This window comes from Croceitalea vernalis, from assembly GCF_031846405.1.
GTDB classification, from domain to species: Bacteria; Bacteroidota; Bacteroidia; order Flavobacteriales; family Flavobacteriaceae; genus Croceitalea; species Croceitalea vernalis.
On sequence record NZ_JAVRHU010000003.1, the window covers coordinates 87,672 to 318,357 of the forward strand.

196 protein-coding genes, 3 tRNA genes and 1 other RNA gene (2 of these 200 only partly in view) are annotated in these 230,686 nt (G+C 34.5%); 86 read left to right on the forward strand and 114 right to left on the reverse strand.

The genetic code is table 11. From position 1 onward, the window contains the following. The 4 genes from RM520_RS10835 to RM520_RS10850 all read left to right on the forward strand — a co-directional run. Positions 1-836 carry the 3' portion of a sodium:solute symporter gene (locus RM520_RS10835; RefSeq protein WP_311388030.1) on the forward strand. 634 nt of this gene lie to the left of the window's left edge, so the window shows 836 of its 1,470 coding nt (coding positions 635-1,470); its start codon lies beyond the left edge, outside the window; it ends in the stop codon at positions 834-836. Between the two features lie 12 nt (positions 837-848). Next, positions 849-1,730 (forward strand): alpha/beta hydrolase, encoded by an 882-nt coding sequence (locus tag RM520_RS10840; RefSeq protein WP_311388031.1) that lies wholly within the window; start codon positions 849-851, stop codon positions 1,728-1,730. Beyond that, positions 1,727-2,371 (forward strand): GDSL-type esterase/lipase family protein, encoded by a 645-nt coding sequence (locus tag RM520_RS10845; protein WP_311385721.1) that lies wholly within the window; start codon positions 1,727-1,729, stop codon positions 2,369-2,371. Before RM520_RS10840 ends, RM520_RS10845 begins: the two co-directional genes overlap by 4 nt. A gap of 94 nt (positions 2,372-2,465) precedes the next feature. Next, entirely contained in the window at positions 2,466-4,079 is a 1,614-nt protein-coding gene (locus RM520_RS10850) for a beta-N-acetylhexosaminidase (RefSeq protein ID WP_311388032.1), read from the forward strand. A 36-nt stretch (positions 4,080-4,115) separates the two neighbouring features. Here the strand turns inward: RM520_RS10850 and RM520_RS10855 are convergent, their stop codons facing one another. The 4 genes from RM520_RS10855 to ruvX are packed head-to-tail and all read right to left on the reverse strand — an operon-like array spanning position 4,116 to position 6,286. Beyond that, positions 4,116-4,544 carry a DUF5606 family protein gene (locus tag RM520_RS10855; protein WP_311385723.1) on the reverse strand — a complete coding sequence of 143 codons (429 nt, stop codon included), beginning with the start codon at positions 4,542-4,544 and terminating at the stop codon, positions 4,116-4,118. 51 nt (positions 4,545-4,595) lie between these two features. Further along, positions 4,596-5,186 carry a peptide deformylase gene (gene def, locus RM520_RS10860; protein WP_311385724.1) on the reverse strand — a complete coding sequence of 197 codons (591 nt, stop codon included), beginning with the start codon at positions 5,184-5,186 and terminating at the stop codon, positions 4,596-4,598. A 4-nt stretch (positions 5,187-5,190) separates the two neighbouring features. After that, on the reverse strand, positions 5,191-5,871 hold the full coding sequence (locus tag RM520_RS10865) for a DUF1919 domain-containing protein (protein WP_311388033.1): 681 nt from the start codon (positions 5,869-5,871) through the stop codon (positions 5,191-5,193). A gap of 1 nt (position 5,872) precedes the next feature. Next, a complete protein-coding gene (gene ruvX / locus RM520_RS10870; protein ID WP_311385726.1) occupies positions 5,873-6,286 on the reverse strand; it encodes a Holliday junction resolvase RuvX in 414 nt (137 codons plus the stop codon). 99 nt (positions 6,287-6,385) lie between these two features. Here ruvX and RM520_RS10875 point away from each other — a divergent pair, with 99 nt between their 5' ends. Together RM520_RS10875 and RM520_RS10880 are read left to right on the forward strand one after the other, a co-directional pair. Next, the gene (locus RM520_RS10875) at positions 6,386-7,201 is read left to right on the forward strand and encodes a 2,3,4,5-tetrahydropyridine-2,6-dicarboxylate N-succinyltransferase (RefSeq protein WP_311388034.1); all 816 of its coding nucleotides are present in this window, start codon (positions 6,386-6,388) and stop codon (positions 7,199-7,201) included. 95 nt (positions 7,202-7,296) lie between these two features. After that, entirely contained in the window at positions 7,297-8,091 is a 795-nt protein-coding gene (locus RM520_RS10880; protein WP_311385728.1) for a glycosyltransferase family 2 protein, read from the forward strand. Here the strand turns inward: RM520_RS10880 and RM520_RS10885 are convergent. Next, positions 8,073-8,891 (reverse strand): glycosyltransferase family 2 protein, encoded by an 819-nt coding sequence (locus RM520_RS10885; RefSeq protein ID WP_311385729.1) that lies wholly within the window; start codon positions 8,889-8,891, stop codon positions 8,073-8,075. The two genes, RM520_RS10880 and RM520_RS10885, sit on opposite strands and share 19 nt — an antisense overlap. A gap of 62 nt (positions 8,892-8,953) precedes the next feature. Here RM520_RS10885 and RM520_RS10890 point away from each other — a divergent pair, with 62 nt between their 5' ends. The 6 genes from RM520_RS10890 to RM520_RS10915 are packed head-to-tail and all read left to right on the forward strand — an operon-like array spanning position 8,954 to position 14,598. Continuing rightward, entirely contained in the window at positions 8,954-9,853 is a 900-nt protein-coding gene (locus tag RM520_RS10890) for an ATP-grasp fold amidoligase family protein (protein WP_311385730.1), read from the forward strand. Positions 9,854-9,889: 36 nt separating this feature from the next. Further along, positions 9,890-10,483 (forward strand): L-threonylcarbamoyladenylate synthase, encoded by a 594-nt coding sequence (locus RM520_RS10895; RefSeq protein ID WP_311385731.1) that lies wholly within the window; start codon positions 9,890-9,892, stop codon positions 10,481-10,483. A gap of 28 nt (positions 10,484-10,511) precedes the next feature. After that, positions 10,512-11,933, forward strand: a complete 1,422-nt coding sequence (locus tag RM520_RS10900) for a CCA tRNA nucleotidyltransferase (protein ID WP_311385732.1) — start codon at positions 10,512-10,514, stop codon at positions 11,931-11,933. Further along, entirely contained in the window at positions 11,930-12,964 is a 1,035-nt protein-coding gene (locus tag RM520_RS10905; protein WP_311388035.1) for a COX15/CtaA family protein, read from the forward strand. The genes RM520_RS10900 and RM520_RS10905 overlap by 4 nt, the downstream gene beginning before the upstream one ends. A 27-nt stretch (positions 12,965-12,991) precedes the next feature. Then, the gene (locus RM520_RS10910) at positions 12,992-13,486 is read left to right on the forward strand and encodes an IS1096 element passenger TnpR family protein (RefSeq protein WP_311385734.1); all 495 of its coding nucleotides are present in this window, start codon (positions 12,992-12,994) and stop codon (positions 13,484-13,486) included. A gap of 53 nt (positions 13,487-13,539) precedes the next feature. Further along, the gene (locus RM520_RS10915; RefSeq protein WP_311385735.1) at positions 13,540-14,598 is read left to right on the forward strand and encodes a nucleoid-associated protein; all 1,059 of its coding nucleotides are present in this window, start codon (positions 13,540-13,542) and stop codon (positions 14,596-14,598) included. 16 nt (positions 14,599-14,614) lie between these two features. On the opposite strand, the gene RM520_RS10920 is transcribed toward RM520_RS10915, so the two are convergent. Continuing rightward, the gene (locus RM520_RS10920) at positions 14,615-15,700 is read right to left on the reverse strand and encodes a hypothetical protein (protein WP_311388036.1); all 1,086 of its coding nucleotides are present in this window, start codon (positions 15,698-15,700) and stop codon (positions 14,615-14,617) included. Positions 15,701-15,960: 260 nt separating this feature from the next. On the opposite strand from RM520_RS10920, the gene RM520_RS10925 reads away from it, so the two are divergent. From RM520_RS10925 to uvrB, 6 genes are all read left to right on the forward strand, one after another. Beyond that, complete coding sequence (locus RM520_RS10925) at positions 15,961-28,485, forward strand: T9SS type B sorting domain-containing protein (RefSeq protein WP_311388037.1); 12,525 nt, start codon at positions 15,961-15,963, stop codon at positions 28,483-28,485. Between the two features lie 189 nt (positions 28,486-28,674). Then, complete coding sequence (locus RM520_RS10930; protein ID WP_311388038.1) at positions 28,675-30,204, forward strand: thrombospondin type 3 repeat-containing protein; 1,530 nt, start codon at positions 28,675-28,677, stop codon at positions 30,202-30,204. Positions 30,205-30,303: 99 nt separating this feature from the next. Further along, entirely contained in the window at positions 30,304-31,200 is an 897-nt protein-coding gene (locus RM520_RS10935; RefSeq protein ID WP_311388039.1) for an ABC transporter ATP-binding protein, read from the forward strand. A gap of 10 nt (positions 31,201-31,210) precedes the next feature. Next, the gene (locus tag RM520_RS10940) at positions 31,211-32,044 is read left to right on the forward strand and encodes an ABC transporter permease (RefSeq protein ID WP_311385740.1); all 834 of its coding nucleotides are present in this window, start codon (positions 31,211-31,213) and stop codon (positions 32,042-32,044) included. A 144-nt stretch (positions 32,045-32,188) separates the two neighbouring features. Further along, the gene (locus RM520_RS10945) at positions 32,189-33,916 is read left to right on the forward strand and encodes a T9SS type B sorting domain-containing protein (RefSeq protein ID WP_311388040.1); all 1,728 of its coding nucleotides are present in this window, start codon (positions 32,189-32,191) and stop codon (positions 33,914-33,916) included. Positions 33,917-33,967: 51 nt separating this feature from the next. Then, entirely contained in the window at positions 33,968-35,956 is a 1,989-nt protein-coding gene (uvrB, locus tag RM520_RS10950) for an excinuclease ABC subunit UvrB (RefSeq protein WP_311388041.1), read from the forward strand. 91 nt (positions 35,957-36,047) lie between these two features. Here the strand turns inward: uvrB and RM520_RS10955 are convergent, their stop codons facing one another. The 5 genes from RM520_RS10955 to RM520_RS10975 all read right to left on the reverse strand — a co-directional run bounded on the left by RM520_RS10955 (position 36,048) and on the right by RM520_RS10975 (position 39,792). Further along, positions 36,048-36,473, reverse strand: coding sequence for an Hsp20/alpha crystallin family protein (locus tag RM520_RS10955; RefSeq protein ID WP_311388042.1), 426 nt, complete (start codon positions 36,471-36,473; stop codon positions 36,048-36,050). 116 nt (positions 36,474-36,589) lie between these two features. Beyond that, positions 36,590-36,991: a TerB family tellurite resistance protein gene (locus tag RM520_RS10960; protein WP_311388043.1), complete on the reverse strand. Its 402-nt coding sequence runs from the start codon at positions 36,989-36,991 to the stop codon at positions 36,590-36,592. A 103-nt stretch (positions 36,992-37,094) separates the two neighbouring features. Next, positions 37,095-37,430, reverse strand: coding sequence for a hypothetical protein (locus RM520_RS10965; RefSeq protein ID WP_311388044.1), 336 nt, complete (start codon positions 37,428-37,430; stop codon positions 37,095-37,097). A gap of 429 nt (positions 37,431-37,859) precedes the next feature. Then, positions 37,860-39,053: an ADP-forming succinate--CoA ligase subunit beta gene (gene sucC / locus RM520_RS10970; protein ID WP_311388045.1), complete on the reverse strand. Its 1,194-nt coding sequence runs from the start codon at positions 39,051-39,053 to the stop codon at positions 37,860-37,862. A 97-nt stretch (positions 39,054-39,150) separates the two neighbouring features. Next, positions 39,151-39,792: an LON peptidase substrate-binding domain-containing protein gene (locus RM520_RS10975; RefSeq protein ID WP_311388046.1), complete on the reverse strand. Its 642-nt coding sequence runs from the start codon at positions 39,790-39,792 to the stop codon at positions 39,151-39,153. 157 nt (positions 39,793-39,949) lie between these two features. On the opposite strand from RM520_RS10975, the gene lysA reads away from it, so the two are divergent. Together lysA and RM520_RS10985 are read left to right on the forward strand one after the other, a co-directional pair. Further along, entirely contained in the window at positions 39,950-41,191 is a 1,242-nt protein-coding gene (lysA, locus tag RM520_RS10980; RefSeq protein ID WP_311385748.1) for a diaminopimelate decarboxylase, read from the forward strand. 60 nt (positions 41,192-41,251) lie between these two features. Continuing rightward, a complete protein-coding gene (locus RM520_RS10985; protein WP_311385749.1) occupies positions 41,252-41,761 on the forward strand; it encodes a thioredoxin family protein in 510 nt (169 codons plus the stop codon). Between the two features lies 1 nt (position 41,762). On the opposite strand, the gene RM520_RS10990 is transcribed toward RM520_RS10985, so the two are convergent. Together RM520_RS10990 and guaB are read right to left on the reverse strand one after the other, a co-directional pair. Then, positions 41,763-42,896, reverse strand: coding sequence for a DUF819 family protein (locus RM520_RS10990; RefSeq protein WP_311388047.1), 1,134 nt, complete (start codon positions 42,894-42,896; stop codon positions 41,763-41,765). A gap of 84 nt (positions 42,897-42,980) precedes the next feature. Beyond that, positions 42,981-44,453 carry an IMP dehydrogenase gene (gene guaB / locus RM520_RS10995; RefSeq protein WP_311388048.1) on the reverse strand — a complete coding sequence of 491 codons (1,473 nt, stop codon included), beginning with the start codon at positions 44,451-44,453 and terminating at the stop codon, positions 42,981-42,983. 222 nt (positions 44,454-44,675) lie between these two features. Here guaB and RM520_RS11000 point away from each other — a divergent pair, with 222 nt between their 5' ends. Beyond that, positions 44,676-46,895 carry a TonB-dependent receptor family protein gene (locus tag RM520_RS11000; RefSeq protein ID WP_311388049.1) on the forward strand — a complete coding sequence of 740 codons (2,220 nt, stop codon included), beginning with the start codon at positions 44,676-44,678 and terminating at the stop codon, positions 46,893-46,895. 58 nt (positions 46,896-46,953) lie between these two features. On the opposite strand, the gene RM520_RS11005 is transcribed toward RM520_RS11000, so the two are convergent. Then, positions 46,954-47,823, reverse strand: a complete 870-nt coding sequence (locus RM520_RS11005) for a hydroxymethylglutaryl-CoA lyase (RefSeq protein WP_311385753.1) — start codon at positions 47,821-47,823, stop codon at positions 46,954-46,956. A 15-nt stretch (positions 47,824-47,838) separates the two neighbouring features. Further along, positions 47,839-48,465 carry a LysE family translocator gene (locus RM520_RS11010; RefSeq protein ID WP_311385754.1) on the reverse strand — a complete coding sequence of 209 codons (627 nt, stop codon included), beginning with the start codon at positions 48,463-48,465 and terminating at the stop codon, positions 47,839-47,841. A 79-nt stretch (positions 48,466-48,544) separates the two neighbouring features. Here RM520_RS11010 and RM520_RS11015 point away from each other — a divergent pair, with 79 nt between their 5' ends. Beyond that, complete coding sequence (locus tag RM520_RS11015) at positions 48,545-48,973, forward strand: Dabb family protein (protein ID WP_311385755.1); 429 nt, start codon at positions 48,545-48,547, stop codon at positions 48,971-48,973. 1 nt (position 48,974) lies between these two features. On the opposite strand, the gene RM520_RS11020 is transcribed toward RM520_RS11015, so the two are convergent. Genes RM520_RS11020 through RM520_RS11030 form a run of 3 tightly spaced genes read right to left on the reverse strand, consistent with a single transcriptional unit; the run spans position 48,975 to position 51,039 of the window. Then, a complete protein-coding gene (locus RM520_RS11020; protein WP_311385756.1) occupies positions 48,975-49,508 on the reverse strand; it encodes a DinB family protein in 534 nt (177 codons plus the stop codon). An 11-nt stretch (positions 49,509-49,519) separates the two neighbouring features. Then, entirely contained in the window at positions 49,520-50,560 is a 1,041-nt protein-coding gene (locus tag RM520_RS11025) for a quinone-dependent dihydroorotate dehydrogenase (RefSeq protein WP_311385757.1), read from the reverse strand. Positions 50,561-50,619: 59 nt separating this feature from the next. Next, complete coding sequence (locus tag RM520_RS11030) at positions 50,620-51,039, reverse strand: hypothetical protein (RefSeq protein ID WP_311385758.1); 420 nt, start codon at positions 51,037-51,039, stop codon at positions 50,620-50,622. Between the two features lie 99 nt (positions 51,040-51,138). Here RM520_RS11030 and pepT point away from each other — a divergent pair, with 99 nt between their 5' ends. Both pepT and RM520_RS11040 read left to right on the forward strand, forming a co-directional pair. Further along, positions 51,139-52,365: a peptidase T gene (pepT, locus tag RM520_RS11035; protein ID WP_311388050.1), complete on the forward strand. Its 1,227-nt coding sequence runs from the start codon at positions 51,139-51,141 to the stop codon at positions 52,363-52,365. Positions 52,366-52,413: 48 nt separating this feature from the next. After that, entirely contained in the window at positions 52,414-53,016 is a 603-nt protein-coding gene (locus RM520_RS11040; protein ID WP_311385760.1) for a YdeI/OmpD-associated family protein, read from the forward strand. A gap of 12 nt (positions 53,017-53,028) precedes the next feature. Here RM520_RS11040 and RM520_RS11045 read toward each other — a convergent pair whose 3' ends face one another. The 4 genes from RM520_RS11045 to nusB form a co-directional block, all read right to left on the reverse strand. Next, positions 53,029-54,375 carry a Gfo/Idh/MocA family protein gene (locus tag RM520_RS11045; RefSeq protein WP_311388051.1) on the reverse strand — a complete coding sequence of 449 codons (1,347 nt, stop codon included), beginning with the start codon at positions 54,373-54,375 and terminating at the stop codon, positions 53,029-53,031. A gap of 93 nt (positions 54,376-54,468) precedes the next feature. Beyond that, entirely contained in the window at positions 54,469-54,759 is a 291-nt protein-coding gene (gene yajC, locus RM520_RS11050) for a preprotein translocase subunit YajC (protein ID WP_311385762.1), read from the reverse strand. 9 nt (positions 54,760-54,768) lie between these two features. Continuing rightward, entirely contained in the window at positions 54,769-55,248 is a 480-nt protein-coding gene (locus tag RM520_RS11055) for a DUF1573 domain-containing protein (RefSeq protein WP_311385763.1), read from the reverse strand. A gap of 52 nt (positions 55,249-55,300) precedes the next feature. Further along, the gene (nusB, locus tag RM520_RS11060; RefSeq protein ID WP_311385764.1) at positions 55,301-56,245 is read right to left on the reverse strand and encodes a transcription antitermination factor NusB; all 945 of its coding nucleotides are present in this window, start codon (positions 56,243-56,245) and stop codon (positions 55,301-55,303) included. A 168-nt stretch (positions 56,246-56,413) separates the two neighbouring features. Between nusB and RM520_RS11065 the strand changes: the two genes are divergently transcribed. The 3 genes from RM520_RS11065 (at position 56,414) to RM520_RS11075 (ending at position 61,238) form a co-directional block, all read left to right on the forward strand. After that, the gene (locus RM520_RS11065; protein ID WP_311385765.1) at positions 56,414-58,162 is read left to right on the forward strand and encodes an ABC transporter ATP-binding protein; all 1,749 of its coding nucleotides are present in this window, start codon (positions 56,414-56,416) and stop codon (positions 58,160-58,162) included. An 82-nt stretch (positions 58,163-58,244) separates the two neighbouring features. Then, the gene (locus RM520_RS11070; RefSeq protein WP_311385766.1) at positions 58,245-58,628 is read left to right on the forward strand and encodes a PUR family DNA/RNA-binding protein; all 384 of its coding nucleotides are present in this window, start codon (positions 58,245-58,247) and stop codon (positions 58,626-58,628) included. An 84-nt stretch (positions 58,629-58,712) separates the two neighbouring features. Further along, complete coding sequence (locus RM520_RS11075) at positions 58,713-61,238, forward strand: M14 family zinc carboxypeptidase (protein ID WP_311388052.1); 2,526 nt, start codon at positions 58,713-58,715, stop codon at positions 61,236-61,238. 9 nt (positions 61,239-61,247) lie between these two features. On the opposite strand, the gene RM520_RS11080 is transcribed toward RM520_RS11075, so the two are convergent. Both RM520_RS11080 and RM520_RS11085 read right to left on the reverse strand, forming a co-directional pair. Next, positions 61,248-62,300 carry a 1-acyl-sn-glycerol-3-phosphate acyltransferase gene (locus RM520_RS11080; protein WP_311388053.1) on the reverse strand — a complete coding sequence of 351 codons (1,053 nt, stop codon included), beginning with the start codon at positions 62,298-62,300 and terminating at the stop codon, positions 61,248-61,250. Further along, positions 62,297-63,214 carry a bile acid:sodium symporter family protein gene (locus RM520_RS11085; protein ID WP_311388054.1) on the reverse strand — a complete coding sequence of 306 codons (918 nt, stop codon included), beginning with the start codon at positions 63,212-63,214 and terminating at the stop codon, positions 62,297-62,299. Before RM520_RS11085 ends, RM520_RS11080 begins: the two co-directional genes overlap by 4 nt. 217 nt (positions 63,215-63,431) lie before the next feature. On the opposite strand from RM520_RS11085, the gene RM520_RS11090 reads away from it, so the two are divergent. The 4 genes from RM520_RS11090 to RM520_RS11105 all read left to right on the forward strand — a co-directional run bounded on the left by RM520_RS11090 (position 63,432) and on the right by RM520_RS11105 (position 66,563). Continuing rightward, on the forward strand, positions 63,432-65,084 hold the full coding sequence (locus RM520_RS11090) for a hypothetical protein (protein WP_311388055.1): 1,653 nt from the start codon (positions 63,432-63,434) through the stop codon (positions 65,082-65,084). Between the two features lie 65 nt (positions 65,085-65,149). Continuing rightward, positions 65,150-65,710 (forward strand): thioredoxin family protein, encoded by a 561-nt coding sequence (locus tag RM520_RS11095; RefSeq protein WP_311388056.1) that lies wholly within the window; start codon positions 65,150-65,152, stop codon positions 65,708-65,710. Between the two features lie 2 nt (positions 65,711-65,712). Next, positions 65,713-66,033 (forward strand): cupin domain-containing protein, encoded by a 321-nt coding sequence (locus tag RM520_RS11100; protein WP_311385772.1) that lies wholly within the window; start codon positions 65,713-65,715, stop codon positions 66,031-66,033. Positions 66,034-66,041: 8 nt separating this feature from the next. After that, the gene (locus RM520_RS11105; protein ID WP_311388057.1) at positions 66,042-66,563 is read left to right on the forward strand and encodes a GNAT family N-acetyltransferase; all 522 of its coding nucleotides are present in this window, start codon (positions 66,042-66,044) and stop codon (positions 66,561-66,563) included. Here the strand turns inward: RM520_RS11105 and RM520_RS11110 are convergent, their stop codons facing one another. Further along, the gene (locus RM520_RS11110; RefSeq protein WP_311388058.1) at positions 66,564-67,106 is read right to left on the reverse strand and encodes a YfiT family bacillithiol transferase; all 543 of its coding nucleotides are present in this window, start codon (positions 67,104-67,106) and stop codon (positions 66,564-66,566) included. It abuts the gene before it with no gap. A gap of 273 nt (positions 67,107-67,379) precedes the next feature. Here RM520_RS11110 and RM520_RS11115 point away from each other — a divergent pair, with 273 nt between their 5' ends. Next, the gene (locus RM520_RS11115; RefSeq protein WP_311352733.1) at positions 67,380-67,574 is read left to right on the forward strand and encodes a cold-shock protein; all 195 of its coding nucleotides are present in this window, start codon (positions 67,380-67,382) and stop codon (positions 67,572-67,574) included. A 466-nt stretch (positions 67,575-68,040) separates the two neighbouring features. Here RM520_RS11115 and RM520_RS11120 read toward each other — a convergent pair whose 3' ends face one another. Then, entirely contained in the window at positions 68,041-68,973 is a 933-nt protein-coding gene (locus RM520_RS11120; protein ID WP_311385775.1) for a peptidylprolyl isomerase, read from the reverse strand. A 149-nt stretch (positions 68,974-69,122) separates the two neighbouring features. On the opposite strand from RM520_RS11120, the gene RM520_RS11125 reads away from it, so the two are divergent. Beyond that, positions 69,123-70,229, forward strand: coding sequence for a polysaccharide lyase family 7 protein (locus RM520_RS11125; RefSeq protein WP_311385776.1), 1,107 nt, complete (start codon positions 69,123-69,125; stop codon positions 70,227-70,229). Here RM520_RS11125 and RM520_RS11130 read toward each other — a convergent pair. Next, positions 70,226-71,620 (reverse strand): M20/M25/M40 family metallo-hydrolase, encoded by a 1,395-nt coding sequence (locus RM520_RS11130; protein ID WP_311388059.1) that lies wholly within the window; start codon positions 71,618-71,620, stop codon positions 70,226-70,228. The genes RM520_RS11125 and RM520_RS11130 overlap by 4 nt on opposite strands. Next, positions 71,617-72,501: a PPK2 family polyphosphate kinase gene (locus tag RM520_RS11135; protein WP_311388060.1), complete on the reverse strand. Its 885-nt coding sequence runs from the start codon at positions 72,499-72,501 to the stop codon at positions 71,617-71,619. The genes RM520_RS11130 and RM520_RS11135 overlap by 4 nt, the downstream gene beginning before the upstream one ends. 169 nt (positions 72,502-72,670) lie before the next feature. Between RM520_RS11135 and RM520_RS11140 the strand changes: the two genes are divergently transcribed. Beyond that, a complete protein-coding gene (locus RM520_RS11140) occupies positions 72,671-73,387 on the forward strand; it encodes a hypothetical protein (RefSeq protein ID WP_311385779.1) in 717 nt (238 codons plus the stop codon). Here RM520_RS11140 and RM520_RS11145 read toward each other — a convergent pair whose 3' ends face one another. The 10 genes from RM520_RS11145 to RM520_RS11190 all read right to left on the reverse strand — a co-directional run bounded on the left by RM520_RS11145 (position 73,388) and on the right by RM520_RS11190 (position 82,938). Beyond that, entirely contained in the window at positions 73,388-74,551 is a 1,164-nt protein-coding gene (locus RM520_RS11145; protein ID WP_311388061.1) for a sigma-54-dependent transcriptional regulator, read from the reverse strand. 9 nt (positions 74,552-74,560) lie between these two features. Beyond that, positions 74,561-75,442: a DUF6268 family outer membrane beta-barrel protein gene (locus RM520_RS11150; protein ID WP_311388062.1), complete on the reverse strand. Its 882-nt coding sequence runs from the start codon at positions 75,440-75,442 to the stop codon at positions 74,561-74,563. 5 nt (positions 75,443-75,447) lie between these two features. Continuing rightward, positions 75,448-76,350 carry a mechanosensitive ion channel family protein gene (locus tag RM520_RS11155; protein WP_311388063.1) on the reverse strand — a complete coding sequence of 301 codons (903 nt, stop codon included), beginning with the start codon at positions 76,348-76,350 and terminating at the stop codon, positions 75,448-75,450. A 3-nt stretch (positions 76,351-76,353) separates the two neighbouring features. Beyond that, on the reverse strand, positions 76,354-77,694 hold the full coding sequence (locus tag RM520_RS11160) for an ABC transporter permease (RefSeq protein WP_311385783.1): 1,341 nt from the start codon (positions 77,692-77,694) through the stop codon (positions 76,354-76,356). Further along, positions 77,691-78,623 carry an ABC transporter ATP-binding protein gene (locus tag RM520_RS11165; protein ID WP_311385784.1) on the reverse strand — a complete coding sequence of 311 codons (933 nt, stop codon included), beginning with the start codon at positions 78,621-78,623 and terminating at the stop codon, positions 77,691-77,693. The genes RM520_RS11160 and RM520_RS11165 overlap by 4 nt, the downstream gene beginning before the upstream one ends. A gap of 225 nt (positions 78,624-78,848) precedes the next feature. Next, positions 78,849-79,967 (reverse strand): molecular chaperone DnaJ, encoded by a 1,119-nt coding sequence (dnaJ, locus tag RM520_RS11170; protein WP_311385785.1) that lies wholly within the window; start codon positions 79,965-79,967, stop codon positions 78,849-78,851. Between the two features lie 39 nt (positions 79,968-80,006). Beyond that, positions 80,007-80,576, reverse strand: coding sequence for a nucleotide exchange factor GrpE (locus RM520_RS11175; protein ID WP_311388064.1), 570 nt, complete (start codon positions 80,574-80,576; stop codon positions 80,007-80,009). A gap of 133 nt (positions 80,577-80,709) precedes the next feature. After that, the gene (locus RM520_RS11180) at positions 80,710-81,669 is read right to left on the reverse strand and encodes a TIGR01777 family oxidoreductase (RefSeq protein WP_311388065.1); all 960 of its coding nucleotides are present in this window, start codon (positions 81,667-81,669) and stop codon (positions 80,710-80,712) included. 122 nt (positions 81,670-81,791) lie between these two features. Further along, a complete protein-coding gene (mnmC2, locus tag RM520_RS11185) occupies positions 81,792-82,466 on the reverse strand; it encodes a tRNA (5-methylaminomethyl-2-thiouridine)(34)-methyltransferase MnmC2 (RefSeq protein ID WP_311385788.1) in 675 nt (224 codons plus the stop codon). Between the two features lies 1 nt (position 82,467). Further along, entirely contained in the window at positions 82,468-82,938 is a 471-nt protein-coding gene (locus RM520_RS11190; RefSeq protein WP_311388066.1) for a DUF4920 domain-containing protein, read from the reverse strand. Positions 82,939-83,045: 107 nt separating this feature from the next. Here RM520_RS11190 and RM520_RS11195 point away from each other — a divergent pair, with 107 nt between their 5' ends. Further along, positions 83,046-84,110, forward strand: coding sequence for a branched-chain amino acid aminotransferase (locus RM520_RS11195; protein WP_311388067.1), 1,065 nt, complete (start codon positions 83,046-83,048; stop codon positions 84,108-84,110). A 25-nt stretch (positions 84,111-84,135) separates the two neighbouring features. Here the strand turns inward: RM520_RS11195 and RM520_RS11200 are convergent, their stop codons facing one another. Further along, a complete protein-coding gene (locus tag RM520_RS11200; protein ID WP_311385791.1) occupies positions 84,136-84,522 on the reverse strand; it encodes a nucleoside triphosphate pyrophosphohydrolase family protein in 387 nt (128 codons plus the stop codon). 340 nt (positions 84,523-84,862) lie between these two features. On the opposite strand from RM520_RS11200, the gene RM520_RS11205 reads away from it, so the two are divergent. The 5 genes from RM520_RS11205 to RM520_RS11225 all read left to right on the forward strand — a co-directional run bounded on the left by RM520_RS11205 (position 84,863) and on the right by RM520_RS11225 (position 88,529). Then, on the forward strand, positions 84,863-85,042 hold the full coding sequence (locus RM520_RS11205; RefSeq protein WP_311388068.1) for a hypothetical protein: 180 nt from the start codon (positions 84,863-84,865) through the stop codon (positions 85,040-85,042). 97 nt (positions 85,043-85,139) lie between these two features. Beyond that, complete coding sequence (crcB, locus tag RM520_RS11210; protein WP_311388069.1) at positions 85,140-85,511, forward strand: fluoride efflux transporter CrcB; 372 nt, start codon at positions 85,140-85,142, stop codon at positions 85,509-85,511. Between the two features lie 264 nt (positions 85,512-85,775). Then, positions 85,776-86,114 carry a P-II family nitrogen regulator gene (locus RM520_RS11215; protein WP_311385793.1) on the forward strand — a complete coding sequence of 113 codons (339 nt, stop codon included), beginning with the start codon at positions 85,776-85,778 and terminating at the stop codon, positions 86,112-86,114. 29 nt (positions 86,115-86,143) lie between these two features. Further along, positions 86,144-87,382 (forward strand): ammonium transporter, encoded by a 1,239-nt coding sequence (locus RM520_RS11220; protein WP_311388070.1) that lies wholly within the window; start codon positions 86,144-86,146, stop codon positions 87,380-87,382. A 109-nt stretch (positions 87,383-87,491) separates the two neighbouring features. Next, on the forward strand, positions 87,492-88,529 hold the full coding sequence (locus tag RM520_RS11225; protein WP_311385795.1) for an outer membrane beta-barrel protein: 1,038 nt from the start codon (positions 87,492-87,494) through the stop codon (positions 88,527-88,529). Between the two features lie 51 nt (positions 88,530-88,580). On the opposite strand, the gene RM520_RS11230 is transcribed toward RM520_RS11225, so the two are convergent. Beyond that, positions 88,581-89,222: a DUF1684 domain-containing protein gene (locus RM520_RS11230; protein ID WP_311388071.1), complete on the reverse strand. Its 642-nt coding sequence runs from the start codon at positions 89,220-89,222 to the stop codon at positions 88,581-88,583. 75 nt (positions 89,223-89,297) lie between these two features. Here RM520_RS11230 and RM520_RS11235 point away from each other — a divergent pair, with 75 nt between their 5' ends. Further along, positions 89,298-90,017: a DJ-1/PfpI family protein gene (locus tag RM520_RS11235; RefSeq protein ID WP_311388072.1), complete on the forward strand. Its 720-nt coding sequence runs from the start codon at positions 89,298-89,300 to the stop codon at positions 90,015-90,017. Here RM520_RS11235 and RM520_RS11240 read toward each other — a convergent pair. Together RM520_RS11240 and RM520_RS11245 are read right to left on the reverse strand one after the other, a co-directional pair. Further along, complete coding sequence (locus RM520_RS11240; RefSeq protein ID WP_311388073.1) at positions 90,004-91,422, reverse strand: alpha/beta hydrolase family protein; 1,419 nt, start codon at positions 91,420-91,422, stop codon at positions 90,004-90,006. The two genes, RM520_RS11235 and RM520_RS11240, sit on opposite strands and share 14 nt — an antisense overlap. A gap of 50 nt (positions 91,423-91,472) precedes the next feature. Beyond that, on the reverse strand, positions 91,473-91,922 hold the full coding sequence (locus tag RM520_RS11245; RefSeq protein ID WP_311385799.1) for an Lrp/AsnC family transcriptional regulator: 450 nt from the start codon (positions 91,920-91,922) through the stop codon (positions 91,473-91,475). A gap of 117 nt (positions 91,923-92,039) precedes the next feature. Between RM520_RS11245 and RM520_RS11250 the strand changes: the two genes are divergently transcribed. Next, positions 92,040-92,444: a hypothetical protein gene (locus RM520_RS11250; protein ID WP_311385800.1), complete on the forward strand. Its 405-nt coding sequence runs from the start codon at positions 92,040-92,042 to the stop codon at positions 92,442-92,444. Positions 92,445-92,475: 31 nt separating this feature from the next. Here the strand turns inward: RM520_RS11250 and RM520_RS11255 are convergent, their stop codons facing one another. Continuing rightward, on the reverse strand, positions 92,476-95,919 hold the full coding sequence (locus tag RM520_RS11255; RefSeq protein WP_311388074.1) for a methylmalonyl-CoA mutase family protein: 3,444 nt from the start codon (positions 95,917-95,919) through the stop codon (positions 92,476-92,478). A gap of 141 nt (positions 95,920-96,060) precedes the next feature. Here RM520_RS11255 and purU point away from each other — a divergent pair, with 141 nt between their 5' ends. Together purU and RM520_RS11265 are read left to right on the forward strand one after the other, a co-directional pair. Then, on the forward strand, positions 96,061-96,909 hold the full coding sequence (gene purU, locus RM520_RS11260) for a formyltetrahydrofolate deformylase (RefSeq protein ID WP_311388075.1): 849 nt from the start codon (positions 96,061-96,063) through the stop codon (positions 96,907-96,909). Positions 96,910-96,952: 43 nt separating this feature from the next. Then, complete coding sequence (locus RM520_RS11265) at positions 96,953-97,657, forward strand: DUF4197 domain-containing protein (protein WP_311388076.1); 705 nt, start codon at positions 96,953-96,955, stop codon at positions 97,655-97,657. Between the two features lie 220 nt (positions 97,658-97,877). On the opposite strand, the gene RM520_RS11270 is transcribed toward RM520_RS11265, so the two are convergent. Next, on the reverse strand, positions 97,878-98,663 hold the full coding sequence (locus tag RM520_RS11270; RefSeq protein WP_311385804.1) for an alpha/beta fold hydrolase: 786 nt from the start codon (positions 98,661-98,663) through the stop codon (positions 97,878-97,880). Positions 98,664-98,842: 179 nt separating this feature from the next. On the opposite strand from RM520_RS11270, the gene RM520_RS11275 reads away from it, so the two are divergent. After that, positions 98,843-99,037, forward strand: a complete 195-nt coding sequence (locus tag RM520_RS11275; RefSeq protein ID WP_311388077.1) for a hypothetical protein — start codon at positions 98,843-98,845, stop codon at positions 99,035-99,037. Here RM520_RS11275 and pyrF read toward each other — a convergent pair. From pyrF to RM520_RS11340, 13 genes are all read right to left on the reverse strand, one after another. After that, positions 99,029-99,850: an orotidine-5'-phosphate decarboxylase gene (gene pyrF / locus RM520_RS11280; protein WP_311388078.1), complete on the reverse strand. Its 822-nt coding sequence runs from the start codon at positions 99,848-99,850 to the stop codon at positions 99,029-99,031. The two genes, RM520_RS11275 and pyrF, sit on opposite strands and share 9 nt — an antisense overlap. Beyond that, complete coding sequence (gene prfA / locus RM520_RS11285) at positions 99,850-100,926, reverse strand: peptide chain release factor 1 (RefSeq protein WP_311385807.1); 1,077 nt, start codon at positions 100,924-100,926, stop codon at positions 99,850-99,852. The genes pyrF and prfA overlap by 1 nt, the downstream gene beginning before the upstream one ends. Positions 100,927-100,990: 64 nt before the next feature. Continuing rightward, positions 100,991-102,256 carry a DUF3570 domain-containing protein gene (locus tag RM520_RS11290; protein ID WP_432264898.1) on the reverse strand — a complete coding sequence of 422 codons (1,266 nt, stop codon included), beginning with the start codon at positions 102,254-102,256 and terminating at the stop codon, positions 100,991-100,993. 95 nt (positions 102,257-102,351) lie between these two features. Then, positions 102,352-102,561: a DUF4266 domain-containing protein gene (locus RM520_RS11295; RefSeq protein WP_311388080.1), complete on the reverse strand. Its 210-nt coding sequence runs from the start codon at positions 102,559-102,561 to the stop codon at positions 102,352-102,354. A 10-nt stretch (positions 102,562-102,571) separates the two neighbouring features. Next, positions 102,572-103,564 (reverse strand): FAD:protein FMN transferase, encoded by a 993-nt coding sequence (locus RM520_RS11300; protein WP_311385810.1) that lies wholly within the window; start codon positions 103,562-103,564, stop codon positions 102,572-102,574. After that, the gene (locus tag RM520_RS11305; RefSeq protein WP_311388081.1) at positions 103,561-104,001 is read right to left on the reverse strand and encodes a thioredoxin family protein; all 441 of its coding nucleotides are present in this window, start codon (positions 103,999-104,001) and stop codon (positions 103,561-103,563) included. Before RM520_RS11305 ends, RM520_RS11300 begins: the two co-directional genes overlap by 4 nt. Positions 104,002-104,015: 14 nt before the next feature. Next, the gene (locus RM520_RS11310; protein WP_311385812.1) at positions 104,016-104,450 is read right to left on the reverse strand and encodes a QcrA and Rieske domain-containing protein; all 435 of its coding nucleotides are present in this window, start codon (positions 104,448-104,450) and stop codon (positions 104,016-104,018) included. Positions 104,451-104,498: 48 nt separating this feature from the next. After that, positions 104,499-105,677, reverse strand: a complete 1,179-nt coding sequence (locus tag RM520_RS11315) for an AIR synthase related protein (RefSeq protein WP_311388082.1) — start codon at positions 105,675-105,677, stop codon at positions 104,499-104,501. 109 nt (positions 105,678-105,786) lie between these two features. Beyond that, positions 105,787-106,668 (reverse strand): hypothetical protein, encoded by an 882-nt coding sequence (locus RM520_RS11320; protein WP_311388083.1) that lies wholly within the window; start codon positions 106,666-106,668, stop codon positions 105,787-105,789. A 93-nt stretch (positions 106,669-106,761) separates the two neighbouring features. Beyond that, entirely contained in the window at positions 106,762-107,136 is a 375-nt protein-coding gene (locus RM520_RS11325; RefSeq protein WP_311388084.1) for a cupin domain-containing protein, read from the reverse strand. A 148-nt stretch (positions 107,137-107,284) separates the two neighbouring features. Beyond that, positions 107,285-109,675, reverse strand: coding sequence for a penicillin acylase family protein (locus tag RM520_RS11330; protein ID WP_311388085.1), 2,391 nt, complete (start codon positions 109,673-109,675; stop codon positions 107,285-107,287). Between the two features lie 107 nt (positions 109,676-109,782). Continuing rightward, entirely contained in the window at positions 109,783-110,775 is a 993-nt protein-coding gene (locus tag RM520_RS11335; RefSeq protein ID WP_311388086.1) for a serine/threonine dehydratase, read from the reverse strand. Between the two features lie 100 nt (positions 110,776-110,875). Further along, positions 110,876-113,053, reverse strand: a complete 2,178-nt coding sequence (locus RM520_RS11340; RefSeq protein WP_311388281.1) for a glutamine synthetase III family protein — start codon at positions 113,051-113,053, stop codon at positions 110,876-110,878. A gap of 214 nt (positions 113,054-113,267) precedes the next feature. On the opposite strand from RM520_RS11340, the gene RM520_RS11345 reads away from it, so the two are divergent. Further along, on the forward strand, positions 113,268-114,284 hold the full coding sequence (locus RM520_RS11345) for a glutamine synthetase beta-grasp domain-containing protein (RefSeq protein WP_311388087.1): 1,017 nt from the start codon (positions 113,268-113,270) through the stop codon (positions 114,282-114,284). A gap of 55 nt (positions 114,285-114,339) precedes the next feature. Here RM520_RS11345 and RM520_RS11350 read toward each other — a convergent pair whose 3' ends face one another. Next, on the reverse strand, positions 114,340-115,278 hold the full coding sequence (locus RM520_RS11350; protein ID WP_311388088.1) for a calcium/sodium antiporter: 939 nt from the start codon (positions 115,276-115,278) through the stop codon (positions 114,340-114,342). Between the two features lie 152 nt (positions 115,279-115,430). On the opposite strand from RM520_RS11350, the gene RM520_RS11355 reads away from it, so the two are divergent. Both RM520_RS11355 and RM520_RS11360 read left to right on the forward strand, forming a co-directional pair. Further along, on the forward strand, positions 115,431-115,790 hold the full coding sequence (locus RM520_RS11355; RefSeq protein ID WP_311388089.1) for a BlaI/MecI/CopY family transcriptional regulator: 360 nt from the start codon (positions 115,431-115,433) through the stop codon (positions 115,788-115,790). Further along, positions 115,790-118,039 (forward strand): M56 family metallopeptidase, encoded by a 2,250-nt coding sequence (locus RM520_RS11360; RefSeq protein WP_311388090.1) that lies wholly within the window; start codon positions 115,790-115,792, stop codon positions 118,037-118,039. Before RM520_RS11355 ends, RM520_RS11360 begins: the two co-directional genes overlap by 1 nt. 733 nt (positions 118,040-118,772) lie before the next feature. Here the strand turns inward: RM520_RS11360 and RM520_RS11365 are convergent. Beyond that, positions 118,773-119,285 (reverse strand): adenine phosphoribosyltransferase, encoded by a 513-nt coding sequence (locus RM520_RS11365; protein WP_311388091.1) that lies wholly within the window; start codon positions 119,283-119,285, stop codon positions 118,773-118,775. A 64-nt stretch (positions 119,286-119,349) separates the two neighbouring features. Between RM520_RS11365 and RM520_RS11370 the strand changes: the two genes are divergently transcribed. Then, a tRNA-Arg gene (locus RM520_RS11370) sits at positions 119,350-119,423 on the forward strand. 166 nt (positions 119,424-119,589) lie between these two features. Here RM520_RS11370 and RM520_RS11375 read toward each other — a convergent pair. After that, a complete protein-coding gene (locus tag RM520_RS11375) occupies positions 119,590-119,817 on the reverse strand; it encodes a hypothetical protein (protein ID WP_311385824.1) in 228 nt (75 codons plus the stop codon). A gap of 215 nt (positions 119,818-120,032) precedes the next feature. On the opposite strand from RM520_RS11375, the gene RM520_RS11380 reads away from it, so the two are divergent. Then, on the forward strand, positions 120,033-120,506 hold the full coding sequence (locus tag RM520_RS11380; RefSeq protein ID WP_311388092.1) for a hypothetical protein: 474 nt from the start codon (positions 120,033-120,035) through the stop codon (positions 120,504-120,506). 9 nt (positions 120,507-120,515) lie between these two features. On the opposite strand, the gene RM520_RS11385 is transcribed toward RM520_RS11380, so the two are convergent. The 16 genes from RM520_RS11385 to RM520_RS11460 all read right to left on the reverse strand — a co-directional run bounded on the left by RM520_RS11385 (position 120,516) and on the right by RM520_RS11460 (position 147,208). Beyond that, positions 120,516-121,127 (reverse strand): hypothetical protein, encoded by a 612-nt coding sequence (locus tag RM520_RS11385; protein ID WP_311388093.1) that lies wholly within the window; start codon positions 121,125-121,127, stop codon positions 120,516-120,518. 283 nt (positions 121,128-121,410) lie between these two features. Beyond that, positions 121,411-122,829 carry an MFS transporter gene (locus RM520_RS11390; RefSeq protein ID WP_311388094.1) on the reverse strand — a complete coding sequence of 473 codons (1,419 nt, stop codon included), beginning with the start codon at positions 122,827-122,829 and terminating at the stop codon, positions 121,411-121,413. Between the two features lie 67 nt (positions 122,830-122,896). Further along, positions 122,897-124,165, reverse strand: a complete 1,269-nt coding sequence (locus tag RM520_RS11395; protein ID WP_311388095.1) for a glycoside hydrolase family 17 protein — start codon at positions 124,163-124,165, stop codon at positions 122,897-122,899. 6 nt (positions 124,166-124,171) lie between these two features. Beyond that, positions 124,172-125,119, reverse strand: a complete 948-nt coding sequence (locus RM520_RS11400; RefSeq protein ID WP_311388096.1) for a glycoside hydrolase family 2 TIM barrel-domain containing protein — start codon at positions 125,117-125,119, stop codon at positions 124,172-124,174. A gap of 64 nt (positions 125,120-125,183) precedes the next feature. Further along, complete coding sequence (locus RM520_RS11405) at positions 125,184-128,624, reverse strand: hypothetical protein (protein WP_311388097.1); 3,441 nt, start codon at positions 128,622-128,624, stop codon at positions 125,184-125,186. A gap of 38 nt (positions 128,625-128,662) precedes the next feature. Continuing rightward, the gene (locus RM520_RS11410) at positions 128,663-130,975 is read right to left on the reverse strand and encodes a carbohydrate binding domain-containing protein (protein ID WP_311388098.1); all 2,313 of its coding nucleotides are present in this window, start codon (positions 130,973-130,975) and stop codon (positions 128,663-128,665) included. 141 nt (positions 130,976-131,116) lie between these two features. Continuing rightward, positions 131,117-133,234: a glycoside hydrolase family 16 protein gene (locus RM520_RS11415; RefSeq protein ID WP_311388099.1), complete on the reverse strand. Its 2,118-nt coding sequence runs from the start codon at positions 133,232-133,234 to the stop codon at positions 131,117-131,119. Positions 133,235-133,368: 134 nt separating this feature from the next. After that, positions 133,369-135,447, reverse strand: coding sequence for a carbohydrate binding domain-containing protein (locus RM520_RS11420; protein WP_311388100.1), 2,079 nt, complete (start codon positions 135,445-135,447; stop codon positions 133,369-133,371). 22 nt (positions 135,448-135,469) lie between these two features. Then, on the reverse strand, positions 135,470-136,921 hold the full coding sequence (locus RM520_RS11425; RefSeq protein ID WP_311388282.1) for a RagB/SusD family nutrient uptake outer membrane protein: 1,452 nt from the start codon (positions 136,919-136,921) through the stop codon (positions 135,470-135,472). A 34-nt stretch (positions 136,922-136,955) separates the two neighbouring features. Next, complete coding sequence (locus RM520_RS11430) at positions 136,956-139,991, reverse strand: SusC/RagA family TonB-linked outer membrane protein (RefSeq protein ID WP_311388101.1); 3,036 nt, start codon at positions 139,989-139,991, stop codon at positions 136,956-136,958. Positions 139,992-140,228: 237 nt separating this feature from the next. Beyond that, entirely contained in the window at positions 140,229-142,943 is a 2,715-nt protein-coding gene (locus tag RM520_RS11435) for a helix-turn-helix and ligand-binding sensor domain-containing protein (protein WP_311388102.1), read from the reverse strand. Between the two features lie 153 nt (positions 142,944-143,096). Beyond that, the gene (locus RM520_RS11440) at positions 143,097-143,372 is read right to left on the reverse strand and encodes an ATP-dependent Clp protease adaptor ClpS (protein WP_311386102.1); all 276 of its coding nucleotides are present in this window, start codon (positions 143,370-143,372) and stop codon (positions 143,097-143,099) included. A gap of 19 nt (positions 143,373-143,391) precedes the next feature. After that, the gene (gene prmA / locus RM520_RS11445) at positions 143,392-144,219 is read right to left on the reverse strand and encodes a 50S ribosomal protein L11 methyltransferase (RefSeq protein WP_311388103.1); all 828 of its coding nucleotides are present in this window, start codon (positions 144,217-144,219) and stop codon (positions 143,392-143,394) included. Between the two features lie 18 nt (positions 144,220-144,237). Next, a complete protein-coding gene (tpiA, locus tag RM520_RS11450) occupies positions 144,238-144,987 on the reverse strand; it encodes a triose-phosphate isomerase (protein WP_311385837.1) in 750 nt (249 codons plus the stop codon). Between the two features lie 11 nt (positions 144,988-144,998). Next, the gene (locus RM520_RS11455; RefSeq protein WP_311388104.1) at positions 144,999-146,669 is read right to left on the reverse strand and encodes a BT_3928 family protein; all 1,671 of its coding nucleotides are present in this window, start codon (positions 146,667-146,669) and stop codon (positions 144,999-145,001) included. Continuing rightward, positions 146,666-147,208 carry a DUF1599 domain-containing protein gene (locus RM520_RS11460; RefSeq protein ID WP_311385839.1) on the reverse strand — a complete coding sequence of 181 codons (543 nt, stop codon included), beginning with the start codon at positions 147,206-147,208 and terminating at the stop codon, positions 146,666-146,668. Before RM520_RS11460 ends, RM520_RS11455 begins: the two co-directional genes overlap by 4 nt. 91 nt (positions 147,209-147,299) lie before the next feature. Here RM520_RS11460 and folP point away from each other — a divergent pair, with 91 nt between their 5' ends. From folP to RM520_RS11475, 3 genes are read left to right on the forward strand one after another with little or no spacing between them, the layout of a single operon-like run. Then, complete coding sequence (gene folP, locus RM520_RS11465; protein ID WP_311388105.1) at positions 147,300-148,139, forward strand: dihydropteroate synthase; 840 nt, start codon at positions 147,300-147,302, stop codon at positions 148,137-148,139. Positions 148,140-148,177: 38 nt separating this feature from the next. Continuing rightward, positions 148,178-148,963, forward strand: a complete 786-nt coding sequence (cdaA, locus tag RM520_RS11470; RefSeq protein ID WP_311388106.1) for a diadenylate cyclase CdaA — start codon at positions 148,178-148,180, stop codon at positions 148,961-148,963. After that, a complete protein-coding gene (locus RM520_RS11475; RefSeq protein ID WP_311388107.1) occupies positions 148,963-149,763 on the forward strand; it encodes a DUF3667 domain-containing protein in 801 nt (266 codons plus the stop codon). The genes cdaA and RM520_RS11475 overlap by 1 nt, the downstream gene beginning before the upstream one ends. Position 149,764: 1 nt before the next feature. Here RM520_RS11475 and RM520_RS11480 read toward each other — a convergent pair whose 3' ends face one another. Both RM520_RS11480 and truA read right to left on the reverse strand, forming a co-directional pair. Further along, entirely contained in the window at positions 149,765-151,537 is a 1,773-nt protein-coding gene (locus tag RM520_RS11480) for an ABC transporter ATP-binding protein (RefSeq protein ID WP_311388108.1), read from the reverse strand. After that, a complete protein-coding gene (gene truA / locus RM520_RS11485; RefSeq protein ID WP_311385844.1) occupies positions 151,530-152,276 on the reverse strand; it encodes a tRNA pseudouridine(38-40) synthase TruA in 747 nt (248 codons plus the stop codon). The genes RM520_RS11480 and truA overlap by 8 nt, the downstream gene beginning before the upstream one ends. Before the next feature lie 88 nt (positions 152,277-152,364). On the opposite strand from truA, the gene RM520_RS11490 reads away from it, so the two are divergent. Genes RM520_RS11490 through RM520_RS11500 form a run of 3 tightly spaced genes read left to right on the forward strand, consistent with a single transcriptional unit; the run spans position 152,365 to position 154,702 of the window. After that, complete coding sequence (locus RM520_RS11490; RefSeq protein WP_311385845.1) at positions 152,365-152,859, forward strand: metallophosphoesterase family protein; 495 nt, start codon at positions 152,365-152,367, stop codon at positions 152,857-152,859. 2 nt (positions 152,860-152,861) lie between these two features. Beyond that, positions 152,862-153,788: an MBL fold metallo-hydrolase gene (locus tag RM520_RS11495; RefSeq protein ID WP_311388109.1), complete on the forward strand. Its 927-nt coding sequence runs from the start codon at positions 152,862-152,864 to the stop codon at positions 153,786-153,788. A 50-nt stretch (positions 153,789-153,838) separates the two neighbouring features. Continuing rightward, positions 153,839-154,702: a DUF6503 family protein gene (locus tag RM520_RS11500; protein WP_311388110.1), complete on the forward strand. Its 864-nt coding sequence runs from the start codon at positions 153,839-153,841 to the stop codon at positions 154,700-154,702. A gap of 81 nt (positions 154,703-154,783) precedes the next feature. On the opposite strand, the gene RM520_RS11505 is transcribed toward RM520_RS11500, so the two are convergent. Next, positions 154,784-155,194, reverse strand: a complete 411-nt coding sequence (locus RM520_RS11505) for a DUF4293 domain-containing protein (protein ID WP_311385848.1) — start codon at positions 155,192-155,194, stop codon at positions 154,784-154,786. A gap of 188 nt (positions 155,195-155,382) precedes the next feature. Between RM520_RS11505 and rho the strand changes: the two genes are divergently transcribed. The 5 genes from rho to RM520_RS11530 all read left to right on the forward strand — a co-directional run bounded on the left by rho (position 155,383) and on the right by RM520_RS11530 (position 162,479). Then, a complete protein-coding gene (gene rho / locus RM520_RS11510) occupies positions 155,383-156,957 on the forward strand; it encodes a transcription termination factor Rho (RefSeq protein WP_311385849.1) in 1,575 nt (524 codons plus the stop codon). A 174-nt stretch (positions 156,958-157,131) separates the two neighbouring features. Continuing rightward, a complete protein-coding gene (locus RM520_RS11515) occupies positions 157,132-158,028 on the forward strand; it encodes a hypothetical protein (protein WP_311385850.1) in 897 nt (298 codons plus the stop codon). Between the two features lie 129 nt (positions 158,029-158,157). Next, the gene (locus RM520_RS11520; protein WP_311388111.1) at positions 158,158-158,796 is read left to right on the forward strand and encodes a hypothetical protein; all 639 of its coding nucleotides are present in this window, start codon (positions 158,158-158,160) and stop codon (positions 158,794-158,796) included. Between the two features lie 3 nt (positions 158,797-158,799). After that, on the forward strand, positions 158,800-159,480 hold the full coding sequence (locus tag RM520_RS11525; RefSeq protein ID WP_311388112.1) for a hypothetical protein: 681 nt from the start codon (positions 158,800-158,802) through the stop codon (positions 159,478-159,480). A 911-nt stretch (positions 159,481-160,391) separates the two neighbouring features. After that, positions 160,392-162,479: an LruC domain-containing protein gene (locus RM520_RS11530; protein ID WP_311388113.1), complete on the forward strand. Its 2,088-nt coding sequence runs from the start codon at positions 160,392-160,394 to the stop codon at positions 162,477-162,479. A 52-nt stretch (positions 162,480-162,531) separates the two neighbouring features. Here the strand turns inward: RM520_RS11530 and rpsT are convergent, their stop codons facing one another. From rpsT to proS, 4 genes are all read right to left on the reverse strand, one after another. Continuing rightward, positions 162,532-162,783: a 30S ribosomal protein S20 gene (gene rpsT, locus RM520_RS11535; protein ID WP_311385853.1), complete on the reverse strand. Its 252-nt coding sequence runs from the start codon at positions 162,781-162,783 to the stop codon at positions 162,532-162,534. Positions 162,784-162,845: 62 nt separating this feature from the next. Next, positions 162,846-162,917: transfer RNA gene (locus RM520_RS11540), tRNA-Glu, on the reverse strand. Between the two features lie 80 nt (positions 162,918-162,997). Next, a tRNA-Glu gene (locus RM520_RS11545) sits at positions 162,998-163,069 on the reverse strand. 79 nt (positions 163,070-163,148) lie between these two features. Beyond that, on the reverse strand, positions 163,149-164,624 hold the full coding sequence (gene proS / locus RM520_RS11550) for a proline--tRNA ligase (RefSeq protein ID WP_311388114.1): 1,476 nt from the start codon (positions 164,622-164,624) through the stop codon (positions 163,149-163,151). Between the two features lie 95 nt (positions 164,625-164,719). Here proS and RM520_RS11555 point away from each other — a divergent pair, with 95 nt between their 5' ends. Then, positions 164,720-166,051 (forward strand): hypothetical protein, encoded by a 1,332-nt coding sequence (locus RM520_RS11555; protein WP_311388115.1) that lies wholly within the window; start codon positions 164,720-164,722, stop codon positions 166,049-166,051. A gap of 35 nt (positions 166,052-166,086) precedes the next feature. Continuing rightward, the gene (locus RM520_RS11560) at positions 166,087-167,589 is read left to right on the forward strand and encodes an OmpP1/FadL family transporter (RefSeq protein WP_311388116.1); all 1,503 of its coding nucleotides are present in this window, start codon (positions 166,087-166,089) and stop codon (positions 167,587-167,589) included. A 44-nt stretch (positions 167,590-167,633) separates the two neighbouring features. Here RM520_RS11560 and RM520_RS11565 read toward each other — a convergent pair whose 3' ends face one another. Together RM520_RS11565 and RM520_RS11570 are read right to left on the reverse strand one after the other, a co-directional pair. Beyond that, a complete protein-coding gene (locus RM520_RS11565) occupies positions 167,634-169,082 on the reverse strand; it encodes a T9SS type B sorting domain-containing protein (protein ID WP_311388117.1) in 1,449 nt (482 codons plus the stop codon). A gap of 105 nt (positions 169,083-169,187) precedes the next feature. Further along, the gene (locus tag RM520_RS11570) at positions 169,188-170,987 is read right to left on the reverse strand and encodes a T9SS type B sorting domain-containing protein (RefSeq protein ID WP_311388118.1); all 1,800 of its coding nucleotides are present in this window, start codon (positions 170,985-170,987) and stop codon (positions 169,188-169,190) included. Positions 170,988-171,121: 134 nt separating this feature from the next. Here RM520_RS11570 and folE point away from each other — a divergent pair, with 134 nt between their 5' ends. The 7 genes from folE to RM520_RS11605 all read left to right on the forward strand — a co-directional run bounded on the left by folE (position 171,122) and on the right by RM520_RS11605 (position 176,922). Then, positions 171,122-171,802 (forward strand): GTP cyclohydrolase I FolE, encoded by a 681-nt coding sequence (gene folE / locus RM520_RS11575; RefSeq protein ID WP_311388119.1) that lies wholly within the window; start codon positions 171,122-171,124, stop codon positions 171,800-171,802. Beyond that, positions 171,802-173,286: a cysteine--tRNA ligase gene (gene cysS / locus RM520_RS11580; protein WP_311388120.1), complete on the forward strand. Its 1,485-nt coding sequence runs from the start codon at positions 171,802-171,804 to the stop codon at positions 173,284-173,286. The genes folE and cysS overlap by 1 nt, the downstream gene beginning before the upstream one ends. Positions 173,287-173,346: 60 nt before the next feature. Then, positions 173,347-173,568: a membrane protein insertion efficiency factor YidD gene (gene yidD, locus RM520_RS11585; RefSeq protein WP_311388121.1), complete on the forward strand. Its 222-nt coding sequence runs from the start codon at positions 173,347-173,349 to the stop codon at positions 173,566-173,568. A gap of 132 nt (positions 173,569-173,700) precedes the next feature. Further along, positions 173,701-174,642: a prolipoprotein diacylglyceryl transferase gene (lgt, locus tag RM520_RS11590; protein ID WP_311385862.1), complete on the forward strand. Its 942-nt coding sequence runs from the start codon at positions 173,701-173,703 to the stop codon at positions 174,640-174,642. Continuing rightward, positions 174,642-175,130: a DUF192 domain-containing protein gene (locus RM520_RS11595; RefSeq protein WP_311385863.1), complete on the forward strand. Its 489-nt coding sequence runs from the start codon at positions 174,642-174,644 to the stop codon at positions 175,128-175,130. The genes lgt and RM520_RS11595 overlap by 1 nt, the downstream gene beginning before the upstream one ends. Continuing rightward, positions 175,131-175,664, forward strand: coding sequence for a GNAT family N-acetyltransferase (locus RM520_RS11600; RefSeq protein WP_311385864.1), 534 nt, complete (start codon positions 175,131-175,133; stop codon positions 175,662-175,664). Positions 175,665-175,689: 25 nt separating this feature from the next. After that, complete coding sequence (locus RM520_RS11605) at positions 175,690-176,922, forward strand: ATP-binding cassette domain-containing protein (RefSeq protein ID WP_311388122.1); 1,233 nt, start codon at positions 175,690-175,692, stop codon at positions 176,920-176,922. A gap of 68 nt (positions 176,923-176,990) precedes the next feature. Here the strand turns inward: RM520_RS11605 and RM520_RS11610 are convergent, their stop codons facing one another. From RM520_RS11610 to RM520_RS11625, 4 genes are all read right to left on the reverse strand, one after another. After that, on the reverse strand, positions 176,991-177,554 hold the full coding sequence (locus RM520_RS11610) for a porin family protein (RefSeq protein ID WP_311388123.1): 564 nt from the start codon (positions 177,552-177,554) through the stop codon (positions 176,991-176,993). Between the two features lie 107 nt (positions 177,555-177,661). After that, a complete protein-coding gene (locus RM520_RS11615; RefSeq protein WP_311388124.1) occupies positions 177,662-178,303 on the reverse strand; it encodes a response regulator in 642 nt (213 codons plus the stop codon). Between the two features lies 1 nt (position 178,304). Further along, positions 178,305-180,263: a tetratricopeptide repeat-containing sensor histidine kinase gene (locus RM520_RS11620; RefSeq protein ID WP_311388125.1), complete on the reverse strand. Its 1,959-nt coding sequence runs from the start codon at positions 180,261-180,263 to the stop codon at positions 178,305-178,307. Between the two features lie 116 nt (positions 180,264-180,379). Next, positions 180,380-180,766 carry a hypothetical protein gene (locus tag RM520_RS11625; protein WP_311388126.1) on the reverse strand — a complete coding sequence of 129 codons (387 nt, stop codon included), beginning with the start codon at positions 180,764-180,766 and terminating at the stop codon, positions 180,380-180,382. A 207-nt stretch (positions 180,767-180,973) separates the two neighbouring features. Between RM520_RS11625 and RM520_RS11630 the strand changes: the two genes are divergently transcribed. Beyond that, complete coding sequence (locus tag RM520_RS11630; RefSeq protein ID WP_311388127.1) at positions 180,974-182,431, forward strand: pyridoxal phosphate-dependent decarboxylase family protein; 1,458 nt, start codon at positions 180,974-180,976, stop codon at positions 182,429-182,431. Positions 182,432-182,515: 84 nt separating this feature from the next. Here RM520_RS11630 and secDF read toward each other — a convergent pair whose 3' ends face one another. The 3 genes from secDF to mdh form a co-directional block, all read right to left on the reverse strand. Next, positions 182,516-185,485, reverse strand: a complete 2,970-nt coding sequence (gene secDF / locus RM520_RS11635) for a protein translocase subunit SecDF (protein WP_311388128.1) — start codon at positions 185,483-185,485, stop codon at positions 182,516-182,518. A 170-nt stretch (positions 185,486-185,655) separates the two neighbouring features. After that, positions 185,656-186,279 (reverse strand): hypothetical protein, encoded by a 624-nt coding sequence (locus tag RM520_RS11640; RefSeq protein ID WP_311388129.1) that lies wholly within the window; start codon positions 186,277-186,279, stop codon positions 185,656-185,658. A gap of 90 nt (positions 186,280-186,369) precedes the next feature. Further along, positions 186,370-187,296 carry a malate dehydrogenase gene (mdh, locus tag RM520_RS11645; protein ID WP_311385870.1) on the reverse strand — a complete coding sequence of 309 codons (927 nt, stop codon included), beginning with the start codon at positions 187,294-187,296 and terminating at the stop codon, positions 186,370-186,372. 236 nt (positions 187,297-187,532) lie between these two features. On the opposite strand from mdh, the gene RM520_RS11650 reads away from it, so the two are divergent. After that, complete coding sequence (locus RM520_RS11650; RefSeq protein WP_311385871.1) at positions 187,533-187,907, forward strand: lipocalin family protein; 375 nt, start codon at positions 187,533-187,535, stop codon at positions 187,905-187,907. A gap of 77 nt (positions 187,908-187,984) precedes the next feature. On the opposite strand, the gene RM520_RS11655 is transcribed toward RM520_RS11650, so the two are convergent. The 3 genes from RM520_RS11655 to asnB form a co-directional block, all read right to left on the reverse strand. Then, complete coding sequence (locus RM520_RS11655) at positions 187,985-188,995, reverse strand: DUF6588 family protein (protein ID WP_311388130.1); 1,011 nt, start codon at positions 188,993-188,995, stop codon at positions 187,985-187,987. A gap of 84 nt (positions 188,996-189,079) precedes the next feature. After that, the gene (gene gyrB / locus RM520_RS11660) at positions 189,080-191,020 is read right to left on the reverse strand and encodes a DNA topoisomerase (ATP-hydrolyzing) subunit B (protein WP_311388131.1); all 1,941 of its coding nucleotides are present in this window, start codon (positions 191,018-191,020) and stop codon (positions 189,080-189,082) included. Positions 191,021-191,349: 329 nt separating this feature from the next. Next, positions 191,350-193,020: an asparagine synthase B gene (asnB, locus tag RM520_RS11665; protein ID WP_311388132.1), complete on the reverse strand. Its 1,671-nt coding sequence runs from the start codon at positions 193,018-193,020 to the stop codon at positions 191,350-191,352. A 241-nt stretch (positions 193,021-193,261) separates the two neighbouring features. On the opposite strand from asnB, the gene RM520_RS11670 reads away from it, so the two are divergent. Next, on the forward strand, positions 193,262-193,801 hold the full coding sequence (locus tag RM520_RS11670) for a DUF2911 domain-containing protein (RefSeq protein ID WP_311388133.1): 540 nt from the start codon (positions 193,262-193,264) through the stop codon (positions 193,799-193,801). 84 nt (positions 193,802-193,885) lie between these two features. Here the strand turns inward: RM520_RS11670 and RM520_RS11675 are convergent, their stop codons facing one another. The 3 genes from RM520_RS11675 to RM520_RS11685 are packed head-to-tail and all read right to left on the reverse strand — an operon-like array spanning position 193,886 to position 197,994. After that, on the reverse strand, positions 193,886-195,715 hold the full coding sequence (locus RM520_RS11675; RefSeq protein ID WP_311388134.1) for a DUF885 domain-containing protein: 1,830 nt from the start codon (positions 195,713-195,715) through the stop codon (positions 193,886-193,888). A 49-nt stretch (positions 195,716-195,764) separates the two neighbouring features. Further along, on the reverse strand, positions 195,765-196,847 hold the full coding sequence (locus tag RM520_RS11680; protein ID WP_311388135.1) for an OmpA family protein: 1,083 nt from the start codon (positions 196,845-196,847) through the stop codon (positions 195,765-195,767). A 55-nt stretch (positions 196,848-196,902) separates the two neighbouring features. Beyond that, the gene (locus RM520_RS11685; RefSeq protein WP_311385878.1) at positions 196,903-197,994 is read right to left on the reverse strand and encodes an OmpA family protein; all 1,092 of its coding nucleotides are present in this window, start codon (positions 197,992-197,994) and stop codon (positions 196,903-196,905) included. 149 nt (positions 197,995-198,143) lie between these two features. Between RM520_RS11685 and RM520_RS11690 the strand changes: the two genes are divergently transcribed. After that, on the forward strand, positions 198,144-198,563 hold the full coding sequence (locus tag RM520_RS11690) for a carboxypeptidase-like regulatory domain-containing protein (RefSeq protein WP_311385879.1): 420 nt from the start codon (positions 198,144-198,146) through the stop codon (positions 198,561-198,563). Between the two features lie 3 nt (positions 198,564-198,566). Here RM520_RS11690 and RM520_RS11695 read toward each other — a convergent pair whose 3' ends face one another. The 3 genes from RM520_RS11695 to RM520_RS11705 form a co-directional block, all read right to left on the reverse strand. Next, complete coding sequence (locus RM520_RS11695) at positions 198,567-199,598, reverse strand: OmpA family protein (RefSeq protein WP_311388136.1); 1,032 nt, start codon at positions 199,596-199,598, stop codon at positions 198,567-198,569. 168 nt (positions 199,599-199,766) lie between these two features. Next, positions 199,767-201,515, reverse strand: a complete 1,749-nt coding sequence (locus tag RM520_RS11700; protein WP_311388137.1) for a TonB-dependent receptor — start codon at positions 201,513-201,515, stop codon at positions 199,767-199,769. A gap of 10 nt (positions 201,516-201,525) precedes the next feature. Continuing rightward, on the reverse strand, positions 201,526-204,549 hold the full coding sequence (locus tag RM520_RS11705; RefSeq protein ID WP_311388138.1) for a tetratricopeptide repeat protein: 3,024 nt from the start codon (positions 204,547-204,549) through the stop codon (positions 201,526-201,528). A 144-nt stretch (positions 204,550-204,693) separates the two neighbouring features. Between RM520_RS11705 and RM520_RS11710 the strand changes: the two genes are divergently transcribed. The 3 genes from RM520_RS11710 (at position 204,694) to ppgK (ending at position 206,664) form a co-directional block, all read left to right on the forward strand. Then, the gene (locus RM520_RS11710; protein WP_311385883.1) at positions 204,694-205,377 is read left to right on the forward strand and encodes a cell division ATP-binding protein FtsE; all 684 of its coding nucleotides are present in this window, start codon (positions 204,694-204,696) and stop codon (positions 205,375-205,377) included. Between the two features lie 12 nt (positions 205,378-205,389). Next, complete coding sequence (locus RM520_RS11715) at positions 205,390-205,812, forward strand: hypothetical protein (protein ID WP_311388139.1); 423 nt, start codon at positions 205,390-205,392, stop codon at positions 205,810-205,812. 93 nt (positions 205,813-205,905) lie between these two features. Then, positions 205,906-206,664, forward strand: coding sequence for a polyphosphate--glucose phosphotransferase (gene ppgK, locus RM520_RS11720; protein WP_311388140.1), 759 nt, complete (start codon positions 205,906-205,908; stop codon positions 206,662-206,664). 50 nt (positions 206,665-206,714) lie between these two features. On the opposite strand, the gene typA is transcribed toward ppgK, so the two are convergent. The 3 genes from typA to RM520_RS11735 form a co-directional block, all read right to left on the reverse strand. Continuing rightward, entirely contained in the window at positions 206,715-208,514 is a 1,800-nt protein-coding gene (gene typA / locus RM520_RS11725) for a translational GTPase TypA (RefSeq protein WP_311385886.1), read from the reverse strand. A gap of 97 nt (positions 208,515-208,611) precedes the next feature. Continuing rightward, positions 208,612-209,154, reverse strand: a complete 543-nt coding sequence (locus RM520_RS11730; protein ID WP_311388141.1) for a hypothetical protein — start codon at positions 209,152-209,154, stop codon at positions 208,612-208,614. Positions 209,155-209,233: 79 nt separating this feature from the next. Next, positions 209,234-209,791, reverse strand: coding sequence for a hypothetical protein (locus RM520_RS11735; protein ID WP_311388142.1), 558 nt, complete (start codon positions 209,789-209,791; stop codon positions 209,234-209,236). 71 nt (positions 209,792-209,862) lie between these two features. On the opposite strand from RM520_RS11735, the gene kdsA reads away from it, so the two are divergent. Together kdsA and RM520_RS11745 are read left to right on the forward strand one after the other, a co-directional pair. Continuing rightward, complete coding sequence (gene kdsA / locus RM520_RS11740; protein WP_311388143.1) at positions 209,863-210,681, forward strand: 3-deoxy-8-phosphooctulonate synthase; 819 nt, start codon at positions 209,863-209,865, stop codon at positions 210,679-210,681. A gap of 18 nt (positions 210,682-210,699) precedes the next feature. Then, on the forward strand, positions 210,700-212,655 hold the full coding sequence (locus tag RM520_RS11745; RefSeq protein ID WP_311388144.1) for a DUF3858 domain-containing protein: 1,956 nt from the start codon (positions 210,700-210,702) through the stop codon (positions 212,653-212,655). 3 nt (positions 212,656-212,658) lie between these two features. Here the strand turns inward: RM520_RS11745 and RM520_RS11750 are convergent, their stop codons facing one another. Next, entirely contained in the window at positions 212,659-213,027 is a 369-nt protein-coding gene (locus RM520_RS11750; RefSeq protein ID WP_311385891.1) for a DUF1801 domain-containing protein, read from the reverse strand. Positions 213,028-213,117: 90 nt separating this feature from the next. Here RM520_RS11750 and RM520_RS11755 point away from each other — a divergent pair, with 90 nt between their 5' ends. The 4 genes from RM520_RS11755 (at position 213,118) to RM520_RS11770 (ending at position 216,151) form a co-directional block, all read left to right on the forward strand. Continuing rightward, a complete protein-coding gene (locus RM520_RS11755) occupies positions 213,118-213,726 on the forward strand; it encodes a hypothetical protein (protein ID WP_311388145.1) in 609 nt (202 codons plus the stop codon). Between the two features lies 1 nt (position 213,727). Beyond that, positions 213,728-214,024, forward strand: a complete 297-nt coding sequence (locus RM520_RS11760) for a winged helix-turn-helix domain-containing protein (RefSeq protein ID WP_311388146.1) — start codon at positions 213,728-213,730, stop codon at positions 214,022-214,024. A gap of 49 nt (positions 214,025-214,073) precedes the next feature. Continuing rightward, positions 214,074-215,420 carry a cell envelope integrity protein CreD gene (creD, locus tag RM520_RS11765; protein WP_311388147.1) on the forward strand — a complete coding sequence of 449 codons (1,347 nt, stop codon included), beginning with the start codon at positions 214,074-214,076 and terminating at the stop codon, positions 215,418-215,420. A 77-nt stretch (positions 215,421-215,497) separates the two neighbouring features. Then, positions 215,498-216,151, forward strand: a complete 654-nt coding sequence (locus tag RM520_RS11770) for a DUF1361 domain-containing protein (protein WP_311388148.1) — start codon at positions 215,498-215,500, stop codon at positions 216,149-216,151. A 390-nt stretch (positions 216,152-216,541) separates the two neighbouring features. On the opposite strand, the gene RM520_RS11775 is transcribed toward RM520_RS11770, so the two are convergent. Then, positions 216,542-216,745 carry a hypothetical protein gene (locus RM520_RS11775; protein ID WP_311388149.1) on the reverse strand — a complete coding sequence of 68 codons (204 nt, stop codon included), beginning with the start codon at positions 216,743-216,745 and terminating at the stop codon, positions 216,542-216,544. Between the two features lie 113 nt (positions 216,746-216,858). Between RM520_RS11775 and RM520_RS11780 the strand changes: the two genes are divergently transcribed. Continuing rightward, positions 216,859-217,971 (forward strand): Sb-PDE family phosphodiesterase, encoded by a 1,113-nt coding sequence (locus RM520_RS11780; protein WP_311388150.1) that lies wholly within the window; start codon positions 216,859-216,861, stop codon positions 217,969-217,971. On the opposite strand, the gene RM520_RS11785 is transcribed toward RM520_RS11780, so the two are convergent. Together RM520_RS11785 and RM520_RS11790 are read right to left on the reverse strand one after the other, a co-directional pair. Next, positions 217,968-218,246, reverse strand: coding sequence for a hypothetical protein (locus RM520_RS11785; RefSeq protein ID WP_311388151.1), 279 nt, complete (start codon positions 218,244-218,246; stop codon positions 217,968-217,970). The two genes, RM520_RS11780 and RM520_RS11785, sit on opposite strands and share 4 nt — an antisense overlap. Before the next feature lie 86 nt (positions 218,247-218,332). Beyond that, complete coding sequence (locus RM520_RS11790) at positions 218,333-219,529, reverse strand: NAD(P)-dependent oxidoreductase (RefSeq protein ID WP_311388152.1); 1,197 nt, start codon at positions 219,527-219,529, stop codon at positions 218,333-218,335. 124 nt (positions 219,530-219,653) lie between these two features. Here RM520_RS11790 and ssrA point away from each other — a divergent pair. Beyond that, positions 219,654-220,052, forward strand: a transfer-messenger RNA (tmRNA) gene (ssrA, locus tag RM520_RS11795). A gap of 237 nt (positions 220,053-220,289) precedes the next feature. Next, the gene (locus tag RM520_RS11800) at positions 220,290-221,537 is read left to right on the forward strand and encodes a site-specific integrase (RefSeq protein WP_311388153.1); all 1,248 of its coding nucleotides are present in this window, start codon (positions 220,290-220,292) and stop codon (positions 221,535-221,537) included. A 253-nt stretch (positions 221,538-221,790) separates the two neighbouring features. On the opposite strand, the gene RM520_RS11805 is transcribed toward RM520_RS11800, so the two are convergent. From RM520_RS11805 to RM520_RS11830, 6 genes are all read right to left on the reverse strand, one after another. Next, positions 221,791-222,810 carry a UDP-glucose--hexose-1-phosphate uridylyltransferase gene (locus RM520_RS11805; RefSeq protein ID WP_311388154.1) on the reverse strand — a complete coding sequence of 340 codons (1,020 nt, stop codon included), beginning with the start codon at positions 222,808-222,810 and terminating at the stop codon, positions 221,791-221,793. Between the two features lie 16 nt (positions 222,811-222,826). After that, the gene (gene galK / locus RM520_RS11810; RefSeq protein ID WP_311388155.1) at positions 222,827-223,975 is read right to left on the reverse strand and encodes a galactokinase; all 1,149 of its coding nucleotides are present in this window, start codon (positions 223,973-223,975) and stop codon (positions 222,827-222,829) included. 211 nt (positions 223,976-224,186) lie between these two features. After that, positions 224,187-225,863, reverse strand: coding sequence for a glycerol-3-phosphate dehydrogenase/oxidase (locus tag RM520_RS11815; RefSeq protein WP_311388156.1), 1,677 nt, complete (start codon positions 225,861-225,863; stop codon positions 224,187-224,189). 10 nt (positions 225,864-225,873) lie between these two features. Beyond that, positions 225,874-227,355 (reverse strand): glycerol kinase GlpK, encoded by a 1,482-nt coding sequence (gene glpK / locus RM520_RS11820; protein ID WP_311388157.1) that lies wholly within the window; start codon positions 227,353-227,355, stop codon positions 225,874-225,876. A 15-nt stretch (positions 227,356-227,370) separates the two neighbouring features. Further along, on the reverse strand, positions 227,371-229,026 hold the full coding sequence (locus RM520_RS11825) for a solute:sodium symporter family transporter (RefSeq protein ID WP_311388158.1): 1,656 nt from the start codon (positions 229,024-229,026) through the stop codon (positions 227,371-227,373). A gap of 12 nt (positions 229,027-229,038) precedes the next feature. Continuing rightward, a protein-coding gene (locus tag RM520_RS11830; RefSeq protein ID WP_311388159.1) for a glycoside hydrolase family 36 protein crosses the window boundary here: on the reverse strand, positions 229,039-230,686 show its 3' portion. The gene runs 125 nt beyond the window's last position; 1,648 of the gene's 1,773 nt are visible here — the last part of the coding sequence; its start codon lies beyond the right edge, outside the window; it ends in the stop codon at positions 229,039-229,041.

Below are 230,686 nucleotides of genomic sequence, written 5' to 3' on the forward strand. Positions count from 1 at the left end.
CTTCAGTTGAACTCAAGCAATACAATAAAATAATTTTTACCGAAGATTTTTTAGCAAGAAATCATTTTATAAAATCTTTTATTGGCGGTATGTTTATTACCATTTGTATGACAGGTCTAGACCAAGATATGATGCAAAAGAATCTTACCTGTAAAAATTTAAAAGATGCCCAAAAGAATATGGTGTCCTTCAGTTTTGTACTTGTTGGTGTCACCTTTTTATTTATGCTTTTAGGGGCTTTATTGTATTTGTATGCTGGCCAAAATAATATTTCTATGCCATTGATGGATGGTAGCCCAAAGACGGATTTACTTTTCCCTGAAATTGCGTTAAATAGCGGATTAGGTCTCGCATTATCCATTACCTTCATGCTTGGTTTAATTGCAGCTGCATACAGCAGTGCTGATAGTGCCCTAACCTCACTAACAACTTCTTTTTGTGTTGACTTTTTAGATTTAAAAGATAAAGACGAACTAGAAAAAAAGCGTATTAGAAAAAAAACTCATGTATGGATGAGTTTGGCGCTCATTGCAGTAATAATTGCTTTTAAATATATTCTGAGCAGCAACGTTATTGACAGTTTGTTAACCGTTGCTGGGTATACTTATGGACCGCTATTGGGTTTATTTGCCTTTGGTATTTTTACCGAACATCAAGTTAAAGATAAATGGGTATGGATAATAAGTGTTTTGTCAGTAGCAACAATAGCCCTTATAGCCAATATTGACAAAGCCTATTTAGGCGGGTATGTTTTAGGATATGAATTATTACCTTTAAATGGGCTATTGACCTTTTTTGGTCTTTGGTGTATTCGTACTAAACAAATTAAATCTTAAGCTAGAAATACTATGAAAGTTTCACATTTTGCATTTTTACTTTTAGCAATTAGCACTATCAATGCACAAGACATTATTGAATTACCATATAATAAGATAGATGATGTTGTTTGGGAAAATAATGAGAAAGAATATTATTCAAATATTTGGCAAACCCAAGTCGTTACGAATGTGTCCGTACCAACCATGAAAGTATTTCGACCTTCTGCAGAAAAGAATACAGGTACCGCAGTAATCATAGCTCCTGGCGGAGGGCTCTATGCACATAGTATAGAAAGTGAAGGAAACTTAGTAGCTAAATGGTTAGCAGAGAAAGGAATAACCGGTTTTGTACTAAAATATCGACTAGTGCCTACAGGGGAAGATGGCGTTGCTGACATTACCGCATTAGCACAAGCAAATCCACAAAAAATTGGGGAAGAAGTAGCTAAAATAATACCCTATTCTATCCAAGATGGCTTAAATGCGATTAGTTATGTTAGAGAAAATGTAGCTACTTATGCTATTGATCCAACTAAAATTGGCTTTATGGGATTTTCAGCAGGCGGAGCTGTTACAATGGGGGTTTCGTACAATTATTCTATCAGCAATCGTCCTGATTTTCTAGTTCCTGTGTACGCTTGGACAGATGCAATGCCTGTACAAACGCCAAAGGATGACGCCCCACCAATGCTTGTTATTTGCGCAAGTGATGACCCTCTTGGCTTAGCAAAAGGTTCTATTGAGTTATATTCTTCCATGCTTGAAATAGGCAAGCCTGTAGGGCTGCATATGTACTCTAAAGGCGGTCATGGATTTGGAATGCGTAAAAACGGCTTACCCTCTGATAATTGGATTGAACGTTTTTACGATTGGTCCTTGGTAGAAGGTATCACTAAAAAGAAAACACCATGATTAAATACGCCATAATACTTTTAATTGCTTTTATTTCTTTTCAAGCAATTGCACAAAATAATTTTCAAAACGAAGTTGATGATATTGTTCATCGTAATGATAGTATTTGGGATAATAGTAAAGAAACCATTGTGTTTACCGGAAGTTCAAGTATTCGTTTTTGGACAGACGTACAAGAACGATTTCCTCAATACCAGGTTTTAAACTCCGGATTTGGCGGTTCACAAACTTCAGATTTATTATATCATTTGGATAATCTAGTACTACGATACCAACCTGTTAAAGTATTCATATATGAGGGAGATAACGACATTTTTGCCAAAATACGGCCCCGATCAATCATACAGACAACTGAACAAGTCATTCAACAAATTCAAAATAAGTTACCTTCTTCTGAGATTGTTTTAATATCTGCAAAACCGAGTATTTCTAGGTGGAAATTAAAAGGAAAATATAAACGTTTAAATAAACGGTTTTCGAAGATGGCAATATCAAATCCTCATATAAAGTATGCAAACGTTTGGGACATTATGCTTAACGGCAGAAAAGTTAGAACAGATATTTTTATTGAAGACGGGCTTCACATGAATACATTAGGATATGATTTATGGTATGAAAGAATTAAACCCTTTTTACCATAATACTATCAAAATTTGAAAAAATAATACGATTTAATATGATTAGCCCCTCTTATCTTTGAATGAGGTTAAATACTTATTATCTACAATTAACATTATGGCAAAATCACTAATTTCTAGGCAACTTATTCTATTTGGAATTTTATTAGTTGGTATAGCTTGTACTGAGCCTAAAAAAGAAATTGTAGTACCTAAAACGGATTTAGCACAAGAAGCTCTTATTCCATTGCCCTTAAAAGTTATTGCAACAAATTCTGCTTTTGCTTTGGACCAATACACTGCAATTTATACGTCATCTACGGAAGGTGGAATTGATGAAGTCGGTAGTTTTTTATCATCTAAAATTCAATCTAAAACCGGGCTTCGATTACCTGTAAATGATACTGAAGGTAGTACCGTTGACCGAGTAATTTATATTAACCAAACAGACGAATTAGAACTGCAAGAGAATGAAGCTTATCAGATATATATCACCAAAGACTCTATCATTTTAAATGCAAAAACTAACGAAGGAGCATTTAGAGGTGTTCAAACTTTAAGGCAAATTATTCCTGAGAAAAGTAATGATTCACTAAATGAACACTCTATTTGGCCTATTCCTTCAGGCAAAATAATGGATGAGCCTAATTTTGAATTTAGAGGTGTAATGTTGGATGTAGCCCGTCATTTCTTTAGTGTTGAAGAGGTCAAAAAGTTTATTGATATTTTGGCTTACTACAAAATTAATGTGCTACATATGCACCTAACTGATGACCAAGGGTGGAGAATTGAGATAAAATCATGGCCAAAACTTACTGAAGTCGGAGGAAGTACTGAAGTGGGTGGAGAATCAGGTGGTTTTTATACACAAGAAGAATATAAAGAAATAGTTGATTACGCTGCTAAACATCATATGATGATTCTACCGGAAGTTGATATGCCTGGTCATACAAATGCGGCTTCTGTCTCATACCCATTTTTAAATGGTAATGGAAAATCACCTAAGCTCTATGAAGGCACTCATGTTGGTTTTAGCACTTTTGACACTAGCAAAGACACTGTTTATAGTTTTATTGATGATGTTGTTAGAGAGATTTCGTCAATTAGCCCCAGTCCTTATTTTCATATCGGAGGTGATGAAAGTCATGTGACGAAGAAAAATGATTATAAATATTTTGTAGAGCGAGTAGAAAAAATTGTTCAAAAACACGGTAAAAAAATGATTGGGTGGGATGAAGTAGCCACAGCGAATATAGACTCAACTTCAATAGCACAATTTTGGAATAGCATGGATAATGCAAGAGCTGCTGCTGATAAGGGCATGAAGGTGATACTGTCACCGGCAAAAAAAACCTATTTAGACATGCAATATGACCCGCTCTCTGAATATGGATTGCATTGGGCAGCATTCATTCCTGTTGACTCCGCCTATGTATGGAAACCGGAAACTTATAGCGGAATACCAATGGAAAATATTTTAGGTGTTGAAGCTCCACTATGGTCTGAAACTATTAGCAATTCTAAAGAACTAGAGTATCTCGCCTTTCCTAGAGCTATTGGCTATTCCGAATTGAGTTGGTCGACTGAAACTAATAGAGATTGGGAAAATTATAAAAAAAGACTAGCCAAGCAGGCTCCTTTTCTTGAACGAATGAATATTAATTATTACCCATCTAAACTAATTGATTGGGAAAAAAGCGAGTATACTATTGAGAAGATAAAGAAAGATTAAGTAGATGAAAGTAAAATCCTTGTCATCTTTTAAAAACTATTCCTCTTCACTTTTAGCGACATCTTCGTCATCTGACTCAGAGAAATCAGTGATACCCTGTTCATGAAGAATATTGTACCATTGAACTATCTTTTTTATGTCGCTGGCATAAACCCTATCTTCATCATAATCAGGTAGTATTTCAAAGAAATATTCTTCTAACTTAATTTTTTCTTCTTTGTGCCCAATGGAGGTCTTGGCACCTTTTTCTTTCTCTTTAATTTTTTGAAAAACTTCTCTTAATGGAACTTCTTCTTCAAGTGTGTAAATAGCAATTTCAGACAAAACACTCACGTTGTTTCTTAAACCAACGGTAATTCGTTTACCATCAATCAAAGACTCACCCACAAAACCTGCACGGGTTTGTGTCAACAATTTATAAAGACCTGGTTTACCACCGATAGATAAGATTTTGTCTAATGCCATTTGTTCCTTTTTAGCGCGCAAATTTATACTTTTCAATACACTTTAACCTACTTAACGTCCTTTTTTAAGACTAGGAAAGCGCATTTTATAGTCTATATTAATTTTTCCCTTCGAAATTTTTTCAAGTCTACTCTTCAAAAGTCTTTTCTTAAGAGAAGAAAGCTTGTCAGTAAATAAAATTCCTTCAATATGATCATACTCATGCTGAATAACTCTAGCCACTAAACCATTATAAGTCTCTGTATGGGTTTTAAAAGCTTCATCTTGATAAGTTATGGTTATTGTATCTTTTCTACTAACATCTTCCCGAATGTCAGGAATACTAAGACAACCTTCATTAAAAGCCCAATCTGCCCCAGTCTCCTCTTCAATCTTAGCATTTATAAAAACCTTTTTAAATCCTTTTAAAATTTCCTGTTCTTCTTTACTCAAATCTTCATCATCTGAAAAGGGAGTAGCATCAATTACAAACAATCGTAAAGAAAGTCCTACTTGTGGGGCTGCCAATCCAACTCCACTGGCTTTATACATAGTTTCCCACATATTCTCAACCAAGTCTTTTAATTTTGGATGGTCTTTATCAATTTCAATCGCTTTTTTTCGCAATACGGCATCTCCGTAAGCCACAATAGGTAAAATCATCTATTTACTGTTTAAATCTTGTTCGCAAAACGTTGCCTGTGTTTAAATAGTGTACTAAATCAAAATACAAAAATGTCAATTTAAATCTTTTCCTCCCATTAGGTGGGGCACCTTTTTTCTTGCTTAAATCTTGAATGAATTTAATGTGCTGCAAATTTGTTAGGCTTGGGATCTTGTTAAAAGAAAAAGAAATCTTATTCTTATATTTCAGTTTATGGAATTCTTCAATATCTGAATTTGTTACTCCACGTCTATCACAAATACTAAAAAAATAATTACTCTTGTCATATTTCAACATTCTTGCTTTACGTCTATTCCACTTAGATTTAGCCTCTTGTTTAGTTTTATAATGTTGAAAGTGTATCTCAATATCACCTAAAAGGCCAATTGGGTGATTGTTATAGGCATCGGGGTATTTTGAAACCTCACGAAATTGAAGATTCATATTCATATACTCATCAAAATTACTAAGTAATTTCATATAGCATGGTCCAAACAAAAAGAGCCCAACAAAAGGTGTATTATAGGGTAGATTTAACCATTGATATACTTGACCACCCCAACAATTGCGGCTTATCAGTACAAAGTTTTTGTTTTCAAGTTTTTGAACATCTTGCCTTTGGTAATAATTCTTGAAATTGACTCTAATTTTTCTATTTAAAAAAACTTCTAATCTTCGAATCATCCTAATTGTTTTTTTCTAAAAATGATTGAAGAATTATTGTGGCGCTTATTTCATCTACAAGAGCTTTGTTCTGTCGTTGTTTTTTCTTTACGCCAGAAGTAATCATGCTTTGGACTGCTAATTTTGAAGTGAAACGTTCGTCCTGCCTTTCAACATTGATATTAGGAAACTGTTTTTGGAATTTATCTAAAAATTTTAGTATCTGATTTTCAGATTCTGAAGGAATTCCGCTCATTTGTTTAGGCTCTCCTAAGACAACTGTTTCGACTTTCTCCTCAGTAAAATACGTTTTCAAAAATGGTAAAAGATCTTTTGTAAGGACTGTGGTCAAACCAGAAGCTATTAACTGCATTTCGTCAGTAATAGCTATTCCTGTTCTTATTGTTCCATAATCCAGAGCAAGTATTCGTGCCAATCTTGAAATTTTGGCAAAAATAAACCTAAAATTGTTATGCTTTTAAAATTGAAGGAATTATTGCAGTAGTAGAATTATATTTGCCAAAAAATTTACACCATGAATAAATTGCGAGACCTCATTGAAAAGGCTTGGGATAACCGAGAGCTTTTAAAAGAAATTGAAACCCAAGACGCTATTCGAGAAGTAATCGCATTACTTGATAACGGAAAACTACGTTGTGCTGAACCAACATCAGAAGGTTGGCAAATAAATGAATGGGTTAAAAAAGGTGTGGTTCTTTACTTTCCAATTCAAAAAATGGAAACTTTAGAAGTAGGCATTTTTGAATATCATGATAAAATCCCATTAAAACGAGGGTATCAGGAAAAAGGAATTCGGGTAGTGCCGCATGCAGTTGCCCGTCATGGAGCCTACATTTCAAAAGGAACCATTTTGATGCCTAGCTATGTAAATATTGGCGCTTACGTTGATGAAGGAACTATGGTTGACACTTGGGCTACCGTTGGTAGTTGTGCCCAAATTGGAAAAAACGTTCATTTAAGCGGTGGTGTTGGTATTGGAGGCGTTTTAGAACCTTTACAAGCAGCACCTGTAATTATAGAGGATAATGCTTTTATTGGTTCTCGCTGTATCGTTGTTGAGGGTGTTCGCGTAGAAAAAGAAGCTGTTTTAGGTGCCAATGTGGTGCTAACCGCATCTACTAAAATAATCGACGTTACTGGCGACCAACCGATTGAAAGAAAAGGAATAGTCCCAGCTGGCGCTGTTGTAATACCTGGCAGCTATACCAAAAAATTTAATGCTGGTGAATACCAAGTTCCTTGTGCGCTTATCATTGGAAAAAGAAAAAAGAGCACCAACAAAAAAACATCATTAAACAATGCTCTGAGAGAATACGACGTTGCCGTTTAAAATTGTAAGAAAATTATAGCGATTTTATAATTTTTTTGTTTTTTTTTAGTTATAAATTGCAGAACTAGGCCGTATGAATACCAAATTAGATTTAAATGCATACCCCAAAGCAAAATTTATCTGCATTAGTAATTACTTATAATGAAATCGGCTACATTGAAAAGTGTATAGATTCCATTTTATTTGCTGATGAGATTATCGTGGTTGATTCATATAGCACAGATGGTACATATGAATACTTAGAAAACCTTCCTAATGTAAAGGTAATTCAGCACCCATTCACTAATTTTACAACGCAAAAATCCTTTGCTCTAGAACAAGCTTCTAATGAATGGGTTTTATTTGTTGACGCCGATGAAGTAGTTACCAAAAAATTAGAAGAAGAAATAACAGAAACAATCAATACACCTGATGCTTGCGAGGCTTATTGGTTCTATCGTACTTTTATGTTTCAAAACGAAAGGTTAAAGTTTAGTGGCTGGCAAACTGATAAAAACCATCGTTTATTTAGAAAAAGTAAGGTAAAATACACAGACACCAAATTAGTTCACGAAACCTTAGATGTTGATGGTACGTCCTGTATTTTAAAAGAGAAGCTAACACATTACTGCTACAAAGACTATGAAGATTATAAGGCAAAAATGCTTCATTATGGAAGATTAAAGGCCAAGGAAGCTTTCTACAAAGAAAAAAACTTTAACTATCTCTTATATTTTGTTAAACCCATTTGGAAATTTATACATCAGTATATCATCAGGCTAGGTTTCTTAGATGGAAAAAAAGGTATTATCATCTGTTATCTTAATTCCTTGAGTGTTTTTGAACGCTATAGAGAACTTAAAAGATTGGAGAAGAAAAATCAATTGGCGTACTACTTGGTTATGCCATAATGCGACCAAACATGTTTTTGGGTTTTGGTCTCTTTTCTAATTTTTCTGTTTTTTGCTATTGATTCCGGCGTTTTATACCCTCTTTTGTGATCTAAATGGACGCATACTGCACTGTACCTCAATTGCTTCGATTTTAGTCCAAAATTAAAAAGTCGCTCGCCCAATTCCCGGTCTTGTCCTCCATATTGCATACGCTCATCAAAACCATTCACATTAAGAATATCTTTCTTCCAACCTGACGAGTTGTGGCCATTCCAACTTGCATTTGTTGGCGTTATGGTATTCAAGAACTTAGAAATAATACCACTGGCAGTTAGCTTATTATTTTTGAATGTTTTTGGAATTCCTTTTTCTTTCAACCAATCTATTTGAAAACATCTCTGCTCTTGAATATCATCGAGGGTTATTAGCTTGGAAATATTCATCGGAAGCATATAGTAACCACCCGAAATAAAGTATCCTTTTTGCTTGTTAATGTGATGCACATGAACAAAATCTTCTCTCGGTATACAATCACCATCAGTCATAATTATATAATCAGCACTGCAGGCCTTGACCGCCTTGTTGAGAATTCTTGACTTTTGAAAACCATCATCTTCTTGCCAAACATGAACAATTTCATAAGATACTTTTTCACCCAAGTCTTCAAGGAGTGCTTTGGTTTTGGGGCCTGAACCGTCATCAGCAATTACAACTTCAAAATTCTTAAAAGTCTGGCAATTGAAACCCCAAAGTACTTTTTCAAGCCATTCCTCCGCATTATAAGTACTTATGATTATCGATATTCTAGGTGTATCCATTCTGGCAAAAATAGGAAAGTTGATTAGTTTATCTTTGCAAGACTTTTAAAAATAAAGGTAAAATGCTTAAAAAACTTGGTTTAGGAATCTTAAAAAAAATGAAGTTTTTATCCCCTGATCTCTATGTCAAAATTTACTACGAATATTACACCGGAAAAAAATTAAATCTTGAAAATCCCATTGAGTTTAATGAAAAGATTCAGTGGTTGAAAGTCTATTATCAACCTGAAATACTCACTAAATTAGTTGATAAATTTGCTGTTCGTGAATATGTTGAAAGAAAAATTGGAAAAGAATATCTTAATCGGGTCTTAGCGATTACCACAAAAGCTGATGGTATCAAATTTGAAGAACTTCCTTCGAAATTTGTGGTAAAAGCTACTCACGGTTGCAATTTCAATTTAATTATTACCAATAAAGAAAAAATCAATAAAGTAAAAAGCCGTTTGCTGTTTAAAAAATGGTTATCACGTAATCAATATTATCGAGGTGGTTTAGAATGGGCATATAAAAATGTACCGCCCCGACTTTTAGTTGAAGAATTTATGGATGAACCTGGAAAAAGTGTTCTGGATGATTTTAAGTTTTATTGCTTTAACGGAACTCCAAATATGGTGCAAGTTGACATAGGTCGTGGCACAGAACATAAAAGGGTCTTCATGGATTTAGAATGGCAAAAATTACCTATTAGAAAAGGGAACATTCCATTATTTGAAAACAATTTGGGTAAACCCAAGGCATTTAAAAAGATGATTGAGTTGGCCAGAATCTTGGCATCAGACTTTCCTTTTGTAAGAGTTGATTTCTATTATGTGAATAATAAAATATATTTTGGTGAAATGACTTTTTACCCTGGGGATGGTAGACAAGAATTCAAACCAAACGAGTATAATAAAATTATTGGAGAACATCTTAAATTGCCTAAAATTCCAAAAGGTCAAAAATATATCACTGAAGTTTAAAGTTAACTGAAGAAAAATAGAAGGTCATTTTTTTTAATGATTAGAATAATCTCATTAGAGCTATTGAATTCCTTTAAAGAAAATTTAATAAATTGTGTTGGAGTTATTGAAAATGGTGGACTTATCCTTTATCCTACAGAGACAGTCTGGGCAATTGGCTGTGATGCAACCAACCCTAATGCGGTTGATAAAATTTTGAAGTTAAAAGAACTAACAAGCCCAGAAGGGTTAGTAAGTTTAATCGCCAACCAATTTATGCTTGAGCAACAAATTGATTTCATCCCTGCAGTGGTCTATGACATAATTGATATCGCAGAAAAACCTACAACCGTAGTCTTGGATAATCCAAAAACCATTGCGAAAAATGTAAGAAATAGAGATGGTTCCGCTGCTATACGTGTAACATCAGATAAATTTTGTCAGTATGCGATCGGAAAGTTTCGAAAACCGATAATAGCGACCATTGCAAATTTAGAAAACCAGTCATATCCAAAATCTTTTCAGGAGATAGATTCCAAAATTTTAAAAGGCGTTGACTATGTCGTAAATTTGCAGACGGAAATGTCCCAAAAACTTTCTTCCATAATTAAAATTGGTAACGATAATATGGTACGCATCATCAGAAAATAATAATGTACCTAAGCTCTAACAAATTATAATGAACCTCAAAGAAGCCATAACAAATCCTGTTTTTAAAACCATTGGCACAACTGCCGATGAACAAGGGTTAGACTGCTATGTTATAGGCGGATTTGTACGGGACTTTCTTTTAAAAAGAGGTATTGCAAAAGATATTGATATTGTTGCCGTAGGCAGTGGCATTGAGCTAGCGAAAGCTATCTCTAAAAAACTCAGAGGAAATACCGAAGTATCAGTTTTTAAAAACTTTGGTACTGCAATGATTAAGTATGAAGGCCTAGAACTAGAATTTGTAGGTGCGAGAAAAGAGAGTTATCAAAGAAACAGCAGAAACCCGATAGTTGAAGATGGCACTTTAGAAGATGATCAAAACCGAAGAGATTTTACCATTAACGCATTGGCAATTTCGTTGAGCAGCACAAACTATGGTTTACTACTTGATCCGTTTAATGGACTAAGTGATTTAGACAAAAAAATATTACGTACACCTTTAGAACCATCGCTTACATATTCAGATGACCCTTTACGCATGATGAGGGCTATTCGTTTTGCAACACAACTCAATTTCAAAATTGAAGAGCAGTCTTTAAAAGCAATTACTGAGAATAAAGAACGAATTAATATTATTTCAAAAGAACGTATTGTTGATGAACTCCATAAAATAATTCAATCCGATAAACCGTCAATTGGCTTTTCACTTTTACACCTAACTGGTCTTTTGCAAATCATTCTGCCTGAATTAACAGCTCTTCAAGGCATTGATGAAATTGAAGGCCAAAAACATAAAGATAACTTTTGGCATACACTAGAAGTGGTAGACAATATTTCAAAAACCACAGATAACTTATGGTTACGCTGGGCTGCACTATTACATGATATTGGAAAAGCACCCACTAAACGTTTTGATAAAAAAATTGGATGGACTTTCCATGCACATGAATTTGTAGGTTCGAAAATGGTTTTTAAATTATTTAAAAGACTTCGAATGCCATTGAATGATAAAATGAAGTTTGTTCAAAAAATGGTACTAATGAGTTCTAGACCCGTCATACTTTCTGAAGATCATGTTACCGATGCAGCTGTTAGACGCTTGGTTTTTGATGCTGGTGATTATGTTGACAATTTAATGACCCTTTGTGAAGCGGATATCACCACTAAAAATCCAAAAAAACAAAAACGGTATCTCAAAAATTTTCAAATAGTTCGAAAAAAAATAATTGAAGTTGAAGAGCGAGATCGAATTCGAAATTTTCAACCGCCGGTTTCAGGTGAAGAGATTATGAAAACTTTTGATTTAAAACCTTCAAAAGAAATCGGAATAATTAAAGAGGCCATTAAAGAGGCTATTTTGACAGGGGAAATTGCTAACGAGCACGACGAAGCATTCGAATATATGTTGGTTGAAGGAGAAAAAATTGGCCTAAAACCAGTAAGTCTATGAGCACAAACTTTTTAAAACTTGCAAAAATATCTTTAGTACTAGTGTATCTAGTCATTATAGCAGGAGCTGTGGTTCGTATGACGGGCAGTGGTATGGGCTGTCCAGATTGGCCTAAATGCTTCGGGTATTATGTTCCACCAACTGATGTCGAAACATTACTTTGGAGTCCTAATCATGAATTTGAAAAAGGGCAAGTAATAATCTATAATGAAGAACTTCAAGTTGCAAAAAACAACTTTACCTCAACCGATAAAATAGACCTTATAAACTGGGAAATGTACACCAAACATGATTATGCTGTATTTAATGTTTGGCATACATGGATTGAATATATAAATCGATTACTTGGAGCTTTAGCTGGTTTAGCCACACTTTTTTTAGCACTCTTATCACTAAAATATTGGTCAAGCGATAAAAAAATAACACTAATTTCTTGGCTAGTGGTTTTCGGTATGGGCTTTCAAGCATGGCTTGGCGCAACTGTTGTTTACTCTGTATTGGAACCGGTTAAAATTACGTTGCACATGTTTATGGCGCTGGTTATTGTAGCGCTTCTTTTATTTTTAATTTTTACGGCAAGTAAAAGATCATTGAATGTAAAAGTTAGAAATCAAATTAAACTCTTATTTACAAGCGCCCTTGTTTTAACATTAGTTCAGATTATTTTAGGTACACAAGTGAGGCAATTTGTTGATAAACAAATAGATACAGTAGGTGAAACTGCTAAAAATTTATGGTTAGAAAACCCTACTATTAAGTTTTATATTCATCGTTCCTTATCCATTGTCGTTTTATTTTTAAACTTCTATTTATTTTGGAAGATTAGAAAATCTAAATTGCCTTTTAAAAAAATAAATTGGGTAATTACCATACTCTTTCTTGAAATAGGAACAGGTATACTGATGTATTATTTTGATTTTCCTTTTGCAAGTCAACCTTTGCACTTGGTTTTAGCAAGCTTACTTTTCGGAATTCAGTTTTATCTTGTTTTAGAAGCATCTTTATGGAACAAAAGTGACAAATCTTTGTAACTTTACCCCCACCCAATTTTTTAAAGGATGATTTATAAAATCAGAATTATTCTTGATACTCAAGAAGACATTTTTCGAGACCTTGAAATCGAAGCTGAACAAAATATGGAACAGCTTCATAATGCCATCACCCAAGCGTTTGGTTTTATGGGTAACGAAATGGCTTCATTTTATACTTGTGATGAAGAATGGAATCAAGATGAGGAAATTGCCCTCTTTGATATGAGCGAGAACGGTTCTGAAGTGATGCTCATGAATGAAACCAATCTGGATGCTATTTTAAATGAAAAATCCCCAAAATTAATTTACGTATATGACTTTTTCAATATGTGGACTTTCTTTGTAGAATTGGCCGATATTGTTGAAAAAGAGGACGGGCGTGCTTACCCAAATATTCTATTTAGTTTTGGTGAATTACCAGACTCACCACCTGAAAAGAATTTCGAATCTAAACCATCAATCGATTTTGATGATAATTTAGACAATTACGGTGATCTTGATTTTGATGAAAATTGGAACTAATTCATATTTTAAAAAAAGCTAATCTTTTTAATAAATAATTTTTAAAAGCACACATGCTCAACTTCTATAACGCACAAATTGAAAGTGTTTCATTGCACAGAGTAGGAAATAAAAATAAAAATGAAGGTGTCTTTTTATCCAACGAACCTTACAGTTTAAACGATGAAATGTCTGGGCTTTTAAAAGAATACTTCTTTAAACCCTTTCGTGAAAAAGAAGAGAATTATTTTAAATTTTCTAACGAAGTAGATGTTGAATTTAATGAAATATATAAAGCTGTTTCTGAAATATTCACTGAGCCCTCTAAGGCGCATTTAATTTCTAAAAACATTACAACTCATTTATTTGAACAATCTAATCATCCGCATATAAAAAGTGGTGAGGTATATGTAGTTCACTTTTCTGACTTGGTTTTAGACAACCAAAAAGTTGACGGGGTCGGAATATTCAAAAGCGAATTAAAACACGATTTTTTGCAATTTGAAGAAAAAAGTGAAAACCTAGAAATTATAATTAGACAAGGTATTAATATTAATAAACTTGATAAAGGTTGCCTAATTTTTAATGAAGCTAAAGAAGAAGGCTATAAAGTTTTATCGGTTGATAGCAATCGCTATGACGCAAAATATTGGCTAGAGAACTTTTTAGGTCTTGAACCACTTTCCGACGACAATTTCAAAACAAAAAACTATTTAAAATTTTGCCAAAACTTCGCAAAAGATGTGGTACTTCCTGCTGAAGATAAACAACAAGAAGTATTATTTATGAATCGTGCAGTAAATCATTTTGCGAAAAATGATGCTTTTGAAGAGTCTAACTTTTTAAATGAGGTAATTGAAAATCCAGAACTAATACCAGAATTCAAACATTATAAAGTTGAAAAGGGGCCTAAATTTAGTATTGAAGATGTTTCAAATTTTGACATTGCTAATAAGGCAGTTTCGGATGCTCGTAAAAAAATAAAAAACGTCATTAATTTAGATACTAACGTTCAAATTAAAATGGATTTTATAAATCCAGAATCAGCTGAAAAGTTTGTAGAAAAGGGTTGGGATGAAGAACGTCAAATGTATTACTACCTAGTATATTTTAATAAGGAGCAGAAGAGCTAAATATAATTCTGAAATATTAAGAAATTTTAATGTTTTGCTCAATAATCTGTTTCATACTAACATCTTCATAATTTCGCTTTACAAAATTTAAGGCAAGGTCAAGTACGTCACCCATAGTTTTACATTGCTTAAAATTTACATCTAACGTCAACTCATAAATTTGCTCTGCAAGCATCTTTATGTTCTCTTCATTAGAAATGATGTCAGTTTTACATATTCTCCTCAATTTTTTTATCCGAACCCCAGAGCTCAATATTCTTTTGGCTACAATTGAACGTTCTTCTAATTTATATTGATCTACTGAATCTCGCAACAATTTACCTCTGACCAATTCAACCATTTGATAATTCTCTTTGAAAAATTGAGGGCGATACACTTTTAATTTTCCTTCAAAACACTGTTGGTCAAAATCTATTGCTCTAATGCGATAAACCACATGATCAAAATCATGTACAGGCACAATAACATAATTATACGAACGCATGTCACCCAATAAACGAATCATACAGCGTTCATTGAACTTTACAAATTCTTTAGCTAATTGTGCCTTTTCGGGTTCGGAGCATTTTGGCAACATATTTTTAATGAACTCATCACCAGGAATACCAGCAATATGTTCTTCTATGAGGGTATCCTTATAAACCAAAAAATTCAAGTTATAAGGTGACAACATGTGCTCTAATTCTAAACCATAAATACGAGAAGCATCAGTTTTCTTCACGTAGAAATAAGTGAAATTATCATTTAGAATATTTCTGATTTTAATTCGGAATGGTTTTGAATTTCCGAAAGTGCAAAAATCAACAGCATCAACATTTAGATATTGATGTATATTATTACTACCATCTGAATGAAGAATAGAATATACCTTTTTCAAACTATCATCAATTTCTTTGCGTTCAAACTCGGAATAATAAACTCTTATCCAAAGTGTATCTTGATCATTGGAATCATATACGGTTACTGAACCAGAAAACCTTAGCAAGTCTTCATAAAAAATTGGGATTTCAATTTTTCGACTATAATAGCTTAAATATTCATCTAACTTTTTGCTTACGGAAAAAGCTGGTTTTTTTTTCGACATTAACTTTTCGTCCGACATTTTCCTGGTATTTAGTTAATCACATTTAGCCTTGAAAACGGTTTAGCACCCTTTAAACGTTTTTTCCGTTTTTTCTTACAAAAGCTTACATATTTAACTTCAAGTACTTACAAAGTAAAAATAAATCTTACTGCCAATTTACACAATTCCTTGCGTTACCAACATTCTAAGGGGGTTTTACAACATATTATTGCTGACCTCTAGTAGTTATAGTTTTTTTGAAGTTCGGTAAAATGAAAAATACCCATAAAATTAAACTAATGCGCCAAAAAATTCTGTTTTTATTCTTCGTAATAGGATTTAGTTTATCTATTAATGCACAACTAAGTGATCTTCATTATCTACCACCTTTAAAGCAAGGTCAAAATAATGCCGGTATAAGAGAGCAAGCGGTATACTTGTCTACTCCTGAACCAACAACGTTTACTGTTAATGCATACCAAGGTACTAGCACAACACCTGTAGCAACGTTCAATATCTCGAATGTAAGTCCAGCTGTCTACTCCATGAGCAATGGTGATAACAATATCATTTTAGTAAATAACACCAATACAGGTGTTATTTTAAATAATAGCGGATTACGATTTGAATCACCAAGCGGAAATAAGTTTTATGTAAACTATCGCGGAAGTAGTTCTGCGCAATCAGCTTCCTTAACTGCAAAAGGTAGGCAAGCCATGGGCCAACGTTTTAAATGGGGTGGTGTACCAAATTTAGGTTCACATTCTTCAAAATCGAATACACTAGGTATAATGGCTACTGAAGATAATACTACAGTTCGGCTTTTCGGATATGATCCGGGTTGTGAATTTAGAGTAGGTAATGACCGAGCGGGGATAACTGATGATACTTATACGATTACTTTGAATGCCAATGAGTCTTTTGTTTTTGAGACTTATATTGGTACAGCACCAACCCAAGCACACGAAGATGGTTGGATTGGAGCAACTGTTGAATCTGATAAAGATATTGTAATCAGTAATGGTTCTATAAACTTTGGTCGACAAGTTGGGGCTTCAAACAGAGATGCCGGTATTGACCAACCGGTTCCTGAAAATAGACTAGGTAAAGAATATGTTTTTGTTAGAGGTAATGGTAATGCTAATGGATGGACAGAATTCCCTTTAGTTATTGCAACTTACGATAACACTCAAATTTATGTGAATGGAGGGACTCTTCCAATTGCTACGATAGATGAAGGTGACTATTATGAAATTCCAAGTTCATATTTCTCTGCAAATACTGTTGGTGCAAATATGTTTGTACAAACTTCTAAAGACGTTTATGCTTATCAATGTATGGCGGGTGCGTCAACAGCATATACTCAAGGTCTTAATTTTGTGGCACCAGTTAACTGTCTTTTACCAGATGTTATGGATAACATTCCTGACATTAGAAATATGGCAGGTACTGATGTTACTGGTGGAGTAACTATTATTGCCGCAGTCAATACTCCCGACACTAATATACAGGTCACTGATGGTAATGGGCCCGTTACCCTACCGGCTTCAACCCCAGTAATGGGTTCAAGCGATTGGAAAACATTTTTTATACCAAATCTAAATGGCAATGTAGATGTACAATCTACAGGTCCCATGGCGGTTGGATTTTTTGGTTATAACGGAGCACGTGGTGTTGCAGGTTATTTCTCCGGTTTTGATACCGTACCTGAAGTGATTTTAGAAATTCGTGGAGGTTCCGGTTGTTTTGTTGGTTCAGAAATATATGAAGCTACTAGTAATTTTGATGCTTACCAATGGTTTGAAGACGGTGTTCTTATTCCTGGAGCTAATAGTCCAAATTATCAACCATTAGGTGCAGGAGACTTCTTCGTAAGAGGAACCAAAGGACCCTGTACTTATGACAGTAATATAATTAGAGCGCTCTATTGTGATCCAGATATTGTTATAAATAAATCGGTTGACAAACCAGAAATAATGGAAGGTGAAACCGCTACCTTTACAATTAAAGTAAGAAACCTTGGTGTTGGTCCCATAACAAATTTACAATTAACCGATAATCTTCCAGCAGGTCTTTCATTTGTAAGTGCTTTTACTATACATGGTAGTTGGAGCGGAAATACATGGAATATTGGAACTCTTGACGGTGGCCTTACGGCAGAATTAGAGCTTGAAGTTCGTGGTGATGAAATAGATATTTTACCTTTAGTTAATTTAACCAATACTGTAACACATACCCAAGATCAAGTAGATACCAACACATCTGAAGATATACCATCAACAAGCATTATTGTTCATAATGATTATGATAACGATGGGGTTAGAGATATAACCGATTTAGATGATGATAATGATGGTATTTATGATACAGAAGAATGTGCAGCAGATATTTGTTTTGAAGCCATAGTAAATGAAAGTTTTGAATCTCCAGTAATTCCTAATGCTACTTATAGAATTCTTAACGAATCTAGTGTTCCAGGTTGGTTAACAACATCCACTGATGGAAATATTGAATTTTGGTCTGATAATTTTCAAGGTGTAGATGCTTTTGATGGAAATCAGTTTGCAGAACTAAATGCCACACAGAACTCAGCGCTTTACCAAAATTTATGTTTGACACCTGGTACAGTAATGAATTGGTCCTTTAGACACAGAGGTAGGTCTGGTACAGATGTTATGCGACTACGAATTGGTGCTGACCTTGCATCGGCGACTGAACAAGGTACAATGACTGATGATAATACCGCTTGGGGCTTGTACACCGGAACGTATACAGTACCCTTAGGTCAAACTAATACCGTCTTCATTTTTGAAGCGGTATCAACAGCTGGTGGGAGTCTTTCGGTAGGTAACTTTATTGACGATATAAAAATTAATATTGCGGATGTTCCAGTTTGTAGAGATACTGATAATGATGGCCTTCCAGATAGCTTAGATTTAGATAGTGATAATGACGGTTGTAGTGATGCAAATGAATTCTATAAAGATGAAAATGCTGATGGTGGAGACGATGGAGTATACGGTAATGGAACACCTGATGTTGATCCGGTTGATGGAACCGTAAATGATGCTTCTTATGTAAGAGTACTTGCACCAGAAATTCTTTTAGAAAATACTTCTGAAGACTTAGGTGGAAATGATATTAATGGTCAAGATGTTAGTCTTGGGCAAACTTTTGAGTACGTTTTACGATTTCAAAACACCGGTGATGATGATGCAGTAAACTACTCAATAAGAGATATTTTACCTAACAACGTTACTTTTAATACTGCTGACCTATCTAACGCGCCAGGAACACCGGCTCCTTCTTATGATCCGGTAACCAATGAACTTACTTTTCAAATACCAGATAATCTTGTAGAAGTTGGAGATCCACAATATAGTATTAGAATTGAAGTAACAATTGCAGCTAATTGTTCAGAATTTGTTGCAGCATGTTCTTCAACTTTAGAAAATTTAGCATATTCTACTTACGAAGGAGAAACTAATACTGCTGTTTTTACAGACGAAAACGGCTCTCCTTCAATTACGGCTTGTCCTAGAACACCTGAAGTTGCGAGTAATTCAATACTTAATGATTTAACAGGATGTAATCAAGCTAGAACGGTACAGCTTTGTGGTGATAATACCATTTTAACTGCTGGTTCAGGATTTACAACTTATAACTGGTTTTTAGACACCAATAGTAATGGAGTAGTTGACGGAACTGATATTGCCCAAAATGATGGTGATCCGGACAGTGATCCAAGTACTTTATTCGTAACAAATATCGGAGACTATATTGTTCAAAAATCTGCAGGTGGAACCTGTCCTGATTTAGTAGAACGTATAACGGTAGAACGTTTCGGAACAACTCAAACTAACCCTATTGTTGATTATTTTAATCAAGTAAATGGTGATGCCAATCCCGACAATGACATGCAAGGTCAGATTGTAACCTGTTCTATTGATGGAGATTTATTACCAAAAATATTTTTATGTGGTGCAGATGACGAAGCTACTATTCAATTAGGTATCACAGATGCACAAGGAATCACCTGGGAAAAACTTGACGAAGCTAGTTGTTCAGATACTGGTGATGATTGTGCTAATAAAAATGGTACTTGTACTTGGAATACTGTAGCAACAACAGACAACTTTACACTTACTGAAAGTGGCGAATTTAGAGTAGTTATCAACTACCTCAATGGTTGTTTCAGTCGTTTTTACTTTAATGTGTTCAAAAATGAGTTAGACGTTCAACACACTGCGTCTGATATTCTTTGTAGCACACCAGGTAACATCAGAATTACCAATGTAGGTTCTGGTTATGGTTTTCAACTTGTTGATGCTGCGGATAATGATAATGTAATTGTACCATACAATGCTAATAACGGACCAAATTTTGATATTACAACAAGTGGTGTTTATAAGGTTCAGGTGACGCAATTAGACCCAGTTGATGGAACTCCATTAATTGGTGGTTGTATTTTTGAAACACCAGATATTGGTATCCAAGAAAGAGATTTTAGTGTTGATTTAACTACCACTCCTGCCGATTGTAATGCTTTAGGCACCATTACCGTTCAAGCTTTAAATGCGTTACCTAACTACAGTTATGAACTGCGACTTGATGATGGTAGCAATGGAGGTCAAGGTTCTTTAGTTAGCAGTCAACCTGCATTAACAAGTAATACATACACTTTTACAAATGTCAACCCTGAAGACTATATTATCATTACTCGTACCCAAGATGGTTGTTTTGATTCACAACAAATTTCAGTACTTGAAATTGATGACCCTCAATTAAGTGCCGTAGTTTCCGAACATATAACGTGTAATTCTGGTATTGTAACTGTTACTCCTAGTAATGGTCTTCCTGACCCAGATTATTTTATGGCAATTTGGAGTAAAGATGGAACTGATCTATATGCAGACCCGTCTGATATTCTTCCGGCTGATTTGCAAACTACTTCAAATTTCTTATTCAGAGATAGTACAGATGCTGGAGACTATGAATTTATTGTTATTGATGGTAATGGATGCTTTGCAATTTCGAATACTATAAGTATTGATTTTTACGGAAGTCCAGTAATTACGGCTTCAGATTCTGGAATAACTTGTTCAGGTGCTTCGAATGCCGAACTTACAGTTAGTGTAACTGGTGGTACCGCTCCATATCAATATAGCCTTGATGGCGGAATTAACTACCAAAACAGCAATTCATTCTTAAATCTACCAGCCGGTTTATATTCCATTACTGTCATGGACTCAAGTGGTACAAGCGGGCCCAATTGCGTTGAAACTTTTGAATATGAAATTGTAGAACCATATAGACTTACGGCTTCCGCAACTATTATTGAAGATGCTTCCTGTAATACTACAGGTGCATTAGTTAAAATATTAAACCCAAATGGAGGTCAAGCTCCATATGAATATAGTTTTGATGGTGGTGCTAATTTTGGACCAATAGATGAACAAAATTTATTAGCAGGTAACTATCAATTAGTACTTAGAGATGACTTAGGTTGTACTTTTGATATGGATTTAACCGTCCCTGCTTCGGCCACTGACCCTAGTTTTAATCAGGTGGTTGATTATGATTGTGATGGATTTGGTAATATAACCATAAACCCTTCAAACACTAGTGACTTTACTTATTCTTATACTTTGAACGGTACAGGAAACACACCTTTAGATAACAATGTATTTACTAATGTTGCGGATGGCACACATACGGTAACTGTTGGGTACTCAAGCAGTATTACTCCGGCCCAAAGCACAGTATTTTTTGAAAATTTTGGAGCGGGATTAACTACCCAAATTGGAGAAATAGGTCCTGGATATTGTTATGAACCTCAGAATGGTACTACAACGGCTTGTAATTTAGGTCCAGCAGGAATCTTGGTTGATGGCGAATATGCTGTAACCAATTTGGTCACCAATCCAGTTTCTTTTTATCGCAATCCAAATGATCATTCTGGCTTAACAGATGGTAGATTCTTCGCCATTAATCCAAGTAATAATTTAGTGGGCCTCAATAGCGTAGTATGGCAAAGAAGTAATATCGAGGTTTTACCAAATAGGGATATTACTATTACATTTTATGCTTACAACTTACGTTCCACCGGATCAGCTGGAAATAATCCAGAAATTGAAATTCAATTAATTGATGCATTTGGTGCTATTTTAAATAATGTAATCACAGCTGAAATACCAAAAAACACAAATGCTGATGATTGGCATGAACGAACAATAACGTTTAACCCGGGAGCCAATACAAATGTAGGTATCGTCCTTAGAAGCAATCAAGGCGGTGACGACGGTAACGAACTTATCCTAGATGATATTCAGGCATACCAATTACCTGAAGTTTGTGAAAAGACAGTTGATTTAACAGTTATCGTAGAAGATAATCAAGAATTCTCAGCTAATCTTTTAGGTACAACCGACCCGAGTTGTAATGGAGGTTCCGATGGTGCGATACGTTTTCAAGTTTCCAACTTTGATACCGCAACCGGATTTGAGTATTCAACTGATGGCGGTATTATTTGGACTACTTCTTTAAGTTCACCAGTAACAACACCAAGCAACTTAATAAACGGTAGTTATACGGTTCAAATTAGAAAAGTTAGCGATAATACTTGTACGACGAGTTTTGCAGCAACTTTAACTGAACCAGATGTAATTGTTCCGTCTTTAGTTCAAACAGCAAATTTCACTTGTTTTAATACTGGTGGAACACTGGAAGCGTCAGCAACAGGTGGAAATCCAGCATATGAATATCAACTAGAAACTTCTGGAGGTGCTGTAATTACAGCTTACCAAACTAATACTCAATTTACTAACATTACTGACGGCGATTATGTAGTAAGAGTAAGGGATCAAAATGGTTGCGATGTGGTATCTACTACCCCTGTCACTATTGTAGCTCCAAACAATATTGTTTTTGATGTAACCCCAACAGCTTGTTATTCTGGTACAAATGATGGTTCAATTGTAGTAAATGTTACAGCTGGCAATGGAAACTACGAATTTAGAATTGATGGTGGACCTTGGATAATTCCTACCCCATCAACAGCTACCACACATACTTTTGATGGACTTTCAGCTGGAAGTTATGACATTGAAGTAAGAGATCAATTTGGATGTCCAAATGCTCCAAACACTCAAACGGTGGTTATTAATACTCAAATGATTGTTGATGTTGATGTTACAGCACTAAGTGCCTGTAATAGTGGTTTAATAACTGTTAATGCAACAGGTGGTAATGGAACTTTACTTTATGCCATTGTACCTGCAAACAGCGACCCAACAGGTCTATTTACTGCTACAAACACCTTAACTATAACAGAAGTAATGGCAACCGCTAATCCAGGTGGATATGATATTCATGTTCAAGATAATAATGGCGCCCCTGCTATTTGTACATCGTTAACTGAAGATATCATACTAACCCCTGTAGCTCCTTTAACAGTCACAGCTACACCAACTGATCCTCAATGTTTTGACGGACTTGGCTCAGTAGATATTACCCTGAGTGGAGGCACTAGCCCATATACTTATTCTCTAGTCGATTTAAGCCCGGCTGACGGTATCGATTATAGTAGAAGTAATTCTAACATAACAACAACCACTTTAAACTATGCTGGTATTGGTGTTGGGAATTATGAAGTAACCATAACAGATGTTAATGGTTGTGACATCACTTCAACAACAATTACCATTAATAACGCAATCGAAATAACTGCGGATATTTTTCCAATACTACCTGCGGCTTGTGCAAGCACTGTCGAGAGTGACTTCGGATTTGAATTTGACAATATTGTTACACCAACTGGTACTGTAGAATACAGTAATGATGGTGGTACAACTTGGCAAGTTTCTAATGAACTTAGAGGTTCAGTAGCAAATCCTACATTTTCAGGGACAGAGGTTTTCCCTTCTATTAGAGTAGAAGTTTCACCTGGTGTTTTCTGTCAAAAGGATTTTGATCGCTATTTAATTCCTTTTCCACTTGATGACTTAGATATTACTTTATCAGCTATTGTTATTGGTTGTAATGATTTACAAGTTACCGTGGAAGGTAGTGAAGGTGATGACACTGGAGGATATGATTACACCTATACAGATGATCCCGCAAACTTCAATACTTTTATTTTGGACCCTAATGTTTGGGTAAATAATGTACCTAGTGGGACTTCACATACTTTTGCAAACATTGACCCAACGACAGCTCAATATCCTGAAGTTCCTGTTTTAGTTCCTGGGAGAACATATGTATTCTATGTTAGAGATGGTTCTGGTTGTATTCGACAAAGTAATGTGAACGTAAATGAGATTCCGTTGGTAGATTTACCAATTGAAATTACATCAGATATAACTCCAACATGTGCAGGAGCAACTACTGGTCAAATAACATTCAATTTAACTCCTGATACTTCGTACCCAAATATGCATTGGGAGATATTCGAATTAGGGAATAACACCCCAATTCAAACTAGTGGTGGAATAGTTGCATTTAGTAGTACTGTTACCACTAATTTATTAGGAGAAGGTGAATATTACATAGAAATTACTCAAGTAGATGCCGGTAATGTTGATGCTTGTCGAGGTGCAAGTGAGAACGCTTATATACCAGAGCTAGCTCCGTTAAGCGCTTTAGCTACTAATATTAGAGATATCTCTTGTAATCTACCAGGTTTAATATCAGTTACTGGTATTACCGGCGGAGGTGGTAACCCTTATACTTATGATCTTGCCGGTCCAGTAGGTTTTACAACATTAACTGGCACAATAGACAATCCTATAGAAGTTCCTGTAAATTCGCCGGCAGGTGATTATACCGTAACGCTGTATGACCAATATAGCTGCCCATTTGTATTGAACACTGTTACCTTATCCCTAGCCCCTAACCCAACTTTGAGTGTAACACAAGATAACTGTGTTTCACCAATCACAGTAAATGCAGTTGGTGTTTCAGTTGCAGGAAATCTGCGTTATGCAATGGTAGCAACTGGCGACCCAACTCCTACTTCTTTTGAGGATAATGGTGGTGTTTTTACCAATGCAACTCCTGGTGCTTATGATGTCTATGTAATGGATGGAAATGGATGTACAGCTCTAGAAAGTAATTTTATAGTTAACCCAGTTTTAGCTGTTGATGCCTCTTTAACAAAACTAATTGACTGTACTATTTCACCAGAAGCAATTATAAATATCGATATACTAGATGGTTCTGGAAGCTACGAGTACAGTATTACTAATACTGCCGGTGCTCCGACAGTTGCTCAAACCGCAGTACCCGGAACTAATTTTGATTATCAGACATTAATGCCTGGTGACTACACCATCACAATTTTTGATACAAATACTCCTAGTAATGCAAATTGTGATAGAGAATTTGTAATCAATGTACCGAATAGAATTGTACCTGTAATTGACCCTAATATTATATCAACTGATATTTCTTGTTTAGGTGCAAATGATGGTAGCATAACAATTTCTACTACTAATGGGGCTGCAGCACCATATACTTTCGAAATAACATCAAGAGATGGTGTAGCGACAAATATTGCGCCAACAAGCACTACCGGAAATTCTGCAACTTTCACCGGACTTGGAGCTGCAATAGCAAATGGTTATAACATTACTGTGACTGGTAACGCTGCAACCAATAATTGCGAAGTCATTAGTGTTGACATTCCAATATCTGAACCAAGTACTATCAGTGTACCGGCTCCGACAATTGTTGAATTTGGATGTACTTCTGGTAACACCGCAAATAATGCTTCAATCACTGTAAGTGGAGCAAACGGTGGTAGTTCAAACTTTATTAGGTACGAATTCATTGAAGAAGATGATCCAAATACAGTCGCAGTTGAAGCGCCAAATACAGTGCAGTCGGGAACAAATACAACATATATTGAAACCGATTTTGCAGGTGGTGTTTACACTATAAATGTATATGATGATAATGGTTGCTTTGGCTCGACAACGGCGATTATAGCACCGTTCGATGTTCTAGGATCACCAACAGTTCATATAGATGATGCTATTTCCTGTGGCAATCTAGGAGAGGATATTTCTATAGATATAGTTAGCAGTATTACTAATTTTACGGCTAATCCTGCCAACTATGAATTTAGAATGTTGCCTTCTGGTACTGCTCAATTAGCAAATAATCAATTCAGCGATTTACAACCTGGATCTTATACTTTTTCGGTAACAAATATTAATACGGGTTGTGAAACGGTTGTTACTCATAATGTAGAAGAACCAAATACATTTGACGTTACGGTTGAAAAATTGACAGACGTTGTTTGTTTTGGTGGTGACGGAAGTATTCGCTTGACTATGAGTGATGCCACTTACACTGGCAGTTTTACTTACAATATTTTTGATACCAACGGCACTCCTGCAGACCGTTCGGATGACGGTGTAGCTATAATTAATGGGGCTTCTCCTGATTTTGGTCCTACGGCCGCAATTGCAGTACCTGCCGGTAATTACATTGTTGAAGTTATACAAGATGGTTTTCCAGAATGTACACAAATTAGATCATTCAATATTACTACTCCAAGTGCACCAATTACACTTGAGCCGATTGATTTGACCGAAGTTGGATGCAGCAATGACCAAGGTAGTGCTGGTATTACCATTGCTGGTGGCGAGTCACCCTATGATATTATCTTAACTAATACAACAACAAGTGTAGTTTATGATGCCTTACAAGTTAGTTCTAATCTTTTCCAAGGTTTAAGCGCCGGACAATATAGTGTTGAAGTTACAGATAACTTAGGTTGTTCAACTACGTTCACAAATGCATTTGAATTACTTCTGCCAGATCCTATCTCCGGTAATATAGCCGCGACAACTTTAGTTTGTGAGGGCGATACTGATGCTTCGGTATCCATAAGTTTGAACCCAAGAAATATTACCTCAAATTATAGATATATATTGAACAGTTATAATGATGCTTTAGGTACGAACTTGATTCAAAGCTCTACCACGCAAACTTTACCAGCATTCGATAATTTAGGCGCAGGATTTTATAGTATTACAGTTTTAGATGACATGAATTGTTCATTTGAATCTAGTATTGTTGAAATAATTAATCCTGTTGAACCAAGAGGAATGTTATTAACCACGGCAAACTTAACTTGTTTGTCGGGGGCAGAACTTGAGCTTAGTGCCATGGGAGGTACAGCACCGTATTTATGGAGTACTGATGGTGTTAACTTTAATGCCATGAACGAAACAAATAGTGCTAATTCCCATTTATTTAGCAATGTACCTGCTGGCACTTACCAATATTATATACAAGATAGCTTCAATTGCGTTTCAACAATTTCAAATGAAATAACGTTGAATTCCATTGAACCTTTAACTTTAGATATTGATACCAGTGGAGCAATTATTAATTGTAATGGCGATAGCACAGCAGTTATCATTGCAAGTGCTAACGGAGGCTTAGGAAATTATCAATATGGTTTATTCTCAGATGCTTTATTAACTGGTGAAATTAGACCATATCAAAGTTCTGATGTTTTTGCCGATTTACCTCAAGGTACTTATTATATAAGTGTGCAAAGTGAAGATTGTCAAACGACTTCTTCAGAAATCATTATAGACGAACCTACACCTTTAGTCGTTGATCCAGTAATTACTAATATTAGTTGTAATGGTGGCGCAGACGGTAGTATTGTGCTTAATGTTACTGGTGGTAGTGGAGATTATCAATATGCGATAACACCTACTCTAAACCAATTCGACTCAAGCAACATATTTACTGGTCTTATGGCAAGTTCTTATGATGTAGTGGTGCAAGATAGTAATGGATGTTTTGAATTAATTGAGTTCGAAATAACTGAACCTGATGTAATTGAAATAGACTATACGGCCACTCCAGAAATATGTGCTGGCGATGAAGATGGTACTATCACTTTAACAATTACAGGTGGAACAGCACCTTACCGAACTAGTTTGAATAGTAATAATGATAGTGATTTCGTTGCTGATCAAATGACTTTTGACGGTTTAGCTAGTGATACCTATGTAGTTTTCATTAAAGATGCAAATGATTGTACTTCTAATGAAATAATCGAAATTGCTGCTGGCGCAAATATTAATGCAGGTATTGAAGTAGTATATGAATGTTCGGGTGATGTACCAGACAATCGTATAGTAGTTACCCTTGAAGACGAAACTGTAGCAGAAGACGTTTTATATGGCATTGATACAGACGATCCAGCAAACATGGTATTAGACCCTAATTTTACAAACCTAAGCCCTGGGCAGCACTTTTTAACAATTGCACATGCCAATGGTTGTGTCAATTCCATAGACTTTGAAATAGAAGATTTTATGCCACTAATGGTAGTTGCTGAACAATCTAATATGAACGAAATCACAGCTTCAGTATCTGGTGGCCTAGAAGGATATACGTATTACTTCAATGATGTGGACAATGGCGAGGAAAGCACTTTCTATATTACTAGAACAGATACTTATACGGTACGAGTGGTTGATGCCAACGGCTGTGAAGCGATGGCTTCAATATATATGGAGTTCATTGATATTGAAATACCGACATTCTTTACCCCTGATGGTGACTTATTGAATGATAGGTGGATACCAGAAAACATAGATCAATACCCAAACATATTTATCAATATTTTTGATAGGTACGGTCGTAAAGTATACCGATTAGAAGATAACGCAGAAGGTTGGGATGGTTTATACAATGACACGAATTTACCAACTGGTGATTACTGGTATATTATTAAGCTAAATGGTGAAAGTGACCAGCGAGAATTCATCGGTCATTTTACGCTCTATCGATAATTAGTTTAATCAAAACCTATGATAAAAAGTCTCTTGAATCAGATATTCAAGAGACTTTTTATTTTGACACTAAATCAAGGTTTATACAACGGTTATCGATTAAATACCACAGCTTTTTTAACTTTTACCACAAATAATTGCCAGTGGACATTTGCATGTCTTGCTTTGTTTTAAACTTAGACATCTACTTTGATTAAATCACCACAAATTTTAATACAATTATCTTTTTTATTTCTAGTCTCAATGGGTTTTGCACAAGACTCCGATGGAGATGGCGTGAATGACAGCATTGACAATTGCCCGACTGAGGCTAACCCATTTCAAGAAGATTATGATAGCGATGGAGTTGGAGACATTTGTGATCTTGATGATGACAATGACGGAGTACTAGATGAAGAAGAATGTACAATTAATGTTTGTTTAGAACCAATAACCAATGAAGGTTTTGAAAACCCAGTAATCCCAAATAGTAGCTATAGATTAAGAAATGAAAATAGCGTACCTGGATGGCTTACAACAGCAACAGATAACCGCATTGAAATTTGGTCTACTGGCTTCTTAGGAGTTCCATCTTTTGAAGGGAACCAATTTGTAGAGCTTAATGCAACACAAAATTCCGCTCTTTATCAAATTTTATGTTTGACTCCAGGCTCATTAGTAAATTGGTCCGTCAGACATAGAGGTAGAAGTGGCGTTGATGTCGCCGAAGTAAGAATAGGTTCTGACTTAATTTCTGCTACTACTGAAGCCATAATGACGGATGGAACTTCTAGTTGGGGGTATTATTCTGGAACCTATACCGTTCCAAATAATCAAGATAATACATTCTTTATTTTCGAAGCCATATCAACTGCAGGAGGTAGCATAAGTGTGGGGAATTTTATTGATGATATTCAAATAACCGTTAGTTTTTCTCCAACTTGTCCGGACACAGATAATGATGGAGTATTCAATAATTATGATGTCGATGCTGACAACGACGGTATTTTTGATGTTGTTGAAAACAATAACGGAGCCTTAGATACAAATAATGATGGTATTATCGATGCTAGTAATGGAAGTGTAGGTACAAATGGCCTTTTTGATATTGTTGAAAGTACAGCAGATAGCGGCGTTTTAGATGTCGGCTACGATTCCATAGATACTGATAATGACGGCACTCCAGATTACAATGAGATTGATAGTGATAATGATGGATGTAATGATGTTATCGAAGCAGGATTTACCGAAAGTAATTCAATTACTGGTGAACTTCAAGGAACTGGTTATAACGTGTTAAATGGGGCAGTATCGGGTGGTTTGAATGGCTATACAACTCCAAATGATTCAAATAATGATACTAGTTTTGATTTTCAACAGTCTGGAAGTGGGCCTATTATAACAATTCAACCCAATAACGAAAAAGTACTTTTACCAAATAACGGCACATTTGTCGTTACAGAGAACAACACTTATAATTATCAATGGCAAGTAAGTATTAATGGCGGTGCAAATTACAATGATATTGTAGACGGCAGCCAATACATGGGAGCACAAACGGATCAACTCACTATAATACAACCAGAATTAAATTTAGATGGTCATCTATTTAGGGTTGTACTCTCAAATCCAAGTTTCATTTGCGATGATACTACCATCTCTAATGAAGTTGAACTAAATGTTGGTCCAAAAAACATCATTACCAACCGAAGAATTACCCTTCGCGTTAACCAAGACTAACTATTAATATTCGTTCTTATAATGTTTTTAAACAGAAGTTGTAACAATTTATGACCTATATCGTCATACTTCTATAACAATCAAAAAACCAATTCTGTTTTGGACACTATACTAACCGTATCCAATCTTACCAAAAAGTTTGGACATCTTACCGCAGTTAAAAATTTATCATTCACCATAGAAAAGGGCAATGTCTATGGTATTTTAGGCCCAAATGGTAGCGGAAAATCAACTACATTAGGAATCATATTAAATGTTGTTAATAGAACAGCAGGAGAATTCAGTTGGTTCAATGGTGACACATCAACCCACGAAGCATTAAAAAAAGTAGGAGCAATTATTGAACGCCCAAACTTTTACCCATATATGACAGCCATTCAGAACTTAAAATTGGTATGCAAAATCAAAGAAGTTCCGGTTGATAAAATTCAAGAGAAATTAGAATTGGTTGGTCTTTGGGAAAGAAAAGACAGCAAATTCAAAACCTACTCTTTAGGTATGAAGCAGCGACTTGCAATTGCTTCTGCCCTGCTCAATGACCCTGAGATTTTAATATTAGATGAACCAACCAATGGTTTAGATCCACAAGGTATTCATCAAATTAGGGAAATAATTAAGAAAATTGCTGGTCTGGGAACTACCATTCTTCTAGCTTCACACCTTTTAGATGAAGTTGAAAAAGTATGTTCACATGTGGTCATTTTAAGAAAAGGTGAAAAGCTATATTCTGGCCCTGTTGATAGTATGCTTGCCAGTCATGGCTTCTTTGAATTACGTGCCGTGGAAATGGAAAAACTTAAAGGAGTTTTAGACAATAATACAAGTTTTAGTAAGATTGAAGCTGATAATGGAATCATAACTGCTTATTTAAAAGAAGATATGGATGCAGAGGCTTTAAATAAAATCTTATTTGAGAAAGGAATTGTGCTTTCTCATTTGGTAAAAAGAAGAGAGAGTCTTGAAGAGCAATTTTTAGAATTAACCAAAAACAACTAATCCAAACGAAATGGTACGTTTACTACAAATAGAATTCATAAAACTCTGGAATAATAGAGCCAGTAAAATATTAATTACCTCTTATTTTGTATTGTTGACCTCTATTGCTTTGGTAGCTGCAATAAAATTCGACATTGGGCCGGTGAAGTTTCATTTAGCAGAAATAGGTATTTTCAATTTCCCATATATCTGGCATTTTAACACCTTTGTAACAGCATTTTTTAAATTGTTTTTAGCCATCGTTATTGTGTCTATGATGGCCAATGAATACAGCAACAAAACTATAAAGCAAAATCTGATTGATGGACTATCTAAAAAGGAGTTTATTTTATCAAAATTCTTAACAGTAATCTCGTTTTCATTGATTTCAACTGTTTTTGTCTTTGTTGTTTCTTTGATTTTAGGGCTGTTCTATTCTGATTACAATGAGATGTCCATAATATTTTCTGATTTAGAATTCGTTTTAGCATTTTTCATCAAGCTTGTTGGTTTCTTCTCCTTTTGTCTTTTCTTGGGCATTTTAGTCAAACGTTCAGCCTTTGCCCTTGGTTTTCTAATTATTTGGCAAGTTCTAGAAGGGATTATAAGAGGACTTATCAGATGGAAACTTTTTGACGGCGATACAACAGAGACTATAATGGGGTTCTTTCCACTACAATCAATGTTTAATTTAATTAAGCAACCAATTACAAGACTAGAAGCAGTGCAGACCGTAGCCGATCAAGTAGGAGAAAATGTTATTTTAGATTATCATGTACATTGGTATGAAATTTTAATAGTATTCGCCTGGACAGCTATTTTTATTTACCTGTCATATGCTTTATTAAAAAAACGCGATTTATAAGAAATTTTTTGCTTTTCTTTTTCCATTGCAAGTTGCTATCAAAGCACTTAAAAAGAGGAAACATGAAGTTTAAAGACGATTATACTTCAAATTTTTAAGCCTAAAAGAAGTTCACTATATTACAGTTCGTTTGAACGATGCTGTATGAAAAGAAAATTGCTCCTTATACTTGCACTATGTATTTGTGCCTCGGGTTTTACGCAAGACTGTCCTCCACTGCTAAGTCCAGTAAGTGGTCAAGTCGATGTGCCTGTTGATGCTACAATTACTTGGGACCAAGTAGACGGAATACCCGGATATCAGATTCTGTTAGGTACAGCACCTGGACAATCAGATTTAGGTCAGGCCTCTGTTGGTAGCGCAACTTCTTTTACACCGGAGACTGGCCTTCCAGAAAATACCGAGGTCTTCGTAACAATCATTTTAGATTTTTTATTTGAAGGCGGTACTGATATCGTATGTGACAGTCAATCATTCACCACAGTTGACGTTACTACAGCACCAGGCTGTACTACCTTACGTACTCCTGTAAATGGTTCAACTGGAGTAAGTGTATTCACGAATATTCTATGGAATTATGCCGCTACGGCAACGAGCTATGATATCATTGTTGGAACCGCACCTGGACTTGGTGATATTGCAACTACTAATGTGCAAAGTTTAGCTTTTAATCCAGCTGGTGAATTTCCACCAGACACGTTAATTTATGTGGAAATTATACCTCGAAATGAAAATGGCACGGCCTTAAGTTGTACTGAATTCACCTTCAGAACAGGAGCTGTAGCACCCCTACCAAGTTGCACAAGTCTTATTCAACCTTTAAATGGGGCAACCAACATTCCGCTAACACCACTTTTAGAATGGGTGGCTGTACCTGGAGCAACAGGTTATCGCGTTACTATTGGTACTACCCCAGACGGTTCCGACGTTCTTAATAATGCAACATTTTTTACCAATTCAACTTTCGTTATTGATTTTGAACCGAATCGTACATTCTTTATTACCATTACTCCCTTCAATGATTCAGGTGATGCAATTACCTGTGGCCAAGAAACTTTTTCCACTTTATTGGGCTGCGGACCTTTCTTAGACCAAGATACCGGTGAGTTTGTTTCACTCAATCCTGATATTACCTTACCAAGTGTGTTTTCATTTTGTGAAAATTCTGACCCTTTAACTATTACCGCTCCGATTGGTGCTGATGGATATCGTTGGGTGAATTTTGATGAATTTGGAACACAAACATTATTATCCGAATTAAATGAGGTCACTATCACACAAACTGGTAGTTATTATCTTGAAGCGTATACCATAATTTCTCAACCTGGTGGAGTTATCGAGTGTCCAACCATTTTAGAGTTTGATGTAGTTTCTTCTGAGATTGCTACAATTAACAACCTTGTAGTTTCTGAGACCGCTTTAGGCCTTAGAATTGAAGTGCAAGTGAGTGGTGCTGGCGATTATGAATATGCCATAGATGATATTACAGGCCCATATCAAGACAGTAATGTTTTTAGTGCAGTTAAACCAGGTGGACACACCTTATATGTCAGAGATAAAAACGGATGTGGAATTGTTGAAGATAGTTTTGTTCAAGATTTAACCGTTGAAGGTTTTCCAAAATTTTTCACACCTAATGGTGATTCAACTAATGATTTTTGGCAGTTTATTCAGCCACAAGGGGAACAAATTATTCTAGCAAGCATACAAATTTTTGATAGATATGGTACATTTATTGCCGAGATAGATCAGAATTCTAGAGGTTGGGATGGCACCTTCAATGGAAGACCTTTGCCATCGGGCGGTTATTGGTTCAAAGCCATCGATGATAATGCTAGAGAAGTTCAAGGTTTTTTTACCCTTAAGCGTTAATCTTAAATTTTGACAAGCTTTTGTGACCCTCCGTTTTAGTATTTTTACCATATGAAATTTAAGGTTGTTGCAGATTTTACCCCTACAGGAGACCAACCACAGGCTATTGATAAATTAGCTAAAGGTATAGAAGGCGGTGAACCACATCAAACATTATTAGGAGTAACTGGCTCAGGGAAAACATTTACCGTGGCTAATGTGGTGGCAGAAGTGCAAAGACCTACTCTAGTTTTAGCTCATAATAAAACACTAGCTGCGCAATTGTATTCTGAGTTTAAGCAATTTTTTCCAGAAAATGCTGTAGAATATTTTGTATCTTATTATGACTACTATCAGCCAGAAGCTTATATTCCAACTAGCGGAACATATATTGAAAAAGACCTCTCAATTAACGAGGATATTGAAAAACTAAGATTAAGCGCCACCTCTTCATTACTATCTGGCCGCCGTGATGTATTAGTTGTTGCATCTGTTTCGTGTTTGTATGGTATTGGTAATCCTGTTGAATTTCAAAAAAATGTAATTTCAATACAAAGAGACCAGGTAATTTCTAGAACCAAATTTTTACATCAATTAGTGCAAAGTCTCTACTCTAGAACAACTGCAGATTTTAGAAATGGAAATTTTAGAGTAAAAGGAGATGTTGTTGATGTTTTTCCAGGTTATGCTGACCATGCATTTAGAATTCATTTTTTTGGAGATGAAATTGAAGAAATAGAAGCTCTAGACCCTTTCAATAATAAGGTTATTGAAATATATGATAGTTTAAATATTTACCCAGCCAATATGTTTGTAACATCGCCAGATGTTCTACAAAACGCCATTCATCTTATCCAAGATGATTTAGTAAAACAAGTTGATTATTTTAAAGATATCGCTCGACCGTTGGAGGCCAAACGTTTAGAAGAACGGACAAACTTTGATTTGGAAATGATTAGAGAACTAGGCTATTGCTCAGGAATAGAAAACTATTCAAGATACCTAGATGGCCGAGAACCTGGTACAAGACCTTTCTGTTTATTGGACTATTTTCCAGATGATTATTTGATGATTATTGATGAAAGTCATGTTACAATACCACAAGTTCACGCAATGTATGGTGGTGACCGATCAAGAAAAGAGAATTTAGTAGAGTATGGCTTTCGATTGCCTGCAGCAATGGATAATAGACCTTTGAAATTTGAAGAATTCGAAGCATTGCAAAACCAAGCCATTTACGTTAGTGCAACTCCAGCAGATTATGAACTACAATTATGTGAGGGAATATATGTGGAACAAGTTATTCGACCAACTGGATTACTTGACCCGATAATTGAAGTTAGACCAAGTTTAAATCAAATTGATGATTTAATTGAAGAAATTCAAAAAAGGGTGGAGTTAGATGAACGTACATTGGTAACCACCCTTACCAAAAGAATGGCCGAAGAATTAACAAAATACCTTTCGCGAATTGATGTGCGTTGTCGTTATATTCATAGTGATGTAGATACCTTAGAACGCGTCGAGATTATGCAAGATTTACGTAAAGGGATATTCGATGTTTTAGTTGGCGTAAACTTGCTACGTGAAGGTCTTGATTTACCAGAAGTATCCTTAGTAGCAATTTTGGATGCAGATAAAGAAGGGTTTTTAAGAAGTAATCGTTCTTTAACACAAACCGTTGGTCGTGCAGCGAGACACTTAAATGGTAGAGCACTAATGTATGCCGACAAGATTACGGACAGCATGCAAAAAACAATTGACGAAACTAATTATCGTAGAGAAAAACAAATCGCTTACAATACGAAGCACAATATGGTACCTAAAGCCCTTAATAAAAGTTTGGACAGTGCTTTAGCAAAAAATTCGGTATCTACCTATCATTTTCAAAAAGAAGAATTGCGAGCAGCAGAGCCAGATTTAGCTTATTTGACGCCTGATCAAAAAGCAAAAATGGTTCAACAAAAAAGAAAAGAAATGGAAAAAGCCGCAAAAGAGCTAAATTTTATGGAAGCTGCCAAACTTCGTGATGAGATTAAAATGCTACAAGAACAAGAATAAAAAGAAAGCGCCACTTTAAAAAGTGACGCTCTCCATACTAACCAACTAATCAACCAACCATTATGAAAACCAAATTGGCCCCATAATACACTTATCTTATTTCAATTAAACGCTTTGGTTTCGGCAAAGCTTCTTCTTTTTTTGGTACTAACAGCTTTAAAATTCCACTTTCATATTGTGCATTAATCTTGCCACCATCTACAGTTTTAGGCAGTGTAAATGCTCTTTTAAATGAAGTATGTGAAAACTCTTTTCTGGTAAACTTTCCATCTTTGTTTTCGTTCACTTTCTTTAAATCAGATGAAATAGTAAGCACATCGTTGTCTAACTCAATGTTAAAATCATCTTTTTGAAAGCCAGGTACAGATAATTCAATGACAAAGTCACTATCATTCTCCTTAATGTTTACTGCAGGAATATTATGATTCATGTTTTCAATACCACCAAACCAATCAGGATTGAAGATATCATTCATTAAACTTGGGAATATTAAATTGTTTCTTTTAACTAAACTCATGGTGAATAAATTTTAAAATTATTATCACCAATACATAGTCAAAAGATATACCAACAAGAAACAACTGTCATTTTGACTTGTTTTCTTGAGATGGAAATGCCATAATGACACTTTGTCTAATTTTGATGTATTTTGAAGATATTAATGAGTACCTGTGGCGGTACTATTTTATTAGGGTATTTATGCATTATTTCAAGTACCTGGCCTATAGCTGATGGCCTTAGCCCCATCCAAAGTCCGATATTGTGCAATTGCTCTATCTCCTTTTTATGCTGTTCTTGATCAACATTCATCAATAATAACAAACGATGAAATTGAACGATTTTTTTCAATTCTGTTTTTGGTGTTTTGATAGAGGCTTTTTCTTTTAACAAAGTATCCAACGATGCCTTTTTTATTTCAAGTAGATTGGCTACACTAAGAAGAAAATCGTATTCTGATTCTTTAATTTGATGATCAACTCTAGCAAAGGCTATGAGTTCACTCAACACACTTAGTTTGTCTTGGTAGGTATTCATAAAGAAAGGGTTACTTTATTATAACTGCAAGAAACTGGATTTCGTATAATAAAAAAATCCTGAATGTTTTCAGGATTTTTCAGCTAATTCAAATAACTATACTTTATACAGCTATTCTCACAGGAACTGTGTATGTTCTGCCTTCTTTAAAATCAATGTCATCTACTTTTTTATAATTCAAACGCCCTTTAACAAAGCCTTCTAAAGAATCATTTACTGTATCAACAGAAAGAACAACAATCTCACCATCCTTATTGATAGTAAATTGCACTTTCGCAGTTAAATCTTCTTCAACGTCAAAAGAATTACTTTCTAACAGTTGATGAATTTGGGTAGATAAATTTTTTGTAGGATTTACAGGTTCAGCATTACTATTTGCTGATACGTTAACAGCTGCAAACATAGTAGCAGCAACCAATACTAGGCTAATTTTTCTCATGACTTGTTGTTTTTATCTCCGATTATTTTTTAGGAGATTGATTAATAATTGATTGATGATGTAATATTATAAAGACGTTCAAAAAAAGAAATTGTTACATGATGTGTATTTTTTTAACAATAATTTATCGAATTCCCTATTTCTTACTCTGTTCAAAATTAGATTGAAAAGAAGGACTATACTAAGGTCAAAGTGCTATTTAATACTTTAATAAATTTGGTAACAATGAATTCACTTATGAAGCATATTTCAAACTTGACTACCTATATAAATGATTGATACCTGTTATTAACAATAACTATGGAAAAATCATGGATTGATTGGAATTGATATTTTTAAATCAATAATTCATTCAGTTCACTATCAAAACAAAAAAAGGGCAATGTTACATAAACATCACCCTTTCAATTATAGTTAGAGAAATTTAGCTTAAGCTAACACCTCTTTTACTTTATCAGCAGCTTCTTGAAACTGAACAGCAGAATGAACTGCTAATCCAGAATTATCAATAATCTCTTTTGCTAACTCAGCATTAGTACCTTGTAATCTAACAATAATCGGAACCTTAATAGCATCACCCATATTTTTATAAGCATCTACCACTCCTTGTGCAACTCTATCGCAACGGACAATTCCGCCGAAAATATTTATTAAGATAGCTTTGACATTGGTGTCCTTTAAAATAATACGGAAAGCTTCTTCTACCCTTTTTGCATCTGCTGTTCCACCTACATCTAAAAAGTTTGCAGGTTCACCACCAGCCATCTTAATTAAATCCATTGTTGCCATAGCCAAACCAGCTCCGTTCACCATACAACCTACATTACCATCTAAATCAACGTAATTAAGCCCTACAGCCCTTGCTTCAACCTCTATAGCGTTCTCTTCTCTTAGGTCACGCATTTCAGCATATTGTTTTCTTCTAAATAATGCATTATCATCAATAGAAACCTTAGCATCAACCGCCATAATCAAGTCATCCGAAGTCTTTAAAACTGGATTGATTTCAAACATACTTGAATCACTTTGTACATAAGCTTTATATAATGACGCAACAAATTTGGTCATCTCTTTAAAAGCAGTGCCTGATAACCCAAGATTAAAAGCAATCTTTCTTGATTGGAAAGGCATTAATCCAACAGCAGGGTCAATCTCTTCTGTAAATATCAAATGAGGTGTTTTCTCTGCAACTTCCTCAATATCCATACCTCCTTCAGTAGAATACATAATCATATTTCTGCCCGTACCTCTATTAAGTAAAACCGACATATAAAATTCGTTAGTTTCAGATTCACCGGGATAATACACATCTTCCGCAATAAGTACTTGATGAACCTTCTTGCCTTCAGCCGAAGTTTGAGGTGTTATTAGATTCATACCTATAATACTTCCAGCTATTTCTTCTACTTCTTTTAAGTTTTTAGCTAATTTAACACCACCACCTTTACCACGGCCTCCTGCATGAACTTGAGCTTTAATAACATGCCACCCAGTACCTGTTTCTTGAGTTAACTGCTTAGCTGCATCTACCGCTTCTTTAGCATTATGAGCAACTATACCACGTTGAATACGTACTCCAAAACTTGCTAAAATCTCTTTACCTTGATATTCGTGAAGGTTCATATGAATGTAAAATTTTATTTGGCCACAAAAATAGGGAACCAGTAGTAGATTTAATAATTATCTACAAAAGAATTGAATACAAATGAAACCAAAAACCTTAGTCCACCTTAAAATCTTCAAAATCTAAAGGATCAAAATTCTTAAAGTGCCCGTTCATCTCAATTACAGCTTTTGTTGTATTTATTTGTTTTAAAATAGCAATAGTTGATTCTAAGTGAAGTCTAATAAAATGAAGCCTTTCGATTTCATTGGTAAGTTGCAACAATTCATATTCTTGATCAAAAGATAATCCCATTTTATGTGCAAAAGCATAACTATTAAATTTATCGGCTGGGACCGTTGGCAATTCTACAGCCATTAATTGATATAACTCTTCAATTTTTGCAAGCACATCAGAACGCAAATTTTCATCCGCATCATTATTAGCCTCTAAAAATTCTACTTCGCCCCCAGCATAAAGCTTATCTCCCATTTCATTCTCAAAAGAAACAACTTTAAAAACCTGTCTAGCCACGCAAACCACATCCATTTCACCACCTTCATAAGTATTTACAACTTCTACTAATTGTACTTCTGTTCCAAATTCAATTTTTTTATCAATGTAAACAGGAATTCCAAAAGTTATGGCCTCACTACGACAATCTTTAATTAATTCTTGATAACGCTCTTCAAAAATGTGAAGAGGAACAGTCTCTCCAGGAAAGAAAACAGATTGTAATGGAAACATTGGTAATTTCATTAGTGCAAATATTTTTTTTCTAAAATAAGAACAAGTAGACAATAGGACAACTTTACACTTTGTTATTTTTATAACAATTTGTTGTATTTATTTAATTATCTGAATAATTTCTTGTTTCACATGAAAACCTATTTTAAATTTGATAAAAATTGGTATTATGGATTCTAATAGATTGTTGAAAATTGCTGAAGATTACGGTGCACCACTTTATGTCTATGATGCCGATAAAATTACCTCACAATACCAAAGACTTACGAACGCTTTCGATGGCGTAGAAAATTTACGTTTGAATTATGCTTGTAAGGCATTATCGAATATTGCTGTACTTAGATTAATGAATAGTTTAGGTAGTGGTTTAGATACGGTATCAATACAAGAAGTAAAACTTGGCCTATTAGCAGGTTTCAAACCTGAGGCAATTATCTACACCCCAAATGGTGTTTCTTTAGAAGAGATTGAAGAAGCTGCTGCACTTGGAGTTCAAATCAACATCGACAATCTATCTGTTTTGGAGCAATTTGGTAGCAAACATCCAGATATTCCTGTTTGTATTCGTATTAATCCACATGTGATGGCAGGCGGTAATTCAAACATTTCTGTTGGTCATATAGATTCTAAATTCGGTATAAGTATCCATCAAATTCCACACTTATTACGTATCGTTGAATTGACAGACATGAATATTAATGGAATTCATATGCATACAGGGAGTGATATCTTAGATATTGATGTCTTCCTTTATGCTTCTGAAATTCTTTTTGAAACTGCTAAAAACTTTAAAAACCTCGAATTTATTGATTTTGGTAGTGGCTTTAAAGTACCATACAAAACTGGGGATATTGAAACTAACATCGAAGAATTAGGTAAAAAGCTAACACAACGTTTTAATGAATTCTGTGAAGAGTATGGAAAACAATTAACATTAGCATTTGAACCGGGCAAGTTTTTAGTAAGTGAAGCTGGTTATTTTTTAGCTAAAGTTAATGTTGTTAAACAAACTACATCAACAGTATTCGCTAGTGTTGATTCTGGGTTTAATCACTTAATTCGCCCAATGCTATATGGCTCTAATCATGAAATTGTAAATATTTCAAATCCTGATGGTCGAGAACGCTATTATTCTGTTGTTGGTTACATCTGTGAAACAGATACCTTTGGTAGCAATCGTCGTATAAATGAAATTAAAGAAGGTGATATTTTAGCCTTTAAAAATGCTGGGGCTTACTGTTTTACTATGGCAAGTAATTATAATTCTAGATATCGTCCAGCCGAAGTATTATTTTATAAAAATCAAGCCCACCTAATTCGCGAGCGAGAAACATTTGATGATATACTTAAAAATCAGGTTGATATATCTCAAGTTTTTGAAGAAAAAGTAGAAAAAGTGACCGCGAAATAATTTGGCACAATTTTCGTTAGTTTTGATATAGTCTTCGGACTATAGAAAGAAAGCGGAATTATGAAGAAGTTTTTAGTTATCACAGGCTTATTTTTTACCGTTACATTGACCGCTCAACAGGTGCAATGGGTATCTTGGGATGAAGCTGTAACCTTATCTAAAACAGATGCGAATCCAAAAAAGATTTTTATTGATGTTTACACCGATTGGTGTGGCTGGTGCAAAAAAATGGATAAAGAAACCTTTCAAAATCCTGAAGTAGCTGCTTACATGGCCCAAAACTTTTATATGGTCAAAATGGATGCTGAAGGTAAAGAACCCATTGAATATGATGGCAGAACTTTCAAATTTGTTCCTCAAGGAAGACGTGGTTACCACGAACTTGCGGCAGCACTGCTACAAGGAAAAATGAGCTACCCGACGGTAATCTTTTTAGATGAAAAATTAAAAATGCTTTCTCCCGTACCCGGGTATCAAAAAGTAGAACCTTTTCTTCAGATTGCTCGTTATTTTGGAGATGATATCTATAAAGACAAGGATTGGAAATCGTATACAGGTATTGGTAAGTAATTTACAATATAGCCACTACCATAAAACCTAGATAAGTTCCTAAGGCATTTCCTAAAGTACCTACCAGAATAGCTGGAAGTATTAATTCTTTGCGATTAAAAGTTTCTGCTAGGGCAATTGCCGACGTCCCTCCACCAACGTTAGCTTGACTCGCAATAGAAATCATGTCCCAATCTTTGAATAATAAACCTCCCAAAATTATTATTAGTAAACCATGAATAAGTACTGCTATTGATGTAAACAAGAGCAGTGTTAACCCAACTTCTTTTAGAGCTACTACAGCTCCAACTTCACAATATGCTCCAATCACAGCTAAAAACAAGTAAACTAAATATAACCCTAGTTCATGTGAACCATTAAGTTTAGAAATAAAGGGGGTTTGAGCCAAAACTATTCCAATTGTTGAAAGTGTAATTATTGACGGAATACTCGGCAACCAGATAGAAACAAACTCCGAAACCAAGAATGAACTTAATCCTATAAAAATTAACCAAGCAAAGGAATTTAAATCCATAGAGGATTCCTTATTCAATTCATTAGTCCTATTTTCAGTACTAAGCTTTTTATCTTTAAAGCGCTTTCGTAGTATTACTGGAAAAGCTATTGTAATTACAACCCAAATAGCGGTAACTACATTATCTACTGCAATCGCACCTGCATAGAGAGTTCCTTTTTTTTGAAAATCATAAGCCAAGGCCACAGCATTAAAATTAACACTACCACCGGTATAAGTACCTGTAAGCATACCTGCCAAGATTTTGCCATCATCGCCAAGAACGTTTTGCGGCGAAATTAGATACCATGAGGCCAATATTCCTAATACAGTCGCTAAAGACCCGATTAGAAAAAGCCCTATCATGGGCGCGCCTGCTTTTTTAATAGATTTTAAGTTAGCTCCCAATAGTAAATAAAAAATTGAAATTGGCGCTAGATAACTAAAAATAACATCATACAAAGGAATAGAATTCGAAGCAGACGGAATTAATTTAAAATTGGCTACGATAGCAGTAAAAACAATAACTAAAAGGGCCGCACCAAAAGGTTTTCCCCATTTCTTTTTTGCCGCATAGAGCGATAGCAGCACCATAAGTGCTAAGACGGTTAAAACATAAATAGGGTTTTCAATGAAATTCATTATTGCATGTCGCTAACTACAGCAAACATAGGCAAATGATTTAGAAGAATTCAAATTAAAGACTTAGAGGAAATTTAGCGCTAATTACCTACTATAATTCGGACTTTCTTTGGTAATCGTAACATCATGTGGGTGACTTTCATTGATTCCGCTAGCTGTAATTTTCACAAAACGACCAGTCTCCTTTAGGGTTTCAATGTCTTTAGCACCACAATAACCCATACCCGCACGCAAACCACCAACAAATTGATGTATGCTTTCAAAAAGATCACCTTTGTATGGCACCCGACCTACAATTCCTTCAGGAACTAATTTTTTGATATCGTCCTCCACATCTTGAAAGTACCGGTCTTTTGATCCTTGTTTCATAGCCTCTACAGAGCCCATACCACGATAGCTTTTGAATTTACGTCCTTCGTAGATAATAGTTTCACCAGGAGATTCTTTTGTTCCAGCCAACAATGAACCCAGCATGACAGTATCAGCGCCTGCTGCGATTGCTTTAGGAATATCACCTGTATATCTTATACCTCCATCTGCGATTACCGGCACACCGGAGCCTTTGATTGCTGCTGAAACTTCAAGTACAGCAGAAAACTGTGGAAATCCAACTCCGGCTACTACTCTAGTGGTACAAATAGAGCCAGGTCCAATACCCACTTTAACCGCATCAGCACCGGCTTCTACCAAATATTTAGCAGCTTCTCCGGTGGCTATATTACCAACAATAACGTCTAATTGAGGAAATTTTTTCTTTACTTCTTTTAGAACTGCAACAACACCTTTAGTATGTCCATGAGCTGTGTCTATAACAACCGCATCAACTCCTGCATTAACAAGGGCTTCTGCCCTATTGACTGCATCACCAGTAACACCCAAGGCTGCTGCGACACGGAGACGACCATACATGTCTTTATTAGCAATCGGCTTTTGCGTCAATTTAGTTATATCTCTAAAAGTAATTAGCCCAACCAATTTGTAGTTGGCGTCAACCACAGGTAGTTTTTCAATCTTATGTTCTTGCAGAATATCTTCGGCTTCAGAAAGTGAAGTTCCCTCGGCAGCAGTTACCAAGTTTTCTGAGGTCATCACTTCAGAAATTGGTCTTTCATTATTTTTTTCAAAACGTAAATCTCGATTAGTAACAATTCCAATCAACTTACCGCCATTGTCAACGATTGGTATACCGCCAATACTATGCTCTTTCATATTTGCCTTGGCATCACTTACTTTTGAGTTAAGAGGCATTGTAACCGGATCTAAAATCATTCCGCTTTCAGCACGTTTTACTTTACGAACCTTAATTGCTTGTTGCTCAATGGTCATGTTCTTGTGTAAAACTCCAATACCACCTTCTTGAGCTATAGCAATTGCCATTCGGCTTTCTGTAACAGTATCCATAGCAGCAGATACAATAGGAACATTAATCGTTATGTTACGAGTAAATCTTGATTGAATACTGACTTCTCTAGGTAGCACTTCTGAAAAGGCTGGCACTAAAAGAACATCATCGTATGTAAGGCCTTCGCCGAGAATTTTGTTTAGGTGAGCTTCCATTGCAATTACGGATTAATTGCGTGCAAAGATACTGTTTTTTAGTTAGTGTTTTAGAAACACCTAATGTTGCCTTTAAGTTCTAAAAGTTAAAATTTAGCTCTAATTCCTTGTTAATGAAAACTTAATGTTTTATTATTTTTAATTAATCTAAATAAACTTTGTTTTTATAGAAACCTCTTTTACATTTGTATCATTATTCTTAATCAGTCTAAATTAAAACAAATGTTCAAAAAGATAAGTTTATCATTAATTATAGCTACTTTTTACTCTTTTGCACAGCAAAATCAAAGTCAGCTAATCGATTCAATTCGTTTAAAGGAAGTGGTACTTTCAGCCAAGGTCATTTTAGGTAGCAAATTCGAGGCAAAAAATAGAACTGGATCTGCTTATTATATTTCACCAGAAGAAATAAAGAAATTCAATTATACCGATGTTAATAGAACATTACGAAGTGTTCCAGGCGTCAATGTGTATGAGGAAGATGGATTCGGCCTTAGACCTAATATTAGTTTACGAGGTACCTCACCGGAACGTAGTTCAAAGATAACGCTAATGGAAGATGGAGTTTTAATAGCGCCGGCACCTTATAGTGCGCCTTCAGCCTACTACTTTCCAACAATTGCAAGAATGCAGGCTGTAGAAATTTTGAAAGGAAGTAGTCAAGTACAATACGGTCCATATACCACAGGAGGTGCAATTAATATGCTATCTACTGAAGTTCCTGATGATTTTGGAATTTTCATCAACTCTAGTTATGGAAGTTTTCAAAGTGGTCGCCTTCATGCACAGTTAGGTGATAGCAAAAAGAATTTCGGGTATTCCGTTGAGTATCTTAACTATAATTCTAATGGATTTAAAGAGCTTGATGATGGCGCTGATACTGGGTTTGACAAAAACGACTTAGTAGCTAAATTTAAGGTTAACACCAATCCAGAGGCGAAACTGGGCCACGAGTTTGAGGTTAAATTTCAATACGCAGATGAAACCTCTGATGAAACCTACTTAGGATTAACACAAACTGATTTTATTATATCTCCGTTTCGCCGGTACTCCGGTTCACAAGTTGATCAAATGAATACGGAACATCTCCAATTCATGGGAACTCATACCTTAAAATTTAGTGATTACTTTAGAATAACCACTGTTGGGTACTATAATGATTTTAGTCGTAATTGGTACAAACTAGATTATGTATCAGTAAATGGAGAAAATCAAGGAATTGCTAATATCATAGAGGACCCCGTCACCTTCGCTTCTTACTATGATATTGTTAGTGGTGCTGCCAATACCAGCGATAACGATGTACTTGGGGTAAAAGCCAATAATAGAAATTATCTTTCTACCGGAGTACAAACTAAACTAGACTATCATTGGACAGGTGAAAATACCTTTCATGATATAGAAGTGGGCTTGCGCTATCATTTTGATGAAGAAGACCGCTTTCAATGGGTAGATGACTACAGTTTAATAAATGGTATTATGCAAATAACTAGTGCAGGCACCCCAGGCACTAATGCGAACAGAATTAGCGATGCAAAAGCTTTTTCGTCTTATGCTTTATATAAACTTAAGTATAAAGATTTAACATTAACCCCTGGCATTCGTTATGAAAACATTACCCTTAGTAGAATGAATTACGGAACTAATGATATTGAAAGAACAGGGGTTGAATTAACAGAACGCGAAAATAAAGTTGATGTCTTTATACCGGGAGTAGGATTCAATTATAATTTTGAAAACTTATCTTTATTCGGCGGAGTGCATAAGGGGTTTTCTCCACCAAGTAACCAAGAAGGTGAAAAACCGGAAGAGAGCATTAACTACGAATTAGGCACACGATTTTCTTATGGAGGACTAACCGGTGAAATAGTTGGTTTTTTTAATGATTATAGTAATTTATTGGGGAGTGATTTAGCTGCTTCCGGAGGCACAGGATCACTAGATCAATTTAATGCTGGTGAAGTTAAAGTACAAGGTCTCGAGGTATTACTAAATTATAATCTATTACCAAATTCAGAAAGGTTTGTTTTACCAATCACCATAGGCTACACATTGACCGATACAGAATTTTTAAATAGCTTCGGAAGTGAGAATGATATCTGGGGAGAAGTTACAATTGGAGACGAGCTACCTTATCTTTCAAAGCATCAACTAAACACTACTATTTCTTTTGAACACGAGAAGTATGAAATAAACTTTAATGGTCGTTTTAATGGTGCTTTCAGAACGCAAGCTGGTACCGGAAGAATTCCAGAAAATGAAAAAGTAGCTTCAAATTTAATTCTGGACTTAGGTGGTAAATATCGTTTGGGCGAGCACATCGCAGTAACGGCCAATATGATGAATCTCTTAGATGAGACTTATGCAGTAGCTAGAGTACCTGCAGGTCTAAGACCTGGAATGCCTTTTGGAATTTTTGGAGGATTAGAAATTCGTTATTAATAAGATTTAAAATTGTCTTTTATACGGCTTTGAACGCCCAATTTTTATTGGGCGTTTTTTAATGATAAGCACCAAATAATTCAGTTGCCTTATTATATGCTGCTTCAAAAGTCATCCAGTTTACTCCTGACTCGGCTTTTTCTTTCGTAAAATACGATAGCATTCTTTCTGTGGGCATATTACCCGTCAATTCATCTTTAGCCATTGGGCATCCACCAAAACCTTGCACAGCACCATCGAATCTTCGACAACCTGCTTCAAAAGCTGCTGCTATTTTTTCGTGCCATTTAGTTGGCGTCGTATGTAAATGTGCTCCAAATTCTATTTCAGGATATTTTGGAATCAAGTTAGAAAACAAATATTCAATAACTTCGGGTGTTGAAGTACCTACTGTATCTGACAAAGAAAGTATTTTGGCTCCCATTTCGGCAAGTCTTTCTGTCCACTCCCCAACTATTTCAACATTCCATGGGTCACCATAGGGGTTTCCAAAACCCATAGAGATATAAGTAACCACCTTTTTATTGGCGTAATTGGCAATTTCTAATATTGATTTTAACGTTTCAACAGACTCTTCAATAGTTTTGTGCGTATTACGCATTTGAAAGTTCTCTGATATAGAAAAAGGATAACCTAAATAATTTATTTGCTCGTGTTTGCTTGCATCATTAGCTCCTCTAGTATTTGCAACAATAGCCAACAACTTACTTTTGGTTTTAGTAAGGTCTAAGCTATTTAAAACCTCGGCAGTATCTACCATTTGTGGAATAGCTTTAGGAGAAACAAAACTGCCGAAATCAATAGTATCAAAGCCACAACCTAATAAAGACTGAATATACCTGACCTTCTGTTCTGTTGGAATAAAGGTTTTGATACCTTGCATGGCATCTCTTGGGCATTCAATTACTTTAACTTTATCCTTCGACATATGATAAAATTAAGCTTATTTATCCGATAGCAATAGATAAACTGCTATCGATATAAAAACCATGATTTGCATCCACTTTAGAAACACCCCTGCACTACTGTTTTTTGTAATATACTTGGAAATTTTACCTGCTAGAATAGCTATAGATCCAAAAATAATTGACGAGACCCCTATGAAAAGAAAACCCAAGACATAAAACTGAATAACTGTGTTTAAACTTTCACTAAAAAGAAATCCAGGAAAAAAAGCTAAGAAAAATATTGTCACTTTAGGGTTCAGGACATTCATCCAAAACCCAGTTTGAAATAATTTTCCAAAACTTTTTTTTGTACCCGTTTGATTAGGAAAATCAATATGAGCATCACTTTTAAAAACTTTATAGCTTAAAAACAAAAGATATAAAGCTCCAAAAAGTTTAATTATAAAAAATAATGACTCGTTCTCCTTTATTAAAACTGATACTCCAAAAGCCAATAAAGTAGTATGAATTAAACAACCGGTCATTAAACCTGCTGTTGTTGCTAAACCATACTTTTTACCATTTGCAATACTTTGCACCAAAACAAAAATGTTATCTGGACCAGGTGAAATTGCCAAAGCGGCAGTTGCAAATATGAAAGCGATAAGAATTTCGTAGTTCAATAGAGTTGTTTTGTTTTAATTCTTGAAAATACGAAATACTATAATTGTATCTTTCATCTGAAATAATCAAAAACTATTTATGAAAAAATTTACTTTCAATCTTCTGCTTATAGGCATAATCATTATGATCAGCTCTGCCTTTATTACCAATGACAACCCAAAGTTTACTGAGTTCAGTGAAAATAATTATAAACAAGAAGCAGATAGCTTGTTACGGCATGTAGTGCTCTTTAAGTTCAAAGAAGACACTTCTGCAGAAAAGTTGAAAGAAATAGAAACTAGTTTTAATGCGTTACCTTCAAAAATCAAAGAAATTAAAGCATATGAGTGGGGACTAAACAATAGCCCAGAAGGCCTAAACAAGGGCTTTACTCATTGCTATTTTGTTACTTTTAAATCTGAAAAAGACAGGGCTATTTACTTACCACATCCAGAGCATCAAGCCTTTGTAACTATTGCTTCACCATTCATTGAAGATGTTACCGTGGTAGATTACTGGACCAAATAGGCTACCAAGTATATTCTGGCGGTTTAATATTATTCATTCGCAAATAAAGATTCGATTTTGCCCTATGGTTTGCCATATGATCCTGTACATAGAAAAGAGCAAAAGCTCTACTTACAGTATTTCCACTATGGTACATAATACAAGTTTCGTCTAGTTTTTCTTGTGTTATAGTCACAATTACATTGGTGGTATAATCAAATCCCTTTTCTAGAAGCAATAGAATATCTTGCTTACTCATTTTACCAGCATCAGGGCTGTTTGGTTTTACTTCTAATCCTTCAACATATCTTTTAGTCAATAATTCAATAGTGTATCCTATATGAACCATTTGTTCTGCAAAGCTTTTACTTTCTGCAGTGGGTCTATAAGTATATAAATCTTCAGGCATCGCTTTAGCCACTTGCAAACAATGCATTTTAGCTTCCTGCCATACTGGCAAGTACATTTTAGAAAATTCAGTTTTGGGTTCTTTTGACTTCTGCGAACAAACGCTTAGCGAGCAAAAAATAAGAATGATTAAAGTAAATGACTTCATTTGAAAAAGACTTATGATTCCTTTTTCAAGATAGCCTTATTGATTTGTTTTAGCAAACTAGGTCCTTCATAAACAAATCCAGTATATAACTGAATTAAATCAGCACCTGCTTCTATTTTTTCAAGAGCGTCTGCAGCAGAATGAATACCACCTACCCCGATAATGGGAAAAGCCTTTTTACTCTTTTCTGATAAAAACCGAATTACTTCAGTGCTTCTATTTGTCAAAGGCTTACCGCTTAATCCTCCTTTTTCTTCAGCCAAGGTTAAATGAGATTTTAAATGATTCCGAGCAATTGTAGTATTGGTAGCGATGACGCCGTCAATTTTAGTAGTTCTGACGATATCAATAATATCTATTAGCTGTTCATTTGTTAAATCTGGAGCTATTTTAAGTAAAATAGGTTTTTCATTTTTAGCAAATTTTTGAGCATTCTTAATATTGGCCCTTTTCAACTTATGTAATATATCAGATAGTGGTTTCTTATCTTGAAGTTCTCTCAAACCAGGGGTATTCGGCGAGCTTACATTGACTACAAAATAATCAACATGCTCAAAAAGCGCATCAAAACAGATGAGATAGTCTTTAACGGCATCTTTATTTGCAGTGACTTTGTTCTTTCCAATATTGCCACCAACCAATACTCGGTGCTTCTTTTTTAATCGCTCAACAGCATCAAAAACCCCACTATTATTAAAGCCCATTCGGTTAATAATAGCTTGGTCATCAAGCAATCTAAACAGTCTCTTCTTTGGATTGCCTGGTTGTGGCTTTGGCGTTAAGGTGCCTATTTCAATAAAGCCAAAACCAAAATCTGAAAACTCATTATATAATTTAGCATCTTTATCAAAACCAGCCGCAAGACCGATAGGGTTCTTAAATTTTAATCCAAAAACCTCACGTTCTAACCTTTTATCATTAACCACAAATAGCTTTCTAAAAACTAGTCCTAAACCAATTTTAGAAAAAAAACGAATCATAGTAAACGAAAAATAATGGGCAGTCTCCGCATCAAGTAAAAAAACAATTGGGCGGATAACGAACTTATACATTAAGACTAATTTTTTGCAAAAATAGAAACTATAAAAAGAGTAGGTTATAAAAATATGAATTATTCGTTCACTGACCTTGAGGTGTAAATCGGACTCCTCGACAATTGATTACAGAGCATGATATATACATTATACTGCTTATTAGTAAATGTGCCTAACATACGTTTGTCTAGTAACCTCATATTTGCCGCCATACTATCTAGTAGAGCTTTATAATTATAAGACATTTTAAGTAAATCTTCCGGTGAAGCTTGGGCATGATTCTTAAGAAGATTATTTGCTTTTAATTCAAAAATTTCATTTCTGAACTTCAGCTCAGCACCCCAATTTTTTAAATTTTCAGTTTGTTCTTCTGTTAATTCAAAAACTTCTGTAATAATGACATCATCTTTACCACCAATACCTAAATAGCAATCTTCTTGTGCATAGGACGAGAAGAATATTAATATGGAGAAAATAAAAAGTAGTTGTTCTTTCAAATGAACTCAAATTAAACCTTCGAAATATACTAAGTGAAAATAACGAATTCGAATATTTACGGTCGAATAAACATTATTTTTGATGAAAAGCATTTATTGATGGAAAAACTACTACCCCGTTTTTTAGATTATGTGACTATTGACACCCAAAGCGACCCCAAATCAAACACAACACCAAGCACTGAAAAACAATGGGTTTTAGCAAAAAAACTGGTTTTAGAACTACATAAAATTGGAATGCAAGAAGTCTCTATTGATGAAAATGCTTATATCATGGCAACCTTACCTAGTAATATGGAAAAGGAGATTCCAACCATTGGCTTCATTTCACATTTTGATACCACACCTGATTTCAGTGGCTATAATGTTAGACCAAAGATTATTGAAAATTATGATGGGAAAGAAATACTTTTAAACACCACAAAAAACATAGTTCTGTCGCCAGAATATTTTGAAGATCTACTGCAATATAAAGGACAAACTTTAATCACCACAGATGGTACTACTTTACTTGGAGCAGATGATAAAGCAGGTATCGCAGAAATCATAACGGCGATGGAATTTCTGATTCAACATCCTGAAATTAAACACGGGAAAATACGGGTAGGTTTTACCCCTGATGAAGAAATTGGAAGAGGGGCCCATAAGTTTGATGTAAAAAAATTTGGTGCTGAATGGGCCTATACTATAGATGGTAGTCAAGTTGGAGAATTGGAATATGAAAATTTCAATGCCGCAGGAGCAAAAATCACCATAACCGGCAAAAGTGTTCACCCAGGATATGCAAAGGACAAAATGATTAATGCTCTTGTTTTAGCAAATCAATTTTTAAGCCTTTTACCACCGGAAGAAACGCCAGAAACTACCGAGGGCACTGAAGGATTTTTTCATGTTCACCATATCAGTGGAGAAATTGAACAGGCCAAAATTGAATTAATTATTCGTGATCATGATGAAGAACAATTTCAGGCTCGAAAGGATTTGATTAAAGATATTACCCAAAAAATAAATTCAAAATACCCCGATTCAGTCATAGTTGAAATTAATGACCAATATTTCAATATGAAAGAAAAAATTGAACCGGCCTATCATATTGTTGAAATTGCCGAAGAAGCCATGATACAACTAGGTATTCAACCTATCATAAAGCCTATAAGAGGTGGTACTGATGGTTCTCAATTAAGTTTTATGGGCTTACCCTGCCCTAATATTTTTGCTGGAGGTCATAATTTTCATGGAAAATATGAATATGTGCCTTTAGAAAGCATGCAAAAAGCGGTAAAGACAATAGTTAAAATTTGTCAACTAACCGGAGAGAAGTTTTAAGGTAAAAACTATTTGCTATCTTGAATTGAAAACTTTTAAGAAGTATAAATGGACAAGTTAGAAAAAATAGCTTCCTATTTTAACGAAGAGCACCATTACCAAACAGGGATTGAGGCTCTGAGAACTATTGCCCTAAGCACGCCAGTAGAAGAAACTTATAAATGGCAATTTCCTACTTACACTATTAACAGTAAAAACATTTTCGCAATTTGTAAGTTTAAAAGTCATTTCGGCATTTGGTTTTTTAACGGAGTATTTTTGAACGATCCTTTTAATGTTTTAGAAAATGCTCAAGAAGGAAAAACAAAAGCCATGAGGCATTGGAAATTTAAAGCTATTGAGGACATTGATAAAAAACTTGTTTTAGCTTATATAAAGGAAGCCATTGAAAATCAAAAACAAGGCAAAGTACTCGTGGCATCAAAGAAAAAAGCTAAACAACTTGAAATTCCGTTGTTGTTAGCTGAGGCTTTGTCTAAAGATGAAAAAGCAAAAACTGCATTTGGTAAATTATCTACATACAAACAAAATGAATATTGCGAATACATTCATACTGCAAAGCAAGAGAAAACCAAAATAAATCGTCTTGAAAAATCTATAACACTCATTAAGCAAGGCATTGGACTTAATGATAAGTATAAAAACTGTTGATTTGGTACATCTCTAAAATTTAGGAATGTTCCAACCATTGTGATAAGTTGGTATAATTAGTTCATTTGCTTTTGCATTATCAAAAATCCCTTTCTGTTTATCCCAGTAAATTCTATTACCTGATTTATAAGCAATATTTCCCATATGACATACTAAAGCAGTATCGTAGCCTACTTCAATAGGAGCATTTAAAGTAGATCTGTCTCTTGATTTTACAGATTCTATGAAATTCTTGGTATGCAAATCCAAACCATTACCTTGATTTGTTTGTAGAGGAATAGCATCTATTTTTGGTCCTAAATTTTTATCCCAATCTTCTCGCTCATCTTCAGGAATAACTTCCCAACCACTTCTATCAAGTATTAATGTTCCATTATTTCCTATAAAAGCAATACCATGATCGCGGCCATAATTACCTCCATCAATACCGGTTGCATGCTCCCAAAGTATTGAAAAGTCATCATATTCATAAACGGTTTGCAAAGTATCAGGAGCTTCTTGGGCATCATTTGGATATGCAAATTTACCTCCTAAAGCCATCACAGATTTAGGCGTTCCTGCTTTCATTCCATAAAGCGCATAGTCCATTAAATGCACCCCCCAATCCGTCATCAATCCTCCAGCGTAATCCCAAAACCATCTAAAATTAAAATGAAATCGATTTGGGTTAAAAGGTCTTTTTAAAGCCGGCCCTAGCCACATATTATAATCAACTCCTTTTGGTACCGAACTATCTGGTAAAACTGGTATTGATTTCATCCATCCTTGGTAAGCCCATGCTTTTGCCAAACGAATTTGACCTAATTTACCCGAGTGAACATATTCGATAGCATCAACGAAGTGGGGCTGACTCCTTTGCCATTGGCCAATCTGCACTATACTATTATTTGCATTAACAAAATCTAGCATTGTCTTACTCTCGGCTATAGAATTAGCAATAGGTTTTTCACAATATGCATCCTTTCCTGCAGCTATGGCATCTGTAAATTGCAGACAATGCCAATGATCTGGGGTTCCAATGATAACAATATCAACATCTTTGTCATCTAAAAGTTTTCTATAATCCTGGTACAATTTTGGTTTTTTGACTCCAGCTTTGTTCAAATCATTGGAACGAGATTCTAAGACATTTTTATCAACATCACAAAGAGCTACCACTTTAACTTCACTTATCTTAAGCATGGAAATTAAATCTGTAAAGCCCATACCACGGCACCCAATAAGACCGACTTGAATAGTATCATTTGGACTTACCTTATTACGAACAGTTGCTAATAATTCGACTGGAAAAAGTAGTGAGGCCCCCAAACTAGTGCTGCAAATAAAACTCTTTTTGATAAAATTCCTGCGGTTATCCATAGTGTTTTGTCTTCGTAAAAAGATACCAAATAATTGAACATAAAAAAAGCACCTGTTAACACAGGTGCTTAAAAATCAATGTTTAATTGAATTTTATTTCTTTACTGGAGCAGGATTCAGCTTTCTGCTCATTTCCATTGAAATGGCACTTTTATCAAATTTTAAACGACCAGCCATTGTTTCAATAACGCAAGACCCATCTTTGTCATTTAATTCCGTTACTTTACCATGCAGTCCACTTTTGGTTATTATCTTATCTCCTTTTTTTAAAGCTTCCGCAAATTTCTTTTCATCCTTCTGACGTTTCATTTGTGGTCTTATCATAAAAAAATAAGCCACAACAAAAATCAGTATTAGCGGAAAAAACTGTCCTAATCCTTCCATATAATTTTTTTAGCTTTTTACTGGTCCAGAAGGAGCAGCACCTTTAGGGTTAACAAAAGCTTTTATTCTTAATAATTCAGAACCTTTTTGAGTATTTGCTGTAACCGTAATAGTTTTAGTCACTTGATTCTGACCTGCACCATTAAATTTCACAACCATTTCGCCTGAGGCTCCTGGAGCGATTGGTGTATTTTTTGGGTATTGAGGCACTGTACAACCACAACTACTTTTAGCATCGGTAATGATTAACGGTGCATCACCAGTGTTGGTAAAAGTAAAAATAGTTTCTTGTGGTGTTCCTTGAACGATTTGACCAAAGTCATGTTCTGACTTATCAAAAGACATCACAGGTATTTTTTTGGCAACCTCATCTCTTTCAGTAGCAGTTTCTACATTATCAGCTACAATTTTTGTTGTTGCTTTTTCTTTACAAGACATTGAAATAAACAAAAGTGCGATAACACTTAAGGCAGTTACTGTTCTTTTCATTATTATAAATTTTTATTTATACAAAAATAACGAATTACTCTTTATTATAGTATTAAAGCAAGCCGCGACCTATTTTCTGTAATTTCCCATCTGTTTTGTACTCTTTGACCAACTTATCTAAAATTCCATTAATGAAAATACTACTCTTTGGTGTAGAGTACTCTTTAGCAATCTCTAAGTATTCGTTGATGGTGACTTTTTCAGGTATTGAAGAGAAATTAAGCAATTCACAAATTGCCATTTTTAATAATATATAATCAATCTCGGCAATTCTATCTTTATCCCAATTAGGAGTTTTACCTTCTATTTCTTTCTCCCACTTTTCATTATTTAATAAGGTCTTCACCAAAAGATCGTTAGCAAAAACCATATCCTGATCGTCTTTTAACAATGCCGGAGTAAAAAAATTCACTGGATTGTTCGGCTTCGACTTTTTAAGACGCTTAACTAAAAAGGTATTTACAATTGGAATGTCATCTACCCAAGTTAATTTATCATCTTCAAAATATTCATATATTTTTTCATTGGGAGCTATTGTTTCTTTGAATAAGGCAATAATAAAATCCACGTCATTTTCAAAACTGTCTTTTTCAGACATCATGTATCTTTCATACATTTTGCTTGACATAATTTCTTTAAAAATAATCTTCACATATTCTTCATTCAAATACCAATTTTGAATTTTCTTATTTTCTAATAAGGATTTTAAATTCTCGTCTTCAGCTAATTGTAGTAAAAGCCTATTATTTACAAATTTCTCTTTATCTGGGTAGTCCGTAGTGTCAGCTAAATATTTCTTTGTGGCATGAACCACGTGTTTATTAGCCATTTGATGTAATTCTATCAAAAGACTCAACATTAGAAGATATAAGGTATAGGTATTTTCAATACTAACTTTTAGAAACTTTTCTTGTTTCTCAAGAGCATTGTCTTTTGACTGAATCAATGCATATATACATTGCATCACTTTTACTCGAATATGCCGTCTGGTTAGCATTTTTAAAGAACTTTAGATGATTGGTGAAATTTTACGAGGCAAAAGTAAGCTTATATTTCTATTAGACCTATGGTTCTTTTTTATCTTATCAGTTTTATAACATTAGTTTGTTCTTCAAACCCATATCTTTGAGACTTGTCTTAAACCAAGAAACCGCGAACATCTTTTATGCAAGAACTTAGGCATATCAATAAATACTTTAAAAAGTATAGATTTAAACTTCTTTTAGGAATTATAATTACGATTATCGCGAGGGTATTTTCTCTTATTATGCCTTCTTATGTAAGTAAGTCCGTTGATACTATTAAAGAATTTGTTGATGGCAATATTGAAGGCAGCATTGTAAAAGGCCTCCTTTTTGAATATATACTTATAATTATCGGGGCTGCTCTTCTATCTGGTTTATTCACTTTTTTGATGCGACAAACTATAATCAACGTATCAAGGTACATTGAATATGATTTAAAGAACGAGGTTTTCGACCATTATCAATATTTAAATCTCAACTTTTATAAAAGAAATAGAATTGGCGATTTAATGAATCGTATTAGTGAAGACGTCACCCAAGTTCGCATGTATGGCGGACCAGCAATAATGTACGGCATTCAAACATTAACGCTATTTGTTTGTCTTATACCTTTAATGTTTATTAAGGCTCCTACTATCGCATTTTATACCTTAATACCCTTACCTATTCTTTCTGTTTTGATTTACCAAATCAGTAAGATTATTCATAAGCGTAGCACAAAAGTTCAAGAATACTTATCTAAACTTTCAACTTTTACTCAAGAATCTTTTTCTGGGGTTTCGGTTATTAAAGCATATAATTTAGAGGAATCAATTAACAATGACCTTTATGATTTAGCCGAAGAAGGTAAAAATACGAGTATGGACTTGGCAAAAGTTAATGCTTGGTTTTTTCCCTTGATGATTCTATTAATTGGTATTAGTAATTTGTTTGTAATCTATATCGGCGGCAAACAATATATTAATGGTGAAATTGGACTGGGTATTATAGCAGAATTCATCTTATATGTGAATATGCTAACGTGGCCTGTAGCAGTTGTTGGATGGCTCACTTCAATTGTACAACGAGCAGAAGCTTCCCAAAAACGAATAAATGAATTTTTAAAGGAACAACCGACTATTAAAAATGAAGTTTTGACAACAAATGAGGTAAAGGGAAAAATTGAATTCAAGAATGTTTCTTTTACTTATGAGGATACAAATATTACAGCCCTTAAAAATGTTTCTTTTACTATTGAACCCGGAGAAACGGTAGCATTTTTAGGCAAGACAGGTTCAGGCAAATCAACTATTCTTGATTTGGTTGCCAGATTATACGATACCACTAAAGGTGAAATTTTAATAGATGGCACTCCGATTCAAAAAGTTAACCTTAATAGCCTTAGAAGCTCAATTGGCGCTGTTCCTCAAGATGCTTTTCTTTTTTCAGACACTATTGAAAATAATATTCGATTTGGTAAAGAAGATGCAGTCATAGATGAAATTGAAACTGTTGCTAAAAATGCTGTCGTTCATGAAAATATTATGGCATTTACAAATCAATATAACACCGTACTAGGCGAAAGAGGAATCACCTTGAGTGGAGGACAAAAGCAAAGAGTTTCAATAGCTCGTGCTTTATTAAAGAGTCCAAAAATTTATCTCTTTGACGACTGTTTATCTGCTGTCGACACTGAAACTGAAGAAGAAATTTTAAAGAATTTAAAACAGGCTTCAGAAGACAAAACCACACTAATTGTTAGCCATCGAGTTTCTTCTGCTAAAAATGCAGATAAAATTATTATCCTAGAAGATGGCAGTATTTTACAAGAAGGAAATCATGAAGAATTAAACAATACGGAAGGCTACTATCAACAACTTTACTTGGATCAACTTACCGAGAAAGAATAGCAAAAAAGTTGCTGGATTAGCTTTTTTTTTACATTTTTGATAGATTACAATGTTTCCCCTATTATAAAACACTAAACCTATTATGAGCGAAAAAGATTTAATGGATCAGGAAGAAATTTACTCCAAAGTCTTACGAGCAGGCAGAAGGACTTATTTTTTTGATGTAAGAAGTACAAAGGCCGGAGATTATTATTTGACTATAACAGAGAGTAAAAAGTTTACACACGATGATGGCTCTTTTCATTACAAAAAGCACAAAATTTATTTGTACAAAGAAGATTTTCACGCTTTTAAAGACATCATGGAAGAAATGATGACTTACATTATAGATGAAAAAGGAACCGAGGTTATTTCTGAACGTCACCAAAAAGATTTTAAAAAGGAAGAAGACATTCCGAAAAGTTCTACTGATGAAAGCGGAACTACATCAGGTAATTTTACGGATGTAAGTTTTGATGACATTTAGTAAAAAGTTAAAATAATCAGAACAAACGACCTGTTTACGCAGGTCGTTTTTTATTTTTAGAAATGCTAATTCAAACCACCTAAAATGAAAAAAATACTAGTAATCGCATTCTTGGCTATAAATGTTATTGGACTTGCTCAAGAAAAAATCACACTTGATTATTACTTACCTAAAAACATCAGCTATGATGAATCAATTCCGAAACCAGCGAAAGTAATTGGTCATGAAGTAGGCGAATGGCATGTAACTCATGACAAGCTCATGTTTTACATGCAAACACTTGCTAAAGCAAGTAATCGTATAACTATTGAAACAAGAGGAGAAACTTTTGAAGGGCGACCTATTTTATTATTAACTGTTACATCTGCTAAAAATCATCAAAATATTGATCAAATTAGAAAAGACCACATTGCATTAACTGAAAGTGGTTCTGGCAATATGAATACAGCTGAAATGCCAATAGTTGTTTATCAAGGCTTTTCAATTCATGGTAATGAACCTAGTGGCTCTAATGCTTCTCTTGCTTATGCCTATTATTTGGCAGCTGCTCAAGGTCCAGAAATTGAAGCAAAATTGGATAATATGGTGATATTACTAGATCCAAGTTTTAACCCTGATGGTCTACAACGTTTTGCGTATTGGGCTAACACCAATCGCAGTATTAATCTTAATCCTGACAAGAACGATAGAGAATATTCTGAAGTATGGCCAGGGGGTAGAACTAATCATTATTGGTTTGACATGAACCGTGATTGGTTACCAGTACAATTACCGGAAAGTAGAGCTAGAATAAAAACCTTTCACAAATGGTTACCCAATATTTTAACTGATCATCATGAAATGGGTACTAACTCAACCTTTTTCTTTCAACCAGGTGAACCCACTCGTGTTAATCCGTTAACTCCGAAAATTAATCAAGAATTGACTAAAGAAATAGGTACTTACCATGCAAATGCCTTAGACAAAATAGGTTCTTTGTATTACTCTGAAGAAAATTATGATGACTACTATTATGGTAAAGGTTCCACCTTTCCTGATGTTAATGGAAGTATTGGCATCTTATTTGAGCAAGGCAGTTCTAGAGGTCATATTCAAGAAAGTGAAAATGGTATTTTAACTTTTCCATTTACGATTCGTAATCAATTTACTACTGCACTATCAACCATTGAAGCAGCAGAAAACATGCGTAGTAAAATTCTAGATTATCAAAGAAAATACTATACTGATATCAAAAATGAAGCAGCCAGAAGTAAAACTAAAGGTTATGTTTTTGGTGATAGTAAAGATGCCTCAAAAGCTTGGCATTTAGCCGAAATTTTGAACCGTCATCAAATTAAATTTCATGATTTAGCAAATGATGTAACTATTAGCGGAAAGGCCTATAAAAAAGGAGCAGGTTATATAGTGCCCATCAATCAAAAAAACCCAAGACTAATACAAGCGATGTTCGAAAAGCGTACGACGTTTACTGATAGTCTTTTTTATGATATTTCGGCTTGGACATTTCCATTAGCATTTAATGTAGACTATGCGGAAATCACTTCATTAGCCAATGCAGGAGCACAGATTACAGATTTTAAACCTTTAAACAGCTCGGTTAGTGGTCAAAGTACTTACGCTTATCTCTTTGAATGGAATGAGTATTATACACCCAAAGCACTTAATAGAATACTTGAAAAAGGTTTAAGAGCCAAAACGGCAAAATCACCTTTTTCGTTACAAGGCAAAAACTATGATTATGGTACGATAATGATTCCTGTTCAAAATCAAAAACTTGATGGAAAAGAACTTTATGATTTTTTGAAAGAAGTTGCAGAAGAAAGTTATTTAAATATTAACGCAGTTTCGACAGGTCTTACAAAAGGAATTGATTTAGGAAGCAATGATTTTGACCCTATTAAAAAACAACAAGTGGCCATTTTAGTTGGCGACGGAATTCGTTCATATGATGCGGGTGAAATTTGGCATCTTTTTGACACGCGTTATCAAATGAAGTTAACTAAACTAGATACTCGAGATTTAAGTAGTGCCGATTTAAGTCACTACACTGATATCATTGTGCCTGGTGGCTGGGGTAGTAATATGGTCAACAAATCAAAAACAGAGAAACTAAAGAAATGGGTGAAAGAAGGTGGAACCATTATTGGATATAGGAATACTGCCAATTGGTTTAACAAATATGAGTTCATGAAACTCGAAATGAAAAAAGACACTTTAATAGCCAAAAACATTTCTTTTGAAGAAAGAAGAGATTTTTTAGGAGCCCAAGTGACTGGCGGTGCAATTTTCGAAGCGAAATTAGACCGCTCACATCCAATTAACTTTGGGTATAAGAATGATAAAATTTCGCTATTTAGAAATACGAACATTTATCTTAAAGCAGACAAGAATAGCTATAATAATCCTATTCAGTACACTAACAGTCCGCTACAAAGTGGTTATATATCTGAGGAAAATGCAGAACTCATAAAAAACAGTGTGCCTTTTAAGGTAAATCGTATGGGTCAAGGCAAGGTGATTTTATTCACAGATAACACTAATTTTAGAGCTTTCTGGTACGGTACAAACAAACTATTAATGAACGCTATTTTCTTTGGTGAAATGATGTAGTAGTCTTATCTATTCATTCCTTTGAAGAGGATTCTTAATTAAGAATAAATTCAAAACAGCATGTCCAATCACTAAAAGACATGCTGTTTTTATAGGAATAAAAGCGCCCGAAAACAATAAGAATAATAGATAGAAAACTGGATAAATTATCATTGAAAAACCAAACCTAAACGTGCTCATGAACTCTGCTTCAGGTACTTTAGGTTTTAATAATACTCTCCAAATTAATACAAAGGGAATATTATTTAAATAGAACAATATTCTAAAAATCTTGGACAGTAAAGTGTTTTTTTGTTTTGGTAATGTATTTATCTCTGCTTTCTCATTAATCAAATAACTATTTATGGTTTTTGGGCGTAAATAATCAACTTCATTGAAATCCAATTGTTCAATTACAACTTGATAGTCTTCTTCATTTTCAATATGTGTTGTTAGCTGTTTTAGACCTTTAGATACTTCGGACTTCAAATTTTGAATACTTTGATTTTTATTATCAGAAATGAAATCTTGCACACGAATTGCTTTTCCAAAATGCAAAATTGCGCTATCTCCAAAATCGGTTGGATTCTGATAATTCTGACCAATAGGAATTAAAATTATATCACTCTTTGAATGCTGTTCAAGTACATTAAATAAGATTCTAGTAAAACCTTTACTTAAAGACCTAATTCGTCGCTTAAGATTATGGTTGGCTTCAGGAAAAATTAAAATAGCTTCTTGTTTATTTAGTAAATCAGAGCATTTATCAAAAATAGCATGGTTTTTAGCTAGTGAAGTTTTCCCATCTCTTAAACGATAAATGGGTAACATTTGTAAAAATTGAAATAATGGTCGTAACAAAGCAATTTTAAAGACATCAGCACGCGTTAAAAACCATGTTTTTCTAGAACACCTGGTGGCAATTAACAATACATCCAACAAGGCGTTTTGATGATTTGATAAAAAAACAACGGGTTTATTTTGAGGAATGTTTTCAAGACCTTTAACTTCAATTGATTTATAATAAAATGAAAGCCCTAGTGATATCAAATTCTTAATAAAATAATATACTGATTTTTTCAAACTAACTCTTCTTTTTTATTAGGCTCATATCCCCAGAGTCCGCCTAAGATTAAACCTGAAACTAAATGCCAAATACCCCAAAAAGCAGTGAGAATAGCCATCCCTCCAAGTCCATCAAAAAAAGTAAAAATCAAGAGTAATCCTAGTCCTGAATTTTGAATTCCCGTTTCAATTGTGATACTTCGAATATTCTTTTTTGAAAAACCCATCAACTTTGCTAGAGAAAACCCTGTAATAAAGGCAATCAAATTATGAAGTAATACTAGCCAAAAAACGTAAAAAACATAATCTAAAAAGATATCCCTGTTTTTAAATAGTGCTAGAAAGATTAGTACAACAAAAAATAAGAGCGATCCTATTTTAAAATACTTCGACAATTTAAAAGCTAATTTTGGTTTTAAACGATTCACCAACATACCTAATAACAAAGGAAATCCTAATAATAATGAAACAAGTTTGATCATTTCAAGAGGAGAAATGGCTACCTCTTTTAAAATAGCGGCTGTAGGATCATATAAACTTCCCCAAAACTGTAAGTTCAAAGGTGTCATGAAAATAGCAAGTAAAGTTGCTATTGCAGTAAGTGTAACTGATAATGCGGAATTGCCTTTGGCCAAATGTGTAATAAAGTTTGAGATGTTACCACCAGGGCAAGCAGCAACCATAAACATACCTAAAGCAATACTAGGTGTAGGGTTAGTGAACCAGACCAATAAAAAGGTAACTAGAGGTAATACTATGAATTGACTAAACACTCCTGTCAAAACCAATTTTGGTTTTTGTAACAACTGCTTAAAGTCATTAACAGATATTTCTAACGCTATCCCAAACATGACCAAAGCCAAAGCTAAATTGAGTGACCACAGTGTATTTGAATCAAAGTTTATGTGAACATTGTCTATTAGTTGCTCCAAGAACTTAAAATTTATGAAGAGCAATATACTCTATCTTTTTTTGAATTTAATTTGATAATCTAAAAAGTACGTCGCACTACCCTTAAACCTATTTTCCGAAAATATCTTAAAAAAGTCATACGTTTTAAAAGACTTAATTTCATATCTTATTAGACTTTATATTCGATATAGTGGATTCAATAGTTTAATTCTACTTCAACTTAAAAAGTAATTCAAGATGAGACGTTTTTATTATTCATTAATTATAGCTTTTATAGCCATTACTCTTTTCTCTTTTAAAAAAAATCAAAACCAACCTAGTCCGTCATATGAAGAACTAGAGTTGCTATTTAAAGAATGGAGAAGCTTTGAAAACCCGCCTAAAGCTGATAGTGTTCCGGATTACACCTTAAATACTTTTAAAAAACGCTGGCCTATTTTTAAGTCCCTACAGGCCCAACTAATGGCCATTGACACCACTAATTGGTTGACTGAAGAAAAAGTTGATTGGCACATTGTTTGGGCAGAAATGAATGGTTATGATTTTAACTATAATATTTTAAAACCCTGGGAACGTGACCCAGCTTTTTATAAAGTATTGTGGATGAACCGCAGTGACGTTCCCGCTCATGAAGGGCCTACAAATCACGCCACAATTGAAATTTGGACTTATGACTTTCCACTAAACCAGGCATCAAAACAAAAACTATTGAATGAAATTAATCTCATACCAAAATTTTATGAGCAAGCAAGGCAAAATTTAACTGGTAATGCTAAGGATTTATGGGTAACCGGTATCCGAGATATAAGTTCACAAGCTAGAAACCTTAGCACAATTAAAGCATGGGAGAGTATTAAAGACCAAGCTGATTTAGTAAGTGCAATTGATACTGCCATTTTAGCTACTGATGAATTGGTCAAATGGCTTGAAATCAAAGGTAAAAGCAAGACAGGTCCATCAGGTATTGGTAAAGAGAACTATACATGGTATTTGCAAAATGTACATTTAGTTCCAATGACATGGGATGATGAAGTACTACTTTTAAAACGAGAATTATCCAGAGCTTGGTCGGCTTTAAAATTAGAGGAGCATAAAAATAAAGACTTACCAAGACTTACGGCAGCAAATACCGCAGACGATTTTGATAAAATGACAGTAAAATCTGCAGATAAGTTGTTACAATTTTTAAATGACAAAGAAATTGTCACCGTTAAAGATTATTTCAAACCTGCCTTATATGAACATCTTGGAACTTTTATACCAGAGGAGAAACGCAACTTTTTTGAAATTGGAAGACATTACAATCCTGGCCCTTTATACTCTCACTTTTATCACTGGTTTGAATTAGCCCGAATGGATAATGAACCACATAAAAGTAAAATTAGAAAAGGACCATTACTCTATAATATTTTTGATTCAAGAAACGAGGGGACCGCAACTGCAGTAGAAGAAATGTTTATGGATGCCGGGCTTTATGATAACAACCCAAGGGTAATTGAGATAGTGTATATCATGATTGCACAAAGAGCGGCGAGAGGCCTCGGCTCACTTTATGCCCATGCTAATGAAATGACAATGGAAGAAGCAGGAGGAATTCATTCAGAGTTTACACCACGTGGCTGGATGAAAACTGAAAAAGAGCTATTGATTTTTGAACAACATCTTTACTTAAGACAACCTGGTTACGGAACAAGCTATATCACGGGTAAATATTTGCTCGAAGCAGCTATGGCCGACTTTGCAAAAATGAAGGAAGCTAATAATCAGGAATTTCAGCTTAAAGAATTCTTTGACCAATTAAACGCTATTGGAAATATCCCGATTAGTTTAGGGCATTGGCAGATGACTGGTGTAGACCAGCAAGTGAGGTTAATTACAAATAAAAATTAAAAGCTTAATGATTATCACAATTCATTAAACGTCTTTAAATTAGATGAACAATTGAAACCAATAAAATGGCTCGCACACCAAGTAACATGTTACCATTAGGTACAAAAGCTCCCAATTTTTCACTTTTTGATACGGTTAGTGGACAAACTTTAAGCCTTCAAGAACTCAAAGGTGAAAAAGGTACTGTTATCATGTTTATTTGTAATCATTGTCCTTTTGTTTTACATGTTAATCCAGAATTGGCTAAGCTAGGTCATGAGTATCAAAAAAAGGGAATTGGCATTATTGCAATTTCAAGTAACGATGTTGAAAACTATCCTCAAGATGCTCCACATCTAATGACCAAAGTTGCAAAAAATGAAGATTATACTTTCCCGTATTTATACGATGAAAGTCAAGAGGTAGCCAAATCATATGATGCTGCCTGTACCCCAGATTTCTACTTATTCGACAAGAATTTAGAATTAAGATATCGAGGCCAATTAGATGATTCAAGACCTGGTAATGGAATTGCTTTATCCGGAAAAGACTTAAGAAATGCTATAGATAATCTTTTAGCTGGACTGAAAATATCAGAAATTCAAAAACCTAGTATTGGCTGTAATATAAAATGGGTTAATGGATAATTATGAAAATTAACCCGAAAGAAGCATTACAAAAGCTTGCCAATCAAAAAAGTAAGTTCTTAAAATTATTTGAACACGGCTCTTTATCTGTAGAAATTTACAAGCCAATTAAAGTTGATTTGCAAAAGCCTCATTCTTATGATGAAGTTTATATTATTGTTTCAGGAACAGGACATTTTATAAATGGAGAAACCAAATCCACGGTTGCTCCTGGAGATTTCTTTTTTGTACCGGCAGGAGTTGCACATCGTTTTGAAAACTTCACTGAAGATTTTTCAACTTGGGTATTGTTTTATGGCCCTGAAGGTGGTGAAGCTAATTGAATTTTATCATGAATCTGAATTTTATCCCAGTTAATGAAGAAAACCTCACAAGATATTTACAAGTTGGTATTCAATCCTACGAAGAACACTACTTACATCTTTGGGAAAATTCAGACCCAACGCCTTTTATAGATGCCTTTCTGACTCAACAATCTGTAAAAGATGCCTTAAAAGATTCGCATCAACTTTTTTATATAATTCAATGTAACCAAAAAGATGTGGGTATTTTAAATCTTACCATAAACAATGAAAAAGGTAATTTTTTATCAAAAAACAATTTGTTACTAAACAAAATATATCTTTTAAAAAATTATTCATCCTTAGGAATTGGAACAATGACCCTCGACTTTGTACAAAATTTAGCTAAGAATAAACAAAAAGACGTGGTTTGGTTGTACACGATGAAAAAGGGAAATCCACTTTCATTTTATCTTAAACATGGTTATAAAATCATTAAAGAAGCTTTCATAGAACTTCCTAAAGTCCTTGAAAAAGAAAAAGAAATGTGGTTAATGTCTAAAAATATTTAGTCACCAATCTTTTCTAGTAATAAGGTTTTCAATATGTGCTAAATGATGACTACCATGCCAAGCATATCGACCTATATTCTCAGCGAGTGTTGTTTCTTCATTTCCATCAGGATGAGTAAACCTTCTTTCTAAATCTTTTGTTGATAATCCTTTAAGCAAATAGACCAATTTAGCATGTACGGCACTTAGATGATCTAATGACAATTGAATAGGCGCAGTTTTGGCATCAAAAAGACTAGACCATTCTTTTTCTAGATAAGGCTTTATCACTGGATTATCTTCAGTCAAAGCCCATTTAAAACGAATATAACTATGATGATGACTATCAGAAATATGATGCACTAGTTGCCTAACTGTCCAACCTCCTGGGCGATAAGTAGTCTCTAATTGAGCATTAGAAAGTCTATTTACCAACTTGGATAATTTTTCAGGCAAATGCTCTAAAACAGCTATCCATTCGCTTAAATGTTCCGGTTTAATTGGAGTAGGAATTTCATATTTTCCAATAGGGTACCTCAGTTGTTCCAAAGCAGTTTTATCCATGAGTTAAAATTAAGAAACTATGATTAATTCAAGTTAAAAACAAATACAATAAAAGAAGTATTGTGAATATAAAAAAGAGATTTGTATGCCCAAACTTTTCGTGACTAATACTAAAACAAAATATTTCTTCTTCGGTAATTTTCAAATTTTTAATCAGATATCAGCCTGACAGCGGCTATATCAACGTAAATTTTACCAAAAATTAACATAAAGCCCTTCATTGTCAACAAATTAAACGTACATTTGCTGCTCAAATTAATTATTATTTTTATTATGAGTAAAGGAACAGTAAAATTCTTCAATGATTCAAAGGGCTACGGCTTTATTACTGAAGAAGGTTCAAACACAGATCACTTCGTACACATTTCAGGTTTAATCGATGAGATTAGAGAAGGTGACAATGTAGAATTCGAACTACAACAAGGTAAAAAAGGATTGAACGCCGTAAATGTACAAGTTATAGATTAAGGTAAACAGCACACTTTTTTATATGAAAGCCTCCACTTTATTGTGGAGGCTTTTTTTTATACTTTTTTGTTTGAACTTTACGCAACTTAAAAGCCATGTGACGTCTAATAATTAAATGATTACGGTTTCCCCAACTAAAATCAATAGCCATGGTAACTTTTTTATGGGTTCTAATTGGCCTACTTGCTATCAATTTTGCACTTTTATTTATAAGTGTTAATGATTTTAAAAAATAAGTAGGGTTTTTCTTCGTTTAACTGTTATAGGTGAAAGCATCTTTCATTTTAAATAACAAACCACAGTCAAATGAATACCTTTTTTACAATTCTACTTTTCTTGCTTGCAATCAACTTATTTTTGTTATTGTTAAGCGTTAATAGAGCAAAATAAAAAAGCCTCCTTGAAAGGAAGCTTTTTATTTTTTTGGTTGAAACTATACTATTATAGTTAGGCCAACTATACTTTCCTATTTTACATCCATCAATTCCACATCAAAAATCAAAGTGGCATCAGGAGGAATAACACCACCAGCACCAGCACTACCATATCCAAGGTGAGAAGGAATTACAAATCGGGCTTTATCACCTACTTTTAATAGTGCAATACCTTCATCCCATCCAGAAATCACTTGACCTACACCTAATTGAAAATCAATTGGTTTGTTTCTTTTGAATGAGGAATCAAATACTTGACCATCAGGCAAACTTCCTTCATAGTGAACTGAAACAGTTTTACCTTTTTCGGCTTTTATACCTGAACCATTTTGTATCATTTTAAAGCGTAAGCCAGAATCGGTTTTATCAAAACCTGCAGCTAGTTCTTCCATTGCAGCCTCAGCTTGCGCTTTTAGTTCGGCGATTCTTTTCTCTCTTGCTCCTTCAAAGGTTCTAAAAGATTCGATAGCATTGAACTTTTCCGCTTCATCCCCTACCCTAACAATTTCCAAACTTTCAATAGTATCACCTTGAGCAACTGTATCAACAACTTCTTGACCTGACTCAACATGACCAAAAACAGTATGTTTGTTATCTAACCAAGGTGTAGGAACATGAGTTATAAAAAACTGACTACCATTAGTTCCAGGTCCTGCATTGGCCATAGAAAGTACTCCAGGTTCAGAGTGATTAAGATCTGGGTGAAACTCATCATCAAATTGGTAACCCGGACTACCAGTTCCAGTACCTTGAGGACACCCCCCTTGAACCATAAAATCGGGAATAACTCTATGGAACTTTAATCCATCATAATATGGTTTACCCTGTGGTTTAGCCTCATTTTCCATATTTCCTTCAGCCAAGGCAACAAAGTTACCCACTGTACCTGGTGTTTTATCGTGAGTAAGTTTTACTAAAATCTCACCTTTTGTAGTATTAAATTTTGCGTATATACCTTCTTGCATTTTACTCATTTTAATTGAGCGGCAAAGGTAATGGTTTTTAGGCTCAAAGAAAATTAAGTGCTCCTGCTACGAACAAAAGCAAATTATATCCTATCTCTTTTTGCTATCTTAGACCAAAGCTTTAAATATATAATCATTAAGTATTCTGTATGACATATTCGCCAATCAAACTAATTTACTTAGCCCTGATAATCTTTTTCACTTTGCATAGTTGCAAAAACCCTGGTGGTGAATCAAAACAAAAAACGGAAGTCACGGCTGACATAGGTAAAACTCAAAAATTAGTATATGCCAGTGAGGTAACTCCATTTTTTGACGATTGGAAATTAATTTTAGGTGATGGGTCTAATGCTGGTATCGCAAATAATTTTGAACACAAAGATTTCTTTTATACCGTAAATGATGGTAAAAGCAATTGGGTAGTATACAAAGCTCCAAACGCTGGCAATACCCATGGAACATCAAATAATACTAGAACAGAATTGGCTCAAGCAAAAAAATGGTATCCTAAAACCGCGAATGATAAATTAACAGCTACACTTAAAGTGATGAATGTCTCTAGTACTGGTGATGCAAGGGTTGCATCAACTCATTCCGTAGTTGTCGGTCAAATACATAGCGCCGATGGACATGAAAATGAACCTCTCAAAATTTTTTACAAGAAGTTTCCAAGTCATAATAAAGGTTCTGTTTTTTGGCATTATGAAATTAATACTGCAGGTGACGATAACTCAGGACGATGGGATTATTCTACAGCAGTTTGGGGAAACGACTTTTCTGTTGTAGGCAATGAAGAAAACACATATCCTGACGAACCTAAAGATGGCATAGCTCTAGGCGAAGAATTTAGTTACCAAATAGAAGTAAAAGAGGGCATTATGTATTTAAAGTTTATGAGCGATGGTCATGAAACCAAATCATTTACAAAAAACTTGATTAATTCAGAATACGCAAACAAAGCCGAAATTCCTGAACAAACTCAAAAATTATTTGTGCCAATTGGTCAAGATGGTGTAGAACGTATTTCAGCTTATACTGGTGAAGGATTATTTTTTAAGCTAGGTTCTTATAATCAAACCAATGGAAAATCTCCAGAGGTAAATAAAAATTGGTGCTCCGGAGCTGAAACCCATGGTGGTGATATTCAAAAACAATATGCTGATGGAAACTATGCCGAGGTTTGGTTTAAAACAGCAAGTATTTCAGTTAGCGATTCTGCCGTATCTAATCAGGGTTATTTTACTAAGAATGATTAGCCTTTAATTTTCTTTTGAATACCAAAACCATATTTATCGGCTAAGTAAATAAGACTAGTCATGGTTGCTGCACCTAACTCTAGTTCTCTTTTATTCACATGTTCAAACGTATCATTTTCAGCGTGATGGTGATCAAAATATCGCTGGGAATCTGGTCTTAGACCGGCAAGTACGAGGCCTTCGTCTTTAAGTGGACCTATATCAGCACCACTACCACCCTTTATAAACATATGAATTAAATAAGGTTCAAAAAGTTTTTTCCAACCCTGAACCTGGGCAAATTCTTCGTCAGAACAATCAAACGAAAATCCTCTAGGAGTGAATCCACCTGCATCACTTTCTAGAGCGAAAACATGATTCTCTTTTTTACTTTTTGCCTCTTCAGCATACTTATTACCTCCTCTAAGTCCGTTTTCTTCATTCATAAACAAAACAACTCTAATAGTACGTTTGGGTTTGTAACCGCTCGCCTTAATCAATCTTAAAACATCCATACTTTGCACAACACCAGCACCATCATCATGAGAACCATCACCTAAATCCCAAGAGTCTAAATGACCGCCAACAATCATGATTTCATCTGGGTAGGTTGTTCCTTTTATCTCCCCGATGACATTATAAGATTCTACATCATCAAACTGTTTACAGTTTTGCTTAAAATAAAAGTTGATATCAGGGTTTAACTGTAAAGTAGTACTTAATAAGTCAGCCCCTTTTGTACTAATTGCCGCTGCGGGAATTCTATTCTGCACTGGGGTGTCGCCATAACTCATTGAACCCGTATGCGGATAATCATCTTGTCTTAAATTCATGGAGCGTACAATAACCCCCAAAGCCCCATATTTACCAGCTTCTTCAGCCCCAGAATAGCGCTGATCTACACAGCCAGAATAAGCACTAAATGTGCTAATTTTAGTTGGATCCATCGGACGGTTATAAAAAACAATTTTTCCTCTTATGTTTTCAATACCTAGTTTTTCTAAATCTTCAATACCCTTTACTTCAATAATATTAGCTTTTATGCCGACATCTGGCGTAGCGACAGATCCGCCCAGAGCACAGATTGGCACATTTGTAGTTAGGCCAGGCTTCGTTTCGATATATGCAAATTCGGGTGTGCCACGAACCCATTTCGGCACCATTACTGGTTGCAGCCAAACCCTATCTAAACCTAGAGAATCAAGTTGATTTCTTGTATAGTCCACTGCCTGTTGAGCCTGCACGGAACCAGAAAGTCTGCCACCGATTTGGTTAGAAAGGTGATTTAGCCAATCATATGCTTTACCATTTGTAAGGGCCATATCATAAATAGCCTTAATTTGTTTTTCATCAGCAGTCTGTGAAAATACAGTGCTTAAAGTTAAAAGGGCAATCAGAAGGGTGATTCTCATTCTTTCTCTTTTTCTAATTCTTGTTTGAAGGTTTCTAAATTAGCTTTTATTTCTTCATCTAGCTCAGGCTCTTGTACATCTTTGTATTTTTTTAACGCTTCTAATAATATTGAAGCGACAAGTACTCTTGCTGCTTTTTTATCATCGGCAGGAATAATGTGCCAGGGCGCATGAGGTTTTGAGGTCTTATTTATTGCCTCTTCATAACAGGCTTGATATTTATCCCAAAGTTTTCGCTCTTTTAAATCACTAGGTGAGAATTTCCAGTTTTTCTCTTTCAATTCTAAACGCCTTAGCAACCGTTGTCGTTGCTCTTCTTTAGATAGATGCAGAAAAAACTTAAAAATTAAGGTTCCATTTTCAGCAATGTGCTTTTCAAAATCATTTATCTGTCGATATCGATTCTCCCAGAACTCCGTATTTACATCTTCAATATTCTCAACACCAGGAATGTTTTCTCCTAAAATATAATTTGGATGAACTTTAGTTACCAAAACATTCTCATAATGTGTTCTATTGAAAACACTAAACCTGCCTCTTTCAGGCAATGCTATATAATGTCTCCATAAATAATCATGATTAAGCTCTAACTCGGTAGGCACTTTGAAACTATGAACCTCAACACCTCTTGCATTTAGCTCTTTAAAAACTTCTCGTATTAGGCTATCTTTTCCAGCTGTATCCATACCTTGCAAACAGACTAAGACACCATACTTTCCATGCGCATACAAGGTATTTTGAAACTCGGCCAATTCGCGTGTGACATTACGAAGCTTCTTTTTTAGGGCCTTGCTATCTTGTCCTAAATTATCCAGGGTATTTCTTTCAGAAAGCTTAATTGGTTTATCGACTCGATAATGGGTGATATCTATATTATCCATAGCCAGAAATATAAACAATTTTCAGCATTTACTCTAAATGAAATGCAGCATGTATTTCGTCGGTATTTAGAGAATTTTCTTCCTTTTAAAGAGTAAAAAAGTGATTTAACCGATGGAATTTTTATTCGTTTTGACTCTAGACTACCTTTGGAAGACCAAATCAATTTTTATGAAAACCTACAGAAAAGTTGTATTACTAATAGCCACTATTTTGGGTGTTTTGTTCTTATTATTAATGGCTTCATTCACCACTATTAATGCCTGTGCCTTTGCTAACCAACATTCTGTTTTCATAAAGAGTCAAACCCAATTAGCCATTGAGTCTTCCGATTTAGAGCAAGCGAAATATTACGCTTATAAAGCTTTAAAAGGCATCAACAAGACTAAAAATAATTTTAAAGATTGTGGTTGCGAAAATGCTTTGGTAAATATTAAACAAGCAGAACAAAACTTAAAACAAGCTACAAAAACAAACTCACTAGAGGCTTCTAAATCATTTCTACAAACAGCTTTAAAAAGCACCATGATTAGTATTAATGCCTTAGAGGAATTTGAAGATGGAGATAATACCACTTACGGTAATGATGTCTTAGTACTTAACACAAAACAAGTATTAAACGAACAAGGTGGAGTAATTTTACCCAAAGCAAAAAGGTTAAAAGAAGCTATAGATTTAAATGTTTCTCAATTTGAACAATCTTTACAAAATGTGTTAGAACACGTAGAGTGCGGAGATGCCTTTAATTTCATTTCAAAAATACATACGAAAACAAAAGAGAAACTTGGTGACAAATCACTATCAGAGGCCAAAATTTATTACCACGTTCGCGTAAAAGAGATTACTTATAATGCTTTGTTGAGTTTAGAGGGCTGTCCTGCCAAGTAATTATTTACTAGCAAACAGTTTTACATCATCTTCATTAACTTCATTACCACCTAAGATAATAAGCCGTTCAACAACATTTCGTAATTCCCGAACATTGCCGGTCCAATCATAACCTTTTAATAATTCCAATGCTTTTTTAGAAAAGCTCTTTTTGACTGTCCCTTGTTCATTCGCAATCTTAGTAGAAAAATGTTCAATTAATAAAGGAATATCATTTCTACGGTCATTTAATGACGGTACTTTTATTAAAATAACAGCCAAACGATGGTATAAATCTTCTCGAAACTTACCGTCTTCAATTTCTTGTTTTAGGTTTTTATTTGTTGCTGCAACTACACGTACATCCACTTTTATGTCCTTGTCTGTACCGACTCTTGAAATTTTATTTTCTTGTAAAGCGCGCAGTACTTTTGCTTGTGCAGATAAACTCATATCACCAATTTCATCTAAAAATATAGTTCCCTTATTTGCAGCTTCAAATTTACCTGCTCTATCTTTTACTGCGGAAGTAAAGGCCCCTTTTACATGACCAAACAACTCACTTTCAATAAGTTCAGACGGAATTGCAGCGCAGTTAACCTCTATAAAAGGTGCTGAAGATCGCTGACTCTTTTCGTGCACCCAATGTGCTACCAATTCTTTTCCTGTACCATTTGAACCAGTTATTAAAACTCGAGCATCGGTAGGCGCGACTTTTTCAATCATGTCTTTGATGATGCCTATTTCAGGACTATCACCTATCATTTCATAATTCTTACTTACTTTTTTCTTTAAAATCTTATTTTCAACAACCAATTCTTTTCTGTCAAGAGCATTACGAACAGTTGTCAAAAGTCTATTTAAATCTGGTGGTTTTGATATATAATCAAAGGCGCCTAACCGCATCGTATTAACCGCAGTATCCAAATCTCCATGCCCTGATATCATTATAAATGGAATTTCGGGTTTGATTTTTTTAGCCGCTTCTAAGACCTCAACACCATCCATTTTAGGCATTTTAATATCACAAAGCACCAAATCAAAATCATCTTTTTTGATGGTTTCCATTCCTCTTAAACCATCTTCTGCTTCCATGACATTATAAGCATCATTTTCTTCACTAAGTATTTTTACTAACACCCTTCTTATGGCTGCTTCATCTTCTATGACCAATATTTTTGACATGTGCTTTTTTTAAAAAATTGATATTTTAAAACCTGTTCTAAGATAAAAATTTGCTTCATCATTCAATAATAAAGTTCTATCTCGACGGTCATTGCGCAAAATTCCTTCTTGAATCAACGAACGCCCTCCTAAAACATACAATGACATCATTTTAGTGATGTTGTATTGATAACCTATTACACCTATTAAAGCGGACAATGAAATTCTAGATCCCAAGGTGTTATCCGGCAATAAGATATCGTCCTGGATATTTATAAAGTAACCATCCAATAATAATGCCAATTGTAACGTATGATTACTACTTGGGTGATATTTAAAATTCATTTTAGGAATTCCAAGCGTATAAGACCATTTAGGATGAAATCTTTTGTAATAACTAATTAAAGGTAACGGAATAGGAAGCCCTGTTGTACTATTATACGTTAAGCCAAGCACTATTCTAAAAGGCTTCTCAACATCTTTCTTCTCTTTCCACAAGGTTGCTGTTGCATTGAAGAAAAAATCATCGGTCATTGCCCCTTCTGTAAAATTTGAAGCGAGTCTCGGAGTCAAAATACCAATGAAACGCCAGTTATCATTCCATTTAGTAATGTAACCCAAATTCAAATCAATAATATGTAATTTTTGTAATTCACTTTTATCAAAAGGTAATTGTTGTGAAAAATCAACATCAAATTGATTATACTCCCCCCCAATAATTAGATAATTCTCTTCATTTACTTTAATAGGAGCATTCAATAAAAACTTGTATCGTGATGTTTGAATACCACTTTCGTTCTCAGGTATTCTGAGGTATTCAACTCTGACTAAATCCGTACTTTGAGCACAAGTATTTGAGAACTGAATCAGCATTAAAACAATACATACTGACGGAAAGAGCTTGTTTATCATTAAGATTACTTATCTGAGCCTAGCTGATGTTGATATAAATGAACATCGCGCTGTGGGAACGGAATGCTAACGTTATTCTCCCTAAACTTAGTATCTATTTCATAGCGAATACTACTTTTTATTCTAGGGTCACTAAAACTATCATTGATATAAAAATTGATAGAAAATAATAAAGCAGAATCTCCAAAATCTTCAAATAAAACAAAAGGCTTAGGATTTTTTAAAATACCTTTTTGCCCATCTACAACGTCTTCTAACAACTGAGTTACCAATTGGACATCGCTACCATAAGCTACACCAACGTTCACCTTTTCTCTTGTGGTTTTATGATTTTGTGTATAGTTATGAATAATATCACTAATGAATTTGTGATTAGGAATAATAATAACCTTATCATCTCTAGTCAATGCCCTAGTAGTTCTTAACTTAATTTCAAAAACCTTACCTACCTTGCCATCTACCTCAACTATATCGCCTACCCTTAAAGATTTATCAACGATAATGAAAATACCTCCTATTATATCCTGAAATAACTCTTGCAAGGCTAATCCTAGTCCCACAAATAGCGCTGCAGACGCTGTTAAAATTACGGTAACGTTTATACCGGCAGCACTCATTGTTAAAAGAATCACTACCAAGTAAACTACATACTTAATGAACTTGAAAATACTGATAAACTTTAGTTTATCTTCTTGGTCCATTTTTCGGGTAAAAAACTTCCTAACCCACTTTAGAACAAACCCCGTAATCATAAAGGCTAATGTGAGCAATAACAAAAGACCTATGGTAATATGTATTGAATTTGAACCTTCTCCGTAGTGGAAACCCCAATTAAGAAACTCTCGAATAGAGCCCCAAATATCTTTTTCAATAATCTCTTTTATGTCTTTTGCTTTGTCTTGAATCATTAGTTAATATTTGAGCCACTTGAACAACTCGCGATAAGTAGGTTTCTTTCCATACATTAAAATACCGACTCTATAAATTTTTGCAGCAAGCCAAACAATTCCTAAAAAGGTAATTATCAAGAATATAATGCTTGTCAAAAATTGCCATAAAGGAACTCCACCTTCACCTAAACCACCAGGTAAACGCATTAGCATTACTATAGGTGATGTTAACGGAAATAAAGAAAATCCTACTGCTATTGGCCCATGTGGATTACTAAATACTGAAAAGAAACCCACATAAATCGCTAACATCAAAGGTAGGATTATAGGGAATATAAACTGTTGAGTATCTGTTTCATTGTCAACTGCAGCTCCTATAGCTGCGTATATGGAACTATAAATTAAATAACCAAGCACAAAATAAATGATAAACGAACTCAATAATAATACCCATGGAATTTTAAAAAATTCCTCAGCGTAAACTTGCATATCATTACTCGAAGCTTCAGGTAATGTTGCCATATTAACCATTGCATTTTGTTCCATCATCGGATTAGCACTCAAAGCATTTAAATCAATATCAAGTAAAAGCATAGCGACAAAAAGTAAAATGGAGGCGGAAAAAATCCATATTGCAAATTGGGTTATACCTGCTAAAGAAGTACCTATTATCTTCCCTAACATCAATTGAAAAGGTTTTACTGAAGAAATTATAACCTCAATAATTCTACTAGTTTTTTCTTCAATTACGCTGCGCATTACAAAACCACCGTAAATGATTATAAACATCATAATTAAATATCCGAACCCACCGCCAATTACAGCTTTAATTTCATTAATACCTTTGACATTTTGTTCACCCTCAAAAGTTGATGTTCTGATTTCAAAATTCTCGTCAATATCAGCAAAATCCTTTGCAGAAACCCCTAGTTGTTGCAATCTTCCTTGACGCAATCTATTTTGAAAAATAGTTTCTAATCGTTCCACAACATTACTGACTGGGCTTTCTTTTGTATAAAAAAAGGCTTGACTAGCTGTTGCTTCTAAATTTTCTTGTTTAGAAATATGAAGAAGTCCATAATTGCCCATAGAAATGGTTGAATCTTTCGCTTCTTCAAAGCTCAAATTTCTCAGTTTTATATAGGAAATACTTTCGTTTGGATTAAAAGAATTTGAAAAAAAATCACTTTCATTTAAAACTGTGATGATGCGTTTTTCGCTATCATTAACTTTGGTCAAAAACGCAATAAGCACTATCATTCCAACCATTAGAATAGGACTTAAAAAGGTCATTATAATAAAGGACTTATTACGAACCTTTGCCAAATACTCTCTTTTGATGATTAGTTTAAGTTTACTCATTTAGTTCGTGCATTTACATTTTGAATGAAAATATCATTAGCAGAAGGTATTAGCTCTTCAAAATGATTAATTGTACCAATTGCCGCTAAGCTATTCAATGCAGATGAAGTATCTGGGCTTGATAATTGCAATGTAAAATCAATTTGATTTACATCATTACCAACTATTTCATTTGTAATTTCAAAAGAAGTTTTGATTTGTTCTAATAATTGATCATTTGGATTGCTAACATTTAATCCCACTTTAAACTTATTATTCTTGTAAGCTTTTTTAATATCAGTCAATTTTCCGTCTAATATTTTTTCCGATTGATGCAGCAGAGTTATATACTCACAAAGCTCTTCGACAGATTCCATTCGATGAGTAGAAAAAATAATGGAAGTACCCATTTTCTTTAACTCTAGAATTTCATCTTTTATTTTATTAGCATTAATGGGGTCAAAACCACTAAAAGGTTCATCAAAAATCAACAGTTTTGGTTCATGAAGTACGGTTACAATAAATTGTATTTTCTGAGCCATTCCTTTTGAAAGCTCTTGTATTTTTTTGTTCCACCAATCTCCAATTTCAAGGCGCTCAAACCAATACTTTAATCTTTTCTTAGCTTCAGTCTTTGAAAGCCCTTTTAATTGAGCTAGATATAATGCTTGCTCACCTACTTTCATACTTTTATAGAGTCCACGCTCTTCTGGTAGGTAACCTATTGTTGCAATATGTTTAGGGGCTAAAGGTTGACCATTAAATAATACATGGCCTGTATCGGGATAAGTTATTTGATTGATAATTCTAATTAGCGTAGTCTTGCCTGCTCCATTCGGACCTAATAGACCATATATACAATTCTCTGGAATTTCAAGAGAAATATTGCTCAATGCTGTATGATTCCCAAACTTTTTAGAAACATTTTCAGCAATAAGAATGTGGTTCATACAATCAATTTTATCAAAGATACATCTATTTAAAAATGCGCAAAATCAATAACCCATGTGAAGATTAAAAGGTGATTCTAAGAATCTATTATCGCCATAAATCACAAAACCCACCCTTAACGAATCAAGGATGGGAAAAAAATTGCTATGAAAAAGAAAATAGACACTGCGAACAGCATCTAGTTCAAATATACGTTTTTTATTTTATTGGCAATAGTAAAACTTTTAAGAGAACATATCTTTTACTTTCTCGAAGAATGATTTGTCAGATTTTTCGGGTTTGGGGGCAAAATTATCATCATTCTGCATGCGTTCAAAAAACTCTTTTTGCTCTCTACTTAGCTCTTTTGGCGTCCAAACATTCACGTGTACTAATAAATCGCCACTACCATATCCATTTAGACTTTGAATACCTTTACCTCTTAGTCGCAGTATCTTTCCCGATTGGATACCAGACTCCAGCTTAATTCTTACTTTTCCAGTGACCGCATCAATTTCTTTAGAACTTCCGAGAACAGCTTCAGAAAAACTAATATATAGGTCATAATGTAAATTATCGCCTTCGCGCTTCAGAGTGTTGTGCTCTTCCGTTTCAATAGCTACCAATAAATCTCCTGATATACCATCTCCGGGAGCACCATTTCCTTTACCGGAAACTTTAAGTTGCATACCCTCTTCAACGCCCGCTGGAATTTTAATTGAAACAGTTTCTTCTACAACTTTTAAACCCTGAGAATCTGCATCACTTGGTCTTTTGTCAATAATTTGACCAGCACCACCGCAAGCACTACAAGTAGCTGCAGTTTGCATACGACCAAGAATTGTATTTTGAATTTTAGTGACTTGACCCGTACCATTACATGTTCCACAAGTTTTATATGTAACGCCATCGGCTTGTACTTTTCTGCGAACCTTAACTTTCTTTTCTACACCATTAGCAACCTCCTCAAGTGTCATCTTTACTCTTATCCTAAGATTACTTCCCTTTACACGTCTTTGACCACCTCCAAAACCGCTGAAACCTCCAAAACCGCCGCCTCCAAAAGCACTACCAAAAATATCTCCAAATTGGCTAAAGATATCATCCATGTTCATACCTCCACCACCACCGAAGCCACCGCCTTCAAAAGCAGCATGACCAAATTGGTCATATTTAGCTCGTTTATCAGGGTCACTTAAAACTTCATAAGCTTCAGCCGCCTTTTTAAACATTTCTTCTGCATTGGAATCTCCCGGATTCTTATCAGGATGAAACTCTATCGCCTTTTTTCGATAAGCTTTCTTAATTTCAGCTGCTGTTGCACCCTTTGAAAGGCCTAATATTTCGTAAAAATCTTGTTTCAAAATATGTGTTTAATTTAATTGGTGCTTTTTATTCTTTAATTAGTTACCAACCACTACTTTAGGGTGACGGATAATTTTATCTCCTAAGGTAAAACCCTTCTCAATTACGTCAATAATTTTTCCCTTAAGCTTTTTATTCGGTGCAGGGATTTGGGTTACGGCATCATGAATCTCTGCATCAAAAACATCACCTGCTCCAACTTCCATTTCTGCTAAACCTTTATTCTTCAAAGTTTCTCTAAACTTATTGCTTATCAAGCCAACACCTTTAAAAAGTTCATTGTCTTCTGACTTAGAAATTTCTTTCAATGCTCTATCAAAATCGTCAAGAATTGGCAACATGGAAACAATTACATCTTGCCCAGCCGTTTTAAAAAGCTCCATTCGCTCTTTGGAGGTTCGCTTCTTGAAATTCTCAAATTCCGCAAAAAGCCTCAAGAATTTATCTTTTTCTTTCGCAAGATCTTCTTTTAATTGATCTTCAACTGATATTTCATCTTTATCTTCCACACCTTCATTAACTTTATCAGTTTTTAGCTCAGTTTCATTAACAGATTGTTCTTTATCGATTTCTTCCTCCATTTCTTGAACCTTACTTTTCTTGCTCATTAATCTAAATTTTAATTTTCAAATTTAAGATGGCAAAAGTACTGCCAATTGTCTTAAAATGTCAAAATGTCACCAATAAATACAAAAAAATCCGCCAAAAGCGGATTCCTCATTTTTAATTTGAAAATATAGCCTAGGCAAATTCCTTTTTATAATCTGACACAGGGCTACGTTTATTGGAATCCTTATCATAAATGGCCTCGAAAGCTTTACATATATTCAGATAATTAAAATAAAAACCATCTTTTTCGATTCGCTGACTACTTACACGCTGACTAGCGAATAATAAATAAGCCATTTCTCCTAACAACAATTTCATTGCGAACTCAGGAATATTAGGCAATATTATTGAACGCCCTAATACCTTGGCAAGCTCTGTGACCATTTTAGAGTTGGTTACAGGGTTCGGGGCTACAGCATTATAAATACCAGAAAGCTTGTTTGAAACAACAAAAGTAAATAGCCGTGCCAAATCATCTATATGTATCCACGACTGCCATTGCTCACCAGTACCAAAAGCAGCACCAACATAATTCTTAATTGGGGCCGCCATTTTTGGAAGAGCACCACCATCTTTAGAGAGTACTAAACCAATACGTATTTTAGATACTTTAAATCCGAATTCTTTAAAAGATTCAATTTCGTCTTCCCAAGAATTTACTACTTCTCCTAAAAAACTATTATCAACTTTAGTTTCTTCTTCTGTATAAAAAGTTCCTAAAGAGTTTGGATAAATTCCTATTGCAGAAGCGGATGCAAATGTTTCAATCTTAGTGGTATCAGATAATTCGAGTCCTTGTTTTAGAGTTTTTAAACTATCTATTCGACTATTCAAAACCTCATTTTTGTAAGATTTTGTCCATCTTTTTGATATAGTCGCACCCGCCAAATTAATAATAGCTTCTACATCGTTAAAACAATTAATATCTATTTCGGATTCCTTGGGATTCCAGTAATATCCTTGATAACCTTTCTTAGAAACGATTTTACTTTTGCTTGTAGTTAAATAATTAACTGTAATTTTTTTAGCATGTAATTCTTTAACAATGGCCTTACCCACTAACCCTGTCGCACCCGTTATCAAAATCTTCATACAATCATTTTAAACAAATATAATTGAATTAAAGTGCTGATTAATAGGCATTAATTAAGGTTTAACACAATTGTTTAAAGTTTGAAAAGCGTATAATTAAGTGTGAATTCACAATTAAAAGGTTATTCTGATTTTAGCTTTTTAAAAGCACGAAGCATTTCACGCTTACCTGGTGGACCTGGAAGTCTTTCTACTTCAAAACCTACTTCTTGCATAGCTCTGCGAACACTGCCCTTAGCAGAGTAGGTAACCAAAACGCCATCCCAATCTAAAGCAGCATACATTTTTTTAAAAATTGAAACCGTCCAAAGTTCTGGTTGTACTCTAGCTCCAAATGCATCAAAATAAATAAGGTTAAACAAACCGATTTCATTTATAGTTGTAAAATCTTTCTTCTGTTTGGTCAATTCAAAATTTGAAGAAAGTCTAACCTTCTCATTCCAATTTGATGTATGCATTTGTCGAAATGTCTCTTCGAACTCTTTAGCTTCTAATAAATCAATATAATTTAAAGAAGAAATTTCTACTTCACTTACCGGATAGGCCTCGACACCAACATAGTGTATTTTTAATTGTTGTTTTGGCGCCTCAATTAAACTTATTAATGCGTTAAGTCCAGTTCCAAAACCAATTTCAAGAATTTGAATTTGTCGATGACTAAAATATCTTAAACCATTTTTAATAAAAACATGATAAGCCTCTTGAATTGCTCCGTGTTTAGAGTGGTATTGTTCATTCCAATCCTCTATTTGAATGGTTTTGGAACCATCTAATGTTGTGATGATTCTTCTTTTCACTTTATTGATTTATTAAAACACCATCCGCTTCATAACGAAGCGTTTTTTTTACTTGAGTAATTTTTGCAATCTCTTCTTTGGCAACACCTTCATCTTCGGCGTAGTGCTTTTGTTCTTCAACAGACATTTCTTCGATAAATGCTTTTCCATTCATTACTACAGTTTTATCAGAAGAGTCTAAAGGCACAAAAAAGCCATAATCCTTAAATTTCACAAAAACCTCTTGCCCATTGGATAAATCAACTTTCATCCAACATCCCTTAGCCTGACAGACTTCAGTTATTTTGCCACTCAATTGGATTAAAGTGGTATCAGCAACTTTTAAACCCTCATAAACTTTCCAATTTTCCTCACTACTCTTTACTTTATCAAAAGACGAACCAAATTGGCCTGTTGAAATATCATCTTGGGCTTGAGAAAATTGAGCTATAATCATTAAGAATATCACAATCAAAATGTTAAAAGTTTTCATATCTAAAAAAAGTTTGTGGTGTTATGAGTTTTACTAGTATTTAAAGTTAATAAAAGGAAAAAAACTTATTAGAATTAGCTAATTTTATTTTTTTCAAAGGTATTACTATGGAAGCTCAGTTAAAAAATATTAAGATTGAAAAATCGAAAACAACTAAAATCAATGAGGTTGATTTTGACAACCTAGCTTTTGGCAGTGTTTATTCGGACCATATGTTGGTCTGCGATTATAAAAACGGAGCGTGGGAAACTCCAGAGATTATGCCTTACCAACCTATTACCTTGGATCCAGCGGCAAAAATATTTCATTATGGCCAGTCCATTTTCGAAGGAATGAAGGCTTATAAAGATAGTTCGGGAGCAACATGGCTTTTTAGACCAAAGAATAATCACAAAAGGCTTAATATTTCAGCCAGACGCCTTGCTATACCAGAAATTCCTGAAGAAATTTTCATGGAAGGACTAACAACACTTCTTCGTTTAGAAAAAGATTGGATACCTTCAAACCCTGGTAGTTCTTTATACATTAGACCTTTCATTTTAGCTTCTGGTAACGGATTTCATGCTTCTCCGGCCGATGAATATAAATTCATCATTTGTTGTGCTCCATCCGGAGCCTATTTTTCAGGAAAAGTAAAAGTATTGATAGAAGAAAAATATTCAAGATCAGCTAATGGTGGCGTTGGCTATGCAAAAGCTGGTGGTAACTACGCTGGGCAATTCTACCCTACACAATTAGCCGTTAAAAAAGGATATAATCAAGTCATATGGACTGATGATAATACGCATGAATATATCGAAGAGGCTGGCGCGATGAATATTTTTATTCGAATTAACGACACATTAATAACTGGTCCGACCAGTGATCGTATATTAGATGGTATTACAAGAAAAAGTATTTTGGAAATAGCAGAAGATGAGGGCATACAGACCGAAGTTCGTAAGATTACTGTAACTGAAGTTGTCAGGGCAGCTAAATCTGGAGCACTTAAAGAAATGTTTGGTGCGGGAACCGCTGCAGTAGTTTCACCGATTTCTACTTTTGGTCACAAAGGTGTTGATTATGACCTGCCAGAACTACAAGATAATTTTGCATCGCTGTTAAAAAAACGAATAACTGATATTCAATACAATCGCGCCGAAGATAAATTTGGTTGGAGATATAAAGTATAAAAAAAGCGCCAAATTTGGCGCTTTTTTAATTTTCTAATATTTTGGCAATATTTGGTTTAAAATAATTTGGCCCTTTAAGTACCTTACCATCTTCTCGATAAATAGGTTTACCATCGGCACCTAACTTACTCATATTACTTCTTTGGATTTCATTAAAAACTTCTTCTATTTTATGTTGCATTCCATGTTCAAGAATAGTACCACATAAAATATAAAGCATATCACCTAGTGCATCAGCAACTTCAATTAAATCGCCTTCACCAGCTGCTTCCAAATACTCTCGATTCTCTTCATCCATCAAATTAAAACGAAGTTCATTTTTTGATTTTCCCAAATTAGCCTTAGGATTATCTAATATTCCAAGACCAAAAGCTTCATGAAACTCTTTTACTGCTCGAATTTTACTTTTCATTGATTATGTTTTGCATTAGCTTTGCGTAAAAATAGAAAAACTATGTTCTCTACAGGACAATTAATTTTTGCCGGACTTTTTATACTAGTTTTCACTTTAGTTATTGTTTTTATGTATAAGAAAGACAACAAACTCCATTTAAAAAACTACGAAGGAGTGAAATGGGTCTTAATTTCCTTTACGATTTTCATAATTATCTTGTTTTTAATTAAACACTTCCTTAAAAATTAACAGATATTTTGCTTACGCAACAAAAATCAAACGTTTGACAACATTATTCGGTTAAAAAGTCAATTATATAAGAAAAGACGTACTTTTACAGTGTTAATAATTTAGTACGATGATTTCATTTTTCTTCATTTTCTTTTCTCTATTAGCTATGAATATTCTCTTTTTAATCCTGAGCTCTAAAGGGATTTTAGACAGGTTTAAGAAACCGCTCATGAAGACTTCTGAAACACCTATTGCTAAACTTTTTCCTACAGAATATTCTGAGACCAAATATAAAAAGGCAGTTTAATTAAATTTGTCGCTAATACTTCCCTTAGCGTCAATACACTCTATTATTATTTTTATATTTTTTCTAATTAAACCATTTAAAACCTAAATTTGAGCAAATGAAACAAGCTCTTTTAGTTTTTATTGGTGGAGGGATTGGCAGTACTTTGAGGTATGTCGTATCAAAATACTTTAATTCGTTTTTTGAGCACTTTTATCTAGGCACATTTGCCGTAAACATAATCGGCTGTCTTTTAATTGGTTTTTTATTAACCTTATCCGTTAAGGGCCAATTATTAAATGAGAATCAACTACTCCTGTTAGCTACAGGGTTTTGCGGTGGTTTCACAACATTTTCAACTTTTGCTTTTGAAAAACATTCACTTTTAAAAAGTGGCGCACTATTCCATTTTTCAATTTATACCTTATCAAGTATAGTCATCGGAATAATTGCCATTACTATTGGTATTTGGGTAGCACGACTTCTTTAAACTCTTCTATAATTTTTTTGATTTTTAAAATTGTTAGAATTAAAACAATTGAACCTAGTTATTGTTAAAAATTATCAGAATTTCTAAAAATCTCAAAACCCATTATTCTAAGATTTTTTAATTATCATAACATTAAATTAATATACCCCTAAAAAAATAGGGGTTTTTCTTTTTATATGATAAAAATGACACTTCACACCCGTTTTTCTAATAGGTCATAATTCATTTAACATATATTTGGCTCTTTAACTAACAAAATCAATTATGAAAAAAGTCGAGGCAATTATTCGAAAATCAAAGTTCGATGAAGTGAAAAAAGCACTTCATGGAATTGAGGTCAACTTCTTTAGTTATTGGGACGTAACTGGAGTTGGAAATGAAAAACAAGGTCATGTATATCGCGGTATTACTTACAGTACAACAGATATCCAAAGAAGATACCTAGTTATAGTAGTATCTGATGAGTTTCTAGAAAAAACAGTGGATACCCTAATCAAAACGGCATCAACCGGTAATGTAGGTGATGGTAAAGTATTTGTTTCTGAAATCTCAGAAGCCTACAGAATACGAACTGGTGAGAGCGGACACGCCGGAATCAATTAATTAAACTAACCAACTTTTTAAATTATATTATGGAAGCAGGATTATTTACAGCAAATAACGTATGGATGATGGTGTGTACCGCATTGGTATTCTTCATGCACCTAGGATTTTCTTTCTTAGAAATAGGATTGACAAGACAAAAGAACACAGTAAACATTTTATTCAAAAACGTATTTATCATTTGTGTAGGTCTATTGTTATACTACATCGGTGGTTTTAACCTTATGTACCCAGGATTCGAAGATGGAGATATGGGTATTTTTAAATTCGCAGGTTTTGGTATTGCAGCTCCAGAAGGCGGAATGACAGCTGCTTATGCAGATGGAGGTTACACTTGGTGGACAGACTTTCTTTTTCAAGGAATGTTCGCAGCAACAGCTGCAACCATTGTATCTGGTGCAGTAGCTGAAAGAGTAAAATTAGGTGGATTTATGGTTTTCACTATTATCTATGTAGGATTGGTTTATCCAATTGTTGGTGCATGGAAATGGGGTGGAGGCTGGTTAGACGGTCTTGGATTTTATGATTTTGCGGGCTCAACTTTAGTTCACTCTGTAGGTGGATGGGCTGCTTTAATAGCAATTTTCTTATTAGGAGCTAGAAAAGGAAAATTTGGGGAGGATGGAAAAGCCAAAGCTATACCAGGCCATAACTTACCTTTAGCAGCTGCAGGGGTTCTTATCCTTTGGTTAGGATGGTTTGGATTTAACGGTGGATCAGTATTATCCGCTGATCCTGAATTAACTTCATTAGTACTAGTAACTACATGCTTAGCTGCTGCAGCCGGCGGTGTAGCTGCATTTATCACTTCTTTAATAAAGTACAAAAATTATGACTTAACCATGTTCTTAAATGGTATTTTAGGTGGTCTAGTTAGTATTACTGCTGGTGCTGATTTAATGTCACCAAATGAGGCAGTAATTATTGGATTACTAGGAGGAGTTATTGTGGTATTCGGTATTGCACTAATCGACAAACTAAAATTAGATGACCCTGTAGGCGCTGTAGCCGTTCACTTAATTTGTGGTATTTGGGGAACTTTAGCAGTTGGTTTGTTCGGATCTATGGCAAGTATGGATCAGTTCTTGATTCAACTTGCTGGAGTTGGAGCAGCAGCTACATTCTGTACACTCACGGCATTTATCATCCTATTCACTATCAAGAAAGTTGTTGGATTAAGAGTTTCTGAAAAAGAAGAAATCGAAGGTCTAGACATACACGAACATGGCATGGATGCCTATGCTGATTTTAGAATGAATCAACATTAAATAAAAAACGGAGCGTTTTGCAGAACGCTCCGTAAATAACCTTTTCACTTTTACACATTTAATTTATCAAAAACACCTCTTTTTGTAGGGGTAATTAATTCTTAACATTATGAAAATGATTATTAATACAAATTACATAAAAAATATATTTTTAGCAGGTTTTGCTCTTGTATCAACCGTTGCTTTTGCTCAAGATGAAGAGTCAAAACCAAGTTTATCATTAGCAGGTAGCGTGGACACTTACTACAGAACCACCTTTGGCGAGGCTGGAGTGGATGAAGCAAATTCATTTACCTCTTTTGCTAACCAGACTGGTTTTGCTCTTGGTATGGCGAACATAGTTGGGAGCTATGAAACAGGAAATACCGGTGTGGTTGTTGATTTAGTTTTTGGCCCAAGAGGTACTGAAGCTACTTTTAATAACGATGTATTAAATGGTATAATCAACCAAGCATACGCATATTGGAACGTATCAGAAGGAACTACCTTAACTATTGGTAGATTTAATACATTTTTAGGTTATGAGGTTATTGCTCCACAAGCTAACTTTAACTATAGTGTATCACATTTATTCTCTAATGGTCCTTTTTCTCATATGGGATTAAAAGCAGATTTTACATTATCTGATGATGTAAGTTTAATGTTAGCTGTAATGAACCCATGGGATACTAATGATGTAACCGGAACCGGAGAAGTTTCTTTAGGAGCTCAATTAGGTTTTTATGGCCAATACCTTAACCTTTACTATGATAGCGGAGAAAATGATGGTTTAGGATTTGAAATAGATTATACTGGTGGTTTTGATGTTTCTGACGAATTTTTCTTCGGAATTAATGCGGCATACAACAAAAACTCAGAAACAGATAGCGGGTTCTATGGTGTAGCGCTTTACCCTCAAATAACAACTTCAGATAGTTTTGCTCTTGGTCTAAGAGGAGAATATGTTGCCTTTACTCAAGATGGTTTTGACGACACACCAGTACTTGCAGCGACATTAACTGGCAGTTATACTACTGGTAACTTAATTATTAAACCAGAAATTCGTTTAGATAGCTGGGGTAATGATGTTGAGCCTTTTGGCAGTGCTACTGACCCAAGTAACTCTCTTTCATCCTTTACTTTAGCAGCAATCTACTCTTTTGATTAATTCAAAATATTCATAATTGACAAAATCCCCTAGCAAGATTGTTGGGGGATTTTATTTTTTTATAAAATCTTTTACTCCTGCCAAAACTCTAGTTTTCAAATGATTTTGCCTTGGCACTAGAGGGCAGGAGTATTTTTTATTATAAACACAATACGGATTATAAGCCTTATTAAAGTCAATTAAAATACTATCACCCTCAGGAATTTTTAAATCGATATAACGTCCTCCACCATAGGTTTCTTCTCCATTAGTATTATCCAAAAAAGGTAAAAAAAGATAGTCCTTATATTTTTCTTGGGTTTTTAATTCTGAGTTTTGATACACCTCTAATTGGTGTGTTTTTCCATTCAATTCAAAACTGACAACAGCATAAACTACTTCTTCATTAATTTCATCAGTAGTTGTACTCATCATAAAAGGTAATGCATCTGGTGTTCTTTTAAAATGTGCTAACACTATATAATTGGTGTCTGGCTCAAAGAAGTCTAATGCATCAAAGTCTTTACGATATCTATCGGGCAAAGGTGAAATTTCAGGGTTCTGAAAATCTTCATTTATCTTTTTCCTATGTTCCAATATTTCAGTAATTGAATTAGAAATAAAAACCATTTGATTATCGGAAGTCTCATGATATTTTTTCCCTTGTTTACAAGAAATAAAAACTAAAAAAAGTATCATTGTTATTTGCTTCATGAAGTAAAAATACGACGAATGTGTTTTATTCTTAAACCAGCTATTGTACTTTGCAAAACTTACTTTTAATTCAAAATGAAAAACAAATACCTCATTCTCGTCATTTCGCTACTTTTCATATCATGTCAAACAAAAAAAAGAGAAGAAGCCAGATATGTACCTCAAATTAAAAAAGATAGGTACAATGTAGCATTTTTAATAATGGACGGTGTATACAACACCGAATTTACCGCGCCGTTTGATATTTTTCAGCACACCCAGTACCGAGAAGGTATTAAGGCAATGAATACTTTTACAGTAGCTAACACCTTAAATCCTATCACTTCATTTGAAGGCATACGAATAATTCCAGATTTTGACTATACTAAAGATTCAATTCCTAAAATTGACATCTTGGTTGTGCCAAGTGCAGAGCATCATTTGGATTCAGATTTAGAAGATATGGAGATGTTAAAATTCATAAAGCAAGTAGATAAAAAAGCCCTATTTATGACTTCACATTGTGATGGTGCTTTCGTTTTGGCAAAAGCTGGATTATTAAACAATGTTGCTTCAACGACATTCCCTAGTGATCTTGAAACCTACAAAAAAATGTTCCCTAAACTTGAAGTTAAAGACAGTGTGCTTTTTGTGCACGATGGAAAATATATTACTTCGGCAGGTGGTGCGAAAAGTTTTGAAGCCGCGCTGTATCTTAGCGAGTATTTATATGGGAAAGACATTGCGGAATCTTTAGCCGGTGGATTAGTAATTGACTGGGATTTAGAAGAGATACCACGGTTTATTCGTCCTTGATTTCGTAACGGGCATTGTTCAAATATTTTTCAATCAATTTATTGAATTCGGGCGTTATCTTAAATAAGGTGGTGTGTTCAATATTGTAAAGTTGATTCTTATTTTTAAATCCTTTTTTAAGCAATTCTTCTAAATAATAAAGTGCCGTTCCATAATCGCTATTCTTTGAAGCAATTGAAATCACTTTAATATAATTATCAATTTGATCCGGTTCGGTAATTGTTTTTAGCATCAGTAATAAAATTAGCGCCTCATCATCAGCAATTGGCTCTGCTTGAACTAAGTCAATATTATCTTCCACCAGCGCATTAACATAACCTAACAAACGCTTGCCCATTTGTTGTTCAAGCTTACTATCACCAGAAATAAATCCATTAATTTGGGTCATCTGATAATTCCACCATCCCAAATTATTATAATTATACGTTAGTATATCTTCCTCCAAATAATATGCAAAGTCTTCTCGCAGTAAATTCTCTTTGAAAAGTACGGCATTTTGAATTCTATTTAAACTCCTGTATAACTTATCTTTCTTTAAACTTTTTTGAACGTTTTTTAAAGAATCAATAGGTATCAAGGTTCTATAACTAGTGATAGTTTCTTTTATTAATCGTTCAGTAAGCAAAAGATTTTTTGTGCTTTGCAGCACCTCGATATCCTTTAATTCCTTCTTATAATTTTGTGCTATAAATAAACTATCCTTCGGAATATTTCCCTTAGCCATGGCGGAAAGATCAAATAAGGACAGTGCTTTTTCAATATAAGTAGGGTTTGGCCACTCAGTACCCCCGTCAAAAAAGAGCAAATTATTCGGAAACTTCAATCTATTTAAAACCTTCTCATCTTCAATAAGAGAAGTATAATTAAAATCTTCAGTGCCAGAAATTGCAACGAAATGGAAAGGATTTTTAGTCAACAATAATTCCGTATTTACCAACGATGCACCAATTGATAAAACTCCCTTAATATCCTTGATAACGATAGGTGCCAAATTTGCAAAACGAGCTCCGCTCGAATAGCCTGCAGTATATATCCTATTATTATTAACAGGAAATAATGATTTTACTTGCCGTATCACCATATCAGCATTTAAAATATTTTGTGATACCGTCAAACTATCATTAACCATGTTTGGAGAAGCCAAGATATACCCATTAGCCTCCGCAGCATTTTTAAACATGGCCATACTTTGTTTTGACTTTCCATTCATGTCAAAAACAAAAAGAACTGGCCAACTGCCCTTCATTTCAAATCTTTCCGGCAAATAAAGCGCAAAAGTGTGATTAACAGAATCCTTTACTGCAATAGAATCCATTATTAATCCTTTTTGAAGTCTTAACTCTTGCGAATTGGAAAGCTGAACTAAAATAAAGAAGATGAAAAAAGGCAAGTATTTTTTTATCATATCTTAATTACATCAAAAATCTAGCCAAAAAAAACATACACAAAACAAGATTATTTTTGTTTACTAATCGCTGCATTTGAAATCACATCAGAAAGTATAATATGTGTTCTAGTTTCCCCGTAAGTTATTAATTTATCTATAAACTTTTCTAGATGAAATTGGTCTTTTAATACAACCTCCATTATTATATTTTCATTTCCAGTTATCCTATAACAGTTTAAAACCTCATCAAAAGTTTTAATGATTTCTAAAAATGGTTTAAGCTTCCCAACAAATGCACGAACCGTAATCATTGCCTTTAATTGGTAACCCAAATGAATATGAGATACTTGTGCACGATAGTTTTTAATAACCCCAACATCTTCCATCTTCTTCACTCTATCTGCAACCGCCGGAGAAGTAAGACCAACTTCCTTTCCTATTTCAACAAATGAAGTTCTCGCATTGCGTTGCAAACAATGTAGAATTTTCAAGCTTAATTCATCAACCTTAATATTCAAAGCAATTTGATAATATTTATTTAATATTTAAAGTATTTATGTTTTCTATAGCGATAAAGTAAAGTTAATTTATTTTTTTGAGATGTACCTTTATGTAAAGAATTTCTTAAATAAAAGATGAAAAATAGTAGTTTTAACACCCTTCAGGTATATCAAAAATCTTTGGTTTTAAAAGATTTAACTACTGCAATTGCCTACTATTTTTCTCATGACTCTAATTTCTTTTCAAATAGTAAATCAGAAGGTTTGAGAACAGAAATTGCAAAGGCGTTGTTTGTAGATGCTTCATTGATCTCTTCAAATATAAAAGAGGTTACTGTTTCAAAATCTGGTGTTGTTCGTAATAAAAATCTAATTTTTATTAATATAATGACCCGGAACATACTTTCTTATTGCAATGGACTTGAAAAGGATGGTGTCAAAGAAAAAGAATATGTTCATCTACTTCGAAGAGAAATTCAAATTTTTCGTTCTCATTTTAAGCAGTGGAGAAAATCATTGCAAACTAGTGATGATAATTAAATAACAATCTAGGTTTTCATTCAAATAGCAATTACATATTGCGACGATATTGACCACCAACTTGGAATAAAGCATTAGTTATTTCACCTAGGGAGCAATACTTAGTTACTTCCATTAATTCTTCAAAAATATTCTGGTTATCAATTGCTACTTGTTTTAATTCACTTAAAAGTTTTTTTGACTCTTTTATATTTCCTTTATGTAAATTCTCAAGTGTAGTTATTTGATTTTCTTTTTCTCCAATAGTTGCCCTAATTACTTCTGAGGGGAGTACTGTTGGAGAGCCTTTTGAGCTTAAAAACGTATTTACGCCTATTATAGGAAAATCTCCAGAATGTTTCAAAGTTTCATAATACAAACTTTCTTCTTGAATTTTTGAACGTTGATACATGGTTTCCATAGCACCCAATACTCCTCCACGTTCTGTAATTCTATCAAACTCAATTAAAACAGCTTCTTCAACTAAGTCAGTTAACTCCTCAATTATAAAAGATCCCTGAAGAGGGTTTTCATTTTTCGTAAGACCTAATTCTTTATTAATGATGAGCTGAATAGCCATAGCTCTGCGCACTGATTCTTCAGTAGGGGTAGTAATTGCTTCATCATAAGCATTAGTATGTAATGAGTTACAATTATCATAAATAGCATATAAGGCTTGTAGCGTTGTTCTAATATCATTAAAGTCTATCTCTTGCGCATGTAGACTACGACCTGATGTTTGAATATGATATTTCAGCATTTGAGCACGTGGACCTGCCCCATATTTTTCCTTCATTGATTTTGCCCATATTCTACGTGCAACCCTTCCAATAACAGCATACTCGGGATCAATTCCATTTGAAAAAAAGAAAGAAAGGTTAGGTCCAAAATCATTAATATCCATTCCTCGACTTAAATAATACTCCACATATGTAAAACCATTAGATAAAGTAAAGGCTAATTGTGAAATGGGATTAGCACCAGCCTCAGCAATATGATAACCTGAGATTGAAACAGAATAAAAATTTCGAACCTTGTTCTTAATAAAATAAGACTGCACATCACCCATTAAACGTAAAGCGAACTCGGTGGAAAAAATACAAGTATTTTGGGCTTGATCCTCTTTTAAAATATCAGCCTGAACCGTACCCCTAACTAGACTTAATGTTTCAGCCTTTATTGTTTCATAGACATCTTTTGGCAATACTTGATCACCTGTAACCCCAAGAAGTAAAAGTCCAAGTCCGTTATTACCTTCAGGTAATTCTCCATAGTAACTTGGTCTAATAACTTCTTTTTCTTTAAATATGGTATTTATTTTTTCTTTCACTTTTTCAACCAGACCGTTTTTATGAATATATTTTTCGCAATTTTGGTCAATTGCAGCATTCATAAAAAACCCTAAAAGCATTGGTGCTGGGCCGTTAATGGTCATACTTACTGATGTCATTGCGTAACTCAAGTCAAAGCCTGAATATAACTTTTTAGCATCATCTAAACAGCAGATAGATACTCCGGCATTACCAATCTTACCATAAATATCAGGACGTTTTCCTGGATCATTACCATAAAGTGTAACGGAATCAAAAGCTGTAGATAATCGCTTAGCTTCCATTCCAAAACTTACATAATGAAATCTTCTATTCGTTCTTTCAGGACCGCCCTCGCCAGCAAACATTCTAGTAGGGTCTTCACCAGTTCTTTTAAACGGATAAATACCCGCAGTATAAGGAAATTCACCAGGAACATTTTCCTGTAACATCCATAATAACAGATCACCCCAAGCTTTAAATTTAGGTAGTGCTACTTTTGGAATTTGAGAATGTGATAAGGACGTCGAATGTGTCTCAATTTGAATTTCTTTATTTCTAACTTTAAATGAATAAATTGGGGCTTTATATTTTTGAATTTGAGCATTCCAATTCAAAATCAGGTTCCAATTATAAGGATTTAAATCCATTTTTAATTTATCAAACTCCTCTAACAAACCGGTCACCAGACTCTTATTTTCATTGGTGGTTTTTGACTTCACCGCATCATTTGCAATTCCTGATTTATCAATCTTCAACAACTCATCATCATTTATTATTGATGCTATTGTCATATAAAGACCATATAATTTTTGAGCAATTTTTGCCTGTTCTTGAGCATCGTTATCGTACGATCTATTGATTTCGGCTATTTCGGAAAGATATCGTGTTCGCGATGGCGGAATAACAAATTGCTTCTTGACTTCGTTTTCGTCATTGAATGCGTATTTTGATTCTAAACGAGCCTCTGTTTTGCTCCGTAAAGTTTGTATGACTTTTTGGTATAAATGATTCATTCCTGGATCATTAAACTGTGAGGCTATTGTACCATAAATGGGCAAATCTTCTTGGCTTACTTCCCAAAGATTATGATTTCGAACGTATTGTTTTTTTACATCTCTAATAGCGTCTAAAGCACCTCTTTTGTCAAATTTGTTGATAGCTACCATATCAGCAAAATCTAGCATATCAATTTTTTCTAATTGGGTTGCAGCACCAAATTCTGGAGTCATTACATATAAAGAAGCATTACTATGTTCAATTATTTCTGTATCCGACTGTCCAATTCCTGATGTTTCTAAAATGATTAAATCATATTGGGCTGCTTTTAATACTTGAACCGCTTCGTTCACATGTTTTGATAAGGCCAAATTAGATTGTCTAGTGGCCAATGAGCGCATATAAACTCGTTCATTGTTTATTGCGTTCATTCTAATACGGTCTCCTAATAGTGCTCCACCCGTTTTTCTTTTAGATGGATCTACGGAAATAACACCAATATGTTTCTCTGGAAAATCAAACAAAAACCTTCTGATTAACTCATCAACTAAACTCGACTTGCCTGCACCGCCAGTCCCAGTGATTCCTAAAACAGGAATATTATTATCAATCTTAATGCTGGAAAAATGAGATTCAAACTCATTATGTCTATTTTCAGCTAAAGAAATTAATCTTGCAATGGTATTGACATCTTTTTCCACTAATAAACTAATTATGGATTTGTCATCAGAATTTCTGAGTTTCGGAACAGCAGTATCACTTGTTTTTACTAAATCATTTATCATTCCTTGGAGCCCCATTTCTCTTCCATCATCTGGTGAGTAAATTCTAGTAATTCCATAATCCATTAATGTTTTAATCTCCCTTGGTAGAATTACACCTCCACCCCCTCCAAAAATTTTGATATGCCCAGCGCCTTTTTCTTCTAATAAGTCATGCATATACTTAAAATACTCATTATGGCCACCTTGATAAGAAGTCATTGCAATGGCATTAGCATCTTCTTGTATAGCGCAATCAACTACTTCTAAAACACTGCGATCATGACCTAGATGAATTACCTCAACACCTGTTGATTGAATGATACGACGCATTATATTAATTGCAGCATCATGACCATCAAATAAAGACGCAGCTGTAACTATTCGTATTTTATTCTTTGGGATATATGGCTTTACTTGCTCCATTGATAAAAAAAGATCAAATTTTGTATTGCAATTTACGATAAATGCAAAGAAAATACATGTTTACTTATAATTTTATAAAAGAGTAGTCATTTCGGGTTTCATTTTTTAGAATAGTATAATTTTATTCCCTAAATAGAACTTGTGAAACTTACCATATTAATTCATTGTGCTGATAGCTCTGGTATTATAAGTGCTGTTACTGGTTTTTTACACAAAAAATTAGGTAACATCATTTATTTAGACCAACACGTTGACCAGCAAACGGGTGTTTTCTTTATGCGATTAGAATGTGTCTTCGAAAAAATAGAAGTTTTAACTAAATTCAAAAAGGAATTTGAAGAGGATTTAGCCCAACCCTATAAAATGAAATGGAGCATACATGAAGCCGGAGTAAAACCCAAAATGGCAATATTTGTTTCGAAATATAATCATTGTCTTTACGACTTATTGAGCAGATATAATTCAGGAGAATTGGAGGTAACAATTCCATTTATAATTAGTAACCATAATGACCTTAAATCCATTGCCAATCAATTCAACATACCTTTTCATTATATTCCTGTAACAAAAACAACAAAATCGGAAGCAGAAGAACAACAACTCAAACTCTTGAAGCAAGAAAATATTGATTTTATTGTTCTTGCTCGATACATGCAAATTGTTAGTGAAAAATTAATTTCAATTTATCCCAACAAAATAATTAACATCCACCATTCGTTTTTACCTGCATTTGCAGGAGCTAAACCTTATCACGCGGCCTATGAACGAGGAGTTAAAATTATTGGAGCTACGAGTCACTATGTTACCGAAAAATTAGATGCTGGTCCAATTATTGAGCAAGATGTCACTGCAGTATCACATACACATCACATAAAAGACTTTATTTTGAAAGGAAGAGATCTTGAGAAAATTGTGTTATCAAGAGCGGTTAAACTCCACTTACAACGCAAGACTATGGTTTATAACAATAAGACGGTCATTTTTACTTAATTAAGATGATTGCTTGTAATTACTCTAATTTAAAATTTAACAAATGAAAAAGAAAATCCTATTATGCTTAGCTGCGTTTCAACTATTTGGCTGTAATGAGTTGCAACAAGTCGTTAACCAATTACCTCAAGCTGGTGCACTTGGTAATGGAGAAATTGCAAGTGGGCTAAAAGAAGCTTTAAATTTTGGAATAGAGAAGCAGGTCAGTAAATTAAGTGCTCAAGATGGTTTTTTTAAAAACGAACTCGTTAAAATACTTCTTCCGGAAGAGCTTAGTAAGGTAGATAAAACTTTGCGCGATATTGGTCTAGGTAAACTAGCCGATGAAGGGCTTAAAGTTCTTAATAATGCTGCGGAAGATGCGGTTAGAGAAGCCACACCAATCTTTGTAGATGCAGTGAAAAACATGAGTTTTACAGATGCTAAAAATATTCTATTGGGTGCAGACAATGCTGCAACTACCTATCTTGAACAACAAACGAATTCTAAACTATACGCGAAATTTAATCCTATAATAGAACAATCATTTAAAAAAGTAGGTGCCGATCAGATATGGTCTAATTTAATTACTAAATACAATACACTTCCTCTTACAAATGATGTAAACCCGGATTTAACAGAATATGTTACGCAAGAAGCTTTGGAAGGTGTTTACACCATGATTTCGATAGAAGAAAAAGAAATAAGGAATAAAGTTTCATCAAGATCAACCGACTTATTGAAACGCGTATTTACACTTCAAGATTAACGTTTATTTAATATGAAACTGTTACAATAAACATGTTTAAAGCTCGTTATAACTGTAAGAAAACAAAGCAATTATAACAAATTGCTAAAGTTTGGTTAACCTTGTTTTCAAGATATTAACTGAGCTTTGTACGAGTTATTTGAGTTAGCATTTTTTTGAGTTAGTTAGTTTAAAAACCGGTGTTCGCACCGGTTTTTTATTTTATAAAAAGTTGAAGTTTTTACTTTTCTAAAGAAGCCAAGTACTTAATAACGGTTTCATTAAATACCAATGGCCTCTCCACATTTACTACATGCCCGCAATTTGGCACCACAAAAAGTTCCGAAACTTTATGATGTTTTACAATCTTTTCTATTGTGGGTAAAAACAAATAATCTTCTTTACCCATGACATATAAAGTAGGGATTTTAATGTCTGCACCTCTAAAAAATCGAAGTAATGGATTAATTTCAGAAGTCAATTTAAACCATCTTATAAATTCTTTCTGGTAAAGTTTTTTGGCCTCTCGCACAAACAATGAGCGCGATTCGCGGTGGTTTTTATTTGGCATTATAACAAATGCAAAAAACTTATAAAGCCATAAGTAGGGAACAATGGATTTAAAAATTACCCCTAAACGCATTAACACTTGTGATCTGAAATTTAATTTCATAATCGCACCACCCATAACCATACTAGCAACTCTGTTCGGATACTTTTCTGCAAGATTTCTAATTAAGATGGTTCCTAATGAAATGCCTACAAAATGTGTTTTCTCAATTTTCTCATGATCAATGACCTTGACGATGTCTTCCGTTATAGAATCAAAGGTATATTTATCATTAAAGGCATCTTTTAAATTAGGTTTAGAATTCCCGTGCCCTCTTAAATCAAGTAAAAGAATATTAAAATGCTTTTTAAAATCTCGTAATTGCTTATACCAAATGGTGGAGCTGCCACCAGCTCCATGAACAAATGTTACCCATTCTTTTGATGATTTATGCTTATATGTAGTATAATGAAGCAAGAAAATATTTTGACTAAAAATACGTTAAATTTTTACCAACAAACCTTCTCAAACTATAGCAGAATGCTAATTAAGAGTTAAAATTAGACAAACTGCCTGATTTTTAGACGTGTAGACTGATTACCATACATCCAAAAATTCGTTTTGAACGTATCTTTGGTATAACAAATCTTTTAAGAATGGAAAATCAGTATTGCAGGGTTGGGGCAGTTACACCAATCACAAGTGGAAGTCATGCTATAGCTATTTTAGAGCACAGATATCAACATTTTTTAGAAAAAGCATCAAGTATTGGGAATATCGATACGAGATTAGCAGAATTTTTTGAATCAAAAGCTCAGAGCATTAAAAATACGCTTGAAAGTCTACTTTAGTTTATCAAGTTCTATTTTCATTTCAAGTTGTATTTTTTTTGCTTGTTCTTTAGCTGAGCTCGCATAATGCTCATCTGATGAGGCATAAATTATCCCTCTACTTGAATTGACTAACAAGCCTATATTTTCGGTTATACCGAACTTACATACATCTTGCAAGTCACCTCCTTGTGCACCTACACCAGGAACTAATAAAAAGCTCTCAGGTATTATTTTTCGAATATCCTTCAAATATTCAGCTTTTGTTGCTCCAACCACATACATTAAATTTTGAGGGTTTTCATAAGTTTTTGAAGTACTCAAAACCATTTTATAAAGTTCTTGACCATCAACTTTTTTGGTTTGAAAATCAAAAGCACCAACATTTGATGTAAGAGCTAATATTATAGTATGCTTGTCTTTAAAAGCCAAAAACGGCTCAACAGAATCTTTACCCATGTAAGGCGCTATAGTGATAGAATCAAAGTTTAATTCCTCAAAAAAAGCTTTTGCATATCTCGTCGAAGTGTTTCCTATATCGCCTCGTTTTGCATCAGCAATAGTAAACTGTTCGGGGTAATGGGTATTTAAATAATCAATAGTTTTTTCTAAAGATTTCCAACCTTTTATACCATAAGCCTCATAAAAAGCAATATTTGGTTTATAAGCAACACAGAATTCTTGTGTGGCCTCAATAATTGCCTTATTAAACTCAAAAATGGGATCTTCTTCTTTTAATAAATGTGATGGTAATTTTTCTAAATCAGTATCCAACCCTACACAAAGAAAAGATTGTTTCTTTCTAATTTGATTAATTAGTGCTTCCGTTTTCATTAAAATATCTCTGAGGCTTCTTTTAGTTTCTCTGTATTCTCCACCAACATGAGCTCATCAATAATCTTTTGAACGTCACCATTTATAATATTTTGTAAATCATACAAAGTAAGTCCAATTCTATGGTCTGTAACTCTGCCTTGAGGATAATTATAGGTTCTAATTTTTGCTGAACGGTCACCACTGCTTACTTGTGAATTTCTTTTAGCCGCATCGGCTTCTTGTTTTTTAGCCAATTCCAAATCGTACAATCTAGAACGAAGAACCTTAAAAGCTTTTTCCTTGTTTTTGTGTTGCGATTTTTGATCTTGACATTGCGCAACGAGTCCGGTTGGAACATGAGTTAGTCTAACAGCCGAATAGGTAGTATTTACAGATTGCCCCCCAGGTCCTGATGAACAGAAAAAATCAATTCGAACATCTTTTGGGTCAATTTGAACATCAAACTCTTCTGCCTCTGGTATCACCATAACCGTTGCCGCGCTAGTGTGAACACGACCTTGTGTTTCAGTCTGTGGCACTCGTTGTACACGATGCACTCCTGCTTCAAACTTTAAAGTTCCGTAAACATCTTCACCAGTAACCTCAAAATGAATTTCTTTATAACCTCCACTAGTCCCCTCACTTAGGTCCATGATATTGGTTTTCCAACCTTTTGACTCACAATACTTAGCATACATGCGATACAGGTCACCTGCAAAAATGCTTGCTTCGTCACCACCTGTGCCTGCTCGCACTTCCATCACCACATTCTTCTCATCTTCTGGGTCTTTTGGTATTAGTAGTAATTTTATTTCCTCTTCTAATTTGGGTATAGCCTCCTTTGCTTCATCAAGTTGCATCTTGGCCATTTCAACCATTTCAGTATCGCTTCCGTCAGCAATTATTTCTTCTGCCTCAGCTAAATTATTAGTTAGTGTTATGTAGTCATCACGTCTGTCACAAAGAATTTTAAGGTCTTTATATTCCTTATTCAATTTAACATAACGCTTTTGGTCAGCAATGATATCTGGTTGAATAATAAGGTCAGAAACCTCATCAAATCGTTGCTTTACAATATTCAATTTATCAAGCATATTTCAATCGTCGTATAGTTCAGCGAATTTACGATTTTTAAAAGACACTATTTTGAGCATTGAGTTAATCGATGATAAAAGTAGTTCCTAAAGTAATTATTGAGGCATTTAAACCATTACTCCGATTGTAATAACTATAGCGCAGATCTACAGTTTTAAGACCAAAAAGCAAGAGTTTGGTTTTAGTAAAAATATCTTTGTATTGTATGCCGAAACCATATTGATTCGCGCTGTATTCTGACAAGTCAAAATCTGAAGTGTAATATTCAAAGGTTGATTGTGCAACCTCTTTAGCATAAAAATAATCAGCAGCTGTTTGGGTATAATATCGGTAAGTAGGATATAAAGTGAAAGTGTCATTCAACTTAATCGGCGCCTCAAGATTGAAGGTGTGAGCCGTAATACCCCAATCATCAAAATATAAACGATAATAAGACCTTAAAACTAATAAGTCATTAGCAAAATAATTTAAACGTGCACCAATAGGTAATTTTAACCTATTTTCTGGTAATCGTTCAACATCATCCGCTAATTGAAAATCTTCAATAAAAAAATCATCAACATCACCAAAATAAACACGTTGAAAAGGTGTGCTCAACAAACCATTCTGTGTAACTATATCAATGGACAAGGAACCTTGTAAACGCTTACTTAGTATTTGCGAAATATTCAAGGAAGCGGAATACGAGTTTCTACCTTCTTTGTCAAACCTATTAAATGTAGGGTTATAACCAACTATATTTCCTTCAAAACCACCTCTTAATTCTACTGGGTATTGCGGATTCCATCCATCCAGAAATGCCTGAACATTAATAGAAACTTCAGTGTTCTTTTCGTTAAAAAGGTATGCGTATGAACCCCCGAAGCCAATAGAAAAGTAATCATATTCATTTGATACATATGCCTTAGCACTCCAAACCTTATTACGGTCATCAGAGCTATGCGTATAACTTGGATTAAAGTAAGCCAAAACATCACTTTTAGAAGCTCCAGAAGAGGCACTAAAAGGGTTTGCTAAACCACCACCATCGAAAGGATTAACGTTACTGGATGAGGCTGAGGTATAAGCGGAAACACCAACATCAACTGTCAATACATCATCGTCATTTAAAGGTAACTTCAGAACTAATGAGGAAGTAGCATCAGTCAGCTCTTCTGTTCCTTCACCCCCACTTACAGCCGCGTTCTGACCATCTTGACTGTAATAACTAAACAACATTTCTAATTCACCAGCTTCTAAAACACGTTTTTTATAGTCCGTGTCTGTTTGCTGTCCAGAACTTGAGCAAAAAACAAATAGCAAGGGTATAAGGAAAAGTTTATTCAAAATACACAGTTATAATTATTCTTAAATAATTGACCAAAAAATGAAAAGACTAAACTAAATCAGAAAATTTATCCTTCTATCAATTGTAAATTTGGGATTTAGTTACACCCGCATCCACCGCCAGATTTACCTCCATTGGCCCCTGAAGCCGCTTCTCGGTAAATTTGAAAATTTGTTTCAAATCTATCCATCCCTTTTAAACTCAATTGCATTTCGGCATCATTGATATAAACCTTTTCATACTCTTTTAGCACTACGCAAGAGCTACAAGCAATCAAAATCAAAAATAGTAGTATCAATTTTTTCATTTTTCTAAGTCTATTTTGAAGAATCAAAAATGATTCCTGAACTCTTATTTATCTCATTATTTTCATCAATAACTACCACATCAACACCAGGTAGTTGATTAATCATATGAATACCACTGTCTCTGCCCATGATAAAAACTGCGGTAGCCAAAGCATCACACAATTCTGCTTTTTTAGCGAAAACAGTAACGCTTTTAACTCCTTTTGTTGGATAACCAGTTCGCGGATCAATAATGTGCGAATACTTTTCGTCATTTATTACAACATATTTCTCGTAACTACCTGATGTAGCAACCGATGATTCAATTACCGGAAGCCAAGAAAACATTTTCTTTGTATCTAAAGGATTGGTAATACCCACCATCCATTTTTCTCCGGTGTTTTTGGTTCCCCATGTAGTTAAATCTCCAGACGCATTAATTATACCTCCTAATACGCCTTTCGAAATTAATAACGCTTTGGTTTTATCTGCTGCATATCCTTTTCCAATCGCACCAAAACCCAACTTCATTCCAACTTTTCTTAAAAATACGGTAGAATTCTCTTTATCTAAATCAATATCATTGTAGTTAATTTTACTTATTGACTTATCTATTTCTTCTTTTGAAGGCAACTTTTTCATCTCGCCATTAAACCTCCAAATTCTATCCAAAGAAGCATAAGAAATATCAAAAGCTCCATCTGTGATTTTAGATATTTTTTTCGATCTTTCGATTAATTCAAAAAGTTCTGTACTCACCTTTACCGGTTGCAATCCGGCATTTTTGTTTATTTGTGAAGTTTCAGAATTGGAGTCCCATGAAGAAATTATTTTTTCAATTCTTTTGATTTCAGCAATTGCTTCGTCAATATTTATATAGCCGATATCTTCATTTTGGGCTACCACCGTAATTTCAAATCGAGTGCCCATTAATTTTAAAACTCTAGATACTGTAACTAGGTCTTCTTGGGCCATGCTCGAAAACGAGATAATCAAGAAAAAGAATATTGGATACAATCTCATTCAATAAAAGAATTAAGCAACCTAATATACGCCTTTGGTTCCTTTCTTTTATATCCGGTCGTACCTAAAATCGATTCATCTTGGTTTAAGACAACAACCAAAGGAAAATAACCTTTAGGGTTATACCTTTTAGCAAGCTCACCATTCTGTAAAGCTAAATCCGTCTTTAGTTTGTTGGCTTTCTTTCTAGGAAAATCAGCTTTATAAAGCACATAGTTCTCTTTAGAAAAGTTCTTAAATTCTTCGGATTGCCAAATCTGATTGTCTAAAAGAATACATGGCGCACACCAGTCTGAACCTGCAAAAACGAGGATTATGGGTTTGTTCTCTTCTTTTGATTTTATTAATGCGTTGTTATAACTCGTTTCCCAGTTTTGAGCAACTAAAAAGATAGGAAAGAATAATACCGTTAATGGTATTCTTTTTATCATTTTCATAGTAATGGAGTTACTTATTCAAAAATCCTTAGAATGTCGCCATTTAATTCTGTATTGAAGACTTTCAAAGGGTTACTAGTAATTGTGTTCAAGGGTGTTCCTGTTTGAGAGAACCTAGACCCATGAGTACTACATCTAAAAATACCACCATCATCAGAAATAAAACGCACTTCTTCAGTTTGTTGATGGCTACATACTTGACTTGCGGCTACTAATTCTCCTTCTAAATTACGTGCGATTACCACAAAATTCTTTAATATAAAACCACCATTAGTGGCAAGAGGTGCTGCTTCAGTGTCAGTTAAATTAACCGTAAAATCCACTCCTGTTGGAACTGGAAATACTTCTAAATCTTCTTCAGCATCTGAAGAACATGAATGTAAACAAGGGAATGTTACTGCAAAGGCTGCTCCTGCTCCTATCGTTTTTAAAAATTTTTTTCTTTCCATAGCATTGGGGTTTATAAAAAGAACGGAGTTTTATGCTTAATCGTATGCCTAATAATGGAATGTTCCAAAATCACTTTCAATAGTAAGTTTTTTGTTTTCAGATGCTTCTACACGACCTATAATTTGAGCATCAACACTAAAACTTTCAGATATAGCAATAATATCTTTTGTAATTTTCTCATCGACGTATAACTCTAATCGATGACCACAATTAAATACCTGGTACATCTCTTTCCAATCCGTACCAGATTGCTCTTGTATTAGTTTGAATAGTGGCGGGATTTCAAATAGGTTGTCTTTTATGATATGTAATTCATCAATGAAATGTAAAATCTTTGTTTGTGCACCACCACTACAATGCACCATTCCATGAATATCACTTGAATTATATTTTTCTAATAATTTTTTAACGATAGGCGCATAAGTTCTTGTTGGTGACAATACTAATTTACCGGCATCTACAGGTGAATTTTCAATAGAATCGGTTAATGAAGTGTGACCTGAATAAACTAGTTCCGAAGGTACAGCAGCATCAAAACTTTCCGGGTACTTTTCTGCTAGGTATTTTGAAAATACATCGTGACGTGCAGAAGTCAATCCATTACTACCCATACCACCGTTATATTCATTCTCATAACTTGCTTGCCCAAATGATGATAAACCAACAATAACATCACCAGCTTTAATATTAGCATTATCAATAACCTGGCTTCTCTTCAAGCGCGCAGTAACCGTAGAATCTACAATGATTGTACGAACCAAATCACCTACGTCCGCCGTTTCACCGCCCGTAGAATGAATCGTCATTCCGTGAGATTTCAAATCTTCTATTAATTCTTCAGTCCCATTGATTATGGCAGATATAACTTCACCCGGAATCAAATTTTTATTACGACCTATAGTAGAAGAAAGCATGATATTATCGACAGCACCAACACAAATAAGGTCATCAACATTCATAATAAGAGCATCCTGAGCAATTCCTTTCCAAACAGATAAATCACCAGTTTCTTTCCAATACATGTAAGCTAAAGAAGATTTAGTACCAGCACCATCTGCATGCATGACCAAACAATGCTCTTCACTATTGGTCAAATAATCAGGTACTATTTTACAGAACGCTTGAGGAAATAAGCCCTTGTCTATATTTTTGATAGCATTGTGCACATCTTCTTTTGATGCGGAAACGCCGCGTTGTGCATATCTTTTACTGGTATCTGAAGACATTAATTTGGTGTTTGGGCAAAAATAAGAAATCGATTGGTAGAAGATTAAACAAAGAAGTTAGAAGTTGTCAATAGGTTGTGAACGCCTATATTTGATACTTATACTATACTTACAATTTGTAAAAAGTATAAGTTCGAGACCAACTTACGCTTTGCTTTGGATGTAATGCAATTTCAAAAAACAATTCAGGGCTAATAACATGTTTACAACCCCAAACATTAACTTTTGAAGTTTTAAAATCACCTACTTCTTTAATACCTATATTTAATTTGCTGTTTTCTAACTTCCAGCTTGCCGGAACTTTCTTCTTGCCATTGAGATAACTAAAAAAGAATACTTCATTTGGTGTTTTTGAAAAACCCAATTGGTCATTTTTAAACTGAACAAAATTTTCCGGATTAACGTTTTCATCAAATTGGCCACTATCTAGTTCGAAAGGTAATACCAACCTATAGTCATTACTCATTAATTCCTTATTAAAAGCCAAAAAATTATGATTATACTCGGTAGTTTTTATAGTTTTATCACCTATGTTCTCTAGCCAATAATTTATTCGAAAACCAGTTTCAAGCAACTGAATCTCTTTCTTGAGAATATACTGATAACCATGAACCAATTCAGAACTACATTCCAGATTAATGCTATCAGTTGATTTTTGGATAGAAAAATTAAGAGTTTTTACCTTGTAGTTATTTACAAAAGAATAACTATCGTCCTCTTTATTTAATAAGCCCACTCCTATTTTATGAAACCATTCACCTTTTTTAGCCTCATCAAAACCCAAAGGTGAATCTATTCCAAACTCATTAAAAAAACCTCGACCATTATGGTGTTGGTAGGCAGCTTTGGGTGTTTCAGTAATCCCAAAAGTCACATTTTCAAAATTAACTTCAATAATTTTACCACTCCAATCAAACCGAGTTTCCCGATAATTTTCATGAGGTAAATCAATTAAAATTTCGAGGTTTTTATTCTTTAATATATGAGGCATACTAGATTTAAACGGACTTAATTTTAAGAGCCAAAATTACTATGCTCTTAAAACTATAATCAAAAGAGATAATTATTTACCTTAAACTATTTCTTAGTCTTTATCTCCGAAATAAGAAACCTCTCCGCCATTTAGAAAATCTTCTCTTACAGGACTAAAAGTATCAATCAGCATTCCTTCCTCTAAACAAACAGCACTATGCAATAAGTTCGGCTCAATGTAAACCCCATCACCAGCTTCAACAATCTGTTTAACTCCATCAATTTCAAATTCAAACTTACCAGACACACAATAAGTTGCTTGGGTATGAAAATGTTGGTGTGGAGCACCTAAGGCGCCTTTTTCAAAATTTACTTGCACCATCATAATTTGATTATCATAGCCTAAGAATTTTCTTGATACTCCTCCTCCAAGATTTTCCCATTCCATGTCTTTTGTGATGATGTACTTTTCGCTAAATCTCTGCATTTCGCTTACTATTTTGTTTTGTTGTTAGTAAAATAAAATTAACCACGGCAAGATAATTAATTTCAAAGTTTTAGAACCCTAAGGAATTTAAGCTTTCTGTTAGATTATTCTACCTTAATTGTTATTCTGTTCGAGGTTTGGAATGACTTTAATTCTTCAAAATCTTTATGTCTACCGCTACTGAATCTATTTTATCTCGTGAATAATAGACCGGAAAGTAATTGTCATTTGCCCAAGGTTCAAATAAATTGTCATAGAATGGACTTTCTGGATTTCCCGATTGACCTGGACCATTTGTTCCAATAGCGGCATCCCAATCACCAGTATTCACAATCATGCGAAAAGATGCTCCACTACTTTGTTTTAAATTACCTCCGGTAGAACCCGGTGTATAGGCATTACCACCTCTAGGCAAGGGACCTAAATTGAGCTTGTTTTTAATAGAATCATGAGAAACAGCACTCAAGGCATGTTCCATGTAAGTATGTTTATTATTTTCTTGCCCATACTGCCATTGTTTGATATCTGATCCTAGATTTTTCTCAAGGTCTTCAATTGCATTACTAAAAGCCGTAGCTAAAAATTGATTTCTGCTTAATATTGAGTTTGCTCCAAACTTATCACCTGGTTCAACCAACCAATCTACAATACGTTTCATTTGTATAGAAGAAATAATACTCTTAGCCTCTACTGGTATAAATTGTTCATCAGCTAAAGCTTTCAGCTGATTTTCCCATGCAACATAAATAGCTGCCGCTATTGAATTGGATTTAAGCTTATAATCCCAACCTTCTAGTTCTTCCATTGCCGCTGAAGCTTTTCCGTCAAAAACAATTCCTTGCAACATTGGAACCAAAATGCGGGCAGGTATAGAAAGATAATCTGTTTGCAACGCTTTCATATCTTCCATAGTCATTTTCTTTTCAGATTCCAACACTTCGTTCACCCGGTCACCTCGATAGGGGTCTGACCACGAGAAACCTATTGCATCCCAATGTTTATAATCTTCGGGAGTTACATTTTGGTTCGCTGTTGCTATAAAACCAGTTTCTGGATTATAACTATTCGGTTTATCAACAATAGGCAAATAACCGTCCCATTCGTAACGACCATCGCCCGGTACAGGAACCAAACCACTAAAATTTCTTCTAATTGGTGCTATACCAACCGCTTGCCAACCAATATTTCCTTCTTTATCTGCCCATATCATATTTTCTCCGGGAATATGACTGTAGTTACAGGCCTCTCTAAATTCTTCCCAGGTTTTAGCCTGGTCCATTCTTAAAGAAGCCAAGTAAGGAGATCCTCCCGGTTCTAGCCAAGCACATTTAACAGCATAAGCTACATGATTTTCTTTGTCGATATAAGTAACAGGGCCATGATGGGTATAAGAAAGCTTAACAATAGTATCGTTTTGATCTTTTATTTTAATCGTTTCAGAAATATACTCCATGTCTTTCCACTTACCCTTGTATTTGTATTGGTTTGAATTTTCAGGGTTCAATTCATAAACATATAAATCTTCCCCATCTGTTCTAAAAACAGTCAAACCCCATGAACCATATTCATTGTGGCCAATAGAAATACCCGGTATTTCTGGTTCACCGCCCCCTATTACGTTCCAGCCTGGTGCCACCAAATGTGCCATATATCTTAGCGACGGAACAGCTATTGTTCTATGAGGATCATTAGCCATATATGTATTAACATCTTCCATTAATTCGCCTTTAACAACCCAATTATTACTCCCTATGGCTAAAGAATCATCCTTACCATTAAAAAGTGATGATACCGCTTCCATTTCCATATCATTTTGATAGGCTAGCACCACATCTCCTTTTTGAAATTTAACCGATTTGCGATAAGCGTTGTACAAGCCTAAAATATCATCAGAGAGCAAATCAGTATTGATTTTGGAGTCTATCTTAAGATTAGGGTCCTTAGGGTGTAGCCAATACAACTCTTTAACTTTTTCTTCACCTACAGCAGCAACTGCACGGCCAATTTGTAGTTCTTGACCAATATTACCTAAAAGCCCTTGATGCCTAGAAATAACTACTTCAGGAGTCCATTTTTGAGGTTCAATACCTAATATTTTGAATTCAAGTGGAAGATTTTCAGGCGTTTTTAATATGGCATCAATATAAGCATTAACTCCATTGGTATAGGCGGTAATGATCTCTACTCCGTCATCATGATAATGATTCATTTCTGTAGTCATATCACCTCTAAACTTAAAAAGACGCGTACCAATATCACGATTGAGTTCTCGTTCTCCAAGAATTTCGGCTACCGTGCCGGTTGCCTGTCTTCTCCAAATCTCAAATTGAAAAAGACGGTCTTCTGCAGCCGCATATCCTTGAGCAAAAAAGAGATCCTGTTGGTTCTTAGCATATATATGGTTGATACCCCATTTATCTCTAATTATTTCAACAGATTCTTGCAGGCCTTCAATAGTTAGTTCATTTTTCACCTTGGTTTGGTCTTGCTTACAAGAAAATAAAAGAACTATTGTTAAGAAGAAAAAAATATGTTTCATAGATCAGGATTTTACGGCATACAACAATTATAAATCGGTATTGGCAAATTTTTACATTTTATGTCATTCAATTCTTTTTTGAAAGGGGATTAAACTGTTAGCGATTATTACAGGAATAATTTGGGCTTTTGGGTCAAATAATCTTTCTTCCATATTTTTTGAGTTGTTGGTTGGTCTACATTACCCCCAGAAATCACCATCAATACCTTTTGTTTTGACTTTTGAGTTTGCAACCAACGTCGAATAGCTTCCATAGGCATAGCACATGTCGGTTCTATTCTGCATTTTAATAAATGTGTTAGCCATTGCGTCCAATACACCAAGTATTCTTCTTCAATTTCATAAAAACCATCTAACTGTTTTAAATACTCAAAAGTAATATCACCGACAGCCATAGTCATAGCACCGTCGGCCATAGTATCTGGCACCCCAGGCAAACGTTGAATACTTCCTTTTCTTAGAGACTCAGCCGCATCATTAGCATTTAACGGTTCTACACCGAACATTTTGGCTTGTGGTGTGAGACCACGTGTAGCGATTAATGAACCAGAAGTGAGCCCACCGCCACCACAAGGTGTAAAAACGGCGTCTATATGACCTAATTCTGATAATGCTTCATAAGCTGCTGTACCCTGACCACAAATTACCTGTTCATGATTAAAGGGGGGAATCCAATAAGTGCCTTCTTGTTTTGCTGCTTCGGCGACCCTAGCATCGGTAATATCTCGAGTTTCACTCAACACGACCTCAGCACCATAATCTTTGGTAGCCTGCACTTTTACTTTAGAAGAATAGGCCGCCATAAATATAGTTGCAGGGATATTAAATTGCCTCGCTGCATAAGCTACTGCCTGTGCATGATTACCTGAACTATTTGCCACAATATGATTTGGCTTGCGACCATTTTCTAGTAACCAAGCTAAAGTATTTACTCCTCCCCTAGCTTTAAAAGCTCCTATTTTTTGAAAGTTCTCTGCCTTAAAATAAATTATATGACCAAGCCATTCATTTAATAACGATGATGTCAGAATTGGGGTTTCTATAATGTATGGGGTAATACGTTTTTTTGCAGCTTGAATATCTTTTAGTGTCAAATTCATTACAGTAAATTATGGAAAAAAGATTTGTTCGCTAAACCCTTTAGTTCTTTCTCTTATATTAATATATAAACTCCGACTTTTAGTTGGCGTTAACGATGCTTTATTTTGTAAAAAGCAATTCACGGTATTTCGTTAGTGGCCATAGTTCATCTGCCACTAACTGTTCAAGAGCATCAGCATGCTCTCTAATCTGATCTAAATATGGTTTAACATCATCACAATACGACTGTGCCTTCTTTGCTATAGAAGTTGCTTTGTCAGATTTGATTTTAGCCTGTGTCATCAAATCAGCCAATTTTTTAGCTGCAACCATATGCTCTGCCATTTTCTCTAAAATATTCAATTGTGGTTCGGTCAGTTTTTTATGCGCTGCACCATAAACATCTTTCAAACCAGCGATATTTTCAAGTAACAAATTTTGATATTTTAAGGTGGCGGGTACAATGTAATTGTAAACCAATTCGTTTAAAATACTGCTCTCAATTTGTAGATGAAATATATAGTTGTCGAGTTCAACTTCTTGATGTGCAACTAATTCCTTATCATTCATGACCTTTGTTGCTTCAAAAAGGGCGAGACTGTCTTTTGAGGTCAGTACCTGAATAGCCTTAGGTGTATTTTTATTATTACTTAATTTTCTTTTTCGTGCCTCTGTGTCCCAATCTTTACTATAACCATCGCCATCAAAACGGATGCGCTTAGAAGTTTTAATATATTCCCGTAAGACATTAAATACAGCCTCATCTTTTTTAAGATTCTTCTTATCTATTAGAGCATCAACTTCCTTTTTAAAATCCACTAACTGTTTTGCAACAATGGTGTTTAAAACCGTCATTGGTTTGGCACAATTCATTTTGGACCCAACACCGCGCATTTCAAATTTATTTCCTGTAAAGGCAAAAGGAGAGGTTCTATTTCTATCTGTATTATCTAGTAATATTTCAGGAATCTTACCAACTACATTAAGCTTCAACTCTGTCTTTTCTTCAGGTGATAGTTTACCTTTAGAAACGCCCTCTAAATCATCTAAAACATCACTTAATTGTTTACCCACGAAAATGGAAAAAATTGCGGGCGGTGCTTCATTTGCTCCTAAACGATGATCATTACTTGCCGAGGCAATTGAAGATCGTAACAATTCTTCATAAGTATCAACTGCTTTAATTGTATTGATAAAAAAAGTTAAAAACTGTAGATTCTTCATTGGCGTAGAACCTGGGCTTAATAAATTAACCCCAGTATCAGTGGCGAGAGACCAGTTGTTATGTTTACCTGATCCATTAATTCCTGCGAAAGGTTTCTCATGAAAAAGGACTTTAAAACCATGTTTGTCTGCGATTTCGTCCATAACATCCATCAACAATAAATTATGATCAACAGATAAGTTCGCCTCTTCAAAAACTGGTGCAAGTTCAAACTGGTTTGGAGCTACTTCATTATGTCTTGTTTTTACAGGAATCCCTAAAAGCATACATTGCTTCTCTAAGGCACTCATAAAACTAAGCACCCTATTAGGAATAACACCAAAATAATGATCATCTAATTGCTGTCCTTTAGCAGCTGAACTGCCGACTAAAGTACGTCCTGTCATTAAAATATCAGGTCTTGACTGAGCAAGTGCTTTATCGATTAAAAAATACTCTTGTTCCCAACCCAAAGTTGCATGAACTTTGCGAACATTTTTATCAAAGTATTGTGCAACACCAGTTGCCGCCTCATCGACTGCATGCAATGCACGCAATAATGGTGCTTTATTGTCTAAAGCTTCACCTGTATAAGAAACAAATATGGTGGGGATACAAAGCGTGGTTTTATATACAAAAGCTGGCGAAGTCGGATCCCAAGCAGTATACCCTCTTGCTTCAAAAGTATTTCGAATTCCACCACTTGGAAAACTAGATGCATCAGGTTCTTGTTGTACTAATTGCCCTCCTCCAAACTTTTCAATTCCTCGACCATCAGGCATTAAATCAAAAAAGGCATCATGCTTTTCAGCGGTGGCACCGGTTAAAGGTTGAAACCAATGCGTATAATGTGTCGCACCCATTGATAAAGCCCAGGCTTTCATTCCTTCAGCAACTTGGTCTGCAATTTTTCTGTCAATTTTATTCCCAGAAAAAATAGCAGCTTGCACCTTACTATATGCCTCATTTGTAAGGAATTGCAACATTTTACTGTTATTGAAAACGTTTTTTGCGAATAAATCAGAACGTTTTTCTAACTCTTCAATACGTACTGATTCTCTATTATGGCTTTTGGCTAATGCTTCAAATCTCATCATGATCTCTTCCTATTTAATTCAGTACCACAAAATTAACAATTTAGCAATATTCACCCTATAAAAATGATTATTTATTAATTAACCCTAATTTAAATAGGGGTTAACAAATTATTGATAACTTTTAACGATTTACACCCCTATAAATAGAGGTTTTTGATAAAAAAAATTATTTTTACCGCCTATTAAAACAAAAAGTAATTAATCCACTATTATGAGCAAGGCAAAATTAGAGTACATCTGGTTGGATGGATATTTTCCAACTCAAAACATGAGAAGTAAAACCAAAGTTGTAAATGACTTTAGCGGTAAATTAGAAGACTGTCCAATGTGGTCTTTTGACGGTAGTTCAACAAGACAGGCTGAAGGCGGTTCATCTGACTGCTTATTGAAGCCAGTTGCTATATTCCCAGATCCAGCAAGAAAGGATGGGTTTTTAGTAATGACTGAAGTATTAAATGCGGACGGTACGCCACATGTATCAAACGGAAGATCAACTATTGATGATGATGATAATGATTTCTGGTTTGGTTTTGAGCAAGAATATTTCATCATGGATACTGCTACTCAATTGCCTTTAGGTTTCCCAATTGGTGGTTACCCTGCTCCACAAGGCATGTACTACTGTTCAGTTGGTGGTAAAAACACGCATGGTAGAGATTTAGTTGAAGAGCATGCTGATTTATGTATCGCTGCTGGTATCAACTTTGAAGGTATCAATCAAGAAGTTGCTTCAGGACAATGGGAGTTTCAACTGTTCGCAAAAGGAGCTAAAAAAGCTGGTGATGAAATTTGGGTTGCTAGATATCTACTTGATCGTTTAACAGAACAGTACGGTTTTTATATTGATTATCATCCAAAACCGTTAGGAAAAGATATGGATTGGAATGGTTCAGGTATGCACGCCAACTTTTCAAACACTACTTTGAGAACATGTGGTGACCAAGGTACCTACGAAAAAATATGTGAAGCTTTCCGCCCAGTAGTAAAAGAACATATTGAAGTTTATGGTGAGTTTAACGATCAACGTTTGACTGGTGAGCACGAAACTCAGTCTATTAATGAATTTAGTTTCGGAATCTCTGATAGAGGTGCTTCAATTCGTATTCCAATCGCTACAGTAGAAAGCGGATGGAAAGGTTGGTTAGAAGATAGAAGACCGGCTTCAAATGGTGATCCATACAAAATTGCAGGAAGAATTATTAAGACTGTAAAGTCTGCTAAAGTATAAGTTAATTTAGTTGTTGATTATAATTAAAAACCGTCTTAGCAATAAGGCGGTTTTTTTATTGTAAAGTGAGATAAACAAATAAGATATAGATAGCAATTAATATTAATCCATCTCTCCATCCTAAACGAAGTCCTTTCGGTACAAAAACTAAAGGAAGTATCAAGAAGGATATTCCCAACATCCAAAAAATATCATTTGATAGCAAGCCCTCATCTATAACTTGTATTGGGGTAATAATTGCGGTTATACCCAGAACCGCGAGGAGATTGAAAATATTGGAGCCGATGAGGTTTCCCAATGAGATTGCCTTTTCTTTTTTAATAATAGCAATTATAGAAGCCGCTAATTCAGGAATACTAGTACCAACTGAAACAACTGTAACTCCAATTACGCGTTCTGTAACTCCAAAAGACGACGCCATACTCTTTGCTCCTTCAATTAAAAGTTCAGAACCTCCCCAAAGTGCAACACCACCCAAACCAAGAAAAAGAACGGTTTTATATAATGGTAAAGGAATATCATCTTCCGGTAATTCGTCTACAACGGCCGTTTTCTGAAATCGAAGCAGATACACCAAAAAAGCAAAAAGAAATACAACCATAACAATTCCTTCATATTGTTGTAGTATTCCGTCAAAGTATATAAAACCAAAAAAGAGCAATGAAGCCGCCATCATTACGGGCCAATCCGTGGTGTAAAAACTTTTGCGAACATTTATACTACCTAAAAGAACTGTAATGGCCAATACCAATCCTAAATTGGCAATATTAGAACCTACTACATTACCTAAGGCTAAATCAGGAGATCCGTCTAAAGCAGCTTTTATACTAACTATTAGTTCAGGTGCTGAAGTAGCGAAAGACACTACTGTCATTCCAATAACTATTTTAGGAATATTCAGTTTTAATGAGAGTGCAACTGCAGCTTTGAGCAACCAATTGCCACCAAAAATCAACAGCGTTAAACCTAAAATAATCAATAGTAAATCTTGCAAAATGGTCTGTTTATGGCATAAATATAGGCAGACATTTACACTTAATAGGAATTGAGTTTATAATTAAAAAACTAAATAAATAGTTAAATAACTATAAATATAGTTGTTTAACTATATTTATAATAGTATGTTTGGAATCTAAAATTTGGCTCATGCAGAAATTGACAAATAAAGAAGAGGAAATCATGAAAATTTTGTGGAAGCTTGAAAAAGCCTTTGTAAAAGAGATTCTAAGCGAGACTGATGGTGTAAAACCTCACTACAATACCTTATCTACCATTGTGAGAAACTTAGAAGAAAAAGGTTATGTGGGTCATGAAGCTTTTGGCAATACACATCGATACTTTCCAACGATTACAAAAGAAGCGTACCGTAAAACATATATCAACTCTACCATAGCTGATTATTACGACAACTCTTATAAAAGTCTTGTTTCATTTTTTGCTAAAGAGGAAAAGATTTCGATTGACGAGTTAAAAGAAATTATTGAACTTATTGAAAAGAAAAAGTAATGGAAACGTTTTTAATTCACCTTTTAAAATCCTCAGGAATTTTACTTCTATTTTTAGGAATATATCATGTATTTCTTAAAAAAGAGACCTTATTTAATGGGAATCGCCTTTTCCTGATTAGCGGATTAGTGCTCTCATTGCTCTTACCTTTTATAACCATAAGCAAAACTATTTACGTAGAACGTGCTCCAGTAAATGTTATGGAATTTGAAAGCATAGCCTCTAGCTCTTCTCAGGTTATTGCTAATAAAACTTTTGAATGGTCCTTTTTACTTTTAACACTATACCTTATTGGTGTATGCTATTTTAGTATAAAACTGTTGCTTCAATTGCGAGCTATTGAAAAGATTAAAAAAGACAGCGAAGTTAGCAGAGAAGATGGGTTTTATCATGTAAAGACCAAATCAACAATTTCACCATTTTCTTTTTTTAAGCATATCTTTTATTATCCGTTTCAATTTAATACTAAAGAACTAGATACCATATTAATCCATGAAAAAGAACATGCCAAAGGCCTTCATTCAATGGATATTCTATTGACTGAAATTGTTTGTATTCTACAATGGTTCAACCCTGCAATTTGGCTTTATAAAATTATTGTAAAACAAAATTTGGAATTTCTTGCTGATTCCAAAACTTGCGAGCGATACCAAAATAAAAAACAATATCAATATCTCATGCTGAAACAGTTAGTTCACCCTCAGAAAATTACAATCGCAAATCCATTTTTTAATTCATTAATCAAAAAACGAATTGTCATGTTAAATCAAAAACAATCTTCAAAATTGAATCTTCTAAAATTATTTCTTGTTTTACCGTTATTAGGGGGGTTTTTAATGGCTTTCAATTCGGAAACAATCCACAAGGAAAAAGATGTTATTATTGACACCAATACTGTGGCTGATGCTATAAATGTGATAATTACAAAAAATAGTTCAGAAATTTATTTAGAAACTATAAAACAAGATTTAGATAATAAGGACATTGATTTTTCTTACACTATAGTGCGCAATAATCTAAGAGAAATAATTAATGCCGAATTAGAATTTAGTGGGATTGATGATAAAGGCCAAACCTTCCAGTTAGATTATAACACCAATTCTGAAACACCTATTGAAGATATACTTTTCCTTTGCAATTCAAAAAACAACATCAAATATTTAGGAAAAAAAGCTTACGCGGAAAACCATTTAAAAAATAAAATAAGGGAATCTTCAAAATTGAATGTGCAAATCACCAATATCACCTTAGATATTGATAAAACCTCTAAAACAGAAGACTTAAACTCGGAAGCAGACTTTTTAGCTAAAAGAGGTGTCATCATTAAATTTAAAGGAATTAAAAGAAATAATTCAGGTGATATTACAGCAATAAAAGTGTCCTACGACAACGGTTCTAAAGACAAGGGAAAATATGAGCAAAAAAACACAGAAGGAATTAGTCCATTTAAAATTAAAATTAATTTTCAAGATGGTGAATCAGCTAAAATAACGGTGAATCAAGGGCAAGAAAAGCAAAATATGATATTCGTGAGTGATCAAGGAAATAGCAAGGTGATTAATCTTCATAAAAATGATGCTCACGATAATGTATGGATAAGTTCAAATGACAGTGACACATCTATTTTAAAAATTAACAAGTCTAAAAGCGGTGAAGTGATTTTTTTAAATGGAGAGAAAACTACAAGAGAAGCTCTGGCGAATGAAGGTAAAATAGAAAAAATGCTTGTTAAGTTTATAAATAATGATAGTGTAAATCTTCAAGTTGATACAAAAATTATACACATGGGATTTAAAGATTCTTTAGTAAATACAAGTGAAGAAGTACATTTAATTGAAGATGATGAGGAAGGCAATAAAAAATATATAATTATTAAAAGTGCCGAAGGAGAAATGCTTTCTGAAGATACTAATAGTTTAATCAAAGAAGATATTATTTTAAAAATGAATAAAACATCTACAAATGACAAAAGTGATAAAGATAAAAATGTATTCATCCTTAAAAAGTCAGACGATCATGCAGCAATTAAAGTAGATGAAAAGGCTGGATTCGTTTTTATAGATACTGATAGCCAAGAAAAACCAATATATTTTATTGATGGTAAAGAAGTATCTGGGAAAATTATGGAAGAACTCTCCCCAGACGATATTGCAACCATTAATGTGTTAAAAGGTGATGCTGCCGAAAAAAAATATGGCGATAAAGCTAAAAATGGGGTTGTTGAAATTACCACGAAAAAAGAACAATAGTAAAATAGTTTTTAACCAAATAAATAAAAAGCCGTTCAAGTTTTTGAGCGGCTTTTTTATTTTCATTTTAAACGAAAACCCACAAAACCTTCATTTTCGGAATGAAACACCCCTTGGTTTTTGAAAATTGGTTTAAAATAGCCCTACAATTGTTTCAATTTTTAACTAAAAAATATTATTATAATTACATATTGTAATTTCTATAAAGGAAGTCACTTATAAATTATATCTAGAGTCATTCAAAGGCTTACTAACTCGTATTAAATTTCAATAATTTTAATCTAAATATTTGGAAACATGACAGTTATCATCATATCTTAAAATCATAATTGCAAAAAGCAATCAACTCAACCCTAAAAATTTAGCATAATATGATAGCATTAGTCAAATTCATTGTTACTCTAGTATTAAGTATTATAACCATTGCGTTATAATCAAAAAGACATTTTATTTATCAATCAAAAACGAACAGAGGTCTCATCAACCTTAAGATAAACTTTTAAATTCATTATTATCAAAAACGAAACACGTTAAAAGCTCGGTTAAAAACCGAGCTTTTATTTTTGTATTTTTCCAAAAAACTAAAAATGCAATCTTTTTATAAGGCCTTAGCCAGAGTTAATAAAATAGTACTTCCATCGTTTACCAAAAAAAGATTGGATTTAACCAAAGCCTCTAAATTTCAACTAGCTATAATTGGTTGGCGATATTTTGTTACAACCAAAGCATTGGGTTAATATTTTAAAAGGGCTTCTGTCTGATATCCTTTGAGCTGATCTGATCCATTCAAAAAGGTTAATTCAATTAAGAAGTTACATTGCACTACCTCACCCCCTAAACTTTCGACTAATTTGCATACTGCTTTAGCGGTTCCACCCGTTGCTAACACATCGTCGTGAACAAGTACTTTTTCTCCCTTTAAAATAGCATCTGTATGTATTTCTAAGGTACCCGAACCATATTCCAAATCATATGATTCTGAATTAGTTTTGTATGGCAACTTACCAGCTTTGCGAATAGGCACAAAACCAGCACCTAATTTAGAGGCTAGCATTGGAGCAAAAATAAAACCACGACTATCAACACCAACCACCTTATCAATTTTTAGTTCTCCAATTAATCCATGTAGGGTATCACACGCTGCTTTTAAAGCTTCAGGGCTCTTTAAAAGAGGTGTAATATCCTTAAAAACCACTCCGTTTTCCGGAAAGTCAACAATATCTCTAACAAAAGGTCTAAAATCCATTTAATAATGTTTTAGCAGTTTTGTAGTAAAGTTAAAAAGAAATATATTTGCACCCCGTTTAAAAGGCCTCGTAGCATAACTGAATAGTGCACTTGATTACGGCTCAAGAGGTTGCAGGTTTGAATCCTGCCGAGGTCACTAATAAATAGTTTAATAAGAAAAAACGCCAAGCTTGCTTGAGCGTTTTTTTGTTGGACTATTTTCAAAGCGGAGCTTTGTCTGGAAAAACAAAGTTAATCCTACCGAGGTCACAAAAAAAGCCCATCATTAAAATGACGGGCTTTTTTATGAATTGAAAAACTAGTTAAACTAAAGGAGTACCTTTTAAACGTTTTTCAATTTTCTTTTTCTTCTCTGTTAGACGTTTCATAACGTCCATTAGATTTGAATCTTTAGTTTCTTTATAAATCTCATTAATATCTAGTATCAGTTTTTTTGCTTCTCTAGAGGCAGAAACACGATCACTTGTTGACATATGACTTAAAGTCCTGGTAACAAACTCTTCTGCATGTTCTAATAATTCTTCCGTCATTTTTATTTAAAATTAAATACTGTATTACAATTATTTTATAATAATCTATATTTTGACTCTATTTAACTATCGAAATTTCATATTTATGAAATATTTAACTTGAAAAATGTCGATATAATTATTCAATCAAGTCAATATAATTTGCCAATATAAAGAATAAACACTAAACTTAATTCGTAAAAGATCTTTAAATTATAAATTCACCAAAAAATTATATGAAAAAGAAACTCTTAGTTCTATTATCAATAGTTGCTTTATTTTATGCTTGTTCATCTGATGATGATAACAATATTACTCCACCGTCGGGAGAAGAATTCATTGGAACTTGGCAATTAACAGCAATTACGGTTAGCAACGCCATTGATGCCAATAATGACGGTAATACTTCAACTAACTTATTAGATGAGGTTACTTGTCTGCAAGAGACTTTTATATTAAATGAAGGCTTTACTTGGACCTCAAATGCTGTTAATGTCCGGTTAATCTCTGCTATTACCGGTAACTTATATAATGTTTCTTGCTCTGACCCTCAGGCAACCAATGGAAATTGGGGAGTTGATAATGGCCGCATATTTTTGGTAGGTGGCAACGATACCAGAGAATTCACAGTTGCTGGTAGTGAAATTATAGAAACCATTGGTCAAAATCTACCAGGGATTCAAAGTTTTACCTTTCAAAGACAAGAATAGATAAAGTCATCACTTAATACTATCATTGGAATTAAGAGCGCCAACTGACTTTCGAAAAAGAGAATCTACTTCAGAATTTTCAGGATTTAGTTCATTTTTCAATTTTTGAATACGTTCTTCGAACTCTTGCTGACTGATATATTTATTATTATCAAATAGCGCATTAAAAAGACTAAACAATGTAAATACAAAACTCAAAGCTACAGCGCCAATTAAACCGTATAAAAAGGTTCTTTCTCGCCTATAGGAGGCTTTTTCAGTTTTGCCCAGATTCTGCTTCTCTTCATTAGAAAGTTTTCTTGTATTCGCGAGTTGATCAAGAAAAGTATCCCACTTTTCTTCTTCTTGTAAAAAAAGATGCTTAAATCCTCCTGTTTCAATAAATTCTTCCGTCAATCCTGTGGAAGAAATCATAAATATTTTAGAGCCATTACCACTCATTACATCAATGAGATCAGGGTCATATTCTAAGATTTCACGAAGCAACCTCTCAATAAAATTTAGACTATAATTCGGTCTTAAAAATTCATCATAAAGTAATTGAACCTCAAAATAATCATCTCGATCAGAAGCGTATTGTAAAAATTTATCCTTCAATTCCGCTTTAAAAAACTCACTCATTTTTGATTATACAATTGTAAAAGGTTGGCCACTAAAATTTGTTAAAACAAATTTAAATGAATTTGATTTTTGACGGTGATTTTAGTGTAAACAAATATGAATATTTGTTTTAATTCTTTAAAAATTCAACAATTCATAAAAAACAACTCAAAATTCCAATTAAAGATAAAAGGAACCCGAGCTGCCTTATAATTTTAAATCATTAATATGTTTTAATCCTCAAAGATTCTACTCAACAAATACTAACTTTCACCAACTCATTCACCTCTTAATACTTAGGACGCTAATTGAAATGCTTTTTTCTTTCTTCTATTTGAGTTCTAATTTCATTGGCCTTTTCTTCGGTAACGTCATAAGAGCGCATAATCCACATGGCGGCTAAAGTACCAACGACCGGAAAAAAGCAAAAAATCGCATGTAACCCTTGTATTGCATCTGGCTGTTCAAGCGTGGTTAATTCAGGGTCAAATCCTACAACACCCAAAAAGGCAGCACCCAACCCACCTGCAATAGCAAAACCAACTTTTACCATCCACCAATAAATGGCACCAAAAACACCCTCTCTTCGCTTACCACTGTTCAATTCATCAATGTCAATAATATCTGCCGTCATTGACATCATAATAGTAAACAAACTACCGATTCCAAACGAAAAGAAAGGCAGACAAATAATATATAACCATGGTTTACTGGGAATAAAAAGAAAGTACATCATAATATACCCCACTATTGAAATCGCCTGAGAAATCATAAAAGCTTTTCTTTTTCCCATTGTTTTCGACATCCATGTTACAATAGGTATCACAATAAAAGTAGTGCCCAAAGCACCTAAACAACCAAATAAAGACACCCAAATACCAGAGGCCTCAGCATCTCCATTAAACAACTTATAGACAATCACAAAAAATGTAAGTGAAGACACTGCAAAAAATGCATTATAGATAAAGAAGGTCGAAAAACATATTTTTCTAAACTCAGGAATTTTAAATGCTTCTTTAAAATTTTGGGCAATTTTTACTAGACTACCCCCTATATTAGCTGCATTAAGAGGTTCGTAGTTCTCATTTATTGTTGATTTACTTTTGATAAACAATGCAGGAACGATGGCGCAAACACTACAGGGTATGGCCACCCAAATAGCCAATTCCCTTACCGCAACATCAGCTGAAGGAAACCATTCTGGATCATACATAATTACCCAAAACCAAGGTGCTATTACCCAAGCCCATTGCCCTATCCATTGGGCTATTGCCATTATATTTGTACGTTCATGAAAATCATCACTCATTTCATAGCCCATAGCTACATAAGGCACACTAAAAAAGGTAAGACCTAAATAAAAAATGATAGACCAAATAAAAAAATACCAAAAATTGTACTGAAGCGAATCCTCTTTAAAAAGCTGCCACATAAAAACATAGGCCAAACCCATTATAATGCCCCCGATTAGGACATACTGCCGTCGACGACCCCATTTTGACTTTGTGTTGTCAGACACAAAACCCATTATTGGATCTGTAATGGAATCGAAGATTCTGGGAAAGAGGTAAATTAAGGAATACATCCAATTAGGAAATCCCAAATCTTGTACAAGAACGACCATGAATATACCCAGGATGGCAGGAAACATTTGGTTTGCAAACATACCAACCCCAAAGGCGATTTTTTGTCCTAAAGGGACTTTACTTTTTGCTGATTCCATATGTAGTTTATTTGGTTACTAGTTAATTATTTCGCTCTGTTATTTCAAATTAAAATTTTGAAATAATTCATTGGTTAATCGGAGGTACCATAACGTCTTTCATTAATGCCTGTTCATCCCCGTCATAAGTCTTTGTTATTGGCTTTCCATCTCTAGTTAGTCCTTCAAAAACATTATTATCTACCATCTTCCATAGTGCATATTTTGCCTGACCTTTCAAGTTTATAAGCCCAAAATGGTTTTCTGAACCTTTTGCATTTGTGGCATCTTTCCACTGTTCATCAAAACCCTCAAAATAAAAACATGATATACCTTCTAAATTTGTCCATTCTCTCATATGATTATAATAGAGTGCCTCTTTATACTCATCAGTTGCCTTTGAACCTTCAGGACCGTAAAATCCATTAGAAACAGTAGCCCAACCGGTTTCACCAATATGAATAGGTTTCTCAAAACCTAAACTATTCATATACGTTTTTACATTGTTATACTGAGACATAGCATATTCTTTGGCTCGTAACATTGCTCCTTCAATTTGTTCTTTCTTTGATGCATTTTGTTCCGACTCAAAAACTCCCCAAAAATCGGGATTGTAATGCGTATCATGCATTGGATAGGTATGTACGGAGAGAAAATCTACAGCTTCAATTAACTTATTTAAGTCCTCTACATGATATTGACCATCTCCGCCTCCCCAAGAAGCAAAATTGTCAGAACTTGTAACCCATAAGTCTTCTTTTAATTCACCTGATAATTTCAAGGATTGAAGATGATTAACCCATTTTAAAATAATACCTGGTTGAACATAATAACTTGCCGCCCATTTGACCATAGCCTCATTGCCAACTGCGATAACCTTAACAATATCATCATATTTTTTAGCCAGGCGAACAGTTTCTTCAATTTCTAATGCATTTCTTTCACTCTCATTAGTATGGTCAGGAACTTTATCCGTCCATGCATTTTTGCAATCTATCCACGCCCCGAGCATGACATACATGTCAAAACTAGAATCTTCTTTTTTTAATTGATGAATAGCCTCCAGAACATTAGCCGCATGTGGCAAATGCACCTTGTAAGTACGTATTATTTTAACACCCATGGCGTTCAAAATCTTCATGTCTTCTTTGAGTTCTTCTATGGAAGGTTCAACACTATGATCGACTTGACGATATCCACCATAAGACATAGCTAAATAATCTGGATTACCTAAAATTTCTCTAGCGCTTTTAGCTGGTTTTTCTTGTTCTTTAAGGTTTTGATTTTGTTCTTTTTTACAAGAAAAAATACCAACTAATAAAATACATGCTATAACCCTTAAATGCTTTTGCGTCATAAAACTTTATTTAGGTAGTCCGTTATACTTTGCTTTTACGACTTCAAATGTTTCTTTTTTATTTCGTTCCAAGTCCACAACACCCCAGTATTCTTCATTTGGTGTACCATCATATGGTACCCCTGTGCTATTTGGCGCCCAACCTCCTGGGTTTTGCTTATCGTTTTCTCCGGCCTTCCACCATCCATCTGTAAATGAAAAAAGTGTAACCCCTAAGGTATTCTCTAAATTCTCAAAAACAGCATCCAATATTTTTTTATTAGCGTCAGCTTGGGCTTTTTGATTTTCTCCTTTTTGATATCCGCTTTTGGTTATTGTCATAAAACTATCTCCACCAGCTTCAGATAAGTACATGGGTTTTTCGCTAACAGCTTTCCATTGTTTAAAAATTTCAGTAGGGTTGTCCCATCGGTAAACATTCATACCCCAAACATCAATATTAGGAGACATATTTAAGGCTAATTCGTTCGGTAATTCTCCGTGCGCTGTTGTCACAGGGTGATTAGAATCAACTTCTTTAATTTCTAAAGCAGCTTTATTCATAGCTAAATACCAATTCTGGATATTGCCTTTAAACCATTCCGGATGGTAATTGTATTCATTACCCAGTTCCCACATTAATATGGCTTGATGATTTTTATACTTTTTAACGTAGTCCAAAAAAGTACCCGAAAGAATGTCAAACTTACCTTTTTGATTATAGCCAAAACCTATTATTATTTTTATACCTGAATCAGCAATCTCATCTAAAACATCTTTATCGGCTATAGGCTCATAGACTCTGATTGTATTTATACCCAACTCTTTCATTAACAGCAAATCTTCCGTTAAGTTGGTAAAATCTCTTTTATTACTATTCTTTGGTACGGGGTGATAGCAAATTCCTTTGATAATATATGGACTCTCGTTCACCAATAAGCTTCTACCTTCTACGCTAACTACTTGAGACTGCATGGGTAGCCCTTTGCAAGAAGAGCAAACCCATAAAAAAAACACTATGACGATTCTTCCAATCATGCTAATCTAATTTTATAAAAACCTTTATTTGCTTAATGATTCCAATTCTTTCAAACAAGGCACTACTCCATTGTTTATTTAGTTTTAAAGAAGAAAATTGTTCTTCTTTATCTTCGGTTGAGGTCACAATTATTTTTGAGGTCTCGGCTAATTGATAAATAATAGGTACTTGGCAATACGTGAAGCATAATTGACCTTCTTGAAGTGGAATACTTTTATCTGACCCATCTAGCCCTTTAAAAATGAATATAGAAGGCTCAATCAAGAATTCTTCAAGTAATAACAGTGAAGGATTAAAATGGAGTTGTCCCTGCTCAACAAATACTCCCAATTCACCAAAACGACTTAAAATATCTTCTTTTACTTGGCCAGTCATACCGGGTTGTTGCGCTCCCTTTCCACCAGGCGTATGAGAATAAGGGTCGGTTGGAAAAGCTCCGTATAATTCTGGAGATTTATGTACCCCTATTCCAGCATTAATTTCATAATAATGCTCTTTAAGCCTTCCGATAATTTCGCCACTTGCTCCTTCATTTATTGCTTTTAGACAACACTCTTGAACAGCTAGTAAAAGCTTTGACACCATATGCCAATAGATAGAGCCTAAACCTTCATAACCATAAAATGTGCCTGATCGACCCGTGAATGCCTTATGATTAAAAACAGTTTCAAAAATCTGTGATAGTTTTTCCCTTTCTTTTTCAACCAATTCTGAGTAAGACGTATCTAAATTATCTAGAGCACTTTCAAGACTATTAGCATTATTAAAATTTCCATTAAAATGAAAATCCCCTTTGATATCTTGTTCTATAATTTCACGATTACCTTGTTTCAAGAGCTTTTCTAAAAGTTCTGATTTTTTAACTTCTTCAGAAGGTATATTGTTTCGTTTTGTAAATCGCGGCAACTCCTTATTAGGATATAGTAAATAACTGTATTGATCCTCTCTAAAAAGCTTACTAGCTTTTAAAGCATCTAAAACTTCAAGAGCTTCTTTTGAAGATAAGTAACCAGCACTTAATACAGCTACTTGACCTTCTAACATTTCATTCAAATAAGAAACTGAAACTTCTTTTTCACTTTCTAATGTCATCAAATTGTAGGCATGATACAACTTATCGCTCCTTTTGTTAGCGTCTATAGCATGACCCAAATAATCCAAGGTCAATACCATAAATTCAAGCAAATCCTTTTTGTAAATACTACTCTTTGAAGCCGAAAAACCTTGTTGATAGATATTCCCTCTATACTTAGCTGCTGCAGTACCCAAACCATCCATTACCACTTTTCGATCTTTGTTAGAAAAACTCCCAGACAAAAGATTTTTACTCGCCTTCAAAGTGGCTATGGTCTCGTCAAAAAACTTTAATAATTCAGATGAAATCTCAACACTTTCATTTGCAGATTGCTCTATAATACTTTGAAAAAATGATAGAAATCTTCTCATGTAATATAGTGTAACCATGGAAACACCATTACCAACTAAAGCATTATTAGCATCGTTCCACTCTGGTCTTTGAGTAGTTAACCATATACCTGCTTCTGGTATTAAATTAGAACACTTAGCTAGAAGTGTTGCAAGTAATTTTTCAATTAAATTGACCTTATAAATTTGATTTTCACCAACATGCCACAAAGCCCCATCAGCGCCAATAATTTCCCTATTTTCTCTAATCTCAACATCAAGTTCATGATTAAAATCAATAGTGTCTTTCGGGTTCTTCAAAATAGACTTATAATCCTTTATTACATATGGGACATTGGCATAAACAAAAATTTCTTTATCAAAATACTTTTCTAATTTTTTAGGCTGGTGCTTTTCAATAAATTCAAGAAACTTCAATAAATAGATAATTTGATGGTCACCCCAATAACCAATATAAGACCAAGGATCATCTGGCTCAATGGTTTCCCAGTCAAAGCCCCCTTTAGTTACTCTATATGGATTATAACCATCAAAAGTTGTAGCATTTAAAAATTTATGAATCATGCTTTCTATGAACTCAGGATATGAGTGTGCTAAAGCTTCCCAGTTCTGGAAAATATCTCGCCAATTACCTTCATAATCTAAAATTTTAGAACCATCAACCTCACTATTTGTATTAATAGAGAATTTATTCCAAGGTCGACTTGGATCTCCATGTCTTCGGCTAAACTTTAATGGTAGATATTCAAAACATAACCTACTAAAATTTTTGTCTTTGGCATCCCAAGCTAACTCTAATAATGCTTTGTGTTTAAATACTTCTGGAAGGGCTTTTAATAAACCAATGGAAGAACTAAAAACATTTTTATTGGCCTTTGATAAATAAGTCTCAAAATCTGACTTTTCAATATTGTAATTATCGTCAAAAATCCCCCCTCGCATTATATTAAATAACACATTAGCATAATGTCGCGTGTTTCTTCTTTTATCAGAAGTTAACTGTTTTCCATCGGCAGCCATAGTCAGGGCTAAAAGGTTTTGAGTACCGGCCTCAATATCTTCATTAATTTGAGCTAATAAATTTTGCTCCTTAGTAATGAGCTCAGAAATTTGGACTACATCAGATGGCCCTTTATTTACATCAGCCACTAAAATCCATTCTTTTTCTTTCTTTTGTGGTAGTATCATTTCAGAAACAACAAAGTACGCTCCCTTTTCTGCTCGAATATCTATTTCCTCCTTCACACTTGACGTTCTTCTAAAATCGTTCAATTGCAATGAAGACAATAGAATTTTTGTATTATCTAAACCTTTGGACCAAACTATATTAGCTTTCAAAGCTTCACTTGGCTCTGCCTTGTCAACTATAACAGCACTAAGCGTGAAAATACCGAGCCCTGAATCAGTAAGAAGCTCATTTTTTTTATAAGCGTCTACCAAATTACTTGCTGCTTGTTGAGAACTCGGCTCAACACCATAAGGTATTATATTTTGAATACCATCTAAAACCTTAACTTCAATATTAGATTCCGAATCATTAATCAATTTAGTTCTCTTAACAAAGCCAAATTTATTACTGGTATTCCAATGGCATTGATAAGTCAATCCAAGATCATGATTAACCTCTTCAAAGATGATTTTGTTACCGTATTCATTTTTGTAAAGATTTCTGGTATACTGATAAACACCAGTATATCTATCAGAAAAAGGTTCCCAAACTTTTCGTTTGCCATCAACTTGAATTATATAAATTGATTTACTACCAGTAATTTCAAAAGACTCCGTGATTTTATCATCAGTGTAATACGGAAATAAAGCATAGTCACTATTCTTTCTACCTGCCGTCAATCCGCCATTACTTGCTATAAACATCCAATGATTAGCATCACTAACAATACTCATAAAAAAAGGGCGCATAGCCGCTATGTTTGAAATCATATAAAAGGTTTCTCCATTAATGGAAACAGCTTTCATATTTACTTCATTAGCCTTAGTATCATCCTTTATTTTCTGCATAATAATATAAAAATACTTGTTACTTAAACTTGTTTTCTTTAGTTATGGATTAAATCATCTATAAAGTAGGTACCATCCATTGTTATCGCACCATCATTTTCGTTATTATCTGGCTTTATAACCAACTGACTATATGCAGTTGGAGAAGCTGGAAGATTGGTAAAAGTAAATTCAACCTCAATCCATTCATTAGCATCTGATATAGGAACAAAAACTGGTGTTGGATTACCAATGCTACCATCATTAGGATTAGCCAATAGCTCAAACCGAAATACTACATTAGCTTTAGTACTATAGACTTTTAGTTTAAAAGTACTTGATGTTCTTAAATCAAAATTATTAACAAATATATTTTGCACACCAGCAAAGAATTCTGACCCGGCAGGTTTATCTATTCGCAATACAAAATCTGAAGTATTTATTCCCGTTTTAAACGGATTTGCCACAAGCTCAGAAGTTAACCCATTACCAAAATTCAATGAAGAAAGAAATGTTTCACAACCCTCAAAATTTAATGGCAACTTAATTGCTTCTTCAAAGGTATCTGTGCAACCTCCTGATGGTACTTCCAGAGGATTTCCACCATTACTATCTCTACCATCTCCTCCCGTAAAAAGGGTTATATTATCTAAAGAAACTGCTCCTAATTCCGCACCCATATTAAATAATACACGACTATTACTATTGCCAAAGTCGCCAGCCGTTAATTGCAAGGTATATGTTTGACTGGTTGTTGTTAAATTAACCGTAGGTGTTGTTTCAGTAAAAGGAGCTTCATTTAAACCAATACCTGCCAAAATAGTACGTTCTCGGTCAGATGACGCGTCAAATGTTAGTATATAATTAGTTCCTTCAACTATTTCTGTTACTTGACTTATAGTTACCGAAGAGGCTTCTCCAGCGGTCATTATATTTACAAAATTAAATTCATTTCTATTCTCCGATTGTAGATTAACTCCATTTCCTATCCAAGGAGCTACCCCAGATTCAAAATCACCGTTCACTATTATTCCAGCATCTAAATTACTATCCGTATCACCATCTCCACCTCCGCCAGAACCAACTAAATCAATATCATCAATAAAATAAGAACCGTCTTGAGTAATTGGGCTATCTGTTTGGTCATTATCTGGTTTTATTACTAATTGACGGTATGCCGTTGGAGATGCAGGAAGATTAGTAAATGTAAATTCAATTTCAACCCATTCATTAGCATTTGGTATTGTAACAAAAACCGGTGTTGGATTACCAATACTACCATCATTAGGGTTAGCTAATAATTCAAACCTAAATACAACATTCGCTCTTGTACTATATACTTTGGCTATAAATGTATCCGTGTCAGTAAGATCAAAATTACTTGGAAAAATATTTTGAACTCCCGCAAAAAATTCCGAACCTGCAGGCTTATCAATCTTTAAAACAAAGTCGGACGTATTGATGCCTATTTTAAATGGATTTTCAATTAGAGCAGAACTTATACCACTTCCAAAATTTAATGAAGAAAGAAATGTTTCGCACCCTTCAAAATCTAATGGTAAGGTCATAGCTTCAACTAGATTCGCTGTGCAACCAACAGCACTATTTGGCGTTTCTATTTGATTGATAGAGTCTATTAAAAATAAACCCTCTTTAGTGCCACCAGGGTCTACAATAAAAGTTAATTTAGAATACTCGTCAATACTATCAAAAGTAAATAAGAGTTCTTCCCAACCCATTCCTGAATGACTTACAAGAACTTCAACTTCATTAGCATTAGGTCCTTCCATTCTTAAAAGTACTGCTATAGGAGCATCTGCCCAAAAATTAATTTGGATTGTTTTTTCTATTGCAAATTCTACTTCCGTTGCCAATTCAAAGAAAATACCTTCAAACGCTACACCACTATTTCTAATTTCGCCAACGTTAGAAACAGTTGGATTAGTACCAGAAATGTCTGGGTTTTCAATAATCCGAAAATTTGTGCCTCCAAAAGTTACTGCTTCATTATTTACTGTTGCATCATCAAAAGTAATAGGCAATGTGGCTTTATTAAGCGCAACAACAGTAATTTCATCTTCAATACTATCAAAAGAACCTTCGCTAGCCGATGCTGTTAGTTTTACCGTAAAAGTTCCGGATACATATATTTTAGTTGGATTGATTTCTGTTGACGTACTGCCATCTCCAAAATCCCACAGATATGTTGTAGCTTGTTCGGATGTATTTACAAAAATGGCTGTATCTCCCTCTATAGTAAATGTAAAATTTGCTACAACTTGGGGTCCATCATCATCGCTTTTACATCCAAAAAACAAAATTAAGAGTAGGAAAAAAGAAATAAAATTTAATTTTTTTTGAAATCTTTTCATTGTCCTGTTGGCTAACCTTCTATCTTATGTGATAAAAGGATTAATTCTCTTGCTATTCGAAGGTAATTTGATATTTAGGAGTATTTAAAGAAAAAGCAACTGACTTACTAGTTGCTTTTTCTTTAAAAAAATATACTGTATCTACTGATACATTCTAATATAGTCTACCTCCATTGTTGAATCTGTAAATGCTGCATCAATATCACCCCCAAAACTTCCTCCCATCGCAACATTCATAATAAAAAAGAAATCATTATTGAATGGTAATGTACCATCATTTGTAACAGTATGATATACTTGTCCGTCAACGGCAAACTGTATCTCAGTACTAGTCCATTCCATTTCATAAATATGATATTCCTCAGAGACCCCAGCGACTAAGGTTGACCCGGTACGTGCTGTGCCTCCAAAATTATTAGGATCATGTGTAGACCCAAAAACAATATCTTGCTGATTACCAACATGTTCCATTATATCCATTTCGCCAGCCGCTGGCCAACCAACTTCTGGAAAATTAGCGCCCAACATCCAAATTGCTGGCCATGTTCCACCTCCTGTTGGGAGTTTCGCTCTTGCCTCAACTCGACCATAAGTAAATTCTTGCAAGCCTTGAGATTTAATTCTAGCTGAGGTGTAACCAGAACCTACTGGACCATCTTCACCAAAATCAAAGAATATAACAACCCTATCATAATTAAAAGCTGGAGCTCCGCTCAAATCATAAGATAAAGTTTCCCATGCATTTGTTACAGTTGTATTAGCATCCACCTCTACAAATTTTGTTGAATCTGTAGCGTCCTCTAATTTTATCCGAACTACAGCACCCGATTTTGGGGACCAAGTTTTTATCAAAAGATTTGCGTTAACTGATAAATCTAGTGGTGCTGAGAAATCAAAAAATGCACCAGCAAAAAATGCTGCACCAGGATTTTTAGTGAATTCAACAACAGTTGAAGAGGTATTAATACCAGTAGCATCAGGGTTTTCAATTACTGCAGTTGAAGCCCCTTCAAAACCAGTTATAGATGGGGAATCACCTTCAAAATCCTGAATAGTCTCCGTTGCATTCCCTGAATCATCTCCAATTTGGATGTCATCAAAATAATAAACATCGGCGCCATTACCACCTCCTGTTGCCATTGCAGTAATCTTTAAAACATCGTCTTCAACAATTACATTTTCTGGATTACTAGTATAGCTCTGTGACTCTCCGTTACCCCAACCACCGGCACCTAAATCATAGGTCCAATTTACTGGATTGGGTGCTCCTGAAATATCAAACTCATCTGACCAAATTAGATTGGTGAATTCAGTTTCTAGTGTACTTCCTCCGCCGCCAATACCATCACTTTCAGGTATAAAACTAAAATACCAAGCTAAAGGATCATCACCATTAAATGGCTGACTAATTCCCCTTACACTAATTCTATTTTCAGATAACTCTACTATCTCATACTCCCCGGAAACAACAACCCAATAACTTAAAAAGCTATTACCTACATTTAGCGACTGGGTACCATCGGTATTCTCGATAATGATAAAATTATTTTCAAAAGTTGCTTGATTACTTATGTCTCTACATTCGTCTGCAAATTGTTGCGGTGTAGCTTCAGGAAAAAAGCGATTAACTTCAGTCCAATTTATAAAGGTTTCATTGCCTTCTCCTGTTTCAAGAGAAAATGTATAGTTGTCATTTCCATCATGTGAAAACTCTAAAACATCGTCATACATGCATGGATTAATTTGGTTTGGTCCAGCACTAAAAAACTCAGGAAAATTATTTGATAAAGGTCCTACACCAAAATGACCACCAACAGTTCTATCCCAAACCCAACGTTTAGTACTTGCTGAAAAGCCATCTCCACCTGTTATTTGAGCTAAAATTTCTGGCGAAATTCTTAAACTAACATCTAAATCAATAGATACTGTTGCACTAGAGCTTATACCCCCTGCACCAAAAGCAACCACAGTTATCGGAGTGCTATACTGCCCAGATTGAGAATATCTAAAGGTAGCCGAGTCGCCATTAGCGATAGTAATTGGGTCATCTCCTGGATTGAATATCACATGAAAGTTAATTGCATTTTCAGCAGTCGGTGTAACCGTTACATTCCCTGACTGATCCGTAGATACAGCAGCATTTACTTCAACATTAGTTGGAGCAACTAAGTTCTCGAGTACGGGCTCTTCTTCTTGACATGATATGACAAGAAGTAGTACCAAAAGAATTCTAAATTGACCAAAAACCTTCTTTCTCATCGCTTTTATTTTTCTAAAGAATTAGCCTGCCCAACTAAATTAAGCAGGCCAAATTCATTTTTTTTACTCCACAAATAATTTTGAATCTTTAATCTTCCTTTTCAGGAAAACTATAATTCAAAATCTACACTTTTTTAAGGTGTATCACTTCCATCACCACCTTCGACTATGGATACATTATCAATATTAACAAGACCTGCCATCCCATTATTATCAAAAAGCACACGTATATCATCGCCACCAAAACCGGCAGCTGTTAAATTAAGTGTGAATGTCTGGATCTGATCTGTTAAGCTAACATCAACTACCACATTAGCGAAAGCACCATTAGCCCCACTTTCTCCAATACCCGCTATTATGGTTCGATTACGATCAGACCACGCGTCAAAAGTTAGAATATAGTTCGCATCTGCCGTAACACTTAAACCTTGCTGACTCAAATTCACTAAGAAAGGTTGGCTTGCATCAGGGTTATCAATAGTAACAGAATAAAAAGTGTTTCCATTTTCAGTTACTACTGGTGCTGGGGGTGCGTCAAACTCTTCGACACCTGCATTCCAAGGTTCTGCTCCATCTTCAAAATCACCATTAATTAGCATTACTGAGCCTGTTCCGCCATCACCGCCGCCATCGCCGCCAGGTGTATCACTACCATCACCGCCTGCAATAAGAGAAACGTTATCAATATTAACTAAACCTGCTTCTCCATTACTATCAAAAAGTACGCGAATATCGTCACCACCAAAACCATCAGCAGTTAAATTAAGTGTGAAGGTTTGCATGGCAGCAGTCAGATTTACATCATTTACCACACTAGCAAAAGCACCATTAGCTCCACTTTCTCCGATACCTGCTATTATAGTTCGATTACGATCTGACCATGCATCAAAAGTCAAAATATAGTTTGCCCCAGCGGCAACACTTAAACCTTGTTGACTTAAATTCACTAAGAATGGTTGATTAGGATCTGGATTATCTATTGTTACAGAATAAAAGGTGTTTCCATTTTCTGTTACTACTGGTGCTGGTGGAGCGTCAAACTCCTCAACTCCGGCATTCCATGGCTCTGCTCCAGCTTCAAAATCTCCATTTACAATTAATTCTGTCGCATCTCCTCCACCAGGAGTATCACTACCGTCGCCTCCTTCAAAAAGCGTAACATTATCAATATTAACTAAACCGGCTGCACCATTACTATCAAAAATCACACGGATATCATCACCACCAAACCCAACAGCTGTTAAGTTTAAAGTAAATGTTTGCATCGCAGAAGTCAGATTTACATCTACCGCAACACTAGCAAAACCTCCACTGCTTTCTCCGATACCTGCAATTATAGGACGGTCACGATCGGACCATGCATCAAAAGTCAAAATATAATTTGTTCCATCAACTAGAGTTAATCCTTGCTGACTTAGATTCACTAAGAATGGTTGATTAGGATCTGGATTATCAACAGTAACAGAATAAAAAGTATTACCATCTTCAGTAACAACTGGCGCCGGTGGGGCATCAAAGGCTTCAACTCCAGCATTCCATGGTTCTGCACCTGCTTCGAAATCTCCATTTACAATTAATCCACCATCGAAGGCAGCTTCTTCAATAAGCACAGTTTCCATAACTTCAATAGTTGTTGCACTTGCTCCCATAGCAGTAACTGTTATCGTATACTCTCCTACTGCTTCATATTCATTTACAGCACTTGCTCCTGCCATAATTGTTGTAGCTTCTTCACCGTTGGCTTCATCACCAAATAAAACCGCAAACATAGTTGCATCATCAGCTGTTGGGGTTACTGTAACCTCAAAAGGATTACTTTCAGAAACAACTACATCCAACATTAAATTAGATGGCGCTGTAAATGCAACCGTAATATTGTTGGTAATTTGAGTTTCTTGCCCGTCTGCACCTATAGCTGTTAAAGTGATTGTAAATGTACCTTCACCGTATACATTGGTAGCTGATTGCCCAGGACTTAAATTAGTTGGTGTTTCATTGTCTTCATCTCCAAAAAGTACTTCAAAAGAAGTTGCACCATCTGCTGTAGGGGTAACTGTAACAGTACCTGTATCATCTTGCGCAATGTCAATATTCGCTGTAACATTAGAAGGAGCTTCAAGATTATCCATTGGATTATCATCGTCATCACCTCCACAACTAACCAAAAGGCCAGTGGTTATAAATAAAACTAAAAAGTGTTTAAAAATTTTCATTTTGAGTAATTTAAGTTAATGTTTAATATCCTGGGTTTTGTTCCCAACGGTTTCCCGCTAATTCAATTTCTATACTTGGTATCGGGAATAATTCATGTTTCCCCGTTTGAAAACCATTTATTTCAGTGGCAGCTCTACCAGTTCTAACTAAGTCAAAAAAACGATGTCCTTCACCCACTAATTCAACTCGACGTTCTTGGTAAATTGCCTCAGTTAATGCTTGTCCAGTTGCAGAACTATTTCCTAAAATCGCTCGATTCCGGACTCTATTTAAATAGGTTTGTGCTTTAGAATCATCTATGTTCCCTCTGTTATTAGCTTCTGCCGCCATTAATAGTACGTCAGCGAAACGTATAGCACGGTAGTTATTAGGGTTTGTCAAATTGGCATCACCTGTATTTAAATCTCCTTGTCGAGCAATGTATTTTCTGTTGTAGTATCCGGTATGTTCGAAGCCTTCTACGAAAGACACATCAGGATTAGTAATTGCCCATGCCTCTATATCTAAAATTGCAACGTCTCTTCGAATATCTCCTGATTCGAAGGCATCAAAGGCTTCTTGTGTCGGAACATTAAAACTAAAGCCAGATTCAAATTCAGGTCCAGAATAATTACGTATTCCATTAAAACCAACAGCCACATTACCTTCACTACATTGCAAGCAACCAAAACCAGCTCCTTCAATATCTGTATACTGAACTTCAAAAACTGATTCTATATTATTCTCGTTGTCATTCTCAAACATTGTACTGTAATCGACCAACAAATCATAAGTGCCCGAATTAATTACCTCATCTAAAACCGATGCTGACTCCGTAAATTTATCTTGATATAAATAAACTTTACCAAGCAGTGCCTGTGCTGCGCCCTTGCTTGCACGACCGGTTTCTGTTTGAACTAAGGGCAAGTTGTTAGCGGCAAACAGTAAATCTTGTTCTATTTGCGTGTAAACTTCAGATTGAGGTGTTCTTTCAACAATATTTTGGTCTCCAAAAAGTAATCTTTGATCCACAGCTAATGGAACATCGCCAAACCATTTTACTAGTTCAAAATAATAGTAAGCTCTTAAAAAAGTAGCCTCAGCTATAACTATATCTCGATTCGCAAAATCAGTTTTGTCTTTAAATTCTAAAATATAGTTTGCTCTATTTACTCCAGCGAACATCCAACTCCAGATATCACGCAGCTGCTGATTTACCGGAGTATGAATCATATCATCAATTTCCTGTATACCTGGAACATCCGTAGCACTTTCTCCACCAGCCAATGTATTATCAGATGCAATTTCTCCTAACATCACATTGATATAACTTGACTGCAACATATCGTAAGCTGAGATTAATGCACTTTGATAATCGTCTTCCGAATTAAAAAAGCTTTCAGAATCTTCATCAAATGAATCAACATTTACAAAATCATCCGAACAAGCAAAAACTAAAAGCACTGATGTCAATACAAAAAGTGTTTTTCTCATATGTCTTGCTATATTTTGTTTTGTATTCATCTTATTAAAATTTAAGATTTAACCCCAATAAATATGTTCTAGGTACTGGATAAAAACCCTGATCAATACCTGCGCCAATTGGAGCTCCAGAAGACGCACTTGGATCATAACCTCTATACTTGGTAAATGTGTAAATATTATTTGCAGACAGATAAATTCTTAACTTATCTGCTCCCATTTTTTCCATAAGGTGATTAGGAAAAGTATAACCAATTTGTGCATTCTGTATTCTAACAAAAGAACCATCCTCTACAAAAAAGTCAGAGAATAAGGTGTTTGAAGTGGCTCCAGTTGTCAGTCTTGGAAATTCATTAGTGGAGCCCTCCCCAGTCCAACGATTGATTGTATATACTGATCTATTAACTAAAGGTTGATTTCTTTCATAATTTCGAACAATTTCATTACCTACAGAAGCAAAGGCATAGGCACCAAAATCAATACTTTTATAATTGATTGATAAATTTAGACCCATTGTCGCGTCTGGTATTGGATTACCAATATCTATTCTATCATCAGTGTCTATAATTCCATCACCATTTTGATCTACAAAACGTAGATCTCCGGGCGCTGCATTTGCCTGGGTTGCATGCGAGTTAACTTCGTCTTGATTTTGAAAAATACCATTGGTTTCTAATCCATAGAAGAACCCAATTGGTTTCCCAGCTTCCATTCTTGCTGGTGGGTCCTGGCCAACCCCAAAACTACCTCCTTGTAAAAATCCTGCTTCATTATTTACTTGGGTAACTTCATTGGTTAAAAATGTTACGTTATAGTTTAATCCAAAATTAAAGTCTTTACTTCTATCGCTTTGGTATCCAATTGCAAATTCAAATCCTGAATTTTCTACCGTACCTCCATTAACAACCGGGGCTTGAGCACCGGGCGCGTTAGCACCTAAAATTCCTGAAACTTGAGGCTGCAATAAGAGGCCTTCTGTTGTCTTATTAAAATAATCAGCCGTAATATCTATTTTACTATTAAACAATTTTAAATCAACTCCGATATCATAGGTCTTTTGTTCTTCCCATTGGATTGCAGGATTCGGCAAAACACCTATAGCTTGGCCAAAAACCAATTGATCATTTAGCACATAGGCTCCTTCACCATTTAAAATACCTCTAAAACCATTACCAGGTATTCTATCATTCCCTAATATTCCGTAACTAGCTCTGAACTTTAAGAAGTTAACGGCATTACTGTTCACTAAGAACTCCTCATCAGATGCAATCCAACCTATTGATCCAGAAGGGAAATATCCAAATCGATTATCAGGTCCAAATTTTGTAGAACCATCTCTTCGTATAACACCAGAAAAAAGATATCTTCCTTTATAATCGTATTGGATTCTTGCGAAATAAGAAAGAAGACGTTCATCAAACTTTCCGCTTAGCCCGCTATCTTGAAGTCCGTTTCTAATATCGACTGCATTTATCAAATCTGCTTCGGCAAAACTTACTTCGTTCTCAAAAAATCCTTGTGTACCTCCAGAAAATTGTCCTTTCGTCACAAATACAGAAGTTCCTAAAGTGGCTTGAAAATTATGGTCTTCACTAAGACGTTTATTGTAATTTATAAAAGAATCAAAAGTGTAGTCTTTAAAAATATCCTTATTGGTAGTTAGGTTAGGTCTATCAATATTATTAAAAACCTTACCAGCGCCAAAAAATGCAACTGGAGAGAAAAACCTACCCTTTACTTCTGCATAATTGAACTGCAAACTAGATTCTACAGTGAAGTCATTCCAAAATTTATAGTTTAAGGCTGTTTTACCACTTATTCTTACAACATCATTTGAATTGAAAGTATTTTCAATTTGAGCTAAGGGATTAATTACTTCATTCCCCAATCCCTGGGATAAAGTAAATGCACCGTTAGCATCTCTAACACCAAATGTTGGGGCATTATTTAGGGCATTAAATAAAACTGAGCCAATTCCGTTTTCAGATAATGTCTTTCTTTCTGTCCCTGTATAAATGAGATTAGCAGTGAATTTTAAGTTTTCAAGAAGGTCAGTATTAAAATTAATTCGGCTTGTAAAACGTTTAAAATTTGCCTTACTTCCTCCAACAATTCCATCTTGAGTTAACAAAGAACTACCAAAAGAAAAGGTAGATTTTTCTGTTCCCCCGGTAATTGTAATATTGTGATTAATGATTGGAGCATTTTGAAAAACCTCATCTTGCCAATTTGTACCGACCCCGAAATCAGAAACATTTGGAAAGGGATTAGCTTGACCACCAGCAGCAAATGCTTCATTTGTCAATAAAGCGTACTCCGTAGCGTTTAATACTGGAATAGTTCTAGAAGTCTGTTGGTAACCGCCATAAACGTCATAACTAAACTTAAGCTTTGAATTTTTTCTTCCTGTTTTTGTTGTAATTAATACAACCCCATTTGCAGCTCTAACACCGTAAATACCTGCGGTTGCATCTTTTAGAACATTGATACTTTCAATATCACCTGGATTTAAAACACTTAAGTCTTCTATAACATTACCATCAACCAAGATTAAAGGACGATTATCCCCATTTGTAGAAATACCTCGAATTCGTATGTTAGATCCACTACCTGGTGATCCGGACTCTGCAGTAATATTGACACCTGCGACTTGGCCTTGTAGAGCTTGTTCTATACGTGTAGGGTTTAACTCCTCAATGGTTTCTGCACCTACCACCGCAACAGCACCTGTAATTTCTTTTTTGGTTTGAGTTCCGTAACCAATTACAACAACTTCATCTAATGCACTTACGTCTTCCCTTAGATAAAGTGAAATAGAATCCTGATTAGAAACCGTTATCTCTTGTGTTTTAAAACTTATATATGAGAATACTAAAATATCTCCAACTGCTACATTAGGTAGTGAAAAATTACCATCAAAATCTGTTGTCGTTCCGTTTGATGTGTTTTTCACAAAAACGTTTACACCTGGCAAAACATCATTAATGTCTGCATCGTATACCGTACCTGTAGCGGTGAACTGCTGACCGTATGTTACTATGGTGACAAGTGTAAAAATTAATAAAGTATAGAACTGCTTCATTTAAGGTCTATTAGAATAGTGCAATATATATTGCATTATTACGAATTCCTTAAATAATACCCATACAAAAAACATACATGATAATTTTTTAAAGGTATAATTGACATAAACTCAAGAGTACAAGGCCTTTTCGGACACTTAAGGTATTTTCATTTTGTAAGATTTAGTTCGATAAAAAGTTAAACAAAATGAATGTGTATAGGTAATGTTGTGGTGCTAAAAAATAATGTATGGTTGCTATAACTCCAAAATATAGGTAACCAAGCCTCTTTCATGATCTAAATTCATTTTTTTTCTTAACCGATAGCGTTTTACCTCTACACTGCGAACAGAAATATTAAGCAAAGGTGCTATTTCTTTAGAGGAAAGATTTAATCTTAAATAGGCACATAATCGTAAATCGTTAGCTGTAAGTTCTGGATGTTTATCTTTTATTTTCTTTAAGAAATCCTTATCCGCATTATTAAAAGCTTCTTCAAAAAATTTCCAATCATCTTCATTACTAATGTTTTTGTCTATTGTTTTAATTACCGCCTTAACGTGATTTGTATTATCTATCTGTGATAATTGCTCCTTGATTGTACTTAAAAACTTATTCTTTTTAATCATACTCATTGTTGCAACCGCTAATTCACGATTCTTTGCTTCAATTTCACTTTTTAACTTGTCATTTTTAACTTGAATAAGTTCTTTCTCTGTTTTTAACTTTTTTCTCTTTAATTTCTTTTTTTCTAAATCTAAAAGTCGATTTTGTTTGGTAGTATAGTACTTCTTATATATTCGATGAACACCTAAGAATGTCAGAACTAATGCCAAAATGTAAAGAATAATAGCTACCGTTGATAGATACCAAGGCCGATTAATCTTAAAACTATATTTAGCTATATTATCTGTAAGTATATTGTCAACTTTTGCCCTAACTTCAAATTGATATTCATTATATTTCAAATTGTTAAAAACAACTTCCGCATTACTAGTCCATGGGCTCCAAACATCAAAAAAGCCCATGAGCCTATATTGATAATTGACCTCAGAGTACTTGCTAAATTGTGGTACACTGTAATTAAAGACAATAGAATTGTTTTCATACTCCAATTCTGCTTCAGAAGACAAACCTATTTGTTTCGGTTGACCTAAACCACTTTTACTTTCAACTTGATTTATGGCAATAGTATAAGTAGACTCTTTGGTTTTATCATTATCTAGTATAACATAACCATTGGAAATACCTATTAGATATTGCTCGTCCTTAATTCTAGTTAAATTTTCAAAACCTGATACTCCTAAACTTCTACGAAAAAAAGGAGGAATTGAAATTGTTTTTATGCCTAATGATGCATTAAAGGTATTTGGATAAATGTAGGAAAGACCACTATGTGTAAAACACCAAAATCGGTTTACTTCATTATCTGGCATTAAAATACTTGTTATGCCACCGGCCTCTTCAAATAAATACTTGATTAAAACATCATCAGGTGTAAAAGCTAAACTATCTCTATTCTTGGTAAATGCTGCATCAAGTGATGTATAAATGATACTATCTTGATACTTCAGAATACTTGATCCATGACCCATAATCGGATGAGTATTGATGTGATTTACTGAGGTGTTTATTGAATCCAATGACAATTCATAAAGCCCTTTATATTCGTGATTAACGAGTATTTTTTTATTATCTAAAACCTCGAAAAAACGACTTGATATATTGAAGCCTTCGATTTTGTTTTGAAAAATCCAATTCCCATTTTCTTTTTTCAAAAACGATAATCCGTCATAATTTCCTTGTAATAATAAATCTGGGTACTCTTTAGACGCTTTAATATCCCATGTACCTGGTAAGTTTGAAATAAGTTTAGCTTTATTATTATCAATACTAAAAGTCCCATTATTATGACCACAAAACAACGTATTGTCTATAAGCCTTAAACTCCACACCTGACCATCGGTTCCCGGTATCATTTTAAAGTCTACCTCACTATTTTCAGGCTTGAAAAACAAACCCTGATTGGTACCTAGATATAAATCACCTTCATAAAGTATAGAGGCATAAACCAAACCTAACCGACCAAGATTATCTACATATTCATTGAATGGAGAATTAATATTTATAACACTTAAACCATTATCCAAGCCAAGCCATAAATTGTCATCAATATCTTGAAAAGTGGACAATACAGTATTGTTATTTAAGCCCTTTCGTTGGTCTATTTTTCTCAATAATTCTCCTTCGTGACTTATTTGAAAAATTCCTTTGGAAATTGTCCCTAAAACAAAAGAGCCATCTGAAAGTCTTTCTGTACAATAAACATTAACCCCCTCCAGTTCATTAGCTGCAGGTATTTTCCATTCAACAACTTCAACCCCATTCATTCTAAGAAATCTAGCATCGTCTAACACCAGAACAAGACCATTCTTATCTTTATGCATTCCTACAACGCCCTTATCTTTCAAAATACTGTGCTCGATAATCACTTCAGGCAAACCATTTTCAATTTTGTACACACTAAAATCTTCACTTTGAAAATAAATTGATTCATCCACTTTAAAAATATGGGCCTTGGTAGATTTTGCTTCTAAAACTTTGAACTGACCGGTCTTAATATTATAGCTATAAATTCTATCTAAGGATTGAAACAAAACCCAGTCTTGTAAAGTCAAAATATTCCAAAACTCCTCATCTTCAAGCATCGGTTCCTTAAGTCTTTCAGAGATAGAGGTGTAATTAAGGTCACCTAGTTTATCTTTTTTCCAAAATCCAAATTCCATATACTGACCGGTAAAAAGCAGGGAATCCTTTGAACTGACAGCTCTGAATATTGAGGCGTTCGGAGAATTGTATTTACTCCAACGGACACCGTCATACTCAAGAAGATTGTGATTGTTAGCTATATAAATATGCTTATCAAACCCTTGAGTAATATCCCAGTTTTGATTCTCCCCATTATAGTTCAAAGGGGTAAAGTTTTGAATTGGAGGGAGCGCTTGCGAAAAAATGCAATTGAGACAGAATAGACAAAAAAGAAATGATAGCGCGCGCAAAGTAAACTATAAAATAAGTTTAGCTAAAGATAAGAAACTATAGAGCCTAAATCTAATTTGAGACTATTACACCAACTCGGCGCTTAAGCCAGCTTGTAGTAATCTGGAACACCTAGGTTTTAAATCATCATACTCACCAGTTTTTACAGTACACTTACCATTGTGATGAACAATTAAAGAACATTGCTCAGCTTGCTCTGGGGTATGATCACAAACAGAAATTAAAGTATTTATTACGTGGTCAAAGGTATTGACCTCATCATTAAAAAGTACGATTTCATTTTGCTTTAGAACTTCTTCTTCTAAAAGTAACTCTTCGGAGATTTTTTCTTTAGTTCCCATATTCTTGCCTTCCTGTAAACTAAAATACATATTTTGCCGCAACCCAATTATTCTTTTCGTAATTTTTTTCAAATCGCAAATTAAACGCCTTACATTTTTCAGATATCATATCTAAATCACTTGAATAGAAGCCACTTAGAAATAGTAATCCTTTACTATTTAATGAAGAAGCATAAATAGGAATATCTTCTAAAAGAATATTTCTATTAATATTAGCCAAAATAATATCATATTTTTTACCCAACAGCAGATTCGAATTACCTTCAAAAACCTCAATCTTCTTACAGTTATTTCGATCTGCGTTTTCTATAGCATTGAGATAGCACCAGTTGTCTATATCTATTGCTTCAAGATGAGTTGCTCCTCGCATTTCAGCCAAAATAGCCAAGACACCAGTACCACAACCCATATCAAGGACTTTCTTGTTTTTAAAGTCATTATCAAGAATATGAGAGAGCATCATATGAGTTGTCTCATGATGACCAGTACCAAAACTCATTTTTGGCTCAATAATGATATCGTAATCTACATTAGATTTTTGATGAAATGGCGCTCTAACCATACATCGTTCATCAACCACAATTGGGTTAAAACTTTTTTCCCACTCTTCATTCCAATTTTGCTGAGCAACAGATTTGGAGGTCCATTCAATTGCGAATTCATCCGAACTCAAAATATGTATGGCATTAAGTTCTCCTTCATCAAATTTTGATTCTGAAATGTAAGCGGTCAATCCACTTTCATTCTCTACAAAACTTTCAAAACCAATTTCACTGAGCTCAGCAATAATAATGTCTGAAGCTGGTTGCAATGGCGCAATACTAAATTGAAACTCTAAATAGATCAATATCTCTTTTTAAATTCTTTATATGGCCTTAACAATAGCCATAAAGTCATCGCACTTTAAAGATGCTCCACCAATTAGACCACCATCAACATCAGTTTTAGAAAATATTTCTTTTGCATTGTTTGGTTTTACGCTACCACCATAAAGAATGGTGACATTGTCTGCCACACTGTTATTGAATGCCTCAGCAATTGTTTTACGAATAAAAGCATGCATTTCTTGCGCTTGTTCTGGGCTAGCAGTTTCTCCTGTACCTATTGCCCAAACTGGCTCATAGGCCAATACTATTTGTTTCCAAGATGATGCATCTAAATCAAATAAAGCATTCTTGAGTTGACTTTCTACCACATTAAAATGATCACCTGATTTCCTGTCTTCTAACTCTTCGCCAAAGCAGAAAATAACTTTCATTTCTTTAGCAAGTGCTGTCTTAACTTTTTTCGCTAAAAGCTCGTCATTTTCACCAAAAATTGAACGACGTTCAGAGTGCCCTATAATGACAGTATCTACGTCAATATTCAATAACATATCTGCTGATATCTCTCCTGTAAAAGCACCATTTTCCTCAAAATGCATGTTCTGAGCAGCAACTTGAATAACTGAATGTGATAATTGATTCACCGCTGAAGCAAGATTCACAAATGTTGGTGCAACAATTACCTCAGCATTGGTGTCTGGTAATTTTGCCGCTAACTCACCTAAAAGAGCTTCAGTCTCTTCAAGATTTTTATTCATTTTCCAGTTTCCTGCAACTATTTTAGTTCTCATATTTATATTGCTTATTTAATAAGTTCAGGTATCAACCTGTTTATTTCTTCAATTGTATAATATTTCAACTCAAAACCTTCTCCGTACATATCAATAGCACTTTCTTCAAAAGTAGATCCAAAACCTGCCCTTCTCCTCCAAATATTGACTGAGTCTTTGTTTTTTAATGGCCACATAAATGTTAATTCTTTAGGGCTATTTATATAGTAAGAAGAACTTTGAGTACCGTAAATCTGTGGTTTGTTTTGGTTAGTTAAATGCCTATCCAACATCATCGCATATAGCCTAAAGGGAAGTTCATTTTGTCCGGAGGCCTCTTTAATAATATCAATATATTTATCAATCTTATTAGAATGCTGAATAACATACCAAGCTGCTTTGCCTGCTTTATCTCCTACCATACTTTTACCAGGATAACCAGATTGAGCAATAATTTTTTCGACATATTTTAAATTTGAGCTGTCGATTTCCATTTGAAGACCCCAAGTTTCCATGTTGGGATTAGCTCTATACTTTTGATCTAGAACCATTATGCTATCTAAACTCTTCTTTAGGTTGAAATCAAAATAAATACCATTATCCGGTTCTTTAAATTCCAATTCATCTAAATCGTTATAATGTACTTTCTGCAGAATGGTACCTTTCTCAAGAACAAGAACAGCAGGGTTAGAACGAACGATTGTTTTTAAAGTAGTTTCATCTGTAAAGTAAAAATCAAAATTTAAATCATGTTCCCTTTTAAGAGCATTCCCTATTTCATCACTTGAAGCAGACATTGCGATGACCTTGTATCCTTTTCTAATAGCCTCATCCGTTACATTTTTGACCTCATCAAATACTGCGTAATTACTTTTCGCAAGGTCATATGCAATTACCATAACTAGCTTTTCTTTTTGCAGCATAGATGTCGTAAAATCTCCACCATCCTTTTCAATGGTAAAATCGTGAACAGGAGGCTCATAACCTTTCTGAATTTCGGTTGTTTCCACTCCAATAAATTCTCCTTCAACACTTGGGTAATCACCATTAGTCAGTATGATTTGTTCTTGGCCATTCACTTCAAATTTCCAAGCGTACTCATAAATAGCTTTAGGTGCATCATTTGGTACTGACATTCCCTCTTCAATATTTGCTCCTATTTTATATGGTCTAAAATCTTTTGATGGTAAATGATTGAGAACCTGATAACAGAAAGCAATGCAACCTACAAGAGAAATTATTAAAACGGCGGTATTTAGTTTTTTACCAAAAAGTCCTTTAATATGTTTAACACCTAATACAAGGATAAGAATTAGTACTAGCAGAATGACATCTTTTGTAAATGACTCCCATGGAGTAAGCTTTACAGCATCACCAAAACAACCGCAATCTGTAACCTTATTAAAATAGGCTGAGTAAAAGGTCAAGAATGTAAAAAAGACAATCATTGCTAGAAGACTCCAAACGGTAAATTTTGATTTAAAGCCAATGAGTAGCATTATTCCTAACAAAACTTCTATAATAACCACCACAATGGCTATGGCCAAGGCATAGGGCATTAAAAACGGCAAATCCAGCACGCCTTGACTAAAATATTCTTCTAATTTGAATGAAAAACCTACTGGATCGTTCAGTTTAATTAGTCCGCTTATGATAAACAGAACACCAACGAATATTCTTGAAAGAGCTACTAAATATTTCATTTCTTCTCGCTTAAATGAATTAGTGCAAATACTGCGTAATTAATCATGTCTTGATAGTTTGCATCAACCCCCTCACTCACTATAGTCTGACCTTTATTATTTTCAATTTCTTTAACCCGCAGTAGCTTTTGCAAAATCAAATCAGTTAAAGAACTTACTCTCATCTCACGCCAAGCCTCTCCATAATCATGGTTCTTATCCTCCATTAATTTTTTGGTTAAGGCAACCTTGTCATCATATAAAGAAATAGCTTGTTCAGCTTCCAAATCAGGAGTATCTACAACCCCTTTTTCCATTTGAATTAAGGCCATTACGGAATAGTTGATGATACCAATAAATTCTGATTGCTCACCTTCATCAACTTTTCTGGTTTCATTTTCTTGCAAACTTCTAATACGCTGGGCTTTAATGAAAATTTGATCCGTTAAAGAGGGTAGCCTCAAAATACGCCATGCTGTACCGTAGTCTTTTGTTTTATTTACAAATAGCTTGCGACATTCGGTTATAACGGAATCGTACTGTTGCGAGGTTTGTTGCATATAGGTTAATTTGTGTAAATTTCGTCAAATCTAATAGACTCAAATTTAGCAACGTCAAAGATAATGAAACCCATTAAAGCGAAGTTTTTTTATGACTATAAACTGTAAGGGAAAATTAATTGATTTAAATACACCAATTGTGATGGGTGTTCTAAACCTTACACCTGATTCTTTTTACGATGGTGGTAAGTTTAGAAAACCAGCTTTAATCTTAAAACAAGTTGAAAAAATGCTTCAAGAAAATGCAAGCATTTTAGACTTAGGTGCATACAGTTCTAGGCCAGGAGCAGAACATGTATCTGAAGATGAAGAGCTTTTGCGCTTACTGCCAATCATAAATCTGATTTTAAAAGAATTTCCGAAGGCTGTTTTATCTATTGACACCTTTAGAAGTAAAGTCGCTGATAAATCATTACAGTTAGGAGCCGCGATTATTAATGATATTTCGGCAGGTAATCTTGACGAGAACATAGTAGACATTGTTGCAAAACACCAAGTACCTTACATTATGATGCATATGAAGGGTACTCCAAAAAACATGAAGGACCTTACAGATTATGATGACCTGATTAAAGAGTTGCTAAAATATTTTTCAGAAAAAGTAGCTATTGCAAGAAAAAAGAAAATAAACGATATCATTATAGACCCTGGTTTTGGTTTTGCAAAAACAAGGGAACAAAATTTTCAACTATTAGCCCATTTTGACTTGTTTCAAACTTTTGATTTACCCCTTTTAGCAGGCTTAAGCCGAAAATCAATGATTTATAAAACTTTAAATTCAACACCTTCAGAAGCTTTAAATGGAACAACCGCCTTACATATGGTTGCTTTACAAAATGGTGCTAACATTTTAAGAGCGCACGATGTAAAAGAAGCAAATGAATGTATTAGCCTTTTTAAAGAACTAAAGGCAAATAGAATTTCGATTTAAGTAGCGCTATTTTTCATAATTTTACAAAAACACCGCCATTGGACTTTCTTAATTTTTTGGAGTTTAAAATCACTGATTTCATCGATATCATTCTGGTTGCGGTTCTCCTCTACTACATCTACAAACTTGTAAAAGGCACGGTTGCCATCAATATTTTTATTGGTATAGTAATTGTTTGGGCACTTTGGAAGTTAACCGAATTGCTACAAATGAAAATGATTAGCAGTATGGTTGGGGGCTTTATGAATATCGGGTTAATAGCTCTAATCATAGTGTTCCAGCAAGAAATTCGAAAGTTCCTTTTAATGATTGGTTCTACCAATTTTGCATCTAAAAGAAATTTCATCAAACATTTTAAATTTTTAAAACAAGAAGCATTACCTACTGATACAGATGTCTCAGCTCTTATTGATGCATGTGAGAAAATGGGAATGAGTAAGACAGGTGCTATTTTGGTGATAGAAAAAAACAATAACCTTGATTTTGTTAAAATCACTGGAGACAAAATGAGTATTGAAATTACGCAACCTATTATTGAAAGTATTTTCTACAAAAACAGCCCATTACATGATGGTGCGGCTATTGTTCAAGATAATTACATAACAGCTACCAGAGTAATTCTACCTGTTTCCAATGAAAGAACTATTCCATTACGATTTGGATTAAGACATAGAGCAGCTGTTGGTATTACCGAAAAGACAGATGCACTTTGCTTGGTAGTTAGTGAAGAAACTGGGCTCATTTCTTACATCAAAAATGGTGAATTTGTCTTATACAAAAGCCTTGAAGAATTGACCGAAATGATTAAAAAAGACTTGACCTAATGAACTGCAAAAATTGCGAAAACAGCTTACGTACTGATTATAGTTTTTGCCCTGATTGTGGTGCTAAGGTCATTCGTAATAGAATAACCGTAAAGAACTTATGGTATGATGCTGTCGAAAGGTTCTTTAATGTTGACAACACTTTTATAGTCACTTTTAAACATCTTTTCACAAAGCCGGAAAAGGTTATCGTTGGTTACATAGAGGGTGTTCGTAAAAAGTACCTAAACCCAATCAGCTATTTTACCATTGCGGTAACGATAGGCGGATTATTTCTATTCTTAAACAAACAATATTTTCCTGAAGCAATGAATTATGGATTTAATTCAATTGATATGGAGACTTTAAGTGAAGCTGACAAGGTTGGTCAAAACTTAGGGAAAGAATTTCAAAAATACTTGGCTGATTACCAAAACCTTTTTTACGTTTTAATGCTTCCTTTTTTGGCGCTAATATCACGCGTTGTATTTTACAATAAGAAAGAGTATAATTTAAGTGAACATTTTGTAATGAACATTTACGGATATTCACAAATGTCTTTGTGTGTAAATCTGGTTTATATTGCTTTAATCTGGAATGACAAGTTATTATATTATGCTTCTGGAATTAATGGAATCTTCCAAATCGCATATTTCACTTATTTATTCAAAAGAGTTTTTAAATTAAATATAAAACAAACCATACTTAAGCTTCTATTATTCCTGGTAGTATTAGGTTTTGTTCTATTTATTTTTATAGTTATTGGCACGATTTATCTAGTCGTTTTTACTGATACTTTTCAACAAATGGCTCCAAAATAAATTAGGCTACTTCTTCAGACATAAATTGGGCTTCATACAAAGCACTGTAATACCCTTTCTGCTTTAAAAGTTCCTTATGCGAGCCACTCTCCACAATTTTACCAGCTTCCATCACTAAAATTGTATCAGCCTTTTTAATGGTAGCCAAACGATGTGCAATAATAATTGAAGTTCTACCCTCAGTTATTTTGGCAGTTGCCTGTTGTATCAACTGTTCTGAATATGTATCTACTGACGAAGTAGCTTCATCTAAAACCAAAATACTTGGGTTACTTACATAAGCTCTTAAAAATGCAATTAGCTGGCGTTGCCCACTCGAAAGCATCGTTCCTCTTTCTTTGACATTATACTCAAAACCACCAGGTAACCGCATGATAAATTCATGCACACCTATTTCTTTTGCAGCTGCTTCAATCACTTTCATATCTACGGATTTCTCTTGCAAAGAAATATTGCTTGCAATAGTGTCGGCAAATAAAAAGACATCTTGTAAAACCACAGCAATATGAGAACGCAAAGAATGTAATTTATAGTCACGAATATCGGCGCCATCAATAAAGATGTTTCCGGAATTAATCTCATAAAAACGGTTTAAAAGATTAATGATAGTAGACTTACCTGCCCCAGTTGCTCCAACAATGGCGACTGTTTCTCCTGCTTTTACATCAAAAGAAATTCCATGTAAAACCTCTTCATTTTCCAAATATCCAAAACGGACATCTTTGAATTGTATATTCCCTTTAACCTTATCTTTTACTAAACTACCAGCATCGTCTATATGGCTTTCCGTATCAATAATCTTGAATACTCTATTTGCCGCCACCATTCCCATTTGTAGCGTATTAAATTTATCAGCGATTTGACGCAATGGTCTAAATAACAAATCCATCAAAAAGAAAAAAGCGAAAATAGAACCGGTATCATTTAGCATTTGATCATCAATATTTTGAATTACCCCAAAATAAACAACCAAACCAATACCAATAGAATATGAAATTTCAGCGATTGGAAAAAAGATAGAGTTGTACCAAACCGTTTTCAACCAAGCATTTTGATGCTTTTCATTTATCGCTCTAAATTTTTCTTTTTCAATTTCTTCACGATTAAACAACTGCACTATTTTCATACCGGCAATACGCTCTTGCACAAATGAATTCAAGTTTGAAACTTGGGCTCTTACTTCAATAAAAGCAACTTTCATCGCTTGTTGAAACAACCGAGTAGCAACTAAGATTATTGGTAATATGGCAAAAACAATCAAGGCAAGCTTCCAATTAATATAAATCATTACAAAAGCACCCGCTAACATTTTTAACAGGTCAGATACAATTACAAAGAAGCCTTGGCTAAAAATTTCACCTATACGCTGCATATCAGCTACTGCCCTTGTAACAAGCACTCCGATGGACGAATTGTCAAAATAGGTCATTTTAAAACCCATCATCTTTCTAAAAAGCTTAACCCGTAAATCTTTAATTACAGACTCACCCAATAAGTTGGCGAAATAATTAAAGGTCAATTGACAAATCACTTGTCCGAGCAAGACCCCTCCCATTACTAAAACCAAAACGGACAATAAGTCTAAATCACTTTCAGGTAGTGCTGTGTTTATAATTTGCCGAACTAATATTGGGGTAAAAACCGCAAAAGCTGCTAAAAATATAGCCACAAAAGCAACCAACCAAAAAATAGATCTGTATGGTTTTGTAAAGGCAAAAACCCTTTTAAAAAGTCTGAAATCAAATGCTTTACCTTGTTCTTTTTCGTTACTCATTAAATAGCTTTTCTGGGTATCGTATTTTAGTTAAATATAATCCTTTTGCAGGTACTGAGGCACCTGCCATACTCCTATTTTTACTTTCGATAATCGCTCTTATTACCTCCGGTGATTTCTTACCTAATCCAATCTCTAGTAAGGTACCTACAATTGCTCGAACCATGTTTCTTAAAAAACGGTCTGCCGTTATAGTAAATACTAATTTATCTTCTTTTTGCTCCCAAACAGCTTTCTTAATTTTACATAAAAAGGTTTTCACGTCAGTATTCGTTTTTGAAAAGCACTCAAAATCTTCGTACTCTAATAAAACTGCAGCAGCCTTGTTCATGGCCTCAATATCTAAAACAGACCAAATAAAGTGTGCACTCTCTGAGTAAAAAGGGTTCTTTTCTTGGACCAACCAATACTCATACGTACGTTCTAAAGCATCAAAACGTGCATGGGCATCTGGTGTAACTGAACAAATATCTTTTATCGCTATATCGGTAGGTAAATAATTATTTAATCGCTGGGCTAAATCCGATGGAGAAGGCATCAAGTCAAAATCAAAATGTGCAAACATTTCTTTAGCATGTACACCAGCATCTGTTCTGCCAGCTCCTAGAACGTTTACTTTTGACCTTAAAAGCGTTGAAAGGCCTTCTTCTAAAACTTGTTGTACTGTAATTGCATTGGGTTGATTCTGCCAACCGTGATATGCCTTTCCGAAATAAGAGAATTGAACAAAATATCTCAACCTAAACAACTATTTTTAACAGGATAAAGATACTTGAAACCATAGGAAGGTTTGTTACCCCATTTTAATTTAGCATATTTTTAGCGTTATGACCAAAATTCTATTGCTTTCTGACACCCACGGTCATATGGATGATGCCATATTGAAGTATGCAAGAAGCGCCGATGAGATATGGCATGCTGGAGATATTGGAAATCTTGAAGTTACAGACCAACTAGAGGCTATTAAACCTTTAAAAGGTGTATATGGTAATATTGATGACCATATTATTCAAAAAGAGTTTCCCGAGCATAACCGTTTTTTCTGTGAAGGTGTTGATGTTTGGATTACTCATATTGGGGGCTACCCTACCAAGTATAACGTTAGGGTTCGTGAAGAGATTAAAGCAAATCCTCCAAAACTATTCATATGTGGGCATTCACATATTTTAAAAGTAATGCATGATAAAAAATTAGATGTACTTCATATGAACCCTGGGGCATGCGGAAAACACGGTTTTCATGCTGTTAGAACCATGCTTAGATTTCAAATTGACGGAGAAAAAATTAGTAATCTAGAAGTCATCGAATTAGGTAAACGATAAACATGAAGAAGCTTTTAAACATCATTTTAATTTTTATGTTTGTGAGTTGTCAAGCGCAAACTACCCCAGAAGTATCTTTAGTTATTTTAGGCACAGTTCAAGACGGTGGCAGTCCTCATATTGGCTGTAAAAAGGATTGTTGTAGCACGTTATTTGATCATCCGAACCCGGATAGAAAAGTGGTCTCACTGGGTGTTATCGATCATACAAACAAAAAAACCTTCCTTTTTGATGCTACACCTGACTTACCCTCACAGTTTAAACTTTTGAAAGAGTGGGGTCAAAAAGACGAAGAAGCTCCTGACGGAATTTTCTTGACCCATGCCCATATTGGTCATTATACAGGCCTAATGTTTTTAGGTCGTGAAGCAATGGGCAGTTCATCGGTACCCGTTTATGCCATGCCAAAAATGCAATCTTTTCTTAAAAACAATGGCCCTTGGAGTCAGTTGGTGGCTTTGAAAAATATTGAGCTCAAAGAAGTTAAAAATGAAGAAGCCGTAGCGGTAACAAACAAGCTTAAAGTTATACCTGTTACAGTACCTCATCGCGACGAATTTTCTGAAACTGTTGGGTATACCATTATCGGACCGCAAAAATCTGCACTTTTTATCCCAGATATTGACAAATGGTCTAAATGGGAAAAATCAATTATTGATGAAATTAAAAAGGTAGATTATGCCTTTTTAGATGCCTCTTTTTTTGATGGTAATGAAATTAATAATCGTGATATTTCTGAAATACCGCATCCATTTGTTATTGAAAGTATGGCTCTTTTCAAATTATTACCAGCATCAGAAAAGAACAAAGTACATTTCATCCATTTTAATCACACAAATCCATTATTAAATACCAGTAGTGATGAGGCCAAATTGGTCCTAAAAAATGGTTTTAATATTTCAAAATTTAATGATGTTTTTGGCTTGTAGTAAGGATGATAAATTTATTCGTCTAACACCTCAAATAATAAAAAATCATCATGAAATCAACATTAAAAATTTTAGCAATCTTATCACTTGTATTTATAATTTCTTGTGCTGAAAAAGTAAAAAAAGAAGTTGAAAAAATGGAAGATACTGCTATGGAAGCAGAGGTGACTCCTAAATACGATACGAGCGACCCGCAAAGTATTTTAAAAGCAATTGAATACGCACACGGAGGGTGGAATGACCTTTGGAAAAAGAAAGATGTGCAATACACTTATAACTACTATAGCACTGACGCCGACAAAACAGACCTATCAACGGAGCGTTATATTTTTAAAAACGAAGCATCTTTTGGCCATTATACCCAACATGAGATTAATGTAATGCCAGAGGTAGATGGTGTTATAACCCACAGTTTTGATGGTGTAAATACTGCAGTACATATTGAAGGTGAAAAAACTGAAGATGCTCAAGGTAATGCAGTTGGAGACTTTATCCGTAGAGCAAATTATTTTTGGTTTGTAATGCCTTATAAATTAAATGATAAAGGAACAATTACCACTTATATTGGCCAAGAAGAGCTCAATGGTATAGCCTATGACAAATTACATGTAACATATGATCCAGAATTAACGGGTAAAGAACAAAATGACATTTATATTTTATATGTAAACCCAGCGACTAAACTAATTGATCGTTTTTACTTTTCGTTACCATTTATGGGGGTGAATGAGCCAATCATAATTGCCGATTATGAATATGAAGACATTGATGGGCAAATGATAGCGACTAAAAGAAATTATTTCATGCCTAGCTCTGATGGATATGCTGAGGCGCCAAATTTGATACAAACATTAACCGACATTAGTTTCAATAACGGTTTTACTCTGGAAACTATAGCGATTATGCCCGAGTAAGCATTTTAAAAAAAGTATAAAGCAAAAAACCCCGATGTTTCCATCGGGGTTTTACGCACTAATACTACTAAGATGTTAGGTTTAACGCAAACGATCTACAGATTTTACAAGATCTTCATCCTTTTTGATAGCTCTGTTGGCCAGAACTAGAAAAACGATAGAAAATACAGGAATCAGCATCCCAATACCCTTCTCAGAAACCGCCGTCTCTCCGGATAAGTTTAGTGATCGGTAAACGAAAAATCCTAGTAAAAAAAGATTTAATATCATGTTCAGTCTGTTCAAAACAAACTGGTTTTGTCTTTTCTTAAATAAAAATATTGCAACAACGGCCAAAATGGCTACTGCGTAAAAAACAATAGAAATCAGTATGTCATTTTTCGCAAAGAATTCTTTATTCTCAGATGCTACCCAAAGATTAACAAAAAAGGGCAGTATTGCTGAGAGCAAAGCAACTATGGTTAAATATAACGTCTGAATTCGTTGAATCATTGTAATTTCCCTTTAGGGACAGCAAAAATACGTGTCTTTTCGATAAATAGCCCTAGTTGTTGAAAAATAATTTGTATCATTGTATCGTTATTAAAAAACACTTACCCCGGGAAATCTTCCCAATTGTAATATCAAGAATAACATTTTACTTCAAAATTTATATACAAGTCTAACTTATTGATTACTTAATGTTCGAGATTTCAGATCTAAAAGCAAAAAAGCTTCCTGAGCTACAGGAAATAGCAAAAGGATTAAACATTCCTAAATTTAAGACCACCAAAAAACTGGATTTGGTCTATCAAATTCTTGATGTTCAAGCATCAAACCCAAAAGCGGTAGCATCCACTGTAACTAAGGCCCCTGTGCAAACAGAAGAAAAGCCTAAAAGAGCAAGAGCTCCTCGCAAAGAAGTTAAAAAGCCAGAAGCTGAAAAACCAGCTGCTCCGGCTACTGAGGAAAAGGTTATCCCTCAAAAAAATAATAATGGCCAACCTCAGAAAAGAGAGCCTAGAAAACCAAATCCTCAGCAGAAAAACCATAACCAAAAGAGGGACCAACGCAAACCAAATCCGCGTCCGCATCAAGACAAAAAGAACAACAACTTTGATAAAGATTTAAAGAACAGGTATAAAGAACCTGAATTTGAATTTGACAGTATTATTGCTAGTGAAGGTGTTCTTGACATTATGCAAGACGGATATGGGTTCTTGAGATCATCAGATTACAACTACTTATCATCACCTGACGATATTTATGTATCACAATCTCAAATACGTTTGTTTGGCTTAAAAACCGGTGATACCGTTCTTGGTAACGTGCGCCCACCAAAAGAAGGAGAAAAGTATTTTCCTTTAATTAAGGTGAACAAAATAAACGGTATTGACCCACAGGTAGTTCGTGATAGAGTTTCATTTGAACACTTAACACCACTTTTTCCTAAAGAAAAATTTAATTTGGCCGAACGCCAAAGCACAATATCAACCAGAATTATTGATTTGTTCTCACCAATAGGTAAAGGGCAACGTGGTATGATTGTATCACAACCAAAAACTGGTAAAACAATGTTACTTAAAGACATTGCAAACGGTATAGCAGCCAATCACCCCGAGGTGTACCAAATCATTTTATTGATTGATGAACGCCCAGAAGAGGTTACTGATATGCAGCGTAATGTGCGTGGTGAGGTAGTTGCCTCTACTTTTGATAAAGAGGCTACCGAACATGTTCGTGTTGCTAATATTGTTTTAGAAAAAGCAAAACGTTTGGTCGAATGTGGCCATGATGTTGTTATCCTTTTAGATTCTATAACACGTTTAGCAAGAGCATATAATACAGTGCAACCAGCTTCAGGTAAGGTATTATCTGGTGGTGTTGATGCTAATGCATTACATAAGCCTAAACGTTTCTTTGGTGCAGCTCGTAACATTGAAAATGGAGGGTCTTTATCCATTATTGCTACAGCATTGACAGAAACAGGTTCAAAAATGGATGAGGTTATTTTTGAAGAATTTAAAGGTACCGGTAATATGGAGCTTCAATTAGATCGTAAAATTTCTAACAGAAGAATATTCCCTGCAATTGACTTAACGTCTTCAAGCACGCGTAGAGACGATTTATTACTAGATGAATCGACTATTCAGCGTATGTGGATCATGCGCAAGTATCTTGCAGATATGAACCCAGTTGAAGCTATGGAGTTTATAGAGCAACGCTTTAAACAAACTAAAAACAACGAAGAATTTTTAATGACCATGAATCAATAGGTCGACAAAAATATCTCACTAACATCAAAAACCCCAATGGAATACCATTGGGGTTTTTTGGTAAATATATTGCTTTCACTTTTTTAATAACATTGATTTCATTTTAAAAATGAAGTTTTTTCTTACCTTAAAGGGATATTTTAAGATACATTATTAACCCTTTAATTCTACAAAATGAAAAGACACGTTTTGAACAGTGCAGCTGATGTTTTTGTGCTTCAAAGTAGCGCAAACAAACAAGTTGCCCTACCACAAAAGTCCATTGACATTGAAATGGCCAAAGTCTACTACAACAACTTCTACAACACAAGGCTTGCCAATGGCATTCAAAATCAAACCAAGGCTACATGGTTTGAACTTGATGGGCTCAAAAACTATTTCAATAATGTAATAGAACTATGTGCTAACAGGGACATAGAAATCACAAGGTTTGCTTTTTTATTGGGGGCTACAAAAAAAGGTAATCGAACGGTTTTAATAGCTCCTGTCACCTATGACGAAAAACTTGATCTTCAAAGGGCATTCTCTTTGGACAATGACAATATAACCTATCTATACCGCTTCCCGGGTGAAGACCATAGTGATGTTCAAAACTTTAAAGGGCTCCACTCTACATCACAAAGCTTGGTTCTCTCGAGTTCAGGTATGGTATCAAGTGCCAAGGCCATTGAGCTTTATAACAATTACCATGATACAATATTGGCCCCAAACAGCGATAAGTTAGCTTCTGATAGCAGGTTTGTTTATTACGAAAAAGGGGAGTTTGAAAACTATATTTCATTCTTGTGCGAACAAGCTCAGGAAAACAACATTGGCATCTCGGGCATCAATGCCATTTTTGGTGCAAAGAACGATTATGAGAGTGAAGGCATGTTTGCTAATCTGGTAACCTTGTTTTTTGCCCCAACTGTAGAAGGGTCAAAAACCGCAGTGATCACCTCTTTCGATGCTCCCAAAGAAAACGTACTTGACCTTAGAAATGATAGATGGGACAGCACCAAAGAAAAAGCCTTGATAACCACAATGTTTAATAGAGGGAGTGGTGCCCCTCCACCGTATCATTGGGATTGATATTAAATCTGGCGTAAATCAAACCCCAATGGTAGCTACCGTTGGGGTTTTTTGTTAAATGTGTTGAAATAAAAAGCATATCTTTAGCGAAGATTCCCCCAGCTATTGTAATCTTTTAACACTTTATGTATGAAAAACACTAACAAATTATTCTGGTCATTTTTGGGGTTAACAGTTATACTGACATCATGCCAAGAACAGCCAAAAAAAGAAAACCCTGCGGCCATTGCCGCGGAAGCCGAACAAGTTATTTACGAAGCTCCTAAACAAATCATTTCCCTTGAAGGCGCCGATTCTTTATATATCAATTATAAAGACAGAAGGGCAACAAACATTGTTGAAATGGAAGCGAAATATCAAGAAGATAAAAAACCTTTTGTACCCACACAGTTTGTTACTTTTGATATTGAAGTACTACAAAACTATTTAAACTATGTACAACAAGAAGCAAAAACTGGGGGTGTCCAAGCGGATAGTCTTCGTATTTACTTAGGGAATTATGGTATCACAAAAAATTATAAAAATCGGCATAACACAGTTTTTCTAGTACCTACAGCCAAAACAGATGATGGATATGGTGGAATTTACCTTGATGATGGTAATGCCAAATTAATAAGAGATTATTGGAAAAGTAGTTCCGAGGAGAATGACAAAGAAAAATCAAAAGCATCCTTTCTTCCTAACTTTAATACTAGAATGATGGATAATCATGAAAGTTTAATTTTAAATTTTGGCAGCTGTTGTACTAACCTCAACGGAGATTTTTAAACTATGTTCCAAGAGTTCATGGAATTTATTTTAAACAGATATTTTTTAATTGTTTATGGAATAACTTGGTTCTTTTCTGTAGCTAATTACAAAAAATATTTTGATACTATTTTAAAGTATTTTCCTATACTAATTGCATATACCTTTTTCAATGAACTCTTGGGTGCTTTAGTAATACATGAAAGATTTGCATTATTCTCAAAATTTAGTGAGGCCAATGCCTTAGTTTATAATATATATGCTATCATTTTTTTTCCATATTTCTTTTTCATTTACTGGAAACTTATTGAAAACAAAAAGTATAAAAACTTTGTGAAGTATATTGCTATAAGCGCAATTGCAGCTATTATTATCAATTCTCTCTTCTTTAACCCTTTAATAAAAGCACTTTATTTTGCCATCGCCTATTGCTCCATAGTCCTAGTGTTTTGCATCATTCTCTATGAATTAGGTAAGAAAACAAAAACGATTGGTTACCCTGAAAAATACAATTTGTTGAGATGGGTTTCGGCAGGTCTAATTATATTTTATTCAATTTTTCCAGTAATTTTTCTAATCCGCTTTTTTAATCCTATTATTTGGGCTGATTATAATCTCGGTCCAATTCAGAAAATACTTATAATTGTAATGTACTTGCTTTTTTGTATCGGTTTCCATTTGAGTAAAAGAAGAGCATTTCGTTAAATTTATTTAGTGGTAGAGTTTTTAAAATCGGGTTATACGATCGTTCTCTATCTGGTCATTCTTATAGTGGCAATTGTTAACTATCGTCAATATTTTGATACCGCATTAAAATACTTTCCTATTTATATTGCTTATACCTTCTTTACGGAATTGCTTGGCTACTTTATTATAACCTACGAACATTTTAGCTTTTTTTCCGATTTGGCATATTCCTGGCATAATGTTGGTATTTACAATTTGTATAGTGTAATCATGCTAAGCTTTTTTAGTTGGGTATATTATCGTGTACTTAAAAAACATGCGCACAAAACACTGGTACGTTGGGGAAGCTTCATTGTACTGAGCACCTATTTAATAAGTTGTTTTTTTCAAAACCCCTTGCATACTGGTCTATTTTATTCAAAGGCCTTGGCATCTTTTTTTTTGATACTGCTCGTTCTTCTCTACCTTAAAGAAAAAAGAATTCAAAGCACAAGAATTTTCAATAAAAGAAACCTGATGCTTTGGGTAAGTTTAAGTTTACTCATATTTCATCTATTTTTTCCTTTCTTATATGTTATTGGCTTTTTAAAACCCGAGATTTGGATTGAATACCATTTTAGAGCTATTCTAAAAATATTAATTGTGATCTCGTATTCCTTCTTTCTAATTGGTCTTGTTCTAGGCCGTCGTAAAGCTTTCCATTAAATTCCAGTTCACATCAGATTTCTTTAACTACACAACATTTCGGTGCAGTTCATCGGATATTTATATCGTTTTGTAGTCTTTTTCGTTCATTTGTTAGAGTTTTTATGTTCGAACCAATTATCGATAGATTTTGGCCTTACATCTAAACTTACCCTTGTTCCAAATATTACAACACCTACTTGCCCTCCAAAAAAATGATATTTGGGGGCTCAAATTTTAAAGCTATGAATACAAAAAGCATTTTTAGATTCCTTTTTATTCCTGTTTTTCTGCTTACTATACAGTCGTGTGTTAAGGACACACTCACTGAAACTGTAAGTCCAGAAGAAGAAACCGTTGTTGAAGAAGAGGAAGAATCATCAACGAATGACATTACTAATTTACAGATACCAGAAGGTTTTGAGTTTGAAACCTCAGAAACGGTAACTGTTACTATAAACGATAATGCTTCAAATGCCATCTATACAGTTTATGCCTACGACGATAGACAATACAATATTGAAGAGGTTGATATTATCAATGATGAAGGACAGGCCGATACTGCAGTAACTTTTGAATCTGATGAACTCAATCAAATTTTATTTAAAGGAAGGCCGGTAAATGGTGTTTTAGAACAAACTATCATGTCACCGTCTTACTATTCACAGGTATATATTCGCCGAAAAGAAGGCAATATGTTTACTTCTCAAATAGTCGATATTCAAAATGGGGCTGCTAACTATATATTTTCAGATGCCACCAACAAAATTAGGCAGGCAGAAATAGCAAGCTTTAAACACAAAATCACCCAAAGTAGAATGGGTGCTAAAAATGTTGAGATTGACACCTTGTTTGCTGTTAATGGATCAGGGCAATTATTTTCAATAAACCCACTCAATGGTAGTTTAAAAGAACTAGCTGCCATGCCCATGGGTAGTTATACTGCTGCCATTGATCATGCCAACATGTATTTATATTCTATTGGAAAAAATAATGGAAACCCATTAATGCGCTATGATATGATTAATGATGCATGGACAACTATTTCCAATCTTGGTATGGGAGGTCCACGTTTGGCGTTTAATGACAATGATGGTTTATTATATTTTTCAACTAGATCTAAAGTATACACTATAGACCCATCAAACGCCACAGTACTTAACACCTGGGACATCAACAACCTTAATAACAATAGCGGAGGTGATTTAGCATTTTCAGCTGATGGCACTTTGTTTTTAAGCAGTTTTGGCGGGTTATATCGCTTGGATTTAGATGCTGATAATGTTTATCAAGCCACTCGTATTAGTGCTGACAACCTACCTTTTAACCCTACCTCAATGACCTTTGATTCTAATGATGAACTTTGGTTAGCAGCAAACGGTTCTGATTCTGATTTAATCATCATGGATACCGTGACTGGAGGTTGGGAATACATTTATGGTCCTAATTCTACTTCTGGAGTAAATCTTGGTCGTACAGTAAATGATTTAACGACGTATACGGTATCAGAAGATATTGAAGATCCTGATACAGATGGCGATGGTATTACAGATAGTGATGATGAATATCCTGATGATCCAGATAAAGCCTTTGAAACGTTTACACCAAGTAAATATGGTTGGGGTACCCTAGCTTTTGAAGATTTATGGCCATACCTAGGAGACTACGACTTCAATGATACAGCAGTAAACTATAGGTTCGTTGCAATTCAAAATTCTTTAAATGAAGTTGTTCAATTAGATATTTTCTTTGAAGTTACTTCTGATGGGGCTGGTTTATCTAATGCCATGGGGCTTGAATTAGAAAGTATTGCCCCGAACCAAATAGAATCGGTTGTTGGTAACGTTTTAACAGAAGGCTTTATTAATGTTGCGGCAAACGGCACCGAAGAAGGACAAAGTAGAGCGGTAATCATATTATTTGATAATAATGAAACCATGCTTAACGTAGCGACAGAGGTCAATGTGAAATTTACAACACCATTATCTGTTGCCCAAGTTGGTATCGCACCTTTTAATGCCTTCTTAATCATAAATAAGGAAAGAGGAAGAGAGATTCATTTACCTAATAGATTACGAACTAGTCTAGGGGTAAATACGGTTGATGTTGACGGAATTAATCAAGATCCTGATGGTAATTATCAGACGGATTCTCGATTACCTTGGGCCATTAACGTTATGCATAACTTTAAAGTACCTAAAGAACGAGTTCCTGTTAATGAGGCTTATAACTTTTTTAATGATTGGGCATCATCAGGAGGAAATAGTTACTCTGATTGGTACAAAGACAACCCTGGATATCGAAATATAATCTATATAATAGATGAGCAGTAAAACTAAAAAAGCCCTTCAATGAAGGGCTTTTTTTTATGATAAATGACCAATACTACAACGTAGCCACTTTAGTCATTAATTTGCTTTTCAAGTTAGAAGCTTTGTTTGGGTGAATGATATTTCGCTTAGCAAGCTTATCAATCATACTAACAACTGAAGGCAACATAGTTTCAGCAGCTTTTTTATCCTCTTCACCACGCAATTTTCTAATCGCGTTACGAACAGTTTTATGTTGGTATCTGTTACGTAAACGTACTGCCTCGTTTCTTCTAATTCTCTTTAATGCCGACTTATGATTTGCCATTACTTTATTTTAAAATTAAAAGTTGAATCTTTTGATTCAACATTTTTATGTTTTTATTGTTGTAGCCCGTAGGGGAATCGAACCCCTGTTACCAGGATGAAAACCTGGCGTCCTAACCCCTAGACGAACGGGCCATGAACTAAATATTCAAAATATCTATGTCACACTGTAAACTCAGTAAAACACTTTATTTTCAATATTTAAATGAACTTCGTAGCCCGTAGGGGAATCGAACCCCTGTTACCAGGATGAAAACCTGGCGTCCTAACCCCTAGACGAACGGGCCTTAGGGTCGCATAATTGCGGATGCAAAAATACAACTATTTTTAAGTATTGCAAGGCCTAATTATGATTTTTTAGTTCTACTAATATGCTTTGGCAAAAAGTACTCTAAATGAAGAAGGTTTACCAGTGACCATACACCGCCCCTCTTCTTCAATAACATCAATAGGAATACAGCGTGTTGTGGCTTTTGTTTCTGTTTTGATTCTATCTTCAGTTTCCGTGGTTCCGTCCCAATGTGCGGCAATAAATCCTCCTTTTTCTTCTAAAACCTGCTTAAATTCATCATAACTATCCACGTTCGTGATATGCGACTCTTGATAGGTTTTGGCTTTACTATAAATATTGGTTTGAATATCTTCTAAAAGCGTAGTGATTTTTTCAACCGCATCACCAGATGTAATAGTTTCTTTTTCTAAAGTATCTCTTCGCGCTATTTCAAACGTGTCGTTTTCTAAATCACGTTGGCCAACGGCAAGTCTAACAGGTACTCCTTTTAATTCATACTCATTAAACTTAAAACCAGGTTTATGCGTATCACGATTATCATACTTAACCGAAATACCTTTAGAACGCAGTTCTTTCACTAAGGGATTAACCTTTTCAGTGATAGCATCAAGTTGTTCTTCTCCTTTGTAAATAGGAACAATAACCACTTGAATTGGCGCTAATTTTGGAGGCAGTACTAAACCATTATCGTCACTATGCGTCATAATAAGAGCACCCATTAACCGTGTTGAAACACCCCATGAAGTAGCCCAAACATGATCTTGTTTTCCTTCTTTATTTGCAAATTTTACATCAAAAGCTTTGGCAAAATTTTGACCCAAAAAGTGTGATGTACCAGCTTGTAAAGCTTTACCATCTTGCATTAATGCTTCAATACAATAGGTTTCAACCGCACCAGCAAAACGTTCACTTTCAGTTTTTGTCCCCTTAATTACAGGTACTGCCATATGGTTTTCAGCAAAATCAGCGTAAAGATGCATGATCATATCGGCTTCTTCAATAGCTTCTTTTTCAGTTGCGTGAGCTGTATGCCCCTCTTGCCATAAAAACTCAGCTGTTCTTAAAAACAAACGTGTACGCATTTCCCAACGAACGACATTTGCCCACTGGTTTATTAAAAGTGGTAAATCACGATAAGATTGAATCCATTTACGATAAGTATCCCAAATAATAGTTTCTGAGGTTGGTCTAACAATTAGTTCCTCTTCAAGTTTAGCATCTTCATCAACTACGATACCACTTCCGTCTTCTGCATTTTTAAGTCTATAATGCGTAACTACAGCGCATTCTTTAGCAAAGCCTTCCACGTGACTGGCTTCTTTACTTAAGTATGATTTTGGTATAAACAAAGGGAAATAAGCATTTTGATGTCCTGTATCTTTAAACATCTTATCAAGACCAGCCTGCATTTTCTCCCATATCGCGAAACCGTATGGTTTTATTACCATACAACCTCTTACACCTGAATTTTCGGCTAAATCTGCCTTAACAACAAGTTCATTATACCATTTAGAGTAATCTTCTGCTCTACTCGTTAATTTTTTTCCCATTAAATATAGTTTGGCACAAAACTTGTGACTTGATTAACAAAAATAGTGTGGTAAAACTAACTATTTTTCATATGTTCAACAATAAAAATAAAAAGATGCAACATTCGCTACTCCACCAAAAATTTCAGTCTGTCGTTTTATTACCCTTAATGGCAATCATAATGGTATCATGTGGCTCATACCAACAAGCTTCTTATTACGATGACGATGGAATTTATTCTAATGGTAACCAAACAGTTGCTGTTGAGAAAAAGTCGGCTGAAGCTGTAAAAACAGCACAGCTAGAAAATAATATTTATGGTGATTATTTTGGAGAAAAAGCTAATGAGTACGACGAAATACTAGAATCAGAAATCTTTACTGATGTAGACGGGTATTATAGTGGAGTACAAAACGACACTATTCCATTAGGAGAAAAAACAGATTATTTAGCATATAATAATACGTATGAAGGCAACCCCGGTTGGGGAGACAATCCTACGAATTTAAGCATCAACGTTTACGGTGGTAATAATTGGGGATGGAATGATCCTTGGTTATGGGGCGGTGGCTTTGGTTGGGGTTGGAACAACCCATGGAGATGGAATCGCTTTGGTTGGGGCGGCGCTTACGGCTGGGGCTGGGGCGGTGGCTTCGGTTGGGGTTGGAATAATGCTTGGGGCTGGAATGGTGGTTACGGCTGGAATAATTGGGGCTATGCTGGTTATGGATGGAATAGACCTTATTATGGAGGATATTATAATAATAACGTAGCCTACAATAGAACAAGAAGAGCATCTTCAAGAAATACATTCGCATCAAATGCATTAAGAGGCAGATCTAATGTTCTTAATGATTCAAGAACAAGTACCTCTAGACTTCGCTCAAATAGTGGTCGTTCAAATATTAGTCGCTCAAGTGCGACTTCTAGAAGTGCAGCTACCAGAAGCTCTAGAACTTATCAAGGTAGAACTAGAACAACTGGCAGATCAATTAATGCCGATGCAATTGCACGAAATCGCAGTTATCGCACCAGTAGAAGTACTCGAGCAGTACCTAATTACAATCGTTCTTCACGCAGTAGTCAAGCAAGTCGCTCAACTACTCCAAGAACTAGTGGTTATAGTAGTGGAACAAGAACTAGTAGAAGTTCAATTGGGACTCGAAGTACTCGAGGATACCAGTCTTCAACACGTTCTGTACCTAGAACTAGTACTTATAGTCGTTCTTCTTCAAGAAGCTCAGGTTCTTACAGAAGCTCTGGCTCAAGATCATCAAGTAGAAGTTCTGGTTATAGAAGTTCTGGAAGCAGCTCAAGAAGCAGCGGTAGCTATAGAAGTTCAGGAGGTAGCTCTAGAAGCTCAGGTAGCGTAAGAAGTTCTGGTGGTTCAAGCAGATCATCTGGAAGTAGATCTTCAGGTGGAAGAAGTAGTGGACGACGAAACTAATTCCAAATTCATTTATAATAATTAAAGAACACAAAATGAGAAGCATTTTAACTTTCATAATGGGTATGGTATGTTTAATTGCGACAGCCCAAAATATCAATGATGTGGTCAGATTTGGCACTGAAAACCTTCAAGGTACCGCACGTTATCAAGCAATGTCAGGAGCTTTTGGAGCTTTAGGAGGAGATTTATCTTCATTAAATGTTAATCCGGCAGGTTCAGCTGTTTTTAATTACAGTCAATTCGGTGTTAGTGGAACAAACTATAATAGAAATAACGATGCCACTTATGGCAGCAGTACGCAAAACACCGATTTAAATTCTTTAGAATTCAATCAAGTGGGTGGAGTTTTTGTTTTTAAATCGCCAAACTCTCCCTGGAAAAAAATTGCTCTTGCCCTTAATTACGATTTGGTTCAAAATTTTGACAATGAGTTTTTTGCCTCAGGTAATACGGATCAAGGGATTGACAATTATTTTCTAAACTTTGCTCAAGGGGTTCCTTTTGGTGATTTACTATTAGGGTCAAATGAATTTTTGGAAGAAGGTTACCTTCGAATCGGTGCACAACAAGGTTTTGCGGACCAACAGGCATTTCTAGGATATTTTGGAGGAGTTATCAATCCAACGGATGATACTAATAACGCCAATACAAGTTATGTTTCCAACGCACAATACTCAAGTGTCAATCAACAATATCGTCAAAGTACCAGTGGTTATAATAGTAAGTTTACAGCAAATTTAGCTGGTCAATATCAAAACAATTTATACCTAGGCGCTTCCTTAAACTTTCATACCATCTTTTATGATAAGATTAGCTTTTTTGATGAAACAGGTTATGACACTGGCTCACCTATCCAGAACACCACATTTGATAACTTTTTACATACCGAAGGCACTGGCTTCTCATTTAGCTTAGGTGCGATAGCCAAGTTGAACGATAATATAAGAGTTGGGGGAAGTTATCAATCACCAACATGGTATAACTTAACAGACGATACCTCACAAAGAATAAATTCAGAGCTCGCAGATGATGATATTAACTTTATAGATTTCAATATTGTGAATCTTTTTGAGGCATATCGCATACAAATACCCTCCAAGCTTACAGGTAGTCTAGCCGTCGTTTTTGGTAAAGACGGTCTTTTAAGTTTTGACTACGGGTATCAAGATATGTCTCAAGCTGAATTACGACCAGACTCTGATCCGAGCTTTGCTGCTGAAAATGATTTTATTGCAAATCAACTAGGCGATGTTAACACTTATAGAATAGGTGGTGAATATCGGATTGACCGCGTTAGCCTCAGAGGTGGGTATCGTTTTGAAGAAAGTCCCTATGAAACTGAAGGAATTATTGGTGACTTAGAAGGTTATTCAGGTGGTATAGGATATGATTTTGGAGGCAGTAAATTGGATTTAGCCGTGAACAGAACCGAACAAGAGGTGAGTGAACTACTGTTTGACAGCGGTATTGTAAATTCCGCATTAGTTGATAGAATTAATACCAATGTTACCTTATCGTATACTTTAAAATTCTAAAAAGAAAATAGCAAGAATAGGTCAACTGAAAAGTTGGCCTTTTTTTATCGTACAAGTGAAAAGTGATTTCTAACTGTCTTGGCAACTATTGCGGTTTGTTCATCTCTCTCATATTCAATTCTAAACCAATAATCGGAAGAAGGTAAATCAGTACCATTAAAGGTACCGTCCCAGCCTAGCGTAGTTTCATCCAATTGTTTTAATAATTTTCCATAACGATCAAAAATAAATATTGAAGGATCTATCAACTGATCAATTCCTAAAACATTCCAATTATCATGAATTCCATCTCCATTAGGGGTGAAGAATTTAGGGTAGCCAACAACGACAAACTCTATAGGCTCAGTTGCTCCACAACCGTTTTTATCATTAATAATTACTGTGTTGATTCCTGGGGGCACATCAAGAAAAATGGGGTCGTCTTGAAAATCACCACCATTTATTGCGTACTCGTATGACCCATCACCGTCAACTACGATTTCAACATTATAAGAATCTGGATCATCTGAAGTAATTAAATCTTCAAGAACTATAACTTCTTGTAAAACGGGAACAGCAAAAAATGTAATTAAAATACCACCATTATCAATAACCGTTGGTGGTGTACCAGATGCAGTGGTAATGGTAACGAAATATCTACCAGAATTTGGGCTAGTAACCACCAATTCAGAACCAAAAACTCCTGTTCCAGTTAAAATATCATCAATAGTTCCATCATCATCATAATCAACACTCCATTCAATATTTGCAATATCAGAACCAGCCGGCGAATTTAATGCAGTTAATACGATATCTGGATCACCTTCACAGGCAATAATATCTAAACCCAAAAACTCATCGCGTAAAGTACAATCTAGTGCGGTATCTTGATTGGCATTTACAGATGTTCCAGTAAAAGTAAGTTCAAATGATTCTGCATCCCCGTCAAAGTTTGTATTAAAATTATTGATGAGCAGATAATAAATTTCACCTGCAACAACATCAATGTATTCATCGTAAGTGTTTTGACTACCCGTAACATTCGGAGCTCCAATTTGACCATTATCAGGATTAATACCAATTCCTGTAAAATCTGTGTCATTTACTTCATAGTTACAACGTATTGGCTGTGCTGTTCCATCACTTATTCCAGCACAATCTGAATCTGGTCCATAAAGAGCAAAATCCCATTCTGAGGTTACAATTCCGCCAGGTGTAACTGGTAAGGCCTCGATATTAAAACCAATTTGACCATCTGTTCCTGCTCTAAACACATACCATGAGGTGTTATTTTCAATGTTAGCAGAAGATACACTGCCTTTCTCTAAACATCCTGTTTGCCGTATAACATCTGGGTCAAAATCGTCAATATCTCCATTACCGTCTGCAGTACCCATAATTGGGGCATCTGCACAAACCGGTATGGCTGTTCTACAGTCTGGAGCGTTTTGTGCCTGTAAACTAAAAATGGCACAGAAAAAGAAAAGATTGATAGCACAAAATAGTGTTCGCATAGAATTTGGGGCTATTCTTATTTAAATATATAACTTAGGTAAAGACTATTTAGTATACGCCGGGTGAAAAATCGTTGAAATACATCAATTAGTTTAAAAACAACACTAACGTCTTAATGAAAAGTGGTTTTCTATAAATTTTGCATTTATTCTATTTCCATTATCATCGATAAAAGATAGTTGAAACCAATAATCCGACCCTGGTAGTGGCTCGCCATTGTGAGTACCATCCCAATCATTACTGGAATTATTAAGGGTTTTCAATGCTTTTCCATAACGGTCAAAAATGGAAACAACAGGGTCATTTAAATGTTCAATGCCCATTAAATTCCAATTATCATTTACCCCATCCCCATTAGGTGTAAAATAAGGTAGGTAGCCTATTACCGCAATTTCTTCTATAATATTTGCGCAACCTTGTAAATCTCGCATATAAATGGTGTGATTCCCAGGTAAAACACCTTCAAAAACTGGACTACTCTGATAGGGTTCGTCGTCAATTCTAAATTCAAAATCTCCTAACGCGTTAGGCACAATTTCAACCGTATTCTCAATGCTAAAATCACTGAATAGAACCTCCAAAATCTCAGGTAGCTCTGTCTCAATTACAGTAAAGGTTTGTGTACATACGCAAAAGACATTTGCTAAAGATGAGGTTGCAGTCAAAATATACTGTCCTGGTTGTGAAACATTTAATTCTGGTGTTGTTTCGCCTGTATTCCATGAATATTCAAACTCGATACTTGGAATACTTTCACCAATCGTAACAAATGAACTTAAATCGCAAAGGTAAATCTCTTCATCAGTCCCTAGCATAGGGGTTATCAATGTATTTAGCTCAAAACTAGCAGTGGCATCAAAGCAATTCGGATTTTGCACAGAAGCTATTCGAGCGAAAATCGTTTGTATTCCTGGCGTAGTAATCAATTGTTTTGCCAATTCATTTACACCCAAATCAGCATCTGCCTGAGATGAATAATAGCTAACTATGTAATCTGCTGAGTTTTGATTACCTAAAGCTTCATTATCCTTAGAAGTTAAATCAAAGCCAATCGAATTTTCGCAGGTAATCTCATCAATTATAGGATTGGTCGTCGGGGGCGATAAAAATGCTACTTGTACTTCACTAATTATCTGTTCTGTAGTTGTTACTACTAAAACACGATACATGGCACTTTGAGTAACCTGATAAGTTGCATTGTTTTCTCCGATTATCTCTTCAAAACCGCTACCAACATCTTGATACCAAACATAATTTGTTGCATTAGGGCTTGTGGCATCTAAAACAACAACCTCATTAGAACATGCCGCAATTGGTGGGCCTAACAAATTATTTATAATAGAACAATCTAAAGCATCATAAGGATTAGTTTCAAAAACATCACCTGAAAACTGAATTGAAAAACCTGAATTAACATCACTAAAATTGTTGATTAAAAGATAAAAATCTTGCCCAGGTTCAACCATTAACCATTCTCCATATTGCAATGTAGAAGTATCACCAGTAGGGTCCTCCCCTATTCCTATAAAAGAATTTTCATCTCTATTATCAAAAAAATTACAGCGAATCGGTTCACCTAAGTTATTACAGTCCGCGGCTTGATAAAGTGCAAAATCCCAATCTTCAGACGAGTCATGGCCGATATTAAAACCTAATTGTCCCGCAGCATTTGCTCTAAAACGATACCAAGCAGAATTAGATTCTATTGCCCCAGTTGTAGTTGCTTCTAAACATCCACTTGATACTGCTCCATTAAAGTCATCAATACCGTAGCCAATGGTACCACCATTGATGGGAGTATTATAGCATATCGGAATAGCATTAGAACATTCAGAAGAAATTTGTCCTAATGCGGCATGGTATGCCATGAGAAACAAAAAGAATATTATTACATGCCTGAGCATAAGTACTTGTTTGTTCGAGTATTGCTAAAATAAAATTGCCTTTCCCTTAACAATAATTTATGTTGCCAAAGCCGTTAATTCAGATGTTAAATAAACCATTAATGTATATCTTTGCGGTCCTTATCAAGCTTAAAATGAAAGTAGAACAGACTTTGGAAGAACAATATGAAGAACGGGGAGATGATCACGTTGGATCCTCTCAAGACACCCCAATGCGGAAAGATGCCTTTGAGCTAAGTGACACTGAGAAAATAAGTCGTATTCAAGAAAATGTAAGGGAGATTATGCTAACCCTGGGCTTAGATTTGGAAGATGACAGTTTAAAAGGAACTCCAAAAAGGGTTGCCAAAATGTATGTTAATGAAATTTTTGGAGGCTTACACCCAGACAGAAAACCTAAATCATCAACATTTGACAACAAATACAAGTATAATGAAATGCTTGTTGAAAAAAATATAACTCTTTATTCAACCTGTGAGCATCATTTATTGCCCATTGTTGGTAAAGCCCATGTTGCTTATATTTCAAATGGCACTGTAGTAGGTTTGTCAAAAATGAATCGGATAGTGGATTACTACGCAAAACGACCACAAGTACAAGAACGCTTGAATATTCAAATTGTAAAAGAGTTGCAAGAAGTTCTAGGCACTGAAGATGTTGCTTGTGTTATTGATGCTAAACATCTTTGTGTAAACTCTCGAGGTATTCGCGATATTGAAAGCAGCACCGTAACCGCCGAATATGGTGGTAAATTCAAAGAAGAAACGCTTAGGCGTGAATTTTTAGATTATATCAATCTTGACACCGAATTTTAATGCAATTATTTAAGAGCCAAGTCTTAAAAGTCTCCAATTCACTCTCAGGAAAAAAAGAAGTTTTTAAACCTATTAAAGAGGGATATGTTGGCATGTACGTTTGTGGTCCAACTGTTTATAGCAATGTTCATTTAGGCAATTGCAGGACTTTCATGTCTTTCGATATGATTTTTAGATACTTCAAACATCTTGGTTTCAAAGTACGATATGTTCGTAACATAACAGATGCGGGGCATTTGGTTGACGATGCCGATGATGGAGAAGATAAAATTGCTAAAAAGGCCAAACTAGAGCAGATTGAACCTATGGAGGTAGTTCAACGCTATACAGTAGATTTTCACGAAACACTTCAAAAGTTCAATTTTCTACCACCGAGTATTGAACCCACTGCTACTGGGCATATTATTGAGCAAATTGAAATCATTAAGCAAATAATAAAAAAAGACCTTGCATATGAAGTCAATGGTTCTGTATATTTTGATGTCATCAAGTTCAACGAAACCCATGATTATGGAAAATTGAGTGGACGTAAACTCGAGGACATGATTGCTAACACTAGGTCTTTAACTGCACAAGACGACAAACGCAATCCTCAAGATTTTGCACTTTGGAAAAAAGCAGAACCACAGCATATTATGAGATGGCCCTCGCCTTGGGGCGATGGATTTCCAGGCTGGCATCTTGAGTGTACTGCGATGAGTACCAAATACTTGGGAGAAAATTTTGATATACATGGTGGTGGTATGGATTTGAAGTTTCCACACCATGAATGTGAAATAGCGCAAGCCGAAGCTAGTACAGGACATACTCCAGTAAATTATTGGTTACATGCCAATATGCTCACGCTTAACGGCAAAAAAATGTCAAAATCCACCGACAATAACATTTACCCTAACGAGATTTTTAGTGGTGATAATAAGATTTTGAGCAAAGCTTTTAATCCGTCAGTTGTGCGCTTTTTCATGATGCAGGCACATTACACTAGTATTCTAGACTTAAGCAATGATGCCTTACTTGCTTCTGAAAAAGGTTACTATCGCTTGATGGAAGCTTTAAAATCCTTGGAAGAACTTGAGACTAGTTCTAAAACTGATTTTGATATTAAACACTGGCAACAAGGTTGTTATGATGCCATGAATGATGATTTTAACACGCCAATATTAATAGCAAATTTATTTGAAGCAGTTAAGCACATCAATCTAATTAAAGAAAAAAAGGAAGGCATTTCTAAAGAAGACAAAACAGTACTTAAAGGTATTTTACACACCTTTATTTACGAGGTTTTAGGTCTTGAAAATCAGAATAAAGTTGAAGGAAATTCGGATACCCTTTCAGGAGTTGTTGAGCTTTTAATTGACTTAAGAAACAACGCACGTGCTAATAAAGATTTTGGCACTTCAGATAAAATTCGTGACGAATTATTAGCTTTAGGTGTTCAATTAAAAGATGGAAAAGAAGGGACTACTTTTAGTCTTAATTCATGACTATTAAACAGATTTTGGTCTATTGTTCGATTACCACGCAATTAATTAAAATAAAGTGAAGTGAAAAAAATACTGATAGCTCCTTTTGTTTTTTTAGTACGAGCTTATCAATTATTGATATCACCTTATACTCCGGCTACCTGTCGCTACTCCCCTACTTGTTCCACTTACACTCTCAACGCGTTAAAAAAGCATGGTCTTTTTAAAGGAGGGTGGCTCTCTTTAAAACGTATTATTAGCTGTAATCCATGGGGAGGAAAAGGTTATGATCCTGTACCATGAAAATTGATAATAAAATTTTATTTTATCATAAATCAAAGACATTTCATACTTGTAACAAACAAACTAAAATCTAAGGACTAAAATCAAAGCGGTCTAGCATCAAATTTTTATCTTAGCTCAAAATCAAATCATATGTATTTTTTAGGCTTTAACTGGAATCCCGATGACATTCTATTCAAGATTGGTTTTATTCAAATAAAATATTACAATCTATTATGGATTTTAGCCTTTGTAGCTGGGTGGTACATCATGAAACAAATTTTCAAAAAAGAGAACAAGTCACTTGAAAAGCTAGATTCTCTTTTCGTTTATGCCGTCGTCTCAATTATGTTAGGTGCTCGATTGGGCCACGTATTATTCTATCAATCTGAATTACTAACAACTGACCCCTTATCTGTATTATTACCAATTAGAACAGTACCTGAATTTGAATTTACAGGTTTTACTGGTCTAGCAAGTCATGGTGCTACAATTGCTGCTTTTATTGCTCTTTTTCTTTTTTCAAGAAAATATAAAGACATGAGTTTTTTATGGTTACTAGACCGTGTAGCAGTGGTAAGTACTATCGGATGTGCTTTTATCCGAATAGGAAACTTTTTTAACTCTGAAATCAATGGAAATATTGTTGATAAGTCTTTCGCTTTAGCTACACGTTTTATTCGAGATTCAGATGACATGCCATCCTATAGGGCTATGCAAATAACTAAAGAAAAAACTGCTAGTGCTGCTTACAAAGCTATTGAAAACAAACCTGAATTTTCACAAGTACTTGAGAGCATTCCATACCGTCATCCTGCACAACTTTATGAGGCTTTTTTATATGTGCTTTTATTTGGCATCATGTGGTTCACTTATTTAAAGACTAATAAATCTCAAAAATCTGGATTCTTGTTTGGCCTTTTCATGGTTGGTCTTTGGACCGCGCGATTCGTCGTGGAATATTTTAAAAAGAGTCAAGGTGGATTTGAAGAAACTTGGGGAACTTTTTCAACAGGACAATGGTTAAGCATTCCTATGATTTTGATTGGACTTTACTTTATGTTTAGACCTACTAATGAAGTTAGTACTAAATAATGAAACTCCTATCTAATTCAATTATCTGTATAGTATTTACCCTAGTTATTTTTGGCTGTAAAGAAAACTCAAAAACTGAAATAAAAACTTCTCCAGTAGAATTTACTAAAGAAGGTGAATTGCAAATTTTCAAATCACCTACTGATTCCCTTTTAGTTCAATTGGACATTGAATTTGCCAAAACCGAATATGAAACTCAAACAGGTTTAATGTACCGAGAATCTATGGCAGAAAAGCAAGGCATGCTTTTTATCTTTAAAGAACCCGCTGTACATTCATTTTATATGAAGAACACGCAAATTCCTTTAGATATTATTTATATCGATGAAAATCAAAACATAGCTAGTTTTCAAGAGCATACAGAACCATTTAATGAATCAGGTTTGTCATCAAAAGTACCTATTCAATATGTACTAGAAATCAATGCTGGTCTTTCAGAAAAGTGGCTTCTAGAAGTTGGTGATCGTATTACATATTCTGAAAACTAAATGAATAATTTCTTGTTAGAAGGTCAAGAAAGTCATCGATTACACTTTCGTAAAATTACACCTGCAGATTTTGAATCTTGGCTTCCTTTTTATCATAACGCAAACTCGACAAAATACTGGGATGGCTTACCTAGCGACCCATTAATAGCTTGCCAGCAACAGTTTGATCGTATTTTTCAGCGTTATGAAAACAATGAAGGAGGTATGAATGCACTAATATCCAAAAAAAACAATAAACTAATTGGTATTTGTGGACTACTGGTGCAACAAGTAGATGGTGAAAGAGAATTGGAAATAGGGTATTCTATATTACCAGAATATTGGTTAAAAGGATTTGCTTTTGAAGCAGCTAAAAAATGCAAACTTTTTGCTTTTGAAAAAGGCTATTCAAAAACTTTAATTTCCATAATACATATAGATAATATTCCTTCACAAAAAGTAGCGCTAAAAAATGGCATGCATCTAGATAAAGTGACCAGCTACAAAAACAATCCTGTTCATATTTACCGAATAGCTAATAAATTGGTTGAATAGTTACATTTGAGAAAGTTATAGAGTTTTGAAACACTACGCCATCCTTGTTGATAACACATCTAGAATTGAAAAGTTCATCACAAGATTTATCAATAAAAATCATGAGCAATTTAGTCTTCTGAATAATAAAAGAGGAGCTATCTTTTCAAGTTTTGAAATGGAACGTTTTATCAATCAAGAAGAAAAATACGGAATAAATAAACTAACAAGTTCTTCTCAGTCTTTAAAGTCTTTAAGTAGTGGAGAGCAAAAAAAGGCTTTATTACATCATATTTTAAATCAAAATCCTGAATACATAATACTTAATAATCCCTTAGATAATTTAGATATTCAAAGTCAAAAAGATTTGCGTGAAATACTACACAAAATCGCTGAAACAACTATTTTAATTCAATTAACTAATCGTTTGGAGGATTTACTTTCAATTCCTTCTGAATTTTTCACTTTTAAGAAAGCTGATTTAGTCCAATATAAAGATGAAGAAACCTTTATAAGTGCGCATGAACAATTAAAGTCTAGAATTCAAAAAAGCATTCCACAACCTTTAAATTCCGTAGAAATAAATAGTAATGAGCTAGTTAAATTTAAAGAGGTTAGTGTTAGTTTCAATAACAAACCTGTTTTAAAACATATTAATTGGACGATTGAGAAGGGTGAATTTTGGCAACTTATAGGACCTAATGGCAGCGGAAAATCTACGCTCTTAAATATGATTAGTGGTGATAGTCATAAAGGTTATGGTCAAAATCTAAAATTATTTGGAATTAAAAAAGGAAGTGGTGAAAGTGTATGGGATATTAAGAAGCATATTGGCTATTTCACTCCTAGTCTAATCGATACCTTTAAAGGCAACTACAGTATTAAAAATATGGTCATTTCGGGCCTTTACGATTCCATCGGGCTTTATATAAAACCTTCTGAAAATGAAAGTTGGATTGCTGAAGAATGGTTAAAAGTCATAGGCTTACTCCATAAAAAAGACATTTATTTTCAAAAACTTTCTATGGGTGAGAAAAGATTAGTAATGGTTGCTAGGGCAATGATTAAACACCCGCCATTACTTATTTTAGATGAACCAACTGTTGGGTTAGATGATTTCAATGCTAGTTTATTTACAAACCTTATTCATAAAATCTCCAAAGAAACAAACGTAGCAATTATTTATGTTTCTCATAGAAATGAAGCAGAAATCAATCCAGATTTTATTTATGAGCTTATTATGACTAAAGAGGGCTCTACGGGAAGGTCTAAAAATTAAAAAAGGATAAGCAAAGCTTATCCTTTTAAAAATAGTTTAGTATTATGTATGGTAATTTATTAAAATTTTTAAAGCACAAAAGCCCAGGTTGCCGATAATTGAAAAACACCATTCTTGATTCGAGTATTATCAGTAAATACAGTACTTAGACCTGCATAATAACGAATACCAAATCCTAAACCTAAATCTCGAAGAATATAGCCAGCACCAAAGCTGAGACCCATATCAACAGTCTTATAACTTTGAGTAACTGAAACTTTATTTGTTTGATTTTTTTCGTTCGCAGCAATTAAAAAACCAAGTTGTGGTCCTACTTCACCGTAAAGACCTTCAATAGGAAAGAATCTTGCCATAATTGGCAAGGAGATATAGTTATTCGTTCCAGTGGTTTCACCTAAACGATAGCCATGAACAGAGTACAATAATTCAGGTTGAATGCTAAACCAATCCATTACTTCAACTTCAACAATTCCACCAACATGTAGACCTGCAAGGCTTCTAACATCTGAATTTACATTACCAGATAAATCTGCAATGTTTAAACCTATTTTAGGGCCAATTCGAACGGTTTGAGCATAAAAAAAATGAAATGAAAACAAAAGGAATACGAATACAAAAATTGATTTTTTCATGGTGCTCTTATTTAAATATTTACACTAAATAAGAGTCAAAAACCAAGGCTTAAAAATTTACATTGAAATATACTGGTTTTCCAGTATGATAAACTACTGTCATTAGATTAGACTAACGCGTCTTCAATTGCTATCTTCACTAACGATGCTGTATTGTTGGCCTTCATTTTTTTCATGAGGTTCCTACGATGAGTTTCAACTGTTAATGGACTAATAAAGAGTTTGTCAGCTATTTGATTATTAGTGCTACCGTTAACAATTAATTTTAATATTTGTTGCTCTCTCTTGGTTAGTCTTGGTTTTACTTCTTGCTTTTGAAATATCGCATTCGCCAAAACTTCTTGTATTTCTGCTCCATAATAATGTTTACCAACATAAACCTTGTTAATAGCCTTTACTAACTCATTTTCAGTAACATTTTTTAAAAGATAGCCTTTAGCCCCATTCTGAATCATTTGATTGACAATACTATGCTCTCCATAAGTGCTTAATCCTATAACAGCTATGTTGGGAAACTCTTGACTCAGACCTTTACAAATTTCTATTCCACTTATATCTGGTAAATTAATATCTAACAACACAATATCTGCTGAATTGCTTTGAAGATAGTTTCGTAAAGTAGTATTGTGATCACAAGTAAAGACGATTTGAATACTTCGATTACCTTGCAACAGGGCTTTTAAACCTTCTATCACCAAAGGATGATCATCAACTATTACCACCTTGATTTTAACTGAACTCAACTCCATATTATACCGGTATTACAATGTGAACATTTGTACCTTCTCCAGGAGAGGTTTCAAAATCCATTTCACCATTTAAATAAGCCACTCTCGTTTTTAAATTATTTAACCCCATTCCGTCATTGGACTCATTTCCTAAATTCTTAAATCCAATACCATTATCCTCAACAGTAATATTGACTTTATCCTTATCGACCAAATACTGTACTAATACTTCAGTGGCTTGAGCATGTTTTACAGCATTATTGACCAATTCTTGTATAATTCTGTACAGTGTTAGACTAGTACTTTGCGAGAGTTCTAAATCTGTATCATAAAATTGTAAAATAAAATTCAATTGTTTATTTCCACCACTAAGGGAAGAACAATAATCCTTTACGGCGTTTTCAATACCATAATTAAATAAGGTTTCTGGCATCAGGTTTCTGGCAATACTTCTCAGTTCATAAAGTGAACTATCAATATTCTTAGCCACAGTTCTGTAGTTCTTTTCAACCTTTTTGGTTACCGCTTTTTTTGCCAGTTTTTCTAGATTTATTTTTAATGCGGATAACCTTCCGGCTAAACCATCGTGTAAATCAATTGCTAGTCTTTGCCTTTCATTCTCCTGCCCTTCAAGCATGGCATTATAAACTTTTGATTCTTGTTGAAATTTAAGCTCAGCTATTTCTATTGCTTTTAATTGATCACGCTTTCTAAAATTTCTAAACCCTAGATAAGCTAAACCTGCAAGTAACAATAGACCTAAAGAAATCAGAAGAAGTAGGTAGTTTTGAGATTTCTTTTTTGTTAATTGAAGTTCTACATTATTATTATCACTGGTTAATTGCAATATTTCGCGTTCTTTTTTCTCAGACTGATATTTACTTTCAAGACGGTTTACCTCCTTCTCCAAGTCCGCGATATTGAGGCTATCTGAAATGGCTACATATTTTTTAAGGCTATTAAACGCTTTATTAGGAATTTTTAATTCTTCATAATAATTGGACAATTGCTTATATACTTCAGCTTCTACAATTCTGTTGTTATTTAGTGCAATTAAATCAAGAGCTTTTTCGGCATAAGTAATAGCACTTTTATAATCTTTCATCGCGGCATAGGCCTCCATAAAATCAAGCTTTAATTGCAAATCATTCCTTACCTTTTGATTCGTGGATAAAAGTTCTTCTGCGATTTTAAAATTTGAAATTGCCGCTTGATATTCTTTTGTACCAAAATGATACTGCCCCAGAGTCATATGATACATTTGCCTTTTTTGATCATTTTGAACGGTATCCAATAAAGTCTCAATTCTATTTAAAACAACACGTGCAGTTTTAAGAGAATCCATCTCAACTAAACAAGAAACAAAAATGAACCTATCTTCAAGGTAAGTATCGTAATCATCCAACTTTTCATATTGGTCACCACTTGTTTTAAAGTACTCATAGGCCTTTTTAAGTTGGCCCGAATTATAAAAATTGATTCCAAGGTTTGTATTTGCAATTGCCAAAATTCGATGAAATCTAATTTTCTCCGCAACTGGCGTGATTTTCTCCAAATATTGAATATCCTCATTAATACCTTGATATGAAAGGGATACACCAATATTAAAATTAGATCTCACCCAAAGTTTTAAATGAGCTTCAGATGAATCTTTAGTTATTAAATAAGTTAGTAATGAATCAGCGGCCCTATAATACTTCTCTGCTTTGATGGGATAATTATAATCTAGGTATAGACCACCTAGCGTAAATTTTCCCTTCGCAATTTTAAATTCGTCTAGCTCAGATTCTGAGATTTTTAAACCATTATTAGCATACTGCAAGGCTTTTGAAGAGTCAATTTCTGTATATAATTCGGCTAGTTCATAATGAGCTAAAATATTATTCTCATTGGCAGATAAAACTGAAATCAAACTATCAATAGTCTTTTGTTGGGGTATTTGACCGCTAGCTGTTTGTACCACAATTAAAAGTAAAACCATCCATAAATTAGAAGGGTTTATTTTAAAGATTTGTTTCTTTTTTCTTGTTATTCGCACCTAATAATATAGTCTTAAATAATTAGAGAAATGCCTTTCGATTTATCTAAAGAGGTACACTAGTTTTTATCAAAAATTAAACTCGTTTCAAAGTCAACTCTCCAAGTCAATCTGCTTCCTTCTATATAAATTTCTAAAGCTTCATCACCAATATAAAAGAAATCTTCGACAATGGTCAGCGCTTCGCTACTATCTAAAACCGTAGTACAACTTCCATCTTCATTTCTATCCATAATAAAAAAAGTAATTATATCAGAAGTGATGTTAATGTAAGAGTCACTATAACATTCTAAACCACTCACATCTACATCATTAATTCCTGCAAGAAACCAACGACCTGTTTGAGAATTATTTCCTCCAAATTCGTTATCTGTTGTTTCTTCTTTGGTGCAACTACCTAGGGTTAAAATAAGACTGATGAATACTAAGGTTTTGATAATTTTCATAATATTAGATTTAAAAGATTTAAGTCAAGTTATAGCCGATATTAGGGTTCATCGCAAAATGTCTTTTAAATACTGGTTTCTTGGTATTTTTTACTCCTTCATTCATTGTATAATTTTAAAAAGTGTTCAAAACCTAGATCTATTCAAATTGATTAAATTTAAATTTCGATAAAGAAAAATCCATATTATAGAATTCATAAATATCAGATGAAACAAGACTCTCTCGATTTTTCATTGGAAGATTTTAAACAACTTTTAGATAGAAGTAGCACATTGGTTTTAAACCAATTCCAAGGCTTGGATAAATCAAAAGGATATCATGATTTTCCGCAGCAAGAAGTTGAAGATTGGTTTGCTGAAAGTCTTCCAAAAAAAGGAATGGATATTTCATTATTATTAGATGATGTAGCCAAAAAAGTATTACGAACGGCAACTGGAAATCTTGGACCCCATATGTATGCCTACGTTATGTCTGGCGGAAACCAAGTTTCCATATTAGCGGAACAACTAGCTACTACAATTAATCAAAATCAAACTAAATGGCATCTGGGGCCGGCAATGAACGAAATCGAAAAAAGAGTCATTGCCTGGACAGCTGAACTACTAAAATTTCCTGAAGATTCAGGCGGCGTTTTGGTGAGTGGAGGTTCTGCGGCAAATCTTACAGGTTTAACTGTCGGTCGAAATATATTTTTTGAAAAAGAGGGTATTAGAAAAAAGGGGGTCTTTGGTCAAAAACCTTTTATCGTTTATGCCTCGGAAGAGGTTCATAGTTGCATAGATAAGAGCGTTGAACTCTTAGGTATAGGTAGTAATCATTTGCGGAAAATTAAAACTAATTCTGAATTTCAGATTGATTTAACTGCTTTAAAAAATCAAATTGAAGAAGATATTAGCGCTGGTTATCAACCATTCTGTATCGTCGGGAATGCTGGCACAGTAAATACCGGTGCTATTGATGATTTGAATGCGTTGGCAGACATTGCTGAATCCTATGAACTTTGGTACCATATTGATGGAGCATACGGTGCACTTGCAGGTATTTTAGATAGCCTTAAAAAAGAATATCTAGGTATGAATCGAGCCGATTCTATCGCCTTAGATTTTCATAAATGGCTTTATCAACCGTTTGAGGCTGGCTGTACTATTGTTCGAAATTGGAATAATCTTAAACGAACCTATTACAAACCAGCACCATATTTAGATACAGAACTTTCTAATGATGGAAAAAGATTAGAATTTAATGAACATTACTTTCAATTATCACGTAATGCAAAAGCATTTAAAGTTTGGATGACAATAAAAGCTTATGGGATGGAAAGGATTAAGGCGATGATTCAAAAAGATATTGATTTGACCAATTATCTAAATGAACAAATTAAAAAGTCTAATGATTTTGAGTTGGTTGCAGATTCAAAACTTGCAGTATCTTGTTTTAGGTTCAAAGGCAATATGACTAATCCAAGTGAGATTATCGATTTTAATCAAAGACTCATGCCTGAACTTGAAAAAGATGGTAGGGTATTTATTATGGGTACAAAATTAAAAGGACAATACGCGATTAGAGCATGTTTTATTAACCATAGAAAAACAAGAGAAACTACTGATTACTTGTTAGATGTAATTAGAGACGTCGCCAAAACTTATTCATCTCTTAACTCTTGAGAATATAGTAACATTTAGCTGAATGTAGTGATAAAAAAAGCCATTCATTGCTGAATGGCTCTTCTATTGAGTTAGTTAGTTATCTTATTCCTGACCTGAAGAAATTTTCTTCTTTAAGGCATCAAACATAATTGGAGTCGCTATAAATACAGATGAGTAAGTACCAACTATTACACCTACTATCATAGCGAACATGAATCCTCGTAGTGATTCACCGCCAAAAATAAATATCGCTAAGAGTACAATTAATGTAGTTAAAGACGTATTCAAAGTACGACTCAAAGTACTATTTAAAGCTTCATTAATATGATCGCCATTTTTCCAACCTTTAAGGCCTACAACCTCACGAATTCGGTCAAAAACCACAACGGTATCATTCAAAGAATAACCAATTACAGTAAGTATCGCAGCAATGAATGCTTGATCAATCTCCATGTTAAAAGGCATTATTGCACCTGTTAAAGAGAATATACCTAATACAATTAAAACGTCATGAAAGACTGCTGTAACTGCGCCTAGTGAGAATTGCCATCTTCTAAATCTTAGTAAGATGTATAAGAAAACTACTGCAAGTGAGCCAATTATAGCCCAAAAAGCATTCTTTTTAATATCATCTGCGATAGTTGGACCCACCTTAACGGATTGTAAAATACCAATTGATTTTTCAGAAGCACCTACTGTGAAATCATTAAATGAAGTTCCATCAGGTAAATATTTTTGCAATGATGTATATAATTTATCTTGAATCTCCGCATCAACTTCTATACCTTCTACATCAACCTTGTAAGGTGTTGTAACTTTAATCTGGTTAGATTCTCCAAAAGTCTTCACATTGGTTCCACTTCCAAAAACAACGTTTAAATCTGAAGCTATTTCAGAAGGATTCACCGGTTGGTCAAATCTAATTTGATATGAACGACCGCCCACAAAATCTACACCTTGTTGCAGTCCTGTTGTAAATAATGAGAATACACCAATTCCAACTAGAACTAGCGATATAATATATGCAATCTTTCTTTTGCCCAAGAAATTGATATTCATATTTTTAAACAAGCCTTTAGTCATGCTTGTGGAAAACTGAAGATCTCTGCCTTTCTTAGAAATATACCAATCCACCAATAATCTCGTAATAAAGATTGCAGTAAATAATGAAGTTACAATACCTATTAATAAGGTTGTTGCGAATCCTTTAATTGGACCAGATCCAAAAATGAATAATATAACCGCAGTTAAACCTGTAGTTATGTTGGCATCAAGAATGGATGACAAAGCATTACTAAAACCATCGGCAACAGCTTGGGCTTTGCCCTTACCTCTATCTAATTCTTCTTTAATACGTTCAAAAATAAGTACGTTCGCATCAACCGACATACCTATAGTTAAAACGATACCTGCTATACCTGGTAATGTTAATACAGCACCTAGACTAGTTAATACTCCAAAAATTAATACGATGTTGAAAACTAGAGCAATGTCAGCAAAAATACCTGCCTTACCATAGTAAAAAATCATCCAAAGCAATACGAAAGCCATTGCTATCATAAAGGACATGAAACCACTATCAATTGCTTCTTGACCTAATGACGGTCCAACGACTTCAGATTGAATAATTTCAGCAGATGCTGGCAGTTTACCAGCCCGAAGAACGTTTGCAATATCTTTAGTCTCAACTAAAGTAAAGTCCCCCGTTATTTCAGAACGTCCACCAGAAATTGCACCTCTTGAAACTCCTGGGGCCGTATAAACTTTTTCATCAAGAACAACCGCTATACCAGTTTGGTTTTTGAATACCTCACCTGTTACATCTTCCCATTCTTTAGCACCACGAGTATTCATAACCATGGTAACTTTAGGTTTGTTTGAATAAGGATCAATTTCAGAAGCCGCATCAATAATAACATCACCACTCATAGCTGGCACCTTGTCACGATTAGATTTCAATGCGAATAATCCAACCAATTCAGATTCACTATCACGACTTAATCTTTCCCATGCAAATTTTACAAACTGCACATCTGCGGGTAAAAGTCTTCTTATTTCAGGCATTCTAAGATATGACCCAACCTCAGCCGTATCAGCAATAGCTACTTGAGCGATTGCATTGTTACCAGCTGGTAATAATTTACTTAAAAGAGGGTTAGACTCTGCCGTTAAATCCAAAGAATCTTGTGCCACATCTGACAATAAAGAATCAATTTCAGATTCGGCAGATGCAAGTGTATCTTTTACTTCTTCTTTAGGTTCTAAAATATCGCGCAAACGTTCATTAGCACTAAAGATGAACTGTGAAATTCCTGGGCTATTTTGAGGATAAGTCTCCCAGAACTCCAATTGTGCTGTACTAGATAATAACTCTTGAGCTCTTGCAATATCTCTTGCTCCCGGTAACTCAACCAGTATACGACCAGAATTACCTTCTCGTTGAATATTAGGCTGAGTAACCCCGAAACCATCAATACGTTCACGTAGTACCTCAAAAGCAGATTCTATAGATTCATCAATCTTTGTTCTTATGATAGGTTTCACCTCATCATCAGACATCTGAAAGTTGATGACATCACTAAGTGTTTTATTCGCAAAAATATCAGGAGAACCTAATTTAGTATCCCCTTTAATATTATCAAAAGCTTCAAAAAATAATTCAAGATAAGTATCATCACTATTCCTAGAAGCCATGTCTGCATCAGCCAGTGCTTTATTAAAAATTGGGTTTCTTGTATTATCAGCTAAACCTTTAAGTATGTCTTTAACTGAAATTTGAAGAGTAACATTGATACCTCCTTTAAGGTCAAGTCCCTTGTTCAATTCCCATTTTTTAGCATCATCATAGCTCGTATAGCCCAATATTGGATCACTCCCGATTGAATCTAAATATGACGTTTCTAAATCTTCTCGCTTGGTTACATAATCATCTTCAGCTTCCGAGATTTGGCTAATGGCAAATTTTTCCGCATCACTTTCTGACTTCCCTGCTATAAACGTGAAGGAAAGTTGATAGATGCTTACCAAACCAAAAAGGAATGCAAAAAGCTTTATAAGTCCTTTATTTTGCATTTTATATTAATTTAAGTTTAAAATATTCTATAGCTATACTAGCTACAAAACATCTTTTATTTTTAATTATATTGATTAATATTATTTATTTACGCTAAGTGTTGTAATTCTTAAACTATAACTTTTATGAAAGGGCATTGGTAATTAGTAGAAGATTATTAACAAACACTTTAGCAATTCCATAATATACATGGACCTGCCCTTACTTGTGGAATAGTATGTGAGGTATTCGTTATTGCAATTACAATATCTCTATTTATTTTATAAGCAATAGCTACAATAGCATCTTGCTCTAAACTTATTTTATCATCAAAATGTAAGACAACCGGGTTGGAAAATCTATTGTACTCCTGCTTTAATTCAAAGGCCAGTTTCCCATTTTTATGAAACCCATCATTAGTTTGTTGCTGAAGGTCAGAAACTACTAGACTACAATTCTCAGGAAATTCATTTTCTGAATCGTCTAAAGGCAGTTTATCTGTATCCGTGTAAGTAAGTATTAACTCGGAGTTTTTAGAAAGGAATTCTTTAACGCTTATGGCATCAATTTCACTATAGTAACGGATACTTAATTGTGCATCATCATCTTCTATTATTTCAATATCAGTAATGCCTAGGTCTTGTAACTTTTGGGTAATGGTTACCAAGACCTCATCATAAGAAGATTCTAAAGTTGTTTCCTCATCAGTAAATTGTATTACAATTTGCTGATTAGCAACCTTAGTTTGTCCCTGATTTAGCCCTATTAAGGCTATAATAATAACTAAAGTACTCACGTACCATTTTGAATTCATAGCGGCAAATATAAAAAGAAAGAAAGAAAACCCTTGTAATTACATTACAAAGGTTCTTTTCTTAAATTTTTAATAGGTGATATTAAGCTCCTATAGTTCTAAAAGACCATTAGTAGCAGTAACGCCTTTAGCACTCTCTTGCATTTTAGCTTTTTCAGCGTCGCTCAAATCAATATCTACAATCTTTTCGATACCTCCTTTACCAAGAACAACAGGCACACCAATACAAATATCATTTAATCCATATTCCCCTTCTAAATAAGTTGAACATGGGAATATTTTCTTTTGGTCACAAGCTATTGCTTGAACAAGGCCTGACACTGCTGCACCTGGAGCATACCACGCACTGGTACCTAATAACTTTGTCAATGTAGCCCCACCCACTTTCGTATCTTCAACAACTTGCTGCATGCGATCTTCACTTAAAAACTCAGAGACCTTAACACTATTTCTTGCTGCGTGACCAATTAATGGCACCATACCCTTATCACTATGTCCGCCAATTACCATACCATCAACATCTGAAATAGGCGCCCCTAAGGCTTCTGCCAAACGATACTTAAATCGAGCGCTATCTAATGCGCCACCCATACCAATGATTTTATGCTTTGGTAAGTTGGTTGTTTTGTGTACTAAATAAGTCATGGTATCCATAGGATTACTCACCACAATAAGAATAGCATTGGGCGAATGCTCCAATAAACTTTTTGAAACCGTTTTAACAATACCTGCATTGATACCTATAAGCTCTTCACGAGTCATACCTGGCTTACGTGGAATACCTGATGTAATTACAGCAATATCACTATTAGCTGTTTTAGTATAATCGCTGGTACTACCAGTGATCTTAGTATCAAAGCCGTTCAATGAAGCTGTTTGCATTAAATCCATTGCTTTACCTTCGGCATATCCTTCTTTAATATCTAACAACACAACTTCAGAAGCAAAATTTTTGATGGCAATATACTCAGCACAGCTTGCCCCAACTGCTCCAGCTCCTACTACGGTTACTTTCATTTTATAGTATTTTTGAATTTTTATAATGACTGTAAAAATAGCAAATTTTTAACCTTTTATTTTACAAAAAAAATCATAATTCAGAGAGAATTAGTTAGATAAAAAAGTTGTCAAATGTTAAAAAAATGTGGTGTTCAACGAAGAAATCGACATAAAACTGCAATACGTCGAATTTTTACAATACTCGATTCATAAATCTCGTTAGCCTAATCCCAAACCTTACGAATTACCTACTTATGAAAAAGTTCTTTTCATTATTGGCTATTATTACCCTAATTTCTGTGAGTAACTGTACTCGGTTACCTGAGAACGATGATCCAGTATTAGGAATATGGTCAAAAACCGAGATTAGCGCCGTTGAAGATAGAATGAGTTCTTCTATTGAAAAAGAAGAATGGATTTTTAACGATGCTTATTTAGGAAGATATCATCAGTACTCTCAAGAAACTCTTACATTTTCTACAGATTTCAAATGGACCGTTGACAATGGCGTTTACTCCATTGTTTATGGAGAGGAATCTATTGAAGACACTACAGTTATTATAAATATGGATGATGATCCTGAACAGTTAGAGTTTGCCGATGGTGGTATTTTCGCACTAAGAGAATAACATTTCCCTATATGAAAATAAAAAGCCTTGCTACATATTAAGCAAGGCTTTTTTTATTTGAAAAAATTCGTTTCTTTTTATCTAAAACCGAAACTGATACCTGCTGTTAGTGTACTAAACTCAGCGATATTATAATCTACATTTATTCTAAAAAAGCCTAGTTTAATTTTAGTACCAACATTTGCGGTAACTCCACTCACATCATTGGTTATAGAAAAAGGGTCGTTATAAACAATTGGTACGCCTGACACTGTTGCAACTTCGTATCGTCCTAATAAATCTGTCTCAGATTTACCCACGATATAGCCTAATCCTCCATAAAAATTTATTACAGGAATTTTTCTTGTAGATACTACTGCACTAAAATTCCAAGTAGTAATATTTGCATCAATTCGTTGGTTCTCACCAGCAATTGCCCCTGTTTCAGTAAAATCATATTCACCATTTAAATTAGTGTACCCTATTACAGCTGAAATAGCTACAGGCAATAATTTATCAGCTGGCAACATTTTAGTGAAATCATACTGCAATCCAGCTCCAAATAAACCAATTTGAACATCGTCAGTATCGATTTTAGGTAAAAACCTAGCTTTTACTTCTAATCCCTTTATCAAACCAACACTACCTTGAATATAGCCTGTGGGTACAAAACTAATATCATCACCAATTCCTTTAGGTAACTCAAATTGCTCGCTCACCACTTGACCTTCAATAGTCGCATTTACATTCACAATTATACCATCAATATCACCAAGTGCAGTTGATACTTGTCTTGAGGCACTCCCATCATCAAATGTTAGGTTTTCGTAATCTGCAGTATTTAAAATAAATGTCTTCTTGTCATTTTTGTTTTTGAACCCTGTAATATTACCAACAAGTGAAATTTCAAAGCCACCTAAAGGCTTTGCATCTGCTGAATTATACCATCCATTAGAAACACTATAAATGCCTGCTTCAGTTACTGGTGCCAAATAACTATTTGCAAAACGTTCTGCATCATTTAAACCGGCAACTAAAAGATCATTCAAATTTTGTGCGTTCGTTACAAAAGAACATAACAAAAACGCAATACCTATTTTAATTTTCATTTTGTACTAATTTTCTTTAAAACTAAAAAACTCGCCCTGTAGGAGCGAGTTTTTGTTGTGAAATTAGTGTTATGTATGCTGAACCTACACGTCAATGTTGGCATAGATAGCGTTCTTCTCAATAAATTCTCTTCTGGGTGGTACTTCATCACCCATTAACATAGAGAATATTCGGTCAGTTTCAGTGGCGTTATCAATAGTTACCTGTCTTAAAGTTCTAAACTCTGGGTTCATTGTAGTGTCCCACAATTGTTCAGCATTCATTTCACCAAGACCCTTGTAACGTTGAATACCTGCTGCACCTCCCATAGATTCAACAATATCATCTCGTTCTTTATCATCCCAAGCATAGCGCTTTTTAGCACCTTTCTTTACTAAATAAAGCGGCGGAGTTGCTATATAAACGTGTCCTCCTTCAATCAATTCACGCATATATCTAAAGAAGAAAGTCAGAATTAAAGTTTCAATGTGGCTACCATCAACATCGGCATCACACATGATTACTACTTTATGGTAGCGCAGTTTTTCTAGATTCAATGCCTTACTATCCTCTTCGGTACCTATGGTTACCCCTAATGCGGTATATATATTTTTAATTTCTTCATTTTCAAAAACTTTATGTTGCATGGCTTTTTCAACATTAAGAATCTTACCTCTCAAGGGCAAAATCGCTTGAAACATTCTGTCACGACCCTGCTTTGCTGTACCACCCGCAGAATCACCCTCTACTAAGAACACCTCACATTTTGTTGCGTCTTGCTCAGAACAGTCGGATAATTTTCCAGGTAATCCACCGACACTCATCGGATTCTTACGCTGGACCATTTCACGAGCTTTCGCCGCAGCATGACGTGCTTGAGCCGCCAGTTTAACTTTTTCTACAATTTGTTTAGCATCATCAGGATGCTCTTCTAAATAATCAGTAAGCATTTCTGAAACTGCCTGACTTACTGCACTCGTAGCTTCTCTGTTACCCAATTTAGTTTTAGTCTGCCCTTCAAACTGTGGTTCAGCAACTTTAACAGAAACAATAGCTGTTAATCCTTCACGGAAATCATCACCTGAAATCTCAAACTTTAACTTATCAAGCATACCAGAGTTATCTGCATACTTTTTTAAAGTACCTGTAAGTCCTCTTCTAAAACCTGATAAATGTGTACCCCCTTCGTGGGTATTAATATTATTTACGTAGGAATGCAGGTTTTCAGAATATCCAGTATTGTATATCATAGCAACCTCAACGGGAATTCCGTTCTTCTCTCCTTCCATGGAGATGACCGTTTGAATTAGCGGGTCCCTTGTTCCATCTAAGAAACGTATAAATTCTTTTAAACCTTCATCCGAATGAAAGGTCTCTGATATGAATTCACCTTTTTCATCTTTATTTCTCTTATCAGTTAAGGTGATGGTAATACCCTTATTTAAATAAGAAAGCTCACGCATTCTATTGGCCAGAGTATCATAATTATATTCTGTGGTTTGAGTAAAAATGGAGTCATCTGGAGTAAAGGTTACAACGGTACCTGTTTCTTTACTCTCTCCAACACTTTTTACTGGATATTGCGTCTTTCCTCTTTCATATTCTTGCTCCCATACTTTACCCTCTCTGAAAACCGTAGCTTTTAAATGACTAGAAAGTGCATTTACACAAGAAACTCCAACACCATGTAAACCACCCGAAACTTTATAAGAATCTTTATCAAATTTACCACCAGCACCAATCTTCGTCATTACTACTTCAAGAGCAGAAACACCTTCTTTTTGGTGAAGACCAACCGGTATACCGCGACCGTTATCTTTTGTCGTAATAGAGTTGTCTTCATTAATAGTAACATCAATGTTATCGCAATAACCACCCATAGCCTCATCGATAGAATTATCGACAACTTCATATACCAAATGATGCAATCCTCTCGTACCTACATCACCAATATACATGGAAGGACGCATGCGCACGTGTTCCATACCCTCAAGGGCTTGAATACTATCGGCAGAATATTGATTTTTCTTAGCTTCTTCGCTCATAATTAAACTGAATTATTTTGAAAATTTCAAATCTTACAAATATAACCAATCCCTAATGAAATTAAGGGTTTCAGGCGCTTCATCAATCTAAGTTATCAACAAATGATCGTGGAAAATTATCCACCAATGTTTAGGTTCTAAATTGAGCTTTAAAAACTCAGTTATAGGCTAAGAAATATGGGGTGTTTAACTAGAGAAGCACCTTAAAAGGTGCTTCTCACGGACTAATTAAAATGAATAAAAATTTGGATTCAAAACCCAAATACTCTTATTAAACCCTGAGAACTGACTCAGGGTAGGTTTGCCGGCAAGTATATTAAACTTAGGCCTTATTTTACATAAGCATCATCATGAACGTTAGCAACTGCTCTACCAGAAGGGTCATTCATGTTCTTAAATGCTTCATCCCATTCTAAAGCGATTTTCGTACTACAAGCCACTGAAGGCTCTTGAGGTACGCTTAAAGCAGCTGCATCTGAAGGAAAATGTTCTTCAAAAATAGAACGGTAATAATATTCTTCTTTCGAAGTTGGGGTCTGAATAGGGAATCTATAATTCGCACTCTTTAACTGTTCGTCCGTTACAGCTTCGGCAACTACCTCTTTCAAAGTATCAATCCAACTATATCCTACACCGTCAGAAAACTGTTCTTTTTGCCTCCAAGCAACACTTTCTGGCAAATATGACTCAAAAGCTTTTCGAACAACCCATTTCTCCATTCGCTCCCCATTAATCATCTTGTCTTTTGGGTTAATACGCATAGCAACATCCATAAACTCTTTATCTAAAAATGGAACACGGCCTTCAATACCCCATGCAGCTAAAGATTTATTCGCTCGAAGACAATCATACATATGTAACTTATCTAATTTACGAACTGTTTCTTCATGAAAATCTTTCGGACTTGGCGCCTTATGAAAATACAAGTATCCACCAAAAAGTTCATCGGCACCTTCACCAGATAAGACCATTTTAATACCCATTGACTTAATAACACGAGCCATTAAGTACATGGGTGTGGATGCTCTTATCGTTGTTATATCATAGGTTTCTAAATTATAAATCACATCCTTAATAGCATCTAAACCTTCTTGAATAGTAAACTTAATTTCATGATGGACTGTTCCAATATGGTCTGCTACTTTTTGAGCCGCAGCCAAATCTGGTGAGCCATCTAAGCCAACGGAGAAAGAGTGTAGTTGTGGCCACCAGGCATCTTTTGTATCGCCTGATTCAATTCTTTTTTGAGAATATTTTTTGGCAACAGCAGAAGTCACTGAAGAATCTAATCCACCTGAAAGTAGCACACCGTAAGGTACATCAGACATCAATTGTCTTTTTACAGCCGCTTCCAAAGCATCATGAATTTCATCAATACTAGTTTGGTTCTCTTTAACAGCATCATACTCCATCCAATCTCTTTGGTACCATCGAACAAATTCACCGGTTGAACTATGCAAGTAATGCCCCGGAGGAAATAGTTCAATTTTTGTACAAGTACCTTCTAAAGCTTTTAATTCAGAAGCCACATAAAAGGTGCCATTTTGATCCCATCCGATATATAGTGGAATTATACCCATATGGTCACGAGCTATAAAGTATTCATCCTTTTCTGTATCGTAAATAGCAAAACCAAAAATACCATTTAGTTCATCTATAAAATCGACACCTTTTTCTTGATACAATGCTAAAATAACCTCACAATCCGATTGGGTTTTAAATTCGTAGGTCCCATCAAACTGTTGTCTAAGCTCACTATGATTGTATATTTCGCCATTTGCTGCTAGCACTAATTTTCCATTAGCACTAAACAATGGTTGCTTACCCGAAGCAGGGTCAACAATAGCCAATCGTTCGTGAGCTAAAATGGCATTTTTATCGGCAAATATCCCACTCCAATCTGGACCACGATGTCTAACTTTTTTAGACATTTCTAATAATTGTGGTCTAAGTACCTCGGTACTTTCTTTTACATCAAACGCACATACAATTCCGCACATAACTTATCTTTAATAACAATTATGAAACAAAAATGTCATTTTAAATCATAGATTAAAAGCTTACGTCTATTATTAGTTACATTTTGTTATAAATAGAATATTGATATGATAAAAATGTAATGATTTTCTAAAATATTAATGATTCAAGCGTATACATTGAAAGTTGAGCAAATTTTAACGACTCTTTAAAAATGTAGCATACATATACAAGCTACTTTTGAGTTCAACTAAAATTTTAAAAATGAAAAAAGTATTAATACCTGTATTATTTGCATTAGCCTTAGTTTTCACTACCGAGGCGACAGCACAAAAATTTAGCGGATTAGATAAGAGTCCTGCTGATATTGCTTCTTTTCCATCTAGTTATAAAGAGTCTGACAAAGTTGCGCGAGTTATTTATAGCCGACCACAATTAAAAGGTCGTACTATTTCTGATTTAGCTCCTAATGGAAAAGTTTGGAGAACTGGTGCTAACGAAGCTGCAGAGGTTACCTTTTACAAAGATGTTAACTTTGGCGGTGAAAAAGTAGCTGCTGGTACGTATTCATTATTCACTATACCAGGTGAGGGTGAGTGGACAGTGATTTTAAATACTAATTTAAACCAATGGGGAGCTTACACTTACGATAAAGGAGCTGATGTTGTTCGTGTAACTTCAGCTTCATCAACTGACGGAGAATCGTTAGAAGCTTTTTCTATTGCTTTTAAAAAAGTTGATGGTGGAGCACATTTAGTAATGGGCTGGGGAACAACTCGAGTTGCTACTCCTGTAATGTTTTAAGAATCATTCTTTAAAGAATTAAACCCCCAAAGCATTGGCTTTGGGGGTTTTTTATTTTTAATAATATCCTAATCTGAATTAAAATTAGTCGGATTTCTTTTTTGTAGCTATCCATCTCTCAATCTTCTCCTCCAACAAAACAAGCGGTAAACTACCGGAATTCAGTATTTGGTCATGAAAATCGCCCACATTAAAATCGTCACCTAAAACTTCTTCCGCTTTATTTCTGAGTTCTCTAATTTTTAATTGGCCTATTTTATAAGATAAGGCCTGCCCAGGTGTTGCCATATACCGTTCAATTTCTGCAGTAATACCTGCTTCAGAATCTGCTTCATTCTCTAAGGAATATTGAATGGCTTGTTCTCTTGTCCAGCCTTTTGCATGAATACCTGTATCAACCACCAATCTAATCGCTCGGTGCATTTCCATGCTCAACATTCCAAAATACTGATATGGGTCTTTATACAAGCCTAGCTCTTTACCCAAAGATTCAGCATAGAGAGCCCAACCTTCAACAAAAACTCCCATACTTTCAGGATGTAAAAACTCGGGTAAATCCGTATTTTCTTGCTGCAAAGACAATTGAAAATGATGCCCTGGGACCGCCTCGTGTAGAAATAAAGCTTCACTAGTCAATATATTAAATTCACTTACAACTGGGATTGGCACATAAAATACTCCAGGTCTGCTAGCATCTTTAGAACCTGGTACATATTCTGCACTAGCAGATGCCTCTCTAAAAGCTTCCGTTCGCCGAACCTCAAAACCCGCATTTGGTCTCAAGTTAAAAACGGAATCTAGCTTGGCATCTATATTTTTTTCTATTGATTTAAAATAAGAGATAACTTCTTGCGGTTCTTGAAAGGGCTTCAATGAATCATTGGAACGAACATGTTCAAAAAATGCTATTAAATCACCATTAAAACCTACCTGGGTCATCGCCACTTCCATTTCACCTCTTATCCTTGCAACTTCACTTTTACCTAACTCATGTATTTCATCTGCAGTCATGTTTGTAGTAGTATGCAATCGTATTAAATAATCATAGGTTTCTAAACCATTAGCTAAAGCATTAATACCAGAGGTTGTTCTGGCTTTTGGCAAGTATTCTTCTTCTAAAAACGACTTTAAAGCTGTGTACTTAGGTATCACCTTTTCTGAAATAACTTTGCTGTAGGCAGACGAAAGCCTCTGTTTAGTTGCCTCATTAAAATCATTGGGAATATTTACTATGGGTTGGTAAAACAAGTGATCATCAATTGATGTTGAAATAAAATCATCTAATTGCGGGATCATTTTTACCACCAAAGCCTTTGGTAAAACAATATCAATTTGAACACCTTCTTTCATTTTATTTATACTAGTATCCAAAAACGCTAAATAATCTTCAATTCGATCTAACCAATCGTCATAGTCTTTTGGAGTTTTAAAAGGGTGCACACTTGCACCACCTGCTAACTGCGCGACATATAAATGCAATGATTGAATTTGACCTAGCGGAAAAAGCTCTAGCGTTGGTAGGTTATAAATGGGAGAAGTAATAATGGTTAAAGGTGTCAATAGCCCTTCTTTTTTAATATCACAATCCCACTCCATTACCCCAAGGGCTATTTTCTGTGTCTCGTTCAAACTACTGGTATCAACTTTTTTAATACGATTTAAAAAGTCCTTATACTGCCGTAACAAATAGGCTTGATAATGATCTGAAACATAATCTGCAATAGTATCATTATATATCGCATAACCTGCTTTAGTCGCTTCAATGGGGTTGATTTCAAGCTTAAAAGTTTGGTAATCTGCAAAAAGGGAATCTAAATTTTCAGTTACGGCAATTTCAGAATTCTTGTCAGAATTTTTACATCCTACTAGACAAACAAAACATATTATAACAGAGGTAATGAAATAACGAATCATACTAAGGCTTTGTCCAAAAATACGGATTTGGTTTGAGCCTTTTTATGCCTTAATGGTCTTCAAATTTTGTAATAACGAATTCAACTCTTCTATTGGCATCACGCTCCTTATCAGAAGTACCTAAGTGCAATGGGGCCTTATCCCCTTTTCCCTCCCAAGTAATGCGTTTTTCTCTGAGTCCCAGTTCCTGCAAGTACAGAGCTACAGACCTTGCCCTTCTTGAAGACAAGTATTTATTATAATTCTCAGAACCCAAATCATCAGTGTGCCCATAAATTTCTAGTTGTACTTTTGGGTTTCTACGCAAATGAGCGTATACTTTTTGAACTTCCTTTTTTGCTTTTTCAGTTAGCTTAAAATCATCAAACTCAAACTGTAATTGATTCAGAACAAAAGGCTTGTTGATTTCAAATTTTTGCTTGTTACTAATTGCAAGGGTAACATCATCTATATAGTAGTAAGAAAGGTTCTTTTGATTCGGCTCATTTTTATTCAACCTTATAGTTCTAGAATATCTGTCGTCTTTAAAATTGCCAAAAGTCAAGTATTCCTCATAGCCCTTTGACTGAAATTCAGCTTCTACTAATGACCACTTATCGCTATCAAAAATAGTGCCTTTTACTTTTAATTTGATGTATGAAAACTTATCCACTTTAAACCTATCTAAACGCCTTGGAGAGAGATTTTTATTGGTATCAAGATTTAATGGATTTTCAGTTAACAGCACAGAAGCCTCTTGTATGGCCAAGGCAGATATTTCTGCTAAGCTCAAACGTAAAGAGACTTTATAAAATTTACCCTTTTCTAATTTAGAACTTAACTTGAACTGAATGTATTCTCTGTAATCATTAGGACTTAAAAGATATAAACCTGCATATGCATTACCTTCAAAAGCTTCTTGTGAACCATTAAAATTATTGGGAATACTTACATCTTTTGCTCCACATATATTAAAATAATCGGTAGAGCCTTTTGTTGGTGCTTTTAAACTTTTACTATCATTTGAAAGATTCCCTATCATTGTAGGGCATGCATAATATGCTTCAAAACCACCATTGACCACCAAGTTTTGGGCAGTTAAGGGTAAAATCGAAAAACAAAGAACCAAGACGAAAGATAATCTTTCAGTCATACTTTCAGTTTATCAATGAACCTTTAGTTCATTAATTAGGTTTGGTCAGCGTCTATTATTGGTTGTCAAAATTTGTCATTACAAACTCAACCTGACGCTTTTTAAGTTGGTTTTCTTTTAACTTACCATTTCTGAGAGGCTTGGTTTCACCAACACCTTCCCAAACGATACGATCATCGTTTACTCCTAGTTTTTTTAGATATAAAGCAACAGCTCTTGCTCTTAATGAAGATACAAACTTGTTGTATTCAGGATTTCCCGCCTCATTAGAATGCCCAGTGATTTTCATTTGCACATCAGCATTCTCTTTTAAAAACTTAAAAATCTTTTTAACACTTGCAATCGCTTCGTCGTCTAATTCATAGCCTTTGGGTTCAAATGGCTTACTCTCTAAAACATATATTTTGTCTTTCTCATAATTTACTCGAGGTAATTCTTCTAGCTCTAAATTATCTACATAATAATATGAAAAGTCACTTGGTATTATTGTTTGGTCACTTTTTAATAACTCAGTATCCTCATTGTTTCTGAAGTTGCCAACTATCATATGGTTTTCAAAACCTTTGGCGTCAAACTCTGCTGTTAAAGTAACCCAGCCATCGTTACTCGATAAAGATTTGTCAGCCTTTAATGAAACTTCATAGAATTCAATTCCTTCTTGCAAATCCATTCTAGAACTTGTTAGTGCCGCACTATTTGGCACTCTAATTCTAGCATTAGTTAAAAGGATGGACATATTTTTTAAAGCCAAACTTGAATGTTCAGCTAAACTTACTTGTAATGATATTTTATATGGATGTTTTTCTCTTAAGGTCTTAGCCGTATTCAATTGAATATATTCTCTATAATCATTTAAGGCATAAAAATAAAGACCAATGTAGCCAGCGCCATCACTAGCTGCTTGTTCACCTTTAAAATTAGACGGAACGTTAAAATCGTTTGAGGCGCACTTATTAAAATAATCACCAGAGCTAGAGGTCGGCAAGGAAACATCTTCTAACAAAGCATCAAAATTAGCCATATTGACAGGGCAGTCTTTAAAGCTCTCAAAACTTGGATTCAAAATCAAGTTTTGTGCAAATGTTACACCACTAAAAAATAAAATGAAAATAAAAGAAACGCTAAAGCGAGAGTATAGATTGGTCATAGTATACTGATTTTGGCTCTCGCACTAGTATAAACGACAATCTTTTAGCAATATTGTTTGTTATTTAGCAATTCTAAAAATGACGTTCATCGAAAAGAAATACTAATTCTGGTTAGCTTACGTTACAATAGTCCAAATCTTATATTATAATGCGCATAGTACCTATTGTGCTCATATTATTTATGCTACCGTTTTTGGGCCATGCTCAAAATACGATTACTGGCAAAGTCACTGATGAATTGGGATTACCAATTTATCTTGCTGCCATTTCTATTGATACTTCCAAGGATATTACTTATACAGACTATGATGGCTTATTCTCTCTAACTAGCGATAAAGATTTTCATTGGAAAATTAATATCAAATCAACAGGATATAAAACAGAGTCCTTTTTTGTCTTAAGTGGCGGGAGCACAGAAAGTATTGTGTTAGAATATAATGAGGAAATGAAAAAATTACTAGGAGGTTCAGATGGTTTAGGCTTCAATTACCGAATGAAGCCTTGGTCAAATAAATGGTTGTTTGACAAACCAAAAAGTCAATTCGTTGGTGCATTTAGTTTAAAATAGGAATCACTCTATTTTTAATAAAAATTCTGCACGCCTATTCTTTGCACGTCCAGTTTCTTCAATATTATTTGAAATAGGCTTTGTACTGCCATGACCGAACCAGGAAACTCTTTCTCGACTCACTCCAGCATCAATTAAATATTTAGCAATTGCTTTTGCTCTTTTATTTGAAAGAAGATGGTTATAATATTGAGTACCCTGATTATCAGTATGCCCATGAATTTCAATCATTAGTCTAGGGTTTTCTTTAAGTCTAGACAATATACTAGTTAATTCTACTCGAGCCTCTTGAGTTAAATTAAAGTGGTCAAAATCAAAATGTATATTCTTAAAAGCTATTAAAGAATCGTTTTTTATTTCAGATTCACCGAGTATGATATCGCTATCTGCAGTTAATGAAACCATATCAATATAGTAATACGCCCCCTTCTTGGTTTCTTTTCTTTTAGTTTGCACTTTTCTCGTACCCTTATTATTACGAAGGTTGCCCAGTATAAGATAGCGTTCAAACCCTTTAGCTTTGAAACTTGCTTCAACTTTCAACCAGTCTGTTTTATCTTTATGAAATTTTGGATGATTGACTTCAATTGTCTGAAATTGATTTCTTTCTGTTCTATACAATCGTCCTCTTGAAAGCTCTTTACGCGTTTCAACATCTAATGATTTATAACTCATGACAACCCCAAAATCTTTCACTGCAAAATCAGAACCTTCCGCTAAACTAACGTAGAAACTGATGGTATAGGCCACTCCTTTTCTGAGCATTCCTTTTAAGGGCACTTGAATATATTCTCGATAATCTGCTGGTGCATAAAAATATAAACCAGCATATGCATTTCCGTATTTAGGTTGTTGAACCCCATTAAAATTTTCTGGAGCACCCATTACCTTACTACATGTATTAAAATAATCTGTAGTTCCATTAGTCGGGGTTGACCAATGCTTTACGTCTTCATTAAAAGTACCAAGAGTTTTAGGGCATATTTCATACACCTCAAAACTTGGGTTTTTCACCAAATTCTGACTAAGGCACATGGGTACGTTAACTAGGAATACTATGCTATACAGAACTGCTCTCATGCAGTTGTAAGATAGTAAAAAGAAATACTGGGCTAAAATAAACAGACGCCGATAGTATTCTCAGGGTAACTTCAACTAAACACTAGTTGGACTCAACTTAAGTGCAGAATAATTGGTGTTTCACTAAAAATCAAATTTATAAGAAACCCCTGCCAGTGCTTGAAAACCTTGAACTCTGAAATTATACCAATTCTGATAATTGTTGTTGGCGATGTTTGACAGTTTTGCAAAAACCGATAATTGATCATTAAAACGATAACCCAAATGTGCATTAGCATCAAAAAAGCTATCTAAAGTCACAATTGTCGATGGAAATTCATTTGCCGGAATATTGGCTACTGCTTGCGACTGTAAATCTTGTCTTTCACCAATAAAAAATAAATTCGCCCCTGCAAACCATTGATTCGTAATTTGATAATCCATAAACAAAGACCCTTTTAATTCAGGAAGGTTCCAAGCTGGATTATCAGTCTCTGTCCTATAATTGTAATATTCAGCATTTAATCCTAAAGTAAAGTTTCTATTTACATCAACATTCAATTCAGCAAAAACCCCAAGGGTTCTGATATCGTCATAAAAAACTTGAAAAGAATTACCGTAGTTATAACCCTGATCATCTGTTCTCAAAAGGTTTTGTGGATTTAAAAAGAACAAAGGCCGACGATTTTCTGCCATATATGAGCCCTTTATATTATAGCCAACATTAGAGAATAATTGTCCTTTTAAGCCCAAATACCCATTGTATTGCTGATCGGTTGGTTGAATAAATAAAGTGGGAGAAACGTATGGATTGTCATTAACAAAATCATAATACGAGTTTTGCCTTAAATCACCTTCTATTCCTCCATAGGCAATTACTTGTTCATCAAGTAAGCGATAAGAGGCAGTAACTGCTGGATAAATATAAAAACTACCATTACTTCGTTCAATATCTGAACCATAAACAAAATTAGCACCCAAACTAAGGGTCAACTCATCACGTAAAACCAAGAAACTTGGATTCACTCCAACTTGAAAATGACCATAATCAACACCATTTGTATTTTCTGTACTATTCAAATCTGCGTTGATAAAACTACCACCGAGATAATCAAACTTAGTTTTGATATTTACCAATTCATCTGTAATAGGTAATTCAATTTCAGATTTAAAAACAGCCCTGTTCTCTGCTGATTCTGAAGTATCCCAAAAACGACGAATCAAAATATTTCCATTTTTAAAAAAAGAATCCTCTAAATTTAAATGGCCCTTTACTTGAGCGTTAAAATAATTTTGTCTTTCGTCTATAGCATTAACTTGAGTTTGTGTGAAAGCACCACTCTCTAATCCGTACCAATTATACAATTGATGTTGCAGTCCAATGCTTGCACCCCAATCAAAATCACGGTCTTTTTTAGCATATGAAGCATTCAATTTTGTGTTATAAAAATCTGTCTCTAACGGTGTGCTATTAATATCACCTCTTGAAGAATGATGGGAAAAACCAAAGTCTAACAAATCTTCATCCCTCCCTAATTCTCGACTGGTATAAAAATCGACTAAGGCATTATTAAAATTACCCAAACCAACCGACGCATATGAATTATATAATATTGGAGGTGGTAATTTCTCAACCTTAGCAGCTTTTGCCTTTGCTGGAGTAAACGTAGATGCGACAGGAACCGAGAAAATACTATATTCAATTTTCTTTTTTTGCAATACAATTGAATCATTAAGAACAGGAACCGATTTTATCTTAAAAGCATCTGAAACGGTGGGGGAATAGGGTTTTACAACGGTAACCGTTTCAGTGCCGATATCGTCAGTTTCTTGGGCTGAAACCAACATAAAAAGGCTCAAAAAAAATATGATGAATAAATTTCGTTTTTGCATCGATTTCTGATTAATTTCCGTTAGGATTAACTGATGAATTTATTTCTGCTTGACGGGTTTTTATTAAGGAAAGTTCGCCTTTTGCCTCTGCAACAATTTTATTAAATTCTGCAAAATTTTCTATTACACTTTCCAATATATAAGTAGCCTGAAAAGCATCATCTAAAGCATAAAAATTCTTTGCCATTAGTACTAATCCTTTTCCACCCCATTCTTTGTAACCGGCGTAATCTTTTACTAATCTTTGTACGGAAATATTTGAAGCTTCATAATCCGTATTCTTATTCTTAAAAAATGCATCATAGTACCATGCCTCTGCAGCAACTTCACCTGATGCTATTTTTTTTACTTCGGTAAATGCAGATTCTGCTAATTGTTCATTTCCTGTTTCAATTGCTGAGCGAGCTATCATAATTTGAGCATCACTTTTAATACGATCATCAATATTCGAAGCGGCTAATACTTTTTCAGCATAGGCGATAGTGAGCTGATAATTCTTTTGCTTGTAGTACCCTTTCATTAAATTTGATTGGGCGAAGGTTTTATTCTGAGAAATTTCAGCTGTATTCTCGAGTCTTTCTAAAAATGGTACCGCATTTTGATAATCTTGCTTTGCTACATATATTTCACAAACCCTTGTTAAAGCTTGTTCAGTATATTCACTTGTTCCACTATCAGCTACATTTACATAGCGCGGCAAGGCCTTTACTTGATCACCTTTTGAAAAATAAAGTTGCGCTAAAGTGAAATTGGCTTGATTAGAATGTAAACCATTAGGAAATTCTTTGAGATAGTCTTCAAAACTTTTAATAGCGCCATCAGTCTTACCTTCAGCGTATTTTCTATTGGCAGCTTCAAAACTAGCTTCATCAAGCTCAGCATCTGTTACTTCAACAAAATCTAAATTTCTTGCCCAAGCAGCATATTCACTTACCCTACCCATATCAACATAAACTAATTTCGCAGTAGCAACTGCCTGTTTCGCCTCTTGCGTATTAGCATAGTCATTTACAACCTTTTTCAATTTGGTTAAAGCCTGTTCATTACGATTTGCATTGTAATGGACTAAGCCCTGTCGTAGCATAGCTTGTGGTGCAAACTTGCTCTTTGAAAATCTTGAAATTAATTGATTATAAGTTTGCAAACCAGATGCTTCATTCCCGCCTTTTATATAAGTATTTCCTAATTCGAATAAGGCATCATCGCGTAGCGAAGACCTTGGAAAACGTTCAACAAAACGCTCTAACTCATTAATTTTATTAGAATTATTACCTAAGAAACCATTACATAGCGCTTTTTGAAAGGTAGCATAATCACGTTCAGGTCCATTTATTTTTGAGGCGCTATTGTATTCAGAAATTGCGGCGTTGTAATTACTAGTCACAAAATAACTATCACCTAGTCGTAAGTAAGCGTCCGTTTTTTCCGGAAGCCCATCTTCGTAATTATTAGTTACTTTCTTGAAATAAGAAATAGCACTGGTATAATTTTTCAATTTAAAATGGCTATAGCCAAGATTATAATCTAACTGATTATATTCTTCTACATTTTTACTTGTTAAACTATGTTCAAAAGATGTAAAATCACTCAAAGCTTCTTCGAACCTGTTCAGGCGATACGCCGATTCAGCCTTCCAATATTGTGCCCTAGCCTCAAAATCTTTATTCTCTGTATTTTTTAGAGACTTTGAAAACCGCTCAATAGCGTTTTCATAATCTCCATCAATAAAAAGCTCCACACCACGATAAAAAGCTACCTTTTGATAAGTTTCTTTACTTGCATAACCACTGTTTTTTTCGAGCAGAATCATTGCACCTTCAAAATTCTTTGATGTGATGTAAGAATCTACCAAAAGAGTTTGTAATTCATTTTGATGTTCATCCTTAGGGTATTTTTCTAAATAGGCACTGATAACCTGTGGTACAGGCTCATAGGCATTACCAATTTCATAACTTAATCGGGCATAATTTAGAGTTGCATCTTTCTCAATTTCTTCATTGAACGTCATCTCTGAGGCATTCCTAAATGCATTTAAGGCTTCTGATTTTTTATCTAATTTTAAATAACATTCTGCTAAATGGTAATAAGCATTTTGAGCAACGCTATTGGTGCCCCCAATAATTCTATTAAATTGACCAATTGCCGATTCAAAATCGCCTTGTTTATAGTAACTGTATCCTAAAAGATAAAAATCTGTATTACTCCATTTACCTCTTTTACCTTTATATTGTTTTAGGTAAGGAATTGCTTGATCGTATTTTTCTAAATTAAAATAGCTTTCACCTATTATTTTATTTAACTCAGAAATTTCTCGTCTATCTGATTTCGGAATTTGTTTTTCAGCCATCTCAATGGCCTTTTCAAAATTACCTAGCTTAAAATTTAAATCTGCTTGGTAGTATGATAGTTTCTCTTCTAGAACCTTGGGGTCTGTAATTTCATCAAAACGCTCATTTGCCGATTCATAGTCATCATGCTCATAAGCGATATAGCCCATGTAGTATTTCGCTTGAGCTCCATACTTTTCTGAATCTAGAACTTTATTTAAATAGCGTTCTGCTTGGTCTGCATTATTTGTGGCGTAGTAAGAATAACCACTATTGAAATTATAACGTTCTTCATCAGCCCTAGCCATAGCCCCTTTATCCACTTTCTTATACCACTTTAAGGCGTAAGGGTATTTTCCAGTCTCAAAATAATAGTCCGCTACATCAATAAAAGCAGAATTACGTTTGGTAGACGTTGGGTAGCGTTCGACAAAATCTTCCATTAGTTTATCGGCACCTCTTTGATTAAGTCTTACCGCAGCATTGGCAGCATAATAAACACTATTAGCTTCAGTCTCATAATCATCAGTGGTGTTTTTAACCTTTTCAAATAAAGCTTGAGCTGCCTGATATTGTTGGTTATTATACAAAGCCAAGGCATCTTGAAACTGCTTCTGTTCGTGGGTATAAATTTTTGTTTCTTGGGCGTCAATGGATAATAAAACGCCTAATTGGAAAATAAAAAATAATGAAGTGGTTCGATTCATAGTGTTCTACGCTGTTCTCGATTGATGAATCCATAACGTCAAAATCCGCGCCAAAGTATATTTTTAATCAAAGTGCGTTAAAAAGAATAGTTTCAAACATAGAATTAAGGAACTTAGTACCTTTATATCTCTTAAAGTTAAAAAATGCCAGAAACCATATTGAAATTACAAGACGTCGCTGTTTTTCAAAATGAAAACTTAATACTTAATGATGTCACTTTAGAAGTAAAAAAGGGTGAATTCGTTTATATTATTGGAAAAACCGGAAGTGGTAAAAGTAGTTTCATGAAGACACTTTATGGGGATATCCCTTTGAGACAAGGTTATGGGTCGGTTGTAGACTTTAATCTAAAAACTCTCAAGGAAAATGACATACCATTTTTACGAAGAAAACTAGGCATCGTTTTTCAAGATTTCAAATTGCTTTCTGATCGTAATATTAACAATAATCTAAAGTTTGTTTTAAAAGCTACTGGTTGGACAGATTCTGTAAAAATGGATTTGAAAATTGAAGAGGTTTTGGACAAAGTTAGAATGAAAACCAAAGGCTTTAAATTTCCTCATGAGCTTTCAGGTGGTGAACAACAACGTATTGCCATAGCTCGCTCTTTACTTAATGACCCTGAATTAATATTGGCAGATGAGCCAACAGGTAATCTTGATCCTCAAACAAGTGTAGAAGTCATGAAGGTACTTCAAGATATTAATGATAGTGGTCGCACTATTATTATGGCTACCCATGATTATGCACTTATTTTAAAATATCCACATAAAACAATCAAATGTGATGGTAACAAGATGTTTGAAGTAATTCAAAAAGCTATTTAAATTAAATAGAGCATGATACTCCATAAAGAAAATCATAAAAAAGATAAAGAGATAAACCCTTTAATCGGGATACTACTTTTTCTAATATCGATAGTTTTAATGCTTATCTCAGGGCCAATTGGGTTTATTTTTGCTTTTCTTAAATTACTTTTTACGAAAGGAATAAAGGGTATCGGCGGGTATGCTTTGCAATTAGCTATATCAATTGACCAGCTTGGGAATGTGCTTATGCAACATCTTTTCAATAGTATTTGGATAAAAAATAATGGATATCAATTTGGGAATAGAGATGAAACTATTTCAAGCGCTATCGGTAAAAACAAAGAACTGGGAACTTTAACCAATTTTGGTAAAGTAATCGATAAACTTTTAGACCTAATTGACCCAAATCATTCTTTAAATTCTATTGATTACTACATACAACCCACTGATTAAAATATCTCATAATTACAAGTATTGTTAAAAATTCGTTAAGTATCACCCAAAAGATTTTCGTTTCTTTGTTAAAACAAAACTTACTTTCCTTTTATGGAACTTCTTGGAATTGATATAGGTGGCACCGGAATAAAAGGAGCCTTGGTAAATGCTGAAACTGGAGAAATGCTAACCAAAAGGTTCCGAATACCAACCCCAACTTCAAGAAAACCTCAAGAAATGGCTGAAGTGATTAAGCAAATTGCTAATCATTTTAACTATAATGGACCCGTCGGATGCGGGTTTCCCACAATTGTAAAAAATGGCGTTTGTATGTCGGCCGGCAATCTTGATGAAAGCTGGGTTGGTGTTAATATTGACGAATTATTAACTACCGTAACTGGTCGTGAATGCACTGTAGTCAATGATGCTGATGCTGCTGGCTATGCTTCAATGAATTATGGTATTGGAAAAGGAAGAGAAGGTTTAGTTATCATGATTACCATTGGCACAGGTCTTGGTAGCGGTGCTTTTTATAATGGACATTTATTACCAAATTTTGAGCTGGGACAAATTCCATACAAAAAATACAAGAAGATTGAGCTTTGGGCTGCTGCCTCTGCTAAAGAGCGTGAAGATTTGACTTTTGAAAAATGGGGCAAACGTTTTAATAAGTTTCTTAAGTTAGTTGAAACTATTGTTGCGCCAGATTTAATAATAGTAGGCGGAGGAACTTCTAAAAAATGGAATGAGTTTAACCAGTATATTGATATCGAAACTGAAGTTGTAAAAGCAGAATTAATGAATCATGCTGGAATCATTGGTGCTGCCGTAGCCAGTTTAAAGGAAGAACACCATGGCCATCTCAATTAAAAAAATTATTAATAAAAAAAGCCCTTTTTAAAAAGGGCTTTTTTTATTTTTTAAGTAATCTTATTTCGTTTACGATCAACTTCTTTTAAATAAATTTTTCGAAGTCGAAGGTGATTAGGAGTTACCTCGCAATATTCATCTTTTTGAATATATTCTAAAGCCTCTTCTAACGAAAACTTAATAGCCGGTACAATTTTAGCCTTATCATCTGCTCCAGATGAACGAACATTCGATAGCTTTTTGGTTTTCGTTACATTAACAGTCATGTCATCTGCTCTAGAGTTTTCACCAATAACCTGTCCTTCATAAATATCTTCTCCCGGATCAATAAAAAACTTACCTCTATCTTGCAGTTTATCAATTGAATAAGGAATTGCAGAACCATTTTCCATAGAAACTAATGATCCATTATTACGTTGAGCAATTTCTCCTTTTAATGGTTGATACTCTAAAAATCGATGCGCCATAATAGCCTCACCTGCAGTGGCTGTCAGTAATTGATTTCGTAAACCAATGATTCCTCTTGACGGGATTATAAACTCGCACAACATACGAGAACCCTTGGCCTCCATACTCGTCATCTCTCCTTTACGGATAGAAACCATTTCTACAGCTTTTCCTGAAACTTCTTCGGGCAAATCAATAGTCAAATGCTCTACAGGTTCACATTTTTTTCCATCAATCTCTTTTATGATTACTTGCGGTTGACCAATCTGTAATTCGTAACCTTCGCGACGCATAGTCTCAATTAAAACTGAAAGGTGTAATACGCCACGACCAAAAACCATAAACTTATCTGCACTATCAGTTTCTTCAACTCTCAGCGCTAAGTTCTTTTCAAGTTCTTTTTGCAAACGTTCATTAATATGCCTTGAAGTAACGAATTTTCCGTCTTTACCAAAGAAAGGACTATCGTTAATAGTGAATAGCATACTCATCGTTGGCTCATCAATGGCAATTGTCTTTAGTTTTTCAGGATTTTCAATATCTGCAACAGTATCACCAATTTCAAAACCTTCCATACCAACTATAGCACAAATATCACCAGTTCTTACATCTTGCACCTTTTGACGACCTAATCCTTCAAAAGTAAAAAGCTCTTTAATTTTTGATTTTACGATTGTACCATCTCTTTTTACCAATGAGACTTGTTGTCCTTCTTTTAAAGAACCTCTTGTTAATCTACCAATCGCTATACGACCAGTAAAAGACGAAAAATCTAAGGATGTAATTAGCATTTGTGTAGTTCCCTCTTGAGGCTTAAACTCAGGGACATGTTCTATTACCATATCCAATAAAGGCTCAATATTATCAGTTGGATTTTGCCAATCTTCACTCATCCAATTCTGTTTTGCAGACCCATATACCGTTGGAAAATCTAACTGCCATTCTTCAGCACCCAATTCGAACATCAGATCAAAAACTTTTTCATGTACTTCTTCAGGAGTACAATTTTCTTTATCAACTTTATTGATAACAACACAAGGTTTTAAACCTAAGTCAATTGCTTTTTGAAGTACAAATCGTGTTTGCGGCATTGGACCTTCAAAAGCATCTACTAACAGTAATACGCCATCAGCCATATTTAATACACGCTCTACCTCACCGCCAAAATCGGCGTGACCAGGTGTATCGATTATATTAATCTTTGTCTCTTTATAAACAACAGAAACATTTTTAGAAACAATGGTAATACCACGTTCTCTTTCCAAATCATTATTGTCTAGAATTAAATCACCTTTGTTCTCATTTTCACGAAACAATTGACAATGAAACATAATCTTATCAACCAACGTAGTTTTACCGTGGTCAACGTGAGCAATGATGGCAATATTCTTGATTTTAGACATAACCTTTATTTTAAGCGTGCAAAGATACTGCTAAATTTTACAGTGTAACACAAAGCTGTGTTATTTTTATCTTATTGATTTTGAGGAAGTTTTGCAATTACTTTTTCTTATTCCCTAGTACCCATCCAATACTAAAATCAATTCTAACTGCAAGACCACTATCAACATCATTTTGATAGTAACCACTGCCAAACTCCAAGCCAAAGTTAAATCCTGATTTTGAAGTACGTTGCAACCCGTATAAAGGACCAACAAATAAGTTGCTATTATTACTAAGATTTAAATCACCTAGTATCGAATTGCCATTAACATATAAAACACTGAGAGCTAAATAATTTCCAGAATTAGCACTGATTTTTTTTCCTTTTGTCAATCTACGTTTCATATTCGTGTAATAACGATATTGACTTTCAACATAAGGATAGATACCAAACTCTGTACTACGTTCAGAACCAGTTCTAATTGCAAAACCAGTTCCAAGTTCAAGATTTATAGTAGCGTCATTACCAATCCCTTTTTCATATTCTAAACTTGGGGCTAGAAAATTTACTTTGAATTGATTGTTTTCAACATTGTAAGAAGACTGACTTAAAACTATTGAAGTAAGAAAATGACATAAAAAAGTTGAAATAATTCGCATGATGGTGTTTTTAGTTATGCAATCCTTTTAACAAATACAATGCCAATCTTGAAATAAGAACTACAAGTACCTTAGCGAATTATTTGCCTACACACCAGCGTTTCTCGCTCACAATCCAACCAATACTTAAGTTAACGATCGGATAAATACCATTTTTAAAAGGCCCAACATAGTAGGCTGCCCCAGCATCAATTGAAAAACTGAGACCTGAATTATAACTGCGTTGTAACCCATAGACTAATCCAGCATATCCATGAACTCCTTCCTCTATCTCATTAGCAACAACTCTTGGGTCAGGAGATAACACCGCGGCGGTAGGTGCAAAATAGTTTGCCGAATTACCATATATCTGTCTCCGCCTTCTGGCTCTTTGTTCAAAATTATGGTAAAATCGAGTTTGCAGTGTCAGTGCAGGAACAAAGTTAATTTCATCATAGGGGTCGGTAAAAGCTGGATCAAGAGCGGGTTGTAATGCCGCTTTAATATTTAAGGTTTGATTTACACCGATACCCATTTCGTATTCAAGCCCAGGACTAATTATATTAATTTTCCATTGCCGCAACTCACAATTTTTTCCAAATTGAGAATGTAGTATTGCGGTTAAAAAACAAAAAATCAAAAGGATAATTCTTTGCATAGTAGGTGAATTTGGGTATTAACATAACACAGACTTATTCAAAATAGTATTTTTGCCAAAAATTAAGTCACATGCAACTAAGTCTTATTCCTCAGATAAAACATACTAATACTGATAATTTTTTATTATTGGCTGGTCCATGCGCCATTGAAGGAGAAGAAATGGCACTTAGAATTGCTGAGAAAGTTGTTGCTATAACTGATGATTTACAAATACCATACATCTTTAAAGGGAGTTTTAAAAAAGCAAACAGAAGTCGCCTTGATTCCTTTACGGGAATTGGTGATGAAAAAGCGCTAAAAATCCTGAGAAAAGTATCTGAAACATTTAATGTACCAACGGTAACTGATATTCATACTGAACAAGATGCAGAAATGGCTGCTCAGTATGTCGACGTATTACAAATTCCAGCATTTTTAGCTCGGCAAACGGACTTGCTAGTCGCAGCGGCAAAAACTGGCAAAGTGGTAAACATAAAAAAAGGACAATTCATGAGTCCTGAAAGCATGAAACATGCTGTAACTAAAATAACCGAAACTGGAAATTCACAGGCCATAATAACCGACAGAGGCACTATGTTTGGTTATCAAGATATGGTGGTTGATTTTAGAGGCATTCCTACTATGAAAGCGTATGCTCCTGTTGTTTTAGATGTTACTCATTCATTACAACAACCCAATCAGTCTTCCGGTGTTACGGGTGGCCGTCCTGCATTAATAGGGACTATGGCTAAAGCAGGCATAGCCGCAGGAGCTGATGGCCTTTTTATCGAAACTCATTTTGACCCAGCTAATGCTAAAAGTGATGGAGCAAATATGTTAGAGCTTAGCTTATTAGAGAAACTTTTAAGTGATTTAGTGGCAATACGCGAAGTTGTTAATCGTTTGTAAATTTCAATGTTTACCATCATGCGAATATTTTTAGCTCTAAGTTTCATTCTTGCACCCCTTATCTTCAACGGCCAATATAATTTTGATAAAGTCACTCAAAGTGAAATCGATCTTAAGGTTTATGAAAAAGATACCACAGCCAATGCTGTTGTTCTGACTGAAAAGGGAGAGTATAAATTTCAGGTCATAGAACAACGCATTTTCTTAATAAAGAATTATAGTGTAAAAATTAAAATACTCAAAGAAAAAGGCTTTGAGCAAGCCAATATTGAAATACCGTTATATCATAATGATAGCTCAAAAGAAATAGCTTACGATATAAAAGGAATCACACATAATGGTATTGTAAAATCAGTTTTGAGTCAAAAAGACATTTTTAAGGAAGATACAAGTGAAAATTGGTCCATTACAAAATTAACAATGCCCAATATCCAAGTAAATTCTGTTATTCAATATTCTTATAAAATAAAGACACCATTTTTCTTTAATCTAGATGGTTGGGATTTTCAATCTGATATTCCAAAAATTTACAGTGAATTTAACGCAGAAATTCCTGGTACTTATTATTATAATCGAAGTTTATATGGAAGCTTACCGCTGAGTATAAAGGATGTTAGTATCAAAAATAATTGTTTTAGACCATCAATTATAGCGAGGGAAGTCAATTGTGAAGTGATTAAATATGCCATGAAAGATATTCCAGCTTTTGACAAAAAAGAAAAGTATATGCTGGCTGCAGAAAATTATATTGCACGATTAGATTTTGAGCTAGCCACACACTATCAATTGGATGGCACCAAAAAAGAATACTCCAAGACATGGAAATCCGTAGATTCTGAGTTCAAAAAAGATAAAGATATTGGCCGGCAATTGGGAAAAAGTTTATTTTTCACAAAACAGTTTGAAGAAAACAATCTTCAAGGAAATAGTGACCTTGAAACAGCAAATAACATATTTAATTTCGTTAAAAAGCACTTTAGATGGAACGGTAAATATGGTATTTACAAGAATATTCGTGTTAAAGAAGCTTTCAATGAAAAAGTTGGAAACATTGGAGAAATCAATATTTCATTAATTAATATGCTGAATGCGGCAGATATTAAAACAAATTTAATGCTGATTTCAACACGCCAAAATGGTTTACCGAAAAAATCTCAACCCGTAATTACAGATTTTAATTATGTAATTGCAAAAACCGAAATTGGTGGCAAAACCTATCTTTTAGATGCAAGCGACAAAATAAATTCCTTTGGTTTTTTACCATTCAGATGTTTAAACCATTATGGTCGTGTAATGGATTTTAAAGAAGATAGCTATTGGTATGATATTGTACCTCAAAACAAGAATAAAGTAGTGATTAGAGGTAATGCAACCTTGAATCCTGAACTAGGAGAAATAACCGGTAAAATCAGGGAAATTAATCAAGGTTATAATGCCATTGCAAAATATAAAACCCTAAAATCCAAAACAGAGCCTGAATATTTAGACGATATCGAAGGTTCTACTTCTTCAGAATTCTTTATTGACGACTACAAGTTAGAAAAGGAGAGAAGTACTGATAAATTGGTGATGCAATCTTATGATTTTAGTATCGAAAATGCGCTTAAAGATGGTGCAATTTATCTTAATCCAATTCTTATTAAGTTTTTTGCAAAAAATCCTTTTTTGCGAGAAAGTAGAAATTTTCCAATTGATTTTGGATATCCTTACTCCTATGAATATAATTTGACCATTAAAATTCCTGAGGAATATAAGTTAATTTCCCTCCCAGAAAATAAGGCCATTGCCTTGCCTAATAATCATGGAATTCTTGATTTTAAATGCTTAGAAAAAAATGGACAGTTAAATGTTCGATTTCTATTTCAATTGAAAAACTATTATTTTGATTCTGAAAATTATGAGGCACTTCAGGCATTTTTCAATGAAGCTGTAATCATTCAGAAAAATTCCCTTGTCAACATTCAAAAAATTTAACACTTACTTTTTATAAAACCCATTGGCTTTAAGGGCATAAGATTCTTTTAGAACCTCAGCTAAAATTACATCATCGATTTCTTGAAGAGAAGTGTATCGTAAAGATTTAACTACTTTTCTATCTTGACTAACCATAAGTTCAATATGCTTAGTCAAATGAGAAGAATTCCAAAATGCGACATCTACGTACTTGCCCTTATAAGAGGCATTCAAATAGCATATGGGCTGTTTACCAGCGTAAAAGCAAGGAATGTTCCATTTGTATTTCATATCAACTTCAGAAATGACCATTTCGATAACTGCTTTAATATGTAGCAAAATACTTCGGTAAGGCTCTTCCCTACTCAATATATATTCTTCGGCTGGATTCATACGTTAAACAGAAGTTATACTCGAAATTATAAAATAAATTCTTGGTTAGATTAAAAAAATAATTAACTTTGTATTTCAAAGTACTTTAATATGAGTTCAAAAAAATATTTGGAGGATATTTCTCAAATCAAAGATTTGATGAACCGCTCTTCTAGGTTTATATCACTTAGTGGCTTATCCGGAATACTAGCAGGCCTTTATGCCATTACCGGTGCTATTGTCACCTATTTCTTTCTATTACCGGAGCCTGGGACCTATCTAACCTTACATAGTTGGAACTTTAAACTCATTATTGGAATATTAGTGACTGTAGCTACCTTAAGTGTAATTACCGCATACCTTTTAACTTCCAAAAAAGCGAAGAAAAACAATGAAAAAATATGGGATTCCACTACAAAAAGATTACTAATCAGCTTTTTAGTTCCTTTGTTTACTGGAGGCATTTATATACTAATAAAACTAGGAAGTCAACACTACGGTTTGACCGGTTCTTTAATGCTTATATTTTATGGTCTTGGTTTAGTTAGTGCTTCAAAATATACTCTTGGAACGGTAAAATACCTTGGTTACGCAGAGATTTTATTAGGTCTTATTTGTGCAGCTTTTCCTGGTTATGGCTTTTGGTTTTGGCTCATCGGCTTTGGTTTTTTGCATATAATCTATGGTAGTTTAATTTATTTTAAAGACGAGAAAGCTTAGCATGGGCTTAATTGATAATATCAATAAATTATTTGATCATCGTATTCGCTTGGGTATTATGTCGATTCTCGTTGTAAACGAAAGTGCGGACTTTACTGCACTAAAAGAATTGTTGGGTGTTACAGATGGAAATTTAGCCAGCCACACAAAAACTCTGGAAAAGGCCAATTATATAGTGGTTGAAAAGTCATTTATTAATAGAAAACCAAACACAAAATATATGATTACAAAGAGTGGAAGAATAGCTTTTAGTAAACACATTGAAGCACTTGAAAACATTATCAAACAAAAAGAATAATTTTTTTAACAACTTACTTTGAAATACAAAGTACTTTTAATATTGAAATATGGAATCAAAAAGACAAAAATTCGGAAACTGGTTTAGAACATCAATAACAGCTAGAATGGTAATTGTAGGTTTTATTTTGCTCATATTACTCATTCCTTTAAGCTTTGTTAAAGAACTTATTAGGGAGCGTGGTTTTAGACAAACGGAGGTGATCCAAGAAATCAATCAAAAATGGGGAAATCAAGTCACCCTATATGGTCCGATAATCAAAATCCCTTACAAGACTTATAAAGAGGAAAAAACCTATGATGCGCAATCAAAAACCTATATTAAAACCTATGAAGATGTATTTCACAACGCATACTTCTTACCCGAAACTTTAAACATTGACTCCAATGTTGCCACTGAATCTCTAGAAAGGGGGATTTACGAATCTGTCGTTTTTACTTCGGATATAAAACTGACTGGAAGTTTTAAAGGTTTTGATTTTTCTTCGGAAGAGATTCCCGATGAAGACATCCTTTGGGATAAGTCAACTGTTCTTATAAAAACAACAAATTTAAAGGGTATTCAAAATGAAATTAAAGTGAAACTCAATACCAATTCCTTCTCCTTAAAACCTCAATTTGATAACCAATATATGAGTACACTCTCAAGTGGTCATATAAATAATCTTCAAAAAAATCATAAGAAAAATATTGCCTTTAGTATTGACATTAAAATAAATGGTAGTGAAAGACTACAATTTATTCCTGTTGGAAGGGAAACCTTGACTCATATGGTATCTGATTGGCACTCCCCAAGTTTCAATGGTAATTTTTTACCAGATGATAAATCAAAAAAGATAAGTTCCACTGGTTTCGAGGCCAATTGGAAAGTATTAGAAACCAATCGTCAATTTGGACAACAATTCTTCGATAAGCTTCCTGATTTATCAGCATATTCTTTTGGAACTGATTTGATTATCCCTATTGATGATTATCAAAAAACAGAGCGAACCAGTAAATATGGACTTATGATAATCGGTTTAACCTTATTTGTTTTTCTATTGATTCAAATCATTAGTAAAATTGATATCCATCCATTTCAATATTTAATGATTGGATTGGCCCTTGTTATGTTTTACACGCTATTAATCTCTATTTCAGAGCATCAAAATTTTTTAAAAGCTTATCTAATTGCTGGTATTGCTGTAATTGGACTTATTACCATGTATTCAAAGACCATCCTAAAAAATATAAAATTTCCTTTACTAATATTTTCTTCTATGACAGCATTGTACACTTTTATTTTTGTCATTATTCAATTAGAAAATTATGCACTTCTGGTAGGTAGTATCGGGCTGTTTGTGATTTTGGCAATTATCATGTTTGCCTCTAAAAAAATAGATTGGAGTCAATCATAGAATATGTTAGTTGGTTGATGAAGGGGTTGCTGTTTAACCGCAGTAATCCTTTCTAAAATCATATAAAAACTTAAAGAATGAAAATAAAAGAACTCGTAAATCAAAAATTCAAAGAAATTGGACAATTAATTTTTGGTCTTATTCTATTTATTGTACTCTTAGCTTTTCGAATTAAAGTAACTAAGGAAGTTTTTCTGCTTTTTCTAAGCTGGAATCTAATATTAGCCTTAATACCTCTAGTTATAACGCTTATTCTATATAAAAATCCGTCATTGATGGCAAAACGATGGACCAAAGCAGTATTCACATTTTTATGGTTGCTTTTTCTTCCAAATGCTCCTTACATTATAACCGACTTTATTCATCTTAAATTTTCTACTTCAACTTATCTTCTCTTAGATACTCTGATAATTTCTATAGCAGCGCTAACAGGGTTTTTATCTGGTGTTTATTCTTTCAGAATTATGAAAGAGTTTTATAGCCTTAATTACCCTAAAAAAATTATTGGGGTTTTTACTGTATTCATCTCTTTTCTATGTGGGTTTGGAGTTTACCTAGGCAGGGTAATACGTTTAAATAGTTGGGATTTTTTCTTTAACCCAATGAATACTATACTAATGATGCTAGAGAGTATAACGCAGCCATTGGCATGGATTACCACAATTATTTTTGGCCTTCTTATGTTAATAGCACTATTTAAATTAGATAGTAATAAAGTTGATAAAAATTAAAAAAGCCGTCATTCTATTAAAACTTACAATAGGATTAAGACAGTAAGAAAACTCAACGTTAAGAGAAAAAGCAATTTAGCAACTATCTAATTCCACTTTTTTATGAGGATAATTAATATTGAATTCTTGATTAAAATCTTTTTGAATTATACTTTTCAAATAAAGAGGAGAATCCTCTGGGATATTTATTTCTTTAGTTGCCATATCGATATCGAACACGAGCTTATCAAAATCATCCATTAAATCATCCCTGTTCGCTATTAAGAATTTTGAAATCTTCTCTCTTAGTCTATATTACAAATCAACGCAGAGCTTTTTCATCTCATTAGTGGTATCCAGGGAAGTAATCCAATTAAATCTCATTATTGGTTTAAAGGTTCCCTAAAGTAATTATTTTGATAGTCGTTCGTATGTTTTAAAAAAGAAAGTATTCAAATAGCATATGGGCTGTTTACCATCGTAAAAGCAAGGAATGTTCCATTTGTATTTCATATCAACTTCAGGAATGACCATTTCGATAACTGCTTTAATATGTAGCAAGATACTTCGGTAAGGCTCTTCCCTACTCAATATATATTCTTCGGCTGGATTCATTTTATAAAATTATCGAATTAGCTTTTATTAATCTTTTCTTAACCTTTTAAATAAACAGCTGATTAATTCGGGTGCTTATATTAAAAGATATTTGAGAAGTTAAACTAATAACCATGAAAAACTTATTTTTTATTTCCGCCCTTTTATGTTTTTTTAATTCCCAAAGTCAAGAACACTCCCATAAGAGCACAAGAGCACTTTCTTTTCCTGATATTAGCGGCTACGTTACTTTAAAAACCGATTTGCATCAACATACCGTGTTTTCAGATGGTAATGTTTGGCCCACCATTCGTGTTCAAGAAGCATTGCGAGATAATTTAGATGTTATCTCGTTAACCGAACATATTGAATACCAACCCCACTTAGCCGATATTCCCCACCCCGACAGAAATAGATCTTACCAAATTGCCTTAGAAGAGGCGAAAAATCATGATTTAATGTTAATTCATGGTACCGAAATTACAAGAAGGGCTCCAGCGGGCCACAGCAACGCCATCTTTATTTCTGACGTCAATTCTTTAATGCAAAAAGATTCTGTTGCTCAATTCGCTGCTGCCAAAAGCCAGGGCGCTTTTGTTTTTTGGAATCATCCAGCCTGGTATGCACAGCAACCTCAAGGTAATCCAATACTTAGTAATTTTCAAAAAGAGCGAATTGCCAACAAAGAATTGCATGGTATTGAAGTCATTAACACAACTGACTATTCAGAAGAAGCGTTAGCCATAGCACTTGAAAATGACCTAACAATTATGGGTACAAGTGATATTCATGGTCTAATTGATTGGGACTATATTGAAAAAGGTTATACTAGACCTGTTACCCTAGTTTTTTCTAAAGAAAGAACAAAAGCAAGTTTAAAGGAAGCTTTGTTCGAAGGTAGAACAGTAGCCGTTTTTAATGAACTAATTGTAGGCAAATCTGAATATGTAAAACCTTTATTAAAAGCGTGTATTAAAATAGAGAATGCTACGTATATCTCGAACACCGAAATACTAAAAATTGAGCTAAAAAATATTTCGAGTAATAATATATTATTTGAAAATACAATGGATTATACCTTTTACTCAAGCTCACCAGTTTTTGAAATTAAAGGAGGTGAAACAAAAACATTACAAGTAAAAACCTTAAAAAAACTGACTTCTTTAAACTTGCAATTAAAAGCAATTAGCGCTTATGATGCCCCTAAATCACATCCAATAATTAATTGGTTTATTTCATTGGACTAACTAACGGAAGATAAATTTTGAGGTCGATTAATTTGAATATCAAATTCATTCTTAATTTTATCAAAGAAATTTTTTGGTGTCTTTTCTGAAAGCAATACCCGTTGAGTTTTCATATCAACATCAAAATAAAAACAAGAAAAATCACCACAACATTCTTGTTCTAAATGCTCCATTAAAAACTTGGTGATTTTAGGTCTTAGACGATATTCAAGTTCAACACTCTGTTTTTGTAGGTTTTTGTCTGCGTTATTTGAAAAAATCCAATTAAATTTCACTTGGTTGGTTAAAAATTAGAATTTGGAATATACAAAAAAGTAATCAATAGAATGTTAACCAAATTTAAACTTCGACCAGCGACCGTTTAAGCTATATAATCCTGTAAATATTTATAATTTTTAGTCAATTCACCGTTTTGAGTCATTCTTGCTCTTTCAAGAATTCCATCTTTATCTCCATTAAAAAAGGCAGGGATTACATATTTTGAAAAAGCTTCACCAAAGCCGTCACTAGCATCTCTAGGTAGTTCTGCAGGTAGGTTATCAACTGCCATAACTGCTATGGCGTTTTCTTGTTTATAGTCGATTTCATTTTCTGACTTGGCGTCATAACCATAAATAGGATCAGCAATTGTTGAAGGTCTAATCGTTGTTGCTACTGGACCATCAATATCACAGCTAATATCCGCTACCATTTTAATTTTGAAATCAGGGTGTTTGGCATCTTCTCTTGTATATAAAAAAGGAGCCCCATCTCCATAAAAGTGTCCTGCAATATAAAAGTCAGTCACCTTACTAAATCTAAAAAAATTAGACTTGTAGTCTTCGGGGTTAGCAAAAAAGTCGGCTTTATTACCACGTACACCGTCTTTACGCTTGTTATATTCAGACGCATCTATTTGACAATAAACTGGTTCATTAAAGTCATCGGTCAGATACTCGGCTACATTAACTCTTTTCATATTCATAGCATCCAGCATTTCCTTTGCTCCGTTACCAACACGACCCTTACCTGTAAGTAAAATTTTAATTTTTGGTAATTGAATATTATTAAGCTCAGCAATCAAAGCTTTTTGGTCTTTTAAATCTTCTGCTTTGGGTAAAACAAATACATCATACTTCAGGCCATAAGCACGGATGCCATTATATGCACCAACTATACCGGCATATCGTCCAAAAGCCACCAAACGCTGTCCATTCTGATTAGTGATTACTTCATGATCATATAATTCAATATTCTTCTCTAAAACAGCTTTAAGCAATTTCCTATTGTAGGGTTGTTTTTTTATGGTGTGAGAAAAGAAAAAATACTTTTTGTTTGGTATTAAAGCCTCAATAGGAACTTCTTTTACACCCAACAGCACATCACAATCTTCCATTTCTGACGCCACATTAATTCCTGCTTCTTGATATTCTTTATCAGAAAAAATACGAATTGGCGAAGGCTCAACAATAAGTTCAGCCTTGGAATGTTGTTGAAGAACATTTTTACAAAGTTTTGGTGATAATACAACCCTTTTGTCCGGTGGATTCTTGCGCTCTCTGATGATTCCAAACTTCATATTAGCTTTGGTATAATTATTGACCTAAATTAAGTGGATTACAAAGGGTACGCAAACTTTTCTGCCATAGGTAGATAAATATTGTAACTTTGCCATCCTTTTAAAAATTGTTCATTGAAATAATGGGGCCGACTGGTTTTGACAGCGAGACCAATTGGAATGTAAGCATGCCGAGCTATGGAAGTAATGCTCGTTAAAATCTATTCCACACTTTTAATTGGCGATAATAACTACGCTCTTGCCGCTTAATCTGAATTATAGTAAGATTAGCCTCGTCGCTACTAGGTAGCGAAGCGAGATGTCTCAGAATAGCCCTTGTTGACGGCGATTCATTTTGAGGCACCATAAAAGTCAACATAAGGCTTTTGTTCGCTTTGACAATAGCACTAAAACTTTAAGAAGCTAAGCGTAAGATAGGCGGTTTTTGGTCGGTCTTGCGTCTAAAATTGAACAAAAACTAAGCATGTAGAAAGCCTTTTAATTGCTTGTTTGGACGGGAGTTCGATTCTCCCCGGCTCCACTTTTAGAACACCAAATAAATATAAAATCCTGTAAACATCTGATTTACAGGATTTTTTAATTTTATATATATTCAAATATAGGTAAATAATACCATTCTAAAAGTCACCTATTCGACACCTATTTTAAAAAATAAAAATGGTGTCGATTTCTTTGTAATTCATTCTTTTTTAGGTAATTATAAAACTCTATAATTTATTTTTTATATCTTTAATAGGTATAAATCGATACCTAAAAACCTATGAATTCATTTTCTACACTTTTTTACATAAAAGATGAGCGTCGCGACAAGAACGGAAAAGCGGGTCTATACCTTAGAATTACAGTAGATGGGAGACGAACAGGAATAAGTTTGAACCGAAAAATAGACCCGTCTAAATGGGACTCCCGAATGAATAAATTAAAGGGAAAAGGTGTTGAAGCCGAAGAATTGAATCAGTTTATGACCACAATACGCTATAAAATAAACAGAATACAACATCAGCTTATTGAAGAAGGAAATCCATTTACGGCGGTAGATATTAAAAACATTTATCAAGGAAAGGATAGAAAGGTTAAAATGCTCTTAGAAATTTTTGATGAGCATAACCAACAAATGAAAAAACTAGTAGATAAGGAATTTGCCATCGGAACATGGAAGCGCTATTTCACCACTAGAAATCATATCGCAGAATTCATCCAACATGATTATAAGAGAGAGGATTTACCGGTAAGAAGTGTAGACTTAAAATTTATAACTCGGTTTGACTACTTCATGAAGTCAATAAAAAATTGCAACCATAATAGTGCTTTAAAGTATATTAATAACTTTAAAAAGATTGTTCGGTTGAGTGTAGCGAACGGATGGATTGAAAATGACCCTTTCTATAATTTCAAAGCTAAGTTTAAATGGGTTGACCGCGAATTTCTATCCGCAGAAGAACTACAACGCTTGGTAGACCTTGAAATCAACTGGCCACGAATTGCTATGGTCAGGGATATGTTTGTATTCTGCTGCTATACGGGGCTCGCTTATATCGATGTAAAAAAATTGAATCAAGACAATCTGGTCAGAAATATTGATGGAAATCTTTGGATTGAAGCAAAACGTACCAAAACCAATGCAAAATTTAGTATTCCCCTACTCCCTAACGCACTAGCTGTATTAGAAAAGTACAAAGACCACCCAAAAGTGTTAGATGGAGAATGCGTACTACCCGTTCTAAGCAATCAGAAGGCCAATGCTTATCTAAAGGAAATTGGTGACCTCTGTGGTATTAAAAAGAACTTGACCACACATTTGGCGCGACATACCTTTGCAACAACAGTGACACTTTCCAATGGAGTACCTATCGAGACTGTGGGTAAAATGTTAGGGCATAAAGATTTACGCACTACGCAGCATTATGCTCAAATCATTAATAAAAAGGTTAGTGATGATATGTCGGTTTTAAAGGAGAAATTGTCGGGAATCAATGTTAAGGAAAGCAACAAGAAGTCGATAAATTAAATATCGTTTATTTGCACTTTAATGAAAAAAAACTCACGTCATAATAAACCCTTTACTAAAGGTGCGATTTGTAAAGAGTTATTAATTATGTTGAGAATGGTCTATTTAAACGGTCGCTATAAGTAGACTAAATCTGCTATTTTGCAAGTCTAAATATGTCTTTTTTAAAACTTAAGAACTGAATTAATCTTATCTAAGACTTTTAGTTCTAACTTAGTTATTAAACTTGAAAGCGCTTAGGTACTTGAAAGTGTTAAATTAAATTTTGTAATCGGCCTGCGGCTTGTTCTGCAGTAATATCTCGCTGTGGCGAACCAAACATTTCATAACCTACCATGAACTTTTTAACCGTTGCACTACGCAGTAATGGAGGGTAAAAACTCATGTGCCAATGCCAATGCTCATTAGCTTCTTGGTTCGTAGGAGATTGATGAATTCCACTAGAATATGGAAAAGAACAATTAAATAAGCCATCATAAGCCTTCGTTGTTTTTGAAATCGCCTTTGCAAAAGAAGTTCTTTCTGTACTAGAGAGTTGATTAATATTTGCTGCAACTCTTTTTGGGATAATCATCGTTTCAAAAGGCCAAACTGCCCAAAAAGGAACTACAACTGCAAAATCATCATTTTGATAAATAAGGCGTTCTTTGGCTTTTAATTCTTGAGTTAGATAGTCTCCCAATAAGCTACTATTATTTTCAGAAAAATACGCTTTTTGCCGCTGATTTTTCTTTTCCACTTCATTTGGTAATTCTGACTGACTCCATATTTGTCCGTGAGGATGGGGGTTACTGCAGCCCATTACAGCTCCTTTATTTTCAAAAATCTGCACATAATTGATGAAGTCAATTGCACCGAGTTCTTTGTATTCCTTTTGCCAGACTTCAACCACTTTAGTAATGGAAGCAACATCCATATTCGCTAAACTCTTAGAATGGTCTGGACTAAAACAAATTACTTTACAAATACCCTGTTCACTTTTGGCTTTAAACAATCCTTCGTTTAAAGAAAAGCTAGGTGATGCAGATTGTAAAGCGGCAAAATCATTGGTGAACACAAAAACGTCTTCATACTTTGGATTCTTTTCACCATTAATTCTAGTATTACCTGCGCATAAATAACAAGTTGAGTCATGGCTAGGTCTTTGCTTATTAGATATAGCTTCATTCTGCCCTTGCCAAGGTCGCTTTGCTCTATGTGGGGATACTAAAACCCACTCTCCAGTGAGAATATTATAACGTTTATGGGAATAGTCTTGTAAATTATTCGTCATTACCTCTTCTTTTTTATTAGTTAATGATTCGGGTACCTTTTGAAAGTTTCACACTGTAGACAGAACATTTTTTCTTAAATTCTTTTTTAAATTTCTTGGAAACGTCTTTTTTAAATTCTTTAAACCCTTCTTTCCTAACAAGGTTGATAGTACAACCACCAAAACCACCGCCCATCATTCTAGACCCTAATACATTAGAGTTCTCTTTTGCTTGCTCTACCAAGAAGTCTAATTCTTTACAGCTAACTTTATACTTGTTGCTTAACCCTTCATGAGATTCATTAAGCAATCTTCCTAGAGCTGTAATATTCTTCTTCTGAATAGCCTCTGAAAATTGTTGCACACGTTCATTTTCATTAATAACGTAAAGCACTTTTTGAAAGTCTTCTTTTGAAATATCCGATTCTATAGTATATAAATCTTTTTTTGTGGCATCTCTAAGTGCATTGACACCCAACAAAGCAGATACTTTTTCACATACAGCACGCCTATCATTATAAGCGCTTTCTGATAAATCATGCTTTACATTTGTATTGACCAGCATTAACCTATACCCCTCAAAATCTATATTATATGGTTTGGATTCAACAGTTCTACAATCTAAAAGAAGGGCACTATTTTTAACACCAAACATACTTGCATATTGATCCATAATGCCGCATTTTACACCTGCAAAATTGTGTTCGGCTTTCTGCGATATTAAAATCATTTCATCTTTAGATAACCCTAAATCAAAGAGTTCGTTTAAGCCATAAACAAAACTATTTTCTAATGCTGCGGAAGATGACATCCCTGCTCCAGCAGGAATATCACCTGCAAAAACAGCATTGAATGTGTCAACTTTCACACCAATTTGTGATAACTCACCAACAACTCCAAGCACATAATTTCTCCAACCACCGTTAGGTAAAGGCTTTATATTTTTGGTTTCAAATTCATAAAACTCTTTTTTATTTAACGCATACGTTTTACAGCTTTTAGTATCATTTTTACCAATAGCCAATACAATACCTTTATTAACAGCTGCTGGAAACACAAAACCCTCGTTGTAATCTGTATGATCTCCAATAAGGTTTATTCTACCTGGAGAAAATACAAGCAGAGGCTTGGTTTTAAATTGGTCTTTAAAACTTTGGCTTACTTTTTTAACTATTTTTTTACTCATGATAACTTTGCTAAATAAATATAAAAACTTGGAATATTGAACTGCCTCATAAACCTAAAATGGGTAGATATTAGGTTGTCACCTAATTCAACAATATCCTTTAAAAGAGTCAGTATATCTATTTCAATTGGACGTGTTCTGAAAATTATTATAATGTGTGGTGTCGACGGAAACCGTGACTATATGATTAAATGATTATGACCAATTATACTCATTTAAACTCCTCATTATAAAAAACAGTAGCATCTTGCACCAAAGAATTAATAATTTTTACTTCGTCACTAATTCTATTCTCTCCCCAATTAAAATAAGTAACAAAATCATTAAGAGTAATTTTAATATACTTTGAGACACTAGCTATGTTGAAATACAAACGTCCTGTGCGGCGCACAAAGAAGTCAGATAAACTATTAGTCATTTCATAATGAATACTGAACCAAAGTTCAGCTCTAATAAGGCGTTCTAAAACATCATTATTTTCAAAGGTTTTGGATTTTTCAAGGATAATTTCTGATTGTTTACCATAGGTTGTACACAAATACCAGGCGTGATAAGTATTGGTAATACCCATTTCATATAGTTTCGCCTCCAACTCTTTCTGATATTTTTTTACATTTTTTGAATTTTCAAGGGAGGGTGAGACAAGGGGTATTTCAGCTGTTTCAGATTTTTTTAATTCTGAAATATGTTTTTTCTTCATAGTTTTTAATACAGCTTCAATAACGCGATCTGCCATTTTACGGTAACCCGTTAATTTACCACCTGCAATCGATATTAGGCCACTATCAGAAATAAACAATTCATCTTTTCTTGATAACTCAGAAGGGTCTTTATCTTCTTCGTGAATCAAAGGTCGCAATCCTGCCCAATTAGATTCTATATCATCTACAGTTAGATTTAACTCAGGAAAGGTGTTGTTTACAGCTGCTATAATATAGTTGGCGTCATCTATTGTTGCCACAACCCTATTTAAACTACCTGAATAATTTGTGTCTGTAGTCCCTACATAGGTTGCTCTTCCTCTTGGAATAGCAAAAATCATTCTACCATCGGGCACATCAAAATACAATGGTTGTTTAACCGGTAATTTCTCGTAAGGAAAAACGATATGCACACCTTTGGTTAAATGCAAATGCTTTTTGTTCATTGATTGGTCTTTGGCTCTTAAAGTGTCAACCCAAGGGCCGGCCGCTGAAACATAATTTCTGGCCTTTATTTTTAATGTATTACCTGTGTTATCATCTTTGCAGTTAAGGCTTTTAACCTTATGATTATCATCGTAATTAAACGATTCCATCTCACAATAATTGACAATAGTCGCTCCGTAAGACGCCGCTTTCTTCAAAATCTCTATGGTCAATCTGGCATCATCCGTTCTATATTCTGCGTAAAGTCCACCTCCTAAAACTTCGTCCTTATTGAGTAATGGTTCTTTTGACAAGGTTTCTTTCTTGTCTAACATTTTACGTCTGTCATCTCCCTTAACGTCAGCTAAAAAATCATACACTTGAAGCCCAATTGCAGTCATCATTTTACCATAGGTTCCGCCTTTAACCAGGGGTAATAACATCTTTTCAGGTATAACCAAGTGAGGTGCAAGTTTATGAACTATGGCTCTTTCTGAACCTGATTCTCTTACCAAACCAATCTCAAATTGTTTCAGATAACGTAAACCGCCGTGTATTAATTTGGTGGATTTGTTACTCGTTCCTGAAGCAAAATCATTCTTTTCAACCAAACATACTTTTAACCCTCGAGAAGCTGCATCTAAGGCTATTCCGGCACCGGTTACACCACCACCAATAATGGCTAAATCAAATTTAATCTTCTGTAATTTTGCAATTTGCGCCGTTCTATTTAAAATTGAAAACCCCATCATTTTATCCATCTCCAAAAGCCTAATTTGTTTTTGTTCTTTTAACTGCTTTTTTCCAGCCTTTGTAATTTAATTTTCTGGAATTCTTATCCATTTTAGGTACGAATACTGTATCTATATCTCTAATTTTTGCGATGTCATTTTTGATCCAAATACCAGCTTTTATACCTGCTAATAATGCTGCCCCAAATGCAGTTACCTCAATCATTTTAGGTCTATCTACCTTAACATTAAGAATATCTGATTGAAACTGCATTAAATAATTATTGGCACTTGCGCCGCCATCTACTTTTAATGTGACGCTTTTACTCTTGTAATCTTTTTCCATTGCGCCAATAACATCTTTGGTTTGGTAGGCCAAAGAATTAACTGTAGCCTTGATAAGTTCTTCTCTTCCCGTATCCAAGGTCAGACCATAGATACTTCCCTTAGCTTCCGAATCCCAATGTGGCGCCCCTAAACCAGCAAAAGCAGGTACTACATAAACATTCTTCAATGGGGGAATACTGTTACAAATAGCTTCTGTTTCAGTAGCATTATTTATAATCTTTAGTCTATCTCTTAACCATTGTATAGAAGCACCACCAGCGAAAATACTGCCTTCTAAGGCATAGTTTACTCGCTCATTTTCTAGACTGCATGTTAAGGTGGTAAGCAAACCTTTTTTAGATTCCACCCGCTTTTCACCAGTATTTAAAAGTATAAAGCAACCTGTGCCATATGTACTTTTGGCAATACCTTCTTCAAAACCTCCTTGCCCAAACAAGGCTGCTTGCTGGTCCCCAGCAACACCATAAATCGGTAATAATGTCCCCTTATAATCGATTGATCCAAAATCTGAAGATGAATCTTGTACTTTTGGAAGTACCGATTTAGGGATATTCAATTCTTCAAGTAGTTTTTCATCCCAATCTAGCTTGTTAATATTGTAAATTAAAGTTCGTGATGCATTGGTATAATCAGTGACATGATTTTTGCCTTTGGTGAACTTATATATTAACCAACTATCAATAGTACCAAACATAAGTTTGCCAGCTTCGGCTTTTTCTTGAGCTCCTTTTACATTGTCTAAAATCCATTTTAGCTTGGTACCCGAGAAATAAGAATCTATGACAAGTCCTGTATTCTGTTTAATATAATTTGAAAGCCCTTTATCTTCCAAATCTTTACAAATGTCAGTTGTTCTTTTATCTAACCAAACTATAGCTTTATGAATTGGTTCTCCTGTTATCTTATCCCAAACGACTGTTGTTTCTCGTTGGTTTGTAATACCAACAGATGCGATTTCTTCCGGATTAATACCAGAGCCTGAAATCGCTTTGTTTAAGGTTTCTAATTGATCATTATATATTTCTAAGGCGTCATGTTCAACCCAACCTGATTGAGGATAGTATTGCTTTAATTCTTTTTGAGCAATAGAAATTATATCTCCTTTTTGGTTAAAGACAATCGTTCTGGTACTGGTTGTACCTTGATCCAAAGCTATAACGTATTTTTTAATCATGCTATGAAGTTTAATTTAGAAAATAAAGTAGGTGCTTAGTACCAGAGCTGTAATGATTGCTCCCGCAATAAAGGCATATTTCCAAGGTTCAACACTTACCACATCAGTTGTCAATGGTTGATAATCATTCGGTCTCGGGTACAGTTTAGTAATCAGTAACATGATACCTATATTCAAAACAAACAGTATAGCCATTACATGTAGGAAATGAGGATACGCTTCAGCCTGAATAACACTCAAAGCTTTGGCATCAGTAATTCCGTTTGATACAGCGTTTTCTATAGCTTTAGATACATAAAATGGTTTAATCATGAATTGACTAATCGAGTATAAAACAACCCCGGATATCACACCTACTTTTGCAGCAATAGCCGGTGCACGCTTACTAAAGAAACCGATAACAATTACTGTTAGTATAGGTATGCTATAACAGCCATTGGCCTCCTGAAGCCACGCGAACAAACCCTGAGGTGCATTGGCAATTAAAGGTGCCACAAACATGCCAAGAATACCTAGAACAAGCCCAAACATTTTACCAGCTTTTACGCGTTGTTTTTCAGTAGCATCTTTCTTGAAATATTTTTTATAAAGATCAAAACCAAAGAGTGTTGCACTACTATTAAGCAAACTGTTAAATGAACTCAAAATCGCTCCAAACAAAACAGCTGCAAAAATTCCTGTAAAAGCAGCTGGCAAAACTTTAGCAACCAAGGCCGGATATGCTTGATCTGGCTTGTCTAAATTACCTTCAAAAAGATGCCAAGCAATAATACCCGGTAGTACTACTATTAATGGAATCAAAAATTTCACTAAGGCAGCCAAAATGACCCCTTGTTGCCCTGCTTTCAAGCTTATCGCACCAAACACACGTTGCATAATTACCTGATTAGTACCCCAATAAAACATTTGCACTAACATCATACCGGTAAAAATAGTTCCGAAGGGAATAGAGGCATCAACTTCCCCCTTTACATTAAATTTTTCTGGATTACTCTCCCAAAGTATTGACATGCCATCTGATACATTGCCATCGCCAATAACCATTAATCCAAAGAAAGGAATCAACAAACCTCCTATTAAAAGGCCAATGGAATTTATTAAATCGGAAACTGCCACAGCTTTCAAACCTCCGAAAATAGCATAAAAAATTCCAATGATACCAATTGTCCAGACGCAAACCCAAAGTGTCATGGTTTCAGAAAGCCCTAATAATTCAGGCAAATCAAACATGGTACTAAAAGCCAGCGAACCTGAATATAATACTGATGGAATAACGACTATGACGTAACCTGATAGAAAGAGAACTGTAAGAATCGCTTTAGTCACATGATCAAAACGATCCTCAACGAATTGCGGTATGGTTGTAATACCACCTTTCATATAGCGAGGAAGCAAAAATACCGCGGTAATAATCATTGCAATGGCGGCAAGAGTTTCCCAAGCCATAACCAGAACACCTTCGGTAAAGGCTTGGCCGTTAAGTCCGACAATTTGTTCAGCAGATAAATTGGTTAATAATAAAGATCCTGCTATGGTTATGGCGCCTAAACTTCTTCCACCAAGGTAATAACCATCAGCAGATTTTTCATCTGTTTTTTTGCTAGAATACCAAGCGATGATTGCTACAAGTACTGTAAAACCTAGAAAAGAAATGATTGATAGGAAATCCATATAATGCAGTATTTATTTTTTGGTTAACTGTACCAGACCGGAAGCCGGAACATATAATTCAGTAATGCCTTTATTCAATGTTATCTGCCCTTCTTGAATAGATTTTCCTCTACAATTAAAAATCGAATAAGAATAATTACCTAAATCTAAAGTCGTTCGAACTACTACATTCTCATTCATTTTGGCATTTAGAATATCGATGGTTTTATGCGATTCTTCAAGTTGCACAATATAATCGGCATGCACACCAAAAATTATTTTCTTACCATTACTAACATTTTGAATTGGGTAATTTGCCAATGGATTGGTTGCTTTATACTTACCTTCAGTAATAAGTACTTTATTGCAATACCAATATTCGGTGTAGAATTTAACCATTTCTAAATACTCTTGAGCAAGGTCATTTAAAAAAACTGAAATTTGAGGAACCCCGAATAAGGTATTAATTAGTTGTAAAGCGGCAACCTCAAGAGGTTCATCATCATGCCAAGTAATCATGTCAGAGTGAACAGCGGTATTACCAGCAAGCATACGAATGTCTGCAATTCTGACCCTATTCATGGTAACGTCACCTGGGCAATCAAAAGCACGAAGCATATTACCAAATTTACGCATTGCCGGCCCTACATACTTCTGCCTAAATTCAATGAAAATCTCAGGATTGATTGAATGTAATTTTAACATCACATCAGTCATCAAACGATACACAGCTTCATTAACAGAGGCATAATCTCGACCGTTTTCCATACCCAAAGGAGTGTTTTCATAAAGGCGAAAATCATCAATAAAGTCTAATTTTAATCCATCAAGATTCCAATCTTTTACGGCACTTGCATAAATATCAACCAAATATTTTCGTACCTCAGGATATCTTGGATCAAAAACTGGTGCCCACCGATGATCTTCGGTTAAGAATTTATCTTTGAATTTTTTATAAGCTTCAGATTTAACACCACAAAAAGGAACAGAATACCAAAGAGCAGCCTTCAATCCTATATCGTGAATTTTTTTGATATAATTCTTCATATCAGGAAAACGCGCAGGCTGCCAATCACCTGTATAATCATAGCCCCTATTTGAATCAAGGGTTTGCCACCCGTCATCAATTATAATGGCCTTATACCCTAATTCGTACGCCAACTTACATTCCTTTAATAACAGCTCATGATTCAAGTTTTGATGAAATTGATACCAAGTAGAATACAAGGGAGTTTTTGCTATATCAGGAACCTTTGCAGGTTTTAGATTTTCGAAAGTCTCCCACCAAATTGATACATCATTTAAGGCAGATGAAAAAAGAATTTTTCTGGTATCAATTCTGATTTGGGCTTCAAAATTTTCTATGGGTTGCTCTTCCTCAGAAAAAAAAGTGATGTGGCAATAAAAGCAATTGTCTTCTTCCCGAACATGAGCGTTCATCAATAATTTGCTAATAGCATTTGAGCAAGCAAAAGTTATCACATTCTCATCATTCTGACCAAATAAACTAATGACCGGAGCATCAATGGAAATTCTTGATTCCATATGATTTAGCTCCCAGTCGGCTTGAATCTTTTTGGAGAAGTCTGTAGTGGGTTTCCAAACACCTTTTACATTAATTCCTGGTATTTTCCACTTTAGTGTTATTGGTTTAGGGAAATGTTTTTCTTTACATTCAACT

Coding starts and splice junctions, on each gene's coding strand:
- RM520_RS10840 (WP_311388031.1), top strand. CDS start 849: ATGAAAGTTTCACATTTTGCATTTTTACTTTTAGCAATTAGCACTATC.
- RM520_RS10845 (WP_311385721.1), top strand. CDS start 1,727: ATGATTAAATACGCCATAATACTTTTAATTGCTTTTATTTCTTTTCAA.
- RM520_RS10850 (WP_311388032.1), top strand. CDS start 2,466: ATGGCAAAATCACTAATTTCTAGGCAACTTATTCTATTTGGAATTTTA.
- RM520_RS10855 (WP_311385723.1), bottom strand. CDS start 4,544: ATGGCATTAGACAAAATCTTATCTATCGGTGGTAAACCAGGTCTTTAT.
- def (WP_311385724.1), bottom strand. CDS start 5,186: ATGATTTTACCTATTGTGGCTTACGGAGATGCCGTATTGCGAAAAAAA.
- RM520_RS10865 (WP_311388033.1), bottom strand. CDS start 5,871: ATGATTCGAAGATTAGAAGTTTTTTTAAATAGAAAAATTAGAGTCAAT.
- RM520_RS10875 (WP_311388034.1), top strand. CDS start 6,386: ATGAATAAATTGCGAGACCTCATTGAAAAGGCTTGGGATAACCGAGAG.
- RM520_RS10880 (WP_311385728.1), top strand. CDS start 7,297: ATGCATACCCCAAAGCAAAATTTATCTGCATTAGTAATTACTTATAAT.
- RM520_RS10885 (WP_311385729.1), bottom strand. CDS start 8,891: ATGGATACACCTAGAATATCGATAATCATAAGTACTTATAATGCGGAG.
- RM520_RS10890 (WP_311385730.1), top strand. CDS start 8,954: ATGCTTAAAAAACTTGGTTTAGGAATCTTAAAAAAAATGAAGTTTTTA.
- RM520_RS10895 (WP_311385731.1), top strand. CDS start 9,890: ATGATTAGAATAATCTCATTAGAGCTATTGAATTCCTTTAAAGAAAAT.
- RM520_RS10900 (WP_311385732.1), top strand. CDS start 10,512: ATGAACCTCAAAGAAGCCATAACAAATCCTGTTTTTAAAACCATTGGC.
- RM520_RS10905 (WP_311388035.1), top strand. CDS start 11,930: ATGAGCACAAACTTTTTAAAACTTGCAAAAATATCTTTAGTACTAGTG.
- RM520_RS10910 (WP_311385734.1), top strand. CDS start 12,992: ATGATTTATAAAATCAGAATTATTCTTGATACTCAAGAAGACATTTTT.
- RM520_RS10915 (WP_311385735.1), top strand. CDS start 13,540: ATGCTCAACTTCTATAACGCACAAATTGAAAGTGTTTCATTGCACAGA.
- RM520_RS10920 (WP_311388036.1), bottom strand. CDS start 15,700: ATGTCGGACGAAAAGTTAATGTCGAAAAAAAAACCAGCTTTTTCCGTA.
- RM520_RS10925 (WP_311388037.1), top strand. CDS start 15,961: ATGCGCCAAAAAATTCTGTTTTTATTCTTCGTAATAGGATTTAGTTTA.
- RM520_RS10940 (WP_311385740.1), top strand. CDS start 31,211: ATGGTACGTTTACTACAAATAGAATTCATAAAACTCTGGAATAATAGA.
- RM520_RS10945 (WP_311388040.1), top strand. CDS start 32,189: ATGAAAAGAAAATTGCTCCTTATACTTGCACTATGTATTTGTGCCTCG.
- uvrB (WP_311388041.1), top strand. CDS start 33,968: ATGAAATTTAAGGTTGTTGCAGATTTTACCCCTACAGGAGACCAACCA.
- RM520_RS10955 (WP_311388042.1), bottom strand. CDS start 36,473: ATGAGTTTAGTTAAAAGAAACAATTTAATATTCCCAAGTTTAATGAAT.
- RM520_RS10960 (WP_311388043.1), bottom strand. CDS start 36,991: ATGAATACCTACCAAGACAAACTAAGTGTGTTGAGTGAACTCATAGCC.
- RM520_RS10965 (WP_311388044.1), bottom strand. CDS start 37,430: ATGAGAAAAATTAGCCTAGTATTGGTTGCTGCTACTATGTTTGCAGCT.
- sucC (WP_311388045.1), bottom strand. CDS start 39,053: ATGAACCTTCACGAATATCAAGGTAAAGAGATTTTAGCAAGTTTTGGA.
- RM520_RS10975 (WP_311388046.1), bottom strand. CDS start 39,792: ATGAAATTACCAATGTTTCCATTACAATCTGTTTTCTTTCCTGGAGAG.
- lysA (WP_311385748.1), top strand. CDS start 39,950: ATGGATTCTAATAGATTGTTGAAAATTGCTGAAGATTACGGTGCACCA.
- RM520_RS10985 (WP_311385749.1), top strand. CDS start 41,252: ATGAAGAAGTTTTTAGTTATCACAGGCTTATTTTTTACCGTTACATTG.
- RM520_RS10990 (WP_311388047.1), bottom strand. CDS start 42,896: ATGAATTTCATTGAAAACCCTATTTATGTTTTAACCGTCTTAGCACTT.
- guaB (WP_311388048.1), bottom strand. CDS start 44,453: ATGGAAGCTCACCTAAACAAAATTCTCGGCGAAGGCCTTACATACGAT.
- RM520_RS11000 (WP_311388049.1), top strand. CDS start 44,676: ATGTTCAAAAAGATAAGTTTATCATTAATTATAGCTACTTTTTACTCT.
- RM520_RS11005 (WP_311385753.1), bottom strand. CDS start 47,823: ATGTCGAAGGATAAAGTTAAAGTAATTGAATGCCCAAGAGATGCCATG.
- RM520_RS11015 (WP_311385755.1), top strand. CDS start 48,545: ATGAAAAAATTTACTTTCAATCTTCTGCTTATAGGCATAATCATTATG.
- RM520_RS11020 (WP_311385756.1), bottom strand. CDS start 49,508: ATGAAGTCATTTACTTTAATCATTCTTATTTTTTGCTCGCTAAGCGTT.
- RM520_RS11025 (WP_311385757.1), bottom strand. CDS start 50,560: ATGTATAAGTTCGTTATCCGCCCAATTGTTTTTTTACTTGATGCGGAG.
- pepT (WP_311388050.1), top strand. CDS start 51,139: ATGGAAAAACTACTACCCCGTTTTTTAGATTATGTGACTATTGACACC.
- RM520_RS11040 (WP_311385760.1), top strand. CDS start 52,414: ATGGACAAGTTAGAAAAAATAGCTTCCTATTTTAACGAAGAGCACCAT.
- RM520_RS11045 (WP_311388051.1), bottom strand. CDS start 54,375: ATGGATAACCGCAGGAATTTTATCAAAAAGAGTTTTATTTGCAGCACT.
- yajC (WP_311385762.1), bottom strand. CDS start 54,759: ATGGAAGGATTAGGACAGTTTTTTCCGCTAATACTGATTTTTGTTGTG.
- RM520_RS11055 (WP_311385763.1), bottom strand. CDS start 55,248: ATGAAAAGAACAGTAACTGCCTTAAGTGTTATCGCACTTTTGTTTATT.
- nusB (WP_311385764.1), bottom strand. CDS start 56,245: ATGCTAACCAGACGGCATATTCGAGTAAAAGTGATGCAATGTATATAT.
- RM520_RS11065 (WP_311385765.1), top strand. CDS start 56,414: ATGCAAGAACTTAGGCATATCAATAAATACTTTAAAAAGTATAGATTT.
- RM520_RS11070 (WP_311385766.1), top strand. CDS start 58,245: ATGAGCGAAAAAGATTTAATGGATCAGGAAGAAATTTACTCCAAAGTC.
- RM520_RS11075 (WP_311388052.1), top strand. CDS start 58,713: ATGAAAAAAATACTAGTAATCGCATTCTTGGCTATAAATGTTATTGGA.
- RM520_RS11090 (WP_311388055.1), top strand. CDS start 63,432: ATGAGACGTTTTTATTATTCATTAATTATAGCTTTTATAGCCATTACT.
- RM520_RS11095 (WP_311388056.1), top strand. CDS start 65,150: ATGGCTCGCACACCAAGTAACATGTTACCATTAGGTACAAAAGCTCCC.
- RM520_RS11100 (WP_311385772.1), top strand. CDS start 65,713: ATGAAAATTAACCCGAAAGAAGCATTACAAAAGCTTGCCAATCAAAAA.
- RM520_RS11105 (WP_311388057.1), top strand. CDS start 66,042: ATGAATCTGAATTTTATCCCAGTTAATGAAGAAAACCTCACAAGATAT.
- RM520_RS11110 (WP_311388058.1), bottom strand. CDS start 67,106: ATGGATAAAACTGCTTTGGAACAACTGAGGTACCCTATTGGAAAATAT.
- RM520_RS11115 (WP_311352733.1), top strand. CDS start 67,380: ATGAGTAAAGGAACAGTAAAATTCTTCAATGATTCAAAGGGCTACGGC.
- RM520_RS11120 (WP_311385775.1), bottom strand. CDS start 68,973: ATGCAAGAAGGTATATACGCAAAATTTAATACTACAAAAGGTGAGATT.
- RM520_RS11125 (WP_311385776.1), top strand. CDS start 69,123: ATGACATATTCGCCAATCAAACTAATTTACTTAGCCCTGATAATCTTT.
- RM520_RS11130 (WP_311388059.1), bottom strand. CDS start 71,620: ATGAGAATCACCCTTCTGATTGCCCTTTTAACTTTAAGCACTGTATTT.
- RM520_RS11135 (WP_311388060.1), bottom strand. CDS start 72,501: ATGGATAATATAGATATCACCCATTATCGAGTCGATAAACCAATTAAG.
- RM520_RS11140 (WP_311385779.1), top strand. CDS start 72,671: ATGAAAACCTACAGAAAAGTTGTATTACTAATAGCCACTATTTTGGGT.
- RM520_RS11145 (WP_311388061.1), bottom strand. CDS start 74,551: ATGTCAAAAATATTGGTCATAGAAGATGAAGCAGCCATAAGAAGGGTG.
- RM520_RS11150 (WP_311388062.1), bottom strand. CDS start 75,442: ATGATAAACAAGCTCTTTCCGTCAGTATGTATTGTTTTAATGCTGATT.
- RM520_RS11155 (WP_311388063.1), bottom strand. CDS start 76,350: ATGATTCAAGACAAAGCAAAAGACATAAAAGAGATTATTGAAAAAGAT.
- RM520_RS11160 (WP_311385783.1), bottom strand. CDS start 77,694: ATGAGTAAACTTAAACTAATCATCAAAAGAGAGTATTTGGCAAAGGTT.
- RM520_RS11165 (WP_311385784.1), bottom strand. CDS start 78,623: ATGAACCACATTCTTATTGCTGAAAATGTTTCTAAAAAGTTTGGGAAT.
- RM520_RS11175 (WP_311388064.1), bottom strand. CDS start 80,576: ATGAGCAAGAAAAGTAAGGTTCAAGAAATGGAGGAAGAAATCGATAAA.
- RM520_RS11180 (WP_311388065.1), bottom strand. CDS start 81,669: ATGAAGATTTTGATAACGGGTGCGACAGGGTTAGTGGGTAAGGCCATT.
- RM520_RS11190 (WP_311388066.1), bottom strand. CDS start 82,938: ATGAAAACTTTTAACATTTTGATTGTGATATTCTTAATGATTATAGCT.
- RM520_RS11195 (WP_311388067.1), top strand. CDS start 83,046: ATGGAAGCTCAGTTAAAAAATATTAAGATTGAAAAATCGAAAACAACT.
- RM520_RS11200 (WP_311385791.1), bottom strand. CDS start 84,522: ATGAAAAGTAAAATTCGAGCAGTAAAAGAGTTTCATGAAGCTTTTGGT.
- RM520_RS11205 (WP_311388068.1), top strand. CDS start 84,863: ATGATTTCATTTTTCTTCATTTTCTTTTCTCTATTAGCTATGAATATT.
- crcB (WP_311388069.1), top strand. CDS start 85,140: ATGAAACAAGCTCTTTTAGTTTTTATTGGTGGAGGGATTGGCAGTACT.
- RM520_RS11215 (WP_311385793.1), top strand. CDS start 85,776: ATGAAAAAAGTCGAGGCAATTATTCGAAAATCAAAGTTCGATGAAGTG.
- RM520_RS11220 (WP_311388070.1), top strand. CDS start 86,144: ATGGAAGCAGGATTATTTACAGCAAATAACGTATGGATGATGGTGTGT.
- RM520_RS11225 (WP_311385795.1), top strand. CDS start 87,492: ATGAAAATGATTATTAATACAAATTACATAAAAAATATATTTTTAGCA.
- RM520_RS11230 (WP_311388071.1), bottom strand. CDS start 89,222: ATGAAGCAAATAACAATGATACTTTTTTTAGTTTTTATTTCTTGTAAA.
- RM520_RS11235 (WP_311388072.1), top strand. CDS start 89,298: ATGAAAAACAAATACCTCATTCTCGTCATTTCGCTACTTTTCATATCA.
- RM520_RS11240 (WP_311388073.1), bottom strand. CDS start 91,422: ATGATAAAAAAATACTTGCCTTTTTTCATCTTCTTTATTTTAGTTCAG.
- RM520_RS11250 (WP_311385800.1), top strand. CDS start 92,040: ATGAAAAATAGTAGTTTTAACACCCTTCAGGTATATCAAAAATCTTTG.
- RM520_RS11255 (WP_311388074.1), bottom strand. CDS start 95,919: ATGGAGCAAGTAAAGCCATATATCCCAAAGAATAAAATACGAATAGTT.
- RM520_RS11265 (WP_311388076.1), top strand. CDS start 96,953: ATGAAAAAGAAAATCCTATTATGCTTAGCTGCGTTTCAACTATTTGGC.
- RM520_RS11275 (WP_311388077.1), top strand. CDS start 98,843: ATGGAAAATCAGTATTGCAGGGTTGGGGCAGTTACACCAATCACAAGT.
- pyrF (WP_311388078.1), bottom strand. CDS start 99,850: ATGAAAACGGAAGCACTAATTAATCAAATTAGAAAGAAACAATCTTTT.
- prfA (WP_311385807.1), bottom strand. CDS start 100,926: ATGCTTGATAAATTGAATATTGTAAAGCAACGATTTGATGAGGTTTCT.
- RM520_RS11295 (WP_311388080.1), bottom strand. CDS start 102,561: ATGAAAAAATTGATACTACTATTTTTGATTTTGATTGCTTGTAGCTCT.
- RM520_RS11300 (WP_311385810.1), bottom strand. CDS start 103,564: ATGAGATTGTATCCAATATTCTTTTTCTTGATTATCTCGTTTTCGAGC.
- RM520_RS11305 (WP_311388081.1), bottom strand. CDS start 104,001: ATGAAAATGATAAAAAGAATACCATTAACGGTATTATTCTTTCCTATC.
- RM520_RS11310 (WP_311385812.1), bottom strand. CDS start 104,450: ATGGAAAGAAAAAAATTTTTAAAAACGATAGGAGCAGGAGCAGCCTTT.
- RM520_RS11315 (WP_311388082.1), bottom strand. CDS start 105,677: ATGTCTTCAGATACCAGTAAAAGATATGCACAACGCGGCGTTTCCGCA.
- RM520_RS11320 (WP_311388083.1), bottom strand. CDS start 106,668: ATGCCTCATATATTAAAGAATAAAAACCTCGAAATTTTAATTGATTTA.
- RM520_RS11325 (WP_311388084.1), bottom strand. CDS start 107,136: ATGCAGAGATTTAGCGAAAAGTACATCATCACAAAAGACATGGAATGG.
- RM520_RS11330 (WP_311388085.1), bottom strand. CDS start 109,675: ATGAAACATATTTTTTTCTTCTTAACAATAGTTCTTTTATTTTCTTGT.
- RM520_RS11335 (WP_311388086.1), bottom strand. CDS start 110,775: ATGAATTTGACACTAAAAGATATTCAAGCTGCAAAAAAACGTATTACC.
- RM520_RS11340 (WP_311388281.1), bottom strand. CDS start 113,053: ATGAGATTTGAAGCATTAGCCAAAAGCCATAATAGAGAATCAGTACGT.
- RM520_RS11345 (WP_311388087.1), top strand. CDS start 113,268: ATGAGCAAGGCAAAATTAGAGTACATCTGGTTGGATGGATATTTTCCA.
- RM520_RS11355 (WP_311388089.1), top strand. CDS start 115,431: ATGCAGAAATTGACAAATAAAGAAGAGGAAATCATGAAAATTTTGTGG.
- RM520_RS11360 (WP_311388090.1), top strand. CDS start 115,790: ATGGAAACGTTTTTAATTCACCTTTTAAAATCCTCAGGAATTTTACTT.
- RM520_RS11365 (WP_311388091.1), bottom strand. CDS start 119,285: ATGGATTTTAGACCTTTTGTTAGAGATATTGTTGACTTTCCGGAAAAC.
- RM520_RS11375 (WP_311385824.1), bottom strand. CDS start 119,817: ATGACGGAAGAATTATTAGAACATGCAGAAGAGTTTGTTACCAGGACT.
- RM520_RS11380 (WP_311388092.1), top strand. CDS start 120,033: ATGAAAAAGAAACTCTTAGTTCTATTATCAATAGTTGCTTTATTTTAT.
- RM520_RS11385 (WP_311388093.1), bottom strand. CDS start 121,127: ATGAGTGAGTTTTTTAAAGCGGAATTGAAGGATAAATTTTTACAATAC.
- RM520_RS11390 (WP_311388094.1), bottom strand. CDS start 122,829: ATGGAATCAGCAAAAAGTAAAGTCCCTTTAGGACAAAAAATCGCCTTT.
- RM520_RS11395 (WP_311388095.1), bottom strand. CDS start 124,165: ATGACGCAAAAGCATTTAAGGGTTATAGCATGTATTTTATTAGTTGGT.
- RM520_RS11400 (WP_311388096.1), bottom strand. CDS start 125,119: ATGCAGTCTCAAGTAGTTAGCGTAGAAGGTAGAAGCTTATTGGTGAAC.
- RM520_RS11405 (WP_311388097.1), bottom strand. CDS start 128,624: ATGCAGAAAATAAAGGATGATACTAAGGCTAATGAAGTAAATATGAAA.
- RM520_RS11410 (WP_311388098.1), bottom strand. CDS start 130,975: ATGAAAAGATTTCAAAAAAAATTAAATTTTATTTCTTTTTTCCTACTC.
- RM520_RS11415 (WP_311388099.1), bottom strand. CDS start 133,234: ATGAGAAAGAAGGTTTTTGGTCAATTTAGAATTCTTTTGGTACTACTT.
- RM520_RS11420 (WP_311388100.1), bottom strand. CDS start 135,447: ATGAAAATTTTTAAACACTTTTTAGTTTTATTTATAACCACTGGCCTT.
- RM520_RS11425 (WP_311388282.1), bottom strand. CDS start 136,921: ATGAGAAAAACACTTTTTGTATTGACATCAGTGCTTTTAGTTTTTGCT.
- RM520_RS11430 (WP_311388101.1), bottom strand. CDS start 139,991: ATGAAGCAGTTCTATACTTTATTAATTTTTACACTTGTCACCATAGTA.
- RM520_RS11440 (WP_311386102.1), bottom strand. CDS start 143,372: ATGGGAACTAAAGAAAAAATCTCCGAAGAGTTACTTTTAGAAGAAGAA.
- tpiA (WP_311385837.1), bottom strand. CDS start 144,987: ATGAGAACTAAAATAGTTGCAGGAAACTGGAAAATGAATAAAAATCTT.
- RM520_RS11455 (WP_311388104.1), bottom strand. CDS start 146,669: ATGAAATATTTAGTAGCTCTTTCAAGAATATTCGTTGGTGTTCTGTTT.
- RM520_RS11460 (WP_311385839.1), bottom strand. CDS start 147,208: ATGCAACAAACCTCGCAACAGTACGATTCCGTTATAACCGAATGTCGC.
- folP (WP_311388105.1), top strand. CDS start 147,300: ATGACTATAAACTGTAAGGGAAAATTAATTGATTTAAATACACCAATT.
- RM520_RS11475 (WP_311388107.1), top strand. CDS start 148,963: ATGAACTGCAAAAATTGCGAAAACAGCTTACGTACTGATTATAGTTTT.
- RM520_RS11480 (WP_311388108.1), bottom strand. CDS start 151,537: ATGAGTAACGAAAAAGAACAAGGTAAAGCATTTGATTTCAGACTTTTT.
- RM520_RS11490 (WP_311385845.1), top strand. CDS start 152,365: ATGACCAAAATTCTATTGCTTTCTGACACCCACGGTCATATGGATGAT.
- RM520_RS11495 (WP_311388109.1), top strand. CDS start 152,862: ATGAAGAAGCTTTTAAACATCATTTTAATTTTTATGTTTGTGAGTTGT.
- RM520_RS11500 (WP_311388110.1), top strand. CDS start 153,839: ATGAAATCAACATTAAAAATTTTAGCAATCTTATCACTTGTATTTATA.
- RM520_RS11505 (WP_311385848.1), bottom strand. CDS start 155,194: ATGATTCAACGAATTCAGACGTTATATTTAACCATAGTTGCTTTGCTC.
- rho (WP_311385849.1), top strand. CDS start 155,383: ATGTTCGAGATTTCAGATCTAAAAGCAAAAAAGCTTCCTGAGCTACAG.
- RM520_RS11515 (WP_311385850.1), top strand. CDS start 157,132: ATGAAAAGACACGTTTTGAACAGTGCAGCTGATGTTTTTGTGCTTCAA.
- RM520_RS11520 (WP_311388111.1), top strand. CDS start 158,158: ATGAAAAACACTAACAAATTATTCTGGTCATTTTTGGGGTTAACAGTT.
- RM520_RS11525 (WP_311388112.1), top strand. CDS start 158,800: ATGTTCCAAGAGTTCATGGAATTTATTTTAAACAGATATTTTTTAATT.
- RM520_RS11530 (WP_311388113.1), top strand. CDS start 160,392: ATGAATACAAAAAGCATTTTTAGATTCCTTTTTATTCCTGTTTTTCTG.
- rpsT (WP_311385853.1), bottom strand. CDS start 162,783: ATGGCAAATCATAAGTCGGCATTAAAGAGAATTAGAAGAAACGAGGCA.
- proS (WP_311388114.1), bottom strand. CDS start 164,624: ATGGGAAAAAAATTAACGAGTAGAGCAGAAGATTACTCTAAATGGTAT.
- RM520_RS11555 (WP_311388115.1), top strand. CDS start 164,720: ATGCAACATTCGCTACTCCACCAAAAATTTCAGTCTGTCGTTTTATTA.
- RM520_RS11560 (WP_311388116.1), top strand. CDS start 166,087: ATGAGAAGCATTTTAACTTTCATAATGGGTATGGTATGTTTAATTGCG.
- RM520_RS11565 (WP_311388117.1), bottom strand. CDS start 169,082: ATGCGAACACTATTTTGTGCTATCAATCTTTTCTTTTTCTGTGCCATT.
- RM520_RS11570 (WP_311388118.1), bottom strand. CDS start 170,987: ATGCTCAGGCATGTAATAATATTCTTTTTGTTTCTCATGGCATACCAT.
- folE (WP_311388119.1), top strand. CDS start 171,122: ATGAAAGTAGAACAGACTTTGGAAGAACAATATGAAGAACGGGGAGAT.
- cysS (WP_311388120.1), top strand. CDS start 171,802: ATGCAATTATTTAAGAGCCAAGTCTTAAAAGTCTCCAATTCACTCTCA.
- lgt (WP_311385862.1), top strand. CDS start 173,701: ATGTATTTTTTAGGCTTTAACTGGAATCCCGATGACATTCTATTCAAG.
- RM520_RS11595 (WP_311385863.1), top strand. CDS start 174,642: ATGAAACTCCTATCTAATTCAATTATCTGTATAGTATTTACCCTAGTT.
- RM520_RS11600 (WP_311385864.1), top strand. CDS start 175,131: ATGAATAATTTCTTGTTAGAAGGTCAAGAAAGTCATCGATTACACTTT.
- RM520_RS11610 (WP_311388123.1), bottom strand. CDS start 177,554: ATGAAAAAATCAATTTTTGTATTCGTATTCCTTTTGTTTTCATTTCAT.
- RM520_RS11615 (WP_311388124.1), bottom strand. CDS start 178,303: ATGGAGTTGAGTTCAGTTAAAATCAAGGTGGTAATAGTTGATGATCAT.
- RM520_RS11620 (WP_311388125.1), bottom strand. CDS start 180,263: ATGGTTTTACTTTTAATTGTGGTACAAACAGCTAGCGGTCAAATACCC.
- RM520_RS11625 (WP_311388126.1), bottom strand. CDS start 180,766: ATGAAAATTATCAAAACCTTAGTATTCATCAGTCTTATTTTAACCCTA.
- RM520_RS11630 (WP_311388127.1), top strand. CDS start 180,974: ATGAAACAAGACTCTCTCGATTTTTCATTGGAAGATTTTAAACAACTT.
- secDF (WP_311388128.1), bottom strand. CDS start 185,485: ATGCAAAATAAAGGACTTATAAAGCTTTTTGCATTCCTTTTTGGTTTG.
- RM520_RS11640 (WP_311388129.1), bottom strand. CDS start 186,279: ATGAATTCAAAATGGTACGTGAGTACTTTAGTTATTATTATAGCCTTA.
- mdh (WP_311385870.1), bottom strand. CDS start 187,296: ATGAAAGTAACCGTAGTAGGAGCTGGAGCAGTTGGGGCAAGCTGTGCT.
- RM520_RS11650 (WP_311385871.1), top strand. CDS start 187,533: ATGAAAAAGTTCTTTTCATTATTGGCTATTATTACCCTAATTTCTGTG.
- RM520_RS11655 (WP_311388130.1), bottom strand. CDS start 188,995: ATGAAAATTAAAATAGGTATTGCGTTTTTGTTATGTTCTTTTGTAACG.
- gyrB (WP_311388131.1), bottom strand. CDS start 191,020: ATGAGCGAAGAAGCTAAGAAAAATCAATATTCTGCCGATAGTATTCAA.
- asnB (WP_311388132.1), bottom strand. CDS start 193,020: ATGTGCGGAATTGTATGTGCGTTTGATGTAAAAGAAAGTACCGAGGTA.
- RM520_RS11670 (WP_311388133.1), top strand. CDS start 193,262: ATGAAAAAAGTATTAATACCTGTATTATTTGCATTAGCCTTAGTTTTC.
- RM520_RS11675 (WP_311388134.1), bottom strand. CDS start 195,715: ATGATTCGTTATTTCATTACCTCTGTTATAATATGTTTTGTTTGTCTA.
- RM520_RS11680 (WP_311388135.1), bottom strand. CDS start 196,847: ATGACTGAAAGATTATCTTTCGTCTTGGTTCTTTGTTTTTCGATTTTA.
- RM520_RS11685 (WP_311385878.1), bottom strand. CDS start 197,994: ATGACCAATCTATACTCTCGCTTTAGCGTTTCTTTTATTTTCATTTTA.
- RM520_RS11690 (WP_311385879.1), top strand. CDS start 198,144: ATGCGCATAGTACCTATTGTGCTCATATTATTTATGCTACCGTTTTTG.
- RM520_RS11695 (WP_311388136.1), bottom strand. CDS start 199,598: ATGTGCCTTAGTCAGAATTTGGTGAAAAACCCAAGTTTTGAGGTGTAT.
- RM520_RS11700 (WP_311388137.1), bottom strand. CDS start 201,515: ATGCAAAAACGAAATTTATTCATCATATTTTTTTTGAGCCTTTTTATG.
- RM520_RS11705 (WP_311388138.1), bottom strand. CDS start 204,549: ATGAATCGAACCACTTCATTATTTTTTATTTTCCAATTAGGCGTTTTA.
- RM520_RS11710 (WP_311385883.1), top strand. CDS start 204,694: ATGCCAGAAACCATATTGAAATTACAAGACGTCGCTGTTTTTCAAAAT.
- RM520_RS11715 (WP_311388139.1), top strand. CDS start 205,390: ATGATACTCCATAAAGAAAATCATAAAAAAGATAAAGAGATAAACCCT.
- ppgK (WP_311388140.1), top strand. CDS start 205,906: ATGGAACTTCTTGGAATTGATATAGGTGGCACCGGAATAAAAGGAGCC.
- typA (WP_311385886.1), bottom strand. CDS start 208,514: ATGTCTAAAATCAAGAATATTGCCATCATTGCTCACGTTGACCACGGT.
- RM520_RS11730 (WP_311388141.1), bottom strand. CDS start 209,154: ATGCGAATTATTTCAACTTTTTTATGTCATTTTCTTACTTCAATAGTT.
- RM520_RS11735 (WP_311388142.1), bottom strand. CDS start 209,791: ATGCAAAGAATTATCCTTTTGATTTTTTGTTTTTTAACCGCAATACTA.
- kdsA (WP_311388143.1), top strand. CDS start 209,863: ATGCAACTAAGTCTTATTCCTCAGATAAAACATACTAATACTGATAAT.
- RM520_RS11745 (WP_311388144.1), top strand. CDS start 210,700: ATGCGAATATTTTTAGCTCTAAGTTTCATTCTTGCACCCCTTATCTTC.
- RM520_RS11750 (WP_311385891.1), bottom strand. CDS start 213,027: ATGAATCCAGCCGAAGAATATATATTGAGTAGGGAAGAGCCTTACCGA.
- RM520_RS11755 (WP_311388145.1), top strand. CDS start 213,118: ATGAGTTCAAAAAAATATTTGGAGGATATTTCTCAAATCAAAGATTTG.
- RM520_RS11760 (WP_311388146.1), top strand. CDS start 213,728: ATGGGCTTAATTGATAATATCAATAAATTATTTGATCATCGTATTCGC.
- creD (WP_311388147.1), top strand. CDS start 214,074: ATGGAATCAAAAAGACAAAAATTCGGAAACTGGTTTAGAACATCAATA.
- RM520_RS11770 (WP_311388148.1), top strand. CDS start 215,498: ATGAAAATAAAAGAACTCGTAAATCAAAAATTCAAAGAAATTGGACAA.
- RM520_RS11775 (WP_311388149.1), bottom strand. CDS start 216,745: ATGAATCCAGCCGAAGAATATATATTGAGTAGGGAAGAGCCTTACCGA.
- RM520_RS11780 (WP_311388150.1), top strand. CDS start 216,859: ATGAAAAACTTATTTTTTATTTCCGCCCTTTTATGTTTTTTTAATTCC.
- RM520_RS11790 (WP_311388152.1), bottom strand. CDS start 219,529: ATGAAGTTTGGAATCATCAGAGAGCGCAAGAATCCACCGGACAAAAGG.
- RM520_RS11800 (WP_311388153.1), top strand. CDS start 220,290: ATGAATTCATTTTCTACACTTTTTTACATAAAAGATGAGCGTCGCGAC.
- RM520_RS11805 (WP_311388154.1), bottom strand. CDS start 222,810: ATGACGAATAATTTACAAGACTATTCCCATAAACGTTATAATATTCTC.
- galK (WP_311388155.1), bottom strand. CDS start 223,975: ATGAGTAAAAAAATAGTTAAAAAAGTAAGCCAAAGTTTTAAAGACCAA.
- RM520_RS11815 (WP_311388156.1), bottom strand. CDS start 225,863: ATGGATAAAATGATGGGGTTTTCAATTTTAAATAGAACGGCGCAAATT.
- glpK (WP_311388157.1), bottom strand. CDS start 227,355: ATGATTAAAAAATACGTTATAGCTTTGGATCAAGGTACAACCAGTACC.
- RM520_RS11825 (WP_311388158.1), bottom strand. CDS start 229,026: ATGGATTTCCTATCAATCATTTCTTTTCTAGGTTTTACAGTACTTGTA.